The sequence below is a fragment of the Caballeronia sp. S22 genome (assembly GCF_964261745.1).
GTDB lineage: Bacteria > Pseudomonadota > Gammaproteobacteria > Burkholderiales > Burkholderiaceae > Caballeronia > Caballeronia jiangsuensis.
In genome coordinates this window covers 853619-1082492 of sequence record NZ_OZ180035.1, presented here as the reverse complement: position 1 = coordinate 1082492, position 228874 = coordinate 853619, and the positions used below count along the sequence as shown (strand labels likewise).

The following is a 228874-nucleotide window of genomic DNA, read 5'->3' as shown; positions in this document are numbered from 1 at the left end:
GTTCGCATCGTCTTCCAGATGGCGCATCACGGCACGCATGTCGAGCAGTTCGTCGCCCGGCGGACGCATGTCGCCTTCCAGATTGGCGAGCACGAGCAGATCTCGCACGATGTTCTGCATGCGCGACGCCTGCTGCTCCATCATGTCGAGATAGCGCATGCGGTCGGCCTCATCGAGCGGCAGTTCGCGCATCGTTTCGAGGAAGCCGGAAAGCACCGTGAGCGGCGTTTTCAGTTCATGCGAAACATTGGCGACGAAGTCGCGCCGCATCGAATCCGTGCGTTCGAGTTCGGTGATGTCCTGCGTGAGAATCAGCTTGCGATGGTCGCCGTACGGAAACACCTGCACCGACACCGTGTACTTGCGATTCACGCCCATGCCGCGCATCACGAGCATCTCTTCGTAGTGGTGCGCGTTCAGATAGCGGACGAAATCCGGATGACGCACGAGATGCGTGATGTGCTGGCGCAAGTCGCGCTTGGCATCGAGCCCGAAGTGCTTTTCGGCGATGGCGTTGCACCACTCGATCTGATCGTGATCGTCGAGCATCGCGACACCGTTCGGCGAAGCCTGGATCGCCTGGATGAAGCGCGCATGCTGTTGCTCGACCTGGCGCACCTGCGCGTGCCACCGCTTCGCGAGCTTGTGCAGGCGGTAATAGATTTCGCCCCAGACGCCGAGCGCGCTCGGCACTTCGCCGTAGACCGGCGCTTCGAGCAGACGCCACAGGCGCTGCATGTGATATGTGACGAAGAAGCCCTGCACGACCAGCATGAGCACCGCGAAGGCGAGCGCAATGCGCACGCCCGCCAGTGCGCCGATCGCTGCGCTGAGCGCGGCGAGCAGCGCGAGGGACACGATCGCACGCGTCCAGATGATGTTCATGTTGTCGGTGAGTCTGAGTGACGTTGATGCGGAACGTTAAAGCGGATGACGCCAGCCGCGAACTCAGGCGCTCTTCGCAAGCCGGTATCCGCTGCCGCGCACCGTTTCGATCATAGCATCGCAGCCCGCCGGCTTGAGCGCGGCGCGCAGACGCTTGATGTGCACATCGACCGTGCGCTCTTCGACGAACACGTGATCGCCCCAGACCTGATCCAGCAACTGCGTGCGGCTGTGCACGCGCTCCGGATGCGTCATGAAGAAATGCAGCAGACGGAACTCGGTCGGGCCGAGATCGAGCTTGATGTCGTTGCCCGAATGACTCGCCGCCACGCGATGCGTCGCCGGATCGAGGCGCAGGCCGTTGATCGCGACTACGTCTTCCGTCAGCTGCGGCGCGCGGCGGCGCAGAACCGCCTTGATGCGCGCCATCAGTTCCTTCGGCGAGAAAGGCTTCGTGACGTAATCGTCCGCGCCGATCTCGAGGCCGAGCACCTTGTCCTGCTCGTCGCCGCGCGCAGTCAGCATGATGATCGGGATGTGCTTCGTGCGCTCGTTGTTGCGCAGGTCGCGCGCGAACGAGATGCCCGACTTGCCGGGCAACATCCAGTCGAGCAGCACGAGATCGGGCAGCACGTCGCTGATCAGGTTTTGCGCCTGCTCCGCGTTGTATGCGCGGATCGGGCAATGTCCCGCATGCTGAAGATTCACCGAAATCAGTTCGGAGATCGCGGGTTCGTCTTCGACGACGAGGATACTGCTGGGCATCGGCACCTCTTGACCTTTTGCTTGAGTTAAAACGATTGCGCGCCCGACGCTCAGCTGAGCGCTTCGCGCTCGAGCTGGTCGCGCGAGATATGGCGCACGTCCGTGCCCTTCACGATATAGATGATGAACTCGGCGATGTTCTTCGCGTGATCGCCGATGCGCTCCACCGCCTTCGCGATGAACAGATAGTCGAGTCCCGCGGAAATCGTGCGCGGATCTTCCATCATGTAGGTCACGAGCTTGCGCACGAAGGCGCGGAATTCATCGTCGATGGCCTTGTCGTCGCGCACGATCTGCGCGGCCGCCACCGTGTCGAGACGCGCGAACGCGTCGAGCGCGCGGCGCAGGATCGACACCGCCATCTCGCCCGACAGCTTGATCTCGGCGATATTCACCGTGCGCCCCGCGCCGTCTTCGTTGATGCGCTTCACACGCTTCGCGATCTTCTCGGCTTCGTCGCCGGCGCGCTCGAGGTTCGTGATCGTCTTCGAGATCGCCATGAGCAGACGCAGGTCGCGCGCAGCCGGCTGACGGCGCGCGATGATGTTGCTGCAGTCCTCGTCGATCTCGACTTCCATCGTGTTCAGGCGCGCTTCGGCCGCGATCACCTGATCCGCGATGCCGATGTCGAATTCGTTCAGCGCCTGCATCGCGTTGATGATCTGCGACTCGACCAGACCGCCCATTTCCAGCACCTTCGACGACACTGCGTTGAGGTCGGCGTCGAACTGGCTCGAGAGGTGTTTATCGGACATATATGCTCCTTAAGCCTTTCTGTTTGACCTGGCTGACGATCAGCCGAAGCGGCCCGTGATGTAATCTTCCGTTTCCTTGCGGGCCGGCTTGATGAAGATCTTTTCGGTATCGCCGAACTCGATCAATTCACCGAGGTACATGTAGGCAGTGTAGTCCGAACAGCGCGCCGCCTGCTGCATGTTGTGAGTGACTATGACAACCGTGTAATCGCTTTTCAGTTCGGCGATCAGCTCTTCGATACGGCCCGTCGAAATCGGGTCGAGCGCGGAGCACGGCTCGTCGAGCAGCAGCACTTCCGGGCGGATCGCGATGCCGCGCGCAATGCAAAGACGCTGCTGCTGGCCGCCCGACAGACCATAGCCGCTCTGTTGCAGCTTGTCCTTCACTTCGGTCCAGAGCGCCGCTTTCGTGAGCGCCCATTCGACGCGATCGTCCATCTCCGAGCGCGAGAGCTGCTCGAACATCTTCACGCCGAACGCGATGTTGTCGTAGATCGACATCGGAAACGGCGTCGGCTTCTGGAACACCATGCCCACTCGCGCGCGCAGGAGCGAGATGTCTTTCGTCGTATCGAGCAGATTGGCGCCGTCCATCAGGATTTCGCCTTCGGCGCGCTGCTCCGGATAAAGCGCGTACATCTTGTTGAACGTGCGCAGAAGCGTGGACTTGCCGCAACCCGACGGACCGATGAAGGCCGTCACCTTCTTCTCCGGAATGCGCAGGTTGATGTTCTTCAGCGCGTGATACTTGTTGTAGAAGAAGTTGAGGTTCTTCACCTCGATCTTCGGCTTGATGGAATCGGCAGGCTGCGAGGCGTGCGTCGGACGCACGCTGCCCGGCACCGGGCCACGCTCGACCGGCTTTGCGTCAGCCTTCGGATTCAGGTGGTTGACACCACTTTCGACCATATTCATGGAATCACTCCGCCCTTATTTCTTCGAGAAGATCGCACGCGCCAGGATATTCAGACCCAGCACGCCGAGCGTAATCAGGAACACACCGGCCCACGCGAGCGATTGCCACTGCGGGAACGGACTCATCGCGAACTTGTAGATCGTCACCGGCAGGTTGGCCACCGGCTGATTCATGTCCCACGAGAAAAATTGATTCGACAGCGCCGTGAAAAGCAGCGGCGCGGTTTCGCCGGCGATACGCGCGATCGCCAGCAGCACGCCGGTCACGATGCCGCCGACCGACGCCTTCAGCGTGATCGACATCACCATCTTCCACTTCGGCGTGCCGAGTGCGAACGCGGCTTCACGCAATGCGTTCGGCACGAGCTTCAGCATGTTTTCGGTCGTGCGGATCACGATCGGAATCTGCAACAGCGCCAGCGCGATCACGCCGGCCCAGCCCGAGAAGCGGCCCATCCTGGCGACGACGATCGCATACACGAACAGACCGACGACGATCGAAGGCGCCGACAGCAGGATGTCGTTGATGAAGCGCGTCACGCTCGCGAGCCAGCGCTTCTGGCCGTATTCCGCGAGATACACGCCCGCGAGAATGCCGAGCGGCGTGCCGACGAACGTCGCGAGCACGACGAGCAGCAGGCTGCCGACGATCGCGTTGGCGAGACCGCCGCCATCGGTGTTCGGCGGGGGCGTCGACTGTGTGAAAAGATCGACCGACAATCCGCCGATGCCGAGCTTGAGCGTCGTGTAGAGAATCCAGACGAGCCAGATGAGGCCGAAGGCCATCGCGGCGAGCGAGAGCGTCAGCGCGAGCGCATTGGTGCCGCGGCGGCGGCTCTGCAGCTTCTTGCGCGTGGCCTGCACGCGATCCGGATCCTGGTTGAACGTAGCGGGACGGCTCATTATTTACGGCCCTCCCCGCGTTCCATGCGCAGAAGCATCAGCTTCGAGAGCGCGAGCACGAAGAACGTGATCACGAAGAGAATCAGACCGAGTTCCATCAGCGCCGAGGTATGCAGGCCCGGGCTCGCTTCCGCGAACTCGTTGGCAAGCGCCGAGGTGATGCTGTTGCCGGGCGAAAAGAGCGACACGTTGTCGAGCAGGTTCGTGTTGCCGATGACGAACGTGACGGCCATCGTTTCACCGAGCGCGCGGCCGAGGCCGAGCATGACGCCGCCGATCACGCCGGCGCGCGTATAGGGCAGCACGATCTTCCACATCACTTCCCAGGTCGTGCAGCCGATGCCGTACGCCGATTCCTTCAGCAGCACGGGCGTGACTTCGAACACATCGCGCATCACGGACGCGATGTACGGGATGATCATGATCGCGAGAATTACGCCCGCACACAGGATGCCGATGCCGATCGGCGCGCCCTGGAAGAACATGCCGATGACGGGCACGTCGCCGAGCAGATGGCCGAGCGGCTTCTCGAAGTATTGCGCGAAGATCGGCGCGAACACGAGCAGGCCCCACATGCCATAGACGATCGACGGAATCGCCGCGAGCAGTTCGATCGCGACGCCGAGCGGGCGGCGCAGCCAAGCGGGCGACAGTTCCGTCAGGAAGAGCGCGATGCCGAAGCTCACCGGCACCGCGATGATGAGCGCGATGATCGAGGTCGCGATGGTGCCGTAGATCGGCACGAGCGCGCCGAACGTCTCGCTGGGCGGATCCCACTCCGAGCGCCACAGGAACGAGAGGCCGAACTTCTGGATGGTCGGCATCGAGGCGACGAGCAGCGAAACGATGATGCCGCCAAGCAAAAGCAGCGTGATCACGGCTGCGAGCCGCGTCACGCCGCCGAAAATGATGTCGCCGAGACGGCTGGGCGCGCGCTGCGTGTGCGCTGCCGGCACCGCCGACGTTAAGTTGATGTCCGACATGGGAGCCTTGGTTTCGCTACGTGTCAGACCGCGCGGCAGCCTTCCGGCCCGCCGCGCGGCTTTCTTTGTTACAGACCGTCCGGGCTTCAGAAGCTTAGGACAGTTTCCAGCTATGAGTACTGCGCTTACTCGGCAACCGACTTGCCCGAACCATCCTTGACCTTCGCCTTCCATTGCGACTTGATTTCGGCGACGACCGAATCAGGCAGCGAGATGTAGTCGAGATCGTTGGCGGCCTGACCGCCGTTCTTGAATGCCCAGTCGAAGAACTTCAGCGTTTCCGTGCCTTGCGCCGGCTTCTCCTGCGTCGCGTGCAGCAGCACGAAAGTCGCGCCGACGATCGGCCATGCGTTCTGGCCCGGCTCGTTCGTGAGGATCTGGTAGAACGACTTCGACCAGTCCGCACCGGCGGCGGCTGCCTTGAACGTGTCCGTCTTCGGCTCGACGATCGTGCCGGCCGAGTTCTTCATGCCGACGTAGGTCATCTTGTTCTGCTTCGCGTACGCCCACTCGACGTAGCCGATCGCGCCCGGCAGACGCTGCACGAAGGCCGCGACGCCGTCGTTGCCCTTGCCGCCCGTGCCCGTCGGCCAGTTCACCGTCGAGCCTTCGCCGACCTTCGACTTCCACTCGGGGTTGACCTTCGACAGATAGTTCGTCCAGATGAAGCTGGTGCCCGAGCCGTCAGCGCGGCGGACCACGGCGATGTCCGTATCCGGCAGCTTGGCCTTCGGGTTCAGCGCGGCGATCGCCGGGTCGTTCCACTTCTTGATCTTGCCCAGGTAGATGTCGCCAAGCACCTGACCCGACAGCGTCACTTCGCCAGCCTTCACGCCCGGCACGTTGATCACCGGCACGACGCCGCCGACCACCGTCGGGAACTGGAACAGGCCGTCCTTCGCGAGTTCTTCATCTTTCAGCGGAGCGTCCGAGCCCGCGAAATCCACCGTCTTCGCGATGATTTGCTTGATACCGCCCGACGAGCCGATGCCTTGGTAGTTCACCTTGCCACCGCCGGTCTTTTGGTAGGCGTCTGCCCACTTCGTGTAGATCGGAGCTGCGAAGGTAGAACCCGCGCCGGTGATGTCGGCGGCTTGCGCGGAGATGGCGAACAGGGCGCCAATAACGCCGGCCAGCGCGGTTTGCATCAATTTCATTGAAACCTCCAGGGTTTGTGAGCGTGTGTCGTGTATGCGTGTGAGACGACACCGCGAAATATAGGAGGAGTCTGTGACAGTAATATGAATTACTGTGAAGCCAGCATGTCATTCCGCTTACGTGCTGAAAGTTTGATCACGCCCGATTTGTCAAGGCGCCGATGCAAATAAAAAAGCGGGCCGCAGCCCGCTTTTAGAAGAATGTGACGAGTTTCAGTAAACGCCTACGAAGTCGCTTCTTTCACCACTTGCGCAATCGTTTCCGCGTACCGAACCGCATCCTTCTGCGCCGACGCTTCGACCATCACGCGCAAGACCGGCTCCGTTCCCGACGCGCGAATCAAGACCCGGCCGTGCGATTGGAGGGAATGCTCGGCTTGTTCGACCGCGCGCCGGATCGCATCGCTCGTCTTCCAGTTCGCGCCCGCGTTCATGCGCACGTTGATGAGCTTTTGCGGGAACAGGCTCACGCCGTGCAGCAAATCGGCGAGCGACTTGCCGCTGCGCTGGATCGCCGCGAGCACGAGGAGCGCCGAGACGATGCCGTCGCCGGTGGAGTGACGGTCGAGCGACAGGATATGACCCGAGCCTTCCGCGCCCAGCAGCCAGCCGTTTTCGCGCAGCTTTTCGAGCACGTAGCGGTCGCCGACGGCCGCACGGACGAACTGCACGCCGGCTTCCTTCAGCGCCACTTCGACGGCCATGTTGGTCATCAGTGTGCCGACGGCTCCTTCCACCTTGCCATCGGTCGCGATGCGGTCCTTGACCAGCACGTAGAGCAGCTCGTCGCCGTTATAGAGACGGCCCGTCGAATCGACGATCTGCAAGCGGTCCGCGTCGCCATCGAGCGCGATGCCCAGATCGGCCTTGTGCTCCAGCACGGCGCGCACGAGAGCCTCGGGTGCGGTAGCGCCGACGCCGTCGTTGATGTTGAAGCCGTTAGGCGACGCCCCGATCGACACGACTTCCGCGCCGAGTTCATGGAACACGTGCGGCGCGACGTCGTACGCGGCGCCGTGCGCGCAATCGACCACGAGCTTCAGTCCGCGCAGGTCGAAGTTCGCCGGAAAGGTGCTCTTGCAGAATTCGATGTAGCGTCCGCCCGCGTCGTCGAGACGCCGCGCCTTGCCGAGGCGCTCGGACGGCGCGCATTCCATCGGCTGTTCGAGCTGGCGCTCGATTTCGAGCTCGACTTCGTCGGGCAGCTTGTTGCCGTCGGCGGAGAAGAACTTGATGCCGTTGTCGTTGTACGGATTGTGCGACGCGCTGATCACGACGCCCGCCGACAGGCGCAACGCGCGCGTCAGATATGCGACGCCCGGCGTCGGCATCGGGCCGGCCAGCATGACATCGACGCCCGCCGCCGAGAAGCCCGACTCCAGCGCGGCTTCGAGCATATAGCCCGACACGCGCGTGTCCTTGCCGATCAGCACCGTCGGGCGATTGCCCTTCTTCTGCTGGGCGCGGTCGGCGCCCGCCAGCACCTTGCCCGCCGCGTAGCCGAGCTTGAGTACGAAATCCGGCGTGATCGGCGCGACGCCGACGCGACCGCGGATGCCGTCTGTTCCAAAGTATTGACGTGCCATTGTGCTGACCCTCCTCGCGGCCGTAGGGCGCTTGTTATCAGACCGCGATTTTTAGTTGATGAGTTCTATCGGCGCGCGCCTGCGCCTAATTCCTGATGAATGAGGCCAGTGTCAATGATGCCCATTCCGGGCAGCATTCTTTGTGGCCTGCCAGACTTTCAGCGCATCGACGGTCTCCGCGACGTCGTGCACCCGAATGATCGCCGCTCCCCGCTCTGCCGCACAAACCGCACCGGCGACGCTTGCCGCGAGCCGCTCGCCGGCGCCGCGTCCGGTGACCGCGCCGAGCATCGACTTGCGCGACATGCCCGCGAGCAACGGTAAATTCGCCCCGGCTGGCAACGTGCCCGTGAGATGCGCGAGCAACGCGTAATTATGCTCGACAGTCTTCCCGAACCCGAAGCCCGGATCGAGACTGACGCGCGCAGCCGCGATGCCCGCGTGCGCGAGCGTGGCGACGCGCTCCGCGAAGAACGCGCGCACGTCGGCCACGACGTCCTCGTAAACCGGATCGTGGAGCTGCATCGTGCGCGGCTCGCCGAGCATGTGCATCACGCATAGCCCGCAATTGCTGTCCTTCACGGCGTCGAGCGCGCCTTCCCGGCGCAGGCCCCAGATATCGTTGATCATGTCCGCGCCGGCTTCGAGCACGGCGCGCATCACGGCAGGCTTGTAGGTATCGACGGAAAGCGGCACTCGCATGGCGCGCAGCGCCTCGACGATCGGCACGACGCGCTCGAGTTCCTCGTCGAGCGGCACGGGCGGCGCGCCAGGACGCGTGGATTCACCACCGATATCGATCATGTCGGCGCCATCGGCAAGCATCTGCTCGGCGCGCGCGAGCGCGGCATCGCGCGAGACGAAACGGCCGCCGTCCGAGAACGAATCCGGCGTAACGTTGAGAATGCCCATGACGAGCGGACGTTCGAAGGTCAGCGTGAAGCGGCCGCACTGAAGCGGCGCGGCGGGAAGCGAGGATGAGATCGGCGTGGTCAAGCGAGTAGGAACGAAGCGGAGAAAGAGAAATGGAAAGCGGCTCTTGCCCGCGATGGAATTCGAAACGAACCCGCATTGTGCGGCGCGTGGTTCAGCATCTCATTAAAACCGGGGCCGTAAAGTCAAAATGGGCCGGCGTGCAATGCACACCGGCCCATGAACGGACGCAGAGAACTTAGGCCGTTGCCGGCGCGTTGCCCGGCTTGACCTCGGTGCCGCTGCTGCCACCCGGCGGCGTATCGCCGGACGGAGGCGGCAGGTTCTTTGGCGGACGCGGCGGGCGATCCGCCATGATGTCGCTGATCTGGTCTGCGTCGATGGTTTCCCATTCGAGCAGTGCCTTGGTCATCGCATCGACCCTGGCGCGATTGTCTTCCAGCAGCCTGCGGGCGAGCGCGTATTGCTCGTCGAGGATGCGGCGAATTTCCGCATCGACCTTCTGCTGCGTAGCTTCGGACACCGACTTCGCGCCCATCTTGCCGAACATGCCGTTGTCTTCCGTGTCGACGTAGACCATCGTGCCGAGCACATCCGACATGCCGTAACGCGTGACCATATCGCGCGCCATCTTTGTCGCGCGCTCGAAGTCGTTCGAAGCGCCCGTCGACATCGAGTTCAGGAACACTTCTTCCGCCGCGCGGCCGCCGAACAGGATCGCGATTTCCTCGAGCATCTTGTCGCGATACAGATTCACGCGATCATGCTCCGGCAACTGCCAGGTAACGCCAAGCGCCCAACCGCGCGGCATGATCGTGACCTTGTGCACCGGATCAGCGTGGGGGAGCAACTTCGCCACCACTGCGTGGCCGGACTCGTGATAAGCCGTATTGCGACGCTCTTCTTCACGCATGACCGCCGACTTGCGCTCCGGACCCATGAAAATCTTGTCCTTCGCGTCCTCGAAGTCCTGCATCTCGACAATGCGCTTGCCACGACGCGCCGCGAACAGTGCCGCTTCGTTCACGAGGTTTGCGAGATCCGCGCCCGAGAAGCCCGGCGTGCCGCGCGCGATGACAGATGCGTCCACGTCGTTCGCAATCGGCACCTTGCGCAGGTGCACCTTCATGATGTGCTCGCGGCCGCGGATATCCGGCAGACCGACGTACACCTGACGGTCGAAACGGCCCGGACGAAGCAGCGCTTTATCGAGCACGTCCGAACGGTTCGTCGCCGCGATCACGATGACGCCCGAGTTCGCCTCGAAGCCGTCCATCTCGACCAGCATCTGGTTCAGCGTCTGCTCGCGCTCGTCGTTGCCGCCACCCATGCCGGCGCCGCGATGACGACCGACCGCGTCGATTTCGTCGATGAACACGATACACGGCGCATGCTTCTTCGCCTGCTCGAACATGTCGCGCACACGCGCCGCGCCAACACCGACGAACATTTCCACGAAGTCCGAACCCGAGATGCTGAAGAACGGCACCTTCGCTTCACCCGCGATGGCGCGCGCCAGCAGCGTCTTACCTGTACCCGGAGGGCCGACCAGCAGCACACCGCGTGGTATGCGCCCGCCCAGCTTCTGGAATTTCTGCGGATCGCGCAGGAAGTCCACCAGCTCCGAGACTTCTTCCTTGGCTTCGTCGCAACCCGCGACGTCGGTGAAATTGATTGCGTTGTTGTTCTCGTCGATCAGCCGCGCTCGCGACTTCCCGAACGAAAACGCCCCGCCTTTGCCGCCCCCCTGCATCTGCCTCATCATGTAGAACCAGAACCCGATGATCAGGATCGTGGGTCCGAGGTAGTACAGCGCGGAGACGAGCGCATTCGGTTCATCGTCAGCCTTGCCGCTGACCTGAACGCCGTATTTCATCAAATCGCCGACCATCCAGATGTCGCCGGGCGACACGATCTGATACTTCTGGCCGTCTGCCGGAGTGACCGTCAGATTGCGCCCTTGAACGGTGACATTCTTGACCTTGCCGTTCTTCGCGTCGTCCATGAACTGCGAATAGGACACACCTTCCTGGACGCGGGGCTTATCGAACTGCTTGAACACCGTAAACAGCACCAGTGCGATCACGAGCCACACTGCCGCTTTAGAGAACATATTGTTGTTCAAAGCACCACTCCTCACTCATAGACGGGCGCCTACATAAACCTTGCGACGCCACTAAAGCATTCTAATCCAGACCGCTAACCCCTGCCATAAGGTTTATCTACCGCACAAATATCGGCAGACAGGCCTTTTTCGACATTATCCGCGCGAATATCGCCGATTTTCGCCAAATTGGTTGCGGGCCTTTCAGTTCGGGTGCTTGAGCCGCCGCCCGAGAATAAACGTCTCCGACGATTTGTCGCGAGAGGCCTTCGGCTTGCGCGGCGCCACCACTTTGAACTGCTGCTTGAACTTTTCGACGATCTGACTGTAACCGCTGCCGTGAAAACATTTGACCAGCAACGCACCTTCCGGTTTCAGATGGCTCTGCGCGAACTCCAGCGCCAGATCGCAGAGATGCTCGATGCGCGCCGCATCCGCACTCGCTACGCCAGAGAGGTTGGGGGCCATGTCGGAAATTACAAGGTCCACTTGACGCTCGCCGACGATTTCAGCGAGTTGCGCGAGCACCTCGTCCTCGCGGAAGTCGCCCTGAATGAACGTGACGTCCGCAATCGGGTCCATCGGCAGAATATCCAGCGCGATGATCGTGCCGTCGATGCCGCCCTCGCGTTCGGCATCCCGCTTCGCGCCCTGCGCGAGCTTGTTGCGCGCGTACTGGCTCCAGCTGCCGGGCGTCGAGCCGAGATCGACGATGACCTGCCCCGGCTTGATGAGCTTGTCCTGCTCGTCGATCTCCTTCAACTTGTACGCGGCGCGCGCGCGGTAGCCCTCGCGCTGCGCCATCTTCACGTAAGGATCGTTGATGTGGTCGTGCAACCACGAATGATTAAAACGGTTCTTTGCCATTCAAACTGAGCTCATGTGGCGCGCTGACAGCGCGCCCGGTGCGGATTTTGCTGCATCGCGCGATGCTTTTAGCGGATAATACGCGTCTTGTCGGCCGGACCGGCCCTCGGACGCTAACGTGCGCCGAAACCCGGCATCCGGCCTGTTCTGTTTCTGGTGGGCGGTGGCGCGATCGATGCGCCGCAGATCCGGCGCGAAGCCATGCGCTTTCGCTTCAGCGTGTTCAAACCGCCTCGCGAGCTCACCTCACGCCGCCCACATTTTAGTCGAGTCCCAAATTTCTCATGCCAGCTCTTAAACTCTCCCCCGCCGAGCGCGCCGATCTGCGCTCCCAGGCCCATGCGCTCAAGCCCGTCGTGCTCGTCGGCGCGGAGGGTCTGACCGATGCCGTGCTGAAAGAGATCAACGTCCACCTCGAAGCGCACCAGCTCATCAAGGTTCGCGTATTCGGCGACGAGCGCGAAGCGCGCGTCGAGGTCTACGACGAAATCTGCGATCGCCTGAACGCCGCGCCCATCCAGCATATCGGCAAGCTGCTCGTGATCTGGAGACCCGAGGGCGCCGCGCCGAAAAGAAGCGCCACCCGCACGCGCAGCACGATGCCGCCGAGCGCGGGCGAAGCTGCCGAACATTCGACCAAGGGTCGCGCGCCTCGCACCGTCAAGGCTGTGAAGATCACGCGCGATGCGCCCGCCTTCAAGAAGCCGAAGAAGACCACGCTGAAAGTGCTGGGCAACGAACGCGTGACGGCCGGCGGCAACGTGAAGCGCGCGAAGAAGCGTCAGACCGGCTCGAAGCGCCAGCATCAAGCCGTGAAATGATCGAACGGCGCGTGCGTTGCCGATATAACGCACGCGCCGTTCCGTAATTACTGCGATTCAGCTGCGCGCTCGTTTCGCCGCCACCTTGGCCGAGTTGCCCTTTGGCACGACCTTGACCGGCGCCGCACCCGGCAGGCGCCACACCAGCGCGATGCCGAACAGGCATTCGATCAGATAGATCGCGCTCGATACGCCGTGCAGCACGCCGAACTCCTTCGCATACGGAGAGCTCGCGAGATCGGTGCCCGCTTCCTGCGCGGCCATGCGCAGCGAGTTCATAAACGGCTGCAGCGCGAAGTAGCCGACCAGCACGCACAGAAGCATCACCGCGACGATCCACCGAACGCGCTTGTAGTCAACGATGCCGCTTTTCACGAAGCGATTGCCGATCAGAATCAGCACGAGCGCGCTGACTACGCCGATGATCGCTTCGATCCTGAAGAGTTGCGCCGCCACCGAGCCCGCCGACGTACGGTCGAGCATCGAGAAAAGGACGGGCGCGGCGACGAGGCCCAGGGTCAGCAAGCTGCCGACCCAGACCATGCTGATGGTGCGAAAGAGCCGGTGCTCCATCAGACGTAACGTACCGCGATGATTTCGTATTCGCGCGCGCCGCTCGGTGCCTGCACCGACGCCACGTCGCCTTCCGATTTCGCGATGAGCGCGCGCGCGATCGGCGAGCTCACCGAGATGAGACCGTGATCGATATTCGCTTCGTCATCGCCGACGATCTGATACGTCACCATGTCGCCCGACTCCAGATCCTCCAGTTCGACGGTCGCACCGAACACCACGCGGCCTTCGGCCTCGACCTGCGTCGGGTCGATCACTTGTGCGGCGGCGAGCTTCGACTCGATCTCGGCGATGCGGCCCTCGATGAATCCCTGCTTTTCTTTTGCGGCGTCGTATTCCGCGTTTTCCGACAGGTCGCCTTGTGCGCGGGCCTCCGCGATCGCAGTGATGACCGCCGGACGCTCCACGGCCTTCAGGCGTTGCAATTCGTCGCGCAGCAACTCCGCGCCGCGCTTCGTCAAAGGAATCGTGCTCATAGACCACTCACAAACAATTTCGTCAAAAAAATTACCGCGGTTAAGCGCATCTCCCGATCAAAGGAGACGCCGCTTAACCGCGGCTCGTGATGCTTAGACTTGTAATCGAAGCCTTAGTTTAGGCGAGCATGCAGCCCTTGTAAATCATAGACTTCCAGATCGCGGAGATAACGCAGGCCCTCGACGGCCGCGCGCGCGCCCGACATGGTCGTGTAGTACGTGACCTTGTTGGCCTGCGCGCTCATGCGGATCGAACGCGAATCGGCGATGGCGGCGCGCGTTTCATCGACGGTCGTGAATACGAGCGCGATCTCGCCGTTCTTGATCATGTCGACGATGTGCGGACGGCCGTCCTTCACCTTGTTCACGACCTTCACCGGCACGCCCGCCGCCGCGATCGCGGCCGCCGTGCCCTTGGTCGCGACGATCGGATAGCCGAGTTCGTGCAGCATCTGCGCGACTTCGACGGCCTTCGGCTTGTCCGCGTCCATCACCGTCAGCAGCACCGTGCCCGATTCCGGCAGACGCGAGCCGGCCGCGAGTTGCGACTTGAAGAGCGCCTCGCCGAAGGTGCGGCCCACGCCCATCACTTCGCCGGTCGAACGCATCTCGGGTCCGAGCACCGGATCGACCGCCGGGAACTTGACGAACGGGAACACGGCTTCCTTCACGCTGAAGTACGGCGGAATGACTTCCTTCGTCACGCCTTGCTGCTTCAATTTCTGACCGACCATCGCGCGCGCGGCGATCTTCGCGAGCGGCAGGCCCGTCGCCTTCGATACGTACGGCACCGTGCGCGATGCGCGCGGGTTCACTTCCAGCACGTAGATGACGTCCTTCTTCGAACCATCGTCTTGCGGTACTTGCTGAATCGCGAACTGCACGTTCATCAGGCCGACGACGTTCAGCGCTTTCGCCATCGCGGCGGTTTGCCGCTTCAGCTCGTCGACGGTTTCCTTCGACAACGAATACGGCGGCAGCGAGCAGGCCGAGTCGCCCGAGTGCACGCCCGCCTGTTCGATGTGCTCCATGACGCCGCCGATGAACACGTCATCGCCGTCGGAGATGCAGTCGACGTCGCATTCGATCGCGTCGTTGAGGAAGCGGTCGAGCAGCACCGGCGAGTCGTTCGATACCTTCACGGCCTCGCGCATGTAACGTTCGAGATCGCGCGGCTCGTGGACGATTTCCATCGCGCGGCCGCCCAGCACGTAGGACGGACGCACCACGAGCGGATAGCCGATCTCTTCCGCGAGCTTCAACGCTTCATCTTCGGCGCGCGCCGTGCGGTTCGGCGGCTGGCGCAGGTCGAGATCTTTCAGAAGCTGCTGGAAGCGTTCGCGGTCTTCGGCGGCATCGATCATGTCCGGCGACGTGCCGATGATCGGCACACCGTTCGCTTCGAGATCGAGCGCGAGCTTGAGCGGCGTCTGTCCGCCGTACTGCACGATCACGCCGACCGGCTTTTCGAGATCGACGATCTCGAGCACGTCTTCCAGCGTCAGCGATTCGAAGTACAGACGATCGGACGTGTCGTAGTCGGTCGACACGGTTTCCGGGTTGCAGTTGACCATGATGGTTTCATAGCCGTCCTCGCGCATCGCGAGCGCGGCATGCACGCAGCAATAGTCGAACTCGATGCCCTGCCCGATCCGGTTCGGGCCGCCGCCGAGCACCATGATCTTCTTCTTGTCCGTGGGATTCGCTTCGCACTCTTCCTCGTAGGTCGAGTACATGTAGGCGGTCTTTGTCGCGAACTCGGCCGCGCACGTGTCCACTCGCTTGTAGACCGGACGCACTTTCAGTTCGTGGCGCTTCTTGCGCACATCGTCCTGCGTCGAGCCCGTCAGCTTCGCCAGACGGCGATCCGAGAAGCCGCTCTTCTTCAGATACAGCAGTTCGTCTCGCGTGAGGCTCGCGAGCGTGCGGCCTTCGAGCGCCTTTTCCTTCAGGATGATCTGTTCGATCTGCGCGAGGAACCAGGGATCGATCGACGTCTCTTCGAAGATCTCTTCCATCGTGAGGCCGAGACGGAACGCGTCGCCGAGATACCAGATACGATCCGGGCCCGGCTCGCCGATTTCGCGGATGACTTCGTCGCGGCTCGCGGTCTTTTCATCGAGACCATCGACGCCCACTTCCAGACCGCGCAGCGCCTTCTGGAACGACTCCTGGAACGTGCGGCCCATCGCCATCACTTCGCCGACGGACTTCATCTGCGTCGTCAGGCGCGAATCGGCTTCGCGGAATTTTTCGAACGCGAAGCGCGGCACCTTCGTCACGACGTAGTCGATCGTCGGCTCGAACGATGCGGGCGTCTGTCCGCCGGTGATTTCGTTCTTGAGCTCGTCGAGCGTGTAGCCGCACGCGAGCTTCGCGGCGACCTTCGCGATCGGGAAGCCCGTCGCCTTCGATGCCAGCGCCGACGAGCGCGACACGCGCGGGTTCATCTCGATGACGACCATGCGGCCATCGACAGGGTTGATGGCGAACTGCACGTTCGAGCCGCCCGTATCGACGCCGATCTCGCGCAACACCGCAAGCGACGCGTTACGCAGCACTTGATATTCCTTGTCGGTGAGCGTCTGCGCGGGCGCGACGGTGATCGAATCGCCCGTGTGCACGCCCATCGGGTCGAGGTTTTCGATCGAGCACACGATGATGCAGTTGTCCTTCTTATCGCGGACGACTTCCATCTCGTACTCTTTCCAGCCAAGCAGCGATTCTTCGATCAGCAGTTCGCGCGTCGGCGAAAGATCGAGGCCACGACGGCAGATTTCTTCGAACTCATCCTTGTTGTACGCGATGCCGCCGCCCGAGCCGCCCAGCGTGAACGAAGGACGAATGACGGTCGGATAACCGCCGCTGCCCGTCGCCTCGGCGATCTGCGCCTGCACGGCGAGCGCTTCTTCCATCGAATGCGCGATGCCCGACTTGGCCGAACCGAGGCCGATCTTCGTCATCGCGTCCTTGAACTTCTGGCGGTCTTCCGCCTTGTCGATCGCTTCGGGCGATGCGCCGATCAGTTCGACGTTGTACTTCTCCAGCACGCCGTGATGGAACAGGTCGAGCGCGCAATTGAGCGCGGTCTGTCCGCCCATGGTCGGCAGGATCGCATCCGGGCGCTCCTTCGCGATGATGCGCTCGACCACTTCCCACGAAATCGGCTCGATGTAGGTGACGTCGGCCGTGTTCGGATCGGTCATGATCGTCGCCGGATTGCTGTTGACGAGGATGACCTTGTAGCCTTCCTCACGCAGCGCTTTACAGGCTTGCGCGCCCGAATAATCGAACTCGCACGCCTGGCCGATGATGATCGGACCCGCGCCGATGATGAGGATGCTCTTGATGTCTGTGCGCTTCGGCATAACTGCTCTCGATATATATGTTCGGTACTTTTAAGCGGCGACCTTCGCCGACTCCATCAGCTTGATGAAGCGGTCGAACAGATACGCGATGTCGTGCGGGCCGGGCGACGCTTCCGGGTGACCCTGGAAACAGAAGGCGGGCTTATCCGTGAGCGCGAAACCTTGCAACGTGCCGTCGAACAGCGAGACGTGCGTGACCTTCGCGTTGGCGGGCAGCGTCGATGCATCGACCGCGAAGCCGTGGTTCTGCGACGTGATCACCACGCGGCCGTCTTCCATGTCCTTCACCGGATGGTTCGCGCCGTGGTGGCCCGTCTTCATCTTCATCGTCTTCGCGCCAACGGCGAGACCCATGATCTGGTGACCGAGACAAATGCCGAACGTCGGAATGCCGCGCTCGATGAACTCGCGCGTGGCGCGGATCGCGTAGTCGCAGGGTTCCGGATCGCCCGGGCCGTTCGAGAGGAAGATGCCGTCCGGATTCAGCGCGAGCGCGTCAGCGGCGCTCGATTGCGCCGGCAGCACCGTCACGTGGCAACCGCGCTCGGCCAGCATGCGAAGGATGTTGAACTTCACGCCGTAGTCGAACGCGACGACGCGAAACTTCGGCGCTTCCTGCTTGCCGTAGCCGCTGCCGAGACGCCATTCGGTCTGCGTCCATTCGTAGTTCTCTTGCGTCGACACGACCTTCGCGAGGTCCATGCCTGCGAGACCCGGGAACGAGCGCGCGAGGCCGAGCGCCTTCGCTTCATCGTCGGTGCCGGCGAGAATGCATCCGTTCTGCGCGCCCTTCTCGCGCAGGATGCGCGTGAGCTTGCGCGTGTCGATGCCCGCGATGGCGACGACGCCTTGCGCCTTCAGATAATCGGAGAGCGATTGCTCGGAGCGGAAGTTCGAAGCGAGCACCGGCAGATCACGAATGATGAGGCCGGCGGCATGGACTTTGGTGGCTTCGACGTCTTCGGCGTTCACGCCGTAGTTGCCGATGTGCGGATAGGTCAGCGTGACGATCTGGCGGGCATAGCTCGGATCGGTCAGGATTTCCTGATAACCGGTGATGGCGGTGTTGAACACCACTTCACCGATCGTCGAACCGGGCGCGCCGATCGATTGACCACGAAAGACCGTGCCGTCGGCAAGTGCGAGGAGTGCGGGGGAAAATGACGGCAACACGGGAAGCTCCTTGGGGAACACCCTGTTACCGACCTGTCTGTCCGAAATTCAGGCTTGGCCTCCCGTCGCTCGAAGAACGAGGGTTTCCTTCGCAGTGAAAGCGGCGGCTCGCTGTGCGCGCATCGTGGCTCGAACCGGCACGCTTGCGCGTGGCATCGACGAATTCAAGCGTGCGATCGGCACCGTGCGGCGCGCAGTTCATGCGCAGCGAACGACGGTGAATGGGAGGTAGGCGCTAGGGTGCGGGTTGATATGCTCAAACCTTCGAATTATAGCGCGAAAACGTCGCATTCGCCAGATTTCGGAAGCGTCCGCTTGCGTACCGCCTGCCTCGCGCGTGCCGGTCAGTGCGCCGTGCGCTCTACTTTTCGATCGGACTTGTGCAGCACGCGGCTCGGAAAAACGTACCAGACTGCACTCGCGACTTGCAGCCCAATCAGCACGATCCACACCGTCAGATGCGCCGACGCCGGGTAGCGTCCGCCATCCGACGGCCAGAGCGAAAGCATCGCACCGACACCCACCTGGAAGCCGAAAATCAACAGGAAAATCACGAGCGTGAGCGTCGTGTGCGCGCGTCCGATCATGTGCGACGGAAAATACTCGGCGGCGACTGCGTAGCTCAGAATGCCCGTCCCGCCGAAAATCCCGTATGCGGTAATCAGCACGGACGGCGGCAGCGGCACGCGCAGCACCATCAACACTTGCGTCACGACGAACAGCACCATGCCGGCGCCGCAGAACGCATACACCGAAACGCCGCGCCGCTCCATGCCGCGCGCCGCCGCGCCGAAGCCGACGCAGCCGAACATCATCGCGAAGCCGAGAACAGACACGAGCGCTGCGGCGTGAGCGGGCGCGAGATTCATTACATCGAGCAAATAGGGGCGAATCCATAGCGATTGCATCGCATAGAAAACGCCTTGCGTGACGACAGAAAACGAAGCGATCTTCCAGAACACGCCGCTTTTCAGGATTAGCCACGTGCCCTTGAACTGGGTGACGACGTCCGCCCGATGATGCGGCTCGGCCTCCGCCTTGCGCGGTGCGAACAGGACGATCGCGGCAGCGACGGCGACCGTGAACACGCCCAGTCCCACGCACACCTGCCGCCAGCTCGCGAGATGCAAAAGCGATGCGAGCGGCGATCCGACGACGACCCCGCCCAGTCCGCCAACGGCCATCGTGAGTCCGTTGATGAGCGGCAGGCGCGCGAGCGCGAAATGTTGCGCCGACGCCTTGAAGGCCGCGCTCAGACACACCGACACGCCGACACCGATCAGGAACCGGCCGATCATCAGCCCCGCGAGCCCGTGGGATGCACCGAACACCCAGATGCCAGCCGCCGCGAACACCAGCATGCTGGCCGTCACCCGGCGCGGGCCGAAATGATCGAGCAACACGCCGACCGGAATCTGCGCCAGCGCGAAGCCGATGAAATACAGCGAGGTGAGAAGACCCAGATCGGCCGCGGACAGACCCAGCTCGTGCGTGATGAGCGGCGCGAAGCCGAGATTGACCCCGCGGAACACGTACGAGACGAAATATCCGGCGGCGAACAGGAGAAAAACACGGAGACGTGTGGAAGGCATGTGAAACGGACGCTTCATTCTTATGGACCGCCAGTTTAGCGGCGTCGCCAAAAGAAAACGCCGTCACCTTGGTGACGGCGTGGGATAGCGCTTCGCCGAAACGCCGGCCTTATTTCTTCTTGCTGGTCTTCGTCGATGCGGCCGGCTTCACGGTCTTGGCCGTGGCGGCGGGCTTTGCCGCGTGCGATGCCGTCGAAGCCGACACTTTCGTCACCTTGCCCGACGAATGCGCGGTTGCCTTGCCGCCGCGCGACGACTTCGATTCCGGCACTCGCGTGCCGATCTTCGACACGCCGCCCGACGAACGGCTCGACGCCGCCACCGTCTCCAGGCGCGCCGGACCCGGCTCGGCCGGCACCGGACGGCCATAAGGCACGTGCAGGACGACCACCTGGCCCGGCATGATCATATCGCCGTGCGTACGGTTCCACGCGCGCACCTGCGCCGGCGATACGTTGTAACGATCCGCCAACGTGCTGACGGCCTGCTTCCGGCGAACGCGGATCACGAGTCGACGCGTGTCGGGCACGTCGCGCTCGATCGCGAGCATCGCGTTTGCGGCGACGTCGGCGCTGATGTCTTCATCGTCGTCGTCCGTACGTGGTACGACAATCGTCGAACCAGGCTTCAGACGCATGCCCGCCGGAATGCGATTGACCGACATCAGCGTGTCCGCGTCCACGCCGATTTTCTCGGCGATCGCCGCCGGGCGTGACCGCTCGGTCACGGTGTACGTGGTCCACGACGACAACGCGCCCGAATACGACGAGAGATTGCGCTGGAACGAAGCCGCGTTGTCGAACGGCAGCAGAATCTGCGGATTGGTCGCGCCGAGAATCACGGGCTTCGAGAACGACGGATTGAGCGAGCGGAATTCTTCCACGCTCATGGCGGCGAGCTTGGCGGCCATCGTCACGTCGATGTCGCGCGCCGTCGTGACCGTCACAAAATACGGGTGATTCGGGATGTCCGGCAGCGCGAGGCCGTACATCTGCGGGTTGCTCACGATGTTCTTGACGGCCTGCAGCTTCGGCACGTAGTTACGCGTCTCGTTGGGCATGCGCAGATTTTCGTAGTCGGTCGGCAAGCCCGCCGCCTCGTTGCGCGCGATCGCGCGCTGCACATTGCCCTCGCCCCAGTTGTAGGCGGCGAGCGCGAGATGCCAGTCGCCAAACATGTCGTGCAGACGCGAGAGATAGTCTAGCGCGGCGCTCGTCGATGCGAGCACGTCGCGGCGCTCGTCCTGCCACATGTTCTGCTTGAGGTTGTAGTCGCGGCCCGTACCCGGCATGAACTGCCACATGCCCGCGGCCTTCGCGACGGACAGCGCCTGCGGGCTGTAAGCCGACTCGATGAACGGCAGAAGCGCCAGCTCGGTCGGCATGTGCCGCTGCTCGAGTTCCTCGACGATGTGATAGAGGTACTTCTGCGAGCGCGTGGTCATGCGCTCGACGTAGTCCGGGCGCTGCGCGTACCAGTTGACCTGCATGTCGACGAGATCGCTTTGCAGATCGGGAATCTGGAAACCGCCACGAATGCGGTTCCAGAGATCGGACGATCCAGCGAGCGAAGTCACGGGCGTCTTGTCGACGTCGATGGTTTCCTTGGCTGCTGCGGTGCGGCGGATGGTGTCGGCGACTTGCTGCTGCTGTTGCTGCGAAGCGGCGGTAGTGGCTGAAGCTGATAAAGGATCTGACGCTGTAGGCCCCTGGCTCGCGCACGCGGCGAGCATCAGGACGGACAGCGCGCTAAGGGTTAGTCGCATGGAACGTCTCTGCTTCCACAAAATAATGCTTGGAAATTTGCAGCCGATAGTACGGAACAGCACCTAAGACGTCAATAAGAATGCGCGCAAAACCCCTGCAAAATCCTGCATCTAACGGCGATTCCAACGTTTCGGTTGAAGTTATCCCTAAAAGCGTTCGGTTAGCGGAACTTATCCTTCCAGCCTCGCATCATTCGAAACGCTTCGAGACGGCCGGAAACCGGGGTGCCGAACTGTGACGAGAGCGTCGCGTGAATCGCCGGAACGTCTGAGCGCAAGAACGGATTTACCGCCTTCTCGTGGCCGATGGTCGTGGGTAAAGTCGGCTTGCCTGCGGCGCGCAGCGTCTGTGCATCGTCGCTCCAGCGCGCGAGCGCGGCGTTGTCCGGCTCGCATGCGCGCGCGAATTTGATGTTCGACAGCGTGTATTCGTGCGCGCAGTGAACCTGCGTGTTCTCGGGCAACGCGGCGAGCGCGTCGAGCGAGGCGAGCATCTGCTGCGGCGTGCCTTCGAAAAGTCGGCCGCAGCCGCTCGCGAACAGGGTGTCGCCGCAAAAGAGATGCGGCGTGCCGCCCGGATCGCCTGCCTGAAAGTAAGCGATGTGACCGGCCGTATGGCCCGGCACGTCGATCACGGAAAGTTCGAGCGCCGGATGCGCGATGCGCACCGTATCGCCGCCCGTGACGCGCTGGGTCAGATGCTCGATACGCTCGCTGGCCGGGCCGTAGACGGGAATGCCACCCTCTGCCGATCGGCTATCGAGGAGCGCTTTCACGCCGCCGACGTGGTCCTGATGATGGTGCGTGAGTAAAATAGCGGTCAGTCGCCAACCGCGCCTGGCGAGATACGCCTCCACGGGCGCGGCGTCACCGGGGTCGACCACGACCGCATCGCGCGAGTCCGATACGAGCCAGATGTAGTTGTCCTCGAACGCCGGAACCGGCACGTATTCGAGTGCATCCTGAGCAGATAGATTCTTGGCAAGCGAATTCATGGCGATTTTCTATGCGGCAATTCGAACATGTCTGACCGACCGATTATAGACTGGCCCACCTGGACGAGCTCGGCGCCCGGACGCTACGTGCTCGAATGGGAGCAGGCGCAGCTCGATCACGTGGTGTCCGACATCTTCGGCTATCACGCGCTGCAGCTCGGCATGCCGCAACTCGACGCGTTGCGTGAGAATCGCATGACCGGCCGCGCGCTCGTGCTCGACGCGGAAAGCGCATCGAGCGCGCCCTACACGCCGCCGCGCGCCACGACGCCCGGCGTGAGCGCGCTACCCGCGGCGAGCGCACCTGATGGCCGCAGCACCGTGTGGTGCGATCTGCTCGACCTGCCCTTCGAAGCGCAAAGCGTCGATCTGCTCGTACTGCCTCACACGCTCGAATTCTCGCCGGACCCGCATCGGCTCTTGCGTGAAGCCGAACGCGTGCTCGTACCCGAGGGCCAGTTGATCATCCTCGGCTTCAATTCGCTGAGTCTGTGGGGCGCGCGGCAATCGCTCGGCAAGGTGGCGGGCCGGCCGTTCGTGCCGTCGGCGCACGAGATGATCGCGTTCACGCGCATCAAGGACTGGATCAAGCTGCTCGGATTCGATCTTGAACGCGGGCGCTTCGGCTGTTATCGTCCGCCGCTCGTCACGGACAAGTGGCTGCAACGCTATGAGTTCATGGAAGCCGCTGGCGACCGCTGGTGGCCCATCTTCGGCGCGGCGTACATGATCACGGCCGTGAAACGCGTGCGCGGCATGCGCGTCATCGGTCCCCGCAAGCTGAAAAAAACCGCGCTCGCGCCCGGCCTCGCGCCGGTCGCGGCTCCGCACACGCGCAACGAGACTCGCAACGAGCATTGATGACTCAAGAACCCACATCGAACAAGGTAATCGACATCTACACGGACGGCGCCTGCAAAGGCAATCCGGGGCCCGGCGGCTGGGGCGCCCTGCTTCGTTTCGGCACGCAGGAAAAGGAACTGTTCGGCGGAGAAGCCGCGACCACCAACAACCGCATGGAACTGATGGCCGTGATCTCCGCGCTCGAGGCGTTGAAGCGCCCGTGCCACGCGATCATCCACACCGATTCGCAATATGTGCAAAAAGGCATCAGCGAATGGATCCACGGCTGGAAGAGAAAGAACTGGATGACCGCCGCGAAGACGCCCGTCAAGAATGCCGATCTCTGGAAGCGGCTCGACGGCCTCGTCGCTCAGCATGAAATCGAGTGGCGCTGGGTCAAGGGCCACGCCGGACATCCCGAGAACGAACGCGCCGATGCGCTCGCCAATCGTGGCGTGACCTCGCTCGCGGACAGCTAATCAAACCACACGTCATCTATGCGCCAACTGATACTGGATACCGAAACCACCGGCCTGAACGCGAGGACGGGCGACCGGATCATCGAAATCGGCTGCGTCGAGCTAATCAACCGCCGGCTCACCGGCAACAATCTGCATCTGTACGTGAACCCGGAGCGCGACAGCGATCCCGGCGCGCTCGCCGTGCACGGTCTCACGACCGAGTTCCTGAGCGACAAGCCGAAGTTCGCGGAGATCGCTGCCGAGTTGCGCGATTTCATCGCGGACGCCGAGTTGATCATCCATAACGCGCCCTTCGACGTCGGCTTTCTCGACGCGGAGTTCGCGCTGCTCGGATTGCCAAAGGTTTCCGAAACATGCGCCGGCGTCATCGACTCGCTCGCGCAGGCCAAGCAGATGTTCCCCGGCAAGCGCAATTCGCTCGACGCGCTGTGCGACCGCTTCGGCATCAGCAACGCGCATCGCACGCTGCACGGCGCGCTGCTCGACTCGGAGTTGCTCGCGGAGGTCTATCTCGCGATGACGCGCGGCCAGGAAAGCCTCGTCATCGACATGCTCGGCGACCAGCCCGCGTCGGGCTCGGTCTCGACGTCGCGCATCGCGCTCGACGATCTGGATTTGCCGGTGATCGTCGCGAGCAAGGAAGAGCTTGCCGCGCACGAAGCCGTGCTGACCGATCTCGACAAGGCGCTCAAAGGCACGAGCGTATGGCGCACGGAACCGGCGCCGGCCGAAGGCGACGCCGTTCCCGCATAATTTTTTCGAATTCGGCTTAACAGGGTCTTTACGAAACGCGAAACGCCTGACATAATCTCGTTTCTCTTCGGGTGGTTAGCTCAGCGGTAGAGCACTGCCTTCACACGGCAGGGGTCACTGGTTCGATCCCAGTACTACCCACCAGAATTCTGGTGTTGGTAAAGACAAGCACCGAAGAACAAAAGGCCCAAGTCTCACGACTTGGGCCTTTTTCATTTTCCGTCACCGAATGCGGTTACGACGCCCATACGCCCCGCGCCATCCCGCTCGCGGCGATCACCATCACCATCACGAGCCCGGCTTCGAGATCGCTCATCCACGCAAAACGCCGCGCGCGCGTCAGATCGATCGCCCCTCCCTGCGCGAGCGCGATGCGCCAGCGAATCAGCGCGAGCATCGGTGAAACCTCGATCAGCAAAATCGCGACGAGCACCGTCATCTTCAAATGGAAAAGCGGCTCGTGCAAATAGTACGCGGCCCCTTTTTCAAATCCGCCGAACGCGCGCGTCACGCCCGTCACGATCAGCACGATCGCGGTGACGCCCCACACCGAATCCGAGCGGAACACGTCGCGCAACCGCAGTTCGTTCGCCTGAATGGACTGCGTGGCATCGAGATGCCGCAACGCGCGAGCGCGCGCGAGCACCGAGCCGAGCGCGAAACCGAAAGCAAGAAGATGAAGCGCGGCCAGCGTCCAACGTATCAGCATCCTTTCCTCCCTGAAGAGACAGGAACGACGTGCACGGCAGTTCGGCTTGCGAAGGCGAACGATTCAGATCTGACGCAGCGTCACATCGAGCGCGCGCGCCGCGTTGCGGTCGCCCTCGCTGGCGAGCGGCGCGCGGAACACGGTGGTGCGATTATGTCCGGCCGCGGCGGGCGAGTCCCACAACAACTCGACCTTCGGCGGCCGCGCGAACACGCCCCGCCGCACTTCGCCGCTTGCGCGAATCGACGGGCCGGCGGGCTCGGTAGCCGGCGTGAGCATCGTCGTTGACGGCGATACATCCGGCGACGGCGCCGGCCATTTCACCGACAGTTCACGCGCATCGTACTGGCCGAGCTTGCGGCTCTCCGCCCAGACGACCGCCGTCCGCGTGACGGGATCGAGCGAGATCGCATAGCGGCCGATCGCGAAACGCCGCGCGGCGGCATTGGTGCGCCAGAGCGCGCGCGGCCGACAGATCCACATGACGACCGCATAGAGCGCCGGGCCAACGACGAGCCAGCCGTTGGTCTCGGCGAGCGCTTGCGTAAAGCGCCGCCATCCGGAACTCCAGATGAACGCGCCGACGGAAAACATCGCAAAGCCGAATGCCAGAAGCGCGATGAAGCGCAAGGCCTGCCGCAACCACTGCGGCAGCGGATGCAGCGGGCGCTCCATGCGCGCCGTCGCGCCCGGTAGCACGATCAGGAGAAAAATCAGGACGAGGTTCACACACGCCCACGGCGACGACGTCATCGCGCGCAGCGAGGACAAATAGCCCATCTGCGACATCGAAAACGCCCAACGCGCCGCGAGCACCAGTCCGATCGCACGCAATGCGAACACGGTGCCGGCGCCCGGAACCGGGCTCGCGCTGATTTGCTTGGGTCTCGCCAAAAGAACACTCCTGTCCACGAACATTGCATGCCGCTCCGCGCATCGCGAAGCCCGGTCATTATAGGGAGATTACGGATGTCGTCAGAGGTTTGACAACCGTAGCGCGGTCTGGCGCGCGAAAGGCAGACCCAAGTGTGCTATTACGACAACGCCCCGCGTGCCTTGAGGCACGCGGGGCGTTGTTTTACAGCCGATGCCGCGCAGCGCGGCAAGACTTACTTAGCTCGCGTTGACTTCGCGCAGAACGGTGCGGCGCTTCTGGCGCAGCAATTCTTCGTACACGTTGACGTAATTCTTCGCCATCACCTTCGACGAGAACCGCGATTCGAACGCGCCGCGGACCTTCTCGCGCGACAACGTGTCGAGACGCTTGACGGCGGCGATCGCTGAGAGTTCGTCTTCCACGACGAAACCCGACACGCCGTTTTCGATCACTTCCGGCACCGAGCCGCGGTTGAACGCGATCACCGGCGTGCCGCAAGCCATCGCTTCGATCATCACGAGGCCGAAGGGCTCCGGCCAGTCGATCGGGAACAGCAGCGCGTGCGCGTTGCCGAGGAACTCGGTCTTTTCGGCTTCGCTGATTTCACCGATGTATTCGACGTGCGGCAGCGCGAAGAGCGGCTTGATCTCTTCTTCGTAGTACGCGCGGTCGGCCTTGTCGAGCTTCGCAGCGATCTTGATCTTCATGCCCGCGGCCTGCGCGATGCGGATCGCGCGGTCAACGCGCTTTTCCGGCGAAATGCGGCCGAGGAACGCGAGGTAACCGGGCTTCACGTTCGGGATCGGCTTCAGCAGGTTTTCCGGCAGACCGTGGTACACCGTCGACAGCCAGTGCGCCTGCGGCAGCGGCTGACGCTGGTTGTCCGAGATCGAGATGACCGGCACGTCGTTGAACGTGTTGAAGATCGGCTGGAGCTCGGGCAGGTCGAGACGGCCATGCATCGTCGTCAGGAACGGCACCGGCTGGCGCGCGAACAGCGAGAACGGGTAGTAGTCGATGTGGAAGTGCAGCACGTCGAACTCGTCCGCGCGGCGGCGAACTTCTTCCAGCAGAAGCATGTGCGGCGCCATCGTGTCGCGGATGGTCGGATCGAGGCGCAGTGCCTGCGGCCAGAATGCTTCGAGCTTGGCGGACGTCTGCGAATCACCGCTCGCGAAGAGCGTGACATCGTGTCCAGCATCCACGAGTGCCTCGGTCAGATAAGACACCACGCGTTCCGTGCCGCCATACAGCTTCGGCGGAACAGCCTCGTGGAGGGGCGCGATTTGAGCGATTCGCATGTCGTGAAACTCCTAATGAAAGATCAGGCAAGTACTACAGTCATGTTGACGTTGGAGAGCGAATCGCTCGGCTCGGGCGAAGCTTCCCGCGGCGCGGTGGCCGCGGCGCTATGGCTGATGCTCGAGTGAAAAAGCGGGGTCGCTGATCACCGGTTTGTCGCGCTGGCGTTCGGACCAAGCAAGTGCGGTTCCACATCTCGAAAATCGCCGCGCGCCAGCAATTAACGCGCATCTGCTTCGTCGGTTGACGGGAACTTGCAAAAACCTGTCGGAAACCTAAGGGCAAACCCGGATCGGATTATGGAGCTTTTTACAGAGTCACAACGGCAGTCATTTCAACTTATTTACCTTGTTACACGGGGGATACATTTTGCAAACCCCTGTTTATTAAGGTTGTTCTACATTGGAGCACGGGCTTGTCGCGGCATGCGCCGGTCGCCGCGGCAAACAATGGCTTCTGATCGATTGCGCCTGCCAAGCCCGAAGGCTGGCGCGTCGCGTGCTCTTCGAGATGTCTGCCTGCCCGGCGAGCGTTTCATCGCAAAAAGCTGCGCAATATGCTTACAATGCGCGCCCATGCCGTCAGCCGTGCGTCCGGCAGGCCTGAAGGCCGGGCGGCAACCCAATTTTCGCCACGGGCGACGTTCGGACGGCCACATAGGCCGAACGTCATATGCCCGAGAACGCGTTGCCCCGCCGCGATACTGGCTACAATTCGTGATGGAGACGGCGCAGCGTCGCCTCGCTTGACGTCAGTCGCGCCGGATCGGGCGACGCATCGCATGCCGGTTGCCGCAGTCGACACCGCGCATGGCACTGCCCGAAGGCGCAACATACGCTCAACCGCTCTACGACCAAAAAAGACCATTGGACCAACTCACCGTCTCCCAGCGTAACGCGCACAACGCGAAGCTTTCGAGCTACGCGCATCGGCCGCTCGCGTTCCTGCTCCGCTACATCCGCCGGCATCCCGTCGCGCATGCCATCGTGCTCTTCAGCGTATTCGCCGCCGTCGGCTGCGCCCTCGCCTCCCAGTACGCGATCAAGCATCTGATCGATGTGCTCGGACAAGGCCGCGGGCATCCCGGGCCGCTCTGGGGCGCGTTCATGATCCTTGTCGGGCTGATCGCCGCCGACAACCTGCTCTGGCGGGTCGGCGGCTGGGTCGGCGCGCATGTATTCGTGATCGTCACCGGCGACTTGCGCAAGGATTTGTTCTCGTACCTGTCCGGTCACTCGCCAACGTACTTCTCCGAGAAGCAGCCGGGCATGCTCGCGAGCCGGATCACGGCCACGTCGAACGCGATCTACACCTCCGAAAACGTGATGGCGTGGAACGTCCTGCCGCCGTGCATCGCGGTGCTGGGCGCGATCGTGATGATCGTCTCCGTCAATCCGCTGATGGCCGCCGGCCTGATGTCGGCGTCGGTGATTCTCGCGCTGATCCTTTATCGCCTGGCGAAGCGCGGCTCGGCAAGGCATCACAGCTTTGCGTCGAAGGCGGCGTCGGTCGATGGCGAGCTCGTCGACGTGATCGGCAACATGGCGCTCGTGCGCGCATTCGGCATGACGTTCCGCGAGCAAAAGCGCTTCGGCTCGACGGTGAAGGCCGAAATGGTCGCGCGTCAGCAGAGTCTTCTATACCTCGAAAAACTGCGCCTGTTCCACGCGGTAGTCACGGCGATTCTCTCCGCCGGCCTGCTCGGCTGGGCTCTGTGGCTGTGGTCGCAAGGGCGCGCGACTTCGGGCGATATCGTGCTCGTCAGCTCGCTCGGCTTCACGATTCTGCACGGCACGCGCGATCTGGCGGTCGCGCTCGTCGATGTCACCCAGCACGTCGCGCGTCTCGCCGAAGCCGTCCAGACCCTGCTCGAGCCGCACGGCATGCCGGATCGCTCGGACGCGACCGAACTCGTGCCGCAAGGCGGCCGCGTCGATTTCGACAACGTCACGTTCGCGTATCCGCGCCGCCGCCCGATTCTCGACAACTTCCATCTGCATATCGAGCCGGGTCAGCGCGTGGGTCTGATCGGCAAATCGGGCGCGGGCAAATCGACCGTGCTCGCGCTGCTGCAACGGTTCTACGAGACGCAGAAAGGCAGCATCAAGATCGACGGCCAGGATATCGGCGCGATCACGCAGGACAGCCTGCGCCATGCGATCGCGCTCGTGCCGCAGGATATTTCGCTGTTCCACCGCACCGTGTTCGAGAACATCGCTTACGGCCGTCCTGAGGCGAGCCGCGAGGAAGTGCTCGCCGCCGCGCGCGAGGCGCGCTGCACGGACTTCATCGAAGCGATGCCGGAAGGTTTCGACACGATCGTCGGCGACCGGGGCGTGAAATTGTCGGGCGGCCAGCGCCAGCGCATCGCGATCGCCCGCGCGATCCTGAAGAACGCGCCCATTCTCCTGCTCGACGAAGCCACCTCCGCACTCGACAGCGCATCCGAAGAAGCGATCCAGCAGGCGCTCGACCGTCTGATGGTCGGCCGCACGGTGATCGCGATCGCGCACCGTCTGTCGACGCTGCAGAACTTCGATCGCATCATCGTGATGAGCGCGGGCAAGGTCATCGACGACGGCTCGCCGCAGGAATTGCGCGATCGCCCGGGGCTGTATCGCGAGTTGCTGGCGAAGCAGCACGGCAAGCTGCCGTCGATCGTCGCGACGCCGCACAAGCAGCCCGCCTGAACGCAACACCCGTAGAGAAAGCCGTGTTTTCGTGAGGAAACACGGCTTTTTTGCGCCTACGCGCCGGCTTTCAGATCGCGTAGAAAGTTGTCGCGCCAGACGGAGACGTTGTTCTCGCGAAGCTGCTGCATCATCTCGCCGTAGCGCGCCTTGCGTTCGTCGAGCGGCATCTTGAGCGCGGTGGCGAGCGCATCGGCCATATCGTCGATGTCGAGCGGATTGACGATGAGCGCGGCCGTCAGCTCGCGCGCCGCGCCCGCAAACTGCGACAGCACCAGCACGCCGGGATTGTCCGGATCCTGCGCCGAAACGTATTCCTTCGCGACGAGATTCATGCCGTCGCGCAACGGCGTGACGAGGCCGACGTGCGCCTCGCGGAACAGCGCCGCGAGCACCGGCCGTTCATATTGACGATGGATATACCGAATCGGCGTCCAGTCGAGCTCGGCGTATCGGCCGTTGATGCGGCCCGATTCCGCTTCGAGCTGGAAGCGCATGTCGCGATAGGCATCGACATCGGAACGTGTCGGCGGCGCGATCTGCAGAAACGACACGTTGTTGCGCTGACGCGAATCGTGCTCGATCAGCCGCTCGAACGCGCGAAACCGCTCGACGAGGCCCTTCGAATAATCCAGGCGATCGACGCTCATCACGAGCTTGCGATGATGCAGCGTCGCCTTGACGATCTCGACGTCACGCCCGCTTTCGCCGTCTTTCGCGAGCGCGGCGATCTCGTCGGGATAGACGCCGATCGGATACGCCGCGGCGCGCAGCGTTTGGCCGAACGCGCGCACCTCGACCGGCTTCGCGCCATCGCGCCGTAGCGAGCCGCCCGCCTCGGTTTCGATGTAATCGCAGAACGCGCGCAGATCGGGCTCCGTCTGAAAACCGAGGAGATCGAACGCGCACAGCGCTTCCACCAGTTCGCGATGGCGCGGCACGCTCAACAAAATCTGCGCCGCCGGAAACGGAATATGCAGAAAGAAGCCGATGCGATTTTTCACGCCCAGCGCGCGCAGCGCCTGCGCGAACGGAATCAGGTGATAGTCGTGCACCCAGATTACATCGTCGGGTCGGAGCAGCGGCGCGAGCTGCTCCGCGAGCCAGCGGTTCACGCGGCAATAGCCATCGTATTCGTGGCGATCGAACTCGATCAGGTCCGGCCGATAGTGAAACGCGGGCCACAAGGTCGCGTTGGAAAAGCCGCGATAGTACTGGTCGTAGTCGCGGCGCACGAGGCCGATGGTCGCGAAGGTCACCGGCCCGTGTTCTTCCAGCTTGATGCCTTCGGGATGAGACGTGAGCACGTCTCCGCTCCAGCCGAACCACATGCCGCCGGTTTCCTTCAACGCGTCGTACACGCCGACCGCGAGACCGCCCGCCGCGGGGCCGCCTTCGGAAATCGGCGCGACGCGGTTCGAAACGATGATCAGCCGGCTCACGCGTGCTTCCCGGCCGTGCCCGCGATCACCTGCAGCCAGTCCAGCAGCAATTCGACCGATTCGATACGCGAGCGCGCCACCGTGTCGCCCGGACCGATCTTCACCGAAAGCCCGTCGAATTCGTTGACCACCGCAAAGCCCTTTTCATCGGTGAGATCGTCGCCGATAAACACCGGTTTGCGGCCCGTGAACGGCGGCTCGTTCATATACGCGCGCACCGCGCGACCCTTGTCGACGTCCTTCGGCTTGATCTCGTAGACCATCTTGCCGGGTTGCAGCACGTAGGCGTCGGCGTATTCCGCGACCAGCTTCTCGGTGGCCGCACGCGCGGCCGGCTCGCGGTCGGGCGCGTTGCGGTAATGCAGCGCGAGCGCCGCGCCCTTGATTTCGAGCAGCATGCCCGGATTCGCGCTGACCACCTTCTCGAGCGCGTGCTCCATGCGCAGCAGCCGCTCGTCGTTGAAGCCGATGCGCTGCACGTCGCCGTTCGAATCGCGCCGTTCCGCGCCGTGCATGCCCGCGACGGGCAGATCGGGCATCTGCAGGAACGAATCGATATTGTCGATGCCGCGCCCCGATACGACCGCCACCGCGCCGTTGGTCGCGCGCCTGAGCGCGGCCAGGATGTCGGGCACCGAGCGCGGCACGAAGATGCCGTCGGGCGTGGACGCGAGCTCGACGAGCGTGCCGTCGAAATCGAAGAAGAAGGCGGTCTCGGCAAGAGACAGGGAATCGGGAAGATTTGGCATCGATCTTTGGCCTGTGGTTTGCCTGTGATGTGGCGCGCGCCCGCTTGGGACGTCGCAATGCGTGCGCATCTTACCGCGCGAACGCTTTCGGGTAAGAAAGCTCTTAGCTTACAACCTTCGCCGCGAGCCCTTTCAGCGCGCCTCAGTCATGCGGCAAATCGTCTCAAAAATAGTCTAATGGCGACATGATGCGCTGGCAGCGCGGCAAAAGGCGTGTATTTTGCGACGGAGTTCATATCGAATCATCCTGCAACGCGATCTCCGATGCACGCTTCGTTTCTCCATCTCGCCGCGCGGTCCATGCGACTGCGGCGCTTCATCGCCCTTCTCTCGCTGTGCGCGCTCGCCGCGTGCTCCAGGCCCGCCGAGCCGTGGCAATTGACCGACATATCGGGCCATTTGCCGGACCTGGACTTCTCGCTCGTCGACGATGGCGGCGCGCCCGTCACCGGACAATCGTTCGCGGGCAAAACAACGCTCGTCTACTTCGGATACACGCATTGTCCCGACGTCTGCCCCGAAACGATGGCGCGCCTCATGCAGGTGCTCCAGCGCGTGGGCGCGGACGCGGACAGGACGCGCATCGTGTTCGTCTCGGTCGATCCGGCGCGCGACACGCCCGCGCTCCTGCGCTCCTACGTGCGCGCGTTCGACGACAAACACGCCGTCGGCCTGACCGGCACCGAGCGCGCGATCGAATCGGTCGCGCAGCGCTATCGCATCGCGTATCAGATGGAAAAGCGCGACCCGAACGGCGAGTACGAGGTCACGCATAGCTCGGCCGTCTATATCTTCGATGCCGCCGGTCACGCGCGCCTGCTCGCGACCGACCACGATTCCATCGACGCCATCGCGAACGATCTGAAACGCGTGATCCACGCGAAGGACGCCTGACGATGAGCGCGCTTCTTTACTGGCTCGATCCGTGGGAGCCGTCGCCGACGGTCGTGATCGCCGTGCTCGTCGCGGGGATTCTGTTCGCGCGCGGCGCGCGGCATGCGCGCGTGTCGGTGTCGCGTCGCATCGCGTTCTGGTTCGGCCTGATCGCCCTTTATGTCGCGCTCCACACGCGCCTCGATTATTTCTTCGAGCATGAATTCTTCATGCATCGGCTGCAGCATCTCGTGCTGCATCATCTCGGGCCGTTCCTGATCGCATTGTCGTATCCCGGCGCGGCTTTGCGCGCGGGCGTTCCGTTCGCATGGCGGCAACGCTGGCTGCGCCCGGCCGCGCAGAGCCGCGTCGCGCGCGTGTTCTTCGATATCGTGTTCAATCCCGTGATCGCGGTCGCGCTGTTCGTCGGGCTGATCTACTTCTGGCTGCTTTCGCCGATCCACTTCAAGGCGATGCTCGATTACCGGCTCTATCGCGTGATGAACTGGAGCATGGTGATCGACGGCCTGCTGTTCTGGTGGCTGATTCTGGATCCGCGCCCGGCGCCGCCCGCGCGGCTCGCGCCCGGCAGACGCGTTCTCGTCGTGATCGCCGCGATTCCGCCGCAGATCATTCTCGGCGCCTATATCTTCTTCACGCCGCACGAGTTGTATCCGATCTATTCGATCTGCGGCCGCGCGTTCACGTGGATCACGCCGATGCGCGATCAGCAGATCGGCGGCCTCTTGCTGTGGATTCCCGGATCGATGATGAGCGTCATCGGCGCGCTGATCGCGCTACGCCACTGGTTGCGGCTGTCGGCGCGATCGCGGCTGAGAAAGGAACGTGTCGGACGCGGCGCGGGTGCGCCGGTCAACGGCCCGAAGGCCACGACTTCATGAACCGAAGCCGGGGCGGCGCATCCACACGTGCGGAATGCCGTCTTCGTCATGCAGACCCGACGACGGCGCGAAGCCGAACGCGCCGTAGAAGCGCTGCAGATGCGCTTGCGCATGCAGGCTGACCGGCTGATCCGGCCATTGCTTCAGGATGTGCTCCAGCGCGCGCTCGAGCATCGCGTTGCCGAGCTTCAGGCCACGAAAGCTGGCCGTCGTCAGCACGCGGCCGATGCGTACTTCCTTCTCGCTCTCGTCCGGGTGTCCCGGCAACAGCACGCGCAGGTAGCCCGCGAGCGCGGGACGCTTCTCGCCCTTGCCGTATGCGAAGAGGTGCCACGCATCGACATCGAGTCCGTCGATGTCGCCATACACGCAATTCTGCTCGACGACGAACACGGCGCTGCGCGCGGCGAGCATGTCGTACACCTCGGTGGTCGTCAGGTCGTCGAAGCGCTTCCAGCGCCATTCGAGTTCGGAGAGTTGGTCGGTCATTTGGATTTGTGTGGCAGAAGTATGGCAATTATGCCGTGCCGCGACGGGACGCAGAATCAGCTGGATGCCGGCGTGCCGAAAAGAAAAAAGCCCTGACGAATCAGGGCTTTTCAAGTGGAGGCGCGGACCGGAGTCGAACCGGTCTAAACGGCTTTGCAGGCCGCTGCATAACCGCTTTGCTACCGCGCCACAAGCGGTTTTGGTGCTTACCGGCATGATGTCGGCTAAATCACCAAACAAAAAGGGAAGCTTGGCTTCCCCTTTGACTGGAGCGGGAGACGAGTCTCGAACTCGCGACCTCAACCTTGGCAAGGTTGCGCTCTACCAACTGAGCTACTCCCGCAATATCCTGCAATGCTGAAACTGCCGGTTCCGATGCCCCGTTGCGCTTTGCCAATTCAGCGCCGATGACATCAAACCTTCAAAATCTGGAGCGGGAGACGAGTCTCGAACTCGCGACCTCAACCTTGGCAAGGTTGCGCTCTACCAACTGAGCTACTCCCGCATTTACTGCTGCTCTTTTGCTGTTGCTTCGCTTATTGCGTCGCGCCGTGCATCAGAGAAACGAGATTATGTAGAAGCCAAAGAGGGCTGTCAACTGTTTTGTGAGAGGAATTTTTCGGCTCGGCGCAATTTTTGCAATGTGCCGATCGCTCGTCTCACAGCATGCCGCCGCGCTCGCGAATCTGGGGCCACGCGAGCTTCATGTAGTAGAGCATGGACCAGACGGTGAGGAACGCCGCGACGTAGATGAGCCACAAGCCCCATACGCGCGTGTCGATCATCCAGGGCGTGCCGGCGATCTTCAGCGGCCCGTAGAACAGCAGCATCGGAATCGCGACCATCTGGCATACGGTCTTGAACTTGCCGAGCTGATTCACCGCGACGCTCTTCGATGCGCCGATCTGCGCCATCCATTCGCGCAGCGCGGAAATCGTGATCTCGCGTCCGACGATAATGAGCGCGATCACCGCATTCAGCCGCGACAGCTGCACGAGCACGAGCAGCGCGGCCGTGACCATCAGCTTGTCGGCGACCGGATCGAGGAACGCGCCGAACGAAGACGTCTGATTGAGCTTGCGCGCAAGAAAGCCGTCGAACCAGTCGGTGAGTGCGGCGAGCACGAAGATAAGCATGCCGAGCAGGTTGCGATGCTCCGGGCTCATCATCATGTCCGGCAAATAGAACACGCCCACCACGAGCGGAATCAGCACGATTCGCAGCCACGTCAGGAAGATCGGTAGATTGAACGGCATGGGCGAAAGCGCTTGATGGACGTGTAAGGAAGCCGCCATTGTGCCGCGTCGACTCCGCGCTCACAAGGCGCGCCGCCCGCGCAGCGCGCCTCGCAGCCGGCTCTCGCGGCTCAATGCAACTGACGATAAATCTGCTGCGCGAGCGCGAGCGAAATGCCTTCGACGCTCGCCAGGTCCTCGACGCTCGCCGCCTGCACGCCGCGCAATCCGCCGAAGCGCGACAGCAACCGCTGACGCCGTTTTGCACCGACACCTTCCAGCTCTTCCAGCCGCGAAGTCTGTCGCGCTTTCGCCCGCTTCGCGCGCATGCCGGTGATCGCGAAGCGGTGCGCCTCGTCGCGGATCTGCGCGACGAGCATCAGCGCCGCGCTTTCCTTGCCGAGCTCGAGCGCGCTGCGGCCGTCGGCGAACACCAGCGTTTCGAGTCCCACCTTGCGCCCTTCTCCCTTCGCAACACCAACCAGCATGCCGTGATCCAGCCCGAGCTCGGAGAAAACCTGCCGCGCGATCTCGACCTGCCCCTTGCCGCCGTCGATCAGCACGATGTTGGGCAGCGTGCCGCCCGCGGCCACGGGTTCGGCGGCATCGGGCGTGACGTTGGGATCGGCGGCATCGTCGGGTTGCAGGGTCGTCGCTTCGTCGTTCGCGTTCGCGGCTGCCTGCGCGACCATCTTCTCGTAGCGGCGCGTGAGCACCTGGCGCATCGCGGCGTAGTCGTCGCCGGGCGTGATGCCGTTGATGTTGTAGCGCCGGTATTCGCCCGACTGCATCGTGTGATGGTGATACACGACGCACGACGCCTGCGTCGCCTCGCCCATCGTATGACTGATGTCGAAGCACTCGATGCGCAGTTGCGCGAGATCGTCCATCTCCATGGAGAGCGTCTCCGCCAGCGAGCGCGTGCGCGCCTGCTGCGAGCCTTGCTCCGAAAGAAGCCGCGCGAGCGCGAGCTTCGCGTTGTTTTCGGCCATCGAGAGCCACGCGCGTTTCTGGCCCTGCGGCTGACGCAGCAGTGTGACCTTGTGGCCGGCCTGCTCCGTCAGCAGATCGACGAGCTCGCGGCTCGACGGTGCATGACTCACGACGAGCACCGGCGGCACGCGATTGCCGATGTAATGCTGCGCCATGAAGGCTTCGAGCACTTCGGATTCGAGCGCGCCTTCGCGCGGTTCGGGTTCGGCTTCCGGATCGGCTTGCACCGGCTCGACGCTCGTCTGCGCGGAAGACTCAACTGCAACGGGCGCGCCGGATTCCGCTTCGTCGACTTCGGGGAGATCGGCGACATCGGGGAGATCGTCTTCATCGTCCAGCGCTATCGCGCTTTCGACGTGCGCCGGGAAATACGCCTTGTCGCCGAGATGCCGGCCGCCGCGCACCATCGCGAGATTCACGCAGACCTTGCCGCCGAGCGCGACGACCGCGAGGATATCGACGTCGCTTTCGCCGCCGACTTCGATCGCCTGCTGATGCAGCACGGTCGACAGCGAGCTCATCTGATTGCGCACCGCCGCGGCCTGCTCGAATTTCAGATCGGCGGCGAACGCGTGCATCTTTTGCTCCAGCTCCTTCATCACTTCGCCCTGACGCCCGAGCAAAAAGCGCGATGCGTTCGACACATCGCGCGCGTAGTCCTCTTCCGTGATGAGCCCCGTGCACGGCGCCGTGCAGCGCCCGATCTGATGCAGGAGGCACGGCCGCGTGCGGTTGTTGAAGACCGAGTCCTCGCACGTGCGCAACTGGAATACGCGCTGCAGGATCTGGATGCTCTCGCGCACCGCCCACGCGCTCGGAAACGGGCCGAAGTACTGGTTTTTCTTGTCGACCGCGCCGCGATAGTAGGCCATGCGCGGAAACTTGTGGCCCGTGAGCTTGAGAAACGGATACGACTTGTCGTCGCGAAAGAGAATGTTGTAGCGCGGCGCGAGCGCCTTGATGAGATTGTTCTCGAGCAGCAGCGCTTCGGCTTCCGAACGCGTGACGGTCGTCTCGATCTTGCGGATGCGCGTGACCATCATCGCGATGCGCGGCGAATGCAGCGTCTTCGTGAAGTAGCTCGACACGCGCTTTTTCAAGTTGCGCGCCTTGCCGACGTAGAGCACGTTGCCGTCGCCGTCGTAATAGCGGTACACGCCGGGCAGATGCGGCAATTGCGCGAGCGTCTTTTTCGAGTCGAAATCCGGTGGGGAGGCGTCGGTGTCAGTCATACAGCAAGGGGGACGGAAAAGCATCGGCACGACGGTGAGCCGTGCCAGGCGCGTTATCTTAGAATCGCCAGTTTAGAACATTAAACCGCGCGCCTTCATCCTCATGACTCCACATCCCGCCGACCCGGAACTCGCCTGCGACATCTTCTGCGCAGTCGTCGACAACTTCGGCGACATCGGCGTGTGCTGGCGTCTCGCGCGGCAGTTGCGCGCGGAGCACGGCTGGCGCGTGCGCCTTTTCGTCGACGACCTGAAGGTCTTCCATGCGCTCTGCCCCGAGGTCGACGCGGCACTTTCGCGTCAGGATGCGATGGGCGTCACGATCGAGCGCTGGCACGAGCCGTCGCACGCAGGCGATACGCTCGCCATTCCGGATGTCGTGATCGAGGCGTTCGGGTGCGAATTGCCGCACGCGTACATCGCCGCGATGGCGCGCCGCGAGCCGAAGCCCGTCTGGATCAATCTCGAGTACCTGAGCGGCGAGGACTGGGTCGCCGATTTCCACATGCGGCCGTCTCCGCACCCGCGTTATCCGCTCGACAAGAGCTTCTTCTTTCCGGGCCTCGGGAAGGGCACGGGCGGCGTGCTGAAGGAGCGCGATCTCGATACGCGACGCGAGCACTTCGATGCGCACGCATGGTGGCGCGAGCGCGTCGGCATCGAGCGTCCGGGCGACGGCGAAACGGTCGTGTCGCTCTTCGCCTATGAAAATCCGGCGGTCGATGCGCTGCTCGCGCAATGGCGCGACGCCGACGCGCCCGTCGTCCTGCTCGTGCCCGAAGGCCGCATTTCCGGCGCGCTCGCGCGCTTTTTCGGCCTGCCGAACTTTGCGGCCGGCGCGTCGGCAAGTGCGGGCGCGTTGCGGGCGCACGCGCTCGGCTTCGTCGAGCAGCCGCGCTTCGACGAGTTGCTCTGGGCGGCCGACATCAACTTCGTGCGCGGCGAGGATTCCTTCGTGCGCGCGCAATGGGCGCACAAGCCGTTCGTCTGGCAAATCTATCCGCAGGCCGACGACGCCCATCTGCCGAAACTCGACGCCGCGCTCGCGCATTACACGGGCACGCTCGATCCGTCCGCCCGCGAAGCCGTCGCGCGCTTCTGGCACGCGTGGAACGGCGCGGGCGTGCCCGACTGGGCCGATTTCTGGCGTCATCGGCAAAAGCTGGAGACGTGCGCGGCTCGTTGGGCGAAGGAACTGGCGGGGGTCGGCGATCTGGCGGGCAATCTCGTCGCCCATGCGGCCTCGCGTCTGGGCCGATGAGCATCGACTCACGGCGTTTCCCGCCGCGCCATGCGACTGGCCAAACACGCAAAAAGTCAGTTAAAATAAGCGGTTATCCGAGGAAGCAGGTTGCAGTTTCAACATTACGCCGCGCGGGTCCGCCCGAAGGCGCGTCCCTCCCTCGTTAGCCAGAACTCTCGCACGGTGGCGGCAATAAAAACCGGCAGCGCCGCCGTCCGATCGATTCATTCCAGGCATTCAAGCCAAATCCTTTTGTACAGGACCTAGTTTTATGAAGACCGCACAAGAACTCCGCGTCGGCAACGTCGTCATGATCGGCAACGATGCCATGGTCGTGCAGCGCGCCGAGTACAACAAATCGGGCCGCAACTCCGCGGTCGTCAAAATGAAGTTCAAGAACCTGCTGACGGCCGCCGGCATGGAAACCGTCTACAAGGCGGACGACAAGTTCGACGTCGTCGTGCTCGACCGCAAGGAAGTGACGTACTCGTACTTCGCGGACCCGATGTACGTCTTCATGGACGCCGACTACAACCAGTTCGAAGTCGAAGCCGAAATGATGGGCGACGCGCTCAACTACCTCGAAGACGGCATGGCTTGCGAAGTCGTGTTCTACAACGAGAAGGCCATCTCGGTCGAACTGCCGACCACGCTGGTTCGCGAGATCGTCTACACGGAACCGGCCGTCAAGGGCGACACGTCGTCGGGCAAGGTGCTGAAGACCGCCAAGCTGAACACGGGTTTCGAGCTGCAAGTGCCCCTCTTCTGCAACATCGGCGACAAGATCGAAATCGACACCCGCACGAACGAATATCGCAGCCGCGCGTAAGCCTCGCGCCGCCGCATCGTAAGCAGAGCGGCCGCCGCAACGGCTCGCCGCCATTCCAAAAAAGCGCCCCTTCGCGGGCGCTTTTTCTTTTGCATGAATTTTTTGACAAATTCAGGCAAACTTTACCGGTCGCGCCCCGATAAGTTTTGTCGACAATCGACGCAAGCATCCGCGCCCGGCCCGCGCGATTCGCTTCCATCGGCAAAATTAACTGCTTGGCACGATTTCTGCTCGAACGTGCAAATCCAGAATTCAGAACCGACATGCACAGCACGCCTTTCATCCAGAGCCGGTTTCTGATCGTCGCGGCGCTCGCCCTGCCCGCCTTCGCTTTCACTGCCGGCTGCAAGTCCACCCCGGCGACATCGGCGAACACGAACGGAGGCAGCGATATCGCCACCGACGATGCAGCGCTTGCCGCGCGTGTGAAAGCCGCGCTCGTCGCGGATCCGGCGCTCAAGGTCTTGCCGATGAGCGTCGCGACCTATCGCGGCGTCGTGCAGTTGTCGGGATATGTGGATTCGGAGGTACAGATTCAAAAAGCGCTCGCCGTGGCGCGTGGCGTGCCGGGCGTGCAATCCGTCAGCAACGAATTGCATCTCAGGCCGCAATGACGCGCGCAGCACCCGAGATGACGAACGAGTAACGCAGGACGAAAACCGCAGCGGGTGACGCGCCAGACGCCGGAACGAGGCGCCGTTTCCCGCCCACGAACCGCCCGATCCCACGCGGAGACGGCGCACTACAGTCCACTTTGATACGTTGGTCCGCCATGCCACACGCACTGATTGTCGAAGACGATCCTAATAGCCTCTCCGGCCTGTCCGCGATCCTCACGGCAGACGGCTTTTCCGTCGATACAGCGACGACGCTCGCCGAGGCGCGCTCCGCGCTGACCCGCTTCATTCCGGATGTCGTGCTGATCGACCTGAATCTTCCGGACGGCTCCGGCCTCGACCTGTTGCCGAGCCTGCCCTCGCAACCACCCGATGGCGCGTTGCCCGTCATCGTGATGACCGGCAATGCGACGGTCGAAAGCGCGATCGAAGGTCTGCGGCACGGCATCTGGGACTATCTCCTGAAACCGGTGAACATTCCGCGTCTGCGCAGCCTCCTCGCGCGCATACCGCGACCGTACGAGCTCACCGAGGAAGTCCAGGCGCTGCGTTCGACGTTGCGCGAGCTGGGCCATTTCGGCGACATGATCGGCCGCAGCGCCGCGATGCAGCACGTCTACGATCTGATCGAGCACACCGCGCCGACGGAAGCCGCCGTGCTGATCTGCGGCGAGCCGGGCACGGGCAAGAAGATCGCGGCGCGCACGATTCATCAGCTGAGCCGTCGACGCAAAGGCCCGTTCGTCACCTTCGATTGCTCCGCGAGCCGCAATAGCGACGGCTCGCAGCGCTCGATGGAAAGCATCCTCTTCGGCCACGAGCGCAACGCGTTCGCCGGCGCGGAGAACCGCGAGCCGGGCCTGCTCGAACAGGCGGGCGGCGGCACGCTGTTCCTCGACCAGATCGATTCGCTGCCTCCCGCTCAACAAGAAGCGCTCTTGCGCGCGCTCGATTCGCAGACCTTCATGCGCGTGGGCGGCAGCAATCGCATCATGACGGACTTCCGGCTGATCGCCGCGTCGCGCCTGCCGATGCGCGAGGCGGTCGCGAGCGGCGCGATGCGCGAGGATCTGTTTCAGCGCCTGTCGGCGTCGTCGATCATGTTGCCGCCGCTGCGCGATCGCGACGACGACATCGCGTTGATCGCGGAAACGCTCGTCGACGAACTGAACCGCGAGAATCACATCGCCGGGATCACGAGCGGCTCGCCGAAGCGCATCAGTCCGGCGTTCATTCGCGAGTGCATCACGAGCGAATGGCCGGGCAATGTGCGCGAAATGCGCGAGCGCGTGCGGCGCGCGTATCACGCGTCGGGCGAAACCATCGAGACGCTGCGCGTCGATGAGCCGGGCGGCCTCGGCGGACGTGGCCTGAACGGAAGCAGCGTGCAGGTGACGGTCGGCACGGCGCTCGCGGATGTCGAAGACATGCTGATCCGCGCGACGCTCGAAGCGGTCGGCGGCACGCGTCATCGCGCGGCCACGCTGCTCGGCATCAGCCCGAAGACGCTCTACAACAAGCTGCAGAGGATGAAGCTGGAATCGTCGTGATTCATCGCGGCGCCAGAAAGCAAAACGCCACGATTCAGGTCGTGGCGTTTTCGTTTTAGCCGAGCATCTCTTTGACGAGTGCGCGCGCCGCCTGATAGTCGGCGTGCGCCTGCAGCTTGCTCCAGCGCAGCGCCTTGCCGCGCGGACGCATCTGCCTCAGGCGCTGCTCCGATGCCTTCGGCGGCGTATAGCGCAACTGCTCCAGCACCTTGCCCGCCTCGTCCGGCTGATTGCAGATCAGCACCATGTCGCAGCCCGCCGTCAGCGCGGCAGTGGCCGCTTCGGTGAGCGTGCCGCCCGCGCGGGCCGCTTCCATCGAAAGGTCGTCGCTGAAGATCGCGCCGTTGAAGCCGAGCTTGCCGCGCAGGATGTCCTGCAGCCAGATGCGCGAAAAGCCGGCGGGCTTATCGTCGACCTGCGTATAGATGACGTGCGCGGGAATCACCGATGACAGCGACATGCCGAGCCAGTCATACGGACGCACGTCGGTGGCGAGGATTTCTTCGAGCGTGCGATCGTCGGTCGGCAGCGCGACGTGCGAATCGGCTTCGGCGAAACCGTGACCCGGAAAGTGCTTGCCGCAGTTCGCCATGCCGGCGAGCGCGAGGCCGTGATTCAGGCTCTTCGCGAGCATGGTCACGACGCGCGGATCGCTGTGCAGCGCGCGATCGCCGACGACCTTCGACTGTCCGTAATTCAGATCGAGCACCGGCGTGAAGCTCATGTCGATGCCGCACGCGCGCAACTCCGCCGCGAGCACGTAGCCGAACGCGGTCGCAGCTTTCGTCGCGGCGAGCACGTCGCGGTCCCACAACTCGCCGAGCTTGCCCGGCGCGGGCAGCACCGTGAAGCCGTCGGTGCGAAAGCGCTGCACGCGCCCGCCTTCGTGATCGACGGCGATCAGGATATCGTCGCGCACCGCGCGGATCGCATCCGTCAGTGCGACGAGCTGCGCGCGGTTCTCGAAATGCCGCGCGAACAGAATGATGCCGCCGGTCATCGAATGGGTGAGGCGCTCGATATCCGCGTCGTTCAGCGTCGTGCCGGCGACGTCGAACATGACGGGCCCGGGAGTGCGTTTCATCGGATTCAATTGGTTTCTTGTGCGTTAGTTGGATTGAACTCAGGCCTGATCGGGCACTTCCGCGATGACGAACGACACCGCGTAGTCACGCTCGTCGCTGACCGTGACCTTCGCCGTGATGCCGCGTTGCGCGAGCCATTCGGCCAGCTCGCCGGACGCGGCGATCATCGGCTTGCCGCTCGGCTCGCTGAGCGTCTGCAGCGCGCGCCACGTCATCGGCCAGCGCATGCCGAGGCCGATCGCCTTCGAGAACGCTTCCTTGGCCGAAAAGCGCGTCGCGAGAAACGCGAGGCCGCGTACTTCCGAGCGCGCGTTGCGCGCGTGATAGATGCGTAACTCGTCGGGGCCGAGCACCTTTTCGGCGAAGCGTCCTTTCGTGCGCCTCATCACCGCCGCGACGCGGCTCACCTGCACGACGTCCGTGCCGATTCCGTAGATGGCCATGACGTGCTCAGCGGGCGTGGATCGACGCGAGGCGCGACGCGACCATGATCGCCTTCATCTCGCGCACGGCATTGTCCCAGCCCGCGAAAATCGAATGCGCGACGATCGCGTGCCCGATGTTCAGCTCGACGATGCCCGGCAGCGCGGCGATCGCCTGCACGTTCGTGTAGTGCAGTCCGTGGCCCGCGTTCACCTTGAGCCCGAGCGAGTTGCCGAAATCGACGCTCGCCGCGACGCGCTCGAACTCGCGCTGCTGTTCGGCTTCGTCGTGGGCTTCGGCATATCGGCCCGTGTGCAGTTCGATCACCGGCGCGCCGGCTTCGTGCGCGGCGCGAATCTGCGTCTCGTCCGGATCGATGAAAAGCGATACGCGCGCGCCCGCGTCGGCAAGCTGCCGGCACGCGGCCTTCACCTCCTCGAAGCGGCCTGCGACATCGAGGCCGCCTTCGGTCGTCACCTCCTGGCGCTTTTCCGGCACGAGGCAGACATCGTGCGGCCTGATCTCGCACGCGATGTCGAGCATCTCGCGCGTCACCGCGCACTCGAGATTCATGCGCGTTTTCAAAAGCGGTCGCAGCGTGCGCACATCGGCATCCACGATATGGCGGCGATCCTCGCGCAAGTGCAGGGTGATGACGTCGGCGCCCGCTTCCTCGGCGGCGAGCGCCGCGCGGATCGGATCGGGATACGACGTGCCGCGCGCATTGCGCAACGTGGCAACGTGATCGATGTTCACGCCCAGATCGATCACGCTCGCTGGCGATGAGAGAAAGAAGCTCATAGTTTTTGCAGGTCGATCAATATCTGACGGGTGGCGAGCGGCGTGCCGCCCAGGTAATGGTTCAGCAGGAAGCGCATCAGCGTTTTGCTTTGCGCAGCCGTCTGCGGACTGGTGTAGTCGTCGCGTTCCATGTCGATGAGCGTCTGCCCCGAAATCACCGGCCAGGGTGCGGGAAGATCGTCGGACGCTTCGCGCACGCCGCGGTCCGGATCGAACACATAGCGGCCTTCGGCCACGACCGGCTGGCGCGTGACGGTGCGCGTGAGATTCATCGCATAGCCGGTTTCGCGCAGAAGCACGCGCTCGAACGAGCGCAATACCTGCACGGCGGGCTCGTCGTGCGCGAGGCGCGAAAGCGTCAGCACGTAATGATTGAAGAGCGCCGGATGCGCGTCTTCGCGCGCGCAGAACTTGACGAGCAGCTCGTTCACGTAGAAGCCGCAAAGCAACGCGTCGCCGGCCAGCGGCAGCATGCCGCCGACCCATTCGGCGGTCGTCAGCGTGCGGACTTCGCCCTTGCCGGACCAGGAGAGGCCCAGCGGCTGAAACGTCTGCAGCACGCCGCGCAGCGCGGAATGCGGGCGCTTCGCGCCTTTCGCGACGAGCGCGACGCGGCCGAAATCGCGCGAAAACACATCGATGATGAGGCTCGTCTCGCGATACGGATAGCTGTGCAGCACGAAGCCCGGCTGCTCGGCGATACGAAAGTCGGAGCGCGGCGCGGCGCGCGGCCGCTTCTCGCCGCTCCCGGCAACGGACGATGACGATGACGTCCGCCTGGGCTTCGGCACGGCGCGCGCGGCCGGGCGCTCGTCCGCGTCGAAATCGTCGGCGGGACGATCATCGGCGGGTGGAATCATCCGGGCGCCGTTCGAGCCGTCGTCCATGCATCACTCGTAGCCGTATGCGCGCAGGCCCGCTTCGTTATCCGCCCAGCCGCTCTTCACCTTGACGAAGGTCTCGAGATACACGGGGCCATCGAAGAGCTTCTCCATGTCGAGTCGCGCTTCCGTGCTGATCTGCTTCAGCTTCGCGCCCTTCTGGCCGATGATCATCGCCTTGTGGGTGTCGCGGTCGACGAGAATCGTCGCGAAGACGCGGCGCAGACGCCCTTCGGTTTCGAATTTGTCGATGAGCACCGTGCTCGTGTACGGCAACTCGTCGCCGGTCCAGCGAAAAACCTTCTCGCGCAGGATTTCGGCCGCGAGGAAGCGCTCGCTCCGATCGGTCAGATCGTCCTCGCCGTAGATCGGCTCGCCTTCCGGCAGATAGGGCTTGATGACCGACATGAGCCGCTTGATGTCCTCGGGATGCTTGGCCGACAGCGGCACGATCTCGCGGAAGTCACGCAGCGCCGACATCTGCTGCATGAAGGGAAAGAGCGAATCCTTGTCGCCGACGCGATCGAGCTTGTTCGCGATCAGCAGCGTGGGCGTGCCGGCCGGAATCAGGTCGAGCACTTTCTGGTCGTCGGGACCGAAACGGCCCGCTTCGATCACGAAGAGAATCGCATCGACGGAAGTCAGCGTCGACGTCACCGCGCGGTTCAGCGAGCGGTTGAGCGCGCCGCTGTGGCGCGTCTGGAAACCGGGCGTATCGACGAAGATGTACTGCGCGTCCTCGAACGTATTGATGCCGGTGATGCGATGGCGAGTCGTCTGCGCCTTGCGCGAGGTGATGCTCACCTTCTGACCGACGAGCGCGTTCATCAGCGTCGACTTGCCGACGTTCGGACGGCCGACGATCGCGACCATGCCGCAGCGGAAACCAGAAGAAGTAGGAGCGTTCATAGATGTGTGCGGCAATAAATCGTTGGGGCGCGTGTGCGCGATAGGCGCGGCGGCACGCGTCAGTGGCCGGCGTCGGCGGCGCGCACGACGTGGCTGGTCGCATCGGGGCCTGCGGCGTTACTCGTTTCGGTGTCGGCTGCGGAATTGTCTTCGCGATCGTTGGAAGGTGCGGGCTTGTCCGCGTTCGCGCTGCGCTCGGGCGGCTCGGTCGAATCGCTCTTCGCCGCTTTTTCCGGCTTGTGGATCACGGCGCGTTCGGTTTTGTCGGCGGCTGCGTAGGCGCTCGCGGACGGCTCAACATGCGTCGCGCGGATCACGGCGAGCGGCGCGGTGGCCGGGCGTTCCTGCGCAGCGGATTGCGCGCCGTGCGGACCATGATGGCGCTCGCGCCGGTCGGGAGAACGCAGATCGAGCGCCGTCTGGATGCCGGTGACGCCGGGCACCACTTCCGGTTCGACCAGCTTCGCGGCGCGCGCGCCCTTGCGCTTCGGCTTCACGCCGAGCGTCGGCGCGGCGGCCGCCACTTCGTCGAGCGCTTTTTTGGCCGCAGCCTGTTCGGCAGCGCGGCGGCTCGCGCCGGAACCCGACACCTTCACGTCGAGCTTCGGCACCGTGCATTCGACTTCGAACTGCTGATTGTGCGCGGCGCCGTGAGTCGCGATGACCGTGTAAGTCGGCAGCGCGATCTTGTGTCCCTGGAGATATTCCTGCAGCAGCGTCTTCGCATCCTTGCCGATAGTGCGCGGATCGATGTGATCGAGCACCGGCGTGTAGAGCCGCTTGATGACCGTGTACGCGGCGTCGAAACCGCCGTCGAGGAAGATCGCGCCGAAGATGGCTTCGAGGGTATCGGCGAGAATCGACGGACGGCGGAAGCCGCCGCTGCGCAGTTCGCCTTCGCCGAGCCGCAAGCCTTCGGACACGTTGAGCGCCTGCGCGATTTCGTAAAGCGACTGCTGTTTGACAAGATTCGCACGCACGCGCGACAGGTCGCCTTCGTCGAGTTTGCCGAATCGTTGGAACAAAAGCGCCGCCACCACGCAATTTAGAACGGAATCGCCGAGAAATTCGAGCCGTTCATTGTGCGTGGCGCTGTGACTGCGGTGGGTCATCGCCTGGCGCAGTAATTCCGCATTGCGAAATTCGTACCGCAGCCGGCTTTCCAACGGAGAAGATGGCATGGAGAGAGTATAACGCGGGCGCGCGGGCGGACGATTCCGCCGGTCCACGCCGGAAAACGCGTGGCGAGACGGTGTTAGCCGCGCTTCTTCACGCCGTTTCGAAGCTTGTTTTTATCGAGACGAACGCCGGCGGTCTTATCGGGACGAGCCGGCGTTGCGCATATCACTGGAACGAGCCGATGCGCTTCAGGTTGCTGAAGTTCATCCAGATGAAGAACGCGCGCCCGACGATATTCTTGTCCGGCACGAAGCCCCAGTAGCGGCTGTCCGCGCTGTTGTCGCGGTTATCGCCCATCATGAAGTAGTTGCCCGGCGGCACCTTGCACGTGACGCCCTGCGCGTTGTAGTTGCAGTTGTCGCGAAACGGGAAGTCGTCCGCGCCGACGACGAACGGCGGCACCTGCGGATTGTTCAGGATCGCGTTCTTGCGTCCGTCGAGGTCTTCCTCGAACTGCTTCGCGTAACCGATGCGCTCGTCGTCGAAATAGTCCGGCAGCGGTGTTTCGGGCACCGGCTTGCCGTTGATCGTGAGCTTCTTGTCTTCATACGCGACAGTGTCGCCCGGCAGACCGATCACACGCTTGATGTAGTCGACCGACTCGTCCTTCGGGTAGCGGAACACCACGACGTCGCCGCGCTTGAGCGGGCCGCCGTTCGTCATCTTCGTGTTGGTGATCGGCATGCGCAGGCCGTACTCGTACTTGTTCACGAGGATGAAGTCGCCGACGAGCAAGGTCGGAACCATCGAGCCGGACGGAATCTTGAAAGGCTCGATGATGAACGAGCGCACCACGAACACCGCGAGAATCACCGGAAAGAAGCTCGCCGTGTATTCGAGCCACCACGGTTGGCGGAGCTTGTCGTCGCGCAAGCGGGCGCGCGTCTGCGCGGCGTTCTCATCGGCGAAACGCTCGCCGACACGCTCCTGCTGGCGATCGAACTCGGCCACCGCGGCCTCGGCGGCGCGCCGCCGTTGCGGCAGAAACACCAGTTTGTCCAGCACCCATGCAATACCCGTCAATACGACGAGAATCAAAAGAATCAATGCGAAATTCATCAATCGCTTCCGGTTGTTATCGTTGTTTGCCTCGCGGCGCCAGCGTCATTCATCGACGCGCAGAATCGCCAGGAAAGCCTCTTGCGGGATTTCGACCGAACCGACCTGCTTCATGCGCTTCTTGCCGGCCTTCTGCTTTTCGAGCAGCTTCTTCTTGCGCGAGATGTCGCCGCCGTAGCATTTCGCAAGCACGTTCTTGCGCAACGCCTTGATGTTCTCGCGCGCGATGATGTTCGAGCCGATGGTCGCCTGAATCGCGACGTCGTACATCTGACGCGGAATCAGCTCGCGCATCTTCGACGCCACTTCGCGGCCGCGATGCTGGCTCTGCGAGCGGTGCACGATGACCGACAGCGCATCGACCTTGTCGCCGTTGATGAGCATATCCACCTTGACTACATCGGCCGCGCGATATTCCTTGAATTCGTAGTCCATCGACGCATAGCCGCGCGACGTCGACTTCAGGCGGTCGAAGAAGTCGAGCACGATTTCCGCCATCGGGATTTCGTAGGTCAACTGCACCTGACGGCCGTGATACTGCATGTTGATCTGCTGGCCGCGCTTGTTCGTGCACAGCGTGATGACCGAGCCGACATATTCCTGCGGCATGTACAGGTTCACGGTGACGATCGGCTCGCGCACTTCCTCGATCTTCGGCGGCTCCGGCATCTTCGCCGGGTTTTCGACGGAGATGGTCGTGCCGTCGCGCTGCACGACCTGGTAGATCACCGTCGGCGCCGTGGTGATGAGGTCCATGTCGAACTCGCGCTCGAGCCGCTCCTGCACGATTTCCATGTGCAGCAGACCGAGAAAGCCGCAGCGGAAACCGAAGCCGAGCGCCTGCGACACTTCAGGCTCGTATTGCAGCGATGCATCGTTGAGCTTCAGCTTTTCGAGCGATTCGCGCAGCGCGTCGTACTGGTTCGCCTCGACCGGATAGAGCCCGGCGAAAACCTGCGGCTTCACTTCCTTGAAGCCCGGCAGCGGCGCTTCGGCGGCGCGGGTCGAGAGCGTGACGGTATCGCCCACTTTCGCGGCCGTCAGTTCCTTGATGCCCGCGATCACGAAGCCCACCTGCCCCGCCGAAAGCTGCGCGAGGTTCGTCGACTTCGGCGCGAACACGCCGACGTGCTCGACCGGGTATTGCGCACCGGTCGCCATCATCTTGATCTTGTCTTTCGGCTTCAGCGTGCCATTGACGATGCGCACCAGCATCACGACGCCGACGTAGTTGTCGAACCACGAATCGATGATGAGCGCCTGCAGCGGCGCTTCCGTGTCGCCCTTCGGCGGCGGCACCTTCGCGATCAGCGATTCGAGCACGTCTTCGACGCCCAGACCGGTTTTCGCGCTGCAATGCACGGCGTCGGTCGCGTCGATGCCGATCACGTCCTCGATTTCGGAGATCGCGTTCTCGGGATTCGCCGCCGGCAGGTCGATCTTGTTCAGCACCGGCACGACTTCGACGCCCAGTTCGATCGCGGTGTAGCAGTTCGCGACGGTTTGCGCCTCGACGCCCTGACTCGCATCGACGACGAGGAGCGCGCCCTCGCACGCGGACAGCGAGCGGCTGACTTCGTAGGAGAAGTCGACGTGCCCCGGCGTGTCGATCAGGTTCAGGTTGTAGACCTTGCCGTCACGCGCCTTGTAGGTGAGCGCCGCAGTTTGCGCCTTGATCGTGATGCCGCGCTCGCGCTCGAGGTCCATCGAATCGAGCACCTGCGCTTCCATCTCACGGTCGGACAAGCCGCCGCACAACTGGATGATGCGGTCGGCGAGCGTCGACTTGCCGTGGTCGATGTGCGCAATGATCGAGAAGTTACGAATATGGTCCATTCAGTGCCGCAAGCCCGAAAAAAGCGAAAAAGGCGCGCCCTCACCAACGCGGAGCACGCCTTGAAAATTTGGGGAAAACTTCAGCATTTTAGCCGAAAACAGGGTTGCCCCGGCGGATTTCGCCTCTGCCGGACTCACGGCTCACGCGCGCCGAGCGCCGCGTACACGGCGCGCGGGTCGAGCCGGTACTGGCACAACTCGACGCCGTCGAGCGTGAGCACCGGCACGCGCTCGTCGTAGCGCGCCTCCAGCAGCGGATCTTCATCGATGTCGATCCATTCGACGCCCCGGCCGTGCCGCGCGGCGATCGGCGCCAGTTCGGCCCGCATGTCCTCGCACAGATGACACCAGGCGCGCCCGTACAGGACAAAAGGCACGCCCGAAACCGAGGTCATGCGCTTACTTCTGCGCCGGCACGCGCGGGCGCAGCGGCACGAACTGCGTGTTGTCGCCGCGACGCACGAGAATCGCGACCATCTTGCTGGCGTCCAGACCTTGCGCGACTTCCTGGAACTGCTTCGCGCTCGTGATATCCGTATCGCCGATGCGCATAACGATGTCGCCCTTCTGGAAGCCCGCGCGCGCCGCCGGCCCTTCGACGGCATCGACCTGAACGCCGCTCGACAGCTTGAGCGCCTTCTTCTGATCCGCCGGAATGTCGCTCACCGCCATACCGAGCGAATTGCTTGCGCGCTCCTTCGGTTGCGGCGCCTTCTTCTGCTCGGTCTTCGCGACCTTGTCCGGCTGCATCTCGGCGATCGTCACCGACAGATCGCGCGTCTGGCCCTTGCGCCAGATCGTCAGCGTGGTCTTCGTGCCGGGCTTCGTATCGCCGACCATGCGCGGCAAATCGGTCGCGGTCTCGACATTCTGGCCGTTGAACTTCAGGATGATGTCGCCCGGCTGCACGCCTGCCTTATCGGCCGGACCACCCGATTCGACGCTCGACACGAGTGCGCCCTGTGCCTTCGCCAGCCCGAGCGAATCGGCGACATCCTTCGTCACTTCGCCGATCGCGACCGCGATGCGCCCGCGCACGACCTTGCCCGACGTCTTCAACTGATCCGCCACGCGCATCGCTTCATCGATCGGAATCGCGAACGAAATGCCCATGAAGCCGCCAGTGCGGCTGTAGATCTGCGAGTTGATGCCGATCACCTCGCCCGCCATGTTGATGAGCGGACCGCCCGAGTTGCCCGGATTCACGGCGACATCGGTCTGGATGAACGGCAGGTAATCGCCCGTGTCGCGCCCTTTCGCGCTGACGATGCCCGCGGTCACCGTGTTGTCCAGGCCGAACGGCGAACCGATCGCGAGCACCCATTCGCCGACGCGCACCTTGTTCGAATCGCCGATGGTGATCGCCGGCAGATTCGTCGCGCTGATCTTCACGACGGCCACGTCCGTGCGCTCGTCGACGCCGACGAGCCGCGCCTTGAACTCGCGCTTGTCGGTGAGCGTGACGTAGATGGTGTCCGCATCGTCGACGACGTGCGCATTGGTCATCACGTAACCGTCGGTCGACAGGATGAAGCCCGAGCCGACGCCGCTGCTCTGCTCCGAGTTGTCCTGGTTGTCGTCCGGCGCGCTGCGACTGCCGCCCTTGCCCTGGTCGCCACCGCTGCCGCCGCCGTTGTTGCCGCCGCCGCCACCACCGCCGCCGCCGCCGCCGCCGCCGCCGCGCGGAGGCTGGCCGGGCATTGGAATGCCGAAGAAGCGGCGAAAGAACTCGGACATGTCGCCTTCATCGAGACCCGGCGGCAGGCCGCGCAGATCGCTGCTTGAACCCACGCGCGAGGTCGTGCGAATGTTCACGACCGAGGGCCCCACCTTGTCGACGAGCGTCGTGAAGTCCGGCAGGTTCACCGTGGGCACCGCTGACGCAGATTGCGATACGAACGGCAGGCACACGGCGAGCGCCGCGGCCGCGATGAACTTGCGCAGCGAGAAGTTGCTCATATGTTGGAGGCCGGGATCTGGATTACTTGGAAGGCTTGTATTCTATGGTAGAAGCAAATTGCTGCAATGTGGCTTGCGGCACTTCACCTAGCAAGGTGATCCAGAAATCCCCACGGCGCTTCACCAGAACATGCGTGGCGCCGCTATTGCCCGCGCCTTCCTTGCGCGTATTTTTCTCGACCGGCTCGACAAAAACGGAGATCGTCGCGAGTCCGTCGGAAAACACGGCCTGATCGACCGGAATCGGCGGCTGACCCTGCTGGCTCGACGCCATCGGACGGCGAAGCTCGCGAATCTTGCGAAAACCCGCGATATTCGGCGTCAGTTGCCAGCCTTGCGCTTCCATGTCGACGGGCTGCACGGGCGGCCGCACGATGGTCCAGCCCGACGTGCCGCGAATGCCGTTCGCGATCGGCGTCTTGTCGATAGGCCCGCCGATGCGCACTTGCGAGAACGAAAGCTGCTCGAGCACCTGACCGTCCGGATCGAGCGTCTGCGCGCGCAGCAGCAAGCCGGTCTTCGCGTCGGCCCAGAGCTTGTAGGCGAATCGATAGGAATCTTTCGGATCGAGCTCCAGCACCTGGCTTTCGACGCCCGCGACGCGATCGTTGCCCAGAAGCTTCGGCTCGTAGACGGAAAGCACCTGGTCGCCGCTGGTCGAAAGCAGCGCCGGGAAGGAATCCCGGTTTTGCCGATGCTCGACGACTAGAAGATGTCGCTCGGGTACGAACGTGAACATGTCGTCGTCGTGACGCAGCATCTTGCGCTGCGCGCCATCGAGACTTTCGAGCGATTCGTATTCGCCGTCGCCGCGAGTGGCGACGTGCGTGATGCGCGACGATTGAACCGTCGCGCCGCGTTGATAGACGAACGTGCCTTCGTAATTTTGCTGCTGGGCCGCTTCGTGAATGCGGTTGAGCAGGCTGGCGGCTGTCTTGCGAACGGCGGCGGGATCGTCTCCCTGAGCATAGGAGCTGGTTGCCGCTGTCAACAACGCGGCTGCGCAGAGCATCAACGCCGGCAGCCGCCCCCAGTAACTTTTTTTATTCAACCGCACATTCAGCATCAAATTATTGGCCCTGCGACGTAGCCGCTGCGCGAATCAAAGGCATGGAACCGGGCATCGCGGGCTGCTGGGAGAATTGCTGATGCGCTTCGAGGTATTGATCGAGATCGGCGTCGCGGATGATGTTCGCTTCCACGATCGGCGAGCGCGTGGTTGCTGCCGGCACCGACGCGAGCGCGACGCGCTGCATCGAATCCACCGGTGCGACGCTCGCCACCTGTGTGCCGGAGCGGCCGCCCACGCCTTGCAATTGCGGTACTACGATCCACGTCAATGTGGCGGCCGCCGCCGCTACCGCGAAGGCCGGCATCACGCGACGGCGCAGCATGCCGCCACGCGCTTTCGCCGCTGCGGCGGGCAGCGCCGCTGGCGCCAGCACATGCGCTTCGGCCTCGAAGCGCTCGGAGAATGCGGCCATGAACGCACTGCTGCGCGCCGGGCTGACCGCGAGATCGTCCGAACGCAGGGCGTCGCCGATCAGGTGATAGGCCGACCAAGCCGCGCGTTCGCCGTTTTTCAGTTCCGCGAGAAACTGGCTGACATCACCCATTTCATCGAGCGATTCACCATCGACGAACGCCGACATGCGCTCGCCGCGCGAACCCGTCTGTGTTTGATTCTGCATCGAGACCGACCCCATGATGCTCCCCATCTTTGACCACACCCCGTTGTGACACCACCAACCCAGATATCGCGTCCCTGCCCCGAGGATTCCGCCGCCTACCAGCGCTTGCCTTCGGGAGTGTCCAACAACGGACGCAATTTTGCCGCAATGGCTTCGCGAGCACGAAAAATTCTCGATCTGACGGTGCCGATCGGGCAATCCATCATTTCGGCGATTTCCTCGTAACTCAGACCTTCAATTTCCCTGAGCGTGATGGCAGTGCGCAATTCCTCCGGCAACAGCGCCATCGCAGCATTGACCGTTTCGGCGATCTGCTTGCTCATCAACATCGACTCGGGCGTGTTGATATCCCTTAGTTGGTCCGCGTCGGAGAAAGTTTCCGCTTCTTCTGCATCGGCCTCGGTAGAAGTGGGAGCACGGCGGCCCTGTGTCGCAAGGTAGTTCTTTGCGGTGTTGACCGCAATCCGGTAGAGCCAGGTATAAAACGCGGATTCGCCGCGAAATTGGGGAAGCGCGCGATAGGCCTTGATGAAGGCGTCCTGGGCGACGTCCTCGACTTCGGCGGGGTCGCGCACGAGGCGCGAGATCAGTCGAATGATCTTGCGGTGGTATTTGGCGACCAGCAGTTCGAACGCGGCCTTCTCACCTTTCTGGACACGCTCGACCAGCAATTGGTCGATTTCTTTTTCGCTCACCTGTGAAATCCGTTTAACTTGGGGTGTTGCGCGGAGGGCTATTGTAGCGTTACCGCCTGTAAGGCAACTGGTACGCTCATGCGCCGTTACAGTCGTTACAGGTGGGAAGCCGCGGCGCGGCGCGCCTGTACGGAGAGTTGCCGAAAGGTGCCGGCATCGACCGAATCGGCTGCGACGACGAGCGTTTCGCGCCGCTCGCGCGCGTCCAGAAGGGTCAGTACGAGGAGCCGACCGCTCCATTGCGCGCATCCCGCGATACAGGTGTACCGCATCACCCCGGTCCGGTTCCAGACGGCGAGGCCGTCCGGCAGCAAGCCGATGGTCGAAGGCTGAGCCCGCACCCATCGGTACGACGCGAGCCCGAGCACCGCCAATGTCGCCCCGCACGCCACGAATGCATGCCCGGCGTGTTCCGCTTGCGCGAGGACGCACTGAAACACCGACGCGCCCGCAACGCTCGCGAATCCGAGCATCGCGCCGAGCATAAAACGCGACGGCCGCATCGCGACGCCCGGCGCGGAGCCGGTTTCCCGATGCGGCCGATCCACGCACGCGCCCGTCATATCGATCCCCGTGATGACGAGCGCGCCGTGCTCAGTGGCGCTTGAAGACGAGCGAGCCGTTCGTGCCGCCGAAGCCGAACGAGTTTTTCACGGCCACGTCGATCTTCATTTCCCGCGCTGTGTTCGCGCAGTAATCCAGGTCGCACTTCGGATCCTGGTTGAAGATGTTGATGGTCGGCGGCGACACCTGATTGTGAATGGCCAGCACGGTGAAAACCGACTCCAGCCCGCCCGCGCCGCCCAGCAAGTGGCCGGTCATGGACTTGGTGGAGTTCACGACGACCTTCTTCGCCTGATCGCCGAGCGCACGCGTGATGCCGATGGTTTCCGCGATATCGCCAAGCGGCGTCGACGTGCCGTGCGCGTTGACGTAATTCACCTCGTCCGCGTTGATGCGCGCATTTTTCATTGCGTTGACCATCGCGCGGCGGCCGCCGTCGCCGTCTTCCGGCGGTGCGGTCATGTGATACGCGTCGCCGCTCATGCCGTAACCGAGCACCTCGGCATAGATTTTCGCGCCGCGCTTCTTCGCGTGCTCGTACTCTTCGAGCACCATCACGCCGGCGCCTTCGCCGAGCACGAAGCCGTCACGGTCGGTATCCCACGGACGGCTCGCCGTCGCGGGGTCGTCGTTGCGCTGCGAAAGCGCGCGCGCCGCCGCGAAGCCGCCGATGCCGAGCGGGGAAACCGTGGCTTCCGCGCCGCCGGCGATCATGACGTCCGCATCGCCGTATTCGATCAGGCGCGACGCCTCGCCGATGCAGTGCAGGCCGGTTGTGCAGGCCGTGACCATCGACAGGTTCGGGCCCTTCAGGCCGAAGCGGATCGACAAATGGCCGGAGATCATGTTGATGATCGACGCAGGCACGAAGAACGGCGAAATGCGGCGCGGACCGCGATTGAGCAGCTCGGTCTGCGTGACTTCGATCATCGGCAGACCGCCGATGCCCGAGCCGACCACGACGCCCACGCGCTCCGAGTTCTCATCGGTGATCTCAAGGCCGCTGTCCTGCATGGCCTGGACGCCCGCGGCGAAGCCGAAATGGATGAAGGTATCCATATGGCGCGCCTCTTTGGCGGGCATGTAGTCTTCGATGTTGAAGCCCTTCACCTCGCCGGCGAAACGCGTGGAAAAGTTCGTCGCATCGAACTTCGTGATATTGGCGATGCCCGACTTGCCCGCGACCAGATTGGCCCAGCCGTCGGCAACAGTATTGCCGACAGGCGAAACGAGCCCCAGGCCTGTAACAACAACTCGACGACGGCTCACGGTAACCCCTTATCCATAAAATGACGAAAAACAAAAGCCACAGCGGCCACAGGAAACCGCCCTGTGTGCCCTGTGGCTGTCAAATCGGTTTGCAGCGACGATCAAGCTGGTTGAGCGATGAGTCGCTGGCGCGTCCGGCCTCAGGCCTTGACGTTCGCGCGAGCGTAATCGATCGCTTGCTGAACCGTGGTGATCTTTTCGGCCTCTTCATCGGGAATTTCCATGCCGAATTCGTCTTCCAGCGCCATCACGAGTTCGACCGTATCGAGCGAGTCAGCGCCCAGATCGTTCACGAACGAAGCTTCGTTCTTGATTTCGGCTTCCGCCACGCCCAGTTGTTCGGCGACGATCTTCTTCACGCGCTGTTCGATGTTGTCCATGCAGCCCTCCGAGGGAAAAAAGTTCAAAAATACGAGTGCGCGCATTTTATCAGGTTTGGACCCGCAAAATACGGCGCGTCAGTTCCATGCTCCGTCGTCTGGCGCCCTTCATCAAGAGGGCTGCCGCTGACGTCGCACTAATTTGTTACTGCCGCGCTGAAGCGGTGCGCACGAAGCTCTTTTGAGCATTTCGCGCGCCCGTCCCGGCGCGGATATTAAGCGAAATTCCGCGAAATGCCTATTAAGGCCTTACATGTACATGCCGCCGTTCACGTGCAGCGTCGTACCGGTGATGTAACCGGCAAACGGCGATGCCAGGAATGCCACAGCATGCGCGATATCTTCCGGCGCGCCCAGTCGGCCAAGTGGGATAGACGCCGTGAGCGCGGTCCGCTGCTCTTCCGGCAGGACCTTGGTCATGTCCGTATCGATGAAACCCGGCGCGACGCAGTTCACTGTGATGCCGCGGCTGCCGATTTCGCGCGCAAGCGCGCGCGTCATGCCCGCGACGCCGGCCTTCGCGGCGGCGTAATTCGCCTGCCCCGGATTGCCCGACGAACCGACCACCGACGTGATATTGATGATCCGGCCGCCGCGCGCCTTCATCATCGGGCGCAACACGGCGCGCGACAGACGGAAGACCGCGCGCAGGTTGGTGTCGATGACGGCGTCGAATTCGTCGTCCTTCATGCGCATCGCGAGCTGATCCTTCGTGATGCCCGCGTTGTTGACGAGCACGTTCAGCGCGCCGAATTCCTTCACGATGCCGTCGATGAACGCGTCCGCCGCGGCCGCGTCGTTCACGTTCAGCACCGCGCCGCGGCCCTTGCCGCCCGCCTGCTGCAACGCCTCGCCGATGCCGGCCGCGCCGCTTTCGCTCGTCGCCGTGCCGATGACCGTCGCGCCCTGCTTCGCGAGTTCGAGCGCGATCGCGCGTCCGATGCCGCGCGACGCGCCCGTGACGATTGCTACTTGATTCTGGAGACTCATGTCGTTGTTCCTCAGCCAGCGATCAGTTTGCGCGTTTCCTCGAGCGATGCCGGATCGAAGATCGAGCCGCCGACGAGATTGCCGTCGATACGCTTCGTCAGACCCGCGAGCACCTTGCCGGGACCGCATTCGATGACGTGCGTCACGCCCTCTTTTGCCATCGCCTGCACGCATTCGACCCAGCGCACCGGACCGGCCGCCTGACGCACGAGCGCGTCCTTGATCGCGACGGGATCGGAAACGATCGCGACATCGACGTTATTGATCAGCGGAATCTGCGGCGCCTTGATCTCGACCTTCGCGAGATAGCCGCGCAACTTATCCGATGCGGGCTTGAGCAGGGACGAATGGAACGGCGCCGATACCGGCAGCGGCAGCGCGCGCTTCGCGCCCTTCGCCTTGGCGACTTCGCACGCCTTCTCGACAGCCGCCTTGGAACCCGCGATCACCACCTGCGCGGGCGCGTTGAAGTTCACCGCTTCGACGACACCCGCCGACGACGCCTCCGCGCACACGGCGCGCACGGTGTCGTCATCGAGGCCGAGGATCGCGGCCATGCCGCCTTCGCCCACCGGCACGGCGCTCTGCATCGCCTGCGCGCGGAAACGCACGAGCGGCACGGCGTCCGCGAATGCGAGCGCGCCGGCCGCGACGAGCGCGGTGTATTCGCCGAGACTGTGGCCCGCGACGAGCGCCGGCTTCAAACCCGTTTCCTTTTCCCATACGCGGTAGATCGCGTAGGCCGCCGTCAGCATGACGGGCTGCGTGTTCGTCGTCAGGTTCAACTCTTCGGCGGGGCCTTCGGCGATCAGCTTGCCGAGATCCTGGCCGAGCGCGTCGGATGCCTGCTGCACTGTCTCGCGCACGATGGCGTGATCGGCGAATGCGTTGAGCATGCCGATCGACTGCGAGCCCTGTCCGGGGAAAACGAACGCAAATTTCATATCGTCCTCGTTGATTGGAATGATCCGCGATGTCGTCGGTGTCTGTGCACACGCCTCGCGCGCATGTGGCGCGTGGCGGCTATCGTGACGACGGGATCAGTTGCGAATGAGTAGAGGGAATCGATAAACGATCAGTAGCGGATGACCGACGCGCCCCACGTGAAGCCGCCGCCCACGCCTTCGATGAGCACGTTGTCGCCGCGCTTGATGCGCCCGTCGCGCACCGCGACGTCGAACGCGAGCGGAATCGATGCCGCCGACGTGTTGCCGTGCTCGCCGACCGTCACGACCATGCGCTCCGGCGGCAGATGCAGCTTGCGGCAGGTGCTCTGCATGATGCGGATATTGGCCTGATGCGGGATCAGCCAGTCGATGTCTTCCGGTGCGAGCTTCGCCTTGTCGAGCGCTTCGAGCGCGACCTTTTCGAGCACGTTGACCGCGAGCTTGAAGACGGCCTGCCCGTCCATATGCAGGAACGCGCGGCCTTCCACTACGCCACCGTTCACATTGCCCGGCGTGCAGAGAATGTCGGAATAGCTGCCGTCCGCGTGCAGCGCGCTCGACATCACGCCCGGCTCTTCGGACGCTTGCAGCACGATTGCGCCGGCGCCGTCGCCGAACAGCACGCACGTGGTGCGATCGTTGAAATCGAGAATCCGCGAGAACGTCTCCGCACCGACGACGAGCGCGGTGCGATTCATGCCGCTGCGAATGAAGCTGTCGGCCGTCGCGACACCGTACGCGAAACCGGAGCATACGGCCTGGACGTCGAAGGCCGCGCCGTTGTTCTTGATGCCCAGCTTGTTCTGCAGCAGGCAGGCGGTGCTCGGGAACACGAAGTCCGGTGTGGACGTCGCGACGATGATCAGGTCGATCGATTGGGGATCGATGCCCGCCGCTTCGATCGCTCTCTGCGATGCGACGAGCGCGAGATCGCTGGTCGTCTGGTTCGGAGCGGCAAAATGGCGTGCGTGAATGCCGGTGCGCGCGACGATCCATTCGTCATTCGTCTCGACGCCCTGCTTCGCGAGACGGTCCGCCAAGTCCTGATTCGTGACGCGCTCGGACGGCAGGTAACTGCCGGTGCCCAGCACGCGAGAGTAAAGATTGGAATGAGCCATTATGCCTTCGAATGTAGCGCAGTACCGGACTCGCCCGGCGGGTTCGGCTGCGAGTTGGGCTGTGAGTTGAGCGGTGCAGCAGGCGGCTGGATCGATTGATCCGCCGCAACCGGCGCGCTGGACGCGGGAGCGTTCGCGCCGGCCTCGCGCGCGGCGGGCGCATTCTCTTCCATCGCGCGCACCAGGCGTTCGAGCACGCCATTTTTGACGGCATCATACCCGCGTTTGATAGCCCACTCAAACCCGAAGGCCTCGGCAGAACCGTGACTCTTGATGACCAGCCCGCGCAGGCCGAGCAATGCCGCGCCGTTATATTGCGCGGGATCGACACGCTTCTTGAAGCGCTTGAGCACGGGCAGTGCGACGAGCGCCATCAGCTTCGAGGCGAAGTTGCGGCTGAACTCTTCCTTGATGATGTCGGCGAGCATCTTCGCGAGGCCTTCGGAAGTCTTCAGCGCGACATTGCCGACGAAGCCATCGCACACGACGACATCGGTCGTGCCTTTGTAGATGTCGTTGCCTTCCACGTTGCCGTAGAAGTTGAGCGTGCTCGCGCGCAGAAGCTCGCCCGCGCGCTTGATCGTTTCGTTGCCCTTGATGACTTCTTCGCCGATGTTGAGCAGGCCGATGGTGGGCCGCTCGCGGCCTTCGATCGCCGACACGAGCGCGTGGCCCATTTCCGCGAATTGCAGCAGATGCTCGGGTTCGCAATCGACATTGGCGCCGAGGTCGAGCACGGTGGTGTAGCCCTTCTGGCTCGGCATCGCGAACGCGATGGCGGGACGCTCGATACCGGCGAGCGTCTTCAGCACATAGCGCGACACCGCCATGAGCGCGCCGGTATTGCCGGCGGAAATGCAGGTCTGCGCCTCGCCTTCCTTCACGAGGTTGAGCGCGACGCGCATCGAGGAGTCTTTTTTCTTGCGCAGCGCGACTTCGACCGGATCGTCCATCGCGACGACTTCGCTTGCGGGAACGATGGTCAGGCGCGGGTCGTCGAGCGCCTTCGACTTCTTCAACTGAGCGCGAATGGGCTGCTCGAGACCGACGAGCATCAGGTGCGCGTCGGGATGCGAGCGCACGAAATTGACGGCAGCGGGAACGGTCACGGCTGGACCGTGGTCGCCTCCCATGCAGTCGATGGTTATCTTTACAGTCATGGAACGCGACGAATTTCGGGCACAAAAAAGCGGCAGTGAAATGCCGCCTTCTCGTCGTACCGGGAAAGTGTCAAGAGCGAGTTGCGCCCGCGTGCCCGCAAAACGGTTCCGACGGGCGCATCAAGCGTCGACGAACGCTTAGTCGTTCTTCGTCTTGATGACTTTCTTGCCACGATAGTAGCCGTTCGGGCTCACGTGGTGGCGCAGATGCACTTCACCCGTGCTCGGCTCGACAGCCAGCGGAGCCGTCGTGAGGAAGTCGTGGGAACGGTGCATGCCGCGCTTCGACGGCGACTTCTTGTTTTGCTGAACTGCCATGATTACTCCAGAAAAATTTTGCGAATTCTAACACAGCCCGATCCGCCGACAGCCCTCGGCCGTTCGGCCATCGGGTGCGCACATCGCGCTACCAGTTTGTTGCGTGCTACAAAACCATTTCAGTGCTTCTTGTCGTCGGGTCCGCTTTGTTTCAGCTTCTCCAGCACGGCAAAAGGATTCGGCTTTTCGTCCTCTTCCTGCGCACCGCTTTCATCCGACTCGTCGCCCGCATCGCCCGGGAGCAAACTTTCGTGGATCTCGGGACACACGTTGTGCTTGGGCACGAGCGGCAAGGACAGCAACAATTCCTCTTCGATCAAGTCGACGAGATCGAACTGGCGCGAGCCTACGATCACTTCGACTTCATCGTCGTCGAGCGGAAACTCGTCCGCTTCTTCCTCCGTCGCCACGATCCGATACGTTGCATCGACATCGAGATGTTGCGAATACGGCTGAAGGCAGCGTTGACACATGAGCCACACCGAGCCGTGCACCGCGAGGCGCAGATACGGCTGCGGCGCCTCCGTGCCGTCGTTCTGCAGTTCCGGCTGGGTCGAGCCCTCGCCCTGCCACGTGAACACGGTGTCGCGATCTGGCGCTTCAGCCGGGACTTCGGCTAACATGCGCGGCATCTGCGACAAGCGCAGCGCGCCGGCCGCTTGCCTGCCGCTTTTGGCGAAGTCGTAAATGTCGAGCGCGCGCAGATCGGCGGGGCTCACAGGTTTGCCAGGATTCTGAGTCATGTGCGCTCCTGCTTGGCCTTGCTTGGTTAGTGCTTCCGGTGAATGCTCAGTATGCACCGCGATGCTACATCGAGGAACGCGTGGCTTGCCCGAATTTGCATCGAGCCGACATTCGTGCTTCTTGGCAAAGCCTGGCTGAAGGCCTTCTTCCACCGGCTCATCGGCCCGGGCAGACAGCTTCGCCGCGCAAGTACCGATGAAAAGCCCAAAATCATATCGGCTTTATTCTTTCGAGTCAAATACTTAAGGGCGGACCTGCCGCCCGTCGTTTTTACACCCTTTTTTGCCGGATTCGCTCCATGTCCGAAGCTTCAAAAACGCCGCCGCGCCTGATTCTGGCGTCCAGTTCACCTTATCGGCGCGAGTTGCTCGCGCGCCTGCGCATTCCTTTCGACGTCGTCTCGCCCGATATCGATGAGACGCCGCACGCCAGCGAAACGCCCGAAGCGACCGCCGTGCGGCTGGCGATCGCCAAGGCGCGCGCCGCCGCCGAGCGCCTCGACGGCCATGCGAGCGCGCTCGTGATCGGCTCCGATCAGGTCGCGACCTTCGACGGCAAGCAGATCGGCAAGCCCGGTACGCACGAAAACGCCGTCGCGCAGCTACAGGCGATGCGTGGCCGCAGCGTCGAATTCCATAGCGCGCTCTGCCTGTTCGACAACCGCACGGGCGACGTGCAGTCCGCCGACATCGTCACCCGCGTGCGATTTCGCCGCTATTCGGATGCGCAGATAGAAACCTATCTGCGCGCCGAAACGCCGTATGACTGCGCCGGCAGCGCGAAGGCGGAAGGCCTCGGCATCGCGCTTCTCGAAGCCATCGACTCGAACGACCCGACTGCGCTCATCGGTTTGCCGCTGATTGCGCTGACCGGCATGCTGGTCAACGCCGGATATCCGGTTCTGGGGGCGGCATGAGCGGCGTTCTCTATCTGATCCCGAATACGCTCGGCGAAGGCGACGCCGACGCGCTCGCGCACGTCCTGCCCGAACCGGTGCGCGCGCAGGCGGCGGCGCTCGCGTACTACATCGGAGAAAACGCCAAAACGACGCGCGCGTTTTTGAAGAAAGTGGGAACGGAGCGGCCGATTCAGGAAATCGAAGTGCGCGAGTTGAATGTCAACACGCCGCCCGCCGAAATCGACAAGCTACTGGCGCCGATTCTCGCCGGCACCGACGCGGGACTCGTCTCGGAGGCCGGCTGCCCCGCCGTGGCCGATCCGGGCGCCCTGCTCGTGCGGCGCGCGCATCAGCGCGGCGTGAAGGTCGTGCCGTTCGTCGGTCCGAGTTCGATTCTGCTCGCGCTGATGGCCTCGGGCATGAACGGCCAGAGTTTCGCGTTCAACGGTTATCTGCCGGTCGACGCCAGCGAGCGCGGCAAGCGCCTGCGCGAATTGGAGCAACTGTCGCGCAAGGCCAATCAGACGCAGATTTTCATCGAGACGCCGTACCGGAATCGCGCGATGCTCGATACGCTCATCGCCACCTGCGCGCCGTCGACGCTGATCTGCGTCGCCGTCGATCTGACGTTGGCTGGCGAAACCATCGTCACGCGCACCGCGGCCGACTGGAAGAAACAGAGCGCGCCGGAGCTGCACAAGCGTCCGGCGATTTTTCTGCTGCTGGCGTCGTAATCAGCGCAACTGGGGCTTGCCGCCGAGCGTGAGCGCGCGCATGGCGGCATCGCCGACCGAGGCGCCGAAGCGCCGCACTACACGCTGGCTGATGCTCTCCTTCTGCGTGTAGTCGACGATATCCGGCTGCTTGATGACCTCGCGCGCCACGTAGCTGGCGTCGCCGAAACCATCCGCGAGACCGAGTTCGACGCTCTTCTCGCCCGTCCAGAACATGCCGGAAAAGAGCTCCGGATCCTCTTTCAGACGTTTTCCGCGCCCCAGTTTCACGGCGTCGATGAACTGCGCGTGGATCTGGTCGAGCATGTCCTGCGCGTGCGCGTTCATCGCGGGCGTTTCCGGCGAGAACGGATCGAATGCGCCCTTGTTCGCGCCCGACGTGTGGATGCGGCGCTGGATCCCGAGCTTGTCCATCAGACCGGTGAAGCCGAATCCATCCATCAGCACGCCGATCGAGCCGACGATGCTCGCCCGGTCGACGTAAATTTTGTCGGCCGCGGCTGCGACGTAATAGCCGCCCGACGCGCACATGTCGTCGACGACCACGTACAGCGGAGTCTTCGGATATTTCGTGCGCAGCCGCCGGATCTCGCCGTTGATGATGCCCGCCTGTACGGGACTGCCGCCCGGGCTGTTGATGCGCAGGATCACGCCTGCCGTGTTTTCGTCCTCGAACGCGCTCTGAAGCGCCCCGTCGATGTTGTCGGCGCTCGCATCGCTATTTGCGGAGATTTCGCCTTGCAAATCGACGAGCGCCGTGTGCTTGCCGGCTTTCGCGACGCGGTCGCCGGTGAAATCGAACACGCCCCACGCGATCAGCGCGATCACGCCAAGGAACACGAAGCGAAAGAAAATGCGCCAGCGCCGCGCGGCGCGCTGCTCGCGGATGGCGGCAAGCGCGATGCGTTCGAGCGCGTCGCGCTCCCAATTGTCGTTGCCGCGCGGCGGAATGTTGTCGGACATGCGTTATGGATGTGATGAAAAGGGAGTCAGGCGGGACGCAACGCGTCGTCGGGGAGCCAGAAGACCGCGCGGCCTTCCGGCGTATCGCGTTCCTCGACGGTCACGGGCCGAAGGCGCGCGCCGCGGCACGGACCGCCGACGCATTTGCCGGTGTCGGGCTCGTAGATCGCCCCGTGGGTCGCGCACATCAAGTATAGGCCCGAGCTTTCGAAGAACTGGCCCTCGTTCCAGTCGAGCTCCATCGGCACGTGCGCGCAGCGGTTCAGGTAGCCGTGCGGCTTGCCGTCGTAGCGCACGAAAAAGACGACGGCGTCGCCGCTCGCTTCCGTTGCCGGAACGCGCACACCCGCGCCGCCATCGACAAGTTCTTCCGATGCGCACACGCGAACCGCGTCCCCCGCGGCCGCCGTCACGCGTGCTCCCGCAGCCAGCCCGCCAGCGAAGCGACGCTGTCGGCGCAAAACTGCGGCTTGAGCGCCGCGAGCGAATCCGCCGGATGCGCGCCGTAGCCGACGCCGATGCCCGCCGCGCCCGCGTTGATCGCCATTTGCAGATCGTGCGTCGTGTCGCCGATCATCACCGTGCGCCCGAGATCCTGGCCGAGTTCGCGCGTGAGCTCGTGGAGCATCGCGGGATGCGGTTTCGAGAATGTTTCGTCGGCGCAGCGCGTGCCGTCGAAGAGGCTCGTGAGCCGCGATTCGTCGAGCGCGCGATTCAGCCCGACGCGGCTCTTGCCCGTTGCGACGCCCAAAAAATAGCCGAGATCGCGCAGTTCCTGCAGCAATTCGCGCACGCCGTCGAAGAGTTCGGTCTTCTGACCCATCGTCAGGAAATGAAACCGATAACGCTCGGCGAGGCGCGGATAGTCGGACGGATCGAGCGTCGGCGCGCAGATTTGCAGCGCGTCTTTCAGTCCCAGCCCGATCACGTAGCTCGCGGATTCATCCGCCGGAACCGGCAGCCCGAGGTCGCGGCACGCAGCCTGAATGCTGCGCGTGATGTGGGCGGTCGAATCCATCAGCGTGCCGTCCCAGTCGAAAATGATCAGATCAAATTGCTGCCGCGCCATTTACGCTGTCTCTCGATTTTTCAGTTGCTCGATGACCCGCTTGCATTCGACGGGCAGCGGCGCTTCGAACTGCAACGGCTCGCCCGTCGCGGGATGGGTAATTTTCAGACGATATGCGTGCAAAAACATGCGTTTCAGCGACGGTTTGGCGTTCGGACGGGCCAAATCCTTGTTCAGCGCGAAATCGCCGTACTTGGCGTCGCCAGCAATCGGCAGGCCGATGCTCGCCATATGCACGCGGATCTGATGCGTACGCCCCGTCTTCAGTTCCGCCTCGACCCACGCGTAGTCGTGCCAGCGCTCGATCAGATTGAAAACCGTGTGTGACGGCAGACCGTTCTCCTGAACGCGCACGCGTCGCTCGCCGTCCGCCGCGACGTACTTGTGCAGCGGCGCCTTCACGATGCGTCGGCGGCCCCAGTCGCTCTGCCAGTCGCCGTGGCCGAGCGCGTAATAGCGCTTGTCGATGCGATTCTCGCGGATCTGCTCATGGAGATTCACGAGCGCGGCGCGCTTTTTCGCGAGCATCAGCACGCCGGAGGTTTCGCGATCCAGCCGATGCACCAGTTCGAGGAACTTCGCGTGCGGCCGCGCATTGCGCAATTGCTCGATCACGCCGAACGCGACGCCGCTGCCGCCATGCACCGCGACGCCGCACGGTTTGTCGATGACGATCAGATGGTCGTCCTCGAAAAGAATGGGGAATTCGGCGGCGGGCGCATTCGACGAAACGGGCGCCTCGTCCTGCTGCGCGGTGCGAATCGGCGGGACGCGCACGAGGTCGCCCAGTTCGAGCCGGTACGCCGCGTCGATGCGCCCCTTGTTCACGCGCACTTCCCCGCTGCGGAGAATGCGGTAAATGTGGCTTTTGGGGACGCCTTTGCAGACGCGCAGCAAAAAGTTGTCGATTCGCTGACCGGCGGCGGTTTCGTCGACTTCGATCATCGACACTTGCTCGCTTGCGACCCGTTTATGGGATGTTTTGCCTAACTCATTCATTCTGAATATAATTTGCGAACAGCCTGAAAAGGTCGACGCTTAAGATCAAGCAGCGGCCGAGATTGATCAGACTGTACAGGTGCAAGCGATAAACCATCATTTTACTTGCGCCCGAGGTCGGTTGCTCACCCGGAAATCGAGAGCGACGAGTTGCACGCACGGCGATATCACCGGCAGGGACGGAGCCCACAGGCGCGTTCGGTCGAGTCGATCGTCGACGGTAACGGATTTTTGGTCAAAAAGAATTTTATCGGCGAGAAGCGACGGCGCCCGGCAAGCAAAGCCGGATGCCAGCCCGAATCGACCCTGCCATCGAGCGGGAGAAATAGGCAAATCGACGCTCGCCGGTTTTGCGAACAATTGCCGGCGAAAACCGCTGCTGCGCTGAATTCTGCGAAGCGCGGCGACGCCGCAAAATGAGGCGAGACACACGGCCGCGAGCCGACGGGAGCAATCGAGCCCGCGGCCGCGCCGGCGCGGTATGGCAGCGAAGAGGATCGGTCACGAAGCATCGCGCTGGTTTGCGCGAGACCGTTCGTCCCGCAGCCGCCGTTGGGAGGAATCAGGCTTTTCGCAAGAGCGCGGGTCGGTTCGGCGCGTCTTTTTTGAGACGCGCAGCCGCAGCGCCGCCGTTCATCCTCGCCACGCGCCGCGCGACGCATCCGACGCCTCGCAGTTGTTTCGCAATGAGCCCCACGGCGCGGCTGCCCCATTCGGGCGCCAACGCCTGCTTTCGGCAATTCTCCCGCCAGAAGTCCCGCTCCAGCGTGCTTTGTGACAACACACAAAAAAGCGTGGCACGCCCACCCTCCCGCTTCGCGCGCGTGACGTTACTTGTCACTGACGCCGATTCGCCCGACGAGGAAGGACGGAGCCGCTCTGGAGCCGTTTCATGAAACGCATGCTGTTTAACGCGACGCAGCAAGAAGAATTGCGCGTCGCCATCGTCGATGGGCAGAAGCTCATCGACATCGACATCGAAACCGCCGGGCGCGAACAGCGCAAAGGCAATATCTACAAGGGAGTCATCACCCGCATCGAGCCGTCGCTCGAAGCCTGCTTCGTCAACTACGGCGAAGACCGCCACGGCTTTCTGCCGTTCAAGGAAGTCGCCCGCCAGTATTTCCGCGATGGCGTCGAGATGCGCTCCGCGCGCATCCAGGACGCGCTGCGCGAAGGCCAGGAACTCATCGTTCAGGTCGAGAAGGAAGAGCGCGGCAACAAGGGCGCGGCGCTGACCACGTTCATTTCGCTGGCCGGACGCTACCTCGTCCTGATGCCGAACAACCCGCGCGGCGGCGGCGTGTCGCGCCGGATCGAGGGCGACGAGCGGCAGGAACTGCGCGAAACCATGGCGCAGCTCGAACTGCCGGAAGGCATGAGCATCATCGCGCGGACCGCCGGCATCGGCCGTTCGGCGGAAGAGCTCCAGTGGGACCTGAACTACCTGATGCAACTCTGGCGCGCGATCGAAGCCGCGTCGCAGAGCGGCGTCGCCGGCCAGCCGATGCTCATTTATCTCGAATCGAGCCTCGTGATCCGCGCGATCCGCGATTACTTCCAGCCGGACATCGGCGAAATCCTCATCGACACGACCGAAATCCATGATCAGGCGCGCGCCTTCATGGACATCGTGATGCCCGACAACCTCTCGAAGGTGAAGCGCTATCACGACGACGTGCCGCTCTTCTCGCGCTTCCAGATCGAGCATCAGATCGAAACCGCTTACTCGCGCACGGTGCCGCTGCCCTCGGGCGGCGCGATCGTGATCGATCACACCGAGGCGCTCGTCGCCATCGACGTGAACTCGGCGCGCGCGACCAAGGGCGCGGATATCGAGGAAACCGCCACGCGCACCAACCTCGAAGCCGCCGACGAAGTCGCCCGCCAGTTGCGTCTGCGCGATCTGGGCGGGCTGATCGTGATCGACTTCATCGACATGGAGTCGGCGAAGAGCCAGCGCGAAGTCGAGCAGCGCCTGAAAGATGCGCTCAAGCACGACCGCGCGCGCGTACAAATGGGCAAGATTTCGCGCTTCGGCCTGATGGAGCTGTCGCGTCAGCGTCTGCGCCCGGCGCTGTCCGAAGGCAGCCATGTGACCTGCCCGCGCTGCAACGGCACGGGTCATATCCGCGATACCGAATCGTCCGCGCTGCAAGTGCTGCGGATCATTCAGGAAGAAGCGATGAAGGAACACACCGCGGCGATCCATTGCCAGGTGCCGGTCGAGGTGACCGCCTTCCTGCTGAACGAAAAGCGCTCGGAAATCAACAAGATCGAGTCGCGCTTCAAGGTCAACGTCGTTCTGATCCCGAACAAGCATCTCGAAACGCCGCACTACAAGCTGGAACGTCTGCGTCACGACGATGCGCGCCTCGACGAACCGCGCTCGTCGTGGAAGATGGCCGTCGAAGCTGCAAGCGAACTGGAGTCGGAAACCGGCTACAGCAAGCGCACCGAGGAAGTGAAGCCGAAGCAGGAAGCGGCCGTGAAGGGCATCACGCCCGAAAAGCCGGCGCCGAGCGCACCGGTCAAGCCGGCGCCCGTCGAGGCCGCGCCCGTTGCGGCGCCCGCGCCGGCGAGCGGCGGTTTCATCGCGTGGATCAAGAATCTGTTCGGTATTCAGTCGCAAGCGCAGCCCGCTCCGGCGCCCGTGGAAGCTCAACCGGCCACGCGCGCTCCGCGTGAACGCGGCGAGCGTACGGGCGGCGGCGATCGCAATCGCAACCGTCGTGGCGGCGGCAGCGGCGCCGGACGCGAAGGCGCTGCGGCAGGCACCGCGACGGGTAGCAACGGCGCGAGCCGCCAGGGCGCGCGTCGCGAGGATCGCGAACCGCGTGGCGGCCGTGAAGGACGTGAACTGCGTGAAGTCCGCGAGCCGCGCGAGACCCGTGAACCGCGTGAGGCACGCGAACCCCGCGAGCCGCGTGAAGCACGTGAAGCCCGTGAACCGCGTGAAACGCGCGATCGCAACGCGGAACGCGCCGCCCGTCCAGAAGGGGCCGAGCGTCAGGAACGCCGCGAACGCCCCGACCGTGGCGAGCGTGCCGAACGCGGTGAACGCACTGATCGCGGCGAACGCACCGAGCGCACGGAACGCGGCGAGCGCCGCAAGCCGCAACCGGAAGCCGCCGTCGAGGCGCTGACGCAGGGCGAAACGGTGCCGTCGGAAATCGTCGAAGCGACGCAACTCAATCTCGATGCGCAACAAGCCGGCATCGATGCCGCCGAACAGGCAGCCGCGCGTGAGGGCGAAGAGCGTCGCCGCCGTCGCCGTGGCCGTCGTGGTGGCCGCCGCGATCGCGATGAAGACGGCATGACCGTGAATCACGCAGCCGACGTCGCCGAAGCAGAAGGCTCCGCCGAAAGCGTCTCCGCGCAAGCCGGCGTGTTCGACGCCGAAGCCGCGCAGGAAGCGTCCGCGCGTCGCGAAAGCCGCCCGGTTGCACCGCAACCGGTCGAACAGGTCATCGAGCAGCCGGTTGCTCAGCCGGTCGAGGCGAAGGCAGAAACGCAAGAGCAAGCGCCCGTTCCAGCCGAAGCAGCGCCGGTCGCCAAGGCCGCCGAAGCCGAGCCGTTCGAGCTGAAGTCGCAGACGCCCGAACCGGCCACGTTCGATGTCTTCGCGAAGCCCGCTTCCGCGACGCCGGTCGAGAATCCGTTCGGCCCGTCGCCGAAGGTTGCCGACACGACGACCGCCGATCCGTTCGCGCCCGCCGCGACGGAAGCGCCGAAGCCGGTCGAAGCGGCAAAGCCCGTCGAAACGGCGCCGACGCCCGTCGAGCCCGTAGCGGCTGAGCCCGTCGAAGTCGCCGAGCCGGTGAAAACCGCAGCGGTCGCGCCGACGCCGGAAGCGACGATCGTCGAGCCGGTAACGCCTGTCGAGAGCACGGAAGTGCAAGCGCCGGCGCCCGTGGCCGCGCAAGAGCCGGTCGCCGTCGTTGCTGAGCCGGTGAAGTCCGCCGCGCCGGCCGCGCCCGCGACGTCGAAGCCGATCGCCGTCGAAACGCTCATGCCGATGCTGGAGCAAGCCGGTCTCGTCTGGGTCAACACTGACGAAAGCAAGCTGCGCGAGGCGAACGCCGCCGCCGCGCGCGAGCCGGCCGCAGTGCGCGTGCCGCGCGAGCGCAAGGTGCTCCCGCCGGCCGACACCACGCCGATGCAGCAAGTGGAAACGGGCAAGCACGTCCACTAAGCGCGCTCGCACGAGCCGGTTCGCTTCGGTGAACCGGCAGCAGCAGAAAAAACGCCATCGATTCCGGTCGATGGCGTTTTCTTTTGGTCGATGACAAGGGAAAACCGCGACTTAGTGCCGGTGCGTCCTTGCGTCCGGTTCCGCTAAAATGAGACGGTGTAACCATCATTCGAACAAGGCCGCAGGCCAAGCCCCGAGTCATCATGTCCCGACGCATCATTCCTCTCGCCGACGTCAGCGCAATCCCGGATTTCTCCGGCGTGACGGCGTCGCCGTCCGGACTGCTCATGGACACGCTCGCGCGCCCGCTGCGCGACTTGCGCATTTCGGTGACGGACCGCTGCAACTTCCGCTGCGTGTACTGCATGCCGCGCGAAGTGTTCGACAAGGATTACCAGTTTCTCCCGCACGCCGCCCTGCTCTCGTTCGAGGAGATCGAGCGGCTTGCGCGCGTGTTCGTCGCGCATGGCGTCGAGAAGATTCGCCTTACGGGCGGCGAGCCGCTTCTGCGCAAGAACATCGAATTCCTGATCGAGCGGCTCGCGCTCCTGCGCACGCCGGAAGGCCGTCCGCTCGACCTGACGCTCACCACGAACGGCTCGCTGCTCGCGCGCAAGGCCCGGTCTCTGAGGGACGCAGGCCTGTCGCGCGTCACGGTCAGCCTGGACGCGCTGGACGATGCGCTCTTTCGCCGTATGAACGACGCCGATTTCGCGGTTGCCGACGTGCTGAACGGCATTGAAACGGCGCAAGCCGCCGGGCTCGATCCGATCAAGGTGAACATGGTCGTGAAGCGCGGCACGAACGATCAGGAAATCGTGCCGATGGCGCGCCATTTCAAAGGCAGCGGCGCCGTTCTGCGCTTCATCGAATACATGGATGTCGGTGCGTCCAACGGCTGGAACATGAGCGAAGTGCTGCCATCGGCGCAGGTGGTCGAGCGCATCGACGCGCATTTCCCGCTCGAACCGCTCGAAGCCCATACCGCGGCCGAGACGGCGCAGCGCTGGGGCTATCGCGACGGCAGCGGCGAAATCGGCGTGATTTCCAGCGTCACGCGCGCCTTTTGCGACTCCTGCACGCGCGCGCGGCTCTCGACCGAAGGCAAGCTCTATCTGTGTCTCTTCGCGGTATCGGGCCACGACCTGCGCGGCCTGATCCGCAGCGGCGCGAGCGACGAGGAAGTCGCGACGGCCGTCGCACGCATCTGGGAAGCGCGCGGCGACCGCTATTCGCAATTGCGCGGCAGCGCATCGGCGCCGTCGCGTGACGATGCGCGTCGCGTCGAGATGTCGTACATCGGCGGCTGAGCGCGTCGGATCGCTCGTGCTGAACGCCCATTCCGCCTCGACTGTCACCGCGCTCGTGCTCGCGGGCGGACGCGGTTCGCGCATGGGCGGCGTCGACAAAGGCATGCAGCCGTTTCACGGCGAGCCGCTCGCACTGCATGTCATGCGGCGCATCGCGCCTCAGGCCGACGCGCTCCTGATCAGCGCAAACCGTTCGATCGAAGATTACGAGCGCCTCGGCGCTGCGTTCGGCGCGCGCGTCATCCCGGACACGCGGGCGGATTATCCGGGGCCGCTCGCCGGCATCGCCGCCGCACTGCGCGCCGCGACCACGCAATATGTGCTGACCGCGCCTTGCGACGCGCCTTTCGTCGACGAACATATCGGCGCCACGTTGATGCAAGCGCTCGACGCGCATGGCGGCGACGTTGCGTACGCCGCAACAATCGATGCGTCCGGGCAAGTCATGGCGCACCCGGTTTTCGCGCTCCTGCGCACCTCGCTCGCCGACGATCTCGACGCCTGGCTCGACCGCGGAGAACGCAAGGTCCGCGCGTGGTACGCGCGCCACAGGCCGGTGGAAGTGCGATTTCACGATGAACGCGCGTTTTACAATATCAATGATTTACAGCAGCTGGCCGAGCTGGAACGCCGCTGATTCTCACGTCCGCCATTGCGGCAATCCGCGTACAGGCGTTCTACCACCGCGCGGCCTCGTGGCTGCTTCTTCGCCGGGTTCCGGCGCGATCCACGCCGATTCATGACCACGTCCAAGGACCTCTCCGCCTGCGTCGCCCAGTACGATCCGAATGCGCTTCCTGTCGAAGCCGCGCAGGAAATCGTGCGTCAGTGGGCCATGCCGCGCACGCGGGACGCTCACGTTGAGCGCGTGGGCCTGCACGACGCGCTCGGCCGCGTGCTCGCCGACGACGTGATCTCGCCCATCGACGTGCCTGCGTTCGACAACTCCGCGATGGACGGCTACGCGTTCGCCGGCGAGGCGCTCTCGCGCGGCGGCGATACGATTGACTTGTCCGTCGCGGGCACAGCGCTCGCAGGAAAGCCGTTCGAACGCGCGCCGGGTACGAGCGAGTGTGTGCGCATCATGACGGGCGCGCTCATTCCGCCGGGCTGCGATACGGTCGTGCCGCAGGAGCTCGTCACGCGCGAAGGCGATGCGATCCGCTTCTCCACCGCGAAGATCCGCGCGGGCCAGAACCGGCGTCTCTCGGGCGAGGATCTCGCGAAAGGCAAGCCGGCGCTGCTCGCTAGCCGCATCGTGCGCGCATCGGACCTGGGTCTGCTCGCGTCGCTCGGCATCGGCGAAGTATCCGTTCGCAAGCGCCTCACCGTGGCCTTCTTTTCGACGGGCGACGAATTGCGCTCGGTCGGCGAAACGCTGAGCCCGGGCAGTCTCTACGACAGCAACCGTTACACGCTCTTCGCGATGCTCAAGCGCCTTGGCGTCGAAACGGTCGATCTCGGCATCGTGCGCGACGACCGCGCTTCGCTCGAAAAGGCGCTGCGCCATGCGACCGAAAGCGCGGATGTCGTCATCAGTTCGGGAGGCGTGTCTGTCGGTGATGCGGACTTCACGCGCGAACTGATGAATTCGCTCGGCGACGTCGCCTTCTGGAAGATCGCGATGCGCCCGGGCCGGCCTCTCGCGTTCGGCCGCCTGTGGTCAGGCGCGCGCGCGGGCACGGGCAAGTCGGCGCTCTTCTTCGGCTTGCCGGGCAATCCGGTTGCCGTGATGGCGACCTTCTACTTCATCGTGCGCGAAGCGCTGATTGCGATGTCCGGCGCGACGCGCCAGCCGCTCACGGTCATCCGCGCGAGCGCCGCCGAGCCGATGAAAAAACGCGCGGGCCGCACGGAGTTCCAACGCGGCATCGCAACGCGCGACGACGACGGCCGCTTTCGCGTCGTCACCACCGGCCCGCAAGGTTCCGGCGTGCTCAGCTCGATGAGCGAAGCGAACTGCTTCATCGTGCTCGAGCACGCGCGCGGCGACATCGACGCCGGCGACGAAATCGAGATCGTGCCGTTCGACGGCCTGATCTGACGCGCGCCGCAACGAACGTCGCCAGCACAAACATTCCTACATCGATAGACGGGGCTTTCCTTCCATGAAAAAGCAGATCTCATTCATTGCACCCGGACAAACCGCCAAGGCGCTGATCCTCGTGTACCTGACTTTCAGCGTGCCCATCGTGCTGCTCGGCGTCGTGGTCGCGTTCGTGCGATACGGCTCGGTGGAAGTGAGCACCGTCACGAGCGCGCTGCTGCTCAACGCGATTCTCGGTTTCATCCTGCTGTGGATCGCGTGCCACGCGTACAACTGGGTGGCGTCGCGTTTCGGCGGCATCGAAATCGTGCTGTCCGACGCGCCGGAGGAAGCATGAGCACCGCGAAAGGGAATGCGACGATCCGCGCGGCCACGCCCGCCGACGTCGCCGCGATTTTCGGCCTGATGTACGAGCTCGCGGAGTTCGAGAAACTCACGCATCTGTTCATCGCGACCAGGGAAGGCGTGCACGAGGCCCTTTTCGGCGCGCGTCCCGCCGCAGAAGCGCTCGTCGCGGAGCAGGAAGGGGAAGTCGTGAGCTATGCGCTTTTCTTCCAGAACTTCTCCACCTTCCTCGGCAAACGTGGCCTCTATCTCGAAGACCTGTACGTGCGTCCGTCGATGCGCGGCAGCGGTCTCGGCACGCTGATGCTGAAGAAGCTCGCCGCCCTCGCGGTCGAGCGTCAGTGCGGCCGCTTCGAGTGGTCGGTGCTCGACTGGAATCAGAACGCCATCGACTTCTACGAGAAGATGGGCGCGACGGTTCTCCCCGACTGGCGCATCGTGCGCGTGACGGGCGAGCCGCTCGAACGCCTCGCGCAGTAAGTCACAGGTCGTCGTCGCTTTCCGGCGATGACGGATCCCCAAGCGCATCGCCCAACAGCCCCGCCGTCTGTTCTCCCGGCAGCGCCTCGACATCGCGCAGGCGCTTGCCCATCTGCCGCGTACGCGTCTGCGCCGCTTCGATCGAGCGCGTGACGGTTTCGAGCTGCGACTTCGTTCTCGCCAGCACTTCGCCGAACTTGCCGAACTCGGTCTTCACCGCGCCGAGGACCTGCCACACTTCGCTCGAACGCTTCTCGATGGCGAGCGTGCGGAATCCCATCTGCAGGCTGTTGAGAAGCGCGGTCAACGTGGTCGGCCCGGCGATGGTCACACGATAGTCGCGCTGCAGTGAATCGCTCAGGCCGGGGCGGCGCAACACCTCCGCATAGAGTCCTTCGGTCGGCAGAAAGAGCAACGCAAAGTCCGTGGTGTGCGGTGGCGCGACGTACTTTTGCGCGATCGATTTCGCTTCCGCGCGCAAGCGGCCTTCGAGCGCGCGCGACGCGTCTTCGACTCCGACCACGTCCGCCCTTTCCTGCGCGTCGATCAGGCGCTCGTAGTCCTCACGAGGAAACTTCGCGTCGATAGGCAGCCACACGGGCGTCGCGGCGTCGCCCGGCGCGCCTGGCGCATCGTGCCGGCCGGGTAGCCTGATCGCGAATTCGACGCGCTCGTTGCTCTTCGGAATCGTCGCGACGTTCTTTGCGTACTGGTCCGGCGTAAGCAATTGCTCAAGCAGCGATTCGAGCTGCACTTCGCCCCAGATGCCGCGCGTCTTGACGTTGGTGAGCACCTTCTTGAGATCGCCGACACCGGCCGCGAGCGTCTGCATTTCGCCGAGCCCGCGATGCACCTGTTCTAGCCGGTCCGACACGAGCTTGAACGACTCGCCGAGCCGCTGTTCGAGCGTTGCGTGCAGCTTTTCGTCGACGGTTCGGCGCATCTCGTCGAGCTTCGTCGCGTTGTTGGCCTCGATGTCCTTCAGACGCGCTTCGAGCGTCGCACGCACCTCGCCGAGCCGACGCTCGTTCGCCTCCGACATCTGCGACAGATGCAGCGACATCGAATCAGCGAAGCGCTTCAACGCGTTGCCCTGATCCTCGCGCGCCTGCTGGCTTTGTTGCGCGAGTTGCTGGGCGAGCGCGTCGAACTGCGCGTTCTGCACGCTCGACGTGCTCGCCAGTTGCGTCGCGAGCGTCTGATGGAATTGCGTGAAGCCGCTTTGCGATTCCATGCGCGACACGCGCGCGCTCTCGGCAATGTCGCCGCGCAGCCCGCGTTCGAGCCGCTCTTGCGCGCGCGCATGCGCCTCGCCCATGTCGTTCACGCGATCGGTGAGCGCCTCGAATTCATCGTAAATATGCGCGTTCGAGTTACGCCGTATCACGACGATGAGCGCAAAAAGCGACACGACCAGCGCGATCGCCAACGCAGCGACAGCGCCATACAGCAATTCCGTCATTTCTTCAGCACGTCCGGATTGATCGGGTTGGGCGGATTTCCGGCGCGCGGCCCTTCGCCGAGCCCGGCGATGAGGTTGTCCGCCGCCAGATTGGCCATCGCGCGGCGCGTCCCCTCGGTCGCGCTCGCGATGTGCGGCGTCAGCACTACGTTGTCGAGCAGCAGGAAATCCGGGTTGAAGTCCGGCTCTCCCTCGAACACGTCGATGCCCGCCGCCGCGATGCGCTTGTCGCGCAATGCGACGATCAAGGCCGCATCATCGACGATTCCGCCGCGCGCGATGTTCGTGAGCGTCGCCGTCGGCTTCATCAGCGCGAGCTCGGACGCGCCGATCGTGTGATGGTTCTCCTTCGTGTACGGCAGCACGAGCACGACATGATCCGCGCGCTTGAGCAGGTCTTCCTTCGACACGTACTCGGCGTTCAGCTGCGCCTCGATCTCGGGCGCGACACGCGAGCGATTGTGATAGATCACGCGCATGTCGAAGCCGCCCGCCCGCCGCGCGAGCGCCTGTCCGATGCGCCCCATGCCGATCACGCCGAGCGTCGATCCGTACACATCGGCGCCGAGGAACGAATCGAACGACCACTTCTGCCACTTGCCCGCGCGCAAATAGTGTTCGGATTCGGTGACGCGGCGCGCAGCCGCCATCATCAGCGCCCAGCCGAAATCGGCAGTGGTCTCGTTCAGCACGTTCGGCGTGTTGGTGCCGAGGACCTTGTGCGCGTCGAAGGCCTTCATGTCGAAGTTGTTGTAGCCGACCGCCATGTTCGCGACGACTTTCAGGTTCGGTGCGCCCGCCAGTTCCTTCTCGCCGACCCACTCGCCCGCGGTGAACGCACCGTCCTTGTCGGCGATACGGCGCGCGAACTCGTCCTGCGGGAGCACGTCGCCGAGATTCACGTCGACATCGAAATACTGTTTCAGGCGCTCGATCACATCGGGAAAAGTGGGACGCGCGACAAGTACCTTCTTCATCGATTGCTCCTAGAAAAATAGCCAGCCCAGAACGGCGAAAATCGGCAGGAGGACCACGCCCGACCATGCGATATAGCCGAAGAAACTCGGCATGTGCACGCCGCGCGATTCCGCGATCGCCTTCACCATGAAATTCGGCGCATTGCCGATATACGTGTTCGCGCCCATGAAGACCGCGCCCGCGGAGATGGCGGCGAGCGTCGTGGCGTCGGTGGTCATGAGCGTGTGCGCATCGCCACCCGCGAGATTGAAAAACACGAGGTAGGTCGGCGCGTTGTCGAGGAACGAGGACAGCAGGCCCGTCGCCCAGAAGTAAGCGATGTCGATCGGCTTGCCGTGCGCATCCGACACCGCGTGCACGATGCCGGCGAACGCGCCCGCCTCGCCCGCGCGCAGGATCGTGATGACGGGCGCGATCGTAATGAAGATTGCCGCGAACAGCTTCGCCACTTCCGCGATGGGCGCCCAGTCGAACGCGTTGCCCGCGCGCGCACTTTTCGGCGTGAGCGCGAGCGAGGCAAGGAGCACGGCCATGAGCAGCACGTCGCGCACGAGATTCTGCAATTTCACCTCGGTGCCGAACACGTCGAACGCGATGCCGGGCTTCCATACGCCGCTCATCAACACGAGCACGACGATCACCGCGAGCAACGCGAAATTGATCTTGCCGTCGATACCGAGCGGCGGCGTGTCGGGCGTCGGATCGAGAAAGGCGGGCCGCGCGTCGTGCCTGCGCCAGTAGTAGCTGTCGAGCACATGGAACACCACGAGCAGCACGCCGCAGACGAAGAGCATCGGCAGTGCGAGATGCACTGTCGTCCAGAAGAAGCCGACGCCGTTCAGAAAGCCGAGGAAGAGCGGCGGATCGCCGAGCGGCGTGAGCGAGCCGCCCGCATTCGCGACAAGAAAAATAAAGAACACGACGACATGCACGACATGCTTGCGATTGTCGTTCGCGCGCAAGAGCGGACGGATCAGCAGCATGGCTGCGCCCGTCGTGCCCATGATGCTCGCGAGCGCGGTGCCGAGCGCGAGCAGCCCCGTATTCAGACGCGGCGAGCCGTGCAGATTGCCGCGCACGCAGATACCGCCCGCGACCGTATACAGCGACGCCAGCAGGACGATGAACGGCACGTACTCTTCGAGCATCGCATGAACCAGTACGCCGCCCGCCGTGCCGGGTCCGAACGCGAGCGCGAACGGCGCGAGAAACGCGACGGTCCACGCGGCCGCGATCTTGCCGAAGTGGTGATGCCAGAGCTTCGGCGCGATCAGCGGAAACACCGCGATGGAAAGCAGGACGCCGATGAACGGAATGCCCCACGTAGCCGGAAGCGTCGCGCCATCGGGTGTCGCCGCGCTGGCGGGTGCGGCGATGAGCGCCAGCCCCGCGCACAGCGCGCCGGAAACGAAACGTCGCATCGTGCTCAGGCCCCGCGCACGATGATCACGTGCACGCGATACGGCCCATGCGCGCCGAGCACGATGGTCTGTTCGATATCGCCGGTGCGCGACGGCCCCGAAACGAAGTTCACCGCGCGCGGGAGATCGCCCCGCTCGGCGCGCATCAACGCGAACGCGTCTTCGTGCGCCGCGACGATACGCGACGCCGGCACGATGGCGATATGCGTCTGAGGCAGAAGCGCGCCGGATGCGGGTGTATCGGCGCCCGAGAGCAGCACGAGCGAACCGGTTTCGGCCGTCGCGCAAAAACATCCGGTGATGCCGACGAGGTCGGCGTCGGCCGGCTTGCGCAGCGCCGCCTGAATGCCCGCTTGCGCCCAGGGCAGATCGCCGAGCGCGGGCCACGCGACGACATCGACGGGAAGGTTCAGCGACTGAAGATAACGCGCGGCTTCGGCGGGTGCATCCGCGAGCGATTCCACTTCGGCGATGGTCGTGGAAAGACGCTCGGCTTCGAGCCTGAAGCGCGCGATCAGCTCATCACGCGTGTGAGGCAACGGAGGACGCGGACCCGCCGGATGCCGCTCGACATACTCTTGCGCCGCCTCGCGCTCGGCTTCCGTAGGCGTGCCGCGACGGCCCTGCGCACTGCGAATGCGCGCGAGAATATTGCGGCGCGCGACCGATGTATCCATGGTGCCGTCCTCGTGTTGGCGTGCTTGAGATTCGTACGCGCCGGACTGATCGACGACGCGTTCGAATTATAGCGAGCGACATATGCGCACGAACCTCGGCCGAACGGCATAGGCCGAACGCATGGCTGCGATGCCGTCAGTCGTCGCCGACCGGCTGCTCGATGCCGAACACCTGACGCAGATAGGCGAGATACGCCTTGTCGTCGCACATGTTCTTGCCGGGTGAATCCGAGAGCTTGGCGACCGGCTGGCCGTTGCAGCGGACCATCTTGATGACGATCTGCAGCGGCTGATAACCGAGATCGTTGGTGAGATTCGTGCCGACGCCGAACGCCAGCTGGCAGCGCCCGCGAAACTGCTGATAGAGCTGCAGCACCTTGGGGATGTCGAGCGCGTCGGAAAACACGAGCACCTTGGTGCACGGGTCGCAGCGGTTCTCCTCGTAGTGCCTGAGAAGGCGCTCGCCCCAGTCGAAGGGATCGCCGGAATCGTGGCGCGCGCCGTCGAACAGCTTGCAGAAGTACATGTCGAAGTCGCGCAGGAACGCCTTCATGCCGTAGACGTCCGACAGCGCGATACCGAGATCGCCGCGATATTCCTTCGCCCACATCTCGAAGCCGAAAATCTGCGAGTCGCGCAGCCGCGGGCCCAACGCCTGACACGCTTGCAGGTATTCATGCGCCATCGTGCCGAGCGGACGCAGGCCGTGCTTCATCGCATAGAAACAGTTGCTCGTGCCGGCGAACTGCGCGCCGAGCTTGTCCTTCAGCGTCAGCACGACTTCCTCGTGCCACTGTCCCGAAAAGCGGCGGCGCGTGCCGTAATCGGCGATCTTGCAGTCGGAATATTCGGGCGGCGTAGCGAGCAGCTTGATCTTCTCGCGCAGACGCGTGCGGCCGGTTTCGTACTCGGGCTTGCGCTGCGTGTTGCGGAAATAGACCTCGTTGACGATCGCGAGCACCGGAATCTCGAAGAGGATCGTGTGCAGCCACGGCCCTTCGATCTCGATGTCGATCTCGCCATTATTCTTGGGCGACGGCGCGATACGGATGGACTTCTCGTTCAGATGAAAGAGCGCGAGGAAATCGATGAAGTCGCTCTTGATGAAGCGCATGCGCCGCAGATAATCCAGCTCCTCTTCCTTGAAGCGCAGATTGCAGAGCTGGCGCACCTCGTCGCGAATCTCGTCGATGTACGGCACGAGATCCACGTTCGGCGTGCGACAGCGGAAGCGATATTCGACATGCGCCGCGGGAAAATGATGCAGCACGACCTGCATCATCGTGAACTTGTAGAGGTCGGTATCGAGCAGCGAATTGATGATCATGGTTCTGACTGGAACATCCACGCGAATTGGCCGTGCGCCCGGCGCCAGGCCGTATGCCTTTAGGGCCATGTTACCCGAATGTGTACGACGGCATGACTCATGCCCCGCCCTTTTGCGAAGCGGCGCATACGTACATCACGAATCGATATAAAGCGCGCTGCGTGCGGCTCGCGCCCGCTTTTACCGTTACGCTACAATATGCGTTTCGATACGCGCACCTCCCGGCCCACGTAGCCGCTCAGGGCGCCGCCCCCAAGAATTCCGCATGCAGGAGCCTGAATGACTCACGTTGTGACCGAAAGCTGCATCAAGTGCAAGTACACCGATTGCGTGGACGTGTGCCCGGTGGATTGCTTCCGCGAAGGTCCCAACTTTCTCGCGATCGATCCGGACGAGTGCATCGACTGTGCCGTCTGCGTGGCCGAGTGCCCGGTGAACGCGATCTACGCCGAAGAAGACGTACCCGGGGACCAGCAGCACTTCACCGAACTGAACGCCGACCTCGCGCGTAACTGGCCCAGCATCACGAAGACGAAGGGCTCGCTGCCCGAGGCCGACGAGTTCAAGGACGTCAAGGACAAGCTGAACCTTCTCGAGCGTTAAATCGCGCGTTTGTCCGCAACACGCTGCGGTTTGACTGCAAAAATTTGCTTTTCGAGTGAAGATTGGGCGTTGACACGATAATCTCGGCCCCCTATAATTTCGCTTCTCTGCTGTAGATGTTCCCCGATAGCTCAGTCGGTAGAGCGCCGGACTGTTAATCCGTAGGTCCCTGGTTCGAGCCCAGGTCGGGGAGCCAAAAACTCCAGCAAGTCGGTTTCAAAAAAACCCAGTCAATCGGCTGGGTTTTTTATCTCAGCAGCAGATATCTCAGTTGTTCCCCGATAGCTCAGTCGGTAGAGCGCCGGACTGTTAATCCGTAGGTCCCTGGTTCGAGCCCAGGTCGGGGAGCCAAAAGCTTCAGTCAAAAAGCCCAGTCATGTGACTGGGCTTTTTGCTTTTCCGCCGTCTGGAAGCACTGACGCTTCACGCAAGCCACACGACGGTGAGCGAGCGCACGCCTTGAGCGCCGCGAATCAGCACGCCTTCGATATCCGCCGTCGCAGACGGTCCCGTCACGAGCACCGCATAGCGCGCCGATGCGAAATCGGGCCGTCGATACACCTGTTGCAAGCCCTCGACGAGCAGCGCGGGATCGAGCAGCACGACGAGATGCTGCGACAGATAGCCGACTGAGTTCACGACATACTCTTGCTCGCTGAACCACACCGAGCCCGTTTCCGCGACGCCGAAACGCCCTCTCACGACGCCCACATCGACATCCTGCAGCGACGCCGGCGGCGTATCAGGCGAAAGCGGCCGCGTGCCGTCGACGCCCGGCACCGCCGACGCGATCACCTTCGCGTCCGGAAAGCGCGACGCGATCAACGCGTTCACATCGTCCAGACCACCAGCGTCGATACACGTTCCGCCCATCGCGGTGAGCGCCGCCGTGAAACGCGCCTTCAGATCGCCTTCGGGCGTCGGAAAGAGCGGCACATCGGGACGCGGACGCGATGCAGGCTGCGCCGCGCGGATCTTCGAAAGAAAAGCTTCGCGAGTCGTCATTTTTCAGGCTTCCGGTTTTTCTTGTACCACTCGTGAAAAGTCTCGGCAGGCGCTTCGGGCAAATCGCGCTGACGTCCCCAGATGTTAAGCGGGTTGTAGAGCACGAAATTGGGCAGACGCTTCAGCGCGCCGCCGAGCGACGCGACCGTCGCGCGATAAAGCGTCGGACTCGCGAGAAGTCGCCCCGCCATCTTCAGGACTTCCTGCTTCACGAACGGCACTTCATGTTTCTCTGCGATCACCTCGCGCCACTTGTAGATCTGCTCGTGGATGTTCACCTTCACCGGGCAGACGTTGGTGCAACTGCCGTTCATCGTCGAGGCGAACGGCAGCGCGCTGTAGCGCTTCAGGTCGTGGGTCGGATTGATGATCGCGCCGATCGGCCCGGAATACGTCCCGCCATAGGAAAGCCCGCCGCTGCGCCGATACACCGGACACGTATTCATGCACGCGCCGCAGCGGATGCATTTGAGCGAGTACCAGAAATCGTCCATCGCGAGCCGCTCGGCGCGACCGTTGTCGACGAGGATGTAGTGCATCTCCGTGCCCGGACGCGGCTGGCGAAAGTGCGATGTGTACTGCGTGATCGGCGACCCGAGCGCGCTGCGCGACAGCATGCGCACGAACACGCCGAGATCGGCGATCGTCGGAATGAGCTTCTCGATGCCGATCGACGCAATATGCAGCGGCGGCACGTTCGCCGACAAATCCGCGTTGCCCTCGTTCGTACACACGACGACCGTGCCCGTTTCCGCAACCGCGAAGTTGCAGCCGGTCATGCCCGCCGTCTTCTCGCGCACGAAGTACGGCCGCGTGTTCATGCGCTGGCTTTCGGCGAGATAGTGAATGTCGCTGTTCTGCGGATCGGTGCCGATGGTCTTGCCGAAGAGCTCGGCCACATCCGCGCGCAGCTTGTGCACCGCCGGCACGACCATGTGGCTCGGGTCCTGATGATCGAGCTGCTGGATACGCTCGCCGAGATCGGTTTCCATCACCGTGATGCCGCGCGGCTCGAGATAGTCGCGCATGTAGCACTCGTCGGTGAGCATCGACTTGCTCTTCACGAGCGAGGTCATGCCGCGCTCGCTCATCAGCTTGTAGACGAGTTCGTTGTGTTCCTGCGCATCGGCCGCGAAGTGCACGACGACGCCATTCTTCTCGGCCTGATCGACGAACTGTGCGATGTAATCGGCAAGATTGGAAAGCGTGTGCTCCTTGATCTGCGATGCGAGATTGCGCATCGTCTCCCATTCCGGGATGCCGTGCGCCTGCGCGTCGCGCTTGCTGCGCAAGTCCCACAAACGCTTGTCGTGGAACGCGACGTGATCCGGCTTCTGCAGGAACGCGCCCGCCGCCTTCGCGTGATCGATGCGAACGGTCTTGCTCATGCGCGTGCTCCGTTCAGGACCTGCGCGATATGGATGAACTTCGCATCGGCCTTCATGCGCTCGGCGCAGCCTTGCTGATGCATGAGACACGACATGTCGCCCGACACGATGTACTCCGCGCCCGCCCCGACGTGATCGCGCACCTTGTCCTGCCCCATGCGCACGGACACGGCCTCTTCAGTGACCGAGAACGTGCCGCCGAACCCGCAGCATTCATCGGGACGCGCAGGCGTGACGAACTCGATGCCCTTCACGCCTTCGAGCAGCGCGCGAGGCTTCGAAAACGGCGTGCCCGCGACTTCCGAATTCGATGTCTCGCGCAGATGCCGCACCGCGCTGCAACTGTTGTGCAGCCCGACCTTGTGCGGAAACTCGGCCCACGGAAACTCGCGCGCGTTCAGCACGTCATGCAGGAATTCGACGAGCTCAAACGTATTGCGCCGAACCTTCTGCACCGCGCTCGTCTGCTCGATCGCGGTGAAGTGCTCGCGGACATGATGCACACAACTCGCCGACGGCCCGACCACATAGTCGTAGTCGGCGAAATTCCGCGCGAACACGCGCTCGGCGCCCGCGGCGTCCTTGTGCGCGCCGCTATTGGCCATCGGCTGGCCGCAGCACGTCTGGTCCGGCGGATAGTCGACGTCCACGCCGAGCCGCTCGAGCAATTCGAGCGTGGCGATGCCGATCTGCGGATAGAACGCGTCGATGAAACAGGGGACGAACAGGGCAACTTTCATGAGGTCCGATCGTGGGGTTGGACAATCATTTTTGGTAAGCTTGGTCTGACCAAGACTTTAATGAGATGCCTCTTTCGTGTCAAACTCGGACATTCACCAGCTTTCAACCGGCATAAGCGTCCAGCGATGAGTTTTCAGCCCGTCCATGCGCACTCGTACGCTCGCGTGCGCCTCTCCGATGTCGTGTCCGGTCAGATTCGCGAACTGATCTCGAACGGCACGCTCCTGCCCGGCCAGCGCCTGCCCGCCGAGCGCGATCTGGCCGAGCAGTTGAACGTGTCGCGCCCGTCGCTGCGCGAGGCGCTGATACGGCTGGAATCGGACGGATTCATACGCGCGGCGGGACGGGGCGGTTTCGTCGTGTCGGATGTGACGGCGCCGCTCGTGTCGCATCCGCTCGCCGCACTGCTCGAACAGCAGCCGAACGCCAGCGCCGACGTGCTCGAACTGCGCCACGGCCTCGAAACGCTGTCCACCGCTTACGCCGCCGAGCGCGCCACCGACGCCGATATCGCGCGCATCGCCGCCGCGTTCGACGCGCTCCAGACCGCCGTCGCCGACAAAAGCACGCGCATCGCGGAAAAGGATGCGGCGTTCCATCTCGCGATCGCCGACGCGACGCACAACGTCGCGCTCACGCACGTCATGCACGGCCTCAACGAACTGGTTCGCGAATCGATGCTGACCTCGCATCGTCTCGTCGATTACGACGATGAAGTCGAAGCGAATCTGATGACCCAGCATCGCGCGATCTTCGATGCGATCGTCGCGCGCGATCCCGCGCGGGCGCGCGAGTGCGCGGGCGCGCATCTCGACTACGTGCGCACGCTCTACGCCGACATCGCTGCAAGGAAGAAGCGCGTCGCCTGAATCGAATCGCCTTACGAATCTGTAAGCCGCGAGAAAGTCCTGATAGGACAACACCTACACAGATTTCGGACATGCACGGCTAACGCCCGCCGGCCTTCCTCGCGATACTGGAATCGTCAACAACAACACGCGAAGGAGGACGACATGCCTTACCTACTTGGATGGTTGCTCGGCGTGCCGGTGATCGTGCTGGTGATCCTGTATCTGATCTTTCATTGACTGCATGCGAAGCGCGAGATGCATCGAAGAGCCAAGGGCGTCGATACAATACGACGCCCTTTCTCTTTTCCGGAAGACGACGATGAAACCCTCCGTCCTTGCGCTCGCCCGAAACCTGGCCTTGCTCGCCACCCTCCTCGGCGCGGGATTCGCGCACGCGGAGGAGATCGCCAGCGTCAACACCAATTTCCGTTTCACCGGCTCGGATCGCGTGAGCGTCGACGCTTACGACGACCCGCTCGTCCAGGGCGTGACCTGCTACGTGTCGCGCGCGCGCACGGGCGGCGTGAAAGGCACGCTCGGCATCGCGGAAGACCCGACCGAGGCGTCGATCGCCTGCCGTCAGGTCGGGCCGATCAAGATCGCCCAGCCGCTCAAGCAGAAAACCGATGTGTTTTCGGCCGGCATGTCGTTCATCTTCAAGACGCTGCACGTGGTGCGCATCGTCGATGCGAAACGCAATACGCTCGTCTATCTGACGTACAGCGACCGCGTCGCGACCGGCAGCCCGAAGAACAGCGTGACGGCCGTGCCAGTGCCGGAAGGCACGACCATACCGGTGAAGTGATGCGCAACTGTCCTGTCCGGCGCGTAGCAAAGTTGTAAACTGAGCGATTCCGCTTGTCTCAGAACTTCCCGACGATGAACGCCGACCGTTTCCGCAACGCCGCACGCTACTGGCGCTCGCCGCTCGTGCCCGACGCGGACATGGTCACGGCCGAGTACTACGATCACGAATTCTCGCCGCACTGGCACGACGCCTACACGGTGCCCGTCATCGAAGCCGGCGCGGAATGCTACGACTATCGCGGCGCGCATCACGTGGCCGAAACGGGCTCGGTGCCGGTGATCAATCCCGGCGAGTTGCATACGGGCGCGCGGGCCGTCGATGCGGGCTGGCGCTATCGCGTGTTCTATCTGCCGGTGCCGTTCGTCGAAGGCCTCGCGCGGGACATGTCGGGGCGGCGGGAATCGTCGCCCTGGTTTCCCGATGACATCATCCGAGATCCCGATCTGGCGCGGCGCCTGGTCGTCGCGCATCGGCTGCTGGAAAGCGGCGCGGATCCGCTCGCCGCGGAACTGGCGCTCGTCGATGCCGTGACGACGCTGCTCGGCCGCTACGCGCTGGAACGCCCGGACATCGCGCCGCTCGCCGCCGACACACACCGCGTCACGGCGATGAAATCCCGACTCGCCGACGATCTGCTCGAACCGGTCACGCTCGCCGAACTCGCGCAGACGGTCGGTCTCTCGACCTTCCACGCGGCGCGTCTCTTCACACGCGAAACGGGTCTCGCGCCGCACGCATGGCGCAATCAGTTGCGTATCGTGCGCGCGTTGCCGGCATTGCGCGCGGGCGCATCCGTGACCGACGTCGCCGCGGCGAGCGGCTTCACCGACCAGAGTCATTTCACGCGCCATTTCAAGCGAACGTTCGGCGTGCCGCCCGGCCGCTGGCGCTGAGCGCTTCGCCCAGCCAGGAAAGCGCAAGAACGTACAAGCGTGTAAGCCGGCGTCTTGCGTATCCTCGCTTCCATAGGAGGAAACCTTGAAAGCAACACCCGCACAACCTTCCGGCGCCGCGTTGCGCGAATTCGCTGCTGGCGCACGCGACACCATCCCGATGATGATCGGCGCCGCGCCCTTCGGCGTGATCTTCGGCACGCTCGTCACCGCAAGTCCGCTCACGCTCTGGCATGGCCAGTTGATGTCGCTCGCGGTGTTCGCGGGCTCCGCGCAGTTCATCGCGGTCGGCCTGATCGCGTCGCATGCGAGCTTCGCCGTCATCTGGGCGACGACGCTGGTCGTCAATCTGCGACACGTACTCTATTCGGCGACGCTCGCGCCGTATGTCGCGCATCTGCCGCGCCGCTGGCGCTGGGCGCTCGCGGGCGTTCTCACCGACGAAGTCTTCGCCGTCGCCTACGCGCACTATCAGAAGCGCGCGCCGGGCGAGACCGGTCCGCATTACTTTTTCGGCTCCGGCGTCGCGATGTACCTGAACTGGCAGTTGTGGACGCTCCTCGGCCTGTTGTTCGGCGCGGCGTTTCCCGGTTTGAAGTCTCTCGGCCTCGACTTCGCGATGGTCGCGACGTTCATCGCGATCATCGTGCCGCAGCTTGTCGCCGTGCGCTTCGTCGCAGCGGCGCTCGCATCGGGCGTGCTGTCGTTCGCGTGGCAGGGCTGGCCGTACAAGCTCGGGCTGCTCGCGGCGGTGTTCGTGGGCGTCGCTGTCGGCATGGTGCTCACGCTGATGGAAAACCGGCCGCACGAGAAAGACCGCCTGAAGAACGCCAAGGAGCGCACGCAATGAACTACATCACGTTGATCCTCGGCATGGCAGTGGTCACATATGTGATCCGCGCCGCCGTGTTCGTGCTGGGCGAGCGCCTGCCCTTTCCCCCGATCGTGCGCACCGCGCTCTCATTCGTGCCGGTGACGGTGCTCACGGCGATCATCGTGCCGATGGCCGTCTCGCCGCACGGCAACGGCGCCGAGATCACCTGGCGCAATCCGCAGCTTGTAGCGTCGATCGTCGCGATCATCGTTTGCGCACTCACGAAACGGCCGCTTTTGACGATTGCGGTGTCGCTGACGGTATTTTTCGTCTGGCAGTTCGCCGTGCTGCGCTAAACGTTTCCGTCAATTCGCTGGCCAACGGCTTTCAAAAAGCATCGAAAAATCCTCAAGTTCCCGGAAACCGCGCCGATATCAGAAACGAATGGACTCCGCCCCGAGAGCGGCGCCAAAGGCACTTCTCGCGCTCCGGACCATCCGGACGCGGAACCGGGAACCAACATGCGTCAAATCACCCTTTCGTTGCGCGAAGAGACGATCGCTTCGCTGCATCGCGATTTCGAAGCGTTCATGCGCCTGTCGCTGAAGCTGGATCCGCAATTCGTCACGCCGACGTTCGAAGACTTCCTGCGCGCGAAGCTGCTGGACAACGACACGCCGCTGACCGAGCAGGCGGTGCAGCGCATGCTCACGCACGGCCAGTACGCGTGGGCCAAGCGCGCGCTCGACAAGGAGTTTCCCGATGTCGTCGAAATCCTGATCCGACAGGCCGCCGAGCACGGATTCGCGTTCGCCATACGCGCCGACTGGACAGCGGAGGATCTCATCGCGGCGTCGCGCGCGTGGGCGACCGCGATCGTCACCGAGGCGAAGGGCGACGTGTCGCAAGTGGACATGCTCGCGTCGCAGATGAAATCGGCTGCGGCGGACATTCGCGAAGTCGAAGAAAAGATGCAGACGCCCGCGTGGCGTCTCGCCGATTCGCTGCGCCAGCGCGTGTACGAAACGAAGATTTCCGTGGAGACGAGCATCGGCTCGACCGCGCGTGAAAAGCTGGGCGAACTGCGCTGCCTGCTGCGGCTCGGCATTTTCTATGGGTCGATCCAGAAGCAGGAAGCGCAACAGGTGCTGGAGTATGTGCGCTCGCTGCGGCCCGAGCTGTTCGTCGAAGAACCTTACGACGGCTTCACGCGCTTCGCCGCGTGGCTGCGCAGCATCTTTGCACCGTCGCCGCGCGCGCCGCGACCGTCACGCGCGCAGCGTTAATCCCACATTCCCTTCAGGCGCGCCGCGATATCGATTTTCGCTTTCGCGGCCGCCGCCAGCCCCGCCGCCGTCGGCGCGGCGGGTGCGATCACCGGCGGCCACGCGGCCGCTTCGAAGTTCTGCATCAGATGCGGCGGGATGAAGCGCGTGCGCTGCGCCCAGACGTGCCGGTCGCCCAGATGCGTCTGGTTGTGCACGTAGAACCGCTGTGGCGTGACGATGTGCAGGTCTTCCTTCGCGCGCGTCATCGCCACGTAGAGCAGACGCCGCTCCTCGTCGATTTCCTCGTCGCTGCCCGTGCCCAGATCGGACGGAATGCAGCCGTCCACGCCGTTCAGCACGAACACGTTGCGCCACTCCTGGCCCTTCGCAGAGTGGATGGTCGAAAGAATCAGATAGTCCTCGTCGAGCATCGGGACGCCGGATTCGTCGCTCGTCGCGTCGGGCGGATCGAGCGTGAGTTCGGTGAGAAAGCGCTCGCGCGTGGGATACGTGGACGCGATGCTCTCCATCTGCAGCACATCGCCGATGCGGATCGCCGCGTCCTCGTGATTGCGCTCCAGGTGCGGCTCGTACCAGCGGCGGATCATTTCGAACTCGGCCGGCCAGCCGGATTCGCGGCCGCAAAGTTTCGCCATCAGCCCGACGAAGCGCGGCCAGTCTTCGCTGGCTCGCGCGGGAGCCTGAAATCTGGCAATCGCGCCTGGCGCCTGATCCTGCGCGACGCTATCCAGCAAGCGCCCGGCGATGGCCGGACCGATGCCCGGCAGCAACTGCGCGACCCGAAAACCCGCGACGCGGTCGCGCGGATTTTCCGCCCAGCGCAGCACCGCCAGCACGTCTTTCACGTGGACGGAATCGAGAAACTTGAGTCCGCCGAATTTCACGAAAGGAATGTTGCGCCGCGTGAGTTCGATTTCGAGCGTCGCGCTGTGATGCGCGGCGCGGAACAGCACCGCTTGCGCTTTCAACTTCATGCCCGCCTCGCGCGCTTCGAGCACCTTTTCGACGACATAGCGCGCCTGATCGGCTTCATCGGCGACGGAAACGACGCGCGGCTTCTGCGCCGATGCCTTGTCGGTCCACAGATTCTTCGTGTAGCGCTCCGACGCGAGCCCGATCACCGCATTCGACGCCTCGAGAATCGGCAATGTCGAACGATAGTTGCGATCGAGCGTGACGGTCGCGGCGGGCGGATCGAAATGGCCCGGAAAATCGAGGATATTGCGCACGGTCGCGCCGCGAAACGAATAGATGGACTGCGCATCGTCGCCGACGACCGTGAGACCGCGACCGTCGGGCTTCATCGCGAGCAGGATGGACGCCTGCAGGCGGTTGGTGTCCTGATATTCGTCGACGAGCACGTGGTCGAACCGACTAGCGAGATCCGCCGCCACTGAAGGCTCCGCCGCGAGATGCGACCAGTAGAGCAGCAGGTCGTCGTAATCGAGCACGCTTTGCGCCTGTTTCGCGGCGACGTAGGCGGCGAACAGACGCTTAAGGTCGGCTTCCCACTCGCGGCACCACGGATACGACTGATCGAGCACATGACCAAGCGACGCGCCCGTGTTCACGACGCGCGAGTAGATCGCGAAGCAGGTCGACTTCGCGGGAAAGCGCTTCTCCTTCGACGACAACCCGAGCTCGTGCCGCACCAGATTCATGAGATCGGCGGAATCTTCGCGATCGTTGATCGTGAACGATGGCGCGAGCCCGACGAGATCGGCGTAATCGCGCAACAGCCGCGCGCCGACGCTGTGAAACGTGCCCGACCACGTCAGCCCCTGCGCGATCGCGCTTTTCTTGCCGAGCGCGTTCATCGCGATGCGAGAGACGCGCCGCGTCATTTCGAGCGCCGCGCGGCGCGAAAACGTGAGCAGCAGAATGCGATGCGGATCGGCGCCCTTCACCAGCAGATGCGCGACGCGATGGGCCAGCGTGTTGGTCTTGCCCGATCCCGCGCCCGCGATCACGAGCAACGGGCCGCCCGTGCGACCCGGTTCATCGACGCCGAACTCGACGGCCTCGCGCTGCGCCTCGTTGAGCTTCGCGAGATAGTCGGCGACCTGTTTCGCGGTGGAATCGGAAGCGGCGTCGGCGGTGTCGGGAAGCGTGAGCACGTGAAGGAAGGCGGCGGCAAAAGAGTGACGCACACTGTATATCCATACAACCCGCGCGCGCAAGTCTTTGGCTCGACTGGGCTTTTGGCCCCAAATGAAACGAGCCCGGTTCGCGGTGAACCGGGCTCGCGTCGCTACGAAAGCGCGTGCTACTCCGCCTTCTTCGCGTTCTTCAGCTTCGCGTCGGCGGCGGCTTCGTTGGCGTCGGACTGCGCTTCCGTTTTCTTCTTGTCGGCCTTGGCTTGCGCGACGGCCGCCTTCTTGTCGGCCTTCGACTGCTCCTTCGCGGCCTTCTGATCGGCGGCGGTCGGGGCGTCGGATGTCGTCTGCGCGAACGATGCCGCACTCACGCTCGCGAGCGTCCCGGCGATCAGCGCCGCCAGCAGCGCATTGGTTTTTCGATTCATGATGTCCTCCCTTCTTTTAGATGCCGCGAGCGCCGCGACGCGCGGCCTCGCGACGCGTCACGCTCAGTGCTGCAGGCCCGCGTCCTTCGGCGTGCCCGGCTCCGTCGCGTTCAGTTCCGCCTTGGCGGCGTCCTTGTCCGCCTTGCGGTTGATCTTCGCGTTCTGCACCTCTTCCTTGTATTGCGCCTTGGCCTGCTGGTTCTGCGCCTTCAGCTCGGCCTTCGACGCCTTCTTCGACGCGCGATACTCGGCGTTGGCCTGCGCGTTCGCGTTGCGGCGCTGGACGAGCGGATCGGTCGGCGCCGGCGCGACGACGTTCTGCTGCGGCGGCGTCATCGGCTGCTGGGCCTGCATCGGCTGCGGTTGCACCGGCTCGGGCTGTGTCGCGGTTTGAGCATAAGCGCCCGAAGCGGCGAGCGTGGCGATGGCGGAGCCGATCAAAAGAATTCGTGCGCGAGTCATAAGCTAGTCCTCTCTGTAGTTGGCGTCGGCGGCGCGCTGAAAGCGGTGAAACGAGCGAGCCGCGCGACTTTTGTCGATTCGAAAGATGACCGAAGCTTTGTCGATCAAACGGTCGGACCGGGCGACGATCGGGCGAGTTCTCGAAAACCAGTCATTGTTACCGACGGTTTCATCTGGCTACATTTGCCAACCACCTCGCTTGCGATCCGATTACCGGTCCCGCGATGCCACTTAGCACGACGCATGCCCGGCGCACGGTTGTGCGTGGTTTATCATGGAGGCCTTTCCTGCATCACCCGTCCCATGCCGCCACTCCAGTTCACCCTCACCGGCGATTACGTCGAACTCCACAATCTGCTGAAGCTGATGGGCCTCGCGGACAGCGGCGGCTCCGCGAAGGCGCGCGTCGCAATGGGCGATGTCACCGTCGACGGCAAGGTGGAGTTGCGCAAAACGTGCAAGATCCGCGCGGGTCAGCGAGTGAAGCTCGACGGCCAGACGATCCACGTGCGCGCGCCCGAATAGCATCGCCGCCAGTTGCGCGCACGCGCCGCGCACTTGAGAAAATCCGGCCATAAGCGATCGCGTCATCGACATGCCGCACGCGACGCAATAAGCTAGTCGTCTTTCGTTCTGGTTTCAGCGCCGGGTCTGTAGCGTCGGTTTTCCCGTCAGCGCACGTTTCGCAGCGCGCTCCGCTTGTTGCCCTTCCGCTTTCCAGTCCGCGACGCTCAGTGCGCTGAGCGCCGCCTTTGTTTTCGATTCGAGCAGCCATGCAACCGCAAGTCACGCGCGCCACACGCGCGCATCAAGGACCGCCGAGCCTCTCGCGTCATGCCGTCGATACGGCGCGCCTCGCCGCGCCGCTCGCCATCGCGCAACTCTCGCAGATGGCGATGGGCGTCACCGATACCATCCTGCTCGGCTCACTCGGCCCCGACGCGCTGGCGGCGGGCGGGCTCGGCGCGAACCTCTTCTTCGTCGTCGTGACGCTGCTGCAGGGCGTGCTGACATCGGTTTCCGTGTCGGTCGCGCACGCGCGCGGCTCGAACGCCGACGACCGCGTGCCGGGCATCTACTGGACCGGGCTCGTGCTTTCCATACTCCTCGCCGTGCCCGCGTTCGTACTGCTGAGCTACGCCGAGCCGATCCTGCTCGCGTTCCACGAACCGGCGACGCTCGCGAAGAACGTGGGCGAATATTGCGCGGTGCTGCGCTGGGGGACGCCGGCCAGTCTTATCGGCGTCGGGATGATGCGCGCGTTTCTGCCCGCGATCGGCGCGGCGCGCAGGCTCCTGTGGATCTCGATCGGCGGCGTGTTCGTCAACGGCTTTCTCAACTACGGGCTGATCCACGGCGCGTACGGCCTGCCGCGCGAAGGCTTCCTCGGTTCGGCAGCGGCGACCACGATCACCGTCTGGGGCATTGCGATCGCGCTCGTCGCGGTGCTGCATCTGCGGCCGCGCTACCGGCATTTCGTCGTGCGCGCGCGTCCGCGTCTGCCGCTGATGGGCGAGCTCTTCGGCCTCGGCTGGCCCGTCGCGATCACCTACGGCGTCGAATCGACGCTCTTTCTCGCCACCGGCATGATGGTCGGCCTGCTCGGCGAAGCGCCGCTCGCCGCGCACCAGATCGCGCTCAACGTCGCGTCGGTCGCGTTCATGGTGCCGCTCGCGATCGGTCAGGCGGCCAACGTTCGCGTCGGCTACTGGGTCGGCGCGGGCGTGCCGGTCGCCGCCCGGCACGCGGGCTTCGTCGCGCTCGCGCTCGGCGTCGGCTTCATGGTGTGCTCGGGACTCGTGCTGATCACCGTGCCGCGCGCCATCGTCGGCCTGTATCTGAATCTCGACGATCCCGCCAACGCGCATACCGTCGCGCTCGCGGCGTCGCTGCTCGGCGTCGCGGCCGTGTTCCAGATCGTCGACGGCATGCAGACGGTCGGCTCAGGCTGCCTGCGCGGCCTGAAAGACACGCGCATCCCGATGCTCGCCGCCGCGTTCGGCTACTGGGGCGTCGGCTTTCCGACCGGCTATGTGCTCGCGTTCCACTTCGAGCTGGGCGCGAAAGGCCTGTGGTGGGGACTCGCCGCCGGACTCGCGAGCGTCGCCGTATTGATGACGCTGCGGTTCCATCGCATCAGCCGGCGCTTCATCGAAACGGGCGTCGCGCCCCTGCCCGACGACACCGATGCCGCGAGCGCCGCGCCGCACGGACACGTCTGATAAGCACACGATGCACGCGCCGATTTGCATAGCACGAATGCTTGGTTGGGCCGCACGGCGCGCATTGCTACGATGAACCCGTCTCCTCCTTGAGACATCTGTGACAGGGGTTGTCAGCCCGCTTCAGCCAAGCGGGCTTTTTTTTGTCTTCAGCGTCCTCTTCCCCTCACTCGCGGGCATTCCGTCCGACCTTTTTCCGATTTCCCATAAAATAATTTCGAGATGCGCGGTGCGAGAACGCGCCTTGCTTCATCGTGCCGTCCGTCGAATGCGTCAGGACGTGCCGAGTCGCGACAACTAAAAACGAGGAATCGAAGTGTCGGAAAGCCGGGGGATGTGGAAAGTGACAGAGCGTGGCGCGAAGCACGCCAGCATCGAAAGAAGATTGAGCGACGCCGTGCGCAATGTGGCCATCGTCGTTTTGACGACGGCGCTCGCCGCCTGCGCGACGCGCCCGCCCGCGACGGCGTTCGATCGGCCGGAGAGCCGCGCGCTGGCGTCGAACGAAGCGACGCCGCTCGCGAACGCGCTCGCGCCGCTGGAACGGCAGCATCCGGATCAGTCGGCGGTGCGCCTTCTGCCGACCGGCACCGACGCGCTGCAGGCCCGCATCGCGCTCGCGCGCGCGGCGACCAAGACGCTCGACATGCAGTACTACATCGCCGAGGAGGACAACACCGGCAAGCTGCTCTTGGGCGCGGCGCTCTATGCGGCGGATCGCGGAGTGCGGGTGCGCATGCTCGTCGACGATCTGAACTTCAAGGACATCGACCAGATCATGGCGGCGCTGAATTCGCACGACAAGATCGAGATCCGTGTGTTCAACCCGTACGGCAGCGCGCAGCGCAGCTTTTCCGAGCGCACGCAGAATTTCTTCACGAATCTCGGCCACTTCACGCGCCGCATGCATAACAAGGCGATGATCGCGGACAACCAGATCGCGATCGTCGGCGGACGCAATCTCGGCGACGAATACTTCAACGCGAGCCCGACGCTGCAATTCCGCGATCTCGACGTCTTCGCCGCCGGCCCGGTGACGCACGAAATCTCCGCGAGCTTCGACGATTACTGGAACAGTTCGCTCGCCTACCCGCTGCGCGCGCTGAACAAGCAGAAGTTCGATCCGTCCGAGCTAGACAAGACCCGCGACGACCTGCGCGCGCATTGGCGCCAGCAGGCCGAGCCGCTGAACGCGAAGCCGCTCAACGCGACGCCGCTTGCGCAGCAGATCACGCGCGAGGAAATGGGCCTCGTGTGGGCGCCGACGGAATTCCATGTCGATTCGCCGTCGAAGATCGAGCATCCGAGCGACGACTACAAGAGTCCGCCGATGCAGCGCCTCATCGACTTGCTGAAAGACGCGCAGAGCGAATTCCTCATTCTCTCGCCCTACTTCGTGCCGCACGACGCGGGCGTGAAGGCGCTCGGCGATCTGACGAAACGCCATGTGCGCGTCGCGGTGCTGACCAATTCGCTCGCCGCTACCGATGCCGTCGCCGTGCAGGCGGGCTACGCGCCGTATCGCATTCCGATGCTGCAGAACGGCGTCGAGCTATACGAATTCAAGCCGATTCAGGCCGAAGGCGAAAGCAGCCCGCGCGCGGGTCTCTTCGGCTCGCAGTCGCGCGCGAGCCTGCATGCGAAGGCCTATGTGATCGATCGGAGTATCCTCGTGATCGGCTCCATGAATCTCGATCCGCGCTCGGCCAAGCTGAATACCGAACTCGCGCTGGTGATCCACAGCAAGCCGATCGCCGAGGAAGCCGCCAAGCTGTTCGCGAACGGCATCTCGCCGAAGATGAGCTGGCGCGTGCAACTGGCGAGCGCGGCGGTCACCGAGGAGCTGAGGCGCACGGGCGCGCCGCAGTCGGGCCTCGTCTGGACCACCGAGGCGAACGGCGATCTCGTCACCTACAATTTCGATCCCGAGGCAGGTTTTTATCGCAATGCGATGACGGGCCTCTTCATGCTGCTGCCCGTCGACAAGCAGCTTTGATCCAACTTCGTAAGGGAACTCACGCCATGACACACGATGCGAAGGGCGACGTACGGATGGAGAAGGACACGTTCGGCGAAATCGCCGTGCCGAACGACAAGCTTTGGGGCGCGCAGACGCAGCGCTCGCTGCAGAACTTCAAGATTTCGACGGAAAAGCAGTCGCCCGAGCTGATCACCGCGCTCGCGATCATCAAGCACGCGGCCGCCGAGGTGAACGAAGGGCTGAAGGTGCTCGATTCGAAGAAGGCGAAGGCGATCATTCAGGCCGCCGAGGAAATCATCGCCGGCAAGCATCCCGATGAATTTCCGCTCGCCGTGTGGCAGACCGGCTCGGGCACGCAGACCAACATGAACCTCAACGAGGTGATCGCCAATCGCGCGAGCGAGATCATGGGCGGCTCGCGCGGCGAAGAACGGCTCGTGCATCCGAACGACGACGTGAATCGCGGCCAGTCGTCGAACGACGTGTTCCCGACGGCGATGCACGTCGCCGCGGCGATGGCGATCACGAAGCATCTGATTCCGTCGCTCAAGACGCTGCGCGATACGCTCGATAAGAAGGCGAAGGCCTTCGACAAGATCGTGAAGATCGGCCGCACGCACTTGCAGGATGCGACGCCGCTCACGCTCGGGCAGGAGTTTTCAGGTTACGTGGCGCAGCTCGATCAGGGCATCAGGCATGTCGAGGCGACGCTGCCGCATCTGTATCAGCTCGCGCAGGGCGGCACGGCGGTCGGCACGGGACTGAACGCGCATCCGGACTTCGCGGTGAAGGTCGCGGCGGCGATCGGCAAGCTCACCGGGCTGCCCTTCGAAACCGCGCCGAACAAATTCGAAGTGATGGCCGCCGCCGATGCGCTCGTCGCCGCGCACGGCGCGCTGAAGACGATCGCCGCGAGCATGATGAAGATCGCCAACGACATCCGCTGGCTCGCGAGCGGGCCGCGCTGCGGGCTCGGCGAACTGTCGATTCCGGAGAACGAGCCGGGCAGCTCGATCATGCCGGGCAAGGTGAACCCGACGCAATCCGAAGCCGTGACCATGCTGTGTTGCCAGGTGTTCGGCAACGACGTCGCGGTGAACTTCGGCGGCGCGAGCGGCAACTTCGAACTGAACGTGTTCCGGCCGATGATCGCGCATAACGTGCTGCAGTCGGTGCGCCTGCTTGCGGACGGCGCGCAGAGCTTCAACGACAACTGCGCGGTCGGCATCGAGCCGAACGAAAAGCGTATCGACAGTCTGCTCAATGAATCGCTGATGCTCGTGACGGCGCTCAATCCGCATATCGGCTACGACAAGGCCGCGCAGATCGCGAAGAAGGCGCACAAGGAAGGCACGACGCTCAAGGCCGCCGCGCTCGCGCTCGGTCATGTGACCGAGCAGCAGTTCGACGAATGGGTCAAGCCGGGCGATATGGTGGGGAACAAGTAGGCGCGCCCTTCTCCGAAAAAAGCGGCGGGATCAGACCTTCCCCGCCGCGACCTCTTCCGGCTTCAGTTCGACAATCGCGTCGAGCGCATCCTTCACGTCCATCGCGTATTTCGCGAGGCGCTTTTCCTCGTCCGTTTCCGGCACGAAGGCCGGCACGGGCGTCGGCTGACCTTTTTCATCGACGGCGACGAAGACCATCAGGCAATCGGTCGTCTGCTGAAGCTCGCCGACTTTCGGATCGCCCGCGTGCACGGAGATATGAATGTGCATGCTGGTGCGCCCGGTCGTCACCACGCGCGCGCGCAACTCAACCAGATTGCCGACGAGAATCGGCCGACGAAAGCGGATGTTGCCGACGCTGACCGTCACCGCGTAGCGACCGGACCACATCGCGGCGCAGGCATAGGCTGTTTCGTCGATCCATTTCATCAGCGCGCCGCCGTGCACCTTGCCGCCGAAGTTCACCGAGGTCGGCTCGGCGAGAAAGCGGAAAGTGGTTTCGGCGCGGCTTTTAGGAACCGCGGGAATGGGAGATGAGGTCGGCGTATTCATGGGGATGCCCGTCTGGTGCGGAAATGAATGCCGATTATAGGGTCGGCAATATTCAATCGTGGACGGTAATGCCCTGATCGATGGTGCCGTACATCGTGATGCTGCCGCCGCCGCCCGCCGATGACGACGGGCCGCCCGCGCAGCCCGCACAGAGCATGAGAAGGCTGATCACGCTCGCGAGAATGAATCTGGACATGGAAATTCTCCTGCTGGCTGAGATGCCAGCGGTCATTCTAGCTCTGCGCTTCGTGCATCGACATTTCGGCGCGCGGTGAAACATCGGATGCGGAGCCGCGCTAGAGTGGATAGGTCGATTACTACGCCCGACAGGGACATCGCCATGAACTCCGCTTTCGACGAAGCCGAATCGCGCGTGCGCCATTTTCCCGGACTGTCGCGCATCGGCGCGCTTATCGCCGATCCCGGCCGCGCCGCGATGCTCTGGTCGCTGATGGACGGCACCGCGCGCCCCGCCGGCGAACTGACGATGATCGCGGGGCTGTCGCCGTCGGCGGAGAGCGGGCATCTCGCGCGTCTGACCGAAGGCGGGCTGCTCGCGCTCGAAGTGAGCGGGCGGCATCGCTACTACCGTATCGCGACGCCGGATATCGCCGCGGCCATCGAGGCGCTCGCCAATCTCGCGCGGGCAAGCGCGCCGCAGCGCGCGCCGGAACGCCCGCCTTCCGCCGTGCCGGTCGAGATGCGTTTCGCGCGGACCTGCTACGACCATCTCGCGGGCGAACTGGCCGTGCAGCTCTTCGACCGGATGATCGCGCGCAACTGGCTCGCCGCCGCCGACGATCACGCACAGGCGCACGGCCCCACCGCGCTTGACGCGACACCGGAAGGCGCGCAGGCGTTCGCCGAGCTCGGCATCGACCTGAAGACACAACGCGCGCGGCGGCGCCGGTTCGCTTGCACGTGTATCGACTGGAGCGAGCGCCGGCCGCATCTGGGCGGCGCGCTCGGCGCGGCATTTCTTGAAGCGTGCGAGTCGCACGGCTGGATCGAGCACACGGCGAGGCGGCGCGTATTGCGCGTGACGCCGGCGGGACATCGGCACTTCGAAGGGTTTTTAGCCACGCGATAAAGCTTTGTTACGCGCACCTGCGCGCCGTTACAAACGGCATCGTACGGATACACGCCCCGGCGATACATTGATCCGGCAGGCCTCGCGCACCGACAGCGTCACACACGACGCACGCGCGGCCGCCGGAGAATACGATGAAAATCAAGACCATCGCGGCCGCCACGTTATGGGCGCTCGTATCGATATCGGGGTAGGCGCGTTCGCGCAAACACCGCCCGACGAGGCGACGCAAGCGGGCCAGAGTGATCCGCCCGGACGCATCGCGCGCCTGAATTACATGGCGGGCACCGTGACGACCGAGCCCGCGGGCGCGTCCGACTGGTCCTACGCGCAGATCAACCGCCCGCTCACGACGGGCGATCAGCTGTGGAACGACAAAAACGCGCGCTCGGAAATGCACATCGGCTCGACGGCGGTGCGTCTGGGTTCATCGACGGCCCTTTCCGTCCTCGCTCTCGACGACAACACCGCGCAGCTCAAGGTCGCCCAAGGCACGCTGTCGACGCGCGTGCGCGAACTGCCGCCCGGCACGCGCTATGAAATCGATACGCCGAACGCCGCGCTCGCCATCACGACGCCCGGCGACGTGCGCGTGGACGTCGCGCCCGACGGCCGTTCGACGACGGTCACGGTGCGAAGCGGCGGCGTCACCGCGTATGGCGACGGCGGGTCGGTGCAGCTCGCGGGCGGCCAGCAGATGACGTTCGAGGGCACGAATCTCCAGCAGGCATCGGCGAATGCCGCGCCCGCGTCGGATGCGTTCGATCAATGGGCCGCGAGCCGCGATGCGTCCGAGGATCGCTCGGTTTCGGCGCGTTACGTGTCGCGCGATATTCCCGGCTATCAGGATCTCGACGCCAATGGCACGTGGCGCAGCGACCCGTCCTACGGACCGGTCTGGGTGCCGAATGCCGTTTCGGCCGACTGGGCGCCGTATCGCCAGGGACACTGGGCGTGGCAGGACCCGTGGGGCTGGACCTGGATCGACGACGCGCCCTGGGGCTTCGCGCCGTATCACTACGGGCGCTGGGCGTATGTCGGATCGCAATGGGCGTGGGTGCCCGGTCCGATGGCCGTGAACGCGCCGCCCGCCTATTCGCCCGCGCTCGTCGCGTTCGTCGGCGATGGCGGCAGCGGCGTCGACTGGAACGTCGCGCTGACGGTCGGCGGCATCGCGGCGGCGGGCGTCGCGTGGTTCCCGCTCGGGCCGGGCGAGGCGTGGCGTCCGCATCGCGATGGCTGGAGCCAGCGTTATTACGAGCGCGTGAATCGGAATGTCTACGTCGATCGCTCGGTGCACGTGAACAACACGTACGTGAACTACCGCGCCCCGCGTGGGCTGACGGCCGTGCCGGCAAACATGTTCGTGCATGGTCAGCCGGTCGGACGTCAGCCGTATGCGGTCGATCCGTCGCGCTGGCGCAATCCGCATTTCTTCGCGGGGGCGCCGGGCATCGCGCCGGCGCACGACAGTTTTGCGCCCGGTGCGCGGCGCGCGGATTGTCGGCCGCCACAGGGCGGATTCGGACGTCCGGTGGTCGCGACGCGCGCACCGGTTGCGCCGCCGGCTTTTCACGATCGATACCCGCAGCAGGATCGCGATACGCACGGGCCCGGCGCGCGCAACGAACAGGTGCATCTCGTGGCGACGCATGGGCCGGCGCGTTCGGTGATCGCGGGCGACGCGCCGTCCTCGCCCGCTCATGTGCAGAACGGACAGCCGCATGGCAACGGCGTCCCGCATCCGCCTCAGGCATCCCAGTTCGGCGGCGGGGATCCACACTTCGCTCACGGCGATCCGTCGCGCGGCCACGATGTTCAGAACGGGCCGCGCGCGCCGCAGCAGGCGTTTCAGCCGAACAGACCGCCGCAGCAAGGGCAGCCGACGATGCAACCGCAGCCCAACCGCATGCCGCGTGTCGAGCGCGGCACACCCAATCCACCGATGCAGCCTGCGTTCGCCCAACACGCGCCACCCGCGCCGCAACAACACCAGCCGCCGCCCGAAGCCTACCGTCAGCCGCGCGCCGAGCAGCCGCGTCACGAGATGCCGTCGCCTCGTCCGCAGCAGGAAGCGCAGCGGCCTCAGTTCCATCCCGAGCCGCCGCGCCAGCCGATGCATCAGGAAGTGCATCAGACGCCGCATCAGGAACCGCATCAGCAGCCTCAGCAACCGCAGCAAGCACAGCAGCCGCAACACGGCGGCGGCAACAACGATCGTCATCGCGGTTGAGGCGATGAGCAGGCGGCACAACGAAAACGCGCGGCCCGAAGCCGCGCGTTTTCGCATGCAGAACCGATGCGCTCAGACCGCCATCGGCGCCGTGAGCGGCTCGTGATGCTTGTAGCCTTCCAGCGCGAAATCCTTCGGCTCGATCTTCTCGAGCCATTCCGGCTCGTAGCGTTTCGTGACCGCGTAATCGGGCACGCGATCGGAGATGATCAACTGCGGCGACGGCAGCGGCTCGCGCTTCAGTTGCTCCTGCAGCATGTCGAGCTGATTCTCGTAGATGTGCGCATCGCCGATGAAATACGTGAACCAACGCGGCTTGAACCCGGTCAGCCGGCCGACGAGATGCAGCAGCGCCGCGCCTTCGGCCAGATTGAACGGCGTGCCGAGCCCGACGTCATTGCTGCGAATATAGAGACACAGCGAAATCTCGCGCGTCACCGCGTTCGGGATGAACTGATACAGCAGATGGCACGCGGGCAACGCGATCTCGTCGAGCTTCGCCGGATTCCATGCATGAAACAGAATGCGCCGATCGGTCGGGCGCTCGATGATCGTGTCGAGACACTGACGCAACTGATCGATGGCCTTGTACAGCAGCACCTGTTCGCGCCCGTTCTCGACGAAGCTCGTCACGACCTGGAAGCCGCGATTGGTCGCATCGGCGATCTGATCGTTCGCGCCGGCGTCGACGAGCTTGTACGCGGGCCATTTGCGCCACTGCACGCCGTAGACGTCGCCGAGATCGTCCGGGCCTTGCCGGTACGGATTCTCGAGCCATTGCGGATTTTCGTTCGCGTTCGCGTCCCAGACCTTGCAGCCGAGCGCGCGGAAATCCGCCGCGCTCTTCGATGCCCGCAGAAAGCCCACCAGTTCGCCGATCGCGGATTTAAACGCGAGCTTCTTCGTTGTCACGGCCGGAAAGCCTTGCTGCAAGTCGAAACGCAGCATCGCGCCGGGAATGCTGATCGTGCGGATGCCCGTGCGGTTTTCCTGCCAAGTGCCGGTATCGAGAATCGTCTGGACGAGCTCGAGATACTGTTTCATTCGATGTTCCCTGGGTGCGCCGCATGCCCTCGCGAACGGAGGGCGTAAACACGAGATTTTACCAAGCGACGAGGACCGGCGCTTATTTCAGCGGCACGAAAAAACGGGCGCCTGAAAGCGCCCGTCCGGTGGTGAATCTCGGTGATGTGCGCTCAGCCGCGCGTGGCGTGCTCCGACGGCGCATCGACCTCGATGTGACGCATCCCATGCGCGCTCAATAGCCGATACAGCGTCACGCGCGAAATGCCCAGCTCGTGCGCCGCGTCGCCCAGACGTCCGCGATGGCGCAGGAGCGCAAGCTCGATGGCCTGCCGTTCGGCCGCCTCGCGCGCCTGCGCGAGCGAAACCGGCGCCACTTCGACGTACTCGCCGAGTTCGAGATCGCGGGCGGTGATCTGCCGCCCCTCCGACATCACGATCGCGCGCCGCACGCGGTTGATGAGCTCGCGCACGTTGCCCGGCCAGCCATAGTTGTGGATCGCGGCGATCGCATCGGGGGAAAATCCGCGCAGGCGCCGGCTCGCGTCCTTCTTGAAGCGGTCGAGCATGTGCTTCGCGAGCAGTTCGATGTCCTTGCCGCGCGCGCGCAGCGGCGGCTCGTCGATCTGCAGCACGCACAGGCGGTGATACAAGTCCGCGCGGAACCGTCCTTCGATCATCGCGGTCTGCATGTCGACGTGCGTCGCCGAGATGATGCGCACATCCACCGGCGTCGAGCCGTGACCGCCCAGGCGCTCGACCTTGCGTTCCTGGAGGAAGCGCAACAGGCTCGCCTGACTTTCGAGCGGCAGATCGCCGATTTCATCGAGGAACAGCGTGCCGCCGTTGGCCGCCTCGACGCGGCCGATCTTGCGCTGATTCGCGCCCGTGAACGCGCCGCGCTCGTAGCCGAAAAGCTCCGATTGCAGCAGATGCGCGGGAATCGCGCCGCAGTTGATCGCCACGAACGGTTGATCGCGACGCGCGGAGCGCTCGTGAATGGCGACGGCCGTCAGTTCCTTGCCGGTGCCGGATTCGCCCGAGATGAACACGGGTGCATCGGTCATCGCGACCTTGCGGATCGAACGGAAGAGCGCGAGCATCGCGTCGCACGAACCGACCATCTCGCCCTCGGCGCGGCCTTCGCTGCGCGCATCGTGCGACGCAGCGTCGTGCAGCGAAACCATGCCATACGCATGACCGACGGAATCGACGATGCGGTCGTTCGACGTCGGCAGCGTCACGTAATCGAAGCAATAGTCGCGAATCAGGCGCCGCACGGCGGCGTCTTCCAGTTGTCCTGCGACGGTGGCCGCGACCCAGCCCACGTTGGTCATCGTCAGCGACGATTCGAACGCCGCCAGTTCATGAGATTCGAAATGACTCGACAGATCCAGCAACCCGCCGGTCGCCAGATCGCTACGCAGTGCCTTGCGCGTGTCGCGCGCGCTCGCGACGATTTCGATATGCCAGCCGCGCTCCTCGAATCGCGCGCACAGCGTCTCGCTTGGATCGCGAGTCACATAGATGAGTTGCCGCCGAGCGACGTCCATTATTCAGATCCTTTGTTCAACATTCGTTGAAAAGGTCACGTAGTTCAGGCTCGCACTACATCGCAGACTTCGTTGCCCTCGCACGTTTCTCTCAAACGTATGGAGAGGGACTTGCCCATTCGATACGACGCCCCCGGGACATAGCGCGACACACCACGCGCTCTTCCACGAAACCCTTTATGTCTGATTCTGTGCCGTTTTTGAGAGACTACTATAACCCAGAAACCCCGAAAACAAATATCGCGAGAGCCGCCGGTTTAGCCACAAAACCCTGATAGGACGGGCCTCGCAAGAATTTCTCACACGATTATTAAAAACTTTACGCACAATTTAATAAGACAAAATCTTATACCGATTTCACGAGAACTTCATGTTTTTCTGCCTGTATGTTTCAACTGTGAAACGTTTTCGTCCAAGTTTCTGCAGCGCGCCTGCCGTCGACTTCCGCCATTCATTGCGTGGCAATGCTTTCCAACGCATGGCACATAATTCGCTCGACTCGGAACGCGTCGGATGGTAAGAAATACTGTCTATAGAACGCGCGTTCATATTCTGTCCCGCATTCATCTTCAGCTTAATCGTTCATACCGACGAGACGATTACTTTATTTCCGGATCTTTCTGCGCCGGGAATAATTACCTTGGGTTATGTCGTTACGATGGCACTCGATAGTTCATACCGGCGCGACGAATCAGGCGGCGCGCAACAAGACCGCGAGGAAGCGGACGAACCGGGCGATGCGAAACCGCCCGCCATCCGCCCGACGGGCTCAGGCGTCAGCGTGATGCTATGGGACGAGGTCGCGCCCGCCCCGACTTACGCGCCGCCGCTCGACGACGATTCGCCCGAGGCGTGAGTCCGCGCGGCGCTCCTGCGGCAGTTTCGGTCGGAAGTGTCGGTTAGAATCGAGGCCCCGGCGGCGCGGCCCGCGCGCCTGTTTGCCTCGACCTCCCTCACATGACGACGCTGACCCTGATCGTCGCCCGCGCGCGCAATGGCGTGATCGGACGCGACAACCAACTGCCCTGGCGCCTGCCGGAAGACCTCGCATTCTTCAAGCGCACGACGATGGGCGCGCCCATCATCATGGGCCGCAAGACGCACGAATCGATCGGCCGGCCCTTGCCGGGGCGGCGCAATATCGTCATATCGCGCGATGGCACGCGGCGCTACGACGGCTGCGACGTCGTGACGAGCCTCGAAGCGGCGCTCGCGCTCGAACCGGCGAAGGAAGCGTTTCTGATCGGCGGCGCGCAGTTGTATCGCGATGCCATCGCGCGCGCCGACAAGATGATCGTCACCGAGATCGACGCCGATTTCGATGGCGACACGCGCTTTCCCGCGCCCGATCCGGAACTGTGGCGCGAAGTGTCCCGCGAGCCGCATCGCGCGGCGGCGCCGAACGATTTCGCATTCGCGTTCGTGACCTACGAGCGCATCGCGGCCTCGGAATGAAAAAAGGCTCCGGATGCGTTCCGGAGCCTTCGTCTTTCAGCGGATGCGGATCACTGTCCCGCGATCGTCATCCGTTCGATCAGCACCGAGCCGATTTCCTTCGTGCCGCGCACGACGGTATCCGCGCCGATCGCCTCGATGTGACGGAACATCTCCTGCAACGTGCTCGCCACGGTGATTTCCTCGACCGCGTGCACGATCTTGCCGTTCTCGACCCAGAAGCCCGACGCGCCGCGCGAGTAATCGCCCGTCACGTAGTTCACGCCCTGCCCCATCAGCTCGGTCAGCAGGAGGCCGGTGCCGAGCTTCTTCAACATCGCTTCGAAATCGTCTTCAGGTTTCGTGTGCGTGCTCTTCATCGTCAGATTGTGCGAGCCGCCCGCGTTGCCGGTGGTCTTCATGCCGAGCTTGCGCGCCGAATACGTCGACAGGAAATAGCCCTGCACGACGCCATCCTCGACCACGCTGCGACGCTGCGTGCGCACGCCTTCCTCGTCGAACGGCGCGCTGCCCATGCCGCCCTTCACATGCGGGTCTTCGACGATCTGGATATGCGGCGCGAACACCGGCTTGCCGAGGGTGTCGACGAGGAACGTGGTCTTGCGATACAGCGCGCCGCCGCTCACCGCCTGCACGAACGCGCCGAGAATGCCCGCCGCGAGCGGCGCCTCGAAGAGCACGCGGCACTTGCGCGTGTCGAGACTCCTGGCGCCCAAGCGTGCGAGCGCGCGCTCGGCGGCGTAACGTCCGACCGCTTCGGGCGCGGCGAGGCCGGACGCATCGCGTTTGGACGTGTACCAGTCGTCGCGCTGCATGTCGCGGCCCGCTGCCGCGATCGGCGCGCACGCGATGTAATGCCGCGAATACGGATAGCCCGCCATGAAGCCGCGCGAGGTCGCGAGCACGAATTGCGAATGCTGCGCCGAGACGCTCGCGCCTTCCGAGTTGGTCACGCGCTTGTCGACGGCGAACGCGGCGGCTTCCGCGCGGCGCGCGATCTCGGCGGCTTCGTCCGCATCGATGTCCCACGGGTGATAGAGATCGAGGTCCTGCGGCGCCTTCTCGAGCAGCTCCGCTTCGGCGAGGCCCGCCGCGCTGTCCTCGGCCGTGAAGCGCGCGATGTTGTACGCGGCGGCGACCGTGTCGCGCAGTGCGTCGCGCGTGAAGTCGGCGGTGCTCGCATTGCCGCGCTTCTTGCCGATGAAGACGGTCACCCCGACCATCTTGTCGCGGTTGTGCTCGATCGTCTCGACTTCGCCGCGCCGCACGCTCACTGACAGGCCGTCGCCTTCGGAGATCTCGGTGGCGGCATCGCTCGCGCCGAGTTCCTTCGCGTAACGCAGGATGTCGGAGGCGATCTCCTTGAGTTCGTCCTGCGTATGCGGAAAGTAGCGTTGCTTGACGTCCATGTCTGCTGCCATTTTTGGTTGCCTTTGGAAGTCGGGCGGCGCGCGCCCGCGCATGTCGTGGTTGCTTCGGAATGTCCGGCTCGACGCGCACGCAATCGGCGTCGAGCAACGGAACTGGCCTATCACGCGATCATAGCAAGGACGGCGTGCATTCACCCGCCAAGCTTTGTCGCAGACCCGGACGCGCGCTTCAGGCACGGTGCGCACGCAAGCTACAATGTCGGGATGAACCGTAAAACCCGCATTCAACCGATCGATTCCGGCCGCGACGACGAGCGCGAGCCCGACGAAAACGGTTACGACCGTCCGAGCAAATCCCAGCTAAAGCGCGACATGCACGCGCTGCAAGAGCTGGGCGAAGCGCTGATCGCGCTGCCCAAAGATGCGCTCAAACGCATGCCGATGCCGGAGAATCTCGGCGACGCCGTGCGCGAGGCGCGCCGCATCACGGACCACGAAGGCAAGCGCCGCCAGGTGCAGTACGTCGGCAAGGTCATGCGCTCGCTGATCGAGGACGAGGTCGCGGCGCTGCGCACGGCGCTCGATACCTACCGTGGCGTGAACAAGTCCGAAACCGCGCGGCTGCACTGGATCGAGCGCACCCGCGAAAAGCTTCTCGCCGACGACGCCGCGCTCACCGAATTCATCCGCAATCATCCGGGCGTCGATCCGCAGGAAGGCCGCACGCTGATCCGCAACGCGCGCAAGGAGCGCGAGCAGCAAAAGCCGCCGCGCTATTACCGCGAACTGTTCCAGTGGATCAAGAACGCGGCGGGCGCGGAAGACGACGAAGACGTCGAAGGCGATGAGGACGATCGTGACGAAACCGAAGCGTAATCACCCGGACGAGCTGATCGTCGGGCTCGTGTCGATCAGCGATCGCGCGTCGCAAGGCGTCTACGAGGACAAGGGCTTGCCGTCGCTGCAAACGTGGCTCGGCGAGGCGCTGAGCACGCCCTTTCGCGCCGAGACGCGCCTGATCCAGGACGACGCCGCGACCATTTCCGCGACGCTCGTCGAGCTCGTCGATACGCTCGGCTGCGATCTCGTGCTTACGACGGGCGGCACCGGCCCCTCGCGCCGCGACGTGACGCCCGAGGCGACGCTCGCCGTCGCCACGAAACCGATGCCCGGCTTCGGCGAGCAGATGCGCCAGATCAGCCTGAATTTCGTGCCGACCGCGATTCTTTCGCGGCAAGTCGCGGTCATCCGCGAGACGGAAGATCACGCCGCGCTGATCATCAACCTGCCGGGACAGCCGAAGGCGATCCGCGAAACGCTCGAAGGATTGAAAGACGCAGACGGCAAGCAGAAGGTGCCGGGCATTTTCGCGGCCGTGCCGTACTGCATCGATCTGATCGGCGGACCGTATATCGAAACGCGGCCCGACTTGGTCACGGCGTTCCGGCCGAAAAGCGCGATCCGCCCGCCGAAAAGTTAAGACGCGGCGGCAGGCGCCGACGGAATCAGGAAGTGCTCGCGGTAATACTTGAGTTCGTCGATGGACTCGTGAATGTCGGCGAGCGCGGTATGCATCGCGCGCTTCTGGAAGCCCTTGTAGATCGCCGGCTGCCAGCGGCGGCACAGTTCCTTCAGGGTGCTGACATCGAGATTGCGGTAGTGGAAAAACGTCTCCAGCTCGGGCATCCAGCGCGCCATGAAGCGGCGGTCCTGGCAAATCGAGTTGCCGCACATCGGCGACTTGCCGGGCGGCACGTACTGGCCGAGAAACTCGCGGATCTGGCGCGTGGCTTCGGCTTCGTCGACCGTCGATACCTTCACGCGTTCGGTCAGCCCCGAGCGCCCGTGCGTGTTGCGATTCCACTCGTCCATGCGGCCGAGCGCTTCGTCGGTCTGATGAATCGCGAGAACCGGACCTTCCACCATCCTGTCGAGCGTCGAATTCGTCACGACCACCGCGATCTCGATGATGCGATCGTTGTCCGGATCGAGACCAGTCATCTCCATGTCGAGCCACACGAGGTTCATGTCGCTGCGCACGAGCGCGTTTTCGTCTGATTCGGGGGCGGCGGAGATGTCGGTCATGAGAAGCGGCCTGAGAGATGGGAAAGCCACTGCGCGTCGGCACGGCCTAGAACCTATAATTCTCGCATAGTTCAATCGGAAGTCCCGGATGACCAACCTCACTCTTGCTTTCTCGACGATCTTCGTCGTCGCCCTGGTCGCGATGGTCTCGACCAAGCTCTGGCTCGCGTCGCGGCAGATTCGCTACGTCGCCGCGCACCGCAACGGCGTGCCCTCGCAATTCTCCGGCACGATCCCGCTGACCGCGCATCAGCGCGCTGCGGATTACACCGTCGAGCGCACGCGCCTCACGATGATCGAGGTCGTCACGAGCGCGGTCGTGCTCGTCGCGCTGACGCTGCTCGGCGGCGTCCAGGCGCTCGATCTCGCCATTTCGGACTGGCTCGGCCGCGGCTATCTCGGTCAAATCGCGCTGGTGGCGTCGGTGGTCGCGATCACGAGCATCATCGATCTTCCGTTCGACTACATCCGCCATTTCGTGATCGAGGAGAAGTTCGGCTTCAATCGCATGTCGAAAAAGCTCTTTTTCGTCGATCTCGTGAAGGGCACGGTGCTCGCGGTCGTGATCGGCGCGCCGCTTCTGCTGCTCACGCTCTGGCTGATGGACCGCGCCGGCACGTTCTGGTGGCTGTGGACGTGGATGGTATGGGTCGCATTCCAGTTGCTCGCGATGATCATCTATCCGACCTTCATCGCCCCGCTCTTCAACAAGTTCGAACCGCTGAAGGACGAGGCGCTCGTCGCGCGCATCACGAATCTCATGTCGCGCACCGGCTTCGCCGCGAAGGGCCTGTTCGTGATGGACGGCAGCCGCCGTTCCGCGCACGGCAACGCGTATTTCACCGGCTTCGGCGCGACCAAGCGCATCGTCTTCTTCGATACCCTGCTCGCGCGTCTTTCCGGCAGCGAGATCGAAGCGGTGCTCGCGCACGAGCTCGGTCACTTCAAGCGCCGTCACGTGCTGAAGCTGATGATCGTCATGTTCGGCATCAGCCTCGCGATGCTCGCGCTGCTCGGCTGGCTCATTCAGACGACGTGGTTCTACGAGGGTCTGGGCGTGCGGCCGTCGCTTGTCGGCAGCAACAACGGGCTCGCGCTTGTGCTCTTCATGCTCGTGCTGCCGGTGTTCATGTTCTTCATCACGCCGCTCGGCAGCCTGACTTCGCGCAAGAACGAGTTCGAAGCCGATGCCTTCGCCGCCAGCCAGACCGATCCGAAGGATCTCGTGAACGCGCTCGTGAAGCTCTACGAGGACAACGCGTCGACGCTCACGCCCGATCCCATCTACACCGCGTTTTATTACTCGCATCCGCCCGCTTCGCAGCGCATCGACCGCCTGATGCAACACGCCGCATGACGCGCGGGTCCAAGCGTCCGAGCGTGGGCGCGCGCCTAGAAGGCACGGTGATCGCGGCGCACGGGCGTCACTATCTGGTGACGCCGGAAGACGGCGGCGCGATGCTTCAGTGCTTCCCGCGCGGCAAGAAAAGCGAAGTGGCCGTCGGCGATCGCGTGATCTACGAGCAGTCGTCGGCGGATCAGGGTGTGATCGTCGAGATCGGCGAGCGGCGCAATCTGCTCTACCGCTCGGATCAGTTCAAGTCGAAGCTCTTCGCCGCGAATCTCGATCAACTGCTGATCGTGCTCGCGACAGAACCGCATTTCAGCGAAGACCTGCTCGGACGCGCGTTGATCGCGGCGGAGGCGCATGGGCTGGAGTCGCTCATCGTGCTCAACAAGATCGACGTCGGTCATGCGGTGCCGCTCGCGCGCGAACGGCTCGCGCCGTATCGCGAACTCGGTTACACGGTCGTCGAGCTGTCGGCGAAGATGATGCCCGGCGACGTCCATCCGCAACTCGATGCCCGTCTGAAAGATCGCTCGACGATCCTGCTCGGCCAGTCGGGCATGGGCAAATCGACGCTCGTGAACCTGCTCGTCCCCGATGCCGACGCTGCCACGCGCGAGATTTCATCGGCGCTCAATAGCGGCCGCCACACGACCACGTTCACGCGTCTCTACGACTTGCCCGGCGGCGGCGCGCTGATCGATTCGCCGGGTTTTCAGGAGTTCGGCCTGCATCATCTGTCCGAAGGCCAGCTCGAACGCGCCTTCGCGGATTTCCGGCCCTATCTCGGGCATTGCCGCTTCTACAACTGCCATCATCTGCACGAGCCTGGCTGCGCGGTGCTCGAAGCCGTCGATGCCGGCAAGATTCGCCCCGAGCGTCACGCGCTCTATGCACAGCTCGTCCACGAAGCCAGCCAGATCGTTCGATGAAGCGGCTCACGCGCGCTCCCAACCTGATCACGGCGCAGCACTGGGTGAACGTGCTCGCGACCGCGGGCGTGCCGTGCGAGTTGCACAACCGCTATCTGAACGGCGCGATGGGAGAAATTCCGGCGGATCAGTGCGCGCCGGAGATATGGATCGTCGACGATCGCGACGAAGCGTTGGCCTTGCGCCTTCTGGAGCGCGCGAGAAAAGGGCCGGACGCGAACGCCCGGCCCTGGAGATGCAAGCATTGCGGCGAGTGGCTGGAACCGCAATTCACCGTGTGCTGGAACTGTCAGACGGCGCGCGATCCGCTCGACGACTGATTACGCCAGCCACACGGCGATCGTCAGCATCAGCAGCAACAGCATCCACAGAATCACCGCGCGCCACACGAGACCGACGGCCGATTGCAGCGTGCGCGGCGTGCAGTCGTCGCCGACGGGCAGCGGGCTCGCATCGCCCACGGCAAGCGCTTCGACCGAAAGCGGCTCCGCCAGCGGACCGGCGAGACGCGCGCCCAGCGCACCGCTGCCCGCCGCGAGCAACACGCCTTCGTTCGCATCCGGCCACTGGCGCGCGTGATTGCGCCACGCGTAGATCGCATCCTCGAAATTGCCGACGATCGCAAAGCCGAGCGCGGTCAGACGCACCGGCACCCAGTCGATGACAAAAAACGCGCGCTGTGCAAACGACGAAAACTCGGCGGTCCGCTCCGGATTCGGCTTTGCCCACGCGCGCGCCAGATATTCGGCGATGCGATACAGCACCGCGCCCGCCGGGCCGATCGGAATCAGGAACCAGAAGAACACGCCGAACACATGCCGGTGCGATGCCACCACCGCGTGAACCAGCGTATGCCGCACGATTTCGCTGACGGGCATATCGACCGTGTCGATGCCGGTCCATTCGTTCAGCACTTCGCGCGCGCGCGGCACGTCGTCGTTGTTGAGCGCGAGGTGGATATCGGTGAAATAGTGGCTGAACTGCCGGAAACCGAGCGTGAAGTACACGATCACCACGTTCCACAGAAACGCCAGAGCGAAGTTGATCCGGTACAGCACGTAATAGACGAGCCCGACCGCGAGCGTCCACGGCAGCACGACCACGAGCCACGCGACGATGCCGTGCTTCTCCTTGCCAGCATCGAAACCGTGCGCGGTGGATTCCGCATGATATTGGAGCAACGCCGAAATCGGATTGTGCGGCGACAAGGCGCGCATTTGCTCAATGACGAGAGCCAGCAATACGGAGAAAAAAGTCATGCGAAGCGCCGAAACGGTCGGATTAGTTCGAGTTTCGCGTAACGATAGCACAGCGCCATACGCGTTTAGCGCGCTGAGTAATTGCGCAAGCCGCGGCGAGCACGCGGACTTTCCGCGCCGTCACGCGCGAGCCGCGAGAAAGCGATAAAAATTGCGCAACATGCCGGCCGTTGCGCCCCAGATGAAATAAGGAGCCTTCCTTTCGCCCGGCGCGTAAGGCATCGCAAAAAAACGACGCTCGCCGCCTTCCCAGCGAAAAACGCGCACTTCGTGGTTCGCCGGATTCATCAGCCACGCGAGCGGCACTTCGAAGATATCGGCGACTTCGCATGTATCGGCCTTCAGGGTAAAAGGCGGATGCACCAGCGCAACGACAGGCGTCACCTTGAAACCCGTGCCCGTCAGATATTCGGGCATCGCGCCGATGATCTCGCAATGTTGCGCGCCCAGGGCGACTTCTTCGTAGGCCTCGCGCAGCGCGGTGGCGGCGGCATCGGCGTCTTCGGGCTCGCGTCGGCCGCCGGGAAAGCTGATCTGCCCGGCGTGATCCGACAGGTGATCGGCCCGCTGCGTCAGCAGCACGGTCAAGCCGCCCTCACGCACGACGAGCGGCACCAGCACGGAAGCCACGCGCGGATCGCCGCCGATCGCCTTGATGCGCTGCTCGCGTTCTTCCTGCGTCCAGTCGAGATTCAGCGCGAAACGCGCGCGCAAGCCTTCCGGCGTGAGGCGCTCTGGCGGAATGGGCGGGAGTGTCTCACCCGTCGAGAGGACGGGCATCTTTTCTGGTTCGAGGATGCGGGGAGTCGAAGTCTTTCCGGTGGACACGGGGTCGAGAACTGGGCTGTCGAAGTCTCAATTTGAACACACCAAAGAAAAAAGCACCCACATGGGGTGCTTTTTCCGTACTACGCCTGGACAGCGGCTTACTCTGCGGAAGCAGCAGCCTTGTCTTTGAAGACCAGCTTTTCCTTGATCCGAGCCGACTTGCCCGAACGCTCGCGCAGGTAGTAGAGCTTCGCGCGGCGAACATCGCCACGGCGCTTCACGACGATGCTCGCGAGCAGCGGCGAGTACGTCTGGAACGTACGCTCGACGCCTTCGCCCGACGAAATCTTGCGGACGATGAAGTTCGAGTTCAGGCCACGGTTACGCTTCGCGATGACGACGCCTTCGTAAGCCTGGACACGCTTACGCGTGCCTTCGACCACGTTCACGTTGACAATGACGGTATCGCCCGGCGCGAAGTCGGGGATGCTCTTCTCGCCCAGAACGCGTGCGATCTCTTCCTTCTCGAGTTGCTCAATCAGATTCATTACTGACTCCTTGTGCCATCTTGCCGAAGTTGCGTGCCTTGTATTTGCGTCAGGCCTCGGTAGAGGATGGGTTTGCTTCAGGCGCCGATATTCAGCCAGCGCCCCCATTTTCCCGCTCGTCCGCCCGAAATCTATGCAGACTTCGACGCTTCCTTCGCGAGTTCTGCGAGCCACGCCTCGTCGGTGCGGCTCAACATCTTGCTGTCACGCGCCCGTCTGATCAGATCGGGCCGCTTGTTGAATGTGTTGCGTAATGCTTCGCGCCTGCGCCAGGCGTCGATTTCCTTGTGATGGCCGCCGAGCAGCACATCGGGAACACGCACGCCTTCGTACTCTTCCGGACGCGTGTAGTGCGGGCAGTCGAGCAATACATCGACGAAACTGTCCTGCACCGCCGATTGCGCGTCGTTCAACACGCCGGGCAACTGGCGCACCACGGCGTCCATCAGCGCCATCGCGGGAAGTTCTCCGCCCGACAGCACGAAGTCGCCGAGGCTTACCTCTTCGTCCACTTCACGGTCGATCAGGCGCTGGTCGATCGCTTCGTAACGGCCGCACAGCAGCACGAGACCCGGTTCCTGCGCAAACCGCATCACCCGGTCGTGGTCCAGTTTCGCACCTTGCGGCGACATCATCACGACGCGCGTCGACGTAATTCCCTGCTCGCGCTGCGCAGTCTTTGCCGCGTGGATCGCGTCTTCCAGCGGACGTGCCAGCATCACCATGCCGGGACCGCCGCCGTATGGGCGATCGTCGATGGTGCGGTAGTTGTCCGTAGTGAAATCGCGCGGATTCCACGTCCGCAAACCGAACCGCTCCTGCTTCACCGCCCGGCTGGTAATGCCCCAGTCGGTCAGCGCGCGAAACATCTCGGGAAAGAGCGTCACGACATCGAACTGCATCGCTCTCTCCGTAACGTGACGATGTTCAATAGTCGGCGTCCCAGTCGACGACGATACGCTTCGCCGCCCGGTCCACCGTCTTCACATACACGCCGACGAACGGAATCAGCCGCTCACCGGTGACGGGCTTGCCATCCTTGTCGGTACTCGGATACTCGATCCGCAGGATGGAATGCGCGCCGTTGTCGATCAGATCCGCAACGCGGCCCAAGGCCACGCCCGCTTCACTTTCGACATCCAGGCCGATCAGATCGACCCAGTAGAATTCGTCTTCGCTGTCGAGCTTCGGGAAATCGCTGCGCGCGATATTCACCGTGTGGCCTTTCAGCGCGAGTGCCGTATCGCGGTCATCACAGCCGGCGAAGCGCGCGACGATCGTATCGGCATGCCCTTTCGACTGCAGGCAGCGCGCGGACTTGTAATCGCGGCCTTTGACGAGCCACCAGCGTCTGGCGTTCAGCAGCGCGTCGCCGCCCTGCTTGCCGTTCGCGTGCGGCACGATCTTGACCCAGCCTTTGAGACCGTATGCATCGGCGATGAAACCGAGTTCGACGGCATCGTCAGGCAAAGCCTCGACCGATTCGATTCCGCCTTGCGGCGTCTTCGAGCTCGAAATGTCGACCGCCACGTGGCGCGCGCCCGGCTTGCGGACGAACGCGCCAAACGTGGCGGAACTCTCATCGTGCCCCGGCTTTGATCGGCCGACATCTTCCGGCACGCGGCCGGATTCAGAATTGCGCGTAGACATCGGCGAATCTTTGGGCAGGTTTCGAGCGGCTGTTACAGCGTCGGCGAAGCGAGCTTAAGCAGCCGGCTGGGCTTGCTGAGCTTGCTTGACGAGACGCTCGACGGTCGGCGACAGTTGCGCGCCAACGCCTTGCCAGTACGTCAGGCGATCCTGAGCGATGCGCAGCGATTCGCCTTTGGTCGCGACCGGGTTGTAGAAACCCACGCGCTCGATGAAGCGGCCATCACGGCGGCTACGCGAGTCGGTTGCAACGATGTTGTAGAACGGGCGCTTCTTCGAGCCGCCACGAGCCAAGCGGATGATGACCATGCTGAAATCCTTGAAAACCGGGGTTCGGAACAACGAGAACAGGCGATTATAGCCGGAATGTGAAGCTCTAACAAACACTTAACGCATTTTTTGGATTCAAGCCAGATTCGGAGCGATTCCCGCACGTTTCCGGATACCGGGAATCACGCCGACGCGGCGATGCGCCATTGGTGGTGCGGACACACGTCGGCGTAAAATGGCTGACCGCGTCGGCATTCAAGCGACGCCCGCCTCTTTCCACCACCGCTTTCGCTGATGACTTCCTCGTCCGTCGCCACGCAAGCCGGCTCAAAACCGGCCGGCAAGCAGGTTCCACCCTATTTCCGCTCGAAAACGCTGACCGCCGCGCTCGCGTTCCTGTTCGGCTACATCGGCTTGCACCGCTTCTATCTGCATGGAATGCGCGACAAGTACGGCTGGGCGCATATCGTCGGCATCGTTCTGGGGGCGTTCGGCTATCTGTTGCTCGCGGAAACGGAGCGCGCTTCGCTTCTCGGCTGGGTGCTGGCGTTCCCGGGTGCGATTTCGCTGCTCGCCGCCTTTCTCTCGGCCATCGTCTATGGTCTGCGCCCCGACGCCAAATGGGACGCGCAGTTCAATGCGCACACCGGCCGCAGCAGCCGCTCCGGCTGGACGGTCATTTTCGTCGTGATCTTTTCGCTCCTGTTCGGCGCGTTCCTGCTGATGACCGGTCTCGCGCTCACGTTTCAGACGTACTTCGAAAGTCAGGTCGAGGCGGCGAAAACGCTGTCGCAATAAAACGTCAGAACAGGTCGAGTTGCGGGCTGGACGGCGGCCCCGCTCGTTTAGCTGGCCGCTGGAACTCGGACATGTCGAGTATCCCGCGTTGCCGTGCATTAAGCCCAAGCCGTTTCGTCGCCTTTTGAAAGCGCTGCTTGAGCATATCGGCCCACAGACCCTCGCCTTTCATGCGCGTCGAAAAATCCGAGTCGTAGTCCTTGCCGCCACGCATGTCGCGCACGCGACTCATCACGCGATCCGCGCGATCGGGGAAATGCGCGGCAAGCCAGCCCTTGAAGAGCGGCGCAACTTCCCACGGCAGACGCAGCACGATATAGCTCGCGCTCGTCGCCCCGGCGTCGGCGCACGCTTCGAGAACACGCTCCATGTCCGGCTCCGTCACGAACGGAATAACCGGTGCGATGCTCACGCCTACCGGAATGCCCGCCTCGGCAAGCGTCCGGATTGTGCGGAGCCGCCGCGACGGCGTCGCCGCGCGCGGCTCGAGCGTTCGCGCGATATCGGCATCCAGCGTGGTGACCGTGATCGCCGCCATCACCTGGCCGCGCCCGGCCATCGGCGCAAGCAGGTCGATGTCGCGCTCGATCAGCGAATTCTTCGTGATCGCTGCGAACGGGTGACCGCAATCGTGCAGCACCTGAATGACACGCCGCGTGATTTGCAGGTCACGTTCGACCGGTTGATACGCGTCGGTGTTGACGCCGAGGGCGATCGGCTCGGCTTCGTAGTTCGGTTTCGCCAGTTCGCGTTCCAGCAATTCCGGCGCGTTGATCTTCGCGTAGATCCGGCTTTCGAAATCCAGCCCCGGCGATAGTCCGAGATAGCTGTGCGTAGGGCGAGCGAAGCAATAGATGCAGCCGTGCTCACAGCCGCGATAGGGATTCAGCGAAACGGAAAACGGAATGTCCGGCGAGCTGTTGCGCGTCAGAATGCTTTTCGCCCGCTCCTCGAAAATCTGGGTGCGCAGCGGTGGCGCGCCTTCGTCCTCGGGATCGGCGGTGTGCGCCCAGCCATCGTCGACACGTTCACGCTCGTCCTTCTCGTAACGCCCCTGGATATTCGTGACCGCCCCGCGCCCCTTCAGCGGAGCGGGTGGCGCGACGGGATACTCACGATCGTGCGATGACATTGCGACGAAATCCATCGATTAATACTGTATAAATATACAGTATTGCTTCGCCATCGCAAGCGGAAAATCACGTCTCGACGAGAATCTTCAGCGTCTCCTTGATCTCCTCCATCACCACATAGCTCTTCGACTGCACCGCGCCCGGCAATTGCAAAAGGATGTCGCCGAGCAGCTTGCGATAGTCCGCCATCTCGCCGATCCGCGCCTTGATCAGATAGTCGAAATCGCCCGAAACGAGGTGACATTCGAGCACCTCGGGAATCTTCTGAACTTCGCGCCGGAATTGCTCGAACATGTTGCCGCTCTTGTGATCGAGCGTGATCTCGACGAATACGAGCAGCGCAGCGCCCAGCTCGTTCGGATTCACGCGCGCGTAGTAGCCCATGATGACGCCATCGCGTTCCATGCGTTTCACACGCTCGATGCAAGGCGTCACCGACAGCCCGACGCGCTCGGCCAGGTCTTTCATCGCGATGCGGCCGTCCTCCTGAAGAATGTTGAGGATCTTGTGATCGAGCTTGTCGAGAGCGCGTACTGGATTTCGCTGAGTTCGCATTGGTTTTTCCTGAAAATCGATCAAATACAATAACTAAAACTGGGTCGAAGTCCATACCATAGTCGATAACACTATACGAGCTTCAGTTTGTCGCGTCGATCGCCTAAAGGCCCGCGCACTCGGAAGTTTCATCGAATCTGGATGGAGATCACATGCGAATCGTTATTCTCGGAAGCGGCGTCGTCGGTGTCACGAGTGCGTATTACCTCGCTCGCGCCGGTCACGAAGTCACGGTCATCGACCGCGAAGCTGGCCCCGCCCTCGAAACGAGTTTCGCGAACGCCGGACAGATCTCCCCGGGCTATGCATCGCCGTGGGCCGCACCGGGCGTGCCGCTCAAGGCTGTGAAGTGGATGTTCGAAAAGCACGCGCCGCTCGCCATCCGCCTCGACGGCACGATGAACCAGCTGCAATGGATGTGGCAAATGCTGCGCAACTGCACGCAGGATCGCTACACGGTAAACAAAGGCCGCATGGTCCGCCTCGCCGAATACAGCCGCGATTGCCTGCAGGCGTTGCGCGCCGACACCGGCATCTCATACGAAGGCCGTATGGGCGGCACGTTGCAACTGTTCCGCACGCAGCAGCAATTCGACGGCGCGGGCAAGGACATTGCGGTGCTGAAGGACGCGAACGTGCCGTTCGAACTGCTCACGGCCGATGAGCTGAAGAAGGCCGAGCCGGCTCTCGCCGCCGTGTCGCACAAATTGACGGGCGGTCTGCGCCTGCCGAACGACGAAACCGGCGACTGCCAGATGTTCACGACGCAGCTGGCCGCCATGGCCGAAGCGCTCGGCGTCAAGTTCCGCTACAACACGTCGATCGACGCGCTCGCCGTCAGCAACGGCCGCATCGCGGGCGTGCAGTGCGGCAAGGAACTGGTGACGGCGGATTCGTATGTCGTCGCGCTCGGCTCGTATTCGCCGAAGCTGCTCGGCGATCTCGTGAAGATTCCGGTTTATCCGCTGAAGGGCTACTCGATCACCGCGCCGATCGTCGATGCGAAGCGCGCGCCGGTTTCGACCGTGCTCGACGAAACGTACAAGATCGCGATCACGCGTTTCGACGACCGTATCCGCGTGGGCGGCATGGCGGAAATCGTCGGCTATGACAAGAAGCTGAAGCAGGCGCGTCGCGAAACGCTCGAAATGTGCGTGAACGACCTGTTCCCGGGCGGCGGCGACACCGCGAGCGCCACGTTCTGGACCGGCCTGCGCCCGATGACGCCGGACGGCACGCCGATCGTCGGCCGCACGCCGGTGCCGAATCTGTTCCTGAACACCGGTCACGGCACGCTCGGCTGGACGATGTCGTGCGGCTCGGGTCAGTTGCTGGCGGACCTGATGTCGGGCAAGCAGCCCGCGATCCGTGCCGACGATCTGTCGGTTCACCGCTATTTCGGCGACGTCGGCGTGAAGACGCGTCCGGGATACGCGAACGCATGATTGCCGCTATCGCATGAAAGAAAAGGCGCCTTGCGGCGCCTTTTCTTTTAGAACTGATCTTCGCTCAGCGCGAGCACGCCTTCCCGCCCGTTCGCGCTGACGATCGACGCCTCGATCCCCGGCGCGAGCGACAGAATGTGCTCGGCGAAGAACGCCGCCGTCGCGATCTTCGCGGAATAGAAACGCTCGTCGTCCGCGCGCTTCGCCTGGGCGACGAGCATCGCGCGCGCCATCTGCCATCCCGCCAACACGATGCCCGCGAGCCGCAGATACGGCACGCTGCCCGCGAACACCGCATTCGGATCGCTCTTGAATTTCGCGACGATGAACTCGACCGCGCGAGCAAGCGACAGACTTCCCGCGCTCAAGTGCCGATGCATCGACTTGAACGGCTGGCCGTCCAGTTCCGCGAGCGCCGCGATGGTCTGATCGATCTGCGCGAGCAGCGCCTGCGCCGTGGCGCCGCCATCGCGCACGGTCTTGCGGCCGATGAGATCGTTGGCCTGAATCGCGGTCGTGCCTTCATAGATTGGCAGGATGCGCGCATCGCGATAATGCTGCGCCGCGCCCGTCTCCTCGATGAAGCCCATGCCGCCATGCACCTGCACGCCGATGCTCGCCACATCGACGGACATTTCCGTGCTGAAGCCCTTCACGATCGGCACGAGGTACTCGTAGATCGCCTGATGGCTTTTCCTGGCGGCGTCGTCCGGATGACCGTGCGCGAAATCGCTATGCGCCGCCGCGACATACGCGAGCGCGCGGGCGCCTTCGGTGTAGGCGCGCATCGTCGAGAGCATGCGGCGCACGTCGGGATGATGGATGATCGTCACGGGCTCCTTCGCGCTGCCATCGACGGGACGGCTCTGCACGCGCTCTTTGGCATACGCGACCGCCTGCTGATACGCGCGCTCGGCGACCGCGACACCCTGCATGCCGACGGCAAAACGCGCCGCGTTCATCATGATGAACATGTATTCGAGACCGCGATTCTCCTCGCCGATCAGATAGCCGATCGCGCCGCCGTGATCGCCGTATTGCAGCACCGCGGTCGGGCTGGCTTTGATGCCGAGTTTGTGTTCGATCGATACGCAATGCACGTCGTTGCGTGCGCCGAGCGAGCCGTCTTCATTGACGAGAAACTTCGGCACGAGAAAGAGCGAGATGCCTTTCACGCCTTCGGGCGCGTCGGGCGTGCGCGCGAGCACGAGATGCACGATGTTCTTCGCCATATCGTGCTCGCCGTAGGTGATGAAAATCTTCGTGCCGAAGACCTTGTACGTGCCGTCGCCCTGCGGCTCGGCGCGCGTGCGCACGAGCGCCAGATCGGAGCCCGCCTGCGGCTCCGTGAGATTCATCGTGCCGGTCCATTCACCTTCGATGAACTTCGGCAGATAGAGCGCCTTCTGTTCATCGCTGCCTGCGGTGAGGAGCGCCTCGATCGCGCCGTCGGTGAGCAGCGGACACAATGCGAAGGAGAGATTCGCCGAGTTCAGCGCTTCGATGCACGGCGTCGCGATGAGCTTCGGCAAGCCCTGCCCGCCGAAGTCCACCGGATGGATGACGCCTTGCCAGCCGCCTTCCGCGAACTGACGGAACGCGGCCTTGAAGCCGGGCGTCGTCGTGACTTCGCCGTTCGCCCATGCGCTCGGCGTGCGGTCACCGGCGACATTCAGCGGCGCCAGGACTTCGCCGCAAAAACGCGCGGCTTCCTCGACGACGGCCTGCGCCGTGTCGAAGCCTGCATCTTCGTGACCAGGCAGCGCGGCGATGCTGTCGATATCCGCCAGTTCCTTCATTACGAACAGCATGTCCTTGACCGGGGCGCTATAGCTCATCGTCTTGTCTCCTCTCTCTAACGATATTTCGGTACAAAAAAAGGGCGCAACGTTCGTCGCGCCCTTTGTTTTTCTTTGTGGCGAGTGTTCGACTCACACGGCGCGGTTTAGCCGAGTTCTTTCACCAGTTCCGGCACGACCGCGAACAGATCGCCGACGAGACCGTAATCGGCCACGCTGAAGATCGGCGCTTCGGGATCCTTGTTGATCGCGACGATGACCTTCGAATCCTTCATGCCGGCCAGATGCTGAATCGCGCCCGAGATGCCGACCGCCACGTACAGTTGCGGCGCGACGATCTTGCCGGTTTGACCGACCTGATAATCGTTCGGCACATAGCCAGCATCGACTGCCGCGCGCGATGCGCCCAGCGCCGCGTTGAGTTTGTCCGCGAGCGGCTCCAGCGTCTTCGTATAGTTCTCGCCGCTACCCAGTCCACGTCCACCCGACACGATGATGTGCGCGCTTGTCAGTTCCGGGCGATCGAGCTTCGTCACTTCACGGCTTACGAACTGCGAGATGCCCGCGTCGGCTGCTGCTTCGATCTTCTCGATCGTAGCGTTACCACCTTCAGCCGCAACCGGATCGAAACCCGTCGCGCGCACCGTGACGACCTTGATCGGATCGCTCGATTGCACCGTTGCGATGGCGTTGCCCGCGTAGATCGGACGCTCGAACGTGTCTGCGCTATCGACGGCGGTGATATCGCTGATTTGCGCGACATCGAGATGCGCGGCGATACGCGGCGCGATGTTCTTACCGTAAGCGGTCGCCGGCGCGAAGATGTGCGAATAGTCCTTAGCGATGTTCAACACCGTGCCGTCGATGTTTTCAGCCAGGCCGTCGGCGAGTTGAGGCGCATCGGCGAGCAGTACCTTTGCGACGCCCGCGATCTTCGCTGCCGCATCCGCCGCGCCCTGCGCGTTCGAACCTGCGACCAGCACATGCACATCGCCGCCAACCTTCGCCGCCGCTGCAACCGTGTTCAGCGTCGCTGCCTTGATCGACGCATTGTCGTGTTCCGCAATTACCAGAATCGTCATTTTTTCGCGTCTCCTTTACAGCACTTTGGCTTCGGTCTTGAGCTTCTCGACCAGCGTCTTCACGTCGGGCACCATGATGCCCGCGCTGCGCTTCGGCGGCTCGACGACCTTCAGCGTCTTCAGACGCGGCGCGACATCGACGCCCAGATCGGCGGGCTTCACGGTCGTCAGCGTCTTCTTCTTCGCCTTCATGATGTTCGGCAGCGTCACGTAGCGCGGCTCGTTCAGGCGCAGATCGGTGGTGATCACTGCGGGAAGCTTCAGCGACAGCGTTTCCGCGCCGCCATCGACTTCACGCGACACAGTCGCCTTGCCGTCCGCGACCACGACCTTCGATGCGAACGTCGCCTGCGGCAGACCCGCCAGTGCAGCGAGCATCTGGCCGGTTTGATTCGAATCGTCGTCGATTGCCTGCTTGCCGAGGATGACGAGTTCAGGCTTTTCCTGATCGACCAGCGCCTTCAGAATCTTCGCCACCGCCAGCGGTTGCAGTTCATCGGCGGATTCGACGAGGATCGCGCGATCCGCGCCGATTGCCAGCGCGGTACGCAGCGTTTCCTGACACTGCGTCACGCCGCAGGACACGGCAATCACTTCCGTCGCGACACCCGCTTCCCTCAGACGCACCGCCTCTTCGACGGCGATTTCGTCGAACGGGTTCATCGACATCTTCACATTGGCGATATCGACGCCCGTGTTATCCGACTTCACCCGGACCTTCACGTTGTAGTCGACCACGCGCTTGACTGGCACCAGAATTTTCATGCACACGCTCCAAAGTTACGATTACGTCAACCCAGCGTCATTATACGAGCGACGCGACGGATAACCCCTCCCGCGACGGGTGGGTTGAGGCATCGTGCAATAGCTATGCGCTTATTTTTATCGAACGGTCGTTCTATTTCTATCCACGAAAACCCGAACATCACCCGTGAAATCGATTACCAGGCCGTAATCACCGCCCCTGCATATTTGCCTTCGACGAACTGCTTCACCTCCGGCGAGTGATACGCCGCGATGAGTTTGGCGACCCACGGCTTGTCCTTGTCGGCCGCGCGGATCGCAATGATGTTGACGTACGGACCGCGCGGATCCTCGATGGCGATCGCGTCCGACTTCGGCTTGAGGCCGGCTTCCATCGCGAAGTTCGTGTTGATGGCGGCGGCGTCGACGTCGTCGAGCGAGCGCGGAATCTGCGCGGCGTCGAGTTCGACGATCTTCAGTTTCTTCGGATTCTCGACGATATCGAGCGGCGTCGCCTTCAGGCCCGCATCCGCGCGCAGCTTGATCAGGCCTTGCTTCTGCAGCAGCAACAATGCACGGCCGCCGTTGGTCGGATCGTTAGGCACCGCGATGCGCGCGCCGTTGCCGAGCGCCGACAGCGACTTCAGCTTCTTCGAATAGATGCCCATGGGAAACGTCACGGTATCGGCGATCCGGATGAGCTTGTAGCCGCGGTCCTTCACCTGCGCGTCGAGATACGGCAGATGCTGATAGCTGTTCGCGTCGAGATCGCCGGCGGCGAGCGCGGCGTTCGGCTGCACGTAATCCGAGAACTCGACGACCGTGATCTTGAGGCCGTTCTTCGCGGCGACCTGCTTCACGACGTCCATGATCTGCGCGTGCGGGCCGCCGGTCACGCCCAGCTTGATCGCGTCTTCAGCGTGCGCGACGCCGTTGAACAGCGTTGCGCTCAGAAGCGCGGCGGCGAACTTCAAAATGAATCGACGTTGCATGGTTTTCTTGAGTGGTTATTTATGGCTGAGACGACGAACGAGCCAGTCGCCGAAGGATTGCACGAGCTGCACGAACACGATGAGGATGACCACGACGGTGAGCATCACTTCAGGCAAGAAGCGCTGATAGCCATAGCGGATGCCGAGATCGCCGAGACCGCCGCCGCCGATCGCGCCCGCCATCGCCGAATAGCCGACGAGCGACACGAACGTGATGGTGAGCCCCGCTACGACGCCCGGCAGCGATTCCGGCAGCAGCACCTTGAAGACGATCTGGCTCGTGGTCGCGCCCATCGCCTGCGCGGCTTCGATGAGACCGCGATCCACTTCGCGCAGCGCGGTTTCGACAAGCCGCGCGATGAACGGCGCAGCGGCGATGGTCAACGGCACCACAGCGGCCGCGGTGCCGATCGACGAGCCGACGACGAGCCGCGTGAACGGAATCACCGCGACGAGCAGGATGATGAACGGCGTCGAACGCACCGCATTGACGATGCCGCCGAGCACGCGATTCACGCCGATGTTCTGCAGCACGCCATCGCGATCGGTGAGATAGAGCAGCACGCCGAGCGGCAGACCGACGGCCGCGCCGACGAGTCCCGAAATGCCGACCATGATCAGCGTTTCCCAGAACGACTGCACGAACATGTCGAACATTTCACTCAACATGGGACAACTCCTCCACGACGACACCCTGTGAACGCAAATACTCGATCGCTTCCGCGATCTTCACCGGCTGGCCACCCGCGAGCACCGCGAGCGAGCCGAACGCCTGGCCCTGAATCTCATCGATCTGGCCATGCAGGATGTTGAAATCGAGTTCGTAGCGGCGGATCGTCTCCGAGAGAATCGGCTGATCGACGCCCGAGCCGGTGAACGCGAGCCTCAGCAAATGGCCGCTGCCGGTCTTCAGGCGCTCGATGACGCGCGCCTTCAATGCGGGCGGCAACTCGTGCGCGATCACATCGCCGATCAGCGCGCGCGTGACTTCGTGATGCGGCTGCATGAAGACATCGACGACCTTGCCCTCCTCCACCACGCGGCCCGCGTCGAGCACCGCGACGCGATCGCACACCTGCTTGATCACTTCCATCTGATGCGTAATGAGCACGATCGTGAGACCAAGCTCGCGATTGATCTTGCGCAGCAGATCGAGAATCGCGCGCGTGGTTTCCGGATCGAGCGCGGACGTGGCTTCGTCGGAAAGCAGCACTTTCGGCCTGCTCGCGAGCGCCCGGGCGATGCCCACGCGCTGCTTCTGCCCGCCGCTGATCTGCGCGGGATACTTGTCCTTGTGCGTCGTGAGACCGACGAGATCGAGCAGCGGCAAGACGGCCGCCTCGATTTCCGCGCGCTTCTTGCCGGCGAGTTCGAGCGGCAACGCGACGTTGTCGTACACCGTGCGCGAGCTCAGCAGGTTGAAATGCTGAAAGATCATGCCGATGTCGCGGCGCGCCGCGCGCAGATCGTCCTTGCCGAGCGTCGTGAGATCGCTTCCGTCGACGATCACGTTGCCTTCGCTCGGACGCGTCAGCAGATTGATGGTGCGCACCAGCGTGCTCTTGCCAGCGCCGCTGCGCCCGATGATGCCGAACACTTCGCCGGCGGGAATCGTCAGATTGACGTTGTGCAGCGCCTCGACCCAGCCGCGGGGCCCCGCGAAGCGCTGCGAGAGATTGCGTATTTCGATCATAAAAATGCAAACGGCGGAAGGCTCGCCGGGTGAAACGCACCCGCGCCGCCGGCCGCCGCCTGTTTGTAGTCGTAGTAGTACCGTCGCCCGCGATTTTACCGGACGCGTTACATTCTGTTTAATAATGATTTCAGATCGACTAATAACGTGGAGATATTTACAGGCTCATGTCCCGGCATATTTATTCGACGAGCGCAGTCACGACGCGAAGCGGCGTGGAACTGTTCCTGCATCGCTGGCAGCCCGCGCCGGATGTCGAACTGAACGCGCGCATCGCGCTCGTTCACGGCCTCGGCGAGCACGCGGGGCGTTACGACGCGCTCGCGATCGCGTTGAACGCGGCGGGCATCGAAGTGATCGCGATCGATCTGCGCGGGCACGGGAAGTCGTCGGGCGATCGGGCGTGGGTGCGCGTGTTCACGGACTATCTGCGTGACACCGACGTGCTGCTCGAAGCGTGCGCCGCGACGCCGCCCGTCGCCACGCCGCTCTTTCTGATGGGCCATAGCATGGGCGGCACGATCGCGGCGCTCTATGCCGCCGAACGCGCGAAAGAGAAAAAGCTGGCCGGGTTGATTCTGTCGAGTCCTGCGTTGAAGATCGGCGCGGGCACGCCTCGCTGGAAGGCGAAATTTTCCCGCATCGTCGGGACGGTAGCGCCGCGTCTGGCCGCGTTCAGCATCGACCCAGCGCTGCTTTCGCGCGCGCCGGGTGTCGTCGAAGCGTATAAACGCGATCCGCTCGTGCTTCACGCCGCGGTGCCGGCGCGCACGGCCGCGCAGATTCTCGCCGGGATGGACCGCGTGGCGGCGAAGCGAGGCGAGATCGCACTGCCGCTTCTCGTCTTCCACGGCAGCGAGGACGCGATCTGCGATCCCGCCGGCAGCCGCGAATTCGAAGCGAACGCGGGATCGAACGACAGCACGCTCTCGATTCACGTAGGCAGCGCGCACGAGACGCTCAACGATCTCGACCGCGATCGCGTGATCCGCGAGCTCATCGACTGGATTCTGGTGCGCGCCGACTACGCGCGCACGCATACGCCCCGCTAGATTTCCGCGAGCACCCGAAGATGCGCGACGACGCTGCGACCCAGCGCCGACAGGTTGTATCCGCCTTCCAGACAACTCACGATGCGCCCTTGCGCGTGACGCTTCGCCACCGCGCGGACCTGCTCGGTGATCCACGCGTAATCGTCCTCGACGAGGCCCATGTTGGCCATGTCGTCTTCGCGATGCGCGTCGAAGCCGGCGGAGACGAAGATCATCTGCGGCTTGAATTCCTCGAGCCGCGGCAGCCATAACATGTCGACGACTTCGCGCACCTGCATGCCCTTCGTGCGCGCGGGCAGCGGCACGTTGACCATGTTCGACGCGTGGTTGTCGGCGCCGCTGAACGGATAGAACGGATGCTGGAAGAAGCTGCACATCAGCACGCGCGAATCGCCGCTGAAGGCGGCCTCGGTGCCGTTGCCGTGATGCACGTCGAAATCGACGATCGCGACGCGCTGCAAGCCGTGCACTTCGAGCGCATGACGCGCGGCGATCGCGACGTTGTTGAAGAGGCAAAAGCCCATCGCGCGAGCGGGCTCCGCGTGATGGCCCGGCGGGCGCACGCTGCAGAACGCGTTGTCGTAGCGGCCTTCGATGACGGCATCGGTCGCCGCGATCGCCGCGCCTGCCGCACGCAACGCGGCACGATAGGACTCGGGGCACATCGACGTATCGGGATCGAGTTCGCTTCTGCCCGACTCCGGGGTGCGGCTCTTGATGTAGTCGATGTGCGCCTGCGTGTGCACGCGCGCGAGGTCGGTTTCCTCGGCGAGCGGCGCTTCCTCGCGCTCGATGAGCGAATCGATCCGGCTCGCGATCAGCTGATCTTCGATCGCCTGCAAACGCGCCGGACACTCGGGATGCCACTGGCCGTTGTCGTGTCGAAGGCAGTCGGGGTGGGAGTAAAAGCCGGTGGCCATGATGTCTCGCAATGCCGCTTTCGTCGGCTCTCGTCTCGTATTTTTTCGTCATACGCGACCACGTGTCGCGCAATTGACGTTAAGTTACCACACCGTTCGGCACGTCCGCCCTCCCTCCGGCACATGGACAGTATGGGCGCGATGCGTCGGTTATACTGCCCCGACGCCTTGCCGGCCGAGCGGTTGCGCGCGGCATCTCGCAGGCCGTTGCGTTCCGTTAGGCGTTTTGGCCGCTCGTGCATCTGGCATCGCCCCTACCGCCCTCAACCACGCACACTATGACTTTCCAGTTTGCTCCGTTCGACTTCACGGCTACGTTCAAGCCGGCAAAGCGCCCACTCGTTGCTTCCCTCGTCTGCGCGCTCGGCTTTCTTTCCGGCAACAGTGCCTTTGCGCAGTCGCAGCAACCGCAGGCCGCGACGCCGCAAGGGCAGATGTTCGAAGAAGAGATCGTGCCGCAGCGTTACGCGAACAATCCGAATGTCGAAGCGTTCATCAACGACATGGTCGCGCGCTACGACTTCGATTCGTCGGCGCTGCACGACCTGTTCGCCCGCGTGAGTTATTCGGCGACGGCGGCGAAGCTGGTCCTGCCGTCCCCCACGCCGCAAACCAAGAACTGGCGCGCGTATCAGGCGCGTTTCATCGAGCCGGTGCGCATCAATGCGGGCGTGAAGTTCTGGCGCGCGAATCAGGCCACGCTGCAGCGCGCCGCGGAGCAATTCGGCGTGCCGCCTGAAGTGATCGTCGGGATCATCGGCGTGGAGACGATCTACGGCAAGTACATGGGCAACTTCCGCGCGCTCGACGCGCTGACCACGCTCACCTTCGATTATCCGAACACGCCGAACCGCGTCGAGCGCATGGCGACCTTCCGCAAGAATCTGGAAGACCTGCTCGTGTGGACGCGTGACTCGCAGATCGATCCGACGACCGTGCTCGGTTCGTACACCGGCGCGATCGGGATTCCGCAGTTCCTGCCGAGCAGCATCGTGCAATACGCGGTCGATTACGACGGCAACAGCCGCATCGATCTGCGCACGAGTCCGGCGGATGCCATCGGCAGCGTGGCGAACTATCTGAAGCAGAACGGCTGGGAGCCGGGTCGGCCGGTCGTATGGCGTATCGCGGGGGATGTCGGCAGTCAGGGCATCGCGCAAGCCGCCGCAGACGGCGCGCCGGAACCGAAGTGGTCGCTCGCGCAACTGACGAAGGCCGGCATGCTGCTCAACGAGCCGGGACTGAACATCGCGGCCGAAGCGCCGACGCCGCTCACCGTGGTCGATCTGCCCACGCCCGGCCGCGCGACCGAATACACGTTGGGGCTAAAGAACTTCTACGTGCTCACGCGCTACAACCGCAGCTTCTTCTATGCGCTCGCCGTGTATCAACTGGGCGAAGCAGTGAAGGCGCGCATGATGGCGGGCGATACGGGCACGAACCCGCAGTGATGTCGTCCCCGCGCTGAAAAAAACAAAACCCCGGCACACGCCGGGGTTTTTTTCATCGAACTGGCGAAACGCGCGGCATCAAGCCGGAAATACGCCCGTCGACAGATAACGATCGCCACGATCGCAGATGATGAACACGATGGTTGCGTTCTCCACCTGACGCGCGATGCGCAGCGCGACCTCGCACGCGCCGCCGGACGAAATGCCCGCGAAGATGCCTTCGACCGATGCGAGGCGTCGCGCCATCGTTTCGGACGCCGCCTGGCTCACGTTCTCCACGCGATCGACACGGCTGCGATCGAAGATCTTCGGCAGATACGCTTCCGGCCACTTGCGGATGCCCGGAATGCGCGAGCCTTCTTCCGGCTGCGCACCGATGATCTCGATCTTCTGGTTCTGTTCCTTCAGATACTTCGACACGCCCATGATCGTGCCGGTCGTGCCCATCGACGAGACAAAGTGCGTGAGGCGGCCTTCGGTCTGACGCCACAGTTCGGGGCCAGTGCCTTCGTAGTGCGCGAGCGGGTTGTCGGGATTCGCGAACTGATCGAGGATGATGCCCTTGCCATCGCGCTGCATCTGATCGGCGAGATCGCGCGCGTATTCCATGCCGCCCGTCACCGGCGTGAGCACGATCTCCGCGCCATACGCGGCCATGCTCTGACGGCGCTCGACCGACAGATCTTCGGGCATCAGCAGCACCATCTTGTAGCCGCGCATCGCGGCGGCCATCGCGAGCGCGATGCCGGTGTTGCCGCTCGTCGCTTCGATCAGCGTGTCGCCCGGCTTGATGCGGCCGCGCTCTTCAGCTTTCCTGATCATCGACAGCGCCGGACGATCCTTCACCGAGCCCGCCGGATTGTTGCCTTCGAGCTTGCCGAGCACGATGTTGTTGCGGCTGCGGATTTCATCGTCCACGATGCGGACGAGTTGCACGAGCGGCGTGTTGCCGATCGTGTCTTCGATAGTCATGTAAGCCATATGCGAAAGCGGTCGATCCCCACGCACGACGCGTCTGCAGCGGGGAATTTGGTATAGGGGATGCGTCGATTGTAGCCCAGTGGTCCCGCCGATGCCGGCGCGCCCCTGATGCGCGGATGGATTGCCGCGCGAAGCAGTAAGCCGGATGGCAGAACCCCGGCCTCGCCTACGCGCCGTGCGCACATGCAAAAAACCCCGCGGGGAGGCCATCCGCGGGGAGCCCAAAAACATCGGAAGGCTGAAGGAGACCGGTGACGCGCCTTCGCGCGTTCCGCTATTTCTTCACGACGACCGGTTTGGACGACGTGGACGCCGAAACCTGCGTCGCGACCGCCGAGTTTGCGCCGCCGGGCGGTGCGGCGTTACCCGGCGTTGCGGCCGTTGCCGTCTTCGACGCGGCGCCCACCGTCAATCCTTCCGCTTCGAGACGTTGAACCGTCTTGCCGCCCATACCTTTCACGCGCGTGCCGAGATCGGTGGCGTCCTTGAACGGACCGTGCGCCTGACGTTCATCGAGAATGGCTTTCGCCTTCGCCGGACCGATGCCCTTGATGCCGCGCAGCGCGTCGGAGTTGGCGGTATTGACGTCGACGGCCGCCCACGCGCTACCGATGGAAAAGATGAGCGCGAACGCGGCGATCGACGAGAGTGCTTGCTTGAACATGACTGAGTCTCCGAGAAGAACCGGCCGGCACCAGCGCCGACCGTGAGACCCAGTGTAGAGAGACGCGAAACGCGTTTATAGCTGGCCGAATAGCCAACGCACGTAACGATCGACGCCTTCCTGAACGGTCAGAAACGGCGCGTCGTAACCCGCCGCGCGCAGGCGCGACTGGTCCGCCTGGGTGAAGCATTGATATTTGCCGCGCAGTGCGTCGGGGAACGGAATGTACTCGATGAGCCCGCGCTGCACCAGTTCCGCGAGCGACAGCGAAGCTTCGCCGTTGAGCGCGCGCAACGAGTTCACGACCGTCGACGCGATATCGTTGAACGGTTGGGCCCGTCCCGTGCCGAGATTGAAAATGCCCGACTTCTCCGGATGATCGAAGAAGAACAGGTTCACCTTCACGACATCTTCGACGGAGATGAAATCGCGCGTCTGCTCGCCGGCCGCGTAGCCGTTGTATTCGCCGAAAAGCTTGACCTTGCCTTCCGAGCGGAACTGGTTGAAGTTGTGGAACGCAACCGAGGCCATGCGGCCCTTGTGCGTCTCGCGCTGGCCGTACACGTTGAAGTAGCGAAAGCCGACGATCTGACTCTGCGCCTTCGGCAATACCTGACGCACGATCTGATCGAAGAGGAATTTCGAATAGCCGTAGACATTGAGCGGCTTCTCGACTTCGCGCTCCTCGACGAACCGGCTCGACCCGCCGTAAGTCGCCGCCGACGACGCGTACAGGAACTGCGCGCCCTGCGCGAGGCACGCGTCCATGACGTCGCGGCTGTAGCGGAAGTTGTTGTCCATCATGTAGCGGCCGTCGGTTTCCATCGTGTCCGAACAGGCGCCTTCATGGAACACCGCGCGCACCTTGCCGAAATCGCCGCGCCTGAAGCGCTCGACGAACTCGGTTTTATCGAGGTAATCGTCGATCTCGCAATCGACCAGATTCTTGAACTTGTCGGCGCGCGTGAGATTGTCGACCGCGATCACGCGGTTCTCGCCACGTTCGTTGAGCGCCTTGACGATATTGCTGCCGATGAACCCGGCAGCACCGGTAACGATGATGGTCATGGCGAAGTATCAGATAAGGTCAGGCGAAGAGTTCGTTGTAGTCGACGGTCGCCGTGCCGAGCTTGCCCACGACAATACCCGCCGCGCGGTTCGCATAGACGATCGAGTCGACGAGCGGCACACCCGCGCCCAGCATGGTCGCGACCGTTGCGATGACGGTGTCGCCCGCACCCGAGACATCATACACTTCGCGTGCTTCGGCCGACGTGTGCAGCACCTGGTTCTCGGTGAAGAGCGTCATGCCTTCCTCGGAACGCGTGAGCAGCAGCGCGGAGAGTTCGAGTTCGGCGCGCAGCTTCGTCACGCGCTCCAGCAGGTCTTCTTCGGACTTCCATTGGCCGATCACCTCGCGCAGTTCCGCGCGATTCGGCGTGATGAGCGTGGCCCCGCGATAACGGTCCCAGTCATCGCCCTTCGGATCGACGAGCACCGGCTTGCCGGCGCGTTTCGCGTCCGCGATCATCTGCGTGACGTGCGTCAGGCCGCCCTTCGCGTAATCCGACATGAGGATCACGTCGTGCAGAGGCAGCAGTTCCGCGAAACGCGCGAGGCACGCGCGCAGCACTTCGTGATTCGGCGTGTTCTCGAAATCGACGCGCAGCAGTTGCTGCTGGCGCGACAGCACGCGCAGCTTGATCGTCGTGAGCAGTTCGGGGTCGCGTTCGAGGTGCCCCGCGACCTTGCTCTCGCCGAGCAGTTCGACGACGCGCTCGCCCGGCTCGTCGTGACCGACCGCGCAGAGCAGCCCCGTCTGCGCGCCGAGCGCCGCCGCGTTTCGCGCGACGTTCGCCGCGCCGCCGAGACGGTCTTCCTTCTTCTGCACGTGCACGACCGGAACCGGCGCTTCGGGCGAGATGCGATTGACGTCGCCGAACCAGTAACGGTCGAGCATCACGTCGCCGACCACCAGCACGCGCGCCGCCGAAATGCGCGCACGCGGCACGACGGGAATATCGGCTTTAGTTGCTGCTGCCGTTGCGGCCGAGTTCGACATGGGGACGTCCTATTGCAAAGTAGTCGATGCCCATTTCGGCCATCGCTTCCGGTTCATACAGATTGCGGCCGTCGAAGATCACTGGCGTCTTCAATGCGCTCTTCAGATGCCAGAAATCCGGGCTCTTGAATTCCTTCCATTCGGTCACGATGACGAGCCCGTCCGCTCCCGTCAGCGCATCCTGTTGGGTCTTCATGAAGTGCAGGCGCTTCAGGTCTTCCGGGCGATCCGCGAGATCGAGCGCGAACACGCGCTCGGCCTCATCGCGCGCAACGGGATCGTAGCCGCGCACGGTGGCGCCGCGGCGCAGCAGCGCCTCGATGATGCGCCGGCTCGACGCCTCGCGCATGTCGTCGGTATTGGGCTTGAATGCGAGGCCCCAAATGGCGAACGTGCGCCCGCGCAGGTCTTCGCCCATGCGCTTCACGATCTTGTTGACGAGCACTTCCTTCTGGTCGTTATTGACCGCTTCCACCGCTTCGAGAATGCGTAGCGTGTGGCCGTTTTCCCGCGCCGTCTGCGCGAGCGCCTGCACGTCCTTCGGAAAGCACGAGCCGCCGTAACCGCAGCCCGCGTACAGGAAGTGATAGCCGATGCGCGGGTCCGAGCCAATACCGCGCCGCACCGATTCGATATCGGCGCCGACGGTGTCCGCGAGATTCGACAGATCGTTCATGAACGAGATGCGCGTCGCGAGCATCGCGTTGGCGGCATATTTCGTGAATTCCGCCGAGCGCACGTCCATGTACAGCGTGCGCTCGTGATTGCGGTTGAACGGCGCGTAGAGGCGCTTCATCTTCTCGCGCGCGCGATTGCCCGCGTCGTCGTCGTCGATGCCGATCACAATGCGATCGGGGCGCATGAAGTCATCGACCGCCGCGCCTTCCTTCAGGAACTCCGGATTCGACACGACCGAGAAGCGATGTTTGTCCGAGCCTTCGAGCCCGCGCGTCTTCAGCTCTTCGTCGATGACCTTCTGCACCTGCAGCGCCGTGCCGACCGGCACCGTCGATTTATCGACGATCACCTTGAAGCCGTTCGAATACTTGCCGATGTTGCGCGCCGCCGCGAGCACGTACTGCAGGTCGGCGGAGCCGTCTTCGTCGGGCGGCGTGCCCACGGCGATGAACTGGATATCGCCGTGCTCCACGCTCGCTTTCACGTCGGTGGAAAACTGGATGCGACCGGCCGCGCGCGTGCGCCTCAGCATTTCCTGAAGGCCCGGCTCGTGGATCGGCACGCCGCCATTGTTGAGAATTTCGATCTTGCGCGGATCGACGTCCACGCAAAACACGTCATTGCCGATTTCGGCAAGGCACGCGCCGGTCACAAGACCGACGTAACCCGTGCCGACGATGGTTACTTTCATACGCTTTCCGGTGGTTTCTGAAATGCCGGTGGCGGAAGCGGCGCGCTCACGCGCCGCATGATGTCGTGCTTGCCGCGCGGGTTCAGGCCGAGTTCGTGATCGGCTCGACGCGGCGCGGTGCGTACGTCTCCCAGCCGCTGCAGCCGGGACATTGCCAATAGAATAGTCGCGCGCGGAAGCCGCAAGTTTGACACGTATAGCGCGGCAGATTCTTAGTGCGCTGTTTCACCAGATTACGCATCAGTTCGAGCTCGCCGCGGCGCGGCTCGTCGGCTGTCGCTTCCTGTGCTTCGAGCAGGCGCGTCATGCCCGCGAGATTCGGCGCGCTCTGCATCTGCTTGCGCGCGAGCGCGTGCGCCGCTTCCAGGCCGCGCAATTCCTGCACGTGCTTGTACGCGACATCGAGCAAATCGTTCGACGGATAACGCGTCGTGTAATCGATCAGCAGGTCGACGCCCTCGTCCCTGTGCCCGAGCGCGCTGTACGCCTTCATCAGCTTCTCGGCGACAAGCGGCAGATACGCTTCGTTCTGTTCCTCGACACGCTTCCAGTTCGCGATCGCAGCTTCGACATTGCCCGCGGCGGCTTCGACATCGCCCGCGAGGATCGTCGCGCGCACGTTGTCCGGGTTCGACGCCAGCGCGAGCTTCAGTTCGGCGCGCGCGCCATCGGGATTCTTGCGCTGCAAGGCTTCCTGCGCGAGCTCGCAGTGAAAATGCGCGATCTCCATATGCAGCGACGGCGCGCCCATCTTCTCGATCTGCTCGGCCGTCGTGATCGATTTCGGCCAGTCTTTTTCGATCTCGTAGATGGTCAGGAGCGCGCGCTGCGCGCCGAGCGAATACTCGCCCGAGTTCAGCGACTTGAACGTCTCCTCCGCACGATCCAGCAAGCCCGCCTTCAGAAAGTCCTGGCCGAGTTCATATAACGCGTGATCGCGTTCGGCGGCCGGCAAATCCGCGCGGCTCAGGAGATTCTGGTGCACGCGGATCGCGCGATCGGTTTCGCCGCGGCGGCGGAACAGATTGCCGAGCGCGAAGTGCAGCTCGATCGTTTCCGGATCGAGCTTGGCGACCTCGATGAATGCGTCGATCGCCTTGTCGTGTTGTTCGTTGAGAAGAAAATTGAGGCCGCGAAAATACGAGCGCGGCAGGTTCGCATTCTCGGACAGCAGCGTTTTCAGGTCATAGCGGGACGCCATCCACCCCAGCGCGAACGCGACGGGAATGACGAGCAGCCACCAGAAGTCTAGATCCATGCGATTAGTCGTTGAATGTTAGGTGTCTGCTTTCGCGGCGCGTCAGATGAGCGGCGGCATCGGCGGTTCTTCCTTGACAACCGGTGTCTCGCGCGCGACGCGCAGTTCGCGCCTGAGGCGGCCGTTTTCCATGCGCAGACGCACCATCGCCGGCACCGCGGATACGAGTCCCGCCAGCAATCCGACGACGAAAAACGCGAGACCGATCAGAATCAGCGGCGCTGTCCAGGCGTAGCCCGCGAGGAAGTTCAACGTCGCGGACTGAGTATTGGCAAGCGCCAGCACCAGCAACAACACGAATACCAGAACGCGGATCAGCCAGACGATGAATTTCATGTAGGGTCTCGCAAGAGCGGTTGCACCAGTCGACCCGCCTTTTTCGGCCGGGCCTGCGCGGTTGAACACCCAGGTCAAAGTGACCGGTATTGTAATTGATGCGTCCGGGTGCCGGCGGTCGCCGGTTCGCCGCTCGATTTTTTAGCAAACAATGAACCCGTCGCGGCACATCGTCGATGAAAAAACGCCGCGCATAAAAAAAGCACCCCGAAGGGTGCTTTCCTGGTCGATTGCCTCGTGGCCGGACGCCGCGAACCGAAAATCCAGAAGGATCATCAGTCAGGATGCGCCGATCAGAGATCGTCCGCATCGTCGTCATTCGACGCCTTCAGAGGCTCGCCCGCACGGCCGTCGACGCGTTCGCGCAATTCCTTGCCCGGCTTGAAGTGCGGCACGAATTTCTCCGGTACCAGCACCTTCTCACCCGACTTGGGATTGCGCCCGACGCGTGACGGACGACGGTTGAGCCCGAAGCTGCCGAAGCCGCGGATCTCGATGCGGTGACCGTTGGCCAAAGCCTCCGACATCGCATCGAGCATCGTCTTCACCGCGAAATCCGCATCCTTGAGGACAAGTTGCGGAAATCGCGACGCCAACTGGGCGACCAATTCCGATTTGGTCATTCTGCAGCTGTGCCGTTAAGGGCTTAGCTGTTCTGGCCGTCGAGCTTGGCCTTGAGCAGCGCGCCGAGGTTGGTCGTGCCGGTCGCGGCGGCGTTCGAGTCGCCCTGCAGGCTGCGCATGGCTTCCTGCTGTTCGGCCGAATCCTTCGCCTTGATCGACAGGTTGATGCCACGCGACTTGCGATCGATGTTGATGATCATCGCGTTGACCTTGTCGCCTTCCTTCAACACGTTGCGCGCATCTTCCACGCGGTCTTGCGCGATTTCCGAAGCACGCAGGTAGCCTTCGACTTCGCCGGACAGCGTAACGACAGCACCCTTCGGATCGACCGACTTCACGACGCCGTCGACGATTGCGCCCTTGTCGTTGATCGCGACAAAGTTGCTGAACGGATCGCCTTCGAGCTGCTTGATGCCGAGCGAAATGCGTTCCTTCTCGACGTCGATGCCCAGAACCACGGCTTCGACTTCGTCGCCCTTCTTGTACTTGCGGACGGCTTCTTCGCCGGTCTCCGACCACGACAGATCCGACAGGTGAACCAGACCGTCGATGCCGCCAGGCAGACCGATGAACACGCCGAAGTCGGTGATCGACTTGATGGCGCCGCTGATCTTGTCGCCCTTCTTGAAGTTGCGGCTGAAGTCATCCCACGGATTCGGCTTGCACTGCTTCATGCCGAGCGAGATACGGCGGCGGTCTTCGTCGATTTCGAGAACCATGACTTCGACTTCGTCGCCCAGCTGAACAACCTTCGACGGCGCAACGTTCTTGTTGGTCCAGTCCATTTCCGACACGTGGACCAGGCCTTCGATGCCCGATTCCACTTCGACGAATGCGCCGTAGTCGGTGATGTTCGTGACCTTGCCGAACAGGCGCGTGCCCGACGGGTAACGGCGCGAGATGCCTTCCCACGGATCGTCGCCCAGTTGCTTGATGCCGAGCGAGACGCGGTTCTTTTCTTGGTCGAACTTGAGGATCTTGGCGGTGACTTCCTGGCCAACCGACAGCACTTCCGACGGGTGACGCACACGACGCCATGCGATGTCGGTGATGTGCAGCAGGCCGTCGATACCGCCGAGGTCCACGAACGCGCCGTAGTCGGTGATGTTCTTGACCACGCCTTCGACGATCGCGCCTTCCTTCAGCGTCTCGAGCAGCTTCGCGCGCTCTTCGCCTTGCGTGGCTTCGATCACCGCGCGGCGCGACAGCACCACGTTGTTACGCTTGCGGTCGAGCTTGATGACGCGGAATTCGAGCGTCTTGCCTTCGTACGGCGTCGTGTCCTTGACGGGACGCGTGTCGACGAGCGAACCCGGCAGGAACGCGCGGATGCCGTTGACCATGACGGTCATGCCGCCCTTGACCTTGCCCGTGATCGTACCGGTCACGAGTTCGTTGTTGTCGAGTGCCTTTTCCAGCGACAGCCACGAAGCCAGACGCTTCGCCTTGTCGCGCGACAGGATGGTGTCGCCATAGCCGTTTTCCAGCGCGTCGATCGCGACGGAAACGAAGTCGCCCGCCTGCACTTCCACTTCACCCGCGTCGTTCAGGAACTCTTCGAGCGGAATATAGGCTTCGGACTTAAGACCAGCGTTGACGACCACGAAGTTGTGGTCGACACGCACGACTTCGGCGGAGATCACTTCGCCGGCGCGCATGTCCTGCTTGGTCAGCGACTCTTCGAACAGAGCCGCGAAAGATTCGGTATTCGGGGTGGAGGTTTGCAGGTCGGACATAAAAATCTGAATTTGCACAGCCTTTGCGCGGTGGTTCAGGATTGAACCGGTGAAGCGCAACGCCATACGGGGTTAAAGGGTTTAACACACGCTCCGCTTTCGACGGAGCACCTTGCCTCTTCACTACACCAACTCGTTACACACGAATTGCGCTGTACCAGCCGATGATCTGTTCGACCGTTTGATCGATCGACAAACCGGAGGTGTCCAGCGTCTTCGCATCCGCAGCGGGCTTGAGCGGCGCGGCGCTCCGGTTCATGTCCCGGTCGTCGCGTGCGCGCAAATCACGCAGCAAGTCATCCATATTAGCAGAAAAACCTTTTTGCATCAATTGCTTATGCCGTCGAGCCGCCCGTGCCTCGACGCTCGCCGTTAAAAATACCTTCAGCGTGGCGTCCGGGAAGATGACGGTGCCCATGTCGCGGCCGTCGGCGACGAGGCCGGGGCGCTTGCGAAACGCCCGCTGACGCGCGACCAGCGCCTGACGCACTTCGGGATAAACGGCGATCGCGGAAGCGCGGTTGCCGACCTCTTCCTGGCGGATTTCGCCCGAAACGTCGACGCCGTCGAGCTGCGCGCAGCCTTCGCGGAAGGTGATATGGAGCGCTTCGATGAGCTTTGCAAGGCCGGGCGCATCGTCCTTCGCCACCTCGTAGCGGATGCTCGCGAGCGCCGCGAGCCGGTAGAGCGCGCCGCTGTCGAGCAGGTGAAAGCCGAGCGTCGCCGCGACGATCGCCGCGACCGTGCCCTTGCCCGAAGCCGTCGGCCCGTCGATGGTGATCACTGGAGTAGGGTCGAAAGGACGGGTCGGTTTCATCGAGTCTGGCCGGTCTGGCCCGTTATTGCGGTCATTGAATTCGAAGTCATCGCGTTTCACGGTACAGCGCTCCGATTACGCTTTCACGAGCGTCGAGAAACGCTCGAAATAGTCCGGAAAAGTCTTGTTCACGCATTTCGGATCGTTGATGCGCACCGGCACGCCGCCGAGACTGACGAGCGAGAAGCACATCGCCATGCGGTGATCGTCGTAGGTATCGATCGCGGCGTTCGGCGTGAGCTTCGCCGGCGGCGTGACGACGAGAAAGTCCGCGCCCTCTTCCACGGTCGCGCCGACCTTGCGCAGCTCGGTCGCCATCGCGGCGATGCGGTCGGTTTCCTTCACGCGCCAGCTCGCGATATTGCGCAAGGTCGTCGTGCCGCTTGCGAACAGCGCGGCCACGGCGATGGTCATCGCGGCGTCGGGGATCAGATTGAAGTCCATGTCGATGGGCGCGAGCTTGCCGTCGTCCGACTCGACGCCGCGCACCTCGATCCAGTCCTCACCCATCATCACGTTCGCGCCCATGCGATTGAGCGCGTCCGCGAAGCCGACGTCGCCCTGAATGCTCGAACGCCCGACGCCTTCCACGCGCACCGGCCCGTGGCCGATCGCGCCCGCCGCGAGGAAATACGACGCGGACGACGCATCGCCTTCGACCATGATCGCGCCCGGCGACTTGTAGCCCGCGCCGGCCGGAATCGTGAAACGCGACCAGCCCTCGCGCTCGACGGTCACGCCAAAGCGCTCCATCAAGCGGATCGTGATGTCGATGTACGGTTTCGACGTGAGCTCGCCTTCGATCTCGATCGCAACCGGACCGTTTCGGCCGACGACGACCGGCAGGGTCATCAGGAGCGCGGTCAGAAACTGGCTCGACACGTCGCCGCGCACGCGGACCGGCTTGTCGATCGCAATCTTCGCGGCGTGAATCCGCAGCGGCGGGAAGCCGTCGTTCAGTTCGTAATCGATCGCAGCGCCGATCTGACGCAGCCCGTCGACGAGATCGCCGATCGGCCGCTCGTGCATGCGCGGCACGCCGTGCACGCGGTATTCGCCGCCGTTCACCGCGAGCGCCGCCGTCAGCGGCCGCACCGCCGTGCCCGCGTTGCCGAGAAACAGCTCCGCCGATTTCGACGGAAACGCGCCGCCCGTCCCGTCGACGATCACGCGCTCGCCATCCTCACGCACCGCGACGCCGAGCGTTTTGAGCGCGGCGAGCATGACGCGCGTGTCGTCGGAATCGAGCAGATTCGTGATGGACGTTTCCCCGCTCGCGAGCGCCGCGAGCAGCAGCACGCGGTTCGAAATGCTCTTCGAGCCGGGCAGGCGCACGGTGCCGGACGCGCGAGAGAAAGGTCCGAGATCGAGATGTTCCATAGTGGTTCCTTGGGTCACAGCTTATTTCGCGGCGATGTCGCTGGATGGCTTGATGCCGCCGCGTTCCTGCCACTCTTTGCGCGCCACGCGCGAGCGCGCGAACGCCGCTTCGAGCGCCGCGCCATCCGATGCGTCGATCGCCGCGCGAAACCGCGCGAGCACGGCCGTGTAGTCGTCGAGTTCGGCGAGCAGCGCGGCGCGATTCGCGAGACAGATATCGCGCCACATTTCCGGGCTCGAAGCCGCGATGCGCGTGAAATCGCGGAAGCCGCCCGCGGCGAACGAAAATTTCAGGTCGGCATCGGGCGTATCGAGAATCTGATCGACGAGCGCGAACGACAGCACGTGCGGCAAATGACTCACCGATGCAAACACGCGATCGTGCTGCGCCTCGCTCATCTCGCGCACGCACGCGCCGGTCGCGCGCCACATCGACGCGATGCGCTCGACATCGTCCGCTGCGTTGTCGGGCAACGGGCACAACACGACATTGCGATCGACGTACAGATCGGGCAACGCGGCCTCGACGCCGCTCGACTCGCGCCCGGCGATCGGATGCCCCGGCACGAACTGCGCGATGCGCTCACCCAGCGCCCGCCGCGCCGAAGCGACGACATCCGTCTTCGTGCTGCCCGCATCGGTGACGATGGTGCGCGCGTCGAGAAACGGCGCGATCCGCGCGAGCAACGGCTCGGTCTGCGCGACGGGCGCGGCGAGCAGCACCACGTCCGCGCCTTGAAGCGCGTTCGCGAGCGCGGTGTCGTCGCCGAGCGCGGCGGCTTCGTCGATCACGCCGAGTTCGAGCGCGCGTTCGACCGACGCAGCCGAACGCCCCACCCCGACCACACGACCCGCGAGCCCCGAGCGCTCACGCAAGGCGCGCGCAAGCGAACCGCCGATCAGACCGACGCCGAAGATAACCAGTTTATTGAATGAGAACGCAGCCACGGGACATCGATAAGAGCGCGTCGTCCGACGCAAGGTGAAACGAACCGCCGCGATTCATCGCAGCGGCGATGAGCCAATCAGCGCGCCCGCGGATATGAGCCGAGGATTTTCAGGAACGCGGACTTGCGCCCCAGTTCCTCCAGCGCGCCGGCCACGGCGGCATCGTCGCGATGGCCTTCGATGTCGATATAAAAGTAGTACTCCCACGCGCCGGAGCGCGCCGGGCGCGATTCGAAGCGCGTCATCGAAACGCCGTGCTTGGCAAGCGGCTCCAGCAGCTTGTACATCGCGCCGGACTCGTTCTCCACCGTGACGATGAGTGACGTCTGATCGTGGCCGCTCGAATCCGTCGGCTGCTTGCCGACGATCACGAAACGCGTGCGATTGTGCGGATCGTCCTGGATCATCGAGAACACAACGCCAAGGCCGTAATGCGTCGCGGCGCGATCGCCTGCGATGGCCGCGACCGTCGGATCATCGACCGCCATGCGCGCGGCCTCCGCGTTGCTCGACACCGCCTGCCGCTCCAGATGCGGCGCGTTCGCGCTCAGCCAGCGCTGACACTGCGCAAGCGCCTGCGGATGCGCGCATACGCGCTTCACGCCATCGAGCGTGCCGGACGCCGTCATCAAATTGTGATGGATCGGCAGTGCAAGCTCGCCGCCGATCAGAAGCGACGTCTGCAACAGCAAATCCAGCGTGCGCGACACCGCGCCTTCCGCCGAATTCTCGACCGGCACGACGCCGTACTGCGCCGCGCCCGCTTCGACGGCACGAAACACTTCGTCGATCGATGGACACGGCACGCCTTGAATCGAATGCCCGAAGTATTCGAACATCGCCTGTTCGCTGTACGTGCCGACGGGACCCAGGAACGCCGCGCTGATGGTCTGTTCGAGCGCGCGGCTCGCGGCCATGATCTCGCGCCAGATCGACGCGATGTGCTCATCGGCGAGCGGCCCGTCGCTCATTTCCTGCAGTCGCGCGATGACCTGCATCTCGCGCTCCGGGCGAAACACGGGCGCATTGAAATGCTTCTTCACTTCGCCGACTTCCAGCGCGACCGATGCGCGCTGATTCAACAGCGCGATGAGCTGCGCGTCGAGCACATCGATGCGCTCGCGCAGCGGTTTGAGTCTTGAATTGAGATCGTCGTCCATGCGGTGCTTGAGCTTGTGCGGTTGAGTGAGCGTCGCGCCGTTAAGCGCTCGTGCGCTCGAATTCCTTCATGTAATCGACGAGAGCGTTGACTCCCTCGATCGGCACCGCGTTGTAGATCGATGCCCGCATGCCGCCGACGGACTTGTGGCCCTTCAGTTGCAACAGCCCGCGCGCCTTCGCGCCGGCCAGGAAATCGGTATTGCGCGATTCGTCGGCAAGGAAGAACGGCACGTTCATGCGCGAACGGTTCTGACGCTCGACCTTGTTGACGTAGAAATCGCTGGAATCGATGGTGTCGTACAGCAGCTTCGCCTTTTCGACGTTGCGCGCCTCGATCGCTTCCAGGCCGCCCTGCTTCTTCAGCCACTTGAAGACGAGGCCCGCGATATAGATCGCGTAGGTCGGCGGCGTGTTGTACATCGAGTTGTTTTCCGCGACGATCTTCCACTCGAACGCGGACGGACAGATGGGCAGCGCGCGGTCGAGCAGGTCTTCACGCACGATCACGACGGTTACGCCCGCCATGCCGATGTTCTTCTGCGCGCCGCCGAAGAGCACGCCGTACTTGGCGATGTCCATCGGGCGCGACAGGATGTGCGAGGACGCATCGGCGACGAGCGGAATGTCGCCCAGGTCGGGAATCTCGAAGGCTTCGACGCCGTCGATGGTTTCGTTCGAGCACAGATGCACATAGGCCGGATCGTCCGACAGCTTCCATTCGCTGAAGGCCGGAACGCGCGTGAAACCTTCTTCCGTCTTGCCGTTGGCCGCGAGATGCGGCGTGCCGTATTTCTGCGCTTCCTTGAACGATTTCGTCGACCACGAACCGGTCACGACGAAGTCGGCGGTCTGCTTGTTGCCGAGCAGGTTCATCGGCACGATCGCGTTTTCGCCGATGCCGCCGCCCTGCAGAAAAAGGATCCGATGCGACGCGGGCACCTTCAGCAGATCGCGCAGGTCGGTGAGCGCAGCCTCGTGGATCGACATGAATTCCGTACCGCGGTGGCTCATTTCCATCACGCTCATGCCACTGCCTTGCCAGTCGAGCATTTCATCGGCGGCTTGCCTCAGAACTTCTTCTGGCATGGCGGCGGGGCCGGCGGAGAAATTGAACACGCGCATCTGGAGATCCCGGAAATACGATTTGCAGACGCGGATGAATGGCGGATCAAACGAAGGCCGCGTTCTCACGTCCAAAAAGAAATGGCTGTTTGCGCGTCTTGCGCAAACAGCCATTATCGCACTGTCCTGAAAACCCGCCAATGCAAGGGACGGCAAGCGCCGTCCTGCGGATTCCGGTCAGACCGAGGCCGCGCTTACTTGGCGCTCGGCTTGACGCTCGCCACTTCCTGATCGGCTTGCGTACGCGTTGCCTTGATGGCTTGCGGCATGTACTTCTGCATCAGGCCGTTCACGACGTCGCGGCCAACCTGGTCCTGAACCTGGATGAACTTGCGGCCGGTCGGGCTCTTGTAGAAGTTGGTCAGATCCTTGATCTCGTCGGTCGAGTAGTACTTCGCGTACGCGTCGTACTGAGCCTGCATCGCGTCCTTGCGGAATGCGTCCGTTGCGAAGACCTGGCCAGCGGAATCGACCAGCTTCGGCACTGCATTCTTTTGCAGCGACGGAACAGCGGCTTGCTTCTGCTTGTCGTTCAGCGTCTTGTTCTCGGAGAGCGCGTCCGAGAGGATCGCCGGCACGAGTTGCTTCGATTGCATCTGTGCGCTGTTACCGATCGCGCCGACCAGCTTCTGCGCATCGATCGCGTCGAGCAGGTCCTTGATCGCGGCTTGCTTGGCCGGATCAACCGGTGCTGCTGCGGCCGCCGGTGCGGCCGACTGTGCGGGCGCCTGGTTCTGAAGCGACTGAGCCATCGCGATAGTCGGCACGAAAGCGGCCAGCAACATCCACTGCTTGAAACGTCCTTGCATCATTACTCCCTGTAAAAAATATCCAGTTCAGCACTGGCGACGAGCTTTTGCCCGTTTTCCGACGCCGGCCTCGCCTGACGTCGATAACGAACTCACGTCGCGCAGCTTAACTAATCCGAGCTTTCAAAAGCGATAACGAGAGACCCGCGACACAAAAAATATCAGGCGCTTTCTCCGCCTTCATCATTTTCCGCGTCTCCGGGCTTGGCGGCAGAGTCGTCCGAACCGGCGTCTGCCTCGAGTTCGGCCTCGGCTTCCGCCTCGGCGATATGCTGCAGTCCCGACAACTTCGTTCCCTCGTCAAGGCTGATGAGTGTAACACCTTGAGTTGCACGGCCCATTTCGCGGATTTCGGAAACACGCGTGCGGATAAGCACGCCCGAAGTCGTGATCAGCATGATCTCGCTCTCCGGCTCGACGAGCGTCGCGGCGACGACCCGGCCGTTGCGCTCCGATGTCTGGATCGCGATCATGCCCTTCGTGCCGCGGCCGTGACGCGTGTACTCGTTGATCGGCGTGCGCTTGCCGTAGCCGTTCTCGGTAGCCGTAAGCACCGACTGATTCTCGCCGCCCGCGACCAGCATCGCGATGACCTGCTGCCCGTCTTCCAGTTGCATGCCCCGCACGCCGCGTGCCTCCCGGCCCATCGCGCGGACGTCGTTCTCGTCGAAACGTACGGCCTTGCCCGCGTCCGAGAACAGCATCACGTCATGCTCGCCATCGGTGATCGCCGCGCCGATGAGGTAGTCGCCGTCATCCAGACCGACCGCGATGATGCCCTTCTTCATCGGACGGCTGAATGCTTCGAGCGGCGTCTTCTTGACAGTGCCGAGCGCGGTCGTCATGAACACGTACTTGTCCGCCGAAAATTCCTTGATCGGCAGCACGACGTTGATCTTCTCGCCGTCTTGCAGCGGGAACATGTTGACGATCGGACGGCCGCGCGAATTGCGCGAGCCCTGCGGCACTTCGTACACCTTGATCCAGTACACGCGGCCGCGGTTCGAGAAGCACAGCATGTGATCGTGCGTGTTCGCGATGAAGAGCGTGTCGATCCAGTCGTCTTCCTTCATCTGCGTCGCCTGCTTGCCGCGCCCGCCGCGCTTCTGCGCGCGGTATTCGGAAAGCGGCTGCGACTTCACGTAGCCCGAGTGCGACATGGTCACGACCATGTCCGTCGGCGTGATCAGGTCTTCGGTGTTGAGCTCCGTCGCGTTCATTTCGATGCGCGAGCGGCGGTCGTCGCCGAATTCGGCGCGGATCTGGCCCAGCTCATCGACGATGATCTGGCGGATACGCTCCGGCCGCGCGAGGATGTCGAGCAGATCGGCGATCTGCGCCATCACCTCGCGATATTCGCCGACGATCTTGTCCTGCTCGAGCCCGGTCAGGCGCTGCAGGCGCATCTGCAGAATTTCCTGCGCCTGGACATCCGACAATTTATACAGGCCGTCTTCCTGGAGACCATATGCCGGATTCAGCCCTTCCGGACGATAGGCGACGCGGCCGCCCGAAGCCTCGGTCTCGGTGCGCGTGAGCATTTCGCGCACGAGCGACGAGTCCCACGGACGCGCCATCAACTCCTGTTTCGCGATCGGCGGCGTCGGCGCGGCCTTGATGATCGCAATGAAGTCGTCGATGTTCGCGAGCGCGACGGCGAGACCTTCGAGCACGTGCCCGCGATCGCGCGCCTTGCGCAGTTCGTATACAGTGCGCCGCGTCAGCACTTCCCGTCGATGCGACAGGAAGCACTCGATCATCTCCTTCAGATTCAGCAGCTTGGGCTGGCCGTCGACGAGCGCGACCATGTTCATGCCGAAGGTGTCCTGAAGCTGCGTCTGCTTGTACAGATTGTTCAGGATGACTTCCGGCACTTCCCCGCGCTTCAGTTCGATCACGACACGCATGCCGCTCTTGTCGGACTCGTCGCGGATGTCGGAAATGCCTTCCAGCTTCTTCTCGTTGACGAGTTCGGCGATGCGCTCGAGCAGCGTGCGCTTGTTCACCTGATACGGAATCTCGTCGACGATGATCGCCTGACGCTGACCGCGATCGATCTCTTCGAAGTGCGTGGCCGCGCGCATCACGACGCGACCGCGCCCGGTGCGGTAACCGTCGCGCACGCCCGCGACGCCGTAGATGATGCCGGCCGTCGGGAAGTCCGGCGCCGGCACGATCTCGATCAGCTCGTCGACGGTGGCCTCGGGCGTGTTCAGCAGATGCAGACAGGCGTCGACGATTTCGCGCAGGTTGTGCGGCGGAATGTTCGTCGCCATGCCGACCGCGATGCCGGCCGAGCCATTGATCAGCAGATTGGGAATGCGCGCCGGGAGAACGAGCGGCTCGCTTTCGCTGCCATCGTAGTTCGGACCGAAGTCGACGGTTTCCTTGTCGATGTCGGCCAGCAACTCGTGGCCGATCTTCGCCATGCGGATTTCGGTGTAACGCATCGCCGCGGCGTTGTCGCCGTCGACCGAACCGAAGTTGCCCTGGCCGTCCACCAGCATGTAGCGCAGCGAGAACGGCTGCGCCATGCGAACGATCGTCTCGTAAACGGACGCGTCGCCGTGAGGATGGTATTTACCGATGACATCGCCGACGATACGCGCCGATTTCTTGTACGCGCGATTCCAGTCGTTGTTCAGCTCGTGCATCGAGTAGAGCGCCCGACGATGCACCGGCTTCAAGCCATCGCGGACATCGGGAAGCGCGCGCCCGACGATCACGCTCATCGCGTAATCGAGATACGAGCGGCGCATTTCCTCCTCAAGGGAGATTGGCAGAGTCTCTTTGGCGAATTGATCCATTATCCGTGTCTTGAACTTTGCAGCGGCGACACGGCAGCGCGCGCGGTGATTTCGCGGACTCGCCCGCCGGCCGCGCGACATGTGCCGGCGTGGCGCGTAGCCGACGTACGCTGCGCGCTGCATATGCAGCGCATGCCTTTTTATGCGTGCGAACGCAGCGCATCAGGAGATTCTACCATGCGCGACATTTGTGCCCGGACGCACGCTGTATACATACAGTGTGTGTCGAGCGCGAAACCGGAATGCGCAGCGAGAATTCGCAATGTGCAATGCTGTACCAATTACTTACAAAAACCGGGGAACGCATTCCGTCAATTCGACATGTGCGCGGGCTATCATGCCGCCTCGTCGTTTTGCCAGACGCAAAAACACCGACGATAAAAACTCGCAGGAAATCGCTCTCGGGCACGCAATGTGCGCACGTTTCGCGCCTTCTTCAGCCTTGACCGTCTCCTGTCCCTTTCTTGTTGCGCATGCACCACATAAGGTTGCGGGCGTACAGCGTGCGGGGATATTTTTATCGTTGCAAGGGAACGATATGGCAAAATGCCAACGCACAAACTTAGACATTGCTCGAAGTCTATACAGCGCGTTTTGTTCCGTAGGGAATGTTATACTTCGAGCAATGTATGACTTGTCTTCGTCTACAGGCTCGCAGTAAACCTGCGGTAATCTCAATTTCGAGAGGAGAAATATGAATAAACTTTCAAAGCTCGCGTTCATTGCAGCTACCGCAGTTATGGCTGCATCGGCCTCGGCACAGTCGGTGCCGGCCTCGCGACAAGCTGTGAACGACAACTGGGTGAACGGCACGGGCGAGTATGTGTGGATGAACGGCACGAACGAACTGTGCTGGCGCGACGCATTCTGGACCCCGGCTACGGCAAACGCAAAGTGCGATGGCGCGCTGGTCGCGCAAGCACCGACGCCGCCGGCACCGGTCGCTCCGCCGCCCCCGGTCATCCAGAGCCAGAAGGTCACCTATCAGGCTGACGCTCTGTTCGACTTCGACAAGGCAGTCCTGAAGCCGGCTGGTAAGGAAAAGCTTGACGATCTGGCATCGAAGATCGGCGCGCTGAACCTCGAAGTCGTGGTTGCAACGGGTTACACCGACCGCATCGGTTCGGACAAGTACAACGATCGTCTGTCGCTGCGCCGTGCGCAAGCTGTGAAGGCTTACCTGGTCAGCAAGGGCATCGAAGCCAACCGTATCTACACGGAAGGCAAGGGCAAGCGCGACCCGGTCACGGGCAACAGCTGCCAGCAGAAGAATCGCAAGCAACTCATCGCCTGCCTCGCGCCGGATCGTCGCGTGCAGATCGAAGTTGTCGGCACGACGCGTCAGCCGCAACAGTAATCGCGAGTTGGATTGCCGCAGATCAAACCCCCGCCTCGGCGGGGGTTTTTTTATGCCTGAAGCCTTTTGGGCATTCGCTTAATGAGCCGCCGATTCGGGTAGGCTTCATCTATCCCGCATTTTGCCCGCCCATTGCGGCGCCTATATACTCGGTCCTAATCGATTCACGACTCAAAAAGGCACTTCCGAACATGACCAATGTCGATCCCCACGAACTGCAGAAATTCAGCGAGCTCGCGCATCGCTGGTGGGACCCGAACGCCGAGTTCAAGCCGCTGCATGAACTGAACCCGGTACGGCTCGACTGGATCGATACGCACGCGCATCTGATGAGCAAGCGTGTTCTCGATATCGGCTGCGGCGGCGGCATTCTGTCCGAGTCTATGGCCACGCGCGGCGCGAACGTGAAAGGCATCGATCTGTCGTCGAGCGCGCTTGGGGTCGCAGATCTGCATAGTCTCGAAAGCGGTGTCGAAGTCGCGTACGAAGAGATCTCGGCTGAAGCACTCGCTGCGCGCGAGCCCGGTTCGTATGACGTCGTGACCTGCATGGAGATGCTCGAACACGTGCCGAATCCCGCGGGCACCGTCGCCGCGTGCGCCGCGCTGGTGAAGCCGGGCGGCTGGGTGTTTTTCTCCACGCTGAATCGCAACGCGAAGGCGTACCTCTTTGCCGTGATCGGCGCGGAATACATCGCGCGCATGCTGCCGCGAGGCACGCACGATTACGCGCGCTTCATCAAGCCGTCGGAGCTGGCCACGTTCGCGCGCGCGGCGTCGCTTTTGACGGTCGACATCAAAGGCATCACGTATCGGCCGATCTCAAAGCATTTCGGCCTGTCAAACGACACGAGCATCAACTACATGATGGCTTGCCGCCGCGAAGCCTGACGCCATGATCAACGACGATCCCTTGTCCACGGGCACCATCGATACCAAGCCCCTGCCCGAAGAAACGACTCCCCTGCCCCAGCGCCTGGCCGAGGGCGATGGTCTCGGGTTGTGCCAGGCCGTGCTGTTCGATCTCGACGGCACCATCGCCGACACCGCGCCCGATCTCGTCGCCGCGGTGAACAAGATGCGGCACGACCGCGGCCTCGAGATGCGGCCGCTCGAAACGCTGCGGCCCTATGCGTCGGCGGGGGCGCGCGGACTGCTCGGCGGCGCGTTCGAGATCGGGCCCGAGCACCACGATTTCGCCGCGATGCGCGACGAATTTCTCGCGAACTACGAGGCCGATCTGTGCATCGAGACGACGCTGTTTCCGGGCATCGCGGAGATACTCGATCAACTGGATGCGCGCGGCGTGCGATGGGGCATCGTCACGAACAAGGCAACGCGCTTCGCCGCGCCGCTCGTCGGCTTGCTGGGGCTGGATACGCGCGCCGGCTGCCTCGTCTGCGGTGACACCACGCCGCATTCGAAGCCGCACCCCGCGCCGCTCCTGCATGCGGCGGAATTGCTGGATGTCGCGCCGGAGCGCATCGTCTATGTCGGCGATGATCTGCGCGACGTGCAGGCGGGGTTTGCCGCGGGCATGATCACCGTGGCGGCCGCCTACGGCTATTGCGGCGACGACATTCCGCCACGTCGCTGGCACGCCAATCACGTGGTCGATTCGACGGAAGAACTTCAGCACTTGTTGCGCGACATCGCTTGAGTGGCGAGGCGAAACAGGCGGCTTGAAAACTGCGCCGTTCGCCTCACATCGTGTTTCGTGGGATAATCCTTATTCCGTTTCGGGGGCGACCTGGTTTCGACAGGGGTTGTGAAGCGGTCAGGGCATACCGAGGACCCGTCACCTCGTTAATCAATGGGAAAATCGTAACTGCAAACGACGATACGTTCGCACTGGCAGCCTAAGGGCCGCCGTCCTCTCACTAATTCGCTGACGGGTTAGGGTAGCAATGCCACGAGAGGTCATATACGTCAGATAAGCCTTTGCGGCGTCACGACGCCAAGGTCGAAAAATTAGTGAATCGCCGTAACGCAGCGTGTTCGTCCGCGTCGTTATGGTTAAATCAAAAGACAGAACTAAGTATGTAGAACTGTTCGTAGAGCGCTTCTGGACGCGGGTTCGATTCCCGCCGCCTCCACCAGAACACCCGCTAAAAACCCGCGATTGCGCAAGCATCGCGGGTTTTTCTTTGCCGGCGAGAAGACGAAAAAAACCCCGCGCGAGGCGGGGCAAACATCCTTGAGAGACGTAGCTCGGACAGAGACGACCTCCGCTACGCCCGAGAGAATAAGCGGCGACAGGTATCGGCCGAATCGGAGCGGTCCTAATACCGTTGCCTTGTGTCAGTTAACAACCGTTTCGACGCGTGCGCCTTCGGCAGCGGCCAAAGACGCCTCGGGGCGGCGTGAGACCACTCAGTTCGTCCCATCCTTCGGACACTTCAAATTGCAGCCGTTAGGATCGCCGTCGTCGCCACGACGGCGCATCGCCGATTTGCCTTTCTGATACTTATCCGACGGCGCCGACGCCGCGAACTGCATCTGCGGATGCGCATTGAAGCGGAATTCGTCTTGCAGGACCCCGCCCGGCATGCCCGGGGAATTCTGCGCAAAGGCGACTGGAACCAGATACGCCGCGCCAGCGATGAGCGCGGCGGAGGAACAAGCAAGCAACGAGAGTTTCATGGCGGTATATCGCGCGGAGAATCGCGCTCAGAGCAGTAAAGTCGACAGCAAGCCGTTAGGTTAACCCAATTCGCCGCCGGCGGCAGTTTTATGCCCGCCCCGCTCTCTTACCGCGCGTTTCCGGTGCGCCTCACGCGCTTACTTCACCCGCGCAAGCCTTCGTCGACATCGACGAGCGAGCCGCAATGCGCCGGATCATAGCCTTCAAGATGAGCGACGCTGTCGGTGAACCCCGGGCTGCGCAAGATGCGCAACACGGAGGCAAGCCGCGCCTCGTCGAGCCGCGCGCGTTCGCAAGCGAAGAAGTAGTCCTCGTCGATGATCGGTATGAAATCGAGTGCAAAGTGCTGCGCCGCCGGTTGCACGCCGAAGCCGAGATCGGCCATGCCGCTGGCGACGAACGCGGCGATCGCCGAATGCGTCAGTTCGGTCGTCGCATAGCCATTGATCTGGTCCGGATCGACGCCCACGCGACGCAACGACAAATCGAGCAGCATGCGCGTGCCCGAACCCGGCTGGCGATTGACGAAGCGCACGTCGCTGCGCGCGAGATCGCGCAAACCTGAGATGCCCTTTGGATTGCCTTTGGGCAGAAAAAGACCCTGCGTGCGGCGCGTGAGCCGTATCAGTTGATGCTTGTTTCGGTCCAGATACGGCCGATAGATCTCCGCGCACGTCGAGCGGAATTCGCCGATCGGCAAATGGAACCCCGCCAGTTCGCATTCGCCGCGTGCGAGCGCACTCACCGCCTCGGCGCTCTCCCGATACTTGATATCGACCGGCACGCGCTGATCGCCGAGCGCGCGCACGAGCGTCGCGACCGCATAACCATGCGACGCGTGAATTCGCACCTGCGTGATGCCGCCCGCGAGGCGCCGGTTCAACTCAACGGCGACATCGTTCGCCACCGCCTGCAGCGGCGCTTCGAGCCGCTCGCCGCAAACCCGTTGCGCACGCAAAACCGATTCGCCTAGTTCGGAAAGCACCGAGCCGCGCCCGCGCGATTTCGTGATGAGCGCGCCGCCAAGCCGCGCTTCGATTTCGCGCAACAAACCCCACGCATGCCGATAGGACAAACCCTTAGCGTTCGCGGCATTCGCGATGCTGCCCGTCTGTGCGACGAGCTGTAAAAGCGGCACAACCGCGCTGAGACTGGTTTCCCGGCCATCGGCGTCCCGCAGGACCAATTCGGCCCGGCATTCGACGTCCACCATATGCACTCCCCCATCCTATTGCCAAGATATATCACGACGCCTATTGTTCTTATACAGGCTCGGCACCCGTAATTATATCGACGTAAATATGTACCGACAAAACATATGCCGAGTGTTGGAGGAGCCCCATGACACATCCGCAGCTTTCCGCCGCTGCATCCGCTGAACTCGTCCGTCGCCACGCGGTACAGGACGCGACGTTGATGACCATTCTTCACGCCATCCAGGACGAAGTCGGCTACGTGCCCGAGACGGCCATCGCGCCGCTCGCGCAGGCGCTATCGCTGTCGCGCGCAGAAGTCCACGGTGTGATCACCTACTATCATCACTTCCGTTCCGCCCCGCCCGCCCGCGTGACCGTGCAGCTCTGCCGCGCGGAAGCGTGCCGCAGCATGGGCACGGAAGCGTTGAAGGACCACATCGAAGGACACACGGGTTGCCGCTTCGACAGCGGTCATGCCGAAGACACCGAGCTCGAATCCGTGTTCTGCCTCGGTCAATGCGCGCTGTCTCCGTCGATGATGATCAACGGTGAATTGCACGCGCGCGTGACACCGGCGAAGTTCGACCGCCTGTACGCCGCGGCGCAAACGAAGGTCGCGGAGGTGACGGCATGACGCGCATTTACGTTCCCATCGATTCCGCCGCGCTCGCGCTGGGCGCGCAGGGCGTCGCTGAAACCATCGCGAGCGAAGCGGAAAAGCGCGGCATCGACGTGCAACTCGTGCGCAACGGTTCGCGCGGGCTTTTCTATCTCGAACCGCTCGTCGAAGTCGAGACGGCGGATGGGCGCATCGGCTATTCGAACGTCGAAGCCGACGATGTCGCCGCGCTCTTCGATGCCGGCTTTCACGAGGGCAAGGCGCACGAGAAGAACGTCGGCGTCGTCGACGAGATTCCGTATCTCAAGAACCAGCAGCGCCTGACGTTCGCGCGCATCGGCATCACGGACCCGCTGTCCATCGACGATTACACCGCGCTCGGCGGCCTCGAAGGATTGCGCCAGGTGCTCGACATGAACGGCGACGCCGTCTGCCAGGCGCTGCTCGATTCCGGCCTGCGCGGTCGCGGCGGCGCGGCGTTTCCCGCGGGCATCAAGTGGAAGACGGTGCGCGGCGCGTATGCGGATCAGAAGTACATCGTCTGCAATGCAGACGAAGGCGACTCCGGCACGTTCTCCGACCGCCTCGTCATGGAAAGCGATCCGTACATGCTGATCGAAGGCATGATCATCGCGGGCGTGGCGGTGGGCGCGACCAAGGGCTACATCTACGTGCGCAGCGAGTATCCGCATTCGATCGCGACGCTCAATCGCGCGATCGACAAAGCGCGCGACGCGGGCTGGCTCGGCGCGAGCGTGCTCGGCACGTCGCATGCATTCGAGCTGTATGTCGCGAAGGGCGCGGGCGCGTATGTGTGCGGCGAAGAAACCGCGCTGCTCGAATCGCTCGAAGGCAAGCGCGGCATCGTGCGCGCGAAGCCGCCGGTGCCGGCGCTCACCGGCCTGTACGGGAAGCCGACGGTCATCAACAACGTCATCACGCTCGCGACCGTGCCGATCATCTTCGCGAAGGGCGCGGCCTTCTATCGCGACTTCGGCATGGGCCGCTCGCGCGGCACGCTGCCTTTCCAGATCGCGGGCAATGTGAAGCAAGGCGGGCTCGTCGAACTGGCGTTCGGCGTGACGCTGCGCGAACTGCTCTACACCTACGGCGACGGCACCGCGAGCGGCCGTCCGGCGCGCGCGGTGCAAGTGGGCGGGCCGCTCGGCACGTATCTGCCGGAAAGCCAGTGGGACATTCCGCTCGACTACGAGGAATATGCGAAGGTCGGCGCGGTGGTCGGGCACGGCGGACTCGTGGTTCACGACGACACCTCGAACCTCGCCGAACTCGCGCAATACGCGATGCACTTCTGCGCGCTCGAATCGTGCGGCAAGTGCACGCCGTGCCGCATCGGCTCGACGCGCGGCGAGGAAGTCATCGCGAAGATTCGTGAAGGCGATACGTCGGTGAAGCAAATCACGCTTCTGCGCGAGTTGTGCGACACGATGGTGTCGGGCTCGCTCTGCGCGATGGGCGGCATGACGCCGTTCCCGGTGATGTCCGCGCTCGATCACTTCCCCGAGGACTTCGGGCTGCCCCGCACGCCTGCACAGAAAGCGGCATAGAACAAGGAGACGACAATGTCCAACACCATCAACGGCTGCGGTTCCGGCAACTGCGCGTGCAAGAGCGCGGCGTCGGTGCAGCGCCGCGATCCGCTCGACGAAACCGACTACGGCACGCCGCTGCGTCACGCCGATATCGACGTGACGCTGGAAATCGACGGCGAATCCGTCACGGTGCCCGCGGGCACATCGGTGATGCGCGCCGCGATCGAAGCCGGCGTCAACGTGCCGAAACTCTGCGCGACGGATTCTCTGGAGCCGTGGGGTTCGTGCCGTCTGTGCCTCGTCGAGATCGAGGGCAAGCGCGGTTATCCGGCCTCGTGCACGACGCCTGTCGAAGCGGGCATGAAAGTGCGCACGCAGACCGACAAGCTGCAGTCGCTGCGCCGCAACGTGATGGAGCTTTATATCTCCGATCACCCGCTCGATTGCCTCACCTGCCCCGCCAATGGCGATTGCGAATTGCAGGACATGGCGGGCGTCGTCGGCTTGCGTGAAGTGCGCTACGGCTATGAAGGCGCGAACCATCTGAAAGACAAGAAGGACGAGTCGAATCCGTACTTCACCTACGATCCGTCGAAGTGCATCGTCTGCAATCGATGCGTGCGCGCCTGCGAGGAAACGCAGGGCACGTTCGCGCTGACGATCGCCGGACGCGGCTTCGAATCGCGCGTCGCGGCAAGCGAGAACGTGCCGTTCATGGAGTCGGAATGCGTGTCGTGCGGCGCTTGCGTCGCTGCGTGCCCGACCGCGACGCTGCAAGAGAAGACCGTCATCATGCTCGGCCAGGCCGAACACTCGGCCATCACGACGTGCGCGTATTGCGGCGTCGGCTGTTCGCTGAAGGCGGAGATGAAGGGCAACACCGTCGTGCGCATGACGCCGAACAAGAACGGCCAGGCGAACGAAGGTCATGCTTGCGTGAAGGGCCGCTTCGCATGGGGTTACGCGACGCACAAGGATCGCATCAAGAAGCCGATGATCCGCGCGAAGATCACCGACCCGTGGCGCGAAGTGTCGTGGGACGAAGCGCTCACCTATGCAGCAAGCGAATTCCGCCGCATCCAGGACAAGTACGGCCGCGATTCGATCGGCGGCATCACGTCGTCGCGCTGCACGAACGAAGAGACGTACCTCGTGCAGAAGCTCGTGCGCGCGGCGTTCGGCAACAACAATGTCGATACCTGCGCGCGTGTCTGCCACTCGCCGACGGGTTACGGCCTCAAGGCGACGCTCGGCGAATCGGCGGGCACGCAGACGTTCGCATCGGTCGAGCAATCGGACGTGATCATCGTGATGGGCGCGAATCCGACCGACGGCCATCCGGTCTTCGGCTCGCGTCTGAAGCGCCGCGTGCGTGAAGGCGCGAAGCTGATCGTGATCGATCCGCGCCGCATCGATATCGTCGATACGCCGCACGTGAAAGCGCAATATCACCTGCAATTGCGCCCGGGCACGAACGTCGCGATGGTCAACTCGCTCGCGCACGTGATCGTCACGGAAGGCTTGCTGAAGGAAGATTTCATCGCCGAACGCTGCGAGGAGCGCGCGTTCGGGCAGTGGCGCGATTTCGTCGCGAAGGAAGAGAACTCGCCCGAGGCGATGGAAGCCGTCACCGGCGTGCCCGCGCAACAGGTCCGCGAAGCCGCGCGCATCTATGCGCTGGGCGGCAACGGCGCGATCTATTACGGCCTCGGCGTGACCGAGCACGCGCAAGGCTCGACCACCGTGATGGGCATCGCGAACCTGGCGATGGCGACGGGCAATGTCGGCCGCGAAGGCGTCGGCGTGAATCCGCTGCGCGGCCAGAACAACGTGCAGGGTTCGTGCGACATGGGCTCGTTCCCGCACGAACTGCCGGGCTATCGGCATATCGGCGACGCGGCAACGCGCGCGCTCTTCGAAGAAGCGTGGGACGTGAAGCTTCAGCCGGAGCCGGGTCTGCGCATCCCGAACATGTTCGATGCCGCGATGCACGGCACGTTCATGGGCCTTTACTGCCAGGGCGAGGACATCGTCCAGTCGGACCCGAACACGCAGCACGTGGCGGATGCGTTGTCGTCGATGGAATGCATCGTCGTGCAGGACATCTTCCTAAACGAAACGGCGAAGTACGCGCACGTTCTCCTGCCCGGCTCGACCTTCCTCGAAAAGGACGGCACCTTCACCAACGCCGAACGCCGCATCTCGCGCGTGCGCAAGGTGATGCCGCCGCTGCCGGGCCTCTCCGACTGGGAAGTGACGATCAAGCTCTCTCGCGCGCTCGGCTACGAGATGAACTACGCGAACCCGTCCGAAATCATGGACGAGATCGCGCGTCTCACGCCGACCTTCCACGGCGTCTCGTACGAGCGGCTGGACGAGCTCGGCAGCATTCAGTGGCCGTGCAACGAGAAAGCGCCGGACGGCACGCCGACGATGCACATCGACGAATTCGTGCGCGGCAAGGGACGCTTCGTCATCACGAAGTTCATCGCGACGCCGGAGAAAGTCACGCGCAAGTATCCGCTGCTGCTCACGACCGGGCGCATCCTGTCGCAGTACAACGTCGGCGCGCAGACGCGGCGCACCGAAAACTCGCAATGGCACGACGAGGACCGCCTGGAGATTCATCCGGTCGACGCGGAAGATCGCGGCATCAAGCAGGACGACTGGGTCGGCATCGAATCGCGCGCCGGGCAGACGGTGTTGCGCGCGAAGATTTCCGAGCGCATGCAGCCGGGCGTCGTCTATACGACGTTCCACTTCCCGGAATCGGGCGCGAACGTCATCACGACGGACTCTTCCGACTGGGCGACCAACTGTCCGGAGTACAAGGTGACGGCGGTGCAGGTGATGCCGGTGGAACAGCCGTCGCAATGGCAGAAGGAGTACTCGCGCTTCAACACGCAGCAGCTCGAGTTGCTCAATCTCGCCACGACCACTTCAGGAAAATAAGAAATGGACGTCGATAACCTGATCGAGATGGCGAACCGCATCGGCGAATTCTTCGATTCGATGCCGGACCGCGCCGAAGCCATCGACAGCATCGCGGATCACATTCGCCGCTTCTGGGAACCGCGCATGCGGCTCGCGATTCTCGCCGCGCTCGACGATCCGGAGGCGAGCGCATCGATGGAGCCGATCCTGCGCGAGGCGCTCAATCTGCACAAGGCGGATCTGCAGCCGAAGACAGCGACCGCCTGACGTCGTTCACGAAACGGACCCAAGCCCTGCACCGCAGGGCTTTTTTAATCCTCGCGATATTCGCGTTCCGGCTGCCGCTCGGTGCTCGTGTCCTGCGCGCCGAACCACGTCTCGCAGTGACGCAGCAGCCCATGCACATCCGATGGCGCCCGTCCGCGCGCGGCGATATAGCCATCGGGACGCACGAGATAGAACGCCGGACGCGTGCGGCCGTAGTTGTCGGTGAGCGAATTCGCGCCCTCGCCGCGCGTATCGGTGATGCGCCAGACGCGCACCGCGTTCGGCATGATGTTTTCGAGGGCTTTCACGAAGCCGTCGAGGTCCGGGTCGCGCATCGCGTGCGCGACGGTGATGGTCGCGGGCGCAAGCGCGATGTCGTCCTCGCCCGACGGATTCAGAAGCAGAAAGAGCGAGAAGCAACCGGGATCGTGCAGATCGTAGAGACAGCCGACGCCGGGCAGCCGTCCGAGCGGCCCGTCGATGACATGCACGCGTGCATCGGGCGCGCGCTCGCCCGCTCGTGGACCGCCATCGAGCAGACGCTCCAGCGTGAGCGGGCTCTTGCGATAGTTGATCGACAGTTCGCTCACCGTGCGCCGCATCGCGTCGCGCAATGGGCCGATCGCGGCGAGAGCGGGCATCACATGCTCGCGCATCAGCTTCATCGGGCCGTGCTCGGCGCCGGCCATCTGCGTGAGCATGCTCGTCTGTCGCAGCACGTCGCGCTCGATCGGATGCCGCTCCGTGTGATAGCTGTCGAGCAGCCGCTCGGGCGCGCCGCCCGCGAGCATGCGCGCGATTTTCCAGCCGAGATTGAACGCCTCCTGAATGCCGGTGTTCATGCCCTGCGCGCCAGCCGGACTATGCACGTGCGCCGAATCGCCCGCGAGAAACACGCGCTCCATGCGCAGCTTGTCGACCATGCGGCTGTTCAGGTGAAAGTACGACGACCACGTCAGGTTCGACAGCGCGATCTTGTGATGCACGCGCCGCTCGACGAGCGCGCGGCATTCATCGAGCGTCGGGCCGGCTTTCGTTCCAGCCGCGTTGACGGCATTCGCGGCTGGCGCCGGCATGTCCGCGATCAGGCGCGCGCGGTCGCCGCCCATCGGGAAGAGCGCGGCGAGGCCCTCGCCCGACGCGAAGATATGAAATTCGTCGTCGGGCCAGTCGGAGTCGGCCTGGAGATCGGCGAGCAGATACGTTTGATCGAACGTCTTGCCGTCGAAACCGATGCCCAGCCGATGCCGCACGAAACTGTGCGCGCCGTCCGCCGCGATCAGATACGAAGGCCGCAGGAGTTCATCACGTCCGTTCGGATGACGCAGCCTCGCCTGCAAGCCTGCCGATCCTTGCGAGACATCGACCACTTCGACGCCGCGCTCGACATCGACATGTTGAGTCGCCAGATGCTCCGCGAGCAAGCGTTCGGTTTGCGACTGCTCAAGAAAGAGCAGATACGGATAACGCGTCTGCAAAGGATCGAAGTCGAGGCGCGCGAGGCGCTGCCCGTTCGAATAGAGATTCGCGACGCGCGCGCGATGGCCGAGTTCGAGAAACGACTTGACCACGCGATGCTGCTCGAAGAGTTCGAGCGTGCGCGCCTGAATGCCGATCGCGCGTGAATACGGCGACGGCTCGCGCGCCTTGTCGACGAGCCTGACCGGGATGTGCGCGCGAGAGAGACTCATCGCGGCGGCGAGGCCCGTCGGACCGGCGCCTACGATCAGAACGGGCGCCACATCCAGCTTGTCGTTCGGATTCAGCTTTGGCGCGAACATGCAGTCCTCCCCCAAACGTCACGGCGTCTAGTGTACGCCCGTACCCTCCGCTTTTAGCATGCGCGCCGGCCGCACCGGACTCAGTGCGCGTGCCCGCGTTCGCTGAGCACGCACGCGTGGCAGGCCTCGCCGAACTCCACCTGCACGGTGGCATGATGCATCGAATATTCGCGGCGCAGCGTGGTGACGACGCCCTGCACGAAGGCATCGCCGGGATGGCCCTCGGGTATCACGAGATGGACCGTGAGCGCGTTTTCGGTCGTCGAGAGCGCCCACACGTGCAGGTCGTGCACATCGCTTACGCCGGGCAGTTGCTTCAGATATTGCTCGACGCGCGGCATGTCGACCGAAGACGGAACGGCGGCCATCGCGAGGCGCATCGCGTCGCGCCCGAGGCCCCACGTGCCGTAGACGATCACCGACACGACGATCAGGCTCATCAAAGGATCGAGCCAGCTCGCGCCCGTGAACAGGATGATGAGACCGCTGACCGCGACGGCGGCGGAGATGGCTGCATCGGCGGCCATATGCAGGAAGGCGCCGCGCACGTTGAGGTCTTCCTTGCTGCCGCGCATGAAGAGCCACGCGGAGAAGCCGTTCACGATCATGCCGAGCGTCGCGACGATGAACACGTCGAGCCCCGCGACGGGCGCCGGATTGAGCAGGCGCTGAATCGCTTCGAGCACGATCGCGCCGCACGCGAAGAGCAGCAGCGCCGCGTTGGCGAGCGACGCCAGGATCGACGAACTGCCCATGCCGAACGTATAGCGCGAGTTGGGCTGGCGCTTGCCGAGCCACACGGCGCCCCATGCGAGCAGGAGGCCGAGCACGTCGGAGAGGTTGTGGCCGGCATCGGCGAGCAGCGCGGTCGAATGCGCGAGAAAGCCGTAGACAGCCTGAACGATCACGATCACCACGTTCAGGCCGACCGCAAGCGCGAACGTTCGGCCCTGCCCTTCCTGCGGCGCGCCGTGGTGATGATGACCATGCCCGCCGTGGCCGTGCGAATGCCCGTGCTCGTGACTGTGCGCGTGGCCTTCGTGGCCTTCGTGACGTTCGTGTTCTGCGTGCTGATGCGTGCTCATGGGCGTACTCGCGATTCGGTGGCGGTCATTCGATGTCGGGGGCGTCGGCTTGCGGTTCCGCGATGTGCTCCAGCAGCTCGCCCAGCATCGCGCTGATGTGACGGTCCGCCGCCACGTAGAACACCTGCTTGCCCTGGCGCTCGGCCCGCACGATGCGCGCCGCGCGCAGGAGCCGCAGGTGATGGCTCACGAGTGACGCCGACAGCCCGAGCAGCTCCGCGATCGCACCGACCGCGCGCCGCTGTTCGACGCACGCAAGCACGATGCGCAGGCGCGTCGGGTCGCCGAGCAGGCGGAACAGGTCGGCGAGCGGCACGACGCGGTCATCGGACGTGATCGGACTGGCGGTGGTGGACGGATCGGAAGCCACAGTCGTCGCTAACATATGAATAGGTGTTCACATGTTAAGTGCCATTGCCGCAACATGTCAACCGCGCTTCTCCGGAAGAGCGGCGCCGGTGTGGGAAAATGCGGGGTTTGCTTTTCCCGGCCAGAAGTCTTCCCCGTCATGGACACCGTATTCGCCCGCGGTTTCGCGGCCCATCGCGATGGCCGCCTGACCGACGCGGAGCGCGACTATCAGGCCGCGCTCACCGCCGAACCTCGTCACGTCGACGCGCTGCACTACCTCGGCGTGCTGCGCCATCAACAGGGGCAGCACGCCGAGGCGGCCGAGCTCGTGGGCCGCGCCGTCGACCTGCGTCCGGGCGATGCCGGCCTGCAGCTCAACCTCGGCAACGCGCTGAAGGCGCTCGGCCGCCTCGACGACGCGATCGAGCGCTTTCGCAACGCGCTGACGCTCGCGCCGGGCTTTCCGCTCGCCCAGTACAACCTCGGCAACGCCTACACGGCGGCCGGCCGCCACGAAGACGCCGCCGATGCCTTCGAGAAGGCCTTGCGCCTGCAGCCCAACGATCCGGCCGCATGGAATAACTTCGGCAACGCGCTCTCCGCGCTTCGCCGCTTCAAGGACGCCGCGCACGCGTTCAAGCGCACGCTCGCGCTGCGCCCGCGCCATGCCGGCGCGCACAACAATCTCGGCATGGCGCTCAACGCGCTCGGCGATACGCTCGGCGCGATCTCGCACTTTCGCGCCGCGCTCGAGGCCGAACCGAACTACGTCGCCGCGCATTTCAATCTCGGCAACCTGCTCGATACGAACGGCCATCCCGAGGACGCGCTGCCGGTGCTGCGAAAGGCCGTCGCGTTGCAGCCGCATTTCGCGCCGGGATACTTCGGGCTCGCTCACGCGCTCGCCAAGCTCGGCCGTCACGACGAAGCCGTGCCGCATTTCGAACGCGCGGTCGGACTCGATCCAAAATATGGCGTCGCGTGGCTCTGCCTCGGCAATGCGCATCTGGCGCTCGGCGCACATCGCGCGGCGCTGCGCGCGTTCGATGAGGCATTGCGCATCGATCCTTCGATGCCCGCCGCGCATCTGAACCGCGCGCTCGCCCTGCTCACGACCGGCGACTACGCACGCGGTCTGCCTGCCTACGAATGGCGTCTACAGACGCCCGGAAGCGAACCCGCGCCGCGCCTGCCGCGCTGGAATGGCGAGCCGATGCCGGGCCGCACGCTGCTCGTGCGCGCCGAGCAGGGTTTCGGCGACACCTTGCAGTTCGCGCGCTTCGTGCCGTTCGCCGCGAAGCTCGTCGGCAAGCTGGTGCTCGAAGTGCAGCCCGCGCTCGTGCCGCTGCTCGCACCGGCCGCGCAAGCCGCGCGTGTCGAGCTGAAGAGCAAGTCGGACGGCGTCCCGACGCACGCGGACGCTTACTGCCCGCTGCTCAGCCTGCCGCTCGCACTCGGCATGACCTCGCCCGAAGCGATTCCGGCGCGCGCGCCCTATCTCGTCGTGCCCGCCGATTACCGGCGCAAGTGGCGCGGCTCGATCGGCGGCCAGGAACGGCGCAAGATCGGCATCGCGTGGTCCGGGCGGATGCAGCCAGGCGAGACGCGCTCGGTGCCTGTTAACGAGCTTGCGCCGCTCTTCGCGCTCGAAGACGTCGACTGGATCGTGCTCCAGCCGTTCATCACCGGCCGCGAGCGTGACATGTTGCGCGCGCATCCGAACGCGAGGTCGATTCACACGCTGGACGGCCGCCTCGATAATTTCGCCGATACGGGCGCGATCGTCGATCGGCTGGACGCCGTCGTCTCCGTGGATACGTCCGTCGCGCACCTCGCCGGCGCGCTCGGCAAGCCGCTCTGGGTGATGCTGCCTTTCGCCGCCGACTGGCGCTGGGGCGTCGACACCGCCGACAACGCGTGGTATCCGCAGGCGCGGCTCGTGCGACAGCGCGCGCCGGGCCGATGGCGCGACGTCATCGAGGCTACGGCAGCGGCGCTGGCTTTGCTGCCCGCATAAAAAATCCCGGTCGAGACGGGGATTTTTTTCGACCTTTCGCTTGCATCAGGCCGTCTTGTACTGATTGCGCGCCTCGGGCGAGCGATACAGCACGAGCGTCGCGATCAACCCGCAGATCGCCGCCAGGCCCATCCACAGGCCGGGCGCGGCCTTGTTGCCGGTTGCGTGGATCAGGTACGTCGAGATCGCCGGGGTGAAGCCGCCGATGGTCGTCGCGAGGCTATAGGCCATCGAGAATCCGGTCGTGCGCACATCGACGGGCATCACTTCGGTCAGCGCGACCACCATCGCGCCGTTGTAGCTGCCGTACAGGAACGAAAGCCACAGTTCGCACATGAGCAGGCGCGCGAACGACGGATCCGCGACCAGCCATTGCACCACCGGATACGACGTCAGAATGGTGAGGATCGTGAACACGAGCAGCACCGGACGGCGCCCCACCCGATCCGACACCGCGCCCATCAACGGCAGCCAGATCAGATTCGAGAGGCCGACGCACACCGTGACGACGAGCGCATCGGTGGCGGAGAGCTTCAGCACTTCCTTGCCGAAGGTCGGCGTGTAAGCGGTGATCATGTAGAACGACACGGTCGTCATGATGACCATGCCCATCCCGGCGATCACGATGCCCCAGTTCTGCGCGATCGAGCGCGCGATCTCGCCCATGCTCGGCCGATGCTTTCTCGCGAGGAACTCATCGGTTTCACGCAGCGAGCGGCGGATGATGAAGAGGAACGGCACGATCAGGCAGCCGATCAGGAACGGCACGCGCCAGCCCCAGGCGGTCATCTGCTCGGGCGGCAAGAGGCGGTTCATGATCACGCCGATCAGCGCCGCGAACACGACCGCGACTTGCTGGCTGCCGGACTGCCAGGAACAATAAAAGCCCTTGTTGCCCTTGGTCGCGATCTCGGACAGATACACCGACACGCCGCCCAGTTCCACGCCGGCCGAGAAGCCTTGCAGCAATCGTCCGCCCAGCACGATGATCGGCGCGAGCGCACCGATGGTCGCGTAGCCCGGCACCAGCGCGACGCACGCGGTGCCGACCGCCATTAGCCCGAGCGTGAGGATCAGGCCTTTGCGTCGCCCGTGATGGTCGATGTAGGCGCCGAGCACAATGGCGCCGACCGGCCGCATCAGGAAGCCCGCGCCGAAGACGGACAGCGCGAGCATCAGCGACGCGAACTCGTCGCCGCTCGGAAAATAGGTCTTGGCGATCGCGGAAGCGTAATAGCCGTAGACCATGAAGTCGTACATTTCAAGGAAGTTTCCGCTGACGACGCGAAATACAGACTTGAACTTGGATTCGTTGGCTGGTGCGATGTGGGTCGTGGACATGACTTTCTCGGGGAACTAGGGGCGCACTTCAGTTCTGCGCGAACGCACGGCGACTGAAGCGGGGTCTCTTTCGTTTTTTGTAAATGCGACGCCCTCAATCTTAACGCCGCACCGCCCATGACTGCACATAACTTCGCGCAACATCACGTCAAACAACCTTTAAATACGATTACATTCGCCTAACTTCAAGCTGACATACGAGCTAACATGACTCCGAAAATCACGTTGCGCGCGGCGACTGTGGACGACACCGCGCTCATCGCATCGATGCATAAGCGAAGCTGGGCATCGGCGTATCGCGGCATCCTGCCGGACACTTATCTCGATCGCGATCTGCAAGGCGAGCGCGTCGCTCACTGGAATACGCGCATGAAGGATGTCGCGGCGGGAGCGGCGAGCGTGTTCATCGCGGAACACGAAGGGGAACCGGTCGGCTTCATTTGTCTCGTCGAACCGGACGAAACCGGCAGCGTGCTCGTCGACAATCTTCACGCGATCCCGGGTCATCGCGGCCTCGGCACAGGCACCGTGATGCTCGACGAAGCCGCGCGCTGGGCTCGCTCGCGCGGCGCGCGGCAACTGTATCTCTCGGTGCTCGAACAGAACGCCGCGGCGATCGGCTTCTACGAATCGCGTGGCTGGACGTGCGCCGAACGCGAAGCGGACCACGTGGGCGGCATCGACGTCTTCTCATTGCGTTACGTGTTTCCGCTCGACTAAGCACAAGAAGATCAAGTCAGTCAATAAGCATTCCTGTCAAAAATAGACAATAGGAATTTTCTGGTCGTCGGGCACATAACGGTTTCGTATGATCGCGGGTCGAAATTCTGGCCATCTCGCGCCGAACCCGCGGCGCTATCTCCATGCGCCGCGATGGTCCGTGCGGGCCGTCTCGTTTGCCCGCGCCCGGGCGCATGCATGTGGAATCTTCATGTCCGAACCCTTGATCTTAGTGGAAGGCAATCTGCGTCTGCCGACGCTGCGCGCGCTGACGGAGCCGTCCTTGAACTTCGGATTCGAGTGGTCGCCTGCGCGCTCGCGCCCCGTTCAAACGCCGTCAGAATTCGCGCTCTTCGCGGCACGCCTCGTCACGGCCTATGTGCCGGCTCTGAGCCTGTCCGACATCCACTCGCCTTATCGCGCGACGAGCCTGTGGGGCATCTTCGCCAAGGAAGACATACCGCGCGCGATGCTGAACCTGACGCAAGGCTCGAACGCTCAGGACGATGCCGACGTAACCCGCGCCGAACCCGTTCATCTGACGGTCAATGCACCGGCGCACGCTCGCGGACATGGCTTCAAGCTGGTCGTCGGCGCCATCGCGGCTGCTTGCGGCGTGCTCATCCTATGGATGCTGTTCGCTCATCCACCGGTCTCGCGCCGCGTCGCGCCCCCCGCGCCAGCCGAAGAAACCGCGACTCGCACGCAGCCGGCCCAGCCGGCAGCGCCTACCGGCCAGGCAGCGCGGGTCGAGCAGGAATCGGAAACGCCGATGCCGCCAGCAGTCGCCACGCCGCCGAGCGCGGACAGCCACACCTTTGAGACCATCGGTTCGGCCGCGACCAAAACCGAGGTTGCATCCGCCGCAACCGAGCCGGAAGAGGAACTTGTGCATGTCGTCGCGCCAGCGGAAGATCGCAAGCACATCGCCCGGGTAAAAGCCGTGCTGACGCCCCACACGAAGCGCGCCGTACATGTCGCTCAAGCATCCGGCGAGCGCGTCGTGAAACCGGCGGCGCCGCGGCGCGTGCGTGCGGCATCGGCTGAAAAAATCGCGAGCGGGCCGTCGAAGGCTTCCTTGTCGATGGACCCGGCCACGCTCTCCTCGATGCTCCAGCATTCACCGACCCTCGACAGCAACGCGGCCTCGTCCGGCCGCGGCGCTGCCAATGGCGCGCGCTGACCAGCGCAATACGCACCGCCAGCCCGATCAACCATTCCGGTCACGACGCCAACATGACGCAACTCAGCTATCTCCGTTACGCGACGCTCACGCTCGCCCTGTCCTTCTGCGGCCTGTTTGTGCCGTTCACGAACACGCTCGCCGCGCCCGCGACGGCGCAAGCTGCCGCAAAAGCAGTTCAGCCTGCGCCCACGACAAACGAGCCCGCACAGGCCGCGCTCGTCGACCTGTCCGATCTGAACGCCGATTCGAACGCGCCGCGCGTCGAAGGCAACATCGCCGAGTTGCAGAACCTCGTGCAAGCCGGAAGCCTCACGGAATTGCGCGCCACGCGCAACGGCAGCTACGGCGCGAAGCTTTTCTTCCTCGCGCAGGAGATGGTGTACTACGTCGCGCTCTCGCAGGACGCGCGCTGGTGGCGTGTCGTCAAAACGCAGGATACGGTCCGCGCCGAATCGATCTACGCGCAGTTCTCGCGCAAGAGCTTCGAACTCGCCGATGGCGAAATCCGCCGCACGCAATTGCAGGCGCAGAAGGCGCTGCTCGATCGTGTGATCGCGAAATCGGCCGATCGGGCCAACCGTCTCACCGCCGATCTCCAGCTCGCGCAGCAGCAGGATTCGCAAGTGTCGCAGCGTCAGCAGCAACTGCAGGCCGAATCCGCCGTGCTGCAAACGGATAAGCTGGATGCCGAACGCAAGCTGCGCGCGCTGCAGATGCAGGTCGAACAGCTTCAGAAGCAGACGGAAGCGGGACTCGCGCCGGTGAGCGCGACGCCATCGCGCTGAAAACGAAAAAGGCCCGCTCAATTCGAGCGGGCCTTTTGCTTTGCGACGTGCCGAAACGCGCTTCGACTCAGAAGCGCGTTTCTCGCGCGACGCGCAGAAACGTATCGAGCAACGGCGTGCAATCGAGAAGCTCCGCGCCGCCCGCCCGATGAAACTCCGGGTGCCACTGCACGCCGACGACAAACGGCGCCTTCCGGTAGCGCACCGCCTCGATGATCCCGTCCGAAGCCGACACCGCCTCGATGTTCAGATCGCGCCCGATCGATTTCACCGCCTGATGGTGGATCGAGTTGACGATCGCCTCGCGCTGGTTCGGGAACATGTTGACGAGCGTCGAACCATCGGGGAAGCGGATCGAATGGCGATGCTGGTCGTAATGCTCGCTGACGTGAAGGCCAGCCGTCGGCACATCGGTCGCGATATCGCCGTAGAGCGTGCCGCCGAACGCCACGTTGATCAGCTGACAGCCGCGGCACACGCCGAGCACGGGCTTGCCCGACTCGACGAATTCGTGCAGCAGTTCCAGTTCGTACATGTCGCGCACGCGATCGCCCGGCCATTCGGGACGCGTCGTCGCTTCCTCGTAGGACTGCGGAGAGACGTCGGCGCCGCCTTGCAGCAAGAGGCCATCGAGATGCTTCGCGTAGTCGCGCAAACGGATATTGCTCGGATGCAGCATGCCCTGGTGGCCGACCGTCGGGATCATGAACACGAGCACATCGCGCGACATGACCCAATGCGCGATCGATTCTTCGAGGTATTGCAGCGTCTTGCCGCGCAGTCCTTTCGCACCCGGCTCGGGATGAAAGATGCGCGCCGACACGCCGATGCGCAACGTTCGCTGCGTGATGCGCTGCCCCGCGCGATCGAAAATCTGACGCGCACGCGCCGCGACGATCCGGCCGAACACCGACCACGCAGAGTCCGAGTGCTTGAGATACGCGGGCTGTGCCGGCGCTGCCGCCTGTTCGTGCAAGGGCAGCGGCGGCGGATTGAGCTTGCCGAAGTCCGGCGCTTCCGCGAATTCGGGCGGCAGGACGGTCGCGCGGCCACTCGGGGAATCGGATGAAGCGGATTGCGCGCTGGCCGTGCTCGCGGCTTCCGCTTCGGTCGCGGCTTCGAGATTCTCGGCGAGACTCGCTCGGGGTTTGCCGGATGCGCACTGCTGTTCGCGCACCGCGGCTTCCTGCGCGGCAGTCGCGCTCGCCGCCGCTGCACGCCCTTCACGGGAGGCCTGCTGCGCTTCGTCGCGCCGGGCCTGCGCGGTATCCACCGGTTCGACGTTCGATGCGCTCGAAGGCGCATCCGTCGATGCCCGCTCGGTCGCGCTCGCCTGCGGGCCGGGCGCGGCGGCCGCTGCCGCCGCTTCGGGTGACGCCGTGGGATTCGCGCTTCGCGGCGCGGCTTGAGAGTCGGCGCCGGCGCGGCGCGCGTCGGTGCTGCTTGCGTCGTTGGACGTTTTGTTATCGCTCATTCCGGATTCAGGCGCTTGAACGCCATATGGAGAATGCACAAATTCCAATTATCCGCCTCAGACCAGCACGGGGCAAACCAGCACACATTTGGTCACATTGGCTCACATTATCGCGGGAACCCGCGATGAGCCGCTGTCAGGGCTATCCCGTGAAGCAAGCCTTAATGATCGCGCGGTTCCTCGAAGGTTTCGCGCAAGGCGATCTGCATCGTCGCGTGGATTTTCACGCACCAGCGCCACAGCACGGTGAGCAGGAGCGCCGCGCACAGCAGCACGCCGACCATCAGGCCGAACGGCGGCAGGATGCCGCCCGAGAGCGCCGCGACGAGCAGAAAGACGCCGAACATCGCGACGATCGGAATCAGCCCGGAGATCGCCGAGCGGATCGCGCGCGTGAAGCGCCCCGCTTTCGCGGGCTGCACGCTCACTTCGGCGAGCAGCAGCGCGAGCGATTCGAGCTTGCGATACACCGCGACCAGAAACGGCAGCGCGACCACGAGCGCCGCGCTCCACAGCACGACACGCTGCGCGTTGTCGGTATCGAGCCAGCGCGCGAGATAGCCCGACGCGAACGGCGCCGAATACGACGCGCCCAAGAAGATCGCCGCGACGAGCGCGAGATTCACCGCGATCTGCACAACGATGCGCCGGGTCATCGAGAAGAGCGTCGGTCCGCCGGAGACGGGCGTGAGGCTCGCGAGCCACTGCGAGTAGAGGCCGAAGGTATGCGCGAGCGGTGCGGGCATCGCGCGGGCGAGGCGCATCGTGAGCGGATCGGCGGCGCGGATCAGATACGGCGTGAAGAGCGTCGTGAGCGCGGACACGGCCACCGCGATCGGATAGAGAAAGCTGCTCGTGACCTTGAGCGACAGCCCGAGCGACGCGATGATGAACGAGAACTCGCCGATCTGCGAGACGCTCATGCCGACGCGCATCGACGTGCGCCCGTCCTTGCCCGCGAGAAAGGTGCCGAGCCCGCACGAGACGATCTTGCCGAGCACGACGGCGAAGGTGATGACGGCGATCGGCCACGCGTAATCGACGAGCACGGCCGGATTCAGCAAGAGTCCTATGGTCACGAAGAAGATTGCCGAGAACATGTCGCGCACGGGCGCGATCAGATGCTCGATGCGCGCGAGATGCTTCGACTCCGCCATGATCGCGCCGATCAGGAACGCGCCGAGCGCGATCGAATAATCGAGCTTCACGACGAGCAGACAGAAGCCGAAGCAGAAGCCGAGCACGGTGACGAGCAGCATCTCGTCACTCTTCGCGCGCGCCACGTAATTGAGCGCGCGCGGCACCGTCAGAATGCCGACGACGAGCGAAACCGTCATGAAGAGCAGCAGCTTGCCGAGCGTGACGGCCGCGACGCCCGCGCTCACCGAACCTGTCTGCGCGATGCCGGAGAGCAGCACGAGCATCGCGATCGCGAGAATATCCTCGACGATCAGAATGCCGAACACGATCTGCGCGAAGTTTTCGCCCTTCATGCCGAGCTCGGAAAGCGCCTTCACGATGATCGTCGTCGACGAGATCGCGAGCATCGCGCCGAGAAAGAGCGAATCCATCGCGTTCCAGCCGAACCATCGCCCGATCTCGTAGCCGACCCAGATCATCAGCACGATTTCCGACAACGCCGCGACGATCGCCGTCGCGCCGACCTTGAAGAGCTTGCGCAGGCTGAATTCGAGCCCGAGCGAGAACATCAGGAACACGACGCCCAGTTCGCCGAGCGTCTGGATCGTCACTTCGTCGTGAATGAGATTGAACGGCGGCGTGTACGGCCCGATGATCACGCCCGCGGCGATATAGCCCAGCACGACCGGCTGCCGCAGACGATGAAACAGCACCGTCACGACGCCCGCGATGGCCATGATTACCGCAAGATCCTGAATGAAGCCGATCGCGTGATGCATCAAACGATTCCTTACAAAGAAATAACCGGAATTCGATGTTACCGCACGGACGGGGCAATCCGAGGTCGGCCGATGAATACGCGCGAAAAAAACGGGCATCGCGCTGGTGCATGCGCGAATCGAAGGACGAAGGAAAAAGGCCCGCGCGAACGGCGGGCCGGATCGGCGAAAACGAAATCGCGGCGCTCAGACCGCCGCTTCGTTTTCCTCGCCGGTGCGGATACGGATCACGCGCTCGACATCGGCGACGAAGATCTTGCCGTCACCGATCTTGCCGGTGCGCGCGGCGCCGATGATCGCATCGATGACCTGATCGGTTTGATCGTTCGCGACGACGACCTCGATCTTCACCTTCGGCAGGAAGTCGACGACATACTCTGCACCACGATAAAGCTCGGTATGCCCCTTCTGGCGGCCAAAGCCCTTCACTTCCGTGACCGTGAGACCCGTGAGGCCCACTTCGGCGAGCGCTTCGCGGACTTCGTCGAGCTTGAACGGTTTGATGATGGCGGTGATACGTTTCATGGCGTGCCTCGCGTAAAGATCGATTCAAGGGGTTCGAAAAAACGTCGTGCCCCGCGTGGGGCAGATGTTTTCGATTCTAGCCGCGTTTCATCGCGCAAGCGGTCCGGAAAATCGCGAGGTGTCCGGTAACGAGCGATATCACTCTTTCTCGGGGACGCGTTCGAGGTCCTTGAGCCACACCGTCGCCTGTCCGTCGCTCGGCGCGCGCCAGTCGCCACGCGGTGAAAGCGAGCCGCCCGAGCCGACCTTCGGCGCGTTCGGTATGCATGAGCGCTTGAACTGGCTCGTGCGGAAGAATCGATCCAGAAAGATCCGCAGATTCTTGCGGATCTCGCCGAGGTCGTATTGATTGCGCGCGACCGTCGGACCTTCGGGCCACGCACCCGCATCGCGATCGCGCCACGCATGCAGCGCGAGAAACGCGACCTTCGTTGGTGCAAAGCCGAAGCGCAGCGTGTAGTAGAGGTTGAAGTCCTGCAATTCGTACGGCCCGATGACGCTCTCGGTCTTCTGCTCGACCACGCCGCTCGTCTTGCCGGGAATGAGTTCCGGACTGATGTCGGTGCTCAGCACGTTTTCGAGCACGTCGGTTCCGGTGCCGCCGATCTGCCCCGACTCCGCGACCCAGCGCACCAGATGCGTGATCAGTGTCTTCGGCACGCTCGCGTTGACGTTGTAGTGGGACATGTGATCGCCCACTCCGTAGGTGCACCAACCAAGTGCGAGCTCGCTCAGATCGCCCGTGCCGATGACGATCGCGTTGTTGAGGTTCGCGAGCCGGAACAGGTGGCTCGTGCGTTCGCCGGCCTGAACGTTCTCGTACGTGATGTCGTACTGCTCGGCACCCGAACTGTGCGGATGGCCGATGTCCGTCAGCATCTGCATGCAGCTCGGCCGGATGTCGATCTCGCTCGCCGTGCAGCCGACGACTTCCATCAGCTCGCGCGCCTGGCGCAGCGTGCGATCGCTGGTCGCGAAACCCGGCATCGTGTAGGCGAGGATGTTCGAGCGCGGCAGTCCGAGACGATCCATCGCCTTCGCGCACACGAGTAGCGCATGCGTCGAGTCGAGCCCGCCCGAAATGCCGATGACGACTTTCGACATGCCCGAAGATTGCAGCCGCTGCAACAGCGCCTGCACCTGAATGTTGTAGACCTCGTTGCATCGTTCGTCGCGGCGCGCGGCGTCGGCGGGCACGTAGGGAAAGCGCGCGACGCGGCGTTCGAGCGGCAGTTTCCCGTCGATGGGAACCGTCAGCGGAAATTCGACGACATCGAACTGTTCCACTTCGCTTGCGTGCCGGTGCGTCGATCGGCCGAACGTGGTTTGCCGCATGCGCTCGCGCGAGAGCCGTTCGAGATCGACATCGGCGAAGATCAGATGCGACCGGTCCGAGAAGCGCTCGGACTCCGCGAGCATCTCGCCGTTTTCGTAGATGAGGCCCTGCCCGTCCCACGCCAGATCGGTGGACGATTCGCCATTGCCCGCCGACGTGTACAGATACGCCGCGACGCAACGCGCGGACTGCTGCCCGACGAGCTGATGCCGATACGCCGACTTGCCGACGACGATATTCGACGCCGACAGATTCACGAGCACCGTGGCGCCGGCGAGCGCCGCGAACGACGACGGCGGAATCGGCACCCACACGTCCTCGCAAATCTCGACGTGGAATCTGAAGAGCGGCAGGTCTTTGATCTGAAACAGCAGCGACGCGCCGAACGGCACATCCTGACCGCAGAGCGTGAGCGTGTTCGTCGCGGCGGCATCAGCGGGGCTGAACTGACGCGCCTCGTAAAACTCGCCGTAGTTCGGCAGATAGCTCTTCGGCACGACGCCGCGAATGAAGCCGTCGGCGATGACGATCGCGCAATTGAAGAGCTTGTGCTCCGTCTTGACCGGCGCGCCGACGATCATCGCGATATTCAATCCCTTCGAAGCATCCAGAATGCTTTGCAGTGCGTCTTCGCAGGCATCGAGCAAGGCGCGCTGATGGAAGAGATCGTCGCAGGTGTAGGCGGAAATGCCGAGCTCGGGAAACGCGACGAGAACCGCGCCGCGCGCGGCCACCTCTCTCGCCAGTTCGATCGTCTGCGCCGCGTTGAACGCGGGATCGGCCACCTTGCAGGACGGAACGCCCACCGCGACGCGCGCGAAGTCGTGGCTGTACAGGTTGAAGAAGTTTCTGCTCATGGTCGGGATGGATGTGCGTGCGCGTGTTGCAACGAAAGGTCTCGTCGATTATCGCATCAGGTTTTCTTCCTGAACGGCGTATGCGCTTCGAGTTCCTCGATATGCTGATCCATCGCCTGCGTCTCGGCATCGAGAAACTCGGCGATCGCGTGCGCGAAGCGCTGATCGGCGATCCAGTGCGCGGACCATGTCGGCGTCGGCAGCAGACCGCGCGACATCTTGTGCACGCCCTGCGCGCCGCCCTCGAAACGCGCGAGCCCATGTTCGATGCAGTACGCGATGCCTTGCATGTAGCACGTCTCGAAGTGCAGCCCCGAGATGAACTCGCGCGTGCCCCAGTAACGGCCGTACATCGTGTCGCCGCCGATCATGTTGAGCGCGCACGCGAGCCGCGCGCCGTCTGCTTCGGCGATCACGAGCAGCATGCTGTCGGGCGCATCCGCATGAATCCGGCCGAAGAACTCGCGCGAAAGATACGGCGCATTCCAGTGCTCGCGATACGTGTTGTCGTAGCAATCGTAGAAGAAATCGAGCGCGCTTTCGTCGATCTCCTTGCCGCGCAGCCACGTGTACGTCACGCCCGCTTCCGTCACGCGCCGACGATCCTGCTTCACCTTCTTGCGCTTGTCGTGACTCATCGTCGCGAGAAAGGCGTCGAAGTTTTCGTAGCCGTCGCCGGGCAGATTTTCCCAGTGGAACTGCACGCCTTCGCGCAGCATGTAGCCCGCATCCGTCAGCGCCGCGACATCCTGCGCGTGCGGAAACAGCACATGAAGCGACGAGAGTTCGAGACGCCGCGTCAGTTCGATGGCCCCACGCGCGAGCAATACGCGATCCTCGTGATGCGCGGCGATGAGGCGCGGGCCGGTCACCGGCGAGAACGGCACGGCGGACAGCGCCTTCGGGTAATAGCGCAGGCCGTGGCGCTCGAAGGCGTCGGCCCACGCGTGGTCGAACACGTACTCGCCGCGCGAATGCGACTTCAGATAGAGCGGCATCGCGCCAGCGAACTCGCCGCCGCGCTTCAATACCAGATGATGCGCGCGCCAGCCGGTGCGCTTGACGGCGCACCCGGTCTCCTGCAACGCCGAGAGAAACGCGTGACGCACGAACGGGTTATCGCCGGCGAGCCGGTTCCAGTCGTCGGCCGGAATTTCGTCCAGCGCATCGACCACATGAATTTCGACCTCGCGATTCAACAGGCTACCTCGCTGAAATATCGATGAGCGCTAGCCGTGCAAAGCCGCGCCCGAAAGCGGCTATTCTCGCGCAAGTCGCTGCGGCACGCCGAAGCGGACAAAAGCACCCCGACGCGGTGCTTTCGGCGATAATGCGCGGCAAATCTTTCATCGAGCGCCGACGAAACGCGATGCCGTGGTTCCTCTATCTGATCGAATGCGCCGACGGCAGCCTCTACACGGGCATCGCAACGGACGTCGAAGCGCGCTTCTGCGCGCATGCGAGCGGCAAGGGCGCGCGCTATACGCGCGCAAGAAAACCGCTGCGTGTGCTCGCGTCGTTCGAACTGGCGGGGAGATCGGAGGCGTTGCGCGCCGAATATCGCGTGAAGCGACTGACCGCGCAGCAGAAGCGCGCGCTGATCGCGGGAGAGCGGACGCTCGAATCGTTGTTGCCCCGGGTCGAGGCAAGCGAAGAAGAATAAAAAACGCCGCCGCGTTTTGGCAACGCGGCGGCGTTTCGTCTAAAAGCGCGCTTACTTCTTGAAGTTCGCGACGCCTTCCGAGATTTCCTTGTGCGCGGCGTCGATGCCCGCCCAGCCTTCGACCTTCACCCACTTGCCTTTTTCGAGCGACTTGTAGTTCTCGAAGAAGTGCTTGATCTGGTCTTTCAGATATTCGGGCACGTCGTCGATCGACTTGATGTTCGCCGTCATCGGGCAGATCTTGTCGTGCGGCACGGCGACGAGCTTCGCGTCCACGCCGGATTCATCGGTCATCTGCAGCATGCCGAGCGCACGCGCGCGCACGACCGAGCCTGCCAGCAGCGGGAACGGCGTGATGACGAGCACGTCGACCGGATCGCCGTCGCCGGAGAGCGTCTGCGGGATGAAGCCGTAGTTGGCGGGATAGCGCATGCCGGTGCCGATGAAGCGGTCGACGACCAGCAGGCCCATGTCCTTGTCCGCTTCGTATTTGACCGGATCGCTCTGCGCGGGAATCTCGATGATGACGTTGAAATCCTGCGGGAGATCCTTGCCGGGAGGTACGTTGTTGAAGCTCATGAGCACTCTCTGGAGAAGTTGAGGTCGGAGATGGAATCGCACGGGCGGACGGTCATTCGCGAACCGCCGCGGCCCTCGCGCGCGTAGATGCGTGATTGCGTCATTATAGCCAATCGGTTTGCGCGTCCTTTGCACGCACGGCGCGGGGCGGGCGTTGGCGCGATAATCGGAAGCGGCATCGAATTCCGGCAACAGAAACCCGTATTCAGGAGACATGCATGGAAGACGCGAAGCATTTCATCAATAACCGATGGGTCGCGCCATCGGGCAACGAGACGATTCCCGTCGTCGATCCATCGGACGGGCAGATTTTCGCGCAGATCGCGCGCGGCACGTCGGCCGATATCGACCGCGCGGTCGCCGCCGCCCGCGCCGCGTTCGAAGGCGAATGGGGCGCGATGAGCGCCGTCGAGCGCGGACGCATTCTCGCGCGCCTGTCGATGCTGATCGCCGCGTGCCACAAGGACATCGCGCAGATCGAGGCGCGCGACACCGGCAAGCCGCTGAAGCAGGCGCGCGCCGACGCCGCCGGCATCGCGCGCTACTTCGAGTTCTACGCGGGCGCCGCCGACAAGCTGCACGGCGAAACCCTGCCCTATCAATCCGGCTACACCGTGCTCACGATCCGCGAGCCGCACGGCGTGACGGGCCATATCGTGCCGTGGAACTATCCGCTGCAGATTTTCGGGCGCAGCGTCGGCGCCGCGCTCGCGACCGGCAATGCGTGCGTCGCGAAGCCTGCCGAAGACGCGTGCCTGTCGCTGTTGCGTATCGCGGAACTGGCGGCGGAAGCGGGCCTGCCCGACGGCGCGCTCAATATCGTCACCGGCTATGGACACGAAGCGGGCGCGGCGCTCGCGCGGCATCCGGGCATCGATCACATCTCGTTCACGGGCTCCCCCGCGACGGGCGCGGCCGTTACCAAAATGGCCGCCGATAACCACGTTCCCGTGACGCTGGAACTGGGCGGCAAGTCGCCGCAAATCGTGTTCGCCGATGCCGATTTCGACGCCGCGCTGCCCGTGCTCGTCGCCGCGATCGTGCAGAACGCGGGGCAGACGTGCTCGGCGGGCAGCCGCGTGCTGATCGAGCGCGCGGCCTACGAGCCGCTTCTCGAGCGGCTGTCGCAGGCGTTCGCGGCGCTGAAGGTCGGCCCGAGCAAGCTCGATCTCGACTGCGGCCCGCTCATCAGCGCGAAGCAGCAGCAGCGCGTGTGGGACTTCCTGTCCGATGCCCAGCACGACGGCATCCCGATGGCCGCGCACGGCGAAGTCGTCAGCGATGCGCCCGAAGCGGGCTTCTATCAGGCGCCCACGTTGCTGCGCGACGTCCCGCCGACGCACCGTCTCGCGCGCGAGGAAGTGTTCGGTCCGGTGCTCGCCGCGATGCCCTTCGACGACGAAGCCGAAGCGCTGAAACTCGCCAACGGCACCGACTACGGCCTCGTGGCCGGCATCTGGACACGCGACGGCGCGCGGCAGATGCGCCTCGCGCGCCGCGTGCGCTCGGGGCAGGTGTTCATCAACAACTACGGCGCGGGCGGCGGCATCGAATTGCCGTTCGGCGGCGTGAAGCATTCCGGACACGGACGCGAAAAAGGATTCGAGGCGCTGTACGGCTTCACGACGTTGAAAACCATTGCCATCAAACACGGATAACGGGAGACGATATGCGACTGCAAGGCAAGACGGTGATCGTGACGGGCGGCGGTTCGGGATTCGGCGAAGGCATCGCGAAGACCTTTGCGCGCGAGGGCGCGAACGTCGTCGTCAACGATCTCAACGGCCCGGCCGCCGAACGCGTGGCGAGCGAGATCGCGCTTGCGTCGTCGGCGGAAGTGAAGCACGGGCGCGCGATCGCCGTGGCGGGCGACGTCACCAAACGCGCCGACTGGCAAACGCTCTTCGATGCGGCCATTCAGGACTTCGGCAGCGTGCAGGTCGTCGTCAACAACGCGGGCACGACTCATCGCAACAAACCCGTGCTCGACGTGACCGAAGCCGAATTCGACCGCGTGTACGCGGTGAACGTGAAGAGCATCTACTGGAGCGTCGAACAGTTCGTGCCGTACTTCCGCGAGCAGGGCGGCGGCGCGTTCATCAATATCGCATCGACGGCGGGCGTGCGGCCGCGTCCCGGACTCGTCTGGTACAACGGCAGCAAGGCGGCGGTCATCATCGCGAGCAAGGCGCTCGCGGTCGAACTGGGCCCGGACCGCATCCGCGTGAACTGCATCAATCCGGTGATGGGCGAAACCGCCCTGCTTTCTGAGTTCATGGGCATGGAAGACACGCCCGAGAATCGCCGGAAGTTCCTCGCGACGATTCCGCTCGGCCGCCTCTCGACGCCGCAGGACATCGCCAACGCGGCGCTCTACCTCGCCTCCGACGATGCCGAGTTCATCACCGGCGTCGCGCTCGAAGTGGACGGCGGGCGCTGCGTCTGAGCGATGCCAGGCGCACGCCGCGCGACGAATGCGGCGTGCGCCCAAACATCCGTGCTTTCCCTAGCAAGAACAAGCGCTTGGCGTGAATGCCGACGGGCTAGAATCCTTACGCGTCTGTAATCGCGAGCGGGCCCATCCGCTCGACCTAAAGCGCTAAAAACTAGAGGAGACAAGCAACATGGCCAGCACCGCCAATCCCATGCCCCGCCCCGGCGCGGGCGTGCCATCGGCCTTCGAGGAGGCGACGTATCGCAAGGTCGCGTGGCGGCTCTCGCCGCTTCTTCTGATCTGCTATGTGGTCGCGTATCTGGACCGCGTGAACGTCGGCTTCGCGAAACTGCAGATGGCCGCCGACCTGCAACTTTCGGACGCCGTGTATGGCTTCGGCGCGGGCATTTTCTTTTTCGGCTACTTCATCTTCGAGATACCGAGCAACGTGATCCTGCATCGCGTGGGGGCGCGCGTGTGGATTGCGCGGATCATGATTTCGTGGGGCATCATCTCGGCGCTCACGATGTTCATCACCACGCCGACGATGTTCTACGTGATGCGCTTTCTGCTCGGCGCGGCCGAAGCGGGTTTCTTCCCCGGCATCATTCTTTATCTGACGTACTGGTTTCCCGCGCGCAGACGCGGGCGCATGACGACGCTCTTCATGACGGCCATCGCGTTGTCCGGTCTGATCGGCGGCCCGATCAGCGGCTGGATCATGAAGACCTTCGACGGCGTGCACGGCTGGCACGGCTGGCAATGGCTGCTGTTGCTCGAAGGCATTCCGTCGATCATCGTGGGTTTCTTCGTGTTTGCGCTGCTCGACGATCGCATCGCGAAAGCGAAGTGGCTCACGCAGGAAGAACGCGAGCTGCTCGAGCGCAATATCGTGGCGGATAACGTCGCGAAGGAAGATCATTCGCTTGGCAAGATTCTGTCGAGCCCGAAGGTCTGGCTGATGAGCCTCATCTACTTCTCGTTCGTGATGGGACTTTACGGCGTGAGCTTCTGGCTGCCGACGATCATCAAGTCGATGGGCGTCTCCGATGCCTTGCAGGTCGGCCTGCTGTCCGCGATTCCGTATGGCGCGGCGGTGATCGGCATGCTGTATGCGGCGCGCAGCGCGGACCGGACCGGCGAGCGTCGCTGGCATATCGCGATTCCGGCGTTCATCGGTGCGATCGGGCTGGTGCTGTCGGTGGTGTGGTCGTCGAACACGACGCTCGCGATGATCGGCCTCACGCTGGCGACGATGGGTATTCTCACCACGCTGCCGTTGTTCTGGAGTCTGCCGACGGCATTTCTCGCCGGTACCGGTGCGGCGGCGGGGATCGCTATGATCAATTCTTTGGGTAACCTGGCCGGGTTTTTGAGTCCCTATCTCGTTGGATGGCTCAAGCAGGTGACCGCGTCTACCGCGAGCGGGATGTATATGCTTGCAGGGTTTCTCGTGCTTGGTGCGGTGCTCGCGTTGAGCGTGCCGGCGCGAATGGTGAATCGTTGAGGTTTTTTGCTGGGGCTTTGTGTTAATGGGCTTTCGTGGAATCCCGATTTCGCGGTGGTCTATTAGCACTGCCTCTCCCCGGGGCGGGGGTCACTTTCTTTGCTGCTGCAAAGAAAGTAACCAAAGAAAGCAGCTTCTCACCGCCCGCTGTCACACGCACGTTGGCCACGCTTGCCAGCCCGCAGTGGCCCTCGCCTAAGTGTCGCCCCCATAGGCCCAACCGGGCTTGGCTCGCGCACGGTCTGACACATCGCACAACATCACGGACTGGTTCAGCACCATATAGCTCCAGCCCGCTTCGCGGCCGACCGGTCAATCGGGTTTGCGCGTACCTTCGTGCTAACGCCGCCATCTCAACGCACTGCACATGTGATCCGTTGGTTTCCCTTGCATACCCAACGGCAGCGCGTAGCGCTGTGCCGAAGCTATTTCGTGCTGAACCAGCACGCCAAAACATTTGGTGCGGCAGACCGTGCGCGAGCCAAGCCCGATTAGTCCTACGAGGGCGACACTTAGGCGAGGGCCACCACGGGCTGGCAAGCATGGCCAACGTGCGTGTGACCGCGGGCCTGAACGAGCTGCTTTCTTTGGTTACTTTCTTTGCAGCAGCAAAGAAAGTGACTGCCGCCCCGCACAGGGGCAGTGCTAATAGACCGAAACGAACACGGGATCTGGCAACAGAATAAGCAAAAACAAAGCGAACCCGCACCGCAACGATGCACGCACGCCCCGACGTGCACCAAAACCCCGCCGCCTACTGAGTATCCCGCTCAGTAAAAACTCCGCTGTACGAGCATCAAACCCTTACCCCAAAAGCATTCCACCCCAATTGGCATAACCCTTGCAGAACGATCCGAGCAATCGTCATTGCTCAAACAAACACATCGGCAAGGGGAACACTCATCATGAAACGACGCAGTCTGCTGAAGTTCGGCTCCATGTCGGGCGCGCTCGCCCTCGCGGGTCAGCTTCCGATCACGAAAGCTCAGGCCGCCGATACGGGTCCGATCAAGGTCGGCATCCTGCATTCGCTGTCGGGCACGATGGCGATCTCCGAGACGTCGCTGAAAGACACGGCGCTCATGACCATCGCCGATATCAACAAGAGCGGCGGCGTGATGGGCCGACAGCTTCAACCCGTCGTCGTCGATCCGGCTTCGAACTGGCCGCTCTTCGCCGAAAAAGCGCGTCAGCTTCTCACGCAAGACAAATGCGCGGTCGTGTTCGGCTGCTGGACGTCGGTGTCGCGCAAGTCCGTGCTGCCAGTCTTCGAGGAACTCAATGGCCTGCTCTTCTACCCCGTTCAGTACGAAGGCGAAGAGATGTCGCGCAACGTGTTCTATACAGGCGCGGCGCCGAATCAGCAGGCGATCCCCGCCGTCGAATATCTGATGGGTCCGGAAGGCGGCAGCGCCAAGCGCTTCTTCCTGCTCGGCACCGACTACGTGTATCCGCGCACGACCAACAAGATCCTGCGCGCGTTCCTACACTCCAAGGGAGTCAAGGATGCGGACATTCAAGAGGTCTACACACCATTCGGACATAGCGACTATCAAACCATCGTCGCGAACATCAAGACATTTGCCCAAGGGGGAAAGACAACTGTCATCTCTACGATCAACGGCGATTCGAACGTACCGTTCTACAAGGAGCTCGGCAACCAGGGCCTGAAAGCGACCGACGTGCCCGTCGTCGCATTCTCGGTCGGCGAAGAAGAGCTGCGCGGCATCGACACCAAGCCGCTCGTCGGCCACCTCGCCGCATGGAACTACTTCATGTCGGTGAAGAACACCAACAACTCGAAGTTCGAGAAGGAATTCTTCGAGTACGTGAAGGCGCAAAACCTGCCGGGCGGCGACAAGCGCGTGACGAACGATCCGATGGAAGCGACCTTCGTCGGCATCCATATGTGGAAGCAGGCCGTCGAAAAAGCAAAGAGCGCCGACGTCGACAAGGTGCGCACCGCGATGATCGGCCAGACCTTCGCCGCGCCCTCGGGTTTCACGCTGTCGATGGACGGCAATCACCATCTGCACAAGCCGGTGATGATCGGCGAAATTCGCGGCGACGGGCAGTTCAACGTCGTGTGGAAAACGAAGACCGCGGTGCGCGCGCAGCCGTGGAGTCCGTATATCGCGGGCAATCAGGGCAAGCCGGATATCGTCAGCTCCATTCCCGCGTTCCTGCGCCGGCAGCGCGTGCAGGTCGCGTAATGCAGTGATGGTTTGAAGCAGTGAGGCCGCGCGTTCGTTCGTGATTCGCGCGGCCGTCCATGTCTCATCAGAAAGGCCATCATGACCGGTTCAATCATGCGGGTATTGCTCGCGCTCTTCATCGCGATCGCGCCGTTCAGCGCCCATGCACTCTCGAACGACGATCTCGCCCCGCTCGCCGGCGACGACTTCGACGCCAAATCCGCCGCCATCGACAAGCTCATCGCCAATGCGGATGCGCCTTCGGTCGCCGTGCTCACCGCGTTGTCCGATGGCTCGCTCGTCGCGACCGACAACGGCCACGTTTATATCCAGTCCGACGACGTCAACAAGGACCCGCTCACCGGCAAGACCGTCGAAGCGCCCGACGCGCAGCAGATCACGCTCTCCAACACCCTGCGCACGAAAGTCGCCGGCGCGTTGTCGGGCCTGCAGCTCGCCTCCGCCGACACCGCGAAACGCCGCGACGCGATCGCAGCGCTTCTCAAGAACCCCGACGCCTCGATGAAGCCGCTGATCGACCGCGCCCGCGCCATCGAGAAAGATCCCGAACTGAAGAAGCGTCTCGACACGCTCTGGGCGATGACCGCCCTTCACGATCCCGACGCCGGCAAGCGTCTCGAAGCGGCGCAACTCGTCGCGGCGCGGCACGATCTCGACATGTACGAGCTGCTGCGCCCGATCGTCGCGAAGAAAGCGGACGGCTCGTTCAACGAACCCGACGAGAGCGTGCGCAACGCGGCGCAGGAAGGTCTGTACGCGCTCGATTCGATCCAGCGCCGCAGCGAAATCTTCGGCACGATCTTCGCGGGCCTCTCGCTCGGCAGCGTGCTGCTGCTCGCGGCGCTCGGCCTCGCGATCACCTATGGCCTGATCGGCGTCATCAACATGGCGCACGGCGAGTTCCTGATGATCGGCGCATATGCGACCTATGTCGTGCAGAACCTCGTGCAGCATTACGCGCCCGCCGCGTTCAACTGGTATCCGCTGTTCGCGGTGCCCGCGTCGTTCGTAGCGGCGGCGCTGGTCGGCATCGTGCTGGAAAGGCTCGTGCTGAAGCATCTCTATGGACGTCCGCTCGAAACGCTGCTGACGACTTTCGGCGTCAGCCTGATCCTCATTCAGGCGACGCGCACGCTCTTCGGCGCGCAGAACGTGCAGGTGACGAATCCTTCGTGGATGAGCGGCGGCGTCTCCGTGATGCAGAACCTGATCCTGCCGTACAACCGTCTGACGATCCTCGCGTTCTCGCTCGCGGTGGTGGCGATCGCGTGGGGCGTACTCACCAAAACGCGTCTCGGTCTGTTCGTGCGCGCGGTGACGCAGAACCGCCGCATGGCCGCGTGCGTCGGCGTGAAGACCGCGCGCGTCGATTCGTATGCGTTCGCGTTCGGCGCGGGCATCGCGGGACTCGGCGGGTGCGCGCTCTCGCAGATCGGCAACGTCGGTCCGGATCTCGGCCAGAGCTACATCATCGATTCGTTCATGGCGGTGGTGCTCGGCGGCGTCGGCCAGCTTGCGGGCACGGTGATCGGCGGCTTCGGGCTCGGGCTCGTGAGCAAGACCGTCGAGCCGTTCTGGGGTGCGGTGCTCGCGAAGATCGCGGTGCTCGTGCTCATCGTGTTGTTCATCCAGAAGCGTCCGCAGGGCATGTTCGCCCTGAAGGGCCGCAGCGCGGAGGCCTGAGCCATGACCGCCTCGACCAATATCGGCGCGAATCTCGACGTCGCGCCGCAACCCGATCCGAGCGCCGCGCGCGCGGGCTTCGCGCTCGGCCTGCCGCCGCGCGCCTCGCTCCTGCCGCGCAAGGGCTGGCTCGCGCTGATCGCGCTCATCATCGCGATGGGCATCTTCGTGCCGGTCAGCGCGCTCGTGCTGCCGGAGACGAGCACGTTCCATTTGTCCGCCTATGCGATGACGCTCACGGCCAAGCTCATGTGCTACGCGATCGGCGCGCTCGCGCTCGATCTCGTGTGGGGCTATTGCGGCATCCTGAGCCTGGGCCATGCGCTCTTCTTCGCGCTCGGCGGCTACGCGATGGGCATGTATCTGATGCGCTCCATCGGCCGCGAGGGCACGTATCAGAGCGACCTGCCCGATTTCATGGTGTTCCTCGACTGGCACAAGCTGCCGTGGTACTGGGAAGGCACGGAGCATCTCTGGTATGCGCTGCTGCTCGTCGTGCTGGTGCCCGGCGTGCTCGCGTGGGTGTTCGGTTTCTTCACGTTTCGCTCGCGCGTGAAGGGCGTGTATCTGTCGATCATCACGCAGGCGATGACCTTCGCCGCGATGCTGCTCTTCTATCGCAATGAGACGGGCTTCGGCGGCAATAACGGCTTCACGGACTTCAAGCGCATCGCGGGATTTCCGATCACGCATCCGGGTACGCGCACGGCGCTCTTCCTCATCACGTTCGCGATTCTCGTGCTCGCGTTTCTCGCGGCGCGCTGGATCGTCACGTCGAAGCTCGGGCGTGTCGTGACCGGCGTGCGTGACGGCGAAGCCCGTCTGATGTTCCTCGGCTACAGCCCGCTCGCGTACAAGCTTTTCATCTGGACGGTGTCGGCCGTGCTGTGCGGCATCGCGGGCGCGTTGTATGTGCCGCAGGTCGGGATCATCAATCCGAGCGAGATGTCGCCGGCGAACTCGATCGAAATGGCGATCTGGGTCGCGGTCGGCGGACGCGGCACGTTGATCGGTCCGATCGTCGGCGCATTCGCGGTGAACGGCGCGAAGAGCTTTTTCACGGCGTACTTCGCGGAATACTGGCTGTTCTTCCTCGGCCTCATCTTCACGCTCGTGCCCTTGCTTCTGCCGAACGGCATCATGGGTCTCGTCGATCTCGCGCGCCGCAGAAAGAGCGCAGGAGACTCCGCAGAATGACCGCACACAATGCATTGATCGTCGATCTTCCGCCGATTCCGCCCGCGCCGGACTCGCTCGAATCGAACCACAAGAACATCAACGTCATTTCCGGCCTGGGCCATGTGCTCGCGCCCGGCGAGATCGACGTATCGCACGGCACGATTCTCTATCTCGAAGACGTCACCGTGAGCTTCGACGGCTTTCGCGCGCTGAACAAGCTGACGCTTTCCATCGACGTGGGCGAGCTGCGCTGCGTGATCGGACCGAACGGCGCGGGCAAGACGACGATGATGGATGTCATCACCGGCAAGACGCGTCCCGATGACGGCAAGGTGTTCCTCGGGCAGACGCTCGACCTCACGCGCATGTCGGAGCCGGTGATCGCACGCACGGGCATCGGCCGCAAGTTTCAGAAGCCTACGGTATTCGAGAATCATCCCGTGTGGGAAAACCTCGAGCTCGCGATGAAGACCGACAAGCGCTGGTTCGCTTCATTGCGCGCGAGGCTCGACGGGCAGGCGCAGGCGCGCATCGAGGAAACGCTGGAGTTGATTCGATTGCAGCATCAGGCGACGCGGCTTGCGGGTGAGCTGTCGCACGGACAGAAGCAGCGGCTCGAAATCGGTATGTTGCTGATGCAGCAACCGGCTCTTCTGCTGCTCGACGAGCCTGCGGCTGGCATGACCGATCATGAGACGATGGAACTTGCCGAATTGCTCAACAAGCTGCGTGGATCGTGTTCGATGATGGTCGTCGAGCATGATATGGAGTTTGTGGCCGCGCTTGCGGGGGATAGGGGGAAGGTTACTGTGATGGCCGAGGGCCGTGTTCTTGCCGAAGGGACGCTTGATGACGTCAAACGGGACGAGGCCGTTATTGAGTCTTATCTCGGGCGGTGATTTGCTTTTTATGTCGTTGGCTTTCTTTTCGTGGAATCCTGAATTCGCGGTGGTCTATTGGCTCTGCCCCTGTGCGGGGCGGCAGTCACTTTCTTTGCTGCTGCAAAGAAAGTAACCAAAGAAAGCAGCTCGTTCAGGCCCGCGGTCATACGCACGTTGGCCATGCTTGCCAGCCGCCGGTGGCACTCGCCTAAGTGTCGCCCTCGAAGGACTAACCGGGCTTGGCTCGCACACGGTCTGTCGCCCGAGACGATTCAGCGCGCCGGTTCAGCACGAAAGAGCTTCGGCACAGCGCTTCGCGCTGCCGTGGGGTATGCGAAGGAAACCATCGAAGAAGAAGCACGCGCAAACCGATTGACCCATCGGCCGCGTAGCGGGCTGGAGCTATTTGGTGCTGAACCAGCCAGTGAAGCAGCGCGAGGTGGCAGACCGTGCGCGAGCCAAGCCCGATTGGGCCTTTGGGGGCGACACTTAGGCGAGGGCCACCGCGGGCTGGCAAGCATGGCCAAACTGCGTGTGACCGCGGGCCTGAACGAGCTGCTTTCTTTGGTTACTTTCTTTGCAGCAGCAAAGAAAGTGACCCCCGCCCCGGGGAGGGGCAGTGCTAATAGACCACCGCGAATTCAGGATTCCCCGAAAGAAAGCCAACCGAAAATCCGAAAACCGAAAATGCTACAAGTCGACAATCTGAACCAATACTACGGCGGCAGCCACATCCTCCGCGATGTGAAGATGACCGTCCCCGACGGCGAGCTGACGGTCCTGCTAGGCCGCAACGGCGTAGGCAAAACGACGCTCCTGCGCTGCCTGATGGGCGTCGTCCCGACCAAAAGCGGCACCATCAACTGGCGCGGCAACAAGATATCTTCGATGCCAACGCATGCGCGCGTCGCAAACGGCCTCGCCTACGTTCCGCAGGGACGCGATATCTTCGGCCGTCTCACGGTAGAAGAAAACCTGCTGGTAGGCGCAGCAAGCCGCAAGGCGCCATCGAAGATTCCCGACCGCATCTACGATCTCTTCCCGGTCCTGCGAGACATGAAAAACCGCCGAGGCGGCGATCTCTCCGGCGGTCAGCAACAGCAACTGGCAATCGGCCGCGCGCTGATGAGCGAGCCGCAACTGCTCATCCTCGATGAACCGACTGAAGGCATCCAGCCGTCGATCATTCGCGACATAGGTCGCACGCTGCGGCAGCTCGTCGATGAAATGGGCATGACGGTGCTGCTCGTCGAGCAATACTACGACTTCGCCCGCGAGCTCGCCGACCGCTACTGGGTGATGAGTCGCGGCGAAATCGTCGCGGGCGGCGCGGGATCGGAGATGGATGCGCATGGAGTGCGCGAGCTGATCGCCGTATGATTCAGGCTCAGCTCTGAAACGCACCGCTCATGCACCACGAATCCCACGCAACGCTGGTCGATCCAAACATCTGGCGCGGCTCGCTCGAACTCGGCTACGCGCATCAGCATGGCCGCACGGTTTGCGTTCATCGCAAGCACGAAGGGCCGTTGAGGCTGCAACGCCCGCTCTATCCCGAAGGCGATATCTGTCACTCGGTGATCGTGCATCCGCCGGGCGGCGTGGCAAGCGGCGATCGCTTGTCCATCGATGTTCGCTTGCAGGAGCACACGCACGCCGTCATCACGACGCCCGGCGCGACCAAGTGGTACAAGGCCAACGGCAAGCTCGCGACGCAGCGCATCGACATCGGACTCGCGGCGCATGCGAAGCTCGACTGGCTACCGCAGAACAACATCGTGTTCGAATCGTCGAACGTCGAGCTCGAATTCAATCTCACGCTCGATGAAAGCGCGAGCGCGATCGGCTGGGATGCGATGCTGCTCGGCCGCGCCGCCGCCGGCGAGACGTGGACGCAAGGACACATCAAGGCGATATCGCGCATCGCGCGGCGCGACGGCGCAACGCTCTGGTTCGAGCGCACGCTGCTCGATGCGAACGATCCGCTGCGCGATGCCGCGCAAGGTCTCGCAGGCTTCCCCGCCTACGGCACGCTGTGGGCGATCGGCCCCGCTTGCGACGATGCGCTCGCCGAAACGCTCACCGCGCAACTTCCCTTCGACGATCAACTGCGCGCCGGCGCATCGTGCGTCGGACCGGGCGTGCTGATCGTGCGCGCAATCAGCCGCTCGATGGAGCCGCTGCAAAACGCGCTCATCGAATGCTGGACGCGTCTTCGTCCCATCGTGCATGGCGTCGATGCGCGGCCTCTGCGTTTGTGGACTACCTAGTACGCACCAGAGAAGCGCATCCGCTTGCACAGCCGTTGTGCGCGCTCATGGACACATAACCCGCGAACGCACACGATACAACGAAGAGACATCGATGGCACGACTCTCGCTTTAACCCTCGGCTCAAGAGCCGCGCCTTCCAACGCGGCCGCTCAAGACCGAAGGATCATCGATGTTCATCACGCTCACCCTTTTCTCCCGCGCGCGACGCACCGCGCTCGTCGCGCTGCTGCTTTCCCTCGCTCCCTTCGCCGCACACGCCGACGCCCTCGACACCATCGCGAAGAACGGCACGCTGCGCGTAGCCGTGCCCGAAGACTATCCGCCCTTCGGGTCCGTCGGCGCCGACATGAAGCCGCAAGGCTACGACGTCGACATGGCCGCGCTGCTCGCCAAGTCGATGAACGTGAAGCTCGAACTCGTGCCCGTGAACAGCGCAAACCGCATTCCGTATCTCACGACCAACAAGGTCGATCTCGTGATCTCGTCGCTCGGCAAGACGCCGGAACGCGAGAAAGTGCTCGATTTCTCGACCCCTTATGCACCCTACTTCCAGGGCGTGTTCGGCCCCGCCGACATCAAGGTCGCCAGCCCCGCCGATCTCACCGGCAAGACCGTCGGCGCGACGCGCGGCGCGCTCGAAGAAATCGCGCTGTCGCAGATGGCGCCGAACGCGACCATCAAGCGCTTCGAGGACAACAACGCGACCATCTCCGCGTTTCTCTCGGGACAGGTGCAACTGATCGCGGCGGGCAACATCGTCGCGGCTGCGATCCTCGCGAAGAATCCGCCGCGCCGCCCGGAAGCGAAGTTCATCATCAAGGATTCGCCCTGCTTCGTCGGCATGAACAAGAACGAGCCGCGCCTGATGACCAAGGTCGACGACACCATCGCGCAGGCGAAAAAGGACGGCACGCTCAACACGATGTCGAAGAAGTGGTTCAGCCAGCCGCTGCCCGCGAGCCTTTGACAGAGCGCACGGCAACGTATGGCCTATGAACTTCAATTCGCCGATCTCGCGCAATACGCGGGCATGTTCGCGAGCGGCGCGGCGACGACGCTCGCATTGACCGCAGTCTCGACGGCGCTCGGGATGTCGGTCGGCGTGCTCGGCGCTGCCGCACGCGACAGCCGGCGTGCGTGGCTGAGTGCGATCGTCGGCGGCTATGTCGAAGCGGTCCGCAACACGCCGTTCATCGTGCAACTGTTCTTCGTGTTCTTCGGCCTGCCCGCGCTCGGCATTCATTTGAGCGAGTACGTCGCGGCCATTCTCGCGATGACGCTCAATCTCGGCGCGTATTCGATCGAGATCATCCGCGCGGGCGTCGCGGCCGTGCCGAAGGGGCATCACGAAGCGGCGGCTTCGCTTGCGATGTCGCGTGGCGAATCCTTTCGCCATGTTGTGCTGCCGCAGGCGCTCGCGAAGGTGTTTCCCGCGCTGACCAGCCAGATCGTCATCACGATGCTCGGCTCAGCCGTGGTATCGCAGATCTCGGTGCCCGACCTCACCTATGCAGCGAGCTATATCCAGTCGCGTAACTTTCGCGCATTCGAAACGTGCTTCTTCATCACGGCGGCCTATCTCATGATGGCGCTCGTGTTGCGCACCGCGTTGAACGCGGCGGGCAAGCGCTTTCTGATGAACCATCGGAGCGCCGCGCGATGATCGAATTCACCCTCGCGCAGATTTTCGAGAACCTGCTGCTCGCGGCGCGCTGGACCGTCGTGCTGTCGATCGTTTCGTTCGTGCTGGGCGGCATTGCCGGCTTTGCGCTGCTGGTCATGCGCGTGTCGAAATCGCAGGTGCTGCGCGCGTTCGTCAAAGCCTATATCCAGATTTTTCAGGGCACGCCCCTCCTGATGCAGCTGTTCCTCGTGTTCTTCGGGCTGCCGCTGCTCGGCATCGACGTTTCGCCGTGGCTCGCCGCGACGGTCGGTCTCACGCTCTTCACCAGCGCGTATCTCGCGGAGATCTGGCGCGGCGCGGTCGAAGCGGTGCCGAAGGGACAATGGGAAGCGTCGTCGAGTCTCGCGATGAGCTATTTCGAGCAGCTTCGGCACGTGATCCTGCCGCAGGCGACGCGCATCGCCGTCGGTCCGACCGTCGGCTTCGCGGTGCAGGCGGTGAAGGACACGGCGCTCGTATCGATCATCGGCTTCACGGAACTCACGAAGGCCGGCACGATGATTTCGAATGCGACTTTCCGGCCGTTCCTCGTGTATGGGCTCGTCGCCATCATCTACTTCGTGCTTTGCTATCCGTTGACACGCTATGCGCGCACGCTCGAAAGGAAATGGAATGCCGCTCGTTGAAACCCGCAATCTTCAGAAGCAGTTCGGCGCGAATCAGGTGCTGAAGGGTATCGACTTTGCCGTCGAGCGCGGACAGGTCGTATCGATCATCGGACGCAGCGGCTCGGGAAAGAGCACGCTGTTGCGCACGTTGAACGGGCTGGAAAGCATCGACGAAGGCTCGATCGAAATCGACGGCGAGCATTTCGATGCGCGTCATGCCGACTTGCGCGCGCTGCGTCTCAAGGTCGGCATGGTGTTTCAGCAGTACAACCTCTTTCCGCATCTCACCGCGGGAGAGAACGTGATGCTCGCGCAAACGGTCGTCAGGAAGATCCACAAGGCGAAGGCGCGCGCGACCGCGCACACGGTGCTCGAACGCGTCGGTCTCGGCGACAAGTTCGATGCGTATCCCGATCAGCTCTCCGGCGGCCAGCAGCAGCGCGTGGCCATCGCGCGCGCGCTCGCAATGAAGCCGACCGTTTTGCTCTGCGACGAGATCACGTCGGCGCTCGATCCAGAACTCGTCGGCGAAGTGCTCGCGGTGGTCGAAGATCTCGCGCGCGACGGCATGACGCTCATCATGGTCACGCACGAGATGCGCTTCGCTCGCAAGGTGAGCGACAAGGTCGTGTTCATGCATCAGGGGCGCGTGTGGGAATCGGGTGCGCCGGAAGAGATATTCGAGCGGCCTTCGACGGTCGAGTTGCAGCGCTTCATCCAGTGAACTGCAAGCTCGTCGAAAGCCCATCCGATGCTAGCATTGCAAGGCCCAAAGCCCTTGCGCCCTAAAACGAAAGAGACATGAAACTCACGCCCCGAGAAAAGGACAAGCTGCTGATCTTCACCGCGGCATTGCTCGCCGAACGCCGCCGCGCGCGCGGCCTGAAGCTCAATCATCCCGAAGCCGTCGCGTTCATTTCGGCCGCGTTGATGGAGGCGGCGCGCGACGGCAGGACCGTCGCCGAAGTCATGCACTACGGCACCACGCTCCTCACGCGCGACGACGTGATGGAAGGCGTGCCCGAGATGATTACCGACATCCAGATCGAAGCGACCTTCCCCGATGGCACGAAGCTCGTGACGGTTCATCATCCGATCCCTTAAGACCATGATCCCCGGCGAATATTTCATCGACGATGGCGAGCACGAGCTCAACGCGGGACGCGAGACCGTGACGGTCCTCGTCGCGAATCATGGCGACCGGCCCGTGCAGGTCGGCTCGCATTTTCATTTCTATGAAGTCAACGCGGCGCTCAAGTTCGAACGCGAGAAGGCGCGCGGCTTTCGCCTGAACATCGCGGCGGGCACGGCCGTGCGCTTCGAGCCGGGACAGGAACGCACCGTCGAACTCGTCGCGCTCGCGGGCGACCGGCACGTCTATGGCTTCAACGGCCTCGTGATGGGCCCACTCTGAACAGGACATCAATAACATGACGCTACGCATCGGCCGCCGCGCTTATGCTGAAATGTTCGGCCCGACGACCGGCGACCGCGTGCGCCTCGCCGACACCGATCTCATCATCGAAGTCGAGCGCGACTTCACCACCTACGGCGAAGAAGTGAAGTTCGGCGGCGGCAAGGTGATTCGCGACGGCATGGGCCAGTCGCAACGTCCTTCGGCCGAGGTCGTCGATACGGTCGTGACCAACGCGCTGATCCTCGATCACTGGGGCATCGTGAAAGCGGATATCGGCATCAAGGGCGGACGCATCTTCGCGATCGGCAAGGCGGGCAATCCGGACATCCAGCCGAACGTGAACATCGCGATCGGCGCGGCGACCGAAGTGATCGCGGGCGAAGGCATGATCGTCACGGCGGGCGGCGTGGATACGCACATCCACTTCATCAGCCCGCAGCAGATCGACGAAGCGATCGCAAGCGGCGTCACGACGATGCTCGGCGGCGGCACCGGCCCCGCGACCGGCACCAACGCGACGACCTGCACGCCGGGCCCCTGGCACATGGAGCGCATGCTCCAGGCCGCCGATGGCTGGCCGGTCAATCTCGGCTTTCTCGGCAAGGGCAACGCGAGCCTGCCCGCGCCACTGATCGAGCAGGTGAAGGCGGGCGCGATCGGTCTGAAGCTGCACGAGGACTGGGGCACGACGCCCGCCGCGATCGACAACTGCCTCTCGGTCGCCGACGACACCGACACGCAGGTCGCCATCCACACCGACACGCTCAACGAAGCGGGTTTCGTCGAGACGACCATCGCGGCGTTCAAGGGCCGCACGATCCACACGTATCACACGGAAGGCGCGGGCGGCGGCCATGCGCCGGACATCATCAAGGTGGCGGGCGAATCGAACGTGCTGCCCTCTTCCACGAATCCGACGCGCCCCTATACCATCAACACGCTCGACGAGCATCTCGACATGCTGATGGTGTGCCATCACCTCGATCCGTCGATCGCGGAAGATATCGCGTTCGCGGAATCGCGCATTCGCCGCGAGACCATCGCGGCCGAAGACATCCTGCACGATCTCGGCGCGCTGTCGATGCTGTCGTCCGATTCGCAGGCGATGGGCCGCGTCGGCGAAGTCATCATCCGCACCTGGCAGACCGCGCACAAGATGAAGGTGCAGCGCGGCGCACTCGCCGAGGACAACGCGCGCAACGACAACTTCCGCGCGAAGCGGTATGTGGCGAAGTACACGATCAATCCGGCGATCACGCATGGCATCGCGCATGAAGTCGGTTCCATCGAGCCGGGCAAGTGGGCCGATCTCGTGTTCTGGGAGCCGGCGTTCTTCGGCGTGAAACCCGCGATGATCGTCAAGGGCGGCATGATCGCGGTCGCGCAGATGGGCGACCCGAATGCATCGATTCCGACGCCGCAGCCGGTGCATTATCGCGAGATGTTCGCGACGCGCGGCGGCGCGCTCGGCAAGACATCGCTGACCTTCGTGTCGCAAATGGCGATGGAAGCGCGCATCGCGGATCGCTACGGTCTCAGCAAGCAAGTGGTCGCGGTGAAGAACTGCCGCAATGTGACGAAGGCCGACATGATTCACAATGCATGGCAACCGTCCATCAGCGTCGATCCGCAGACCTATCAGGTGATCGCCGATGGGCAATTGCTCACCTGCGATCCCGCCACCGTTCTGCCGATGGCGCAGCGCTATTTCCTGTTCTGAGTCGCCATGCGTACCATCGACAAACGTCTGACCGCCAAGCTCGCGCCCGTGCTCGTGAAGCGCGCGCCCACCCTGACCCTGCCTTTCGATGCGCGCGGCAAGAGCCGTCTCGCCGCCACGCTCGACAACGGCGAGGAAGTCGCCCTCGTGATGCCGCGCGGCACCGTCCTCGCGGACGGCGACATGCTCGTCGCGGATGACGGCGGCTTCGTGCGTGTGGTCGCGGCGGCGGAGGACGTGCTCGTCGTGCGCGCGCCGAGCGTGCGGCTATTGACGCGGGCCGCGTATCACCTCGGCAACCGGCATACGCCCGTGGAAGTCGGCGCGGATTATCTCAAGCTCGAAGCCGATCCCGTGCTCGAAGACATGCTGAAGCGTCTTGGCGTACTCGTCGCGCATGAGTCGCAGCCGTTCCAGCCCGAAACGGGCGCATACGGCGGTGGCCACAAGCACGGCCACGACGAAACCTTCAGCGAAGACTACTCGCTCGCGCAAAAGGTTTTCGACGAGCATCACGGGCACGATCATTCGCACGACCACGATCACGATCACTCGTCGTGCGGTCATGATCACGGTCACGACCACGATCATCATCATCACGGTCATGCGCATCGCTGAGCTCACCGCGCTTTTGCATCTCGCGTCGCCGGCGCTGCCGATCGGCGCGTTCAGCTATTCGCAGGGACTCGAAGCGGCGATCGAGCACGGCCTGATCCACGACGGCGACAGCGCCCGCGACTGGATCGCGAGCGGCCTGAGCACCGTGCTCGCGCGTGGTGAATTGCCGTTGCTCGCGCATCAGATCGGGCATTGGCGTTCGCACGACGAAGCCGCGTTGAGAGCCGCGAACGATGAATACATCGCGAGCCGCGAATCGGCGGAGCTGAAACGCGAAACCGAGCAGATGGGCTGGTCGCTCGCGCAACTGTGCGCATCGCTCGAATGGGGCGACGCAGCGCGCCGCGCGACGCTCGCCGCGATCAAACCCATCGCGCAGCCGAGCGCGTTCGCCTTCGCCGCGTTCGCGCACGATGCGACGACGGAAACAGCGCTCGCGGCCTACGCGTTCAGCTGGGTCGAGAATCAGGCGGCGGCCGCGCTAAAAGCCGTGCCGCTCGGCCAGCTTGCGGGGCAGCGGATCATCGTCGCGTTGCGCGAGCCGATCGATGCCGCCGTGCGCCGCGCGCTCGATACATCGCCCGAACGGGTCAACACTTTCGCGCCGCAACTCGGCGTTTTGTCCGCGCGGCACGAATCGCAATACTCGCGGCTTTTCCGCTCCTGAACCGATATTCCATGAACACTCCCGCTTACTCTTCCGCTGCTCGCCGAACCAAGAAACTGCCTCCGTTGCGCGTGGGCGTGGGCGGGCCGGTCGGCTCCGGCAAGACCACGCTGCTCGAAATGCTGTGCAAGGCGATGCGCGAGAAGTACGACCTCGTCGCCATCACCAACGATATCTACACGAAGGAAGATCAGCGCCTGCTGACTGTCGCGGGCGCGCTGCCGGCCGAGCGCATCATGGGCGTCGAAACGGGCGGCTGTCCGCATACGGCGATCCGCGAGGATGCGTCGATCAATCTCGAAGCCGTCGATCGCATGGTGTCGAAGTTTCCCGATGCCGATATCGTGTTCATCGAATCCGGCGGCGATAACCTCGCGGCGACCTTCAGCCCGGAGCTCTCCGATCTGACCATCTACGTGATCGATGTCGCGGGCGGCGAGAAGATTCCGCGCAAGGGCGGTCCGGGCATCACGAAGTCGGATCTGCTCGTGATCAACAAGACCGACCTCGCGCCTCATGTCGGCGCGAATCTCGACATCATGGCAAGCGACGCGAAAAAGATGCGCGGCGAGCGGCCCTTCGTGATGTGCAATCTGAAGGCGCTCGACGGGCTCGATGACGTCATTCGCTTCATCGAGAAGAAGGGGCTGCTGCTCGCGTGAGGCGCGCTACATCAGCGCGATCGAATTCGATATCGAGAACGCGTTCTCGCCCATCTGCACGAAATCGCGCTTCATCTCGACGTGCCATTGCAGGAAGTTGCGGCTGTTCGATTCGCCGGGAAGCATCCAGTCGTGCAACTCGATCACGACGACCGGGAACTGATTCAGGGCATCGCAATGGCGCGAGAACAGGTCCGACTCCGCGCCTTCGATATCGATCTTGAGAATGAACGGCGTCACGCCGGATGTGGGCATCACGTCTTCGAGCGTGAGCGCGTCGACGGCATAACCTTTCTCGATGGGCTTGTCGGCCGTGCGGAAGGCCCATTCGCCGCCGCCCGGGTCGTTGAGATAGAGCGTGCCGCGCCTCGCCGCGATCGCGGCATTCAGCGGCGTGATCAACGGAAAGGCCTCCGCGTTCTTTTTGAGCAGCGCGAAATTCGATACATCCGGCTCGATCGCGACGATCTTCGCTTTCGGATAGGTGAGCGCGTGCCACACCGCGGCGGCGCCGATATTCGCCCCGGCATCGACGATCAGCGGATTCTCGCAGGCATCGTAAAACGCCGCGATTTCCTTCGCGCGAACCAGATGATCCGTGGCGTACTCGCGCATGAAGAAGATCTGCCTGCACACCTCGCGATCCGCCGCGCAAGGCCGATATTCGAAGCGCCGGTTACCCGGAAGCACGAGACCGTGCGCGCCGTACCGGACGGTGCCCCATGCATCGGTCGGTCCCGGATGTGGCCGCAAGAGGCGCAGGAGCCCGGGCGGCATCATGTCTTTGACAACGGACTTGAGGAGATCTTGCATGCGCGTCCTCTAAAGAAGATTGGCAGCACGTTCGCAGGCGTCCGGCCCATTGGTACCCGTTCGAGGGGGCCGGCGGGGCGTTCAGTATCCCCCTAACCTTTTCGACGTTCAACCCTCTATTTGTCGGCAGAATGCACAATTTTGTCAGACGATTCAGGGAAAAGAACGAAAAAGCCTGTGGATTGGCCAGTCGATCGGGCGCGCGCCGCTGGTCGGGCGAACGATCACTTCGCCGCGTCGCTTTCCTCTTCGAGCAATGCGCTCAGCACGCTCACCGTGCGCTCCGTCGCGCCGCGATGCCGCGCCGCGAACGCCGACGCCGCCGCGCTCATCGCGAGCCGCCTCGCCTTGTCGCTGAAGATTTCGCGCAGACCGCGCGCAAGCTCCTGCGGGTCCTGGACACGCAACGCGGCGCCTGCCGCGATCGCATCGTTGGTCGCCTGCGTGAAGTTGAACGTGTGCGGCCCGATCAGCACCGGCACGCCCGCGGCGCACGCTTCGATCAGATTCTGCCCGCCGAGCGGCAACAGGCTCCCGCCGATGAACGCGAGATCGGCCGCGGCGTAATACGCGCCGAGCTCGCCCATCGAATCGCCGAGCAGGACCTGCACGTTTGCCGGCAACGGTTCCGGCACGTCCGCGCCCGATCCCGCCGCGGCCGGCTTCGGCGCCCACACCGAACGGCGCGCGCTCGTCAGCCCGAGGCTCGCGATCAGCGCCGACACTTCATCGAAACGTTGCGGATGACGCGGCACGAGAATCAGCAGCGCGTCGGGCACATTGAGCGCCGCGAAGGCGCGCAGCACCAGCGTCTCCTCGCCTTCGCGCGTGCTCGCCGCGACCCACACCGGCCGGTCGCCGATCGCCGAGCGCCACGCCTGACCGCGCGCGACCAGTTCGGGCGGCGCGGTCATATCGAACTTCAGATTGCCGAGCACCGCGACATTGCGCGCGCCGAGCGCGGTGAGCCGTTCGGCGTCGGACGGCGTCTGCGCGAGCACGCGCGAAAAGCCGCCGAACACTTCGCGCACCGCGCGCCCGAACTTCGCCGCGCGCCGGTACGAACGCTCCGACATGCGCGCGTTCGTCAGCACGAGCGGCACGTCGCCGCGCTTGCATTCATCGATGAGCGTCGGCCAGACTTCCGTTTCCATCACGATGCCGAGCGACGGACGCCACGCACGCAGGAAGCGCCGCACGAGCACCGGCAGATCGTAGGGAAGATAGCCGCGCCACACGCGATCGCCGAACAATTCGAGGCCCGTCGCGCGGCCGCTCGGCGTCATGTGCGTCAGCAGCACGCGCGCTTCCGGATGCGTTTTCAGCAACGCATCGATGAGCGGTTGCGCCGCGCGCGTCTCGCCGACCGATACCGCATGCACCCAGATGAGCGGCGCGAGATCGTCGGCGCGGCGCGGCGGGATGCATCCGAAGCGCTCGCCGATATGCTCGCGGTATCCACGCTCCTTGCGCGAACGGATGTAGAGCCGCAGCACGGCGAGCGGCGCGACGATCCACCAGAGCGATCGATAGACGAGCCTCAGCACCGCAGCCGATGCGCCCGGGGAAGCGGCGCCGCTCAAACGAGCGCCCTGCCCTTCAGGCGCTCGAGAATGCCGAGCGGCGCGCAATCGGGGCGCGCCATCGCCTTGACGGGCAAAAAGAAGGTCTGTTCCATCATGAACTGGCCGGACATCACGGCGTGCGAAGTGTGATCGGAGAAGCAGACCCACACCGAGCCCGGCGGAAACGGCATCGCCTCCTGCGGCGCAGTCTTCTGATAGTCGAGATCGGCCTTCATCGCGTCATGCAGATGCAGCATCAGATGGTCGTACTCGCTGCGCGGCGACTTCGTGATGTGCAGCAGATTCATGAGCCAGGCCGAGCCGGGCATCTGCGTCTTGATGCCGGGCAGGAAGCGCTTGGCCATGTCCTCGAACGGTTCCCCGACGCGCCATACGCGCGGCGCGCCTTGCGGATTGATGTTCGTGAACACGCGCAGAATGCGCTCGCCGTAATTCGGGCGCGACGGGAACGCATCGACGTGCAGGCGGCTGTCGTCCTTGCGCCAGGATGTCTCGCGCGTTTCGACCTGATGCAGCCTGAGGCTCGTGGGCGCGACGCGCAGCTTGCCGTCGTATTCTGGAAAAAGGCCATCGACGAGCGAGCGCGCATGATCCTGATAGCGCTTGATGAGCGAGCGCACCGCCGACTGCGTCACGTTCTCGCCGAGCACGCCGTTGAGCGCGCCGCCGTTGGGCGCGAGGCTGATGTTCTTGCGTTTGGGGTCCGCGATCTTCGGATCGAGCAGCGCGAGTTCGCCGCCTTCGATCGGAAAACGCAGATTGGGGAAATACAGCACCTTGCCGTTTTCGACGCCGGCAAGGAGCGTCTCGCGCGGCACGGAAAGATTCTTTCCCTGCCAATCGCCAGACGCGACTTCGATGATTTGAGATTCCGTCATGTGTCTACGACCTTGAGTTGCCCGAGCACGGCGCGGCGCGCGAAGGACACGCTACAGCAGGCCGAAGCCCGCGAGCGCGGCCTTGACTTCGGAAAGCGTCGGATGCCGGCTCGCGTCGCCGAGATTGACCACCTGCGGCGACCAGTAGCCGCCGGTGCGCCATGCGGTCGAGAAATTGTACAACTCGACGGTCGGGCGCTTCAGCGCCGCGGCAATATGCACCAAGCCCGTATCGACGCCGATGGTCGCGGCCGCGCCGTCGATCAGTCCGACCACCGCGGGCAGCGACAGCTTCGGCGGCACGATCGCGGCCGCGCCGAATTCCTTCGCGAGCTTTTCGCTCGTCGCGCGTTCGGCGTCGCTGCCCCACGGCAGCACGATCGACGCGCCGCGCGTAACGAGCGCCTGCCCGAGTTCGATCCACGCGGCTTCGGGCCATTGCTTGTCGGCGCGCGAGGTGGCGTGCACGAACACGACATACGGCACCGGCAGATTCAGCCCGAGCTCGGAGACGGCGAGCGTTGCGCGGCGCGTGTCGATGCCGAAGTCGATGTCGTCGGTCATCTGCGGCTTCGGCAGATCGAGCGCCGCCGCCACGAGTTGCCGCGTACGTTCGACGACGTGGGTACGCGGCTCGATCGGCACGCGCCGGTCGTAAAAGAAACGCACGGGCCATTCGTAGCCCGCGCCGTCGGTGCGATTGCCGAGACCGACGAGCGGCCCGCGCGCCCAGCTCGCGACCCACGCGGTCTTGATGAGACCCTGACAGTCGATGACGAGATCGTATTTTTCGGCGGCGAGTTCGCGCTTAAACTTGCCGATCTCGCGCCAGTTTTCGGGCGATGCGAACGCGCGGCGCCAGCGCCTGAGCGAGAACGGGATCGCGCGGCGCACGCCGTGCACCAGTTCGACGAGACTTGCGAAACTTTCCTCGACGAGCCAGTCGATCTGCGCATCGGGATAGCGGCGGCGGATGTCGGCGATGGCCGGCATGTTGTGGACGACGTCGCCGAGCGACGACACGCGGACGATCAGGATCTTTTGCACGCTGGGGTGAGGGGGCGCGGGAGGGCGCTGCGCGGTGAGAAGGAAAGGGGTGATTTTAGAGCGTGTATCGGAGTTTCGCTGGGAAATGCTTTCGTTCGCCGGATCCCGTATTCGTCGTTCGCCGGATCCCGTGTTCGTGTCGGTCTATTAGCACTGCCCCTGTGCGGGGCGGCAGTCACTTTCTTTGCTGCTGCAAAGAAAGTAACCAAAGAAACAGCTATCCCCAGCCTAAGCACTTCACACCGGCCGCGGCACAGGCGATTGGCCTAATGGCCCGCCAGTAGCGAGTGCCCCCACAAGCAGACAAGGGCTTGGACCGCGCACGGTCTGACGAGCCATAACCTTGAGCGCGCTGGTTCAGCACCAAATAGCTCCGGCCCGCTACGCGGCCGACGGGTCAATCGGGTGGGCGTGCGCTTCTTCCCGATGGTTTCCTCCGCGTACCCAACGGCAGCGCGTAGCGCCGTGCCGAAGCTATTTGGTGCTGAACCAGCGCGCTAAAACATCTAGCGCGTCAGACCGTGCGCGAGCCAAGCCCGGTGAGTCCTTCGAGGGCGACACTTAGGCGAGTGCCACCACGGGCTGGCAAGCATGGCTAACGTGCGTGTGACCGCGGGCGGTGAGAAGCTGCTTTCTTTGGTTACTTTCTTTGCAGCAGCAAAGAAAGTGACCCCCGCCCCGGGGAGGGGCAGTGCTAATAGACCACCACGTACACAGGCCATCCACAGAAGCCCGAGCACACAAAAAGCCAGACCGTATCAAACACTACAAAGTGCAGGCCCGCCAGCCAACGGACCAGGCACTCGTAATATCACCGCCCGGCGCAAGCCATTCAAAACGGCAATTTCGCATCCGGCTTCTCCGCCAGAATCACCCGACGAAAATCCTCCTGAATCCGCTTCAACGCCGCGTCGTTATCCGCCTCGAAACGCATCACGACCACCGGCGTGGTATTCGACGAGCGCGCCAGCCCGAACCCATCCGGATATTCCACCCGCAATCCGTCGATCGTCAGCACATCGTCCGCTCCAGTGAACTTCGCCGATTTCTGCAGACGCGCGATCAGCTCGAAGTTCTCGCCCTCTTCCAGCTTAAGCTGCAACTCAGGCGTCGATAGCGAATTCGGCAGATCGTTGAGCAGCTTGCTCGGATCCGCCACGCGCGACAGGATTTCGAGCATTCGCGCGCCCGTGTACAGGCCATCGTCGAAGCCGTACCAGCGGTCCTTGAAGAACACGTGACCGCTCATCTCGCCCGCGAGCGGCGCGCCGGTTTCGCGCAGCTTCGCCTTCACGAGCGAGTGGCCGGTCTTCCACATCACCGGCTCGCCGCCCTGGTCGCGCACCCACTTCGCGAGATTGCGCGTGCACTTCACGTCATAGATGATCTGGCCGCCCTTGTTGCGCGACAGCACTTCCTGCGCGAACAGCATCAGCTGACGATCCGGATAGATGACCTGCCCGTCCTTTGTCACGACGCCGAGACGGTCGCCGTCGCCATCGAATGCGAAGCCGACTTCGGCATCCGTTTCCTTGAGCGCCTTGATCACGTCCTGCAGATTTTCCGGGTGCGCCGGGTCCGGGTGATGGTTCGGGAAAGTGCCGTCGATGTCCGTGAACAGTTCCACGAGTTCGCAGCCGAGCGCCTTGAACAGCTTCGGCGCGAGGCCGCCCGCGACGCCATTGCCCGTATCGACGACGATCTTCATCCCGCGCACCGGCTTCACGTCCGACACGATGCGATCGAGATAGATCTGCGATACGTCGAACTCGGTGTACGTGCCTTCGCCCGTGGTGAAGTCGCTATCGACGATGCGCTTGTACAAGCCCTGAATCTGGTCGCCGTAGATCGCCGCGCCGCGCAGCACCATCTTGAAGCCGTTGTAGTCGGGCGGATTGTGGCTGCCCGTCACGACGATGCACGAATCCACGCGACGCTCGCCCGAAGGCAACGGCAGCGGCACGCTCGCCGCGAAGTAGCCGACGGGCGTAGGCACCATGCCGACATCGACGACATCGACGCCCGCCGCGCGCAAGCCCTCGGCAAGCGCGCCGACGAGTTCGGGGCCGGAGAGACGTCCGTCGCGCGCGACGACGACCGAGTCGCCGCCCTGGCTTTTGATCTCGCTGCCGAATGCCTGGCCGATGCTCTTCGCGACATCCGTGTCGACCGTCTTGCCGACGATGCCGCGAATGTCGTAGGCCTTGAAGATGGATTGGGATACTTGGCTCATGAGATGGCTACCTCTTCTCTATTAATTGATGGTTTCTCGGCGATGCAGCCATGAGGGCATGCAGGTCGTGACGGTTGGCGCGCCATGCAGCGTGCGAGGCGCGTGAACGACTGCCAGATGACGTACGAATTCTGCCTATGCGTCTGTTAAATCAACACGAAAGAAACAATTGGAAGCAACTGGAAGCAACTGGATGCAAAACCAGCGCAACGGGCAAGCCGCGGATCGCACTTATAATCGCTGTCTTTCGGCGCTCTCGTGGTTGCGCGCGGCGGTTCAAAGCCTGCGCGTTCATTCTAATCCAATGCTCAAACGCTCTTTCGCCTCGATGCCTTCGAATGAGGCGCGTCTGCGTGCAAACACACAAAACTTGACCGAACACGCAGACTTGCAGGGCGGTCAGGCTGAGGTAGCACGCCGTGTGCCCGCCTGTGCGGCCGGATCGGCCGCATGAAGGCGCTGACGCGCTCCGGTAATCCGGACGTCGCCCGCGCGCTCGCCAATATCGTCTGGCTCGGGCTCGAACGGCTCACGCAGATTGCGGTGGCGATCGTCATTTCGGGCCTGCTCGCGCGCTATCTCGGCCCCGACGTTTTCGGCAAATGGCAATACGCGAACACGCTCCTGCTCGTGATCGCGCCGATCACCTGGGTCTGCGGCGCGGAAATCCTCGTGCCGACGATCGTCAACCGCACGCCCGCCGAAGCCGGCGCGGTGCTCGGCAGCGCGTTCGTGCTGCGCATGGGCGTCTCGATCATCGCGCTCGTCGTCACGTGGATGTGGATCGCGGCGGGCGGCACCGATCCGATGGTCGGTCTGATGCTCGCCGGCCTCGCCGTCACGATGCTCTTTCGCGAGCCGTTCATCGGCGTCGTCAATTCGTGGCTGCAAAGTCTCACCTACAGCAAGCCGCAGCTCATCGCGAGCATGGCGGCGGCCATCGTCAAGGCGGCGCTTGTTTTCGCGCTGGTGCGCGCGATGGCCGCGCCGTCGAGTTTCGGCTGGCTCTGGGCGCTCGAAGCCGCGGCGATCAGCGCCGCGCTCGTCGTGTATTACATGCGCCGTCACGGCGGCACGCTCGGCTGGCGCTTCGATCGCGCACTGTTCAGACATTTCGCGAGCGCGGGCACGGTGTTCTGGCTCGGACTCATCTGCATGTATCTGTTTCTCAAGCTCGACCGGCTGATGCTCGCGCATCGCGTGTCGTTCGCGGAACTCGGGCTCTACTCCGCCGCGCAGCAGTTGAACGAGAACTGGATCGCGCTCGCGCTGATGCTCTCGCAGACCATCGCGCCGGCATTCGTCTATCGCGTGCAGGAAACCGCGCGCCTCAGGCGCAATCTCGTGCGCCTCTTCGCGATGACCGCCGTGCTGATGATCGCGGGCGCCGCCGTCCTCGATGCGCTCGCGGGCTTCATCATCGCGCGCGTGTTCGGGCCGAACTACGCGGGCGCCGCCGATATTTTCCGCTGGGCCGTGTGGCTGTCCGTGCCGGCGGGCGTCGAGGCGATCGGCAATCTCGTCGTGCTGAAATATCAGGCGAAGTACGTGCTGCTGTCGAAATGGCTGTTCGCGCTGGCCGTCGCGTTCGCGGTGAACTGGTTCACGATTCCGCGCATCGAAGGCTACGGCGCGCTGATCGGGCTGGCGGCGGGCTATGTCGCGGCGGCGTCGGTGAATTTTTACTACATCCGTTTGCGGCTGCGCGCATGAACGATCTATCCGATGTCGCCGTGCTGATGCCCGCGTTCAACGGCCAGGCCGAGGTCGAACGCACGCTCGCATCGTTCAGGGAAGCCTCGACGGTGAACGTGCTGATCGTCGACGACGGCAGCACGCCGCCGATCGTCGCGCCCGTCATCGACGGCATGCGCATCGACATTCTGCGGATGCCGCGAAACGGCGGCATCGAGCGCGCGCTCGAAGCGGGCATCGCGGCGCTCGCCGCGCGCGGCGTGCGTTATGCGGCGCGCATCGATGCCGGCGATCTGGCGACGCCCGGCCGTCTCGCGAAGCAGCGCGCGTACATGGAGGACCATGCGCGCGTCGCGGTGCTGGGCATGTGGACGCACGTCGTATCGACGCAAGGCGCGCCGCTCTTCGACCTGACGCCGCCGAGCGAGCCCGCCGCGATCCGCCGCATGATGCTCGCGCGCACGTGCTTCACGCATCCGTCGCTGATGCTGCGTATCGATGCCGTGATCGAAGCGGGCAACTATCGCGCGGACTATCGCGCGGCGGAAGATCTCGATTTGATCCTGCGGCTCCTGCAACGGCACGACGGCGCGAACCTGCCCGAGTTCGGTCTGTTCTACGAGCTGAACGAAGGCGGCATCAGCGCGACGAAGCGGCGCGTGCAGGTGATGTCGACACTGCGCCTGCAACTGCGCCATCTGCGCGTGACGAATCCGCTCGACTGGGCGGGCGTCGCCAAAAGCATCGCGCATCTCGTCCTGCCGTATCGCGCGTTGCGTGGTCTGAAGGCGCGATTGCTGAAGTCCACGTCTTCCGCGTGAAAATTTCAATGTTCAGTTCGCGCCACGTTGAGCGCTCTTCCGGATGACGAAAGAAAAGTCGAGTCTTCGCATCGCCCTCGTCTGCAACACGGCGTGGGCGATCTACACCTACCGGCAAGGCGTGTTGCGCATGCTGACCGCGGCCGGTGCGCAAGTGACGATCATCGCGCCGCGCGATCGCACCTTCGAGCCGCTCACGGAAATGGGCTGCCGCTGCGTCGAGCTGCCGGTCGCATCGAAGGGAACGGACCCGCGCCAGGACTTCAAGACGCTCGCCGCGCTCTATCGCGAATATCGCGCGACGCGCCCGCATATCGTGTTTCACTACACGATCAAGCCGAACATCTACGGCTCGCTCGCCGCGATGCTCGCGCGCGTGCCGTCGATCGCGGTGACCACCGGCCTCGGCTACGTCTTCATCCAGAAGAGCCGCACGGCGCAGGTCGCGAAGCTGCTGTACCGTTTCGCGTTCCGCTTTCCGCGCGAAGTGTGGTTTCTGAATCTCGACGATCACGAAGCATTTCTGCACGAGAATCTGCTCGCGCATCCGGATCGCGCGCGGCGTCTGCACGGCGAAGGCGTCGATCTCGATGAATTCGCGTTTCAGCCGCTGCCCGCGCGCGCGGACTTCGTTTTCATCCTGATCGGGCGTCTGCTGTGGGACAAGGGCGTCGCGGAATATGTCGAAGCCGCGCGCAGAATCCGGGCGAAATATCCGCACGCGCGTTTTCAATTGCTCGGGCCGGTCGGCGTCGACAATCCCAGCGCGATCAGCCGCACGGATGTGCAGAAGTGGGAAGCGGAGAATATCGTCGAATATCTGGGCGAAGCCAACGACGTGCGCCCGCTCGTCGCCGCGGCGGATTGCGTCGTGCTGCCCTCGTATCGCGAAGGCGTGCCGCGCACGCTGATGGAAGCCTCGGCGATGGGCCGCCCGATCGTCGCCACCGATGTGCCCGGCTGCCGCGAGGTCGTCGAGGACGGCGTGAACGGTCTTCTCTGCGAGGTAAAGAACGCCGACAGCCTGACCGAAGCGCTCGAACGCATGCTGACACTCTCCGCCGGCGAGCGCGAGGCGATGGCGCTGCGCGGCCGCGAAAAAGTCACAAGCGAATTCGACGAAAAGAATGTCGTCGAACGCTACAAGGGCACAATACATGCCATTACTGGCATTTCACTCTGATTTCATGCAATCGGGAGAGCAAAAGATGAATGGTAATCAGCCGACGAAGGGCACGATTCTCGTCACCGGCGGCGCGGGCTTTATCGGTTCGCATACGTGCGTCGAATTGCTCGACGCGGGCTATGGCGTCGTGGTCATCGACAATCTCGTGAACAGCCGCGCGGAATCGCTGAAGCGCGTCGAAAGCATCGCCGGCAAGCGCGTCGCGTTCCATCACGCCGACGCGCGCGATGAAGCCGCGCTCAACCATATCTTCGACACGCACGAGATCACCGGCGCGATCCACTTCGCCGCGCTCAAGGCCGTGGGCGAATCGGTCGCGAAGCCGGTCGAGTACTACAACAACAACATCGGCAGCCTGCTCGCCGTGCTGAAGGTGATGAAAGAGCGCAACGTGCGCAACTTCGTGTTCAGCTCGTCCGCGACGGTCTATGGCGTGCCGAAGAGCGTGCCGATCGACGAATCGTTTCCGCTTTCGGCGACCAACCCTTACGGCCAGTCGAAGCTCATCGCCGAACAGATCCTGCGCGATCTCGAAGTCTCCGATCCGTCGTGGCGCATCGCGACGCTGCGCTATTTCAATCCGGTCGGCGCGCATGAGAGCGGGCTGATCGGCGAAGATCCGGCGGGCATTCCGAACAACCTGATGCCGTATGTCGCGCAGGTGGCCGTCGGCAAGCTGGAGCGGCTGCGCGTGTTCGGCAGCGATTACGATACGCACGACGGCACCGGCGTGCGCGATTACATTCACGTCGTGGATCTGGCGCGCGGGCACATCGCGGCCATCGACGCGCTGAAGACGCTCGACCGCAGTTTCGTCGTGAATCTCGGCACGGGCCAGGGCTACAGCGTGCTCGATGTCGTGAAGGCGTTCGAGGCGGCGTCGGGCAAACCGGTGCCGTACGAGCTCGTGCCGCGCCGCCCGGGAGATATCGCCGCCTGCTACGCCGATCCGGCCGCCGCCGCGGAGCTGATCGGCTGGCGCGCGGAGCACGGCATCGAACGCATGTGCGTGGATCACTGGCGCTGGCAGTCGCAAAACCCGAACGGGTTCGCGTAAAGTCTCGCTGCGCCCCGCCTCGTCGTTCCGAGCGATGCGGGGCTGCTTCTCCCAACCGGTTCTATTTTCATGCTTAGTTTCGCGCTTGCTTTTCTGGTCTCGCTGCTCGTGACCTTGTTGATCGTGCGCTTCGCACACCTGCAGGAAGGCGTGCTCGGCGACACCGATCTCGCCGGCGTGCAGAAGTTTCACGCGCGCCCGGTGCCGCGCATCGGCGGCGTGGGCATCATTTGCGGGCTGACCGCATCGGCGGTGCAGTTGCGATGGAGCTATCCGGCCGTATCGGGCGGGATTCTCGGCATCGTCGCGTGCGGCCTGCCGGCGTTTCTCTCCGGGCTGATCGAAGACCTGACCAAGCGCGTCTCGCCGCTCGCCCGCCTCGTCTGCACGATGGCCGCCGCGGGCCTCGCCTATGCGTTGCTGAATATCGCGGTCACGCGCATCAGCGTGCCGCCGCTCGATTTCCTGCTGTCCTACGCGATCATTTCCTGCGCGGTGACGGTGCTCGCCGTCGCGGCGCTCGCGAACGCGGTGAATATCATCGACGGTTTCAACGGCCTCGCGTCGATGGTCAGCTTCATGATGTTCGCGTCGCTCGCCTACGTGGCGTTCCAGGTGCACGATCCCGTCGTGCTGTCGGGATCGCTCATCATGATGGGCGCGGTGATGGGCTTCTTCATCTGGAATTTCCCCGCCGGCCTGATCTTTCTCGGCGACGGCGGCGCGTACTTCGTCGGCTTCATGCTGGGCGAGCTCTCCATCATGCTCGTGATGCGCAACCGCGACGTCTCCGCGTGGTATCCGGTGCTGCTCTTCATGTATCCGATCTTCGAGACGTGTTTCTCGATCTATCGCAAGAAGTTCATTCGCGGCATCTCGCCCGGCATTCCGGACGGCGTGCATCTGCATATGCTCGTCTACAAGCGGCTGATGCGCTGGGCCGTCGGCGCGAAGAACGCGCACGAACTGACGCGGCGCAACTCGCTCACGTCGCCGTATCTGTGGCTGCTGTGCCTGATCGCGGTGATTCCCGCGACGCTCTTCTGGCGGCACACGGTGCATCTGTTCTGCTTCGTCGTCGTGTTCGCGGCGACGTATGTGTGGCTCTACATGAGCATCGTGCGCTTCAAGTCGCCGCGCTGGCTCGTGTTTCGACGGCCGCACACGGTGAAGAAGTAAGCTCTTTTCCCGACGATGAACGCCGCCCCGCTCCGGGCGGCGTTTTCGTTTGCGGCGCCGCTTACGTCAGATGCTTTTTGAAGAACTCCGCGGTGCGGCCGTTCGCCAGTTGCGCGGCAGCCGCGTCGTAGTGCGCGCCCTGGTTGCGCGCGAACGCGTGATGACAGCCGGGATATGTGAACGCCTCGACGTTCGCGTGCCCTTGCACCGCCGCGAGCACGCGACTGCGCGCGTCGGCGGGAATGAACTCGTCCTCTTCCGCGAGATGCAGCATCAGCGGCACCTTGATCTTCGGCAGTTCGGCGAGATACTGGTCGGTGCCGCCGCCGTAATAGGAAACCGATGCGTCGATATCCGTGCGCGCGGCCGTCAGGAAAGACAGCAAGCCGCCGAGACAGAATCCGACCGAACCGATCTTGCCCTGCACCTGCGAGAGTCCGCGCGCAAAGCCGATGGTCGCCGCGATGTCCTCGACGCCCGTGTTCACGTCGAACGCGTTGTAGTACTTCAGCGCCTGTTGCCACTCGGCTTCGGATTTGTCGGTCAGTTCGACGTTCGGTTCGAGTCGCCAGAACAGATCGGGGCACAGCGCGACGTAGCCCTGGCGCGCGTATTCGTCGCAGGTTTCGCGCATGTCGGCGTTGATGCCGAATATCTCCTGGATCACGACCACGGCGGGCGCGGGCGTTTGCGCGGGATAGGCGACGTAGGCGTCGAAATTGCCGTCGGGCGTGGAGATGCTGAGCCTGTCGGACATGGGAGTCTCCTGAGTGATGTCGTGAATCGAAAGCGCGCAAAGGCCCGATCGAGCGCGCGCCTGGCCGGTAATCGAAGTGTGATTCGCGTGTGTGACGATGAGACACGGGCTATCGGAGAAAGCCCCGCGCGTTGAGGACGAAGCGATCGATGCACGAAGCGCAACGCGGCCTGCCTTGCGGCAGGAACCTATTTGATACGCGAAAATCGGCGCGCGCGCCAGCTTTGAATCGCGCGGATTCGGCGTGCGGAGAACGGGCCACTCGTCCCTGCGATGATCGCGAGTCCCCGGATGAAATCGAATCGTATCGATCGATCGGGTTCCTGCATGCGTGTTGCGCCGAACAGGCCCATGCCGTTTCCCTTCTGCGAGGGTCGTTTGTTGTCGAGTGGCTCGCGCGGCGGAACCGCGCGTCCTCGTGGGCCTGCTTACCCCGAAACCGGGTTACCTCGTATCGGCACGTGCACGCACATCGCACGTATTGAGTGGTCTCACGCCGGAACATGTCGCTTCCGGCCATTCAATCTTCGGTCCGCAAATCGGGGACGATCCGCCAGAATCCCGTGCTTTGCGGACAGGGGCGCGCGATGAAGAAACGCGCTCAACGATGCGTGGTGCGGCGCACATGCGCGTCCGTCGTTTCACGCCGAAGACTAGGCGCCTGACGCCGCCGCAACGGCGCGCGATAAAAGCCGCTGATATATTCGACGCAAAAAATGGGGTTCCCGGGGTCGTCATGCGCAACAAGTTCGCCGTCATCTGGATATGGCTTTGCCTGCTTCCGCTCGCATTCGACTTCAAGGGCGTGGAGGCGGCCAGCAGGACGGTCGATATTCTGCTCACCGTGACCTCGATGGGCGCCGCCTGCGCGATTCTGCTGATCGCGCCGCGCTTTGCGCGCCGTTCGCGCATGCGCACGCTCGTCACCTCGCTCTTTCTGCTCACGATCTTCGGCAGCGTCGCCACGCAATTGCTGCAAGGCAACGACGCGGGCAACTACGCGCGCGTGATCCTGCCGTTCCTGCTGATGCTGCTCGGCTATTTCGTCGGCTGCCGTCCGTGGGATGCGCAGCGTCTCGAACAGATCGAGCGCGCGATGATCGGCTCGCTGATCGCATCGATCGTGTTCGGCGTCGGCTTCGACATGGCGATGTCCGAAGGAACCGGGAACATGAGCATGCATGTCATTCCGGTCACGTTCCTCTGTCTGCAAGGGCTGCTGCTGCACGAGTTCGTCTTCGCGCAGCGCATCGCGAAGCTCGCCGCGCTGCTCTTTCTCGCGACGATCGTCGTGGAGATCGTCTGCGCCACGCCCAGCCTGCTCGTGGGCACGGTGCTGCTCATCGCTTACGCGACGTGGCTCGCCGCGCCTTCGATCCGGCCTTTCTTCACCGCCGGCCTGCGCGCGGTCGCGATACTGACGCTGCTCGGCGCAATGGCGGCCGCAACGGCCACGTTCTTCCCGACCGTCGCCCAGCAGTTCATGCAGCACATGTCGTTCGCGAAGGACGTGCCAGCCGCACGCGATCCGGTCACGATCGCGCGTCTCGCGGAAATGAAGGATCAGGTCGATCAGACGACATCCTCGACGCTCTCGACGATGGTCGGCATGGGATACGGACACGACTACCGCTATTCGCCGTCTTACTTGCCCGATCTCGCGGGCATGATCAGCGAGAAGGATTTCTACGCGATCAGAATCTGGGCGGCCGGCCACGATTTCTGGGTCTATCAGTTCTTCGCGGGCGGCGTGCTGTTCGGCCTCGCGCTGCCGCTCGCCGTGCTGTGGGCGCTCTGGCGCGGCTCGATAGCCTATCGCGCGTGGCGGCATCGCGCGCCCGATGCGCCGCATCTGTCCGTGCTCGGACGCGCGCTCTTCGTGCTCGCGGCGCTACCCGCGACGTCGATCGGCGGCAATCCGCTCGGCGACCGCTTCTCGGGCGTCGTGTTTGGCGTCGCGCTCGGACTCGTCGTCGCGTCGTACGCGCGCATCGCGCACGTCATGCAGATGCGCGCCGCCGAAGCGGCCGGGTATGAGCCGCCGCAGAGACCGCCGTGGTTTGGCACGCCGCCCGACATACGCCCGCAGGACGAACCGTTACCGGAAATCCTGCCGGCGAATCCGTCGCGCGCGCCCGGCTCGCTGCCCGCGCAATAGCGCGGTCAGGTTCACTGCGCGGGAAGGTGCGCCCTCAGATACTGCGCGAAGCCGTTCTGCACGGAGATGATTTTCGTCGCGCAGTCGTTGAAATCGGAGCCGCGCGCGCGTTCATCGCCGTACATGTCCTTGCATTGGGCGAAGAGCGAGATCGTCGCGCCGTTGCCGTTCGCGATGCGCGTCGCCGAAAACACCGGCTTGCCGGAATCCGATGGCATATCGGTTTCGATGGCGGCATCGTCGGCGCGGGTCAGGCGTTCCTTCGAATTCTGCGCGACGTAGGTTTTCGTCAGCTTCCAGGCCGCATCGCATTGCGCGGCGTCGCGGCACGAGACGGTCGCGTTGCGTTGCGCGTCGTCGAGCGTCTGCTGCGAGAGCAAGAACGTGCGTTCCTTCTGCTGCTCCTTCTCGGCGGACGAGCAGGCGGTGAGGACAACCGAAGCGAGTGCGATAGCGATGAGCTTTTTCACGGACGGACAGCCTAAAAACCAGGTCGGACGGCGATTATAACGACGCCCGCTTTCGTCGCGCGTAAAACTCGGCTGCATCCGGTGAATGGCCGCTCGTGCATGGTTTTTGGCGTCGGCGGCCGGCAGCGCGCAATATCCTGTGTTCATGCGTGCGCGACTCGCCGTCAGCGCATCCGACAAGCCCGGAGGAGACATCATGAAACATGCGCTAGGCACGGCGCTTTTGGCGCTGGCGATGACCGCGCTCGCGCCCTCGGTTGCCCATGCCGACGATGCATCGCCGACAGACAAGCTGCTCGCGCAGCAGAACGGTTATGTGGGGAATCCCGCGGGCGGCGCGCGGCTGCGTCCGAGCGGACACAAGGCCGACGCCAAGTCGATGATGATGCCGAAGAGCGCGGCGGCGGCGCTCTATCCGGCGCCGCCGGGCCTGAACCCACCGGCGCCGACCGCGGCGCGCTCGCGCGACATCTACAAGTCGCCGTATTGAAGCGCGCCGGAGGCTTTACTCCGCGATGCTTTCGTAGCCGTAATAGCCGGCGTACGTGCTGCCCATCAGCACCTTCGATTGCGGAACATCGGTGAGCAGCACGCCTTTCATGTGCACGCCGCCGTGATACAGGCGCTTCATCGTTTCGCCGATCTCCTGCACCTGGTTCTTGCCGTGCCGCACGACGAGCAGGCTCGTGCCCGCGTGCCGGCCGATCACCGTCGCATCGGTCACGGCGAGCACCGGCGGCGTATCGATGACCACGAGATCGTAATGCTGCTTCAGCTCGGCGAGAATTTCACCGAGACGGTCGCTCGCGAGAAGCTCCGCCGGATGAGACGGCAGCGCGCCCTTCGGAATCAGATCGACGCCGGGCAGCACGTCGTGCAGGATCGTGCTCATCACGTCGGCGCCCATCAGCACATCGGAGAGACCGGGCGAATGGCGCACGCCGAAGTGCGAGTGAATGTCGCCGCGGCGCATATCGGCGTCGATCAATAGCACGCGCTTTCTCGTCGAGGCGACGAGCGTCGCGAGATTCGCCGAGAGGAACGACTTGCCCGCCTCCGGACGCGAGCCGGTCAGCATCACGACGTTGTTGCGCGCATCGGAAAGCTGCAGTTGCAAGGAGGTGCGCAGGCCGCGAATGCCTTCGACAGCCGCATCTTCCGGCGCCTGCGCGGCGAGCACGTGCAGCCCTTCGCGGCGCATCCCGACCTGCCGTTGCAAACGAAGCTGCTGCGTGCTGCGCGGCACGATCGCGAAGACGCGCGTGCCCAGTTGCCGCTCGATGTCTTCCGGACGCTCGACGCCGCCATACAGCGCCTTGCGAATGAACGCGACGATGATGCCGAGCACGAGTCCGATGCCCGCCGAGATCAGGATCACGAGCGCACGCTTCGGACGCACGGGATCGTCGGCGGCCTGCGCGAGATCGACGATGCGCACGTTGCTCACCTGCCCCGCCTTCGCGATGCGCAGTTGCTGCGTGCTGTTCAGCAGGTTCGTGTAGAGCTCGGTGCTCGACCGCACGTCGCGCATGTAGCGCAGCGCGGTCTGCTCGGTATCGGGCAGCGTCGACACGTTCTTGCCGAGGCGCGTTTGCGCGACGGTGAGCGCGGCGATCTGCGCATCGAGCGCCTGCACCGAAGGATGATTCGCCGTGAAGCGCAGCGAGAGTTCGGCGCGCTGTTGCTGCAAATCCGTGAGCTTCGTCTTGTTATCGACGACCTGTTGCAGCAGAAGGCGGCTTTCTTCGGAGAGATCGACCGAGCCCTGCTTGTTGCGGAACGCGCTGTAGCGCTGCTCGGCTTCGTCGAGCTGCTTCTTCACAACCGGCAGTTGCTGCTCCAGAAACGCGAGCGTGTGTTCGGCTTCGGCCGATCGCTTCTGCGTGTCCTGCTGCACATAGCGGTTCGCAATGTTATTGACGATCGCCGCGATTTCCTTCGGATTACTACCTTCCAGAGATACGCCGATGATGCCCGACTGCAATGCCGTCTCCGCCACGGTGAGGCGCTTTTGCAAACGATCGATGGTCGTGAGCGTCGAGAAGCGTTGCAGGTCGAACTGCACGCCCGGCTTGCTCGTGAGTTTGTCGACCTTGAGCGTGATGAGACCTTGTGGCGTCATGCCGGACGCTTCCTGCCCGACGTGGCCGGTGAGAATGCCGAGACCGTCCGGGTCCTGCAGCACGTATGCGCCATGCTCGCCCGCGACGAGCGTGAACTTCCTGTCGTAGAGCGCCTTCGGCGTGTCGAAGAGCGGCACGTCGATCTCTTCGCCGCCCCATGCGAAACGCGACAGATAGCCCGGCGGCACCGGCCTGTTCAGCATCGAGAACACGTTGCCGACGAGCTTGCCGACGACCGGAAAAGAACGCGGCGACGCGCTGATGTCGAGATGCAGACGCCGCACCGTATCGTCGATGACGAGGCGCGAACGCAGAAGCTCGATCTGCGCGGCGGTCACGGACTTCGTGTCGGTGAGTTGCGGCGCGACCGCCTGCACCGCTTCGGCGCTGGCGTTCGTTTTGGCGTTGTTGCCGCTGGCTTCGTCCACCTGGATCATCGCGTCCGCCTTGTAGGTCGGCGGCGCAAGGTAGGCGTAGGCGGTTCCGAGCGCGACCACGGCGAGCGTGACGAGCGTCACGAGCTTCCAGTTGCGCATCACCGCGGCCAGATAATCGGACAGCCGCAATTCGTCGGCTGTCGATATGTCCGTATACCGCGTGTCAAAGTTCATGGCCATGATCTCGCTCGCTTGTATTTTTTGAGTCGAACAATGATGCTCCGGCGCGCCCCCGCGCGCGCCGGTCAAACGCCTGCGGTCAAAGCATTTACTTCGTCAGCACGGCCGCCGTCAGACCCGCGTTGATCGCCGGCAAGAGCAGGTTCAACACGCGCGAGAAGCGGACGAGCCCGCTGTTGTCCACGTAGACGACGTCATGCGGCTGCAGCTCGAAGTTGTTCGCGAGCAGCATGGACACCGGCGAGAGCGCGTCGAGCTTGTAGACCTCCGGCTGGTCCGTCGCGCCGTTGCGGATCACGTACAGCTCGCGCGGGTTCGACGTTTCCGGGTTGAAGCTGCCCGCCTGCGAGATCGCGTCCGACAACGTGAGCTTGCCGTTGCGCATCGGGATCACGGTGGCGGGCTTGGTCACTTCGCCCATCACGTAGACGCCGTTCTCGTCGCGCGAATCGACACGCAGCGCATCGCCCGGGCGAAGCATGATGTCCGACGGGCTGCGGCCCTTCGCCGTCATGCCGGCCATGTTGATGTTGTACGTGACGCCGTCGCGGATCAGCGTGACGCGGCTCTGGTCCGCCGTCGTCGCGAAGCCGCCCGCGCGGCCGATCGCCTCGGTGAGCGTCATCGGAATGTCGTTGATCTGCTGCGAGCCCGGCGTGCGCACGTCGCCGTCGATATACACCTGCGACGCACGGAACGACGCGACGCGCACCGTCACCTGCGGCTTCACGAAGACCTTCGAAAGCTGCGTGTACAGCTCGCGCTGAACCTGCGTCTCGGTCTTGCCCGCGACATGCAGCGAACCCGGCACATACGGGAACTGCAGATTGCCGTCCGCATCGACGACGAAGCCAGGCGCGGCATCCGAAGTGCGCGTCTGATTCGCGGGCTGGCCGAGCGCCGCGACGAGTTCCGGGTGATCCCACACCGTGATCTGCAGCACGTCGCCGACGCCCAGCTTGTACGGCGCAGGCTTGCCGTAGAGCGATGCGTTCGGATCGGTCGCCGCGGAAGGCTGCGCGGTGCGCATCTTCTTCACGAGCGCGGCATCGATCGTGGTGATCGGAATGTTGGTCGTGGTGGCCGGATCGCCTTGATCGTTCGACGTCTCGACGAGCTGCGCCGGCTTTTCCATGTGCATGCCCGGCGAGAGCCCGCAACCCGTCAGGATCACGGAGATGGAAGCTGCCGCAGCCAGGCTCGTGAGGCGGAAGATACGCGACACGTTGGTGTTGGCGGCCATGGAGTTGGTGCCCGGTTGTTGTTGGTTGTGCATAATGGTCGTCCCCTGCTTCAGTAAGCGTTGGTGTGGCGTAGTCCCTTGAAGATCGTTGCGGCGATGATTCTCATATCGAGTCCGAACGACCAGTTACCCAGGTAGTACAAATCGTGAGCGACGCGTCCTTCCATCTTTTCGATCCGATCCGTTTCTCCACGAAAACCGTTGACCTGGGCCCAGCCGGTGATGCCTGGCTTGATCCGGTAACGATGGATATACCCCGATACGACCTTCTGATACAGGTCGTCATGTTCGAGCGCGTGTGGACGCGGGCCCACGACCGACATGTCGCCACGCAGAACGTTGAAGAACTGCGGTAGCTCATCGAGGCTGGTGCGGCGCAGGAACGCCCCGACACGGGTCACGCGCGGATCGTCGCGCGTGGCCTGGCGGAGCACTCCGGCCTGTTCCGTGTGCATGCGCATCGAACGGAACTTGTAGATGGTGAAGACGCGGCCATCCGCGCCCTTGCGGTTTTGCCGGAAGAGCACGGGCCCGCGCGAAGTCAGTTTGATCGCGAGCGCGATGCAGATCAGCGCGGGCGAGACGGCGATGATCGCGCCAAGCGCGAACACGCGGTCGAAGAGTTCCTTCTGCAACTGCGCGGATGCCGACAGCGGCGACGCGACGAGATTGATCGCGGGCTGGCCGAGCAGATCGGTCACGCCGCTTTCGAAGAGCGCGAGGCTGCGCACGTCGGGGATGAAGCGCACGTTGAGCAGATCGTCGCGGAATTCGTTCACGAAGCGCAGGATCGTGGGCTCTTCGGAAAGCGGCAGCGCGAGCCAGACCTCGTGCACGTTCTGCGTGCGCACGAAGCTCACGAAGTCGTCGAAGTCGTCGTACACCGGCACGCGCGTGTTGAGCCGCGCCTTGCCCGGCGCCGCGTTGAATGCCGCGCGCATGCGAAAGCCCGTGTCCTGCGAGCGCTCGATCTTGCGCAGGATCGCATCGCAATGCCTGCCGCTGCCGACGATCGCCACCTGCTGAAGGTTCAGGCCGGCGTTGCGCATGTGCGCGAGGATCGCGTGCGTGATGAGGCGCCCGGCGATCATGAGGCCGCCGGACATCGCGGTCCAGTAAGCAAACCAGAGGCGCGACACGTAGTCGAGGCGATGCAGCGAGAACATCAGCGCGAGCGCGCAGCCCTGCACGACGAGCCAGCCGAGCGAGACCTGACAGGCGAGCTGGAGCTTGCTGCGGCCACGCCAAGACTGGTAGACGCCGAAGCCAGGAAAAAGGGCGAGCGAAAACGCCGCCGCGAACGCGACGAACGCCATCGAATAGGTGTGAGCCTCGATGTACTCGAACCTGATTTGCGACGCCACTGCCGCGCCGCCGACGATCATCACGACGTCGAACAGGCGCGCGAGCAATCCCTGTAAATCGCGCATGTTTTTTTCCCCGGAACGCAATCAGCCCTTTACCGCCCGCCTCAGTCTCCTCCTCGCCTTAGCCCGTCTTTTCGAATGAAAGCCGTTGCAAAGAAGTCAGTTGCCTCAAACCGTGATGCCCTTGCCCTTCGAGCGCTCAGTGGCGTCCGTAGGTGTCGTCGAAGCGCACGATGTCGTCTTCGCCGAGATAGCTCCCCGACTGCACTTCAATGATCTCGAGCGGCACCTTGCCCGGGTTCTCCAGACGATGCCGCACGCCGAGCGGAATGAACGTCGATTCGTTCTCCGAGAGCAGAAACTGCTCTTCGCCGCGCGTGACGAGCGCCGTGCCGCACACGACGACCCAGTGCTCCGCGCGATGGTGATGCATCTGCAACGACAGCTTCGAGCCCGGCGACACCACGATGCGTTTCACCTGAAAGCGCTCGCCGTGCTCGATCGAATCGTAGAAGCCCCACGGACGGCGCACCTTGCGATGCGTGTCCGCTTCGGGCGCATGCTGCTCGCGAATGCGCGCGACGAGTCCCTTGATGTCCTGCACGCGCGACCGGTCCGCGACGAGCACGGCGTCGTCCGTCTCGACGACGATCACGTTGGTCGTGCCCACGCACGCGACGAGGCGTCCGCCTTCGGAGCGCGCATAGCTCGACGTCGCGCCTTCGAACACGACACGGCCGCTCGCGACGTTGCCCGACTCGTCCTTGTCCATCGCGTCCCACACGGCGTCCCACGAGCCGAGATCCGACCAGCCCGCGACGAGCGGCACGACGACGCCGTCGCACGGCTTGCTCGGCGTGCCGATGTGTTCCATCACGGCATAGTCGATCGAGTCGGACGGCGCGCGGCCGAATTGCGCAGCGTGCGGCCGGAAGAACTTGCCGTCGTCCTCGCCTTCCTGCGTGGCGGCCGAGCAGGCCGCGTGCATGTCGGCGTTGAGCTTCTTGAGCGACGCGAGCCACACGCTCGCACGCACGATGAAGATGCCGCTGTTCCACCAGTACGTGCCCGCCGCGACGTATTGCGCGGCGAGTTCCGCCGCGGGCTTTTCGACGAAGCGATCGATCCTGTGCGCGCCGTCGTCGAGCGCGTCGCCCAGACGGATGTAGCCGAAGCCGGTGTCGGGGCGCGTCGGCGGAATGCCGAGCGTCGCGATCACGCCGCGCTCCGCATGCTCCGCCGCGATCGCGATGGCGCGATGCAGCGCGGGAATGTCCGCGATGGAGTGATCGGCGGGCATCGCGACCATGATCGCGTCCTCGCCGTCCTTGACCGCGGCGAGCGCCGCCAGCGTGAGCGCGGGCGCGGTGTCGCGGCGCGCCGGCTCGACGATGATGCGTGCATCGACGCCGCTCTCGCGCGTCTGCTCTTCCGTCGTGAAACGATGCTCCTCGCCGCACACGATGATCGGCTCGCCGTCCACCTTGAAGTCGCCCGCGAAGCCTTTCAGCCGCGCAACCGTAGCCTGCAACAACGAGTCATGCCCGATGACACCGATCAATTGCTTCGGGAACTGTTCACGCGACATCGGCCACAGGCGGGTGCCCGAGCCGCCGGCGAGGATCACAGGGACGAGGCGGCGGCACGGCCCGGCCACCTTGGCCGGGCCTGCCTCCACACCTGCTGCTCCCTGCTCCACCCCACCTTTCGTGCGTGCTTCATTCGTCATAGAGGACTCCTGCCTGCAAATTCATTCGAACGACAATGCCGTCCGGGAAATGATCAAATGCCGAACCGATCGGGTCCGGCCAAAGGTCCGACGCTTTTCGCCATAGTCGGCGTCAGAGCGGCCCACGTCACACTCCACGCGGGTCAGCCGTTCGCCTCGCGTCTGCTCTGCATCCGGTACTCCGTCGGAGAGATCAGAAGACGCTTGCGGAAAATCTTCGCGAGCCTGTCGCCGTTACCCATGCCGCTTCTGCGCGCGATCTTGTCGACCGGCAATTCCGAATCCGTCAGAAGCGCGCAGGTCACGGCGAGGCGCGCCTGCAACAAATAATCGGATGGCGTGATGCCCATCTCGATCTTGAAGCGGCGCAAAAAGTTGCGCTCGCTCATCGCGGCCACCTGCGCCGCATCGACGACCGAAATCGGCCGTTCACAGTTGTCCTGCAACCAGCGCGCCGCCGCGCGGATCTTGTCGCCCGCGGACGCCGCGCCGCTGTCGCCGAGAATCGACACGAGCTTCGCGGCGGAGCCGGGCATCAGACGCTCGGCCACGCTGCGCGACACGTCGATGCCCAGATCGCGCTTCACGATCAGGAGCGCGCCCTTCATGGACTCGTAGCGGTCGCCCGCGTCGCCCTGCTGCTCGTCGCGCACGAGATGCATCGCGTTGTTGAAGCGCGCCTGCGAGTCCTGCGCCTGGCCGATGCCCGCGGCGTCGAGCACCTTGCGGCCCTCGGAAATCGCGCGCACGACCGTGGTCTTCGACTGCACGCGGCGCAGCCATTCGATGATGCGATCGTCCTTCGCGGCGTCGTCGGCGCCGCGGCCGCCCGCGACGAAGAGCGCGTCGAAGCCGCCGTAGTGGCGCGCGTCCAGTCCGTCCGTCCACACGCGCACCGACGACGAGCACGCCACGTTGCCGCCCTCGACGGACAGGAAACGCACGTCGTAGCTGCAGTCCGGCCGCGACTTCGCCGACGCGAACTCGTTCGCCATGTGGAAGACCTCCGCGACGATCCCCGCGCCGAGCAGGGAAAAACCGTCGAACAGCAAAATCGCGATCTGGCGGACCTCGGTCGGCGAGGCTTTCGTCGCGGGAGGCGTCCAACCCATGACGGCGGGTTCTAAAGTGGCGTAAGGCATGGTCATCCTCTGCAGCTTTGCTTCCTGGAAGGCGCGGAAGAGTTTCTCGGCCATTGCGGCGCACCAATTGACTTTCCCGAACTTCGCCGGGTTGCCGTGACCGATTGGAACGAAGTGTTGGCGGAATCGATCCGCTGGCTTGAATAATAAGCAGACAATCTTTTTTGTGCTCTAGATTTTCGCGCTTAAACCACAGAATCTGTTCCGCTGTGAGGGTGAGCGCACATTGATATCGCTCCCCAGATTCTGGAATGCCGTTTTCAAAGCATGTATTACGGGAAATGAATTTGTCATACAAACTTTACCGGACGGGCTTAGCGCAATTCGATTACGGTGCCGCCAGATCGGACATTCGCGTGGCCGCACCGCCCCGAGTGACGGCCCTGTGCGGGTCGCCGCGCACTTCGGCGGCCATGTCGGATCAAAGAAATTGATTCAGATTTGAAACATCGAGTGGACGAAAAAGCGGACGTTCGTACCGTGTGAATCGGAAAATTTTGGGTTTGCCGTTACATTTGGGAACCGGATGTAATAGATATTTCAGCCGCCTATTTAAAAGTCCGATTGGATTGGCAGTTGAATGGCGCTGATTTTCCATTAATCGCATATCAGGTAATCGAGCCATTTTAAATCTACCCTTTCGATTTTTATTCAAGAGCATAATGCGGTGTTTTCAAAAGAGGCTCGATGCTGTGCCGCAATATGCGAATGGCGGCGTCGAACCCGCGTGCGCGCGGGACCAGGGGACTGTCCCGGTCCGCCATCGGCTAGTCTTTTTGCGGCGGCGCACGCTGTGACACTATTTGTTGAATCGTCCAATCAAACTTTTTCATTCTTCGGTCGAATGCCGCCCAATTCGCGCGCACGTTCGCAATTCGCGCGGCGACGATTTCGACTCGACGAACGGGCTTGCGGATCGGTCAGGTTTGCCGCTTATGGAAATACCTGTGATGGCGGAACTCGTCAGCCTTGCTTGTTTCACTCTTGAGAATCGATGTTCGCCGTCTTCGGACGAAGCACATCGGCGCGTGCGCATGCGCACGGTCATGCGATGACGCAGGCAGCATCGTTTGCGTTGCGCACGACGACGGCTAACACGGAGCAACGATGCTGAGCAACGCGGACTTCCTGACGGTGGTGCGGCTTACGCCGCTCGTGGCGATCGATCTGATCGTCACCGACGGCAACCGGCGCATTCTCCTGGGACATCGGCGCAACCGGCCGGCGCAAGGCACGTGGTTCGTGCCGGGCGGGCGCATCACCAAGAACGAAACGCTCGACGCCGCGTTCAGGCGCATCGTCCATAACGAGCTCGGCGTCGCGAGCGCGCAGCGTTCGGCCTCGCGTTTGTTCGGCGTGTACGAGCATCTGTATGACGACACCTTCGCGGGCGCCGACGAAATCGGCACGCATTACATCGTGCTCGCCTACACGATGACGCTGAGCGGCAAAGTGCCGATCGGCCGCTTCGATCAGCACAGCGACTATCGATGGCTCCTGCCCGACGACTTGCTCGCGCTCGATGACGTGCACGAGTACACGAAAGCCTACTTCCGCTGATCCGGATCGAAAGCGCGCGCTGAAGGACAAACGGCGCGCATTGCTGCGCGCCGCCCGCCCTACCGCCAAGAACCATCGATCATCTACTGCTTCCCTTGATAACGGTACGCGAGCGTCCGTTCTTGAGCGCGCGATGCTGCAAATCGCGCCGCCCGATTTAGTCAGACGACAGGCCGACTGCGAGCCTCTTCCCCGCGTACCGAGATCATCTGCCAACAGTTCGTCAATTTCGGACTCGGGGCGCGGCGACCGTTAGGCGCCGCGTATAGTGCGACCCATGTAAGCTCACTTTCCCGTTACTTACGTTCCTTCATGGACCGGGCCCGGGCAAGGCGTGACAGCGCCGGCTCCAGTCCGCACCGGAGAGAAGTCGATGGTGTACGCCAATGGTACGGGCAGGCTTCAGGTCGTGCGCGGCGTCGCGCCCGACGCGCCGCCCGCCGATATGGCCAGCGCGGAGAAGCGGATCGGCATTCTGATCTTCGAGGACTTTTCGCTCGTCGAAGTCAGTTCGATCTCCGAGGTCTTCTCGGTCGCGAATCAGGTTCACATGCCCGCCGATGCCGGCCAGCACGCCGAAGCGCCGAACTATTCGCTGCGGTTTTTATCGAGTGAAGGCGGCAGCGTGGCGAGCAGTTGCTCGATGCGCATCTGGACAGAAGGTCTCGAAACGCGCTGGACGAACGAATGCGACGCGCTCTTCATCGCGGGCGGCGTCGGGGCCCGGCATGCGCGCAACGACGTCGTGCTGAAAAAACGGCTCGGCCGCGTGGCGCCGAAGATTCCGTTCATCAAGGCGATCGGCGAAGGCGCGCACATTCTCGCCGCCGCCAATCTCACCGTGCAGAACCGCTCGCTCGATTTCACCGGAGAGTCCGGGCATCGCGCACTTCCGTCGGCGTTGTCGAACCCGCTTTTCATCGCCGAGCACACGCTCACCCTCGACGATCCGAAAGGGCCGATCGCGGCGGCGCTTTCGATCATCAAGCGCGATCACGGCGCCGCGCTCGCGCGTGAAGTCTCGGAGCGCTCGATCCCGGGCGCATGGCAAAAACTCTCCACCGTTCTCGACGATACCGAAGCCGGCGGCGTGCGCCAGAAGATCGATGCGGCCGCGCGCTGGATTCGCGAGAACTACGTGCGGCCGATCTCGATCACCGACGCCGCACGCGTCGCCGCGATGAGCGAGCGCAATTTCCTGCGCCGCTTCAAGGCGCAGATCGGGCTCACGCCATCGGAATATCTGCTGCGCGCGCGCCTCGATGCGAGCTGCATGTTGCTTGCCGCGACCGATCTGCCAGTCGACAAGATCGCGCGGCGTTGCGGCGCGGGCAGCGGCGACGGCCTCGCGAAGATCTTCCGCAAACGGCTGTCGATATCGCCGACCGAATACCGGCTGGCCGGCCGCCGCAAACTGGGCGACGGTTCGTAGCGCTTTCGATCGAGCCCGCGAGCCAGCCTGCCTATAACGGATACGCATGGAATCAAAAGTCCTCTGGACACTTTCGAACCTCGGTGACGCGGCTTTCTTGCTCCCGCTCGCCCTCGTCTGCACGCTGTGGCTGCGCACCGTGGACGCGCGTCTCGCGTTGCGCTGGGCGATCCTGCTCGCGATCGGCATGGGGCTCGTCGGTCTCTCGAAGATTCTCTACGCCGGCTGCGGCCTCGAAATCGCCGCGATCCAGTTGCGCATGATCAGCGGCCACACGATGCTCGCCGCATCGATCTATACGGTCGCGGGCGGACTGCTGCTCGGCGGCTTCGGCGGCGGCTGGTATCGATGGGGCGCGGCGGGCGGGCTCGCGCTCGCGGCGGCGATCGGCGCGAGCCGCATCATGCAGGACGCGCACACGCCCGCCGAAGTCGTCGCGGGCTGGGTGCTCGGCGCGATTATCGCCACGCTCTTCCTCGTGCGCGTTTTCGATCAGCCGCGCAAGATGCCGCGCGCGCTCGTCGCGGGTTGCGGGCTGCTTGCCGTGTCGTCGATCGCCTACGGCCATCACGCGCCGTTTCAACGCATGATCGAACACTACTCGGGGTGGCTCTGCCAGGGGCTCGGGATCTGATCTCATCGCCTGTCCGGTCGAGGCGATCCCAAGTATGATCGTCGCTTGAAAACTCACGCTCTCCTTTCGCGCGCGCCCTTGCCGGCGCGCGATCACGTTTCCGGAACCCGAGCATGGACCGCTTTCTTGCAATGAAAGTCTTCGCGCGGGTCGTCGAGGCGGGCAGTTTCTCCAAAGCCGCCGACGCCCTGCGCCTGCCGCCCGCGAGCGTCTCGCGCACGCTGCAGGCGCTCGAAGCGCATCTCGGCGCGCGCCTCATCAACCGCACGACGCGCAGCATCAGCATCACCGAGGACGGCGAAGCCTATTACGAGCGCTGCGTGCGCGTGCTGGGCGAAGTGGACGACATGGAAGCGTCGCTCTCGCATTCGAAGCTCAGTCCCAAGGGCAACGTCAAAGTAAGCCTGCCGACGGTGATGGCGAAGAACACGATCATTCCCGCGCTGCCGGAATTCTTCGCGGCGTATCCGGATATCGGCGTCGAGTTGCTGCTCACGGACCGGCAAGTCGATCTCGTCGAGGAAGCGGTCGATTGCGTCGTGCGCGTGGGCGCGGTCGGCGATGTCGGGCTGGTCGCGAAACGCGTCGGCGCTTATACGCAGATCACGTGCGCGTCGCCGGGATACATCGAAAAGCACGGCGAGCCGGTGTCGCTCGATGACCTCGAGGAGCACCTCGCCGTCGGCTATGTGCTCAACAACTCGGGCCGCGTGCGCAACTGGGAATTCGTCGTCGATGGCGAAACGCGCATCGTCGCGATGAAGCACAAGATCGCCGTGAACGATGGCGACTCGTACATCGCCGCAGGCGTGACGGGACTCGGCCTGATCCAGAGTTCGAGCTATACGCTCGATCCGCTCATCAGGAGCGGCGCGCTCAGGGAAGTGCTGAAAGAGTATCCGTCGTATCCGCGTGTGGTGTCGGTGCTCTATGCGTCGAATCGACATCAGCCGCGCCGCGTGCGCGTGTTCATCGACTGGGTCGCGGAGCTGTATGGGCGGCTGCCGTCGTTTCAGGTGAGCGGCAAGCCGAACTCGAACTGAGCGATGCGTCGCGCGCGAACGGCATCGCGCGCCAGTCGTAGTCGCGATACGCGCGTTCGAGCGCGTCCAGGTCGGCGGGCCGCGCGCTCGCGTGAATGCCTTGCAGATGCGGCAAGGCGAATTCGACCGCGACGCAGTTGGCGTAATCCCGCGCGCGCATGAAGGCGGGAATCGTCGTGAAGAACGCGGTCGTCGGAACGTCGAAGCCAGCCGCGATGTGCAGCGCCGCCGAATCCGCCGTGACCAGATAGCGCGCGTGTCCGATCCACGCGAGGAAATCGTCCGTGTCGCGTGAAAGCGGCGCGATATCGCGATAGCGCGGATGATCCACCGCGCCGAAGCCCAGCACCGGCAAGCCGGTTTCGTCCGCGAGCCGCGCGACGATGCGTGCGCGCACCGATGTTGGAATGCTGCGCACTGGCGTGCTCGCGTCCGGACAGAAGAGCGCGTAGCGCTCGCTTTCGATGGCTCTCAGCGGCACATCGGCAAGCCACCGATTGCGCTTGTCGCTGGCGGCGATGTTCTCGGGCGCGACACCCATCGCCCACAGGAAGAAATCGATCATCGGCATCGAAGCGAAGCGCGGCCAGAAAAGCTGATTGCCGATATCGATCCTGAGCTCGTTTGCAGGCAGGCTCACGAGCGGCACGGGCAGATCGACGATATCGCCGAAACCCGGCGCGGCGAGCGCGTAGAGACGCTGCACGTAGCGCGGCGCGCGCGCCGGACGATAGATCGTGAACCGGAGATGCGGATGACGGCGCTTCACCGCGAAGAGCGCCGATAGCCCGATGACGGAATCGCCGAGCGTGACGCCGAATGCGTTGACGAGATGCACGCGGCGCGCACGCGCATAGTCCGCATCGAAGGCTTCTCGGTCCGCGTTCAGGATATCGGCGGGCAAGGCAGAGAAACCGGATGCGTCGGCGTGCGAGACTTCTAGATCGTACGGCGCGACGATCTCACCGCCCGGCGACAACAGCGAGCCCGCGTGGGTCAGCGCATGAACATCGTCGAGCGTCGTCATGCGTGACCGTGCGCGTCAGCCCGCCGCGCCGCGCTCGCGCGCCGTCTGCACGGCCGTGACGCTTTGCAGGACGGGCAGCGTCGCCGTCTGATACTCCGGCACCCAGCGGCGCAGGTCGCGGCGCACTTCCTCGTCGGAGAGCACGCGATGCTGCATCAGCCAGGGCAGCAACGCGTCGATGAAATCGTTCGGCACGCCACGCGCCTGCGCGATGCGCAGTTTCGGATGCGGCGTGCGCGTGGTGGTTTCGTCGTCGGCGAGTAGTTCCTCGTAGAGCTTCTCGCCGGGACGCAGGCCCGTGAACACGATGCGGATCTGCTCTTCCGAGAAACCGTAGAGACGAATCAGGTCGCGCGCCAGATCGACGATCTTCACGGGCTGGCCCATGTCGAGAATGAAGATTTCGCCGCCGCGCCCCATGCTCGACGCCTGCAACACGAGCTGCGCGGCTTCCGGAATCGTCATGAAGAAGCGCGTGATTTCCGGATGCGTGACCGTCACCGGGCCGCCTTTCGAGATCTGCTGCTGGAACTTCGGAATCACGCTGCCCGCGCTGCCGAGCACGTTGCCGAAGCGCACCGTCTCGAACTGCGTGCGCGGCGCGGATTGCTGCAGCGCCTGACACGTCATTTCGGCGAGACGCTTGCTCGCGCCCATCACGTTGGTCGGGTTGACGGCCTTGTCGGTGGAGATCAGCACGAAGTGGCGCACGTCGTGGCGCATCGCCGCGCGCGCGACGCGCAGCGTGCCGAGCACGTTGTTGCGCACCGCCTGCCACGCGTTCTGCTCTTCCATCAGCGGTACGTGCTTGTACGCGGCCGCGTGGAAAACGATGTGGGGCGTGAAGCGCGCCATCGTCTGATCGAGCAGCAGCGAGTCCTTCGCGTCGCCGACGACCGGAATCACCGAGCATTCCGGAAAACGCTCGTGCAGTTCCTCGATGAGGCGATACATCGCGTACTCGGAAAGATCATAGGCGACCAGTTGCGCGGGCGAGAAACGCAGAATCTGACGGCACAGTTCCGAGCCGATCGAACCGCCCGCGCCCGTCACCATCACGACGCGTCCGTGCAACAGTTGCTCGACGTGCGGCATGTCGATCTTCACCGGCTCGCGGCCGAGCAGGTCTTCGAGGTCGATCTGCCGCACGCGCGACAGGAAGTTGCCCTCGCCCGCCGTGAGCTGGCTGAGCGCGGGCAGCACCATCACCTTGACCCCGGCGCGCACGCACAACGTGGCGACGCGCCGCTGTTCCTCGACCGACGCCGACGGAATCGCGATGATCACGTAATCCGTCTTGAACTGCTCGGCGAAGCGTGGCAGCTCGCTGAACGAACCGAGCACCTTGTGGCCGAGCACTTCGCGTCCGCGCTTGGCGGGATCGTCGTCGAGCAGGCCGACCAGGCGCCATTCGCTGGAACGCGCCAGCTCGCGCGCGAGCATCGCGCCCGCCGTGCCCGCGCCGAGCACGATCACCGGCTTGCCCTGCCCGACGAGGCCGCCGTACAGATAGAACTCCTTGCCCGCGCGATAGAGCGCGCGCGCGCCGCCCATCGACAGGAAGAGCAGCAGCGGCGAAACGATGAGCACGGAGCGGGGAATGATCGGAATCGGCTGCGACATCACCGCGCCCACCATCACGACGAGCGCGCCCACGATGATGGACTTGGAGATGCGCATCAGATCGGGCAGGCTCGCGAACACCCACATGCCGCGATACAGGCCGAAGACGCGGAACACGATGGCGTAGACCGGCACGACCCAGACGAGCGCGGCGAGCGCGCCCTGGCGGAAGTCATGGGGAATCGCGCCGTTGAAGCGCAACAGATAAGCGATGAGCCAGGATCCGACGACGGCCACGAGATCGAAGCCGAACGCCCCCGCCGATAGCCATGTAGCTTTTATTCGATTCATCAGCTTGGACCCTCAAGATTGTCCGGAATGGCGGGCCTCATGACGCCGCCAATGCGCGTCGACCACCGCGCCCGCTGCCACAACCACGACTGCCCAGCCCGCAACTGCCGCCCACTGCCCAGCAAAGGAAAACCGAAGCGCCCAGTTTGCGAGCATTATGCCCGCCAGCATGAGCAGATACCACGTGATTGCGGTGCGCGCATGCCCCAATCCGAGGCGCACCATGCGCTGATAGTAATGCTCCCGGTGGGCCTGCCAAAATTTTTCGCCGCGCGCGAGGCGGCGCAACAGCGTGACCGTGGCGTCCGCGATGAACGGCGAAAACACGAGCGCCGGAAACCAGACCGGCCATGCGCCTCGTTGCCAGCCCCAAAACCCGAGCGCGCCGGCGAGAAACCCTAACGGAATAGACCCGGCATCGCCCAGAAAAATCCGGGCCGGATGGAAATTGAGGGTCAGGAATCCGGCCGCCGCGCCTGCGATAGCGAGGCTCGCGAGGCCGAGATCGGCTTGCGGCGCGGGTCCGGCGAGCGCCGCGAGCGCGTAGCCGCCGAAGCCGAACAGCGCCATGCCGCCCGCGAGTCCGTCCGAGCCGTCCATGAAGTTGTAGAGATTCACCAGCCACAGCATCAGAAAGCCGACGAGCGCGAGCGCCCACCACGGCACGTCCGCCGGATGCACGACGATGACGAGCGCCACCGCGACGATGTGCGCCGCGAACCGCACGCGCGCGGGCAGCCCGCGGCGATCGTCGATTTGCGATACGGCGGCGAGAAAGACGGCGCAGGCGGCGATCAGCCACATCGACGGCGCCGCGACGATGAGCGCGACCACGGCGACCGGCACGATGCCCCAGCCGCCGACGCGCGGCGTGGGCCGTTCGTGCAACGAGCGTTCGTTGGGGATATCGGTGGCGAGCCGCCACGCGAGGCCGGTACGAATGAGCGTCCGCAGAATCAGCGCGCACGCGGCGAAGGCCAATACCGCCACCGCCATCGCGGCCAGCAGCGGCGAAGCTTCAAAATACGAATGCAGCATGCAATGTTATTGAGTTATCGACCCCGAAGCATACGCGAACGACCGCCGGGTTTTAGTTTTAAATATATGAAAAATAAGGAAAATCGCCTCGACGATATCTGTCAGGCGTCTTGCAATGCCTGCGTCGAAGCAGCGCGTATTTTAACG

Annotated in this window: 212 protein-coding genes, 6 tRNA genes and 1 other RNA gene (1 of these 219 only partly in view); 89 read left to right on the top strand and 130 right to left on the bottom strand. The window is 63.6% G+C overall.

Annotated features, from left to right (window positions below):
* From phoR to ACEN42_RS05085, 11 genes are all read right to left on the bottom strand, one after another.
* On the bottom strand, positions 1-885 hold the 5' portion of the coding sequence (gene phoR, locus ACEN42_RS05135) for a phosphate regulon sensor histidine kinase PhoR (RefSeq protein ID WP_371880800.1). The gene continues 429 nt to the left of window position 1, outside the view; 885 of the gene's 1314 nt are visible here — the first part of the coding sequence; its start codon is at positions 883-885; its stop codon lies off the left edge, out of view.
* 63 nt (positions 886-948) lie between these two features.
* A complete protein-coding gene (gene phoB / locus ACEN42_RS05130) occupies positions 949-1650 on the bottom strand; it encodes a phosphate regulon transcriptional regulator PhoB (RefSeq protein ID WP_035501625.1) in 702 nt (233 codons plus the stop codon).
* Between the two features lie 50 nt (positions 1651-1700).
* Complete coding sequence (gene phoU, locus ACEN42_RS05125; RefSeq protein ID WP_035501626.1) at positions 1701-2405, bottom strand: phosphate signaling complex protein PhoU; 705 nt, start codon at positions 2403-2405, stop codon at positions 1701-1703.
* A gap of 39 nt (positions 2406-2444) precedes the next feature.
* Positions 2445-3320, bottom strand: a complete 876-nt coding sequence (gene pstB, locus ACEN42_RS05120) for a phosphate ABC transporter ATP-binding protein PstB (protein WP_035501627.1) — start codon at positions 3318-3320, stop codon at positions 2445-2447.
* A gap of 15 nt (positions 3321-3335) precedes the next feature.
* Complete coding sequence (pstA, locus tag ACEN42_RS05115; protein WP_371880799.1) at positions 3336-4223, bottom strand: phosphate ABC transporter permease PstA; 888 nt, start codon at positions 4221-4223, stop codon at positions 3336-3338.
* Positions 4223-5206 (bottom strand): phosphate ABC transporter permease PstC, encoded by a 984-nt coding sequence (gene pstC / locus ACEN42_RS05110; RefSeq protein ID WP_371880798.1) that lies wholly within the window; start codon positions 5204-5206, stop codon positions 4223-4225. Before pstC ends, pstA begins: the two co-directional genes overlap by 1 nt.
* Before the next feature lie 125 nt (positions 5207-5331).
* Entirely contained in the window at positions 5332-6363 is a 1032-nt protein-coding gene (pstS, locus tag ACEN42_RS05105) for a phosphate ABC transporter substrate-binding protein PstS (RefSeq protein ID WP_187605758.1), read from the bottom strand.
* A 224-nt stretch (positions 6364-6587) separates the two neighbouring features.
* Positions 6588-7949, bottom strand: a complete 1362-nt coding sequence (glmM, locus tag ACEN42_RS05100; RefSeq protein WP_187605759.1) for a phosphoglucosamine mutase — start codon at positions 7947-7949, stop codon at positions 6588-6590.
* A 111-nt stretch (positions 7950-8060) separates the two neighbouring features.
* Positions 8061-8861: a dihydropteroate synthase gene (folP, locus tag ACEN42_RS05095; RefSeq protein ID WP_371881067.1), complete on the bottom strand. Its 801-nt coding sequence runs from the start codon at positions 8859-8861 to the stop codon at positions 8061-8063.
* Between the two features lie 259 nt (positions 8862-9120).
* Positions 9121-11007 carry an ATP-dependent zinc metalloprotease FtsH gene (gene ftsH, locus ACEN42_RS05090; protein ID WP_187605761.1) on the bottom strand — a complete coding sequence of 629 codons (1887 nt, stop codon included), beginning with the start codon at positions 11005-11007 and terminating at the stop codon, positions 9121-9123.
* Positions 11008-11190: 183 nt separating this feature from the next.
* Positions 11191-11853: an RlmE family RNA methyltransferase gene (locus tag ACEN42_RS05085; protein WP_187605762.1), complete on the bottom strand. Its 663-nt coding sequence runs from the start codon at positions 11851-11853 to the stop codon at positions 11191-11193.
* Positions 11854-12137: 284 nt separating this feature from the next.
* Here ACEN42_RS05085 and ACEN42_RS05080 point away from each other — a divergent pair, with 284 nt between their 5' ends.
* The gene (locus ACEN42_RS05080) at positions 12138-12674 is read left to right on the top strand and encodes a YhbY family RNA-binding protein (protein ID WP_187605763.1); all 537 of its coding nucleotides are present in this window, start codon (positions 12138-12140) and stop codon (positions 12672-12674) included.
* A 57-nt stretch (positions 12675-12731) separates the two neighbouring features.
* Here the strand turns inward: ACEN42_RS05080 and ACEN42_RS05075 are convergent, their stop codons facing one another.
* The 7 genes from ACEN42_RS05075 to gloB all read right to left on the bottom strand — a co-directional run bounded on the left by ACEN42_RS05075 (position 12732) and on the right by gloB (position 22616).
* Positions 12732-13247, bottom strand: coding sequence for a DUF4149 domain-containing protein (locus ACEN42_RS05075; protein WP_371880797.1), 516 nt, complete (start codon positions 13245-13247; stop codon positions 12732-12734).
* Positions 13247-13723, bottom strand: a complete 477-nt coding sequence (greA, locus tag ACEN42_RS05070; RefSeq protein WP_035501637.1) for a transcription elongation factor GreA — start codon at positions 13721-13723, stop codon at positions 13247-13249. The genes ACEN42_RS05075 and greA overlap by 1 nt, the downstream gene beginning before the upstream one ends.
* A 113-nt stretch (positions 13724-13836) precedes the next feature.
* Positions 13837-17091 (bottom strand): carbamoyl-phosphate synthase large subunit, encoded by a 3255-nt coding sequence (gene carB, locus ACEN42_RS05065; RefSeq protein WP_187605765.1) that lies wholly within the window; start codon positions 17089-17091, stop codon positions 13837-13839.
* Positions 17092-17121: 30 nt separating this feature from the next.
* The gene (gene carA / locus ACEN42_RS05060) at positions 17122-18264 is read right to left on the bottom strand and encodes a glutamine-hydrolyzing carbamoyl-phosphate synthase small subunit (protein ID WP_238288576.1); all 1143 of its coding nucleotides are present in this window, start codon (positions 18262-18264) and stop codon (positions 17122-17124) included.
* 344 nt (positions 18265-18608) lie between these two features.
* Positions 18609-19856 carry a nitrate/nitrite transporter gene (locus tag ACEN42_RS05055; protein WP_371880796.1) on the bottom strand — a complete coding sequence of 416 codons (1248 nt, stop codon included), beginning with the start codon at positions 19854-19856 and terminating at the stop codon, positions 18609-18611.
* Positions 19857-19965: 109 nt separating this feature from the next.
* Positions 19966-21621 (bottom strand): transglycosylase SLT domain-containing protein, encoded by a 1656-nt coding sequence (locus ACEN42_RS05050; protein WP_371880795.1) that lies wholly within the window; start codon positions 21619-21621, stop codon positions 19966-19968.
* Positions 21622-21782: 161 nt separating this feature from the next.
* A complete protein-coding gene (gloB, locus tag ACEN42_RS05045; RefSeq protein WP_371880794.1) occupies positions 21783-22616 on the bottom strand; it encodes a hydroxyacylglutathione hydrolase in 834 nt (277 codons plus the stop codon).
* Between the two features lie 27 nt (positions 22617-22643).
* On the opposite strand from gloB, the gene ACEN42_RS05040 reads away from it, so the two are divergent.
* From ACEN42_RS05040 to ACEN42_RS05025, 4 genes are all read left to right on the top strand, one after another.
* Positions 22644-23477 carry a class I SAM-dependent methyltransferase gene (locus ACEN42_RS05040; RefSeq protein WP_187605770.1) on the top strand — a complete coding sequence of 278 codons (834 nt, stop codon included), beginning with the start codon at positions 22644-22646 and terminating at the stop codon, positions 23475-23477.
* Positions 23477-23938: a ribonuclease HI gene (gene rnhA / locus ACEN42_RS05035; protein WP_371880793.1), complete on the top strand. Its 462-nt coding sequence runs from the start codon at positions 23477-23479 to the stop codon at positions 23936-23938. Before ACEN42_RS05040 ends, rnhA begins: the two co-directional genes overlap by 1 nt.
* Before the next feature lie 18 nt (positions 23939-23956).
* Positions 23957-24694, top strand: a complete 738-nt coding sequence (gene dnaQ / locus ACEN42_RS05030; protein WP_371880792.1) for a DNA polymerase III subunit epsilon — start codon at positions 23957-23959, stop codon at positions 24692-24694.
* 69 nt (positions 24695-24763) lie between these two features.
* Positions 24764-24838: transfer RNA gene (locus tag ACEN42_RS05025), tRNA-Val, on the top strand.
* A 91-nt stretch (positions 24839-24929) separates the two neighbouring features.
* Here the strand turns inward: ACEN42_RS05025 and ACEN42_RS05020 are convergent.
* The 3 genes from ACEN42_RS05020 to ACEN42_RS05010 all read right to left on the bottom strand — a co-directional run bounded on the left by ACEN42_RS05020 (position 24930) and on the right by ACEN42_RS05010 (position 27581).
* Positions 24930-25403 (bottom strand): DUF2214 family protein, encoded by a 474-nt coding sequence (locus ACEN42_RS05020; RefSeq protein ID WP_238215400.1) that lies wholly within the window; start codon positions 25401-25403, stop codon positions 24930-24932.
* A gap of 63 nt (positions 25404-25466) precedes the next feature.
* A complete protein-coding gene (locus ACEN42_RS05015) occupies positions 25467-26297 on the bottom strand; it encodes a hypothetical protein (RefSeq protein WP_371880791.1) in 831 nt (276 codons plus the stop codon).
* 219 nt (positions 26298-26516) lie between these two features.
* Positions 26517-27581, bottom strand: a complete 1065-nt coding sequence (locus tag ACEN42_RS05010; protein WP_238215405.1) for a glycosyltransferase family 4 protein — start codon at positions 27579-27581, stop codon at positions 26517-26519.
* Between the two features lie 810 nt (positions 27582-28391).
* Between ACEN42_RS05010 and ACEN42_RS05005 the strand changes: the two genes are divergently transcribed.
* Positions 28392-30272, top strand: coding sequence for an ABC transporter ATP-binding protein (locus tag ACEN42_RS05005; protein ID WP_238215407.1), 1881 nt, complete (start codon positions 28392-28394; stop codon positions 30270-30272).
* A gap of 56 nt (positions 30273-30328) precedes the next feature.
* Here ACEN42_RS05005 and otsA read toward each other — a convergent pair whose 3' ends face one another.
* Both otsA and otsB read right to left on the bottom strand, forming a co-directional pair.
* Entirely contained in the window at positions 30329-31714 is a 1386-nt protein-coding gene (gene otsA / locus ACEN42_RS05000; RefSeq protein ID WP_371880790.1) for an alpha,alpha-trehalose-phosphate synthase (UDP-forming), read from the bottom strand.
* The gene (otsB, locus tag ACEN42_RS04995) at positions 31711-32463 is read right to left on the bottom strand and encodes a trehalose-phosphatase (protein ID WP_371880789.1); all 753 of its coding nucleotides are present in this window, start codon (positions 32461-32463) and stop codon (positions 31711-31713) included. The genes otsA and otsB overlap by 4 nt, the downstream gene beginning before the upstream one ends.
* Positions 32464-32727: 264 nt before the next feature.
* On the opposite strand from otsB, the gene ACEN42_RS04990 reads away from it, so the two are divergent.
* The gene (locus ACEN42_RS04990) at positions 32728-33357 is read left to right on the top strand and encodes an SCO family protein (RefSeq protein WP_371880788.1); all 630 of its coding nucleotides are present in this window, start codon (positions 32728-32730) and stop codon (positions 33355-33357) included.
* Between the two features lie 2 nt (positions 33358-33359).
* Entirely contained in the window at positions 33360-34238 is an 879-nt protein-coding gene (locus ACEN42_RS04985; RefSeq protein ID WP_371880787.1) for a cytochrome c oxidase assembly protein, read from the top strand.
* Here the strand turns inward: ACEN42_RS04985 and ACEN42_RS04980 are convergent.
* The 6 genes from ACEN42_RS04980 to uvrC all read right to left on the bottom strand — a co-directional run bounded on the left by ACEN42_RS04980 (position 34233) and on the right by uvrC (position 38187).
* Positions 34233-34727 carry a GNAT family N-acetyltransferase gene (locus ACEN42_RS04980; protein ID WP_371880786.1) on the bottom strand — a complete coding sequence of 165 codons (495 nt, stop codon included), beginning with the start codon at positions 34725-34727 and terminating at the stop codon, positions 34233-34235. The genes ACEN42_RS04985 and ACEN42_RS04980 overlap by 6 nt on opposite strands.
* 115 nt (positions 34728-34842) lie before the next feature.
* Positions 34843-34916 (bottom strand) — tRNA-Cys (locus ACEN42_RS04975).
* Positions 34917-34994: 78 nt separating this feature from the next.
* Positions 34995-35070, bottom strand: a tRNA-Gly gene (locus ACEN42_RS04970).
* Positions 35071-35156: 86 nt separating this feature from the next.
* Positions 35157-35232 (bottom strand) — tRNA-Gly (locus tag ACEN42_RS04965).
* 154 nt (positions 35233-35386) lie between these two features.
* A complete protein-coding gene (gene pgsA / locus ACEN42_RS04960) occupies positions 35387-35983 on the bottom strand; it encodes a CDP-diacylglycerol--glycerol-3-phosphate 3-phosphatidyltransferase (RefSeq protein WP_035501650.1) in 597 nt (198 codons plus the stop codon).
* A 110-nt stretch (positions 35984-36093) separates the two neighbouring features.
* On the bottom strand, positions 36094-38187 hold the full coding sequence (gene uvrC, locus ACEN42_RS04955; protein ID WP_371880785.1) for an excinuclease ABC subunit UvrC: 2094 nt from the start codon (positions 38185-38187) through the stop codon (positions 36094-36096).
* A 103-nt stretch (positions 38188-38290) separates the two neighbouring features.
* Between uvrC and earP the strand changes: the two genes are divergently transcribed.
* From earP to ACEN42_RS04935, 4 genes are all read left to right on the top strand, one after another.
* Positions 38291-39448, top strand: a complete 1158-nt coding sequence (gene earP, locus ACEN42_RS04950) for an elongation factor P maturation arginine rhamnosyltransferase EarP (protein WP_371880784.1) — start codon at positions 38291-38293, stop codon at positions 39446-39448.
* A 253-nt stretch (positions 39449-39701) separates the two neighbouring features.
* Positions 39702-40259, top strand: a complete 558-nt coding sequence (gene efp, locus ACEN42_RS04945) for an elongation factor P (protein ID WP_035501653.1) — start codon at positions 39702-39704, stop codon at positions 40257-40259.
* A 263-nt stretch (positions 40260-40522) separates the two neighbouring features.
* The gene (locus ACEN42_RS04940) at positions 40523-40873 is read left to right on the top strand and encodes a BON domain-containing protein (RefSeq protein WP_187605784.1); all 351 of its coding nucleotides are present in this window, start codon (positions 40523-40525) and stop codon (positions 40871-40873) included.
* A 158-nt stretch (positions 40874-41031) separates the two neighbouring features.
* Positions 41032-42426 carry a sigma-54 dependent transcriptional regulator gene (locus ACEN42_RS04935; RefSeq protein ID WP_035501655.1) on the top strand — a complete coding sequence of 465 codons (1395 nt, stop codon included), beginning with the start codon at positions 41032-41034 and terminating at the stop codon, positions 42424-42426.
* Between the two features lie 55 nt (positions 42427-42481).
* On the opposite strand, the gene nagZ is transcribed toward ACEN42_RS04935, so the two are convergent.
* The 22 genes from nagZ to ACEN42_RS04825 form a co-directional block, all read right to left on the bottom strand.
* Entirely contained in the window at positions 42482-43510 is a 1029-nt protein-coding gene (gene nagZ / locus ACEN42_RS04930; protein WP_371880783.1) for a beta-N-acetylhexosaminidase, read from the bottom strand.
* A 39-nt stretch (positions 43511-43549) separates the two neighbouring features.
* Positions 43550-43954 carry a holo-ACP synthase gene (acpS, locus tag ACEN42_RS04925; RefSeq protein WP_371880782.1) on the bottom strand — a complete coding sequence of 135 codons (405 nt, stop codon included), beginning with the start codon at positions 43952-43954 and terminating at the stop codon, positions 43550-43552.
* Positions 43955-43961: 7 nt separating this feature from the next.
* Positions 43962-44735, bottom strand: a complete 774-nt coding sequence (gene pdxJ / locus ACEN42_RS04920) for a pyridoxine 5'-phosphate synthase (RefSeq protein WP_371880781.1) — start codon at positions 44733-44735, stop codon at positions 43962-43964.
* Complete coding sequence (gene recO / locus ACEN42_RS04915; RefSeq protein ID WP_371880780.1) at positions 44732-45622, bottom strand: DNA repair protein RecO; 891 nt, start codon at positions 45620-45622, stop codon at positions 44732-44734. The genes pdxJ and recO overlap by 4 nt, the downstream gene beginning before the upstream one ends.
* Positions 45623-45625: 3 nt before the next feature.
* Positions 45626-46525, bottom strand: coding sequence for a GTPase Era (gene era / locus ACEN42_RS04910; RefSeq protein ID WP_238215425.1), 900 nt, complete (start codon positions 46523-46525; stop codon positions 45626-45628).
* A 59-nt stretch (positions 46526-46584) separates the two neighbouring features.
* Positions 46585-47706, bottom strand: a complete 1122-nt coding sequence (gene rnc, locus ACEN42_RS04905; RefSeq protein WP_371880779.1) for a ribonuclease III — start codon at positions 47704-47706, stop codon at positions 46585-46587.
* Positions 47707-47869: 163 nt separating this feature from the next.
* Positions 47870-48763: a signal peptidase I gene (gene lepB, locus ACEN42_RS04900; protein ID WP_035501663.1), complete on the bottom strand. Its 894-nt coding sequence runs from the start codon at positions 48761-48763 to the stop codon at positions 47870-47872.
* 45 nt (positions 48764-48808) lie between these two features.
* A complete protein-coding gene (gene lepA, locus ACEN42_RS04895) occupies positions 48809-50599 on the bottom strand; it encodes a translation elongation factor 4 (RefSeq protein WP_035501666.1) in 1791 nt (596 codons plus the stop codon).
* A gap of 134 nt (positions 50600-50733) precedes the next feature.
* Complete coding sequence (locus ACEN42_RS04890) at positions 50734-50994, bottom strand: glutaredoxin family protein (RefSeq protein WP_371880778.1); 261 nt, start codon at positions 50992-50994, stop codon at positions 50734-50736.
* Positions 50995-50998: 4 nt separating this feature from the next.
* The gene (locus ACEN42_RS04885; RefSeq protein WP_371880777.1) at positions 50999-52558 is read right to left on the bottom strand and encodes a DegQ family serine endoprotease; all 1560 of its coding nucleotides are present in this window, start codon (positions 52556-52558) and stop codon (positions 50999-51001) included.
* Positions 52559-52580: 22 nt separating this feature from the next.
* The gene (locus tag ACEN42_RS04880) at positions 52581-53624 is read right to left on the bottom strand and encodes a MucB/RseB C-terminal domain-containing protein (protein WP_187605794.1); all 1044 of its coding nucleotides are present in this window, start codon (positions 53622-53624) and stop codon (positions 52581-52583) included.
* Positions 53625-53628: 4 nt separating this feature from the next.
* Positions 53629-54264 carry a sigma-E factor negative regulatory protein gene (locus tag ACEN42_RS04875; protein ID WP_238215444.1) on the bottom strand — a complete coding sequence of 212 codons (636 nt, stop codon included), beginning with the start codon at positions 54262-54264 and terminating at the stop codon, positions 53629-53631.
* 80 nt (positions 54265-54344) lie between these two features.
* Positions 54345-54944, bottom strand: a complete 600-nt coding sequence (gene rpoE / locus ACEN42_RS04870; RefSeq protein WP_371880776.1) for an RNA polymerase sigma factor RpoE — start codon at positions 54942-54944, stop codon at positions 54345-54347.
* 95 nt (positions 54945-55039) lie between these two features.
* Positions 55040-55507 carry a protein YgfX gene (locus ACEN42_RS04865; RefSeq protein ID WP_371880775.1) on the bottom strand — a complete coding sequence of 156 codons (468 nt, stop codon included), beginning with the start codon at positions 55505-55507 and terminating at the stop codon, positions 55040-55042.
* Between the two features lie 31 nt (positions 55508-55538).
* Positions 55539-56777: a beta-ketoacyl-ACP synthase II gene (fabF, locus tag ACEN42_RS04860; protein ID WP_371880774.1), complete on the bottom strand. Its 1239-nt coding sequence runs from the start codon at positions 56775-56777 to the stop codon at positions 55539-55541.
* A 140-nt stretch (positions 56778-56917) separates the two neighbouring features.
* Positions 56918-57157: an acyl carrier protein gene (gene acpP, locus ACEN42_RS04855; RefSeq protein ID WP_004197638.1), complete on the bottom strand. Its 240-nt coding sequence runs from the start codon at positions 57155-57157 to the stop codon at positions 56918-56920.
* Between the two features lie 249 nt (positions 57158-57406).
* Entirely contained in the window at positions 57407-58147 is a 741-nt protein-coding gene (gene fabG, locus ACEN42_RS04850) for a 3-oxoacyl-ACP reductase FabG (RefSeq protein ID WP_062267157.1), read from the bottom strand.
* 11 nt (positions 58148-58158) lie between these two features.
* The gene (gene fabD, locus ACEN42_RS04845) at positions 58159-59091 is read right to left on the bottom strand and encodes an ACP S-malonyltransferase (protein ID WP_371880773.1); all 933 of its coding nucleotides are present in this window, start codon (positions 59089-59091) and stop codon (positions 58159-58161) included.
* A 131-nt stretch (positions 59092-59222) separates the two neighbouring features.
* On the bottom strand, positions 59223-60212 hold the full coding sequence (locus tag ACEN42_RS04840; protein ID WP_371880772.1) for a beta-ketoacyl-ACP synthase III: 990 nt from the start codon (positions 60210-60212) through the stop codon (positions 59223-59225).
* Positions 60212-61372: a phosphate acyltransferase PlsX gene (gene plsX, locus ACEN42_RS04835; RefSeq protein ID WP_187605798.1), complete on the bottom strand. Its 1161-nt coding sequence runs from the start codon at positions 61370-61372 to the stop codon at positions 60212-60214. The genes ACEN42_RS04840 and plsX overlap by 1 nt, the downstream gene beginning before the upstream one ends.
* 138 nt (positions 61373-61510) lie before the next feature.
* Positions 61511-61690, bottom strand: coding sequence for a 50S ribosomal protein L32 (gene rpmF / locus ACEN42_RS04830; RefSeq protein ID WP_035501683.1), 180 nt, complete (start codon positions 61688-61690; stop codon positions 61511-61513).
* A 119-nt stretch (positions 61691-61809) separates the two neighbouring features.
* Positions 61810-62433 carry a DUF177 domain-containing protein gene (locus tag ACEN42_RS04825; RefSeq protein ID WP_238215448.1) on the bottom strand — a complete coding sequence of 208 codons (624 nt, stop codon included), beginning with the start codon at positions 62431-62433 and terminating at the stop codon, positions 61810-61812.
* A 299-nt stretch (positions 62434-62732) separates the two neighbouring features.
* Here ACEN42_RS04825 and ACEN42_RS04820 point away from each other — a divergent pair, with 299 nt between their 5' ends.
* Together ACEN42_RS04820 and ACEN42_RS04815 are read left to right on the top strand one after the other, a co-directional pair.
* Positions 62733-63350: a Maf-like protein gene (locus tag ACEN42_RS04820; protein WP_371880771.1), complete on the top strand. Its 618-nt coding sequence runs from the start codon at positions 62733-62735 to the stop codon at positions 63348-63350.
* Positions 63347-64066, top strand: coding sequence for an SAM-dependent methyltransferase (locus tag ACEN42_RS04815; RefSeq protein WP_187605801.1), 720 nt, complete (start codon positions 63347-63349; stop codon positions 64064-64066). The genes ACEN42_RS04820 and ACEN42_RS04815 overlap by 4 nt, the downstream gene beginning before the upstream one ends.
* On the opposite strand, the gene ACEN42_RS04810 is transcribed toward ACEN42_RS04815, so the two are convergent.
* From ACEN42_RS04810 to rluC, 4 genes are read right to left on the bottom strand one after another with little or no spacing between them, the layout of a single operon-like run.
* Positions 64067-65029: a S49 family peptidase gene (locus ACEN42_RS04810; protein ID WP_371880770.1), complete on the bottom strand. Its 963-nt coding sequence runs from the start codon at positions 65027-65029 to the stop codon at positions 64067-64069.
* Between the two features lie 26 nt (positions 65030-65055).
* Positions 65056-65442, bottom strand: coding sequence for a Rieske 2Fe-2S domain-containing protein (locus ACEN42_RS04805; RefSeq protein ID WP_035501689.1), 387 nt, complete (start codon positions 65440-65442; stop codon positions 65056-65058).
* Entirely contained in the window at positions 65439-66098 is a 660-nt protein-coding gene (locus tag ACEN42_RS04800; protein WP_371880769.1) for an HAD-IA family hydrolase, read from the bottom strand. Before ACEN42_RS04800 ends, ACEN42_RS04805 begins: the two co-directional genes overlap by 4 nt.
* Positions 66099-67097 carry a 23S rRNA pseudouridine(955/2504/2580) synthase RluC gene (rluC, locus tag ACEN42_RS04795; protein ID WP_035501695.1) on the bottom strand — a complete coding sequence of 333 codons (999 nt, stop codon included), beginning with the start codon at positions 67095-67097 and terminating at the stop codon, positions 66099-66101. It abuts the gene before it with no gap.
* Between the two features lie 892 nt (positions 67098-67989).
* Here rluC and ACEN42_RS04790 point away from each other — a divergent pair.
* The 6 genes from ACEN42_RS04790 (at position 67990) to ACEN42_RS04765 (ending at position 75474) form a co-directional block, all read left to right on the top strand.
* The gene (locus ACEN42_RS04790; RefSeq protein WP_371880768.1) at positions 67990-71292 is read left to right on the top strand and encodes an Rne/Rng family ribonuclease; all 3303 of its coding nucleotides are present in this window, start codon (positions 67990-67992) and stop codon (positions 71290-71292) included.
* Between the two features lie 203 nt (positions 71293-71495).
* Complete coding sequence (gene moaA, locus ACEN42_RS04785) at positions 71496-72602, top strand: GTP 3',8-cyclase MoaA (RefSeq protein WP_371880767.1); 1107 nt, start codon at positions 71496-71498, stop codon at positions 72600-72602.
* A 16-nt stretch (positions 72603-72618) separates the two neighbouring features.
* Positions 72619-73239 carry a molybdenum cofactor guanylyltransferase MobA gene (gene mobA / locus ACEN42_RS04780; protein WP_371880766.1) on the top strand — a complete coding sequence of 207 codons (621 nt, stop codon included), beginning with the start codon at positions 72619-72621 and terminating at the stop codon, positions 73237-73239.
* A gap of 102 nt (positions 73240-73341) precedes the next feature.
* A complete protein-coding gene (glp, locus tag ACEN42_RS04775; protein WP_371880765.1) occupies positions 73342-74646 on the top strand; it encodes a gephyrin-like molybdotransferase Glp in 1305 nt (434 codons plus the stop codon).
* A gap of 64 nt (positions 74647-74710) precedes the next feature.
* Positions 74711-74986, top strand: a complete 276-nt coding sequence (locus tag ACEN42_RS04770) for a hypothetical protein (RefSeq protein ID WP_008342276.1) — start codon at positions 74711-74713, stop codon at positions 74984-74986.
* A complete protein-coding gene (locus ACEN42_RS04765; protein ID WP_371880764.1) occupies positions 74983-75474 on the top strand; it encodes an N-acetyltransferase family protein in 492 nt (163 codons plus the stop codon). Before ACEN42_RS04770 ends, ACEN42_RS04765 begins: the two co-directional genes overlap by 4 nt.
* Position 75475: 1 nt before the next feature.
* Here ACEN42_RS04765 and ACEN42_RS04760 read toward each other — a convergent pair whose 3' ends face one another.
* From ACEN42_RS04760 to pncB, 5 genes are all read right to left on the bottom strand, one after another.
* Positions 75476-76936, bottom strand: coding sequence for a DNA recombination protein RmuC (locus ACEN42_RS04760; protein ID WP_371880763.1), 1461 nt, complete (start codon positions 76934-76936; stop codon positions 75476-75478).
* Positions 76933-77913: a D-glycerate dehydrogenase gene (locus ACEN42_RS04755; protein ID WP_238215466.1), complete on the bottom strand. Its 981-nt coding sequence runs from the start codon at positions 77911-77913 to the stop codon at positions 76933-76935. Before ACEN42_RS04755 ends, ACEN42_RS04760 begins: the two co-directional genes overlap by 4 nt.
* A gap of 9 nt (positions 77914-77922) precedes the next feature.
* On the bottom strand, positions 77923-79335 hold the full coding sequence (locus tag ACEN42_RS04750; RefSeq protein ID WP_371880762.1) for a sodium:proton antiporter: 1413 nt from the start codon (positions 79333-79335) through the stop codon (positions 77923-77925).
* A gap of 5 nt (positions 79336-79340) precedes the next feature.
* A complete protein-coding gene (locus ACEN42_RS04745) occupies positions 79341-80012 on the bottom strand; it encodes a lactate utilization protein C (protein WP_371880761.1) in 672 nt (223 codons plus the stop codon).
* Between the two features lie 136 nt (positions 80013-80148).
* Entirely contained in the window at positions 80149-81339 is a 1191-nt protein-coding gene (pncB, locus tag ACEN42_RS04740) for a nicotinate phosphoribosyltransferase (protein WP_371880760.1), read from the bottom strand.
* 279 nt (positions 81340-81618) lie between these two features.
* Here pncB and fdxA point away from each other — a divergent pair, with 279 nt between their 5' ends.
* From fdxA to ACEN42_RS04725, 3 genes are all read left to right on the top strand, one after another.
* The gene (fdxA, locus tag ACEN42_RS04735; protein WP_035501717.1) at positions 81619-81942 is read left to right on the top strand and encodes a ferredoxin FdxA; all 324 of its coding nucleotides are present in this window, start codon (positions 81619-81621) and stop codon (positions 81940-81942) included.
* A 120-nt stretch (positions 81943-82062) separates the two neighbouring features.
* Positions 82063-82138 (top strand) — tRNA-Asn (locus tag ACEN42_RS04730).
* A gap of 79 nt (positions 82139-82217) precedes the next feature.
* Positions 82218-82293: transfer RNA gene (locus ACEN42_RS04725), tRNA-Asn, on the top strand.
* Positions 82294-82365: 72 nt separating this feature from the next.
* Here ACEN42_RS04725 and ACEN42_RS04720 read toward each other — a convergent pair.
* Genes ACEN42_RS04720 through ACEN42_RS04710 form a run of 3 tightly spaced genes read right to left on the bottom strand, consistent with a single transcriptional unit; the run spans position 82366 to position 85075 of the window.
* Positions 82366-82947 carry a lactate utilization protein C gene (locus tag ACEN42_RS04720; RefSeq protein ID WP_371880759.1) on the bottom strand — a complete coding sequence of 194 codons (582 nt, stop codon included), beginning with the start codon at positions 82945-82947 and terminating at the stop codon, positions 82366-82368.
* Positions 82944-84335: a lactate utilization protein B gene (locus ACEN42_RS04715; RefSeq protein WP_238215470.1), complete on the bottom strand. Its 1392-nt coding sequence runs from the start codon at positions 84333-84335 to the stop codon at positions 82944-82946. Before ACEN42_RS04715 ends, ACEN42_RS04720 begins: the two co-directional genes overlap by 4 nt.
* Positions 84332-85075 (bottom strand): (Fe-S)-binding protein, encoded by a 744-nt coding sequence (locus tag ACEN42_RS04710; RefSeq protein WP_371880758.1) that lies wholly within the window; start codon positions 85073-85075, stop codon positions 84332-84334. Before ACEN42_RS04710 ends, ACEN42_RS04715 begins: the two co-directional genes overlap by 4 nt.
* A gap of 126 nt (positions 85076-85201) precedes the next feature.
* On the opposite strand from ACEN42_RS04710, the gene ACEN42_RS04705 reads away from it, so the two are divergent.
* The 6 genes from ACEN42_RS04705 (at position 85202) to ACEN42_RS04680 (ending at position 89728) form a co-directional block, all read left to right on the top strand.
* Positions 85202-85945, top strand: a complete 744-nt coding sequence (locus tag ACEN42_RS04705; RefSeq protein WP_035501722.1) for a FadR/GntR family transcriptional regulator — start codon at positions 85202-85204, stop codon at positions 85943-85945.
* A gap of 301 nt (positions 85946-86246) precedes the next feature.
* Positions 86247-86732 carry a CreA family protein gene (locus ACEN42_RS04700; RefSeq protein WP_187606121.1) on the top strand — a complete coding sequence of 162 codons (486 nt, stop codon included), beginning with the start codon at positions 86247-86249 and terminating at the stop codon, positions 86730-86732.
* Between the two features lie 74 nt (positions 86733-86806).
* Complete coding sequence (locus tag ACEN42_RS04695) at positions 86807-87628, top strand: AraC family transcriptional regulator (protein WP_371881066.1); 822 nt, start codon at positions 86807-86809, stop codon at positions 87626-87628.
* Positions 87629-87713: 85 nt separating this feature from the next.
* Positions 87714-88478 (top strand): AzlC family ABC transporter permease, encoded by a 765-nt coding sequence (locus ACEN42_RS04690; protein ID WP_371880757.1) that lies wholly within the window; start codon positions 87714-87716, stop codon positions 88476-88478.
* A complete protein-coding gene (locus ACEN42_RS04685) occupies positions 88475-88798 on the top strand; it encodes an AzlD domain-containing protein (RefSeq protein ID WP_035501727.1) in 324 nt (107 codons plus the stop codon). Before ACEN42_RS04690 ends, ACEN42_RS04685 begins: the two co-directional genes overlap by 4 nt.
* A 165-nt stretch (positions 88799-88963) precedes the next feature.
* Entirely contained in the window at positions 88964-89728 is a 765-nt protein-coding gene (locus tag ACEN42_RS04680) for a DUF4088 family protein (protein ID WP_238215476.1), read from the top strand.
* Here ACEN42_RS04680 and ACEN42_RS04675 read toward each other — a convergent pair.
* The 3 genes from ACEN42_RS04675 to ACEN42_RS04665 all read right to left on the bottom strand — a co-directional run bounded on the left by ACEN42_RS04675 (position 89725) and on the right by ACEN42_RS04665 (position 92717).
* The gene (locus tag ACEN42_RS04675) at positions 89725-91848 is read right to left on the bottom strand and encodes an ATP-dependent helicase (protein ID WP_371881065.1); all 2124 of its coding nucleotides are present in this window, start codon (positions 91846-91848) and stop codon (positions 89725-89727) included. The two genes, ACEN42_RS04680 and ACEN42_RS04675, sit on opposite strands and share 4 nt — an antisense overlap.
* Before the next feature lie 149 nt (positions 91849-91997).
* Positions 91998-92255: a hypothetical protein gene (locus ACEN42_RS04670; protein WP_035501730.1), complete on the bottom strand. Its 258-nt coding sequence runs from the start codon at positions 92253-92255 to the stop codon at positions 91998-92000.
* Between the two features lie 63 nt (positions 92256-92318).
* Positions 92319-92717: a hypothetical protein gene (locus tag ACEN42_RS04665; RefSeq protein ID WP_250483893.1), complete on the bottom strand. Its 399-nt coding sequence runs from the start codon at positions 92715-92717 to the stop codon at positions 92319-92321.
* A 303-nt stretch (positions 92718-93020) separates the two neighbouring features.
* Here ACEN42_RS04665 and ACEN42_RS04660 point away from each other — a divergent pair, with 303 nt between their 5' ends.
* The 4 genes from ACEN42_RS04660 (at position 93021) to fumC (ending at position 98368) form a co-directional block, all read left to right on the top strand.
* Positions 93021-93242 (top strand): RNA-binding S4 domain-containing protein, encoded by a 222-nt coding sequence (locus tag ACEN42_RS04660; RefSeq protein ID WP_035501732.1) that lies wholly within the window; start codon positions 93021-93023, stop codon positions 93240-93242.
* A gap of 248 nt (positions 93243-93490) precedes the next feature.
* Positions 93491-94939: an MATE family efflux transporter gene (locus tag ACEN42_RS04655; protein WP_371880756.1), complete on the top strand. Its 1449-nt coding sequence runs from the start codon at positions 93491-93493 to the stop codon at positions 94937-94939.
* A gap of 334 nt (positions 94940-95273) precedes the next feature.
* Positions 95274-96935, top strand: a complete 1662-nt coding sequence (locus ACEN42_RS04650) for a phospholipase D family protein (protein ID WP_371880755.1) — start codon at positions 95274-95276, stop codon at positions 96933-96935.
* 26 nt (positions 96936-96961) lie between these two features.
* Complete coding sequence (gene fumC, locus ACEN42_RS04645) at positions 96962-98368, top strand: class II fumarate hydratase (RefSeq protein ID WP_371880754.1); 1407 nt, start codon at positions 96962-96964, stop codon at positions 98366-98368.
* Between the two features lie 30 nt (positions 98369-98398).
* On the opposite strand, the gene ACEN42_RS04640 is transcribed toward fumC, so the two are convergent.
* Complete coding sequence (locus ACEN42_RS04640; RefSeq protein WP_035501736.1) at positions 98399-98920, bottom strand: acyl-CoA thioesterase; 522 nt, start codon at positions 98918-98920, stop codon at positions 98399-98401.
* 52 nt (positions 98921-98972) lie between these two features.
* Positions 98973-99116, bottom strand: a complete 144-nt coding sequence (locus tag ACEN42_RS04635) for a hypothetical protein (protein ID WP_187605827.1) — start codon at positions 99114-99116, stop codon at positions 98973-98975.
* A 144-nt stretch (positions 99117-99260) separates the two neighbouring features.
* Here ACEN42_RS04635 and ACEN42_RS04630 point away from each other — a divergent pair, with 144 nt between their 5' ends.
* Together ACEN42_RS04630 and ACEN42_RS04625 are read left to right on the top strand one after the other, a co-directional pair.
* Entirely contained in the window at positions 99261-100010 is a 750-nt protein-coding gene (locus tag ACEN42_RS04630) for an ArsR/SmtB family transcription factor (protein ID WP_371880753.1), read from the top strand.
* A gap of 166 nt (positions 100011-100176) precedes the next feature.
* Positions 100177-102243, top strand: a complete 2067-nt coding sequence (locus ACEN42_RS04625; protein WP_371880752.1) for a DUF6600 domain-containing protein — start codon at positions 100177-100179, stop codon at positions 102241-102243.
* A gap of 72 nt (positions 102244-102315) precedes the next feature.
* Here ACEN42_RS04625 and ACEN42_RS04620 read toward each other — a convergent pair whose 3' ends face one another.
* Together ACEN42_RS04620 and ACEN42_RS04615 are read right to left on the bottom strand one after the other, a co-directional pair.
* On the bottom strand, positions 102316-103287 hold the full coding sequence (locus tag ACEN42_RS04620; protein ID WP_250483899.1) for a thymidylate synthase: 972 nt from the start codon (positions 103285-103287) through the stop codon (positions 102316-102318).
* Positions 103288-103439: 152 nt separating this feature from the next.
* Positions 103440-104819: a sigma-54 dependent transcriptional regulator gene (locus ACEN42_RS04615; RefSeq protein ID WP_035503252.1), complete on the bottom strand. Its 1380-nt coding sequence runs from the start codon at positions 104817-104819 to the stop codon at positions 103440-103442.
* 658 nt (positions 104820-105477) lie between these two features.
* On the opposite strand from ACEN42_RS04615, the gene ACEN42_RS04610 reads away from it, so the two are divergent.
* Both ACEN42_RS04610 and ACEN42_RS04605 read left to right on the top strand, forming a co-directional pair.
* Positions 105478-105675: a hypothetical protein gene (locus ACEN42_RS04610; protein WP_371880751.1), complete on the top strand. Its 198-nt coding sequence runs from the start codon at positions 105478-105480 to the stop codon at positions 105673-105675.
* A 101-nt stretch (positions 105676-105776) separates the two neighbouring features.
* Positions 105777-106274, top strand: a complete 498-nt coding sequence (locus ACEN42_RS04605) for a dihydrofolate reductase (protein WP_238212520.1) — start codon at positions 105777-105779, stop codon at positions 106272-106274.
* Between the two features lie 50 nt (positions 106275-106324).
* On the opposite strand, the gene pmbA is transcribed toward ACEN42_RS04605, so the two are convergent.
* Complete coding sequence (gene pmbA, locus ACEN42_RS04600; RefSeq protein WP_371880750.1) at positions 106325-107695, bottom strand: metalloprotease PmbA; 1371 nt, start codon at positions 107693-107695, stop codon at positions 106325-106327.
* 213 nt (positions 107696-107908) lie between these two features.
* On the opposite strand from pmbA, the gene yjgA reads away from it, so the two are divergent.
* Positions 107909-108520: a ribosome biogenesis factor YjgA gene (gene yjgA / locus ACEN42_RS04595; RefSeq protein WP_238212521.1), complete on the top strand. Its 612-nt coding sequence runs from the start codon at positions 107909-107911 to the stop codon at positions 108518-108520.
* On the top strand, positions 108489-109124 hold the full coding sequence (mog, locus tag ACEN42_RS04590) for a molybdopterin adenylyltransferase (RefSeq protein ID WP_371880749.1): 636 nt from the start codon (positions 108489-108491) through the stop codon (positions 109122-109124). The genes yjgA and mog overlap by 32 nt, the downstream gene beginning before the upstream one ends.
* On the opposite strand, the gene orn is transcribed toward mog, so the two are convergent.
* On the bottom strand, positions 109121-109729 hold the full coding sequence (gene orn, locus ACEN42_RS04585; protein WP_187605833.1) for an oligoribonuclease: 609 nt from the start codon (positions 109727-109729) through the stop codon (positions 109121-109123). The two genes, mog and orn, sit on opposite strands and share 4 nt — an antisense overlap.
* 88 nt (positions 109730-109817) lie before the next feature.
* Here orn and ACEN42_RS04580 point away from each other — a divergent pair, with 88 nt between their 5' ends.
* From ACEN42_RS04580 to ACEN42_RS04570, 3 genes are read left to right on the top strand one after another with little or no spacing between them, the layout of a single operon-like run.
* The gene (locus tag ACEN42_RS04580; RefSeq protein ID WP_187605834.1) at positions 109818-111086 is read left to right on the top strand and encodes a M48 family metallopeptidase; all 1269 of its coding nucleotides are present in this window, start codon (positions 109818-109820) and stop codon (positions 111084-111086) included.
* Positions 111083-112009 carry a ribosome small subunit-dependent GTPase A gene (gene rsgA, locus ACEN42_RS04575; RefSeq protein WP_238212527.1) on the top strand — a complete coding sequence of 309 codons (927 nt, stop codon included), beginning with the start codon at positions 111083-111085 and terminating at the stop codon, positions 112007-112009. Before ACEN42_RS04580 ends, rsgA begins: the two co-directional genes overlap by 4 nt.
* The gene (locus ACEN42_RS04570; protein WP_035503235.1) at positions 112006-112329 is read left to right on the top strand and encodes a DUF2007 domain-containing protein; all 324 of its coding nucleotides are present in this window, start codon (positions 112006-112008) and stop codon (positions 112327-112329) included. Before rsgA ends, ACEN42_RS04570 begins: the two co-directional genes overlap by 4 nt.
* On the opposite strand, the gene ACEN42_RS04565 is transcribed toward ACEN42_RS04570, so the two are convergent.
* The 6 genes from ACEN42_RS04565 to rpsP form a co-directional block, all read right to left on the bottom strand.
* Positions 112330-113268: a CobD/CbiB family protein gene (locus ACEN42_RS04565; protein ID WP_035503234.1), complete on the bottom strand. Its 939-nt coding sequence runs from the start codon at positions 113266-113268 to the stop codon at positions 112330-112332.
* 120 nt (positions 113269-113388) lie between these two features.
* Complete coding sequence (locus tag ACEN42_RS04560) at positions 113389-114048, bottom strand: CoA pyrophosphatase (RefSeq protein WP_371880748.1); 660 nt, start codon at positions 114046-114048, stop codon at positions 113389-113391.
* A 146-nt stretch (positions 114049-114194) separates the two neighbouring features.
* The gene (gene rplS, locus ACEN42_RS04555) at positions 114195-114584 is read right to left on the bottom strand and encodes a 50S ribosomal protein L19 (protein ID WP_035503232.1); all 390 of its coding nucleotides are present in this window, start codon (positions 114582-114584) and stop codon (positions 114195-114197) included.
* 131 nt (positions 114585-114715) lie between these two features.
* A complete protein-coding gene (gene trmD / locus ACEN42_RS04550) occupies positions 114716-115486 on the bottom strand; it encodes a tRNA (guanosine(37)-N1)-methyltransferase TrmD (RefSeq protein ID WP_371880747.1) in 771 nt (256 codons plus the stop codon).
* Positions 115487-115511: 25 nt separating this feature from the next.
* Positions 115512-116234 carry a ribosome maturation factor RimM gene (gene rimM, locus ACEN42_RS04545; RefSeq protein WP_371880746.1) on the bottom strand — a complete coding sequence of 241 codons (723 nt, stop codon included), beginning with the start codon at positions 116232-116234 and terminating at the stop codon, positions 115512-115514.
* 54 nt (positions 116235-116288) lie between these two features.
* Complete coding sequence (rpsP, locus tag ACEN42_RS04540; RefSeq protein ID WP_008342343.1) at positions 116289-116543, bottom strand: 30S ribosomal protein S16; 255 nt, start codon at positions 116541-116543, stop codon at positions 116289-116291.
* 255 nt (positions 116544-116798) lie between these two features.
* Here rpsP and ACEN42_RS04535 point away from each other — a divergent pair, with 255 nt between their 5' ends.
* The gene (locus ACEN42_RS04535; protein ID WP_371880745.1) at positions 116799-117302 is read left to right on the top strand and encodes an NINE protein; all 504 of its coding nucleotides are present in this window, start codon (positions 116799-116801) and stop codon (positions 117300-117302) included.
* A 4-nt stretch (positions 117303-117306) separates the two neighbouring features.
* On the opposite strand, the gene ACEN42_RS04530 is transcribed toward ACEN42_RS04535, so the two are convergent.
* Together ACEN42_RS04530 and ACEN42_RS04525 are read right to left on the bottom strand one after the other, a co-directional pair.
* Positions 117307-118434: a PA0069 family radical SAM protein gene (locus ACEN42_RS04530; protein WP_371880744.1), complete on the bottom strand. Its 1128-nt coding sequence runs from the start codon at positions 118432-118434 to the stop codon at positions 117307-117309.
* A 67-nt stretch (positions 118435-118501) separates the two neighbouring features.
* The gene (locus tag ACEN42_RS04525; protein ID WP_035503319.1) at positions 118502-118990 is read right to left on the bottom strand and encodes an Lrp/AsnC ligand binding domain-containing protein; all 489 of its coding nucleotides are present in this window, start codon (positions 118988-118990) and stop codon (positions 118502-118504) included.
* Positions 118991-119142: 152 nt separating this feature from the next.
* Here ACEN42_RS04525 and ACEN42_RS04520 point away from each other — a divergent pair, with 152 nt between their 5' ends.
* Entirely contained in the window at positions 119143-120435 is a 1293-nt protein-coding gene (locus ACEN42_RS04520; protein ID WP_371880743.1) for a D-amino acid dehydrogenase, read from the top strand.
* Between the two features lie 47 nt (positions 120436-120482).
* On the opposite strand, the gene ACEN42_RS04515 is transcribed toward ACEN42_RS04520, so the two are convergent.
* The 6 genes from ACEN42_RS04515 to ACEN42_RS04490 form a co-directional block, all read right to left on the bottom strand.
* Positions 120483-122273: an acyl-CoA dehydrogenase gene (locus tag ACEN42_RS04515; RefSeq protein ID WP_371880742.1), complete on the bottom strand. Its 1791-nt coding sequence runs from the start codon at positions 122271-122273 to the stop codon at positions 120483-120485.
* Between the two features lie 107 nt (positions 122274-122380).
* Positions 122381-123316, bottom strand: a complete 936-nt coding sequence (locus ACEN42_RS04510; RefSeq protein WP_371880741.1) for an electron transfer flavoprotein subunit alpha/FixB family protein — start codon at positions 123314-123316, stop codon at positions 122381-122383.
* Between the two features lie 15 nt (positions 123317-123331).
* On the bottom strand, positions 123332-124081 hold the full coding sequence (locus ACEN42_RS04505) for an electron transfer flavoprotein subunit beta/FixA family protein (protein ID WP_035503223.1): 750 nt from the start codon (positions 124079-124081) through the stop codon (positions 123332-123334).
* 176 nt (positions 124082-124257) lie between these two features.
* Entirely contained in the window at positions 124258-125052 is a 795-nt protein-coding gene (locus ACEN42_RS04500; RefSeq protein WP_187605842.1) for a MetQ/NlpA family ABC transporter substrate-binding protein, read from the bottom strand.
* A gap of 15 nt (positions 125053-125067) precedes the next feature.
* Positions 125068-125721, bottom strand: coding sequence for a methionine ABC transporter permease (locus ACEN42_RS04495; protein ID WP_238212538.1), 654 nt, complete (start codon positions 125719-125721; stop codon positions 125068-125070).
* Positions 125711-126745, bottom strand: a complete 1035-nt coding sequence (locus tag ACEN42_RS04490) for a methionine ABC transporter ATP-binding protein (RefSeq protein ID WP_238212540.1) — start codon at positions 126743-126745, stop codon at positions 125711-125713. The genes ACEN42_RS04495 and ACEN42_RS04490 overlap by 11 nt, the downstream gene beginning before the upstream one ends.
* A 167-nt stretch (positions 126746-126912) precedes the next feature.
* Between ACEN42_RS04490 and ACEN42_RS04485 the strand changes: the two genes are divergently transcribed.
* Positions 126913-127797: a lysophospholipase gene (locus ACEN42_RS04485; protein ID WP_371880740.1), complete on the top strand. Its 885-nt coding sequence runs from the start codon at positions 126913-126915 to the stop codon at positions 127795-127797.
* On the opposite strand, the gene ACEN42_RS04480 is transcribed toward ACEN42_RS04485, so the two are convergent.
* On the bottom strand, positions 127794-128717 hold the full coding sequence (locus ACEN42_RS04480) for a histone deacetylase family protein (protein ID WP_187605845.1): 924 nt from the start codon (positions 128715-128717) through the stop codon (positions 127794-127796). The genes ACEN42_RS04485 and ACEN42_RS04480 overlap by 4 nt on opposite strands.
* Before the next feature lie 278 nt (positions 128718-128995).
* On the opposite strand from ACEN42_RS04480, the gene mltB reads away from it, so the two are divergent.
* Positions 128996-130168 carry a lytic murein transglycosylase B gene (mltB, locus tag ACEN42_RS04475; protein ID WP_371880739.1) on the top strand — a complete coding sequence of 391 codons (1173 nt, stop codon included), beginning with the start codon at positions 128996-128998 and terminating at the stop codon, positions 130166-130168.
* Between the two features lie 78 nt (positions 130169-130246).
* On the opposite strand, the gene cysM is transcribed toward mltB, so the two are convergent.
* From cysM to gyrA, 16 genes are all read right to left on the bottom strand, one after another.
* Positions 130247-131149 (bottom strand): cysteine synthase CysM, encoded by a 903-nt coding sequence (cysM, locus tag ACEN42_RS04470; protein WP_371880738.1) that lies wholly within the window; start codon positions 131147-131149, stop codon positions 130247-130249.
* A gap of 274 nt (positions 131150-131423) precedes the next feature.
* Positions 131424-131813 carry a ComEA family DNA-binding protein gene (locus ACEN42_RS04465; RefSeq protein ID WP_371880737.1) on the bottom strand — a complete coding sequence of 130 codons (390 nt, stop codon included), beginning with the start codon at positions 131811-131813 and terminating at the stop codon, positions 131424-131426.
* A gap of 75 nt (positions 131814-131888) precedes the next feature.
* Positions 131889-132881, bottom strand: coding sequence for an ADP-glyceromanno-heptose 6-epimerase (gene rfaD, locus ACEN42_RS04460; protein WP_035503212.1), 993 nt, complete (start codon positions 132879-132881; stop codon positions 131889-131891).
* A gap of 19 nt (positions 132882-132900) precedes the next feature.
* Positions 132901-133875, bottom strand: a complete 975-nt coding sequence (gene rfaE1 / locus ACEN42_RS04455) for a D-glycero-beta-D-manno-heptose-7-phosphate kinase (protein ID WP_187605850.1) — start codon at positions 133873-133875, stop codon at positions 132901-132903.
* On the bottom strand, positions 133841-135244 hold the full coding sequence (locus tag ACEN42_RS04450; RefSeq protein ID WP_187605851.1) for a UDP-glucose/GDP-mannose dehydrogenase family protein: 1404 nt from the start codon (positions 135242-135244) through the stop codon (positions 133841-133843). Before ACEN42_RS04450 ends, rfaE1 begins: the two co-directional genes overlap by 35 nt.
* Positions 135245-135326: 82 nt before the next feature.
* On the bottom strand, positions 135327-136502 hold the full coding sequence (lapB, locus tag ACEN42_RS04445; protein WP_187605852.1) for a lipopolysaccharide assembly protein LapB: 1176 nt from the start codon (positions 136500-136502) through the stop codon (positions 135327-135329).
* Positions 136503-136544: 42 nt separating this feature from the next.
* Positions 136545-136838 carry a lipopolysaccharide assembly LapA domain-containing protein gene (locus tag ACEN42_RS04440; protein ID WP_035503208.1) on the bottom strand — a complete coding sequence of 98 codons (294 nt, stop codon included), beginning with the start codon at positions 136836-136838 and terminating at the stop codon, positions 136545-136547.
* 293 nt (positions 136839-137131) lie between these two features.
* Positions 137132-137461, bottom strand: coding sequence for an integration host factor subunit beta (locus ACEN42_RS04435; protein ID WP_008342376.1), 330 nt, complete (start codon positions 137459-137461; stop codon positions 137132-137134).
* A gap of 23 nt (positions 137462-137484) precedes the next feature.
* Complete coding sequence (rpsA, locus tag ACEN42_RS04430) at positions 137485-139215, bottom strand: 30S ribosomal protein S1 (RefSeq protein ID WP_181291061.1); 1731 nt, start codon at positions 139213-139215, stop codon at positions 137485-137487.
* A gap of 118 nt (positions 139216-139333) precedes the next feature.
* Positions 139334-140014, bottom strand: a complete 681-nt coding sequence (gene cmk / locus ACEN42_RS04425) for a (d)CMP kinase (RefSeq protein WP_187605853.1) — start codon at positions 140012-140014, stop codon at positions 139334-139336.
* 75 nt (positions 140015-140089) lie between these two features.
* Positions 140090-141394, bottom strand: coding sequence for a 3-phosphoshikimate 1-carboxyvinyltransferase (gene aroA, locus ACEN42_RS04420; protein WP_371880736.1), 1305 nt, complete (start codon positions 141392-141394; stop codon positions 140090-140092).
* A gap of 21 nt (positions 141395-141415) precedes the next feature.
* A complete protein-coding gene (locus tag ACEN42_RS04415; RefSeq protein ID WP_371880735.1) occupies positions 141416-142342 on the bottom strand; it encodes a prephenate dehydrogenase in 927 nt (308 codons plus the stop codon).
* Between the two features lie 77 nt (positions 142343-142419).
* Positions 142420-143502 (bottom strand): prephenate dehydratase, encoded by a 1083-nt coding sequence (gene pheA, locus ACEN42_RS04410; protein WP_371880734.1) that lies wholly within the window; start codon positions 143500-143502, stop codon positions 142420-142422.
* A gap of 40 nt (positions 143503-143542) precedes the next feature.
* On the bottom strand, positions 143543-144625 hold the full coding sequence (serC, locus tag ACEN42_RS04405) for a 3-phosphoserine/phosphohydroxythreonine transaminase (RefSeq protein WP_371880733.1): 1083 nt from the start codon (positions 144623-144625) through the stop codon (positions 143543-143545).
* A gap of 194 nt (positions 144626-144819) precedes the next feature.
* A complete protein-coding gene (locus tag ACEN42_RS04400) occupies positions 144820-145434 on the bottom strand; it encodes a DUF2059 domain-containing protein (RefSeq protein WP_187606125.1) in 615 nt (204 codons plus the stop codon).
* 161 nt (positions 145435-145595) lie between these two features.
* On the bottom strand, positions 145596-148241 hold the full coding sequence (gyrA, locus tag ACEN42_RS04395; RefSeq protein WP_371880732.1) for a DNA gyrase subunit A: 2646 nt from the start codon (positions 148239-148241) through the stop codon (positions 145596-145598).
* A gap of 694 nt (positions 148242-148935) precedes the next feature.
* Here gyrA and ompA point away from each other — a divergent pair.
* The 4 genes from ompA (at position 148936) to ssrA (ending at position 151696) form a co-directional block, all read left to right on the top strand.
* Complete coding sequence (gene ompA / locus ACEN42_RS04390; RefSeq protein WP_035503193.1) at positions 148936-149598, top strand: outer membrane protein OmpA; 663 nt, start codon at positions 148936-148938, stop codon at positions 149596-149598.
* A gap of 191 nt (positions 149599-149789) precedes the next feature.
* A complete protein-coding gene (gene ubiG, locus ACEN42_RS04385) occupies positions 149790-150488 on the top strand; it encodes a bifunctional 2-polyprenyl-6-hydroxyphenol methylase/3-demethylubiquinol 3-O-methyltransferase UbiG (protein ID WP_371880731.1) in 699 nt (232 codons plus the stop codon).
* A 4-nt stretch (positions 150489-150492) separates the two neighbouring features.
* Positions 150493-151257 carry a phosphoglycolate phosphatase gene (gene gph / locus ACEN42_RS04380; protein ID WP_051626909.1) on the top strand — a complete coding sequence of 255 codons (765 nt, stop codon included), beginning with the start codon at positions 150493-150495 and terminating at the stop codon, positions 151255-151257.
* Positions 151258-151338: 81 nt separating this feature from the next.
* Positions 151339-151696: a transfer-messenger RNA gene (gene ssrA, locus ACEN42_RS04375) on the top strand.
* A 274-nt stretch (positions 151697-151970) separates the two neighbouring features.
* Here the strand turns inward: ssrA and ACEN42_RS04370 are convergent.
* Together ACEN42_RS04370 and ACEN42_RS04365 are read right to left on the bottom strand one after the other, a co-directional pair.
* Positions 151971-152240, bottom strand: a complete 270-nt coding sequence (locus tag ACEN42_RS04370; RefSeq protein ID WP_035503189.1) for a hypothetical protein — start codon at positions 152238-152240, stop codon at positions 151971-151973.
* 143 nt (positions 152241-152383) lie between these two features.
* A complete protein-coding gene (locus ACEN42_RS04365; RefSeq protein ID WP_035503187.1) occupies positions 152384-153454 on the bottom strand; it encodes a substrate-binding domain-containing protein in 1071 nt (356 codons plus the stop codon).
* A gap of 128 nt (positions 153455-153582) precedes the next feature.
* On the opposite strand from ACEN42_RS04365, the gene ACEN42_RS04360 reads away from it, so the two are divergent.
* Genes ACEN42_RS04360 through ACEN42_RS04345 form a run of 4 tightly spaced genes read left to right on the top strand, consistent with a single transcriptional unit; the run spans position 153583 to position 158810 of the window.
* Complete coding sequence (locus ACEN42_RS04360) at positions 153583-154071, top strand: NAD(P)H-dependent oxidoreductase subunit E (protein WP_035503185.1); 489 nt, start codon at positions 153583-153585, stop codon at positions 154069-154071.
* On the top strand, positions 154068-155624 hold the full coding sequence (locus ACEN42_RS04355; RefSeq protein WP_371880730.1) for a formate dehydrogenase beta subunit: 1557 nt from the start codon (positions 154068-154070) through the stop codon (positions 155622-155624). The genes ACEN42_RS04360 and ACEN42_RS04355 overlap by 4 nt, the downstream gene beginning before the upstream one ends.
* Before the next feature lie 15 nt (positions 155625-155639).
* Positions 155640-158561 (top strand): formate dehydrogenase subunit alpha, encoded by a 2922-nt coding sequence (gene fdhF / locus ACEN42_RS04350; protein WP_371880729.1) that lies wholly within the window; start codon positions 155640-155642, stop codon positions 158559-158561.
* A gap of 3 nt (positions 158562-158564) precedes the next feature.
* Complete coding sequence (locus ACEN42_RS04345) at positions 158565-158810, top strand: formate dehydrogenase subunit delta (protein ID WP_187605861.1); 246 nt, start codon at positions 158565-158567, stop codon at positions 158808-158810.
* Between the two features lie 44 nt (positions 158811-158854).
* On the opposite strand, the gene ACEN42_RS04340 is transcribed toward ACEN42_RS04345, so the two are convergent.
* The 3 genes from ACEN42_RS04340 to ACEN42_RS04330 form a co-directional block, all read right to left on the bottom strand.
* Positions 158855-160591, bottom strand: a complete 1737-nt coding sequence (locus ACEN42_RS04340; protein WP_250483927.1) for an FAD-dependent monooxygenase — start codon at positions 160589-160591, stop codon at positions 158855-158857.
* A gap of 80 nt (positions 160592-160671) precedes the next feature.
* Positions 160672-161676, bottom strand: coding sequence for a cation diffusion facilitator family transporter (locus ACEN42_RS04335; RefSeq protein ID WP_371880728.1), 1005 nt, complete (start codon positions 161674-161676; stop codon positions 160672-160674).
* Positions 161677-161701: 25 nt separating this feature from the next.
* Entirely contained in the window at positions 161702-162061 is a 360-nt protein-coding gene (locus ACEN42_RS04330; RefSeq protein WP_371880727.1) for an ArsR/SmtB family transcription factor, read from the bottom strand.
* A gap of 123 nt (positions 162062-162184) precedes the next feature.
* Between ACEN42_RS04330 and ACEN42_RS04325 the strand changes: the two genes are divergently transcribed.
* On the top strand, positions 162185-164044 hold the full coding sequence (locus ACEN42_RS04325) for a tetratricopeptide repeat protein (RefSeq protein WP_371880726.1): 1860 nt from the start codon (positions 162185-162187) through the stop codon (positions 164042-164044).
* A gap of 45 nt (positions 164045-164089) precedes the next feature.
* Here ACEN42_RS04325 and ACEN42_RS04320 read toward each other — a convergent pair whose 3' ends face one another.
* Positions 164090-165385, bottom strand: coding sequence for an MFS transporter (locus tag ACEN42_RS04320; RefSeq protein ID WP_035503173.1), 1296 nt, complete (start codon positions 165383-165385; stop codon positions 164090-164092).
* A 207-nt stretch (positions 165386-165592) separates the two neighbouring features.
* On the opposite strand from ACEN42_RS04320, the gene ACEN42_RS04315 reads away from it, so the two are divergent.
* The 3 genes from ACEN42_RS04315 to ACEN42_RS04305 all read left to right on the top strand — a co-directional run bounded on the left by ACEN42_RS04315 (position 165593) and on the right by ACEN42_RS04305 (position 168076).
* On the top strand, positions 165593-166105 hold the full coding sequence (locus ACEN42_RS04315; protein ID WP_371880725.1) for an N-acetyltransferase family protein: 513 nt from the start codon (positions 165593-165595) through the stop codon (positions 166103-166105).
* Between the two features lie 211 nt (positions 166106-166316).
* Positions 166317-167288: a hypothetical protein gene (locus ACEN42_RS04310; RefSeq protein ID WP_371880724.1), complete on the top strand. Its 972-nt coding sequence runs from the start codon at positions 166317-166319 to the stop codon at positions 167286-167288.
* 53 nt (positions 167289-167341) lie between these two features.
* A complete protein-coding gene (locus ACEN42_RS04305) occupies positions 167342-168076 on the top strand; it encodes a DUF2968 domain-containing protein (RefSeq protein ID WP_371880723.1) in 735 nt (244 codons plus the stop codon).
* A gap of 67 nt (positions 168077-168143) precedes the next feature.
* Here the strand turns inward: ACEN42_RS04305 and ACEN42_RS04300 are convergent, their stop codons facing one another.
* The 5 genes from ACEN42_RS04300 to ACEN42_RS04280 form a co-directional block, all read right to left on the bottom strand.
* Positions 168144-169550, bottom strand: a complete 1407-nt coding sequence (locus ACEN42_RS04300) for a gamma-glutamyl-gamma-aminobutyrate hydrolase family protein (protein ID WP_371880722.1) — start codon at positions 169548-169550, stop codon at positions 168144-168146.
* Positions 169551-169711: 161 nt separating this feature from the next.
* Complete coding sequence (locus ACEN42_RS04295) at positions 169712-171469, bottom strand: cation:proton antiporter (RefSeq protein ID WP_250483933.1); 1758 nt, start codon at positions 171467-171469, stop codon at positions 169712-169714.
* Between the two features lie 186 nt (positions 171470-171655).
* Entirely contained in the window at positions 171656-171994 is a 339-nt protein-coding gene (glnK, locus tag ACEN42_RS04290) for a P-II family nitrogen regulator (protein WP_008342452.1), read from the bottom strand.
* A 138-nt stretch (positions 171995-172132) separates the two neighbouring features.
* A complete protein-coding gene (locus ACEN42_RS04285) occupies positions 172133-174187 on the bottom strand; it encodes an NAD(+) synthase (RefSeq protein WP_371880721.1) in 2055 nt (684 codons plus the stop codon).
* A gap of 56 nt (positions 174188-174243) precedes the next feature.
* Positions 174244-175386, bottom strand: a complete 1143-nt coding sequence (locus ACEN42_RS04280) for a GNAT family N-acetyltransferase (RefSeq protein ID WP_187605872.1) — start codon at positions 175384-175386, stop codon at positions 174244-174246.
* A gap of 170 nt (positions 175387-175556) precedes the next feature.
* Here ACEN42_RS04280 and ACEN42_RS04275 point away from each other — a divergent pair, with 170 nt between their 5' ends.
* On the top strand, positions 175557-175850 hold the full coding sequence (locus ACEN42_RS04275) for a GIY-YIG nuclease family protein (RefSeq protein WP_238212572.1): 294 nt from the start codon (positions 175557-175559) through the stop codon (positions 175848-175850).
* Between the two features lie 51 nt (positions 175851-175901).
* Here ACEN42_RS04275 and ppa read toward each other — a convergent pair whose 3' ends face one another.
* A complete protein-coding gene (gene ppa, locus ACEN42_RS04270) occupies positions 175902-176429 on the bottom strand; it encodes an inorganic diphosphatase (RefSeq protein WP_035503159.1) in 528 nt (175 codons plus the stop codon).
* Positions 176430-176647: 218 nt separating this feature from the next.
* On the opposite strand from ppa, the gene ACEN42_RS04265 reads away from it, so the two are divergent.
* The 19 genes from ACEN42_RS04265 (at position 176648) to ureG (ending at position 195978) form a co-directional block, all read left to right on the top strand.
* Positions 176648-178087 carry an aldehyde dehydrogenase family protein gene (locus tag ACEN42_RS04265; RefSeq protein ID WP_371880720.1) on the top strand — a complete coding sequence of 480 codons (1440 nt, stop codon included), beginning with the start codon at positions 176648-176650 and terminating at the stop codon, positions 178085-178087.
* Positions 178088-178098: 11 nt separating this feature from the next.
* Positions 178099-178875 carry an SDR family oxidoreductase gene (locus ACEN42_RS04260; protein ID WP_035503154.1) on the top strand — a complete coding sequence of 259 codons (777 nt, stop codon included), beginning with the start codon at positions 178099-178101 and terminating at the stop codon, positions 178873-178875.
* A 178-nt stretch (positions 178876-179053) separates the two neighbouring features.
* A complete protein-coding gene (locus ACEN42_RS04255; RefSeq protein WP_187605875.1) occupies positions 179054-180370 on the top strand; it encodes an MFS transporter in 1317 nt (438 codons plus the stop codon).
* A gap of 905 nt (positions 180371-181275) precedes the next feature.
* On the top strand, positions 181276-182583 hold the full coding sequence (urtA, locus tag ACEN42_RS04250) for an urea ABC transporter substrate-binding protein (protein WP_238212574.1): 1308 nt from the start codon (positions 181276-181278) through the stop codon (positions 182581-182583).
* A gap of 81 nt (positions 182584-182664) precedes the next feature.
* Positions 182665-184269 carry an urea ABC transporter permease subunit UrtB gene (gene urtB, locus ACEN42_RS04245; RefSeq protein ID WP_371880719.1) on the top strand — a complete coding sequence of 535 codons (1605 nt, stop codon included), beginning with the start codon at positions 182665-182667 and terminating at the stop codon, positions 184267-184269.
* 3 nt (positions 184270-184272) lie between these two features.
* Positions 184273-185466 (top strand): urea ABC transporter permease subunit UrtC, encoded by a 1194-nt coding sequence (gene urtC, locus ACEN42_RS04240; protein ID WP_238212578.1) that lies wholly within the window; start codon positions 184273-184275, stop codon positions 185464-185466.
* A complete protein-coding gene (gene urtD, locus ACEN42_RS04235) occupies positions 185463-186347 on the top strand; it encodes an urea ABC transporter ATP-binding protein UrtD (protein WP_035503145.1) in 885 nt (294 codons plus the stop codon). The genes urtC and urtD overlap by 4 nt, the downstream gene beginning before the upstream one ends.
* 669 nt (positions 186348-187016) lie before the next feature.
* Entirely contained in the window at positions 187017-187709 is a 693-nt protein-coding gene (gene urtE / locus ACEN42_RS04230) for an urea ABC transporter ATP-binding subunit UrtE (RefSeq protein ID WP_035503144.1), read from the top strand.
* Positions 187710-187738: 29 nt separating this feature from the next.
* Entirely contained in the window at positions 187739-188599 is an 861-nt protein-coding gene (locus ACEN42_RS04225) for an urease accessory protein UreD (RefSeq protein WP_371880718.1), read from the top strand.
* Between the two features lie 172 nt (positions 188600-188771).
* A complete protein-coding gene (locus tag ACEN42_RS04220; protein WP_187605882.1) occupies positions 188772-189569 on the top strand; it encodes a transporter substrate-binding domain-containing protein in 798 nt (265 codons plus the stop codon).
* Positions 189570-189587: 18 nt separating this feature from the next.
* On the top strand, positions 189588-190265 hold the full coding sequence (locus tag ACEN42_RS04215) for an amino acid ABC transporter permease (protein WP_371880717.1): 678 nt from the start codon (positions 189588-189590) through the stop codon (positions 190263-190265).
* Positions 190262-190912, top strand: coding sequence for an amino acid ABC transporter permease (locus ACEN42_RS04210; RefSeq protein ID WP_187605883.1), 651 nt, complete (start codon positions 190262-190264; stop codon positions 190910-190912). The genes ACEN42_RS04215 and ACEN42_RS04210 overlap by 4 nt, the downstream gene beginning before the upstream one ends.
* The gene (locus tag ACEN42_RS04205; RefSeq protein WP_187605884.1) at positions 190899-191618 is read left to right on the top strand and encodes an amino acid ABC transporter ATP-binding protein; all 720 of its coding nucleotides are present in this window, start codon (positions 190899-190901) and stop codon (positions 191616-191618) included. Before ACEN42_RS04210 ends, ACEN42_RS04205 begins: the two co-directional genes overlap by 14 nt.
* A gap of 77 nt (positions 191619-191695) precedes the next feature.
* Entirely contained in the window at positions 191696-191998 is a 303-nt protein-coding gene (locus ACEN42_RS04200) for an urease subunit gamma (protein WP_371880716.1), read from the top strand.
* A gap of 4 nt (positions 191999-192002) precedes the next feature.
* On the top strand, positions 192003-192308 hold the full coding sequence (locus ACEN42_RS04195) for an urease subunit beta (RefSeq protein ID WP_035503136.1): 306 nt from the start codon (positions 192003-192005) through the stop codon (positions 192306-192308).
* 16 nt (positions 192309-192324) lie between these two features.
* Complete coding sequence (gene ureC, locus ACEN42_RS04190) at positions 192325-194031, top strand: urease subunit alpha (protein WP_187605885.1); 1707 nt, start codon at positions 192325-192327, stop codon at positions 194029-194031.
* Between the two features lie 6 nt (positions 194032-194037).
* Positions 194038-194649, top strand: coding sequence for an urease accessory protein UreE (gene ureE, locus ACEN42_RS04185; RefSeq protein ID WP_371880715.1), 612 nt, complete (start codon positions 194038-194040; stop codon positions 194647-194649).
* Complete coding sequence (locus ACEN42_RS04180) at positions 194636-195316, top strand: urease accessory protein UreF (protein ID WP_371881064.1); 681 nt, start codon at positions 194636-194638, stop codon at positions 195314-195316. Before ureE ends, ACEN42_RS04180 begins: the two co-directional genes overlap by 14 nt.
* 11 nt (positions 195317-195327) lie before the next feature.
* Positions 195328-195978, top strand: coding sequence for an urease accessory protein UreG (gene ureG / locus ACEN42_RS04175; protein WP_187605887.1), 651 nt, complete (start codon positions 195328-195330; stop codon positions 195976-195978).
* A gap of 6 nt (positions 195979-195984) precedes the next feature.
* On the opposite strand, the gene ACEN42_RS04170 is transcribed toward ureG, so the two are convergent.
* From ACEN42_RS04170 to ACEN42_RS04150, 5 genes are all read right to left on the bottom strand, one after another.
* On the bottom strand, positions 195985-196791 hold the full coding sequence (locus ACEN42_RS04170; protein ID WP_371880714.1) for an FkbM family methyltransferase: 807 nt from the start codon (positions 196789-196791) through the stop codon (positions 195985-195987).
* A gap of 224 nt (positions 196792-197015) precedes the next feature.
* A complete protein-coding gene (gene waaA / locus ACEN42_RS04165) occupies positions 197016-198338 on the bottom strand; it encodes a lipid IV(A) 3-deoxy-D-manno-octulosonic acid transferase (RefSeq protein ID WP_250483957.1) in 1323 nt (440 codons plus the stop codon).
* Positions 198339-198370: 32 nt separating this feature from the next.
* On the bottom strand, positions 198371-199255 hold the full coding sequence (locus tag ACEN42_RS04160) for a Kdo hydroxylase family protein (RefSeq protein ID WP_187605889.1): 885 nt from the start codon (positions 199253-199255) through the stop codon (positions 198371-198373).
* A gap of 51 nt (positions 199256-199306) precedes the next feature.
* Positions 199307-200248: a lipopolysaccharide heptosyltransferase I gene (waaC, locus tag ACEN42_RS04155; protein ID WP_371881063.1), complete on the bottom strand. Its 942-nt coding sequence runs from the start codon at positions 200246-200248 to the stop codon at positions 199307-199309.
* Between the two features lie 886 nt (positions 200249-201134).
* Positions 201135-202535 (bottom strand): phosphomannomutase/phosphoglucomutase, encoded by a 1401-nt coding sequence (locus ACEN42_RS04150; RefSeq protein WP_238288455.1) that lies wholly within the window; start codon positions 202533-202535, stop codon positions 201135-201137.
* Positions 202536-202985: 450 nt separating this feature from the next.
* Here ACEN42_RS04150 and ACEN42_RS04145 point away from each other — a divergent pair, with 450 nt between their 5' ends.
* From ACEN42_RS04145 to ACEN42_RS04125, 5 genes are all read left to right on the top strand, one after another.
* Positions 202986-204248, top strand: coding sequence for an oligosaccharide flippase family protein (locus ACEN42_RS04145; RefSeq protein ID WP_238212593.1), 1263 nt, complete (start codon positions 202986-202988; stop codon positions 204246-204248).
* Positions 204245-205051 (top strand): glycosyltransferase, encoded by an 807-nt coding sequence (locus ACEN42_RS04140; protein WP_371880713.1) that lies wholly within the window; start codon positions 204245-204247, stop codon positions 205049-205051. Before ACEN42_RS04145 ends, ACEN42_RS04140 begins: the two co-directional genes overlap by 4 nt.
* Positions 205052-205094: 43 nt before the next feature.
* Positions 205095-206234: a glycosyltransferase family 4 protein gene (locus ACEN42_RS04135; RefSeq protein WP_371880712.1), complete on the top strand. Its 1140-nt coding sequence runs from the start codon at positions 205095-205097 to the stop codon at positions 206232-206234.
* A 25-nt stretch (positions 206235-206259) separates the two neighbouring features.
* Positions 206260-207294: a UDP-glucose 4-epimerase GalE gene (gene galE, locus ACEN42_RS04130; RefSeq protein ID WP_187605897.1), complete on the top strand. Its 1035-nt coding sequence runs from the start codon at positions 206260-206262 to the stop codon at positions 207292-207294.
* A 69-nt stretch (positions 207295-207363) separates the two neighbouring features.
* Entirely contained in the window at positions 207364-208473 is a 1110-nt protein-coding gene (locus tag ACEN42_RS04125) for a glycosyltransferase (protein WP_238288450.1), read from the top strand.
* Positions 208474-208534: 61 nt separating this feature from the next.
* Here ACEN42_RS04125 and ACEN42_RS04120 read toward each other — a convergent pair whose 3' ends face one another.
* Positions 208535-209230, bottom strand: a complete 696-nt coding sequence (locus tag ACEN42_RS04120; protein WP_238288449.1) for a dienelactone hydrolase family protein — start codon at positions 209228-209230, stop codon at positions 208535-208537.
* Positions 209231-209966: 736 nt separating this feature from the next.
* Between ACEN42_RS04120 and ACEN42_RS04115 the strand changes: the two genes are divergently transcribed.
* Entirely contained in the window at positions 209967-211388 is a 1422-nt protein-coding gene (locus tag ACEN42_RS04115) for a hypothetical protein (protein WP_371880711.1), read from the top strand.
* 11 nt (positions 211389-211399) lie between these two features.
* Here ACEN42_RS04115 and ACEN42_RS04110 read toward each other — a convergent pair whose 3' ends face one another.
* Positions 211400-211858, bottom strand: coding sequence for a hypothetical protein (locus tag ACEN42_RS04110; RefSeq protein ID WP_371880710.1), 459 nt, complete (start codon positions 211856-211858; stop codon positions 211400-211402).
* Positions 211859-212054: 196 nt separating this feature from the next.
* Between ACEN42_RS04110 and ACEN42_RS04105 the strand changes: the two genes are divergently transcribed.
* Positions 212055-212348: a hypothetical protein gene (locus ACEN42_RS04105; protein WP_371880709.1), complete on the top strand. Its 294-nt coding sequence runs from the start codon at positions 212055-212057 to the stop codon at positions 212346-212348.
* A gap of 15 nt (positions 212349-212363) precedes the next feature.
* Here ACEN42_RS04105 and ACEN42_RS04100 read toward each other — a convergent pair whose 3' ends face one another.
* The 5 genes from ACEN42_RS04100 to ACEN42_RS04080 form a co-directional block, all read right to left on the bottom strand.
* Positions 212364-214598: a polysaccharide biosynthesis tyrosine autokinase gene (locus ACEN42_RS04100; RefSeq protein WP_371880708.1), complete on the bottom strand. Its 2235-nt coding sequence runs from the start codon at positions 214596-214598 to the stop codon at positions 212364-212366.
* Positions 214599-214686: 88 nt separating this feature from the next.
* Positions 214687-215841 carry a polysaccharide biosynthesis/export family protein gene (locus ACEN42_RS04095; RefSeq protein WP_035500925.1) on the bottom strand — a complete coding sequence of 385 codons (1155 nt, stop codon included), beginning with the start codon at positions 215839-215841 and terminating at the stop codon, positions 214687-214689.
* Positions 215842-215891: 50 nt separating this feature from the next.
* Positions 215892-217271: an undecaprenyl-phosphate glucose phosphotransferase gene (locus ACEN42_RS04090; protein ID WP_187605903.1), complete on the bottom strand. Its 1380-nt coding sequence runs from the start codon at positions 217269-217271 to the stop codon at positions 215892-215894.
* A gap of 136 nt (positions 217272-217407) precedes the next feature.
* Positions 217408-218937, bottom strand: coding sequence for a mannose-1-phosphate guanylyltransferase/mannose-6-phosphate isomerase (locus ACEN42_RS04085; protein WP_371880707.1), 1530 nt, complete (start codon positions 218935-218937; stop codon positions 217408-217410).
* A 143-nt stretch (positions 218938-219080) separates the two neighbouring features.
* Positions 219081-220079, bottom strand: coding sequence for a GlxA family transcriptional regulator (locus ACEN42_RS04080; protein ID WP_035500959.1), 999 nt, complete (start codon positions 220077-220079; stop codon positions 219081-219083).
* Between the two features lie 1107 nt (positions 220080-221186).
* Here ACEN42_RS04080 and ACEN42_RS04075 point away from each other — a divergent pair.
* The 4 genes from ACEN42_RS04075 (at position 221187) to ACEN42_RS04060 (ending at position 224748) form a co-directional block, all read left to right on the top strand.
* Entirely contained in the window at positions 221187-221639 is a 453-nt protein-coding gene (locus tag ACEN42_RS04075) for a GDP-mannose mannosyl hydrolase (RefSeq protein WP_371880706.1), read from the top strand.
* A 373-nt stretch (positions 221640-222012) separates the two neighbouring features.
* Positions 222013-223071 carry a GlxA family transcriptional regulator gene (locus ACEN42_RS04070; protein WP_371880705.1) on the top strand — a complete coding sequence of 353 codons (1059 nt, stop codon included), beginning with the start codon at positions 222013-222015 and terminating at the stop codon, positions 223069-223071.
* A 46-nt stretch (positions 223072-223117) separates the two neighbouring features.
* The gene (locus tag ACEN42_RS04065; protein WP_250483959.1) at positions 223118-223705 is read left to right on the top strand and encodes a phosphatase PAP2 family protein; all 588 of its coding nucleotides are present in this window, start codon (positions 223118-223120) and stop codon (positions 223703-223705) included.
* A gap of 113 nt (positions 223706-223818) precedes the next feature.
* A complete protein-coding gene (locus ACEN42_RS04060) occupies positions 223819-224748 on the top strand; it encodes a LysR family transcriptional regulator (protein WP_187605907.1) in 930 nt (309 codons plus the stop codon).
* Here the strand turns inward: ACEN42_RS04060 and ACEN42_RS04055 are convergent.
* From ACEN42_RS04055 to ACEN42_RS04045, 3 genes are read right to left on the bottom strand one after another with little or no spacing between them, the layout of a single operon-like run.
* Positions 224675-225775 carry a glycosyltransferase family 9 protein gene (locus ACEN42_RS04055; protein ID WP_371880704.1) on the bottom strand — a complete coding sequence of 367 codons (1101 nt, stop codon included), beginning with the start codon at positions 225773-225775 and terminating at the stop codon, positions 224675-224677. The two genes, ACEN42_RS04060 and ACEN42_RS04055, sit on opposite strands and share 74 nt — an antisense overlap.
* 15 nt (positions 225776-225790) lie before the next feature.
* Positions 225791-227689, bottom strand: a complete 1899-nt coding sequence (locus ACEN42_RS04050) for a polysaccharide biosynthesis protein (protein WP_371880703.1) — start codon at positions 227687-227689, stop codon at positions 225791-225793.
* A gap of 12 nt (positions 227690-227701) precedes the next feature.
* Entirely contained in the window at positions 227702-228727 is a 1026-nt protein-coding gene (locus ACEN42_RS04045; protein WP_371880702.1) for a glycosyltransferase family 4 protein, read from the bottom strand.
* Positions 228728-228874 lie beyond the last annotated feature (147 nt).

Bases quoted from the DNA above. Each gene is read 5' to 3' on its own strand.
- phoB (WP_035501625.1), bottom strand. From the start codon at position 1,650: ATGCCCAGCAGTATCCTCGTCGTCGAAGACGAACCCGCGATCTCCGAA.
- phoU (WP_035501626.1), bottom strand. From the start codon at position 2,405: ATGTCCGATAAACACCTCTCGAGCCAGTTCGACGCCGACCTCAACGCA.
- pstB (WP_035501627.1), bottom strand. From the start codon at position 3,320: ATGAATATGGTCGAAAGTGGTGTCAACCACCTGAATCCGAAGGCTGAC.
- pstA (WP_371880799.1), bottom strand. From the start codon at position 4,223: ATGAGCCGTCCCGCTACGTTCAACCAGGATCCGGATCGCGTGCAGGCC.
- pstC (WP_371880798.1), bottom strand. From the start codon at position 5,206: ATGTCGGACATCAACTTAACGTCGGCGGTGCCGGCAGCGCACACGCAG.
- pstS (WP_187605758.1), bottom strand. From the start codon at position 6,363: ATGAAATTGATGCAAACCGCGCTGGCCGGCGTTATTGGCGCCCTGTTC.
- glmM (WP_187605759.1), bottom strand. From the start codon at position 7,949: ATGGCACGTCAATACTTTGGAACAGACGGCATCCGCGGTCGCGTCGGC.
- folP (WP_371881067.1), bottom strand. From the start codon at position 8,861: ATGGGCATTCTCAACGTTACGCCGGATTCGTTCTCGGACGGCGGCCGT.
- ACEN42_RS05085 (WP_187605762.1), bottom strand. From the start codon at position 11,853: ATGGCAAAGAACCGTTTTAATCATTCGTGGTTGCACGACCACATCAAC.
- ACEN42_RS05080 (WP_187605763.1), top strand. From the start codon at position 12,138: ATGCCAGCTCTTAAACTCTCCCCCGCCGAGCGCGCCGATCTGCGCTCC.
- ACEN42_RS05075 (WP_371880797.1), bottom strand. From the start codon at position 13,247: ATGGAGCACCGGCTCTTTCGCACCATCAGCATGGTCTGGGTCGGCAGC.
- greA (WP_035501637.1), bottom strand. From the start codon at position 13,723: ATGAGCACGATTCCTTTGACGAAGCGCGGCGCGGAGTTGCTGCGCGAC.
- carB (WP_187605765.1), bottom strand. From the start codon at position 17,091: ATGCCGAAGCGCACAGACATCAAGAGCATCCTCATCATCGGCGCGGGT.
- ACEN42_RS05055 (WP_371880796.1), bottom strand. From the start codon at position 19,856: ATGCCTTCCACACGTCTCCGTGTTTTTCTCCTGTTCGCCGCCGGATAT.
- ACEN42_RS05050 (WP_371880795.1), bottom strand. From the start codon at position 21,621: ATGCGACTAACCCTTAGCGCGCTGTCCGTCCTGATGCTCGCCGCGTGC.
- gloB (WP_371880794.1), bottom strand. From the start codon at position 22,616: ATGAATTCGCTTGCCAAGAATCTATCTGCTCAGGATGCACTCGAATAC.
- ACEN42_RS05040 (WP_187605770.1), top strand. From the start codon at position 22,644: ATGTCTGACCGACCGATTATAGACTGGCCCACCTGGACGAGCTCGGCG.
- rnhA (WP_371880793.1), top strand. From the start codon at position 23,477: ATGACTCAAGAACCCACATCGAACAAGGTAATCGACATCTACACGGAC.
- dnaQ (WP_371880792.1), top strand. From the start codon at position 23,957: ATGCGCCAACTGATACTGGATACCGAAACCACCGGCCTGAACGCGAGG.
- ACEN42_RS05020 (WP_238215400.1), bottom strand. From the start codon at position 25,403: ATGCTGATACGTTGGACGCTGGCCGCGCTTCATCTTCTTGCTTTCGGT.
- ACEN42_RS05010 (WP_238215405.1), bottom strand. From the start codon at position 27,581: ATGCGAATCGCTCAAATCGCGCCCCTCCACGAGGCTGTTCCGCCGAAG.
- ACEN42_RS05005 (WP_238215407.1), top strand. From the start codon at position 28,392: ATGGCACTGCCCGAAGGCGCAACATACGCTCAACCGCTCTACGACCAA.
- otsB (WP_371880789.1), bottom strand. From the start codon at position 32,463: ATGCCAAATCTTCCCGATTCCCTGTCTCTTGCCGAGACCGCCTTCTTC.
- ACEN42_RS04990 (WP_371880788.1), top strand. From the start codon at position 32,728: ATGCACGCTTCGTTTCTCCATCTCGCCGCGCGGTCCATGCGACTGCGG.
- ACEN42_RS04985 (WP_371880787.1), top strand. From the start codon at position 33,360: ATGAGCGCGCTTCTTTACTGGCTCGATCCGTGGGAGCCGTCGCCGACG.
- ACEN42_RS04980 (WP_371880786.1), bottom strand. From the start codon at position 34,727: ATGACCGACCAACTCTCCGAACTCGAATGGCGCTGGAAGCGCTTCGAC.
- pgsA (WP_035501650.1), bottom strand. From the start codon at position 35,983: ATGCCGTTCAATCTACCGATCTTCCTGACGTGGCTGCGAATCGTGCTG.
- uvrC (WP_371880785.1), bottom strand. From the start codon at position 38,187: ATGACTGACACCGACGCCTCCCCACCGGATTTCGACTCGAAAAAGACG.
- earP (WP_371880784.1), top strand. From the start codon at position 38,291: ATGACTCCACATCCCGCCGACCCGGAACTCGCCTGCGACATCTTCTGC.
- efp (WP_035501653.1), top strand. From the start codon at position 39,702: ATGAAGACCGCACAAGAACTCCGCGTCGGCAACGTCGTCATGATCGGC.
- ACEN42_RS04940 (WP_187605784.1), top strand. From the start codon at position 40,523: ATGCACAGCACGCCTTTCATCCAGAGCCGGTTTCTGATCGTCGCGGCG.
- ACEN42_RS04935 (WP_035501655.1), top strand. From the start codon at position 41,032: ATGCCACACGCACTGATTGTCGAAGACGATCCTAATAGCCTCTCCGGC.
- nagZ (WP_371880783.1), bottom strand. From the start codon at position 43,510: ATGAAACGCACTCCCGGGCCCGTCATGTTCGACGTCGCCGGCACGACG.
- acpS (WP_371880782.1), bottom strand. From the start codon at position 43,954: ATGGCCATCTACGGAATCGGCACGGACGTCGTGCAGGTGAGCCGCGTC.
- pdxJ (WP_371880781.1), bottom strand. From the start codon at position 44,735: ATGAGCTTCTTTCTCTCATCGCCAGCGAGCGTGATCGATCTGGGCGTG.
- recO (WP_371880780.1), bottom strand. From the start codon at position 45,622: ATGGACGACGGCTCGAACGGCGCCCGGATGATTCCACCCGCCGATGAT.
- era (WP_238215425.1), bottom strand. From the start codon at position 46,525: ATGAACGCTCCTACTTCTTCTGGTTTCCGCTGCGGCATGGTCGCGATC.
- rnc (WP_371880779.1), bottom strand. From the start codon at position 47,706: ATGCCATCTTCTCCGTTGGAAAGCCGGCTGCGGTACGAATTTCGCAAT.
- lepB (WP_035501663.1), bottom strand. From the start codon at position 48,763: ATGAATTTCGCATTGATTCTTTTGATTCTCGTCGTATTGACGGGTATT.
- lepA (WP_035501666.1), bottom strand. From the start codon at position 50,599: ATGGACCATATTCGTAACTTCTCGATCATTGCGCACATCGACCACGGC.
- ACEN42_RS04890 (WP_371880778.1), bottom strand. From the start codon at position 50,994: ATGACCTCGGTTTCGGGCGTGCCTTTTGTCCTGTACGGGCGCGCCTGG.
- ACEN42_RS04885 (WP_371880777.1), bottom strand. From the start codon at position 52,558: ATGAGCAACTTCTCGCTGCGCAAGTTCATCGCGGCCGCGGCGCTCGCC.
- ACEN42_RS04880 (WP_187605794.1), bottom strand. From the start codon at position 53,624: ATGCTGAATGTGCGGTTGAATAAAAAAAGTTACTGGGGGCGGCTGCCG.
- ACEN42_RS04875 (WP_238215444.1), bottom strand. From the start codon at position 54,264: ATGGGGTCGGTCTCGATGCAGAATCAAACACAGACGGGTTCGCGCGGC.
- ACEN42_RS04865 (WP_371880775.1), bottom strand. From the start codon at position 55,507: ATGACGGGCGCGTGCGTGGATCGGCCGCATCGGGAAACCGGCTCCGCG.
- acpP (WP_004197638.1), bottom strand. From the start codon at position 57,157: ATGGACAACATCGAACAGCGCGTGAAGAAGATCGTCGCCGAACAACTG.
- fabG (WP_062267157.1), bottom strand. From the start codon at position 58,147: ATGAGTCTCCAGAATCAAGTAGCAATCGTCACGGGCGCGTCGCGCGGC.
- fabD (WP_371880773.1), bottom strand. From the start codon at position 59,091: ATGAAATTTGCGTTCGTTTTCCCCGGACAGGGCTCGCAGTCGATCGGC.
- ACEN42_RS04840 (WP_371880772.1), bottom strand. From the start codon at position 60,212: ATGGCTCATTCCAATCTTTACTCTCGCGTGCTGGGCACCGGCAGTTAC.
- plsX (WP_187605798.1), bottom strand. From the start codon at position 61,372: ATGACTGTAAAGATAACCATCGACTGCATGGGAGGCGACCACGGTCCA.
- rpmF (WP_035501683.1), bottom strand. From the start codon at position 61,690: ATGGCAGTTCAGCAAAACAAGAAGTCGCCGTCGAAGCGCGGCATGCAC.
- ACEN42_RS04825 (WP_238215448.1), bottom strand. From the start codon at position 62,433: ATGACTCAGAATCCTGGCAAACCTGTGAGCCCCGCCGATCTGCGCGCG.
- ACEN42_RS04820 (WP_371880771.1), top strand. From the start codon at position 62,733: ATGTCCGAAGCTTCAAAAACGCCGCCGCGCCTGATTCTGGCGTCCAGT.
- ACEN42_RS04815 (WP_187605801.1), top strand. From the start codon at position 63,347: ATGAGCGGCGTTCTCTATCTGATCCCGAATACGCTCGGCGAAGGCGAC.
- ACEN42_RS04810 (WP_371880770.1), bottom strand. From the start codon at position 65,029: ATGTCCGACAACATTCCGCCGCGCGGCAACGACAATTGGGAGCGCGAC.
- ACEN42_RS04800 (WP_371880769.1), bottom strand. From the start codon at position 66,098: ATGGCGCGGCAGCAATTTGATCTGATCATTTTCGACTGGGACGGCACG.
- rluC (WP_035501695.1), bottom strand. From the start codon at position 67,097: ATGAATGAGTTAGGCAAAACATCCCATAAACGGGTCGCAAGCGAGCAA.
- ACEN42_RS04790 (WP_371880768.1), top strand. From the start codon at position 67,990: ATGAAACGCATGCTGTTTAACGCGACGCAGCAAGAAGAATTGCGCGTC.
- moaA (WP_371880767.1), top strand. From the start codon at position 71,496: ATGTCCCGACGCATCATTCCTCTCGCCGACGTCAGCGCAATCCCGGAT.
- glp (WP_371880765.1), top strand. From the start codon at position 73,342: ATGACCACGTCCAAGGACCTCTCCGCCTGCGTCGCCCAGTACGATCCG.
- ACEN42_RS04770 (WP_008342276.1), top strand. From the start codon at position 74,711: ATGAAAAAGCAGATCTCATTCATTGCACCCGGACAAACCGCCAAGGCG.
- ACEN42_RS04765 (WP_371880764.1), top strand. From the start codon at position 74,983: ATGAGCACCGCGAAAGGGAATGCGACGATCCGCGCGGCCACGCCCGCC.
- ACEN42_RS04760 (WP_371880763.1), bottom strand. From the start codon at position 76,936: ATGACGGAATTGCTGTATGGCGCTGTCGCTGCGTTGGCGATCGCGCTG.
- ACEN42_RS04755 (WP_238215466.1), bottom strand. From the start codon at position 77,913: ATGAAGAAGGTACTTGTCGCGCGTCCCACTTTTCCCGATGTGATCGAG.
- ACEN42_RS04750 (WP_371880762.1), bottom strand. From the start codon at position 79,335: ATGCGACGTTTCGTTTCCGGCGCGCTGTGCGCGGGGCTGGCGCTCATC.
- ACEN42_RS04745 (WP_371880761.1), bottom strand. From the start codon at position 80,012: ATGGATACATCGGTCGCGCGCCGCAATATTCTCGCGCGCATTCGCAGT.
- pncB (WP_371880760.1), bottom strand. From the start codon at position 81,339: ATGATCATCAATTCGCTGCTCGATACCGACCTCTACAAGTTCACGATG.
- fdxA (WP_035501717.1), top strand. From the start codon at position 81,619: ATGACTCACGTTGTGACCGAAAGCTGCATCAAGTGCAAGTACACCGAT.
- ACEN42_RS04720 (WP_371880759.1), bottom strand. From the start codon at position 82,947: ATGACGACTCGCGAAGCTTTTCTTTCGAAGATCCGCGCGGCGCAGCCT.
- ACEN42_RS04715 (WP_238215470.1), bottom strand. From the start codon at position 84,335: ATGAGCAAGACCGTTCGCATCGATCACGCGAAGGCGGCGGGCGCGTTC.
- ACEN42_RS04710 (WP_371880758.1), bottom strand. From the start codon at position 85,075: ATGAAAGTTGCCCTGTTCGTCCCCTGTTTCATCGACGCGTTCTATCCG.
- ACEN42_RS04705 (WP_035501722.1), top strand. From the start codon at position 85,202: ATGAGTTTTCAGCCCGTCCATGCGCACTCGTACGCTCGCGTGCGCCTC.
- ACEN42_RS04700 (WP_187606121.1), top strand. From the start codon at position 86,247: ATGAAACCCTCCGTCCTTGCGCTCGCCCGAAACCTGGCCTTGCTCGCC.
- ACEN42_RS04695 (WP_371881066.1), top strand. From the start codon at position 86,807: ATGAACGCCGACCGTTTCCGCAACGCCGCACGCTACTGGCGCTCGCCG.
- ACEN42_RS04685 (WP_035501727.1), top strand. From the start codon at position 88,475: ATGAACTACATCACGTTGATCCTCGGCATGGCAGTGGTCACATATGTG.
- ACEN42_RS04680 (WP_238215476.1), top strand. From the start codon at position 88,964: ATGCGTCAAATCACCCTTTCGTTGCGCGAAGAGACGATCGCTTCGCTG.
- ACEN42_RS04670 (WP_035501730.1), bottom strand. From the start codon at position 92,255: ATGAATCGAAAAACCAATGCGCTGCTGGCGGCGCTGATCGCCGGGACG.
- ACEN42_RS04665 (WP_250483893.1), bottom strand. From the start codon at position 92,717: ATGACTCGCGCACGAATTCTTTTGATCGGCTCCGCCATCGCCACGCTC.
- ACEN42_RS04660 (WP_035501732.1), top strand. From the start codon at position 93,021: ATGCCGCCACTCCAGTTCACCCTCACCGGCGATTACGTCGAACTCCAC.
- ACEN42_RS04655 (WP_371880756.1), top strand. From the start codon at position 93,491: ATGCAACCGCAAGTCACGCGCGCCACACGCGCGCATCAAGGACCGCCG.
- ACEN42_RS04650 (WP_371880755.1), top strand. From the start codon at position 95,274: ATGTGGAAAGTGACAGAGCGTGGCGCGAAGCACGCCAGCATCGAAAGA.
- fumC (WP_371880754.1), top strand. From the start codon at position 96,962: ATGACACACGATGCGAAGGGCGACGTACGGATGGAGAAGGACACGTTC.
- ACEN42_RS04640 (WP_035501736.1), bottom strand. From the start codon at position 98,920: ATGAATACGCCGACCTCATCTCCCATTCCCGCGGTTCCTAAAAGCCGC.
- ACEN42_RS04635 (WP_187605827.1), bottom strand. From the start codon at position 99,116: ATGTCCAGATTCATTCTCGCGAGCGTGATCAGCCTTCTCATGCTCTGT.
- ACEN42_RS04630 (WP_371880753.1), top strand. From the start codon at position 99,261: ATGAACTCCGCTTTCGACGAAGCCGAATCGCGCGTGCGCCATTTTCCC.
- ACEN42_RS04625 (WP_371880752.1), top strand. From the start codon at position 100,177: ATGGGCGCTCGTATCGATATCGGGGTAGGCGCGTTCGCGCAAACACCG.
- ACEN42_RS04620 (WP_250483899.1), bottom strand. From the start codon at position 103,287: ATGAAACAGTATCTCGAGCTCGTCCAGACGATTCTCGATACCGGCACT.
- ACEN42_RS04615 (WP_035503252.1), bottom strand. From the start codon at position 104,819: ATGGACGTCGCTCGGCGGCAACTCATCTATGTGACTCGCGATCCAAGC.
- ACEN42_RS04610 (WP_371880751.1), top strand. From the start codon at position 105,478: ATGGCACTCGATAGTTCATACCGGCGCGACGAATCAGGCGGCGCGCAA.
- ACEN42_RS04605 (WP_238212520.1), top strand. From the start codon at position 105,777: ATGACGACGCTGACCCTGATCGTCGCCCGCGCGCGCAATGGCGTGATC.
- pmbA (WP_371880750.1), bottom strand. From the start codon at position 107,695: ATGGCAGCAGACATGGACGTCAAGCAACGCTACTTTCCGCATACGCAG.
- yjgA (WP_238212521.1), top strand. From the start codon at position 107,909: ATGAACCGTAAAACCCGCATTCAACCGATCGATTCCGGCCGCGACGAC.
- mog (WP_371880749.1), top strand. From the start codon at position 108,489: ATGAGGACGATCGTGACGAAACCGAAGCGTAATCACCCGGACGAGCTG.
- orn (WP_187605833.1), bottom strand. From the start codon at position 109,729: ATGACCGACATCTCCGCCGCCCCCGAATCAGACGAAAACGCGCTCGTG.
- ACEN42_RS04580 (WP_187605834.1), top strand. From the start codon at position 109,818: ATGACCAACCTCACTCTTGCTTTCTCGACGATCTTCGTCGTCGCCCTG.
- rsgA (WP_238212527.1), top strand. From the start codon at position 111,083: ATGACGCGCGGGTCCAAGCGTCCGAGCGTGGGCGCGCGCCTAGAAGGC.
- ACEN42_RS04570 (WP_035503235.1), top strand. From the start codon at position 112,006: ATGAAGCGGCTCACGCGCGCTCCCAACCTGATCACGGCGCAGCACTGG.
- ACEN42_RS04565 (WP_035503234.1), bottom strand. From the start codon at position 113,268: ATGACTTTTTTCTCCGTATTGCTGGCTCTCGTCATTGAGCAAATGCGC.
- ACEN42_RS04560 (WP_371880748.1), bottom strand. From the start codon at position 114,048: ATGCCCGTCCTCTCGACGGGTGAGACACTCCCGCCCATTCCGCCAGAG.
- rplS (WP_035503232.1), bottom strand. From the start codon at position 114,584: ATGAATCTGATTGAGCAACTCGAGAAGGAAGAGATCGCACGCGTTCTG.
- trmD (WP_371880747.1), bottom strand. From the start codon at position 115,486: ATGCAGTTCGATGTCGTGACGCTCTTTCCCGAGATGTTTCGCGCGCTG.
- rimM (WP_371880746.1), bottom strand. From the start codon at position 116,234: ATGTCTACGCGCAATTCTGAATCCGGCCGCGTGCCGGAAGATGTCGGC.
- rpsP (WP_008342343.1), bottom strand. From the start codon at position 116,543: ATGGTCATCATCCGCTTGGCTCGTGGCGGCTCGAAGAAGCGCCCGTTC.
- ACEN42_RS04535 (WP_371880745.1), top strand. From the start codon at position 116,799: ATGACTTCCTCGTCCGTCGCCACGCAAGCCGGCTCAAAACCGGCCGGC.
- ACEN42_RS04530 (WP_371880744.1), bottom strand. From the start codon at position 118,434: ATGTCATCGCACGATCGTGAGTATCCCGTCGCGCCACCCGCTCCGCTG.
- ACEN42_RS04525 (WP_035503319.1), bottom strand. From the start codon at position 118,990: ATGCGAACTCAGCGAAATCCAGTACGCGCTCTCGACAAGCTCGATCAC.
- ACEN42_RS04520 (WP_371880743.1), top strand. From the start codon at position 119,143: ATGCGAATCGTTATTCTCGGAAGCGGCGTCGTCGGTGTCACGAGTGCG.
- ACEN42_RS04515 (WP_371880742.1), bottom strand. From the start codon at position 122,273: ATGAGCTATAGCGCCCCGGTCAAGGACATGCTGTTCGTAATGAAGGAA.
- ACEN42_RS04510 (WP_371880741.1), bottom strand. From the start codon at position 123,316: ATGACGATTCTGGTAATTGCGGAACACGACAATGCGTCGATCAAGGCA.
- ACEN42_RS04505 (WP_035503223.1), bottom strand. From the start codon at position 124,081: ATGAAAATTCTGGTGCCAGTCAAGCGCGTGGTCGACTACAACGTGAAG.
- ACEN42_RS04500 (WP_187605842.1), bottom strand. From the start codon at position 125,052: ATGCAACGTCGATTCATTTTGAAGTTCGCCGCCGCGCTTCTGAGCGCA.
- ACEN42_RS04495 (WP_238212538.1), bottom strand. From the start codon at position 125,721: ATGTTGAGTGAAATGTTCGACATGTTCGTGCAGTCGTTCTGGGAAACG.
- ACEN42_RS04490 (WP_238212540.1), bottom strand. From the start codon at position 126,745: ATGATCGAAATACGCAATCTCTCGCAGCGCTTCGCGGGGCCCCGCGGC.
- ACEN42_RS04485 (WP_371880740.1), top strand. From the start codon at position 126,913: ATGTCCCGGCATATTTATTCGACGAGCGCAGTCACGACGCGAAGCGGC.
- ACEN42_RS04480 (WP_187605845.1), bottom strand. From the start codon at position 128,717: ATGGCCACCGGCTTTTACTCCCACCCCGACTGCCTTCGACACGACAAC.
- mltB (WP_371880739.1), top strand. From the start codon at position 128,996: ATGACTTTCCAGTTTGCTCCGTTCGACTTCACGGCTACGTTCAAGCCG.
- cysM (WP_371880738.1), bottom strand. From the start codon at position 131,149: ATGGCTTACATGACTATCGAAGACACGATCGGCAACACGCCGCTCGTG.
- ACEN42_RS04465 (WP_371880737.1), bottom strand. From the start codon at position 131,813: ATGTTCAAGCAAGCACTCTCGTCGATCGCCGCGTTCGCGCTCATCTTT.
- rfaD (WP_035503212.1), bottom strand. From the start codon at position 132,881: ATGACCATCATCGTTACCGGTGCTGCCGGGTTCATCGGCAGCAATATC.
- rfaE1 (WP_187605850.1), bottom strand. From the start codon at position 133,875: ATGTCGAACTCGGCCGCAACGGCAGCAGCAACTAAAGCCGATATTCCC.
- ACEN42_RS04450 (WP_187605851.1), bottom strand. From the start codon at position 135,244: ATGAAAGTAACCATCGTCGGCACGGGTTACGTCGGTCTTGTGACCGGC.
- lapB (WP_187605852.1), bottom strand. From the start codon at position 136,502: ATGGATCTAGACTTCTGGTGGCTGCTCGTCATTCCCGTCGCGTTCGCG.
- ACEN42_RS04440 (WP_035503208.1), bottom strand. From the start codon at position 136,838: ATGAAATTCATCGTCTGGCTGATCCGCGTTCTGGTATTCGTGTTGTTG.
- ACEN42_RS04435 (WP_008342376.1), bottom strand. From the start codon at position 137,461: ATGACCAAATCGGAATTGGTCGCCCAGTTGGCGTCGCGATTTCCGCAA.
- cmk (WP_187605853.1), bottom strand. From the start codon at position 140,014: ATGAAACCGACCCGTCCTTTCGACCCTACTCCAGTGATCACCATCGAC.
- aroA (WP_371880736.1), bottom strand. From the start codon at position 141,394: ATGGAACATCTCGATCTCGGACCTTTCTCTCGCGCGTCCGGCACCGTG.
- pheA (WP_371880734.1), bottom strand. From the start codon at position 143,502: ATGGACGACGATCTCAATTCAAGACTCAAACCGCTGCGCGAGCGCATC.
- serC (WP_371880733.1), bottom strand. From the start codon at position 144,625: ATGCGCGTGTTCAATTTCTCCGCCGGCCCCGCCGCCATGCCAGAAGAA.
- ACEN42_RS04400 (WP_187606125.1), bottom strand. From the start codon at position 145,434: ATGCAAGGACGTTTCAAGCAGTGGATGTTGCTGGCCGCTTTCGTGCCG.
- gyrA (WP_371880732.1), bottom strand. From the start codon at position 148,241: ATGGATCAATTCGCCAAAGAGACTCTGCCAATCTCCCTTGAGGAGGAA.
- ompA (WP_035503193.1), top strand. From the start codon at position 148,936: ATGAATAAACTTTCAAAGCTCGCGTTCATTGCAGCTACCGCAGTTATG.
- ubiG (WP_371880731.1), top strand. From the start codon at position 149,790: ATGACCAATGTCGATCCCCACGAACTGCAGAAATTCAGCGAGCTCGCG.
- gph (WP_051626909.1), top strand. From the start codon at position 150,493: ATGATCAACGACGATCCCTTGTCCACGGGCACCATCGATACCAAGCCC.
- ACEN42_RS04370 (WP_035503189.1), bottom strand. From the start codon at position 152,240: ATGAAACTCTCGTTGCTTGCTTGTTCCTCCGCCGCGCTCATCGCTGGC.
- ACEN42_RS04365 (WP_035503187.1), bottom strand. From the start codon at position 153,454: ATGGTGGACGTCGAATGCCGGGCCGAATTGGTCCTGCGGGACGCCGAT.
- ACEN42_RS04360 (WP_035503185.1), top strand. From the start codon at position 153,583: ATGACACATCCGCAGCTTTCCGCCGCTGCATCCGCTGAACTCGTCCGT.
- ACEN42_RS04355 (WP_371880730.1), top strand. From the start codon at position 154,068: ATGACGCGCATTTACGTTCCCATCGATTCCGCCGCGCTCGCGCTGGGC.
- fdhF (WP_371880729.1), top strand. From the start codon at position 155,640: ATGTCCAACACCATCAACGGCTGCGGTTCCGGCAACTGCGCGTGCAAG.
- ACEN42_RS04345 (WP_187605861.1), top strand. From the start codon at position 158,565: ATGGACGTCGATAACCTGATCGAGATGGCGAACCGCATCGGCGAATTC.
- ACEN42_RS04340 (WP_250483927.1), bottom strand. From the start codon at position 160,591: ATGTTCGCGCCAAAGCTGAATCCGAACGACAAGCTGGATGTGGCGCCC.
- ACEN42_RS04335 (WP_371880728.1), bottom strand. From the start codon at position 161,676: ATGAGCACGCATCAGCACGCAGAACACGAACGTCACGAAGGCCACGAA.
- ACEN42_RS04330 (WP_371880727.1), bottom strand. From the start codon at position 162,061: ATGTTAGCGACGACTGTGGCTTCCGATCCGTCCACCACCGCCAGTCCG.
- ACEN42_RS04325 (WP_371880726.1), top strand. From the start codon at position 162,185: ATGGACACCGTATTCGCCCGCGGTTTCGCGGCCCATCGCGATGGCCGC.
- ACEN42_RS04320 (WP_035503173.1), bottom strand. From the start codon at position 165,385: ATGTCCACGACCCACATCGCACCAGCCAACGAATCCAAGTTCAAGTCT.
- ACEN42_RS04315 (WP_371880725.1), top strand. From the start codon at position 165,593: ATGACTCCGAAAATCACGTTGCGCGCGGCGACTGTGGACGACACCGCG.
- ACEN42_RS04310 (WP_371880724.1), top strand. From the start codon at position 166,317: ATGTCCGAACCCTTGATCTTAGTGGAAGGCAATCTGCGTCTGCCGACG.
- ACEN42_RS04305 (WP_371880723.1), top strand. From the start codon at position 167,342: ATGACGCAACTCAGCTATCTCCGTTACGCGACGCTCACGCTCGCCCTG.
- ACEN42_RS04300 (WP_371880722.1), bottom strand. From the start codon at position 169,550: ATGAGCGATAACAAAACGTCCAACGACGCAAGCAGCACCGACGCGCGC.
- ACEN42_RS04295 (WP_250483933.1), bottom strand. From the start codon at position 171,469: ATGCATCACGCGATCGGCTTCATTCAGGATCTTGCGGTAATCATGGCC.
- glnK (WP_008342452.1), bottom strand. From the start codon at position 171,994: ATGAAACGTATCACCGCCATCATCAAACCGTTCAAGCTCGACGAAGTC.
- ACEN42_RS04285 (WP_371880721.1), bottom strand. From the start codon at position 174,187: ATGAGCAGAAACTTCTTCAACCTGTACAGCCACGACTTCGCGCGCGTC.
- ACEN42_RS04275 (WP_238212572.1), top strand. From the start codon at position 175,557: ATGCCGTGGTTCCTCTATCTGATCGAATGCGCCGACGGCAGCCTCTAC.
- ppa (WP_035503159.1), bottom strand. From the start codon at position 176,429: ATGAGCTTCAACAACGTACCTCCCGGCAAGGATCTCCCGCAGGATTTC.
- ACEN42_RS04265 (WP_371880720.1), top strand. From the start codon at position 176,648: ATGGAAGACGCGAAGCATTTCATCAATAACCGATGGGTCGCGCCATCG.
- ACEN42_RS04260 (WP_035503154.1), top strand. From the start codon at position 178,099: ATGCGACTGCAAGGCAAGACGGTGATCGTGACGGGCGGCGGTTCGGGA.
- ACEN42_RS04255 (WP_187605875.1), top strand. From the start codon at position 179,054: ATGGCCAGCACCGCCAATCCCATGCCCCGCCCCGGCGCGGGCGTGCCA.
- urtA (WP_238212574.1), top strand. From the start codon at position 181,276: ATGAAACGACGCAGTCTGCTGAAGTTCGGCTCCATGTCGGGCGCGCTC.
- urtB (WP_371880719.1), top strand. From the start codon at position 182,665: ATGACCGGTTCAATCATGCGGGTATTGCTCGCGCTCTTCATCGCGATC.
- urtC (WP_238212578.1), top strand. From the start codon at position 184,273: ATGACCGCCTCGACCAATATCGGCGCGAATCTCGACGTCGCGCCGCAA.
- urtD (WP_035503145.1), top strand. From the start codon at position 185,463: ATGACCGCACACAATGCATTGATCGTCGATCTTCCGCCGATTCCGCCC.
- urtE (WP_035503144.1), top strand. From the start codon at position 187,017: ATGCTACAAGTCGACAATCTGAACCAATACTACGGCGGCAGCCACATC.
- ACEN42_RS04225 (WP_371880718.1), top strand. From the start codon at position 187,739: ATGCACCACGAATCCCACGCAACGCTGGTCGATCCAAACATCTGGCGC.
- ACEN42_RS04220 (WP_187605882.1), top strand. From the start codon at position 188,772: ATGTTCATCACGCTCACCCTTTTCTCCCGCGCGCGACGCACCGCGCTC.
- ACEN42_RS04215 (WP_371880717.1), top strand. From the start codon at position 189,588: ATGGCCTATGAACTTCAATTCGCCGATCTCGCGCAATACGCGGGCATG.
- ACEN42_RS04210 (WP_187605883.1), top strand. From the start codon at position 190,262: ATGATCGAATTCACCCTCGCGCAGATTTTCGAGAACCTGCTGCTCGCG.
- ACEN42_RS04205 (WP_187605884.1), top strand. From the start codon at position 190,899: ATGCCGCTCGTTGAAACCCGCAATCTTCAGAAGCAGTTCGGCGCGAAT.
- ACEN42_RS04200 (WP_371880716.1), top strand. From the start codon at position 191,696: ATGAAACTCACGCCCCGAGAAAAGGACAAGCTGCTGATCTTCACCGCG.
- ACEN42_RS04195 (WP_035503136.1), top strand. From the start codon at position 192,003: ATGATCCCCGGCGAATATTTCATCGACGATGGCGAGCACGAGCTCAAC.
- ureC (WP_187605885.1), top strand. From the start codon at position 192,325: ATGACGCTACGCATCGGCCGCCGCGCTTATGCTGAAATGTTCGGCCCG.
- ureE (WP_371880715.1), top strand. From the start codon at position 194,038: ATGCGTACCATCGACAAACGTCTGACCGCCAAGCTCGCGCCCGTGCTC.
- ACEN42_RS04180 (WP_371881064.1), top strand. From the start codon at position 194,636: ATGCGCATCGCTGAGCTCACCGCGCTTTTGCATCTCGCGTCGCCGGCG.
- ureG (WP_187605887.1), top strand. From the start codon at position 195,328: ATGAACACTCCCGCTTACTCTTCCGCTGCTCGCCGAACCAAGAAACTG.
- ACEN42_RS04170 (WP_371880714.1), bottom strand. From the start codon at position 196,791: ATGCAAGATCTCCTCAAGTCCGTTGTCAAAGACATGATGCCGCCCGGG.
- ACEN42_RS04160 (WP_187605889.1), bottom strand. From the start codon at position 199,255: ATGACGGAATCTCAAATCATCGAAGTCGCGTCTGGCGATTGGCAGGGA.
- waaC (WP_371881063.1), bottom strand. From the start codon at position 200,248: ATGCCGGCCATCGCCGACATCCGCCGCCGCTATCCCGATGCGCAGATC.
- ACEN42_RS04150 (WP_238288455.1), bottom strand. From the start codon at position 202,535: ATGAGCCAAGTATCCCAATCCATCTTCAAGGCCTACGACATTCGCGGC.
- ACEN42_RS04145 (WP_238212593.1), top strand. From the start codon at position 202,986: ATGAAGGCGCTGACGCGCTCCGGTAATCCGGACGTCGCCCGCGCGCTC.
- ACEN42_RS04140 (WP_371880713.1), top strand. From the start codon at position 204,245: ATGAACGATCTATCCGATGTCGCCGTGCTGATGCCCGCGTTCAACGGC.
- ACEN42_RS04135 (WP_371880712.1), top strand. From the start codon at position 205,095: ATGACGAAAGAAAAGTCGAGTCTTCGCATCGCCCTCGTCTGCAACACG.
- galE (WP_187605897.1), top strand. From the start codon at position 206,260: ATGAATGGTAATCAGCCGACGAAGGGCACGATTCTCGTCACCGGCGGC.
- ACEN42_RS04125 (WP_238288450.1), top strand. From the start codon at position 207,364: ATGCTTAGTTTCGCGCTTGCTTTTCTGGTCTCGCTGCTCGTGACCTTG.
- ACEN42_RS04120 (WP_238288449.1), bottom strand. From the start codon at position 209,230: ATGTCCGACAGGCTCAGCATCTCCACGCCCGACGGCAATTTCGACGCC.
- ACEN42_RS04115 (WP_371880711.1), top strand. From the start codon at position 209,967: ATGCGCAACAAGTTCGCCGTCATCTGGATATGGCTTTGCCTGCTTCCG.
- ACEN42_RS04105 (WP_371880709.1), top strand. From the start codon at position 212,055: ATGAAACATGCGCTAGGCACGGCGCTTTTGGCGCTGGCGATGACCGCG.
- ACEN42_RS04100 (WP_371880708.1), bottom strand. From the start codon at position 214,598: ATGGCCATGAACTTTGACACGCGGTATACGGACATATCGACAGCCGAC.
- ACEN42_RS04095 (WP_035500925.1), bottom strand. From the start codon at position 215,841: ATGGCCGCCAACACCAACGTGTCGCGTATCTTCCGCCTCACGAGCCTG.
- ACEN42_RS04090 (WP_187605903.1), bottom strand. From the start codon at position 217,271: ATGCGCGATTTACAGGGATTGCTCGCGCGCCTGTTCGACGTCGTGATG.
- ACEN42_RS04085 (WP_371880707.1), bottom strand. From the start codon at position 218,937: ATGACGAATGAAGCACGCACGAAAGGTGGGGTGGAGCAGGGAGCAGCA.
- ACEN42_RS04080 (WP_035500959.1), bottom strand. From the start codon at position 220,079: ATGCCTTACGCCACTTTAGAACCCGCCGTCATGGGTTGGACGCCTCCC.
- ACEN42_RS04075 (WP_371880706.1), top strand. From the start codon at position 221,187: ATGCTGAGCAACGCGGACTTCCTGACGGTGGTGCGGCTTACGCCGCTC.
- ACEN42_RS04070 (WP_371880705.1), top strand. From the start codon at position 222,013: ATGGTGTACGCCAATGGTACGGGCAGGCTTCAGGTCGTGCGCGGCGTC.
- ACEN42_RS04065 (WP_250483959.1), top strand. From the start codon at position 223,118: ATGGAATCAAAAGTCCTCTGGACACTTTCGAACCTCGGTGACGCGGCT.
- ACEN42_RS04060 (WP_187605907.1), top strand. From the start codon at position 223,819: ATGGACCGCTTTCTTGCAATGAAAGTCTTCGCGCGGGTCGTCGAGGCG.
- ACEN42_RS04055 (WP_371880704.1), bottom strand. From the start codon at position 225,775: ATGACGACGCTCGACGATGTTCATGCGCTGACCCACGCGGGCTCGCTG.
- ACEN42_RS04050 (WP_371880703.1), bottom strand. From the start codon at position 227,689: ATGAATCGAATAAAAGCTACATGGCTATCGGCGGGGGCGTTCGGCTTC.
- ACEN42_RS04045 (WP_371880702.1), bottom strand. From the start codon at position 228,727: ATGCTGCATTCGTATTTTGAAGCTTCGCCGCTGCTGGCCGCGATGGCG.